Consider the following 163,221-nt stretch of genomic DNA (forward strand, 5'->3'; position numbering starts at 1 on the left):
GATCAGACCTGGCACGATCTTGTCGCAGACGCCGAGGTAGAGGGCGGAGTCGAAGGTGTTGTGCGACAGCGCGACCCCGGCCGCGAGGGCGATCACATCGCGGGAGAACAGCGACAGCTCCATCCCGGGCTGGCCTTGGGTCACGCCGTCACACATGGCGGGCACGCCGCCCGCCACCTGCGCGGTGGCCCCGGCGGCGCGGGCGGCGGTGCGGATCAGGTCGGGGTAACGTTCGAACGGCTGGTGGGCCGAAAGCATGTCATTATAGGCGGTGACGATGCCGATATTGGGGGCGCGGGTGGTGGCGAGGGTGGATTTGTCCTCTTCCATCGCGGCATAGGCATGGGCCTGATTGCCGCAGGTCAGGTGGCTGCGCGCGGGGCCAGCGGCCACCGCAGCGGCCATCTGGCGCAGATAATCGCCCCGGCGGCCATGGCTGCGTTCGCGGATGCGATCAGTGACGCGGGCGATGGTGGGGTGCAGGGTCATGGCGGGCCTTTGGGGTTGTGGCTTGCGATGGGGGGAGTGTAGCAGATTTTGTTAGCGCTAACAAGGGTTGGGGTGGGCAAACGAACGGTGTATGTTCAGGCTTGCAGGATCGGGCCGGAAGGGCAATCCGGCCGATGTTGCCGGGAACAGAGACGCTTCAATACGGCGCTCTGGCAGACGGAGAACCTTATGAACATTCTGGTTCGGCGTGGCACACGAGGGGATGCACCTGCGGCGGTAGAGACCTTGCGCCGATCTATTTCGGACTTGTGCGAGATTGATTATCAGGACGATCCGCACAGGCTCGCACAGTGGCTGCGCAACAAGACAGAAGCCTCTTGGATGGCGTGGATTGATCGTGACGACGCGACCGTGCTGGTGGCAGACAGGGCCGGTAAACTTGCCAGTGTGGGGATGGTGGACCATCTTGGAAACATCCTTCTGAACTGCGTTCACCCGGAGGCACGGTTTTGCGGTGTCAGCAAGGCGATGCTCGCGTCGCTTGAGGATGTCGCGCGGGGGCATCATGCCGAACGATGCCGGCTTGAAACCACCAGAACGGCCCGCGCGTTTTACGAGCGGTGTGGGTATGTGCCGCTAAAGGGCAGCACAGCCCACCTGTCGAAGTCGCTTTAGCGCGTGTTCGCAATGGGCGCTTTTGCCCCCCCGGCCACCACAATACCCCGCTTTTGCACGCATTCGCGCGCAATCGTGCCATGTTTGGCCGGTAATCCTGTCAGGGCAAGGGGAAAGACCTCCCCCGGAGGATGTGGTGATGAAGACGTTTGTTTTTCCTATGTTGGCCGTGGTGATGGGTCTGTCTGCCTGTGCGGGTGGCGGGCCGGATGTGATGCGGTCGGACCGGACGCAGATGACGCTGGCGACGCAGGGGCCAGGTGCGGCGGTGGAGCCCGTGCGGCAGGTGCTGGCGGCGCAATATGATGTGGAAGACATCCGCATCTCGGTGCCCAGCAAGCTGAAGGTCTCGGAAGCCAACATGTTCTATCCGGTGGCAGACATTGTCTGGCGCGGCGAGCCGATGGGCAACCGTCATGCGCAAGTTATGTCGATCTTCAAGGAAGCGATGGACCGGGGGACGCATACGATGACCACGGGCCGCAAGGTGCTGGTGGATATCGAGGTGGAGCGGTTCCATTCGGTGACGGAAAAGACCCGCTACACGGTGGGCGGCACCCATTCGATGCGGTTCACGCTGACGGTGCGGGATGCGGCCACGGGTATGGTGATTGACGGGCCGCGTCTGGTGGCGGCGGATGCCAAGGCGGCCGGCGGGGCGCAGGCGGTGGCCGAGGAACAGATGGGCCGCACCCAGCGGGTGGTGGTCGTCGAGCGGCTGGCCAGTGCGATCCGGTCAGAGCTGTCGGCGCGGGTGACAGACCCGATGCTGATCAGCCGGGCGCTGTCGCAGCCGAGTGATGTGACCCTGCGCTGAGGGGCATTTCCCAAAGGATCAAGTTCGGGTAAAGGGAGGGGATGATGACCCCTCCCTTTGCGCATGACGCCCCCGACTCCGCTTTTGATGATGCTCCCCGTGCGATGCCGGTGGTGCGGTTGAAACCCAAGGCCGAGGCGCGGGCGATCCGCCATGGCTTCCCTTGGGTCTATAGTGACGAGCTGGTCACCGACCGGCGCACCCAAGGGCTGACCCCCGGCACGCTGGCGGTGCTGGAGGATGGCGAGCGCCGGGCGCTGGGGCTGGTGACGGTCAACCCGAAATCAAAGATCATCTGCCGGATGCTGGATCGTGACCCGGAAGCGGTGATTGATCAGGCCTGGTTCGAGACGCGGATTGCGCGGGCCGAAGCGATGCGGACGCGGTTGTTTGACGCGCCGTTCTACCGGCTGGTGCATGCCGAGGCCGATGGCTTGCCCGGCGTGGTGATCGACCGGTTCGGCGATGTCGCGGTGGTGCAGCCGAACGCGGCCTGGGCCGAGGCGCATCTGGAGATGCTCGTGGCCGCTTTGGTGGCGGTGACCGGGGTGAGTTCCGTGGTCAAGAACGGCGCGGGCCGCTCGCGGGTGCTGGAAGGGCTAACCGAAGAGGTTGCGGTCGTGCGCGGCGCGGTGGACGGGCCGGTGACGGTGCCGATGAACGGCGCGCTCTATATGGCCGACCTGTTGGGCGGGCAGAAGACCGGGTTGTTTTATGACCAGCGGCCCAACCATGCCTTTACGGCACGACTGGCGCAGGGCGCGCGGGTGCTGGATCTGTTTTCCCATGTCGGCGGCTTCGGGCTGGCCTGTCTGGCCGCCGGGGCGGAAAGCGCTTTGGCGGTTGATGGCTCTGCACCTGCGCTGGCCTTGGCGTCGCAGGGTGCGGCGGCGATGGGGGTCGAGGCCCGCTTTGCCACGCGTCAGGGCGATGCCTTTGACGTGCTGGAGGCTTTGGGGACCGAAGGTGCGCAGTTTGATCTGGTGATCTGTGATCCGCCGGCCTTTGCCCCCGCCAAACCGGCGCTGGAGGCGGGATTGCGCGCCTATGAGCGGGTGGCGCGGCTGGCGGCCCCGCTTGTCGCACCGGGCGGTTATCTGGTGCTGTGCTCGTGTTCGCATGCGGCTGACCTGTCGTCGTTCCGCAATGCGTCGGGGCGTGGGATCGGGCGCGGTGGGCGGCGAGCTCAGCTGATCCACACCGGCTTTGCCGGGCCGGATCACCCGATGCTGCCGCAACTGGCGGAATCGGGGTATCTGAAGGCGCTGACCTTCCGGCTGGATGGCTGATGCTGGGGCACTCTTGCCTTGATTGCGGGCCGTCATCGCTTGGCGGGGGTGGCGGGGTGAACCCCGCCCTACACCTTCCGGCGAAGACTGCGCGTACCCGATGAGGGCAGTTCTGGATGCCTGCGTGCTGTATCCCACGGTATTGCGTGAGATCCTGATGGGCTGTGCAGCGGCGGGGCTGTATACACCGCTGTTTTCCGAGCGGATCCTGCGCGAATGGGTGCGGGCGACGGCCAAGCTGGGGGCGGTGCAGCAAGACATTGCCACCGGCGAGGCGGCGCTCTTGCGCACGCAATTTCCGGGGGCTGTGCTGCGGGAATACAGTAACATCGAGGCGCGACTGTTGTTGCCTGACCCCGATGATGTGCATGTGCTGGCGGTCGCCATCGGCGGCTCTGCCGATTGCATCGTGACCTTCAACGCTATGGATTTCCCCCGTCATCTGCTGGCCGAAGAAGGGGTGGAGCGGCGCGATCCGGACGGGTTCCTGTGCGAGCTGTGGTCGCACGCCCCGGATACCGTGGCGGAGGTGGTGAACCGGGTTCACGCAACTGCCTGCCGGTTGTCGGGTGAAACGTTCAGCCGCAAGTCCCTGTTGAAACGGGCGCGGCTGAACCGGCTGGCCAAGGCCCTGGACGCGGCAGAAGGATAACCCACTGCCGCGTCCATTTGCGCGGATCAGTTGGCGGGGGGCGCAGTCGGCTCGGGAACCGGATCGACGGCGGGAAGGTCGTCTGCGGTCTGCGGGTCCACGTTCTGCGCCGGAACGCCGGGTGTTGGTTGATCGGCTTGCGGCACAGCAACCGGGTCGGATTGGTTGGGGGTCGTCTCTGGCACCACCTGATCGCCGGTGCGGCTGTCAATCTGGGTTTGCGAGCCCTGTGCCGGATCGCTTTCGGCAACCTCGTAGCCAACCCACCACAAATAGCCGAGGCCGACGGCCAGCACCACGACGATCATGCCGATCAGTGGGCCACGGTGGCGGCGCTTTTGCTTTTCGATGTTGGTTTGTGGGGCGGACATGGGGCCTCCTGCATTTAAGTGTCTTTTGTCTGAACACAGAAGGAACGCGCGAGGAGGCGCAGGGTTCCCGTGAAACGCAAGTCAGCGTCGGCTTGCCAGGTGCAGATCAGCGCACCTGCCCGCTGAAGTCAGCGGACTTGCCCGTTGAAGATCAACGGGCTTGCCCGTTGCAGGTCAACGGGCCTGCCAGCGGATTTCGGCGGCTTCGATGGCTTTGATCCGTTCGTCGGTTTTCGGATGGCTGAGCAGCCAGGCGGGAATACCGGCGCCGGCGTTGTCGGTCAGCGCCTGCAATTTGCGGAACAGCGACTTTTGCGGCGCGGTGCCGATGCCGGACTTGACCAGCAGCGCACTGGCATAGGCATCGGCCTCGAACTCGTCGCGCCGTGACAGGCGGGCCATCAGCGCAGTCGAGATCAGATTGGCGATCCACACGCCCAGAAACGGGATGAAACGGTTCAGCAGCGCCGAAAGCATGATGAACACCGCGTTCTGGCCGGTAAAGTCGATCATCCGGCGGCGGGTGTGGCCAAGGGCGACATGGCCCAGCTCATGCGCGATCACGGCGGCCAGCTCTTCGGCGCTGACCTCGCCGCGCGCCTTGCGGTTGAGAAACCCACGCGTCAGGAAGATGCGACCATCGGGCGCGGCGAGGCCGTTGACCGCGTCGATCTCGTACACATTGACCTTGATCGTGGGGATGTCGAGCGCTGCCGCCATCCGGTCGGCCAGCCGGGTGATGGCGGGGTCGGTCAGCGGCTGACTTTCCTGATCCAGCATCCTGGCGGTGCGCCACACCGAAAACCGCCACATCAACAGGGCGTAGCCGATGGCGAGGATGACGGGCAGGAACTTGATCATGCCGTGGAATATGGGGCGGGGGGCGCGAAAGGGAAAGGGCTAGTCGCCGCGTTTTGCCAGATGCCAGAGCCACCAGCCCAGACCTGCGGCAATCGCCCCCGCCGCCAGAAAGCCCAGGATGGAACCGGCAAATTCCGTTGCCGCCTCCAGATTGTCGCCAAAGCCATAGCCTGCGCCGACATAGACCCCGACCCAGACCAGCTCTCCCGCCACGGCGGCGGTGGTGAAGGGCAGCCAGTGCATGCGGCTGGCCCCGGCGATCAGGTTGGCATAGGGCGCAAGCGGGCTGATCAGCCAGCGGCTGAGGAACACCGCGATGGTGCCACGCTCGGCGACCAGAGAGCGGGCGCGGTCAAGCAGCTGGGCGCGGGCCCCTTTGGCAAAGCGGTCGACAAAGGGCGCGCCGCCCTTGCGCGCGGCCCAATAGGCGCTCTGGTCGCCGATTGCGGCCCCGGCGAGCGCCGCGAGCGCCACCTGCCACACCTCCAGATCGTCGGAGGCGGCAAAGCCCCCCGCCGCCAGCATCAGCATCGAGGCTGGCACCGGGATGCCGATGCAGGACAAAAAGGTGACCAGCGCCACCAGCCATGGCCCATAGGTCGGCACGGCAGAGAGCATCCAGTCGGTCACGGTGCGGCGGCCCCTTCGCTGGCGCGGTCCGCGATCAGCCGGTCGATGGCAGACTCAACTTCGGCGATCAGTTGGGGCAGGGGGATGCCCTGATCTTCGGCCAGTTGCTCCAGCGTTTGCGGGCGACCCCGGACCGGGCCGGGCAGGCCTGCGGCCTCATACAGCTCCCGCGGGGGCAGCCGCCAGCTTTTGGCGACATAGCGCAGGGTCATCCAGCCCTGCACCTCCTGTTCCTGCCGGGCGGGGTCGGACCAGTAGACCACCTGCGCCACAAAACGGCCTGCAAAGAACAGGGTCAGGGCAAGGGCGATGGCAAAGCCAATGGTCAGGATGGGATGGCGGCGCAGCAGGGTCATCGGATCAGCCTTATGCCACGGGTCAGGCCCTCCAGCGTCATCGGCACCATGCGGTTGGCGAAGATGTCGGCGATCAGGCGGGTCGAGTGGGTGTAGTGCCAATGTGGTTCCGGCACCGGGTTGATCCACAGGTGATGCGGCCATTGGGCGCAGGCGCGTTCCAGCCAGACATGGCCCGCTTCGGGGTTCCAGTGCTCATTCGCGCCACCGGGGTGGAGGATTTCGTAAGGAGACATCGCGGCGTCGCCGACAAACAGGCAGCGGTATTCGGGGCCGTAGCTGCGCAGGATGTCCCATGTCGGGGTCTGCGCATCCCAGCGGCGGGCGTTGTCGCGCCAGACGCCCTCATACAGGCAGTTGTGAAAGTAGAACGGCACAAGGTGGCGGAACTCGGACCTGGCGGCAGAAAACAGCTCTTCCATCACCCTTACATAGGGGTCCATGCTGCCGCCGATGTCGAAAAAGATCAGCACCTTGACGGCGTTGCGGCGTTCGGGGCGGGTCTGCACATCCAGCCAGCCGGTGCGGGCGGTGGACTGGATGGTGCCGTCGAGGTCGAATTCCTGTGCCGCGCCGTCACGGGCCCAGCGGCGCAGGGCGCGCAGGGCGATCTTTATGTTGCGGGTGCCCAGTTCGGCTTTGTCGTCGAGGTTGCGGAAATCGCGCTTGTCCCAGACCTTGACCGCGCGCTGGTGGCGCGACTGGTCCTGCCCGATGCGCACGCCTTCGGGGTTGTAACCGTAAGCGCCGAACGGGCTGGTGCCGGCGGTGCCGATCCATTTGTTGCCGCCCTGATGGCGGCCCTTCTGCTCCTCCAGCCGCTTTTTCAGCGTCTCCATCAGCGCGTCAAAGCCGCCAAGCGCCTGAATTTCCGCGCGTTCTTCGGCGGTGAGGTGCTTTTCGGCCAGCTTTTCCAGCCAGTCGCGCGGCAGGTCGATGGCATCGAGCACCTGTTCGGGGGTGATCTGTTCCAGCCCCCGGAAGCTCTCGGCAAAGGCGCGGTCAAAGCGGTCGATGTGGCGCTCATCCTTTACCATCGCCGTGCGGGCGAGGTAGTAAAACGCATCCACATCATAGGTGGCAAGCCCTGCGGCCATGCCTTCAAGAAACGCCAGATACTCGCGCAGACTGACCGGCACGCCGGTCTTTCGAAGGCATTCGAAGAACGGCAGAAACATCGGTCAGGCTTTCCTGCGCGCGGCCATCAGGTCAGCGCGCGTTCGATGAAGATGGTCACGAACAGGCCCAGCAGCATCAGGGCAATGGCGTAGCCAGCGGCATATTGGGCCATGTCGAGCCGGTTGCCGCCGCGCTTTTTGGCGGTATAGGCCCCGAATGCGGCCCCAAAGACCAAACCTGCCAGAACGATCATCCGCTTCCCCTTGCTTTGCCGCAGGGGAAGCTTTGCCGCCTTACCCCCGCCCGCCGCGCCGGGCCAGTGTCGAGATATCCGACAACCGGGCCCGCACCTGCGCATCCGAACCGAAGGCATAGCGCGCCCAGCCCTGACTGTCGAGACGCACCGGCCGCGCCTCGGCGCTGCGGCCGGTCGCTTCCAGCGCTTCGGCGCGCATGGCGAGCAGGGAGGCGAGCAAGGATGCATTCTGATGGCTGCGCGCAACCGGGATGGCGCGGTCGGTCAGCATCAGCACCTGATCGAACTGGCCCGCCGACAGCGCAAACGCCCCCAGCTGCATATCGACATGGGCGGCCTGAATCTGCGCGCCGGGAATGGAGCGCCAGATTTGGGCGGCCTGAGTATAGGCCTCGATCGCGGCGGGGGCGTCGCGGCCGGTGAGGGCGCGGCCCCGGGCGAACAGGCTGAAGGCCATGCGGTTGCCGGTCCAGCCTTGGGCCTTGGCGATGCTGATCATCCGCTCTGCCGCGTCGGGCCGGGTGCCGCCGCGCGCGCCGAAAGATGCCTCGGTCGCGGAGATCCACGAGCGCGGGCTGAGCTGTTTGGCGCTGCCGCCGATGCCCTGACCGCGCGGGTTCAGGCGGGCGAGGATGGCGGGCAGGCGGGCCGCCACCTCGGCCTCGTTCATGCCAGAGCGCAGCTCGGGCGCATAGGTGGCGCGCAGCATCAGCATGTCAAAGCCGGTGAGCACCGAGTGGAAGTTGTCATCGTTGAACACGGAATCGGGCAGGCGGAACAGGTCGTTGAGCGGACCCATGGCCTGTGCCAGCTCTTCATGCAGGCAGTCGCGCACCTCTTGCGGCGAGGCATCGGCGGGGGCCATGATCGCCACCCGCTCACGCCGGTTCAGTTTGCCCCAGTCTACGGCGGCGGTGTTGCGCTTTTTGCTATAGTCGGCAAGGCCGGTGACATTGGGCACCACAAAGCAGGCGGCCGAAGGCACAGCGCGGCGCAGGGCGGATTTGGACTGAAAGTCGATGGTGATCGCGGCGAGGCCAGAGGTCTGGCTGATGTCCAGCCCGGCCTCAGTACGGAACCGGGTGATCAGGCGGGCCAGTTCGGAACGCGCGGCGGGGGGCACGCTGCCAGTCAGGGCGACGGTGATCGGCCCCTCGAACCGGGTCATCACCGGCAAGGCGCGACCGCTTTCCATGCGGAAATGCAGGTCAAGGAAATCACTGGCGATTTCGGTATTGCCGCGCATCACACCGATGGCGGGACCAGAGGCAAAGGCGTGCATGGCATGCGCGCCCGGACGCGACACCGGATCGTCAAAGACGCTTTTTGACACATCGGCAGCTTGGGGTGCAACGCAGGCGGTCAGGCCGGTGCTGAGGACCAGGGCGGTGAGAAGTTTGAACAGGCGCATGAGAGTGGCAGCTCTTTTGCACGAGGCGGCGCGACCCGCGCCCCCGGTTTCATTCTGTGGCCGCTGTCCGGGCAGAACCGGACAGCAGGGCCACGCGGCTGGTGACGGGAATCCCCCGATTCCCGCCCTCCGTCTGGTGCGGCGCTTGCGCGCGCAGCCAGCGGTGGGATGGCATGGGTCCGCGGTGCGGCAATCGCCGCAGGCAAAGCCCCGTCGATCCGGGTCAAAGGCGCGCAACCGGACAGAGCCGCATCGCGCAACGCGATGACGGGATCAGTCAGGAAGCTGGTGCAAGTGACCACAGGGCGCGCCTTTTCTCGGATCGGACAAATTCCAGTGAACTGGTTTTGAATGTCCGCATCGGGGCGGCTCTGTGTCAATGATGTGAATCTTCAGCCGGTCGGGCGAGTCTATCCATGGCGGCGGGATACGGGGAAAACACCGCATCTACCCGCCCGGCCACACGGGATATTTCTGAATATTTCAGAAAACTGCCATTTCGTGATGCCATTGTGGCAAAACTGTGGCTAAACCACGGCAAACACGCCCGATTCGGGCTGTGCGGGCAACAAACGAGTCACCGATTCCCGCGCGCCATAAAGGCGAGGCGTTCGAACAACTGCACATCCTGTTCGGTCTTCAAGAGCGCGCCATGCAGGCGCGGCAGCGCCGATTTTGCATCGCGCCGCAGGTCTTCGGGCGCCAGATCTTCGGCCAGCAAGAGCTTGAGCCAGTCGAGCACTTCGGAGGTCGATGGCTTTTTCTTCAGCCCCGGCGTCTCACGGATTTCGTAAAACTGGGTGAGCGCGGTGGTGAGCAGCGCCTCTTTGATGCCCGGAAAGTGCAGCGACACGATGGCCCGCAACGTCTCGGGGTCGGGGAACCGGATATAGTGAAAGAAACAGCGGCGCAGAAAGGCGTCGGGCAGTTCCTTTTCGTTGTTCGAGGTGATGATGACCACCGGGCGGTGCAGGGCGCGCACCGTCTCGCCGGTCTCATAAACGTGAAACTCCATCCGGTCGAGTTCCTGCAACAGATCGTTCGGGAATTCGATATCGGCCTTGTCCACCTCATCTATCAGCAGCACCACCCGCTCGGGCGCGGTAAAGGCCTGCCACAGCTTGCCCCGGCGGATGTAGTTTGACACATCATGCACCCGCGCCTCGCCCAGCTGGCTGTCGCGCAACCGGCTGACCGCATCATATTCATACAGGCCCTGCTGCGCCTTTGTCGTTGATTTCACGTGCCATTCGATCAGATCCATCCCCAGAGACGCCGCGACCTGCCGCGCCAGCTCGGTTTTGCCGGTGCCCGGCTCGCCCTTGACCAAGAGCGGGCGCTGCAGCGTGACGGCGGCGTTGACGGCAACGGTGAGGTCTTTGGTGGCCACGTAACTCTGGGTTGAAACAAATGTCATTCTGGTTGTGGCCTTTGTTGGTTCTGTGGGGGGCACGCTATCCAGCCGCACAAAAACGCGCAACAGCTAGTGACATTCAGATTGAAACGGGCTAGGTGCTGCGCCAACAGGAGTGCGCCATGACAGAAGCCAACCTGTCGGTGCCATCCGACACATTGGAGAGTGCTGCAATGAAGCCAGAAGCCTTCCTCCCGGACGATTACCGCCCCGCCGAGAGTGAGCCTTTCATGAATGACCGGCAGCTGGAATATTTCCGCCGCAAACTGGTCAACTGGAAGCAGGAGCTGATGGATCAGAGCGCGGAAACCCTTGGCAATCTGACCGAAAGCGGGCGCAATGTGCCGGATCTGGCAGACCGCGCCTCGGAAGAAACCGACCGCGCGCTGGAACTGCGGACCCGGGATCGTCAGCGCAAGCTGATTTCCAAGATCGAGGCGGCGCTGCGCCGGATCGACAGTGGCGAATTCGGCTATTGCGAGATGACCGGCGAGCCGATCAGCCTGAAACGGCTGGACGCGCGGCCGATTGCGACGATGACGCTGGAAGCGCAGGAAAAGCACGAGCGCCGCGAAAAGGTGCATCGCGAGGACTAGGCCTGTCGGGGTTTTTGCCCAGCCCTTTGCGGGCGGGCTGAAAGAATGACGCCGGGCCAATGGTCCGGCGTTTTGCATTTGCGGTGGGGAAGTCAGATGAGCCTGATCGGGCAAAGCGTCACGGTGCTGGGCGCAGGCGTGGCGGGGCTGGCGGTGGCCCGCGCCCTGGCCTTGCGCGGAGCGCAGGTCACGGTGCTGGAACAGGCCGATGCGGTGCGCGAGCTGGGGGCAGGCTTGCAGATCAGCCCGAACGGGGCGGCGGTGCTGCGGGCTTTGGGTCTGGGTGATGCGCTGGAGACGGTATCGACCCGCGCGGTGGCGGTAGAACTGCGCGACGGGCCGTCGGGCGATCTGGTGACGCGGCTGGATGTGGCGGGAGCTGCGGGGAAACAGGTTGGGGGCGGCTACCATTTCGCCCACCGCGCCGACCTGATCGCGCTGCTGCTGACCGGCGCGCGCGAGGCCGGGGTGGAGTTGCGGTTGTTGCAGAAGATCGACACGGTCGATCTGTCGGGCGCGCGGCCCGGCTGGCGCAATGCGCAAGGCGGCACTGGCGAGGCATCGCTGCTGATCGGGGCAGACGGTTTGCACTCAAAAGTGCGGGTGGCGCTGACCGGCAAGGTGGCACCCTTTTTCACCCATCAGGTGGCCTGGCGCGCGCTGATCCCCGAGTCTCCGGGTGCTGCGAATGTGGCCGAGGTGCATATGGCCCCGGGGCGGCATCTGGTCAGCTATCCGCTGCGCGGCGGCACGATGCGCAACATCGTGGCGGTGGAAGAGCGGCGCACTTGGGTCGAGGAAGGCTGGAGCCTGCGCGATGACACCATGGATATGAAGCTGGCCTTTGCCGGGTTTTCCCCGCGCGTGCGCGGCTGGCTGGAGCAGGTCGATGATGTCTGGCTCTGGGGGTTGTTCCGGCATCCGGTGGCAAAACAATGGTTTGCGGTGCAGGATCAGGGGGCGGCGGTGATTTTGGGCGACGCGGCGCATCCGACGCTGCCGTTTCTGGCGCAGGGGGCCTGCATGGCGCTGGAGGATGCCTGGGTGCTGGCAGAGCAGCTGGCGGCGCATGACACTCTTGCGGCGGGTCTGGCGGCCTATCAGGCGGCGCGCGCGCCGCGCTGCGCGCGGATCGTGGCGGCGGCCAATACCAATGCGCGGGTCTATCACCTGTCGGGGATGGCGCGCGGGGTCGCGCATCTGGGGCTGCGGCTGGGGTCGGTGGTGGCGCCGGGGGCGGCGCTGAAGCGGTTTGACTGGCTCTACAAACATGATGTGACCGCCGGCTGAGGGCATTGCGCAGCTTTCGGGTCGTGTTCTTTGGGGCGTCAGGGTTTTGTGGCCCTGACGCTTGAGGAGCACGCCATGTCAGAAATCACCTTTCACGCCATGCCAACCGATCTGGCGCACAACCTGCGCGCAGGGGGGCCCGATGCCTATGAGATGCCGCCCGAACGGGAGGTGTCGACCGGCAGCGGCACGCCGTGCCGGCATTGTCTGAACGACGTGTCGGAAGGGGCGGGGATGCTCATTCTGGCGCATCGCCCGTTTCCCGCGCTGCAACCCTATGCCGAAACCGGGCCGGTGTTCCTGTGCGCCGATGCGTGTGTGCGCTGGTCGGGGCAGGGGCTGCCACCGATCCTGACCAGCAGCGTGGACTATCTGCTCAAAGGCTACACGGCGGATCACCGTATTTGCTATGGCACCGGCAAGGTGGTGGCGCAGGGCGGGGTTGAGGCCTATGCTGCGGCTTTGCTGACGCGGCCAGAGATCGCCTTTGTCGATGTGCGCTCGGCCCGCAACAATTGCTTTTTGTGCCGGATCGGGCGGGCGGAGGTGGCGTTGCCGGCGGGGTGAGGCGCATTGGCCTGTCGGAGCGCCCCCCCACCCCATCCCTCCCCCACAAGGGGGGAGGGAGGCGATTGATGCGGGTGGTGGTTTTTGATGGTTCAGCGGGGCGCAGGTCCACGCTGCGCGCTCGCCCCTGTGGGAAAGAAAAGGAAGCTCTTGCTGTGGGCGGCTGTCATTGATGGCTCAGGGCGCGGCGGGCCCCACGCGGCTCCCTCCCCCTTGTGGGGAGGGATGGGGTGGGGGGTTGTGCCGACCTTGGCCGGTTCAGTCGTCGGTCATCGGCACGTCTGGCAGGCGGCGGGCGGCTTCTTTGCGGGCAAAGCTTTTCAGCCCCAGACCGGGGCCGTCCATGAATTCCGCCGTCCGGGCGGGGTCATGTTTGGACAAGGCCCCCAGCCAGTCCGCAATCGCCTTCTGGATGAACCAGTTGCGGTCGGGCACCAGATGCTCGGCCCAGACCAGCCCGGTTTCGCGGATGTCGTAATCCAGATCCTTGAGGTTGTTCATCTTTGCCCAGGGCAGCAGCATCATCAGCGCGGCGCGGCGGACCCAGTGATTGGGGCTTTCCACCCAGTCTTCCAGATCGGCGATGCGGTCGCGGTCGGCCATCAGCCGCTTTTGCCCGGCAATGGTGACCAGATCGGCCAGCGCCCAGACATCGAGCTGGGGCACCCAGTCGCAGATCAATGCCCATGCCGCCTCATCCGGGCGCAGGCGCGCCTGTGTCAGCAGCTTGGCCGCCGCGACACGGGCGTCATGCACATTCGTGTTCCACAAGCCATCGGCCAGCGAGACCCGGCCCTCGACCGACAGATCGGCGCGCCACTGCGCTACGTGTTCGTCAATCTGAGCGTTGGTCAGCCCCAGATAGCGCCGCTCCGCCTCTGGCGGGGCCTTGTGATAGGCGGCGGCCTCGGCGGCTTTGGCCGGATCGGACAAAGCTTCCAGCGTCTCAAGGGCTTGATAGGGGGTCATTCGACAGTCACCGATTTGGCCAGATTGCGCGGCTGGTCCACATCGGTCCCCTTCGCAATGGCGGTGTGATAGGCCAGCAATTGCGCTGGAACGGCATAGAGGATCGGGGCAAAGATTGCATCGACAGCGGGCATGGTCAGCGTGGCCCAGGTGCCGCTGCCCGCCTCGGCCAGACCGGCGGCATCCGAGATCAGCAGCACCTTGCCGTGCCGTGCCATCACCTCTTGCATGTTTGACACGGTCTTGTCGAACAAGGCATCGCGCGGGGCCAGCACGATCACCGGCACCTGCGCGTCGATCAGGGCGATGGGGCCGTGTTTCAGCTCGCCCGACGCATAACCTTCGGCATGGATGTAGCTGATTTCCTTGAGCTTCAGCGCCCCTTCGAGCGCCATCGGATACATCGGGCCGCGCCCCAGAAACAGGATGTCCTGCGCGCGCGCCAGCTCTTCGGCCAGCTTTGCAATCTCGGCCGACTGGCCCAGCGCGTGGTTCATCAGCCCCGGCAGCGCGTGCAAAGCGGCCAGATGCCCGGCAAGCGCGTCCGCATCCAGCCGCCCCCGGTCCACCCCGGCCTTGAGCGCCATCAGCGCCAGTACCATCAGCTGCGAGGTAAAGGCCTTGGTCGATGCGACCCCGACCTCGACCCCGGCCAGAATGGGCAGGGTCAGGTCGGATTCGCGCGCGATGGAGGAGGTGGGCACATTGACCACCGAGACCACGCGGGCCACCTTTTCTTTCGCATAGCGCAGGGCGGCGAGGGTGTCGGCGGTCTCGCCCGACTGGCTGACGAACACCGCCCATTGGGTTGGTGACAGCGGCGGTTCGCGGTAGCGGAACTCTGACGCGATGTCGATGTCGCAGGGCAGGCCCGCCAAGGCCTCAAACCAGTACTTCGCGACGTGGCAGGCATAGGACGCGGTGCCGCAGGCGACCAGTACGATGCGGTCCACCCCGGTAAAGTCCACGCCTTCGGGCAAATGCAGGGCGGGGTTCAACCCGCCATCCGCGCCGCCCTGCGAATAGTGTTGCAGCCCCGCCGCCAGCACCACCGGCTGTTCGGCGATTTCCTTGGCCATGAAATGCTTGTAACCGGCCTTTTCGATCCGGGTCGCGTCGATCTGGATCCGGGTCTCGGCGCGGTTTGCGCGGCGGTCGTGGTCATCAAAGATCTCGGCCCCCGCGCGGGTGATCACCGCCCAGTCCCCCTCTTCCAGATAGGTGATGCGGTCGGTCATCGGGGCGAGGGCGATGGCGTCGGAGCCGACAAACATCTCGCCCGTGCCATGGCCAATGGCGAGGGGGCTGCCCTTGCGCGCGGCGATCAGCAGATCCTCCTGGCCGTCGAACAGAAAGCACAGCGCAAAGGCCCCGTGCAGACGTTTCAGGGTCTGGCGCGCGGCGTCGACCGGACCGGCGCCTGCGTCCATCGCCTGCCGCACCAGCAGCGCCACGGTTTCGGTGTCGGTCTGGCTTTCCTGCGCATAGCCCGCCGCGGCCAGCTGTTCGCGCAACTCGCGGAAGTTTTCGATGATGCCGTTGTGTACCACCGCCACCGGACCGGCCTTGTGCGGATGCGCATTGCTGACCGTGGCCGCGCCATGGGTGGCCCAGCGGGTGTGGCCGATCCCGGCCTTGCCCGCCAAGGGTTCATGCACCAGCAGGTCCGACAGGTTCACCAGCTTGCCCACCGCGCGCCGGCGGTCCAGCCGCCCGTGGTTCACTGTGGCAATGCCAGCGGAGTCATAGCCGCGATATTCCAGCCGTTTCAATGCTTCGACCAACAGGGGGGCGACTTCGTGATTGCCCAGAACGCCAACAATTCCACACATAAAATTATCCTTTCGCTTTCGCGGCCTTGATGGCGCGCAGGCGCGTGAAAAGCCGGGTGGCAAGGCCGGGTTTGTTGACCTGACGCGCGCGCGCCACCGCCATCGCTTCGGCTGGCACGTCTTCGGTGATCACCGATCCGGTGGCGGTCATCGCGCCATCGCCGACATGGACCGGGGCGACCAGCATGGTATCCGACCCGATGAAGGCATTCTTGCCCACCTTGGTGCGGTGCTTCATCACGCCATCATAATTGCAGGTCACGGTGCCCGCGCCGATATTGGTATGCTCGCCGATGTCGGCATCGCCGATATAGGTCAGGTGCCCGACCTTGACGCCCTCATCCAGAATGGCGTTCTTGATCTCGACGAAGTTGCCGACATGCACATCGTCGGCCAGTTCGGCACCGGGGCGCAGGCGGGCAAAGGGGCCGACCGTGGCACCGCGGCTGATGTGACAGCCCTCCAGATGGCAAAAGCCGAGGATCTCGGCGCCGGATTCGATGGTGACACCGGGGCCGAAGATCACGTTCGGGCCGATGATGGCATCGCGGCCGACCACGGTATCGAGCGCAAAGAACACGGTTTCGGGCGCGGTCAGGGTGACGCCGTTTTCCAGCGCCTCGGCGCGGGCGCGGGCCTGAAACGCGGCCTCGGCCTGCGCCAGTTGTGCGCGGGTGTTGACGCCCAGCGTCTCGGCCTCGGGGCAGATCACCACGCCAGCGGACAGCCCGCGTTTGCGTGCCAGTTCCGGCAGGTCGGTCAGGTAGTATTCGCCCGCCGCATTGTCCTTGCCCACCTCGGCCACAAGGCTGAACATCACCTTGGCATCGGCGCAGATCACGCCCGAATTGCAAAGGCTTATCGCCCGTTCAGCTTCGGTGGCATCCTTGTATTCCACGATGCGCAGCAGGGCGTCGCCTTCGGTCACCAGCCGCCCATAGCGGCCCGGATCGGCGGCATGAAAGCCCAGCACCACCACAGCATGCCGGGCGCGGGCGGTCTGCATCGCCTCCAGCGTCTCGGGGCTGACAAAGGGCGTGTCGCCATAGAGCACGATCACATCGCCGGAGGCATCGGACAGCAGGGGGGCGGCCTGCGCGACCGCATGGGCGGTGCCGTTCTGTTCGGCCTGCAGCACGGTCAGCGCGTCTTCGTCATAGGCGAGCGTGGCGCGGGTGACGGCATCGGCACCGTGCCCGGTGACAACCACAACCCGCTCTGGCCCAAGGCTGCGGCCTGCCTGCATGGCATGGTGGAGCAACGGGCTGCCTGCCACCTTGTGCAGCACCTTGGGCAGATCGGAGTTCATCCGCGTGCCCTGACCCGCCGCCAGAATGACCAATGATACCGGCATGCTGCCCCTTTCCTTCTTGGTGCCTCCGTTTTACCCATGGGGCACTTGGCCGCAAGGGCCGTGTTCCTCACGCAAGGTTACAATCTATGCGCACCGTGGTTTTCGATCTGGATGGCACCATTGCAGACACCAGCGCCGATTTATTGGCCGCGGCGAATGTGTGCTTCCGCGGGCTTGGCCATGGCGATCTGCTGGGGCCTGCGGATGCGCTGACCGCCTTTCACGGCGGGCGGGCGATGCTGCGCTTGGGCTTTTCGCGGCTGGGGGTGGTGGATGACGCGATGGTCAACGCGCAATATCCGGTCTTGCTCGATGCTTACGGGCAGGCCATCGCCGTTCACACCCGGCTGTATCCGGGCGTGGTGGAGGCGGTAGAGGCCCTGCGGCGTGACGGCTTTGCGGTGTCGATCTGCACCAACAAGCCCGAGGGGCTGGCCGAGGAACTGACCTTGCGCCTTGGCATCCGGGGCCTGTTCGGCGCGCTGATCGGAGCCGACACCCTGTCCACCCGCAAGCCCGATGCCGCGCCCTATGTGGCGGCGGTGCAGCAGGCGGGCGGCAACGTGGCGCGCTCGATGCTGATCGGTGACACTGAAACCGACCGGATGACCGGACGGGCCGCAGGGGTGCCGGTGGCGCTGGTCACCTTTGGCCCCGAAGGGCGGGGCGTCGCGCGGCTGCAGCCTGAGGCGTTGCTGGATCATTTCGACGATCTGCCAGAGCTTGCGGCGCGGCTGCTGGTCTGACCTTCACGGCAAAAAGGTGCTGCGGCACCAGCGCGCGGTGTCGGTGTATTCCTTGGCCAGTTGTGACGGTGTCCGGCTGGTCATGATGCGTTCAAACCGCTGCACCATCGCGCGCCTGCGCTGATCGTCAGTGCCCGGCACCTGATCAAGGATCACAAGGGCTGCGCGTTGCGCCGTATCGCGTGAGTTGCGCGAGATTTCACCCAGATCATAAAGCTCGGTCGAGACGATGAACAGCATCGCCGCGCAGTGCAACGCCTGCGCGGCGCGGCCCTCAATCAGCAGATCCGCACGGGCCGGGGTGGCAAAGGTCAGCGCCAGCAGGGCGGCGGCACAGATCTGGCGCATGGGGGATTCCTTTTTACTGAAACGCACCGTGCCACAGCGCTCTGCCCGCGCCAAGGCATTGACGACATGTGTATTGCGCCGCATGTTTACAGCTATGGATCATTTCAGCGGCAGTTTTACCCAGCAAGAGCCAATCCCCGAAGCCGGAGTCGAGGCTGCGATACAGATTTTGCGCAACGGGCGTCTGCATCGCTATAACACGGCAGGCGATGAAATCGCGCAAACGGCTTTGCTGGAAGAGGAATTCGCGGCCTATACCGGCGCGCGCTACTGTCTTGCAGTGGCCTCTGGCGGTTATGCTCTGGCCACGGCGCTGCGGGCATTGCTGGTCTGCCCCGATGCGCCGGTGCTGACCAATGCCTTTACGCTGGCCCCGGTGCCGGGGGCGATTGCCAGCATGGGCGCGCGTCCGGTGTTCATCGAGACGACGCCGGATCTGACCATAGATTTCACCCATCTGGAGACGATGGCGCGCGAAACCGGTGCGCGGGTGCTGATGCTGTCGCATATGCGCGGGCATCTGTGCGATATGGACCGGCTGATGGCGCTGTGTGACAGTCTTGGCGTGCGCGTGGTCGAGGATTGCGCCCATACGATGGGGGCCGCGTGGAACGGGGTGCCTTCGGGCCGGCATGGGGTGATCGGCTGCTATTCGACGCAGACCTACAAGCACATGAACTCGGGTGAGGGCGGTCTGCTGGTGACCGATGACGCCGGGCTTGCGGCACGGTCGGTGCTGCTGTCGGGCAGCTACATGCTGTATTCCCGCCACCGCGCCGCCCCGCCGCCCGAGGTGTTCGAGGCGATGCGGCTGGATGTGCCGAACATCTCGGGCCGGATGGACAATCTGCGCGCGGCAATCCTGCGGCCACAGATTGCGATGCTGGACGATCGCCGCAGGCGCTGGAACGCGCTTTATGCGGTGATGGAGGCGGGGCTGGATCAGACCAATGGTCTGCGCCTGATCCCGCGCCCGGAAGCGGAAAGCTATGTCGCCTCAAGCTTTCAGTTCAGTTTGCCGGGGTGGAAACCTGCGCGGGTGGCCGCATTGGTCGCGCGCTGTGCCGCGCGGGGGGTGGAGCTGAAATGGTTTGGCGCGCCCGAACCGATGGGCTTTACCAGCCGGTATGAGCATTGGCGCTATGCCGCGCCGCCACGGCTGCCCCAGACCGATGCGGTGCTGGCCGGGTTGATCGACATGCGCCTGCCGCTGACCTTCAGCCCCGAAGATGTGGCACTGATTGCGCGCATCATCCGGGCCGAGGTGCTGACGGTGGGGCAGGGTGAGGTGGCACCGGTCACGACCCTGCGGATGGGGGATTGACGGGTGAAATGCACGGCTGGTCCGCGCATGTCACAGAAGGTTTTCAGGAATCGGACGCCGCAGCGCAGCAACACGACCCGGGCATCTGTCACCCGAAGGCTATTCTTTTGCATATGCGACGAAATTCACCCAAGTTAGTCATGAGTTTTCGCTGCCCCGTCCGTTGACCCCGCTGGGGGAGCAGAGTAAACGAATGCCAAGAGTGCAAGCGGGTCGCCAGCATCCGCAGCTCGCAGTCGCCAGCCGAAGGAGCATCTCGTGGACGCACTTCTCCGAGAGTATTTTCCCATAATCGTTCTGCTCGCCCTTGCCATTGGTCTGGGGCTTGTTCTGCTTCTGGCTGCGGCGGTGCTTGCCGTGCGCAATCCCGACCCGGAAAAGGTGTCGGCCTATGAATGCGGATTCAACGCATTTGATGATGCGCGGATGAAATTTGATGTGCGGTTTTACCTCGTGTCAATCTTGTTCATCATCTTTGATCTTGAGGTCGCGTTCCTGTTTCCCTGGGCGGTCGCCTTTGGGGAAATCAGCATGACCGCGTTCTGGTCGATGATGGTGTTCCTGGGCGTGCTGACGGTGGGCTTTGCCTATGAATGGAAGAAGGGGGCCTTGGAATGGGAGTGATGGCAGGAGCCAACACGGCGGGCGGCGACATGGAGGTTGCCACCCAGGCCCTGAACCGCGATCTGCAGGACAAGGGGTTCCTGCTTACCTCGACCGAGGACATCATCAACTGGGCCCGGATCGGGTCGCTGCACTGGATGACATTCGGTCTGGCCTGCTGCGCGGTCGAGATGATGCACACCTCGATGCCGCGCTATGACGTGGAACGCTTCGGCGTGGCCCCGCGCGCCAGCCCGCGCCAGTCGGATGTGATGATCGTGGCGGGTACGCTGACCAACAAGATGGCCCCGGCGCTGCGCAAGGTGTATGACCAGATGCCGGAGCCGCGCTATGTGATCTCGATGGGCTCCTGCGCCAATGGCGGCGGCTATTACCACTACAGCTATTCGGTGGTGCGCGGCTGTGACCGGATCGTACCGGTCGATATCTACGTGCCGGGCTGCCCGCCCACCGCCGAGGCGCTGCTGTACGGTATTCTGCAGTTGCAGCGGAAGATCCGCCGCACCGGCACCCTGACCCGCTGAGGAGGAACCAATGTCCGAAGCGCTCCAAGAACTGGCCGCCCATATCGAGCTGAAGCGGCCCAATGATGTGCTGGCGTCGCATATCGCCTTTGGCGAGCTGACGCTGGAGGTAGTGGCAAGCCATATCGCCGATTTCAGCGATTTTCTGCGGGTCGACGGGGCCTGCCGGTTTTCGTCACTGGTGGATATCACCGCCGTCGATCACCCGACCCGTGAGCGGCGCTTTGATGTGGTGTATCACTTCCTGTCGATGTACCAGAACCACCGCATCCGCGTGAAAATCGCGGTGGGCGAGCAGGATATGGTGCCGTCGCTGGTCGATGTGCACCCCAGCGCCAACTGGTTCGAACGCGAAGTGTTCGACATGTTCGGGATCCTGTTCTCGGGCCACCCCGATCTGCGCCGCATCCTCACCGATTACGGCTTCCGCGGCCACCCGCTGCGCAAGGATTTTCCGACCACGGGCTATACCGAGGTGCGCTATGACGAGGCGCAAAAGCGCGTGGTCTATGAGCCGGTGAAACTGGTGCAGGAATACCGGCAGTTTGATTTCATGTCGCCATGGGAAGGCGCGCAATACGTGCTGCCCGGGGATGACAAGGCGGGGGCGAAGTGATGGCCCGCGACTATAAAGGAGCGTTCTGATGGCCCGCGACCACAAGGGAGCCTTTTGATGGACGGCGATATCCGCAGAAACACCTATGACGACGGCTCGACCGATTTCGAGACCGGCGAGCAGCGCATCCGCAACTTCAACATCAACTTCGGCCCGCAACACCCTGCGGCGCACGGGGTTTTGCGGCTGGTGCTGGAGCTGGACGGCGAGATTGTCGAACGCTGCGATCCGCATATCGGGCTGCTGCACCGTGGCACTGAAAAGCTGATGGAGAGCAGGACTTACCTGCAGAACCTGCCATATTTCGACCGCCTCGACTATGTGGCGCCGATGAACCAGGAACATGCCTGGTGTCTGGCGATCGAGCGGCTGACCGGCACCGTTGTGCCGCGCCGTGCGTCGTTGATCCGGGTGCTTTATTCCGAAATCGGCCGGGTGCTGAACCACCTGCTGAACGTGACCACGCAGGCCATGGACGTGGGCGCGCTGACGCCGCCGCTCTGGGGCTTCGAGGAACGCGAAAAGCTGATGGTGTTCTACGAGCGGGCCAGCGGCGCGCGCCTGCACGCCGCCTATTTCCGCCCCGGTGGGGTGCATGTCGACCTGACCGACGCGCTGGTGGAAGATATCGACCAGTGGGCGATTGAATTCCCGCGTGTGCTGGATGACATCGACACGCTGCTGACAGAAAACCGCATCTTCAAACAGCGCAATGCCGATATTGGCATTGTCACCAAGGATGACATCCTGAAATGGGGCTATTCGGGTGTCATGGTCCGTGGGTCGGGTCTGGCCTGGGATCTGCGGCGTTCGCAACCCTATGAATGCTATGACGAATTCGACTTCAAGATCCCGATCGGCAAGAATGGCGACTGTTACGACCGCTATCTGTGCCGCATGCAGGAAATGCGCGAATCTACATCGATCATCCGTCAGGCCTGCGCCAAGCTGCGGGTTGAAAAGGGCGATGTGCTGGCCCGGGGCAAGATCACGCCGCCCAAACGCGGTGAGATGAAAACCTCGATGGAGGCGCTGATCCATCACTTCAAACTCTACACCGAAGGCTTCCACGTGCCTGCCGGTGAGGTTTACGCGGCGGTTGAAGCGCCGAAGGGTGAGTTTGGCGTCTATCTGATGGCCGATGGCACCAACAAACCCTACCGCGCCAAGATCCGCGCGCCGGGGTTCCTGCACCTGCAATCCATGGATTATATCTGCAAGGGGCATCAGCTGGCTGATGTTTCTGCCATCATCGGCACGATGGATGTCGTGTTCGGGGAGATCGACCGCTAATGCTCCGCCGTCTTCACAAAGAACAGCCCGCCTCGTTCGAGTTCACCCCGGCAAATCTGGCCTGGGCGCAGGGGCAGATTTCCAAATACCCCGAGGGGCGTCAGGCCTCGGCGATCATCCCGCTCTTGTGGCGCGCGCAGGAGCAGCATGGCTGGCTGACCCGTCCGGCGATTGAATATGTGGCCGGCATGCTGGGCATGGCCTATATCCGCGCGCTGGAAGTGGCGACGTTCTACTTCATGTTCCAGCTGCAACCCGTTGGGTCGATTGCCAATATCCAGATTTGCGGCACCACGTCGTGCATGATCTGCGGCGCCGAGGATCTGATTGCGGTCTGTCAGGAGCTGATCGCCAAGCAGCCGCATACCGTGTCGGCGGATGGCAAATTTTCCTGGGAAGAGGTTGAGTGTCTGGGGGCGTGTTCCAACGCGCCGATGGCCCAGATCGGCAAGGATTACTACGAGGATCTGACCCCCGAAAAGCTGCGCGACCTGATCGCGCGGTTCTCGGCAGGTGAGGTGCCGGTGCCCGGTCCGCAGAACGGGCGCTATGCGTCGGAGCCGGTGACGGGTCTGACCAGCCTCAAGGACCATGAGGCCGGCCGCAAACCCTATAACGCAAGCGCGCAACTGGCTGTGGACATTGGCGAAACCGTCAAACGGATCGACGGCACCGAAGTGCCGCTGACCACGCCGTGGATCGCCCGGCCCGAGGCACCGCATGCCTCTGACGCCGCCGATGACGTTCCCAGCGAGCCGACTCCCGGCGCGGGCATTCCGGCGGATGCGACCGGCGTGACCGTGCAGGAGGCTCCGGCAAAGTCCAAGGGCCGGCCGATCTCCAAGGGTGAGCCAGCCAGCACACCGACCGAGGTTGCGGCGGCCCCCGGCACGACCCCGACCAAAGACACCGAAGACGGTGTTGCCCTGCCGCCCGAGCCGGGTCTTGCGCCGCCTTTGACCGCTGGCACCAAACCGCAGGGCTTTGCTGCGGCGCGTGGTGGCATGGCGGACGACCTGAAAGAGATCGAAGGCATCGGCCCGGCGCTGGAAAAGCTGTGCCATGAGCTTGGGATCTTCCACTTCGACCAGATCGCAGGCTGGTCTGAGGCTGACATTGCCTGGATGGACCATAACCTGAAGGGCTTCCGTGGCCGTGTGACCCGTGACAAATGGGTGGCACAGGCCAAGATCATCGTGACCGACGGGCTGGAGGCATTCCGCATCCGGGCCAGAACCAACGACTACTGAGAGGCCTGAATGACCCGGCCAGACCCAAAGCACGCGCGCAAACTGGCCAATCAGGCCCGGCTTGTCGCGATTGTTCTGGCCGGGACCATGCTGCTGTGGATGGGCGCGCAATACTTGGGCGGACAGATGGGGTGGGATCCCCGCTATGTCTTTCTGTTCGATTTTGCCGCAATAGCCGCGTTCTTCTGGGCGCTGGTTGTGACGTATCAGATCTGGCGCAATCGTCAGGGTTGAAGGAAGGGGCAAGCAATGCTCAAGGATCAGGACCGCATCTTTACCAACCTCTACGGGATGCATGACCGCAGCCTGGCCGGGGCAATGAAGCGTGGTCATTGGGATGGCACCGCCGAGATCATCGCGCGCGGTCGCGACAAGATCATCGAGCAGATGAAGGCATCTGGCTTGCGCGGGCGCGGCGGGGCAGGGTTCCCCACCGGCCTGAAATGGTCGTTCATGCCCAAGCAGTCCGACGGTCGGCCGTCTTATCTGGTGATCAACGCCGACGAGTCGGAGCCTGGCACCTGCAAAGACCGTGAGATCATGCGCCACGATCCGCACACGCTGATCGAAGGGGCGCTGATCGCGTCTTTCGCGATGAACGCCAACGCCTGCTACATCTATATCCGCGGCGAATACATCCGCGAGAAAGAGGCGCTGCAGTCGGCGATCGACGAATGCTATGACGCCGGGATGCTGGGCCGCAATGCCGCCAAATCCGGCTGGGATTTCGATCTGTACCTGCATCACGGCGCCGGGGCCTATATCTGCGGCGAGGAAACAGCACTACTGGAAAGCCTTGAAGGCAAAAAGGGCATGCCCCGGATGAAGCCGCCGTTCCCGGCGGGCGCGGGCCTCTATGGCTGCCCGACCACGGTGAACAACGTCGAGTCGATTGCGGTTGTGCCGACCATCCTGCGGCGCGGGCCGGAGTGGTTTGCGTCCTTTGGTCGCCCGAACAACGCGGGCACCAAGCTGTTCGGCATCTCGGGCCATGTGAATGCGCCTTGCGTGGTCGAAGAGTCGATGTCGATCCCGCTGAAAGAGCTGTTGGAGCGGCATTGCGGCGGTGTGCGCGGCGGCTGGAAGAACCTGAAAGCGGTGATCCCCGGCGGGTCGTCGGTGCCGCTGCTGAACGCGGCGCAATGTGACGACGCGATCATGGATTTCGACTGGCTGCGTGAGCAGCGCTCGGGCCTCGGCACGGCGGCGGTGATCGTGATGGATCAGTCGACGGATGTGATCAAGGCGATCTGGCGGCTGTCGAAGTTCTACAAGCACGAGTCCTGCGGCCAGTGTACGCCCTGCCGCGAAGGCACCGGCTGGATGATGCGGGTGATGGACCGTCTGGTGCGCGGCGAGGCCGAGGTCGAAGAGATCGACATGCTGATTTCCGTGACCAAGCAAGTGGAGGGCCACACGATCTGCGCTTTGGGCGATGCCGCCGCATGGCCAATCCAAGGGCTGGTGCGGGCGTTCCGTGACGAGATCGAGGACCGGATCAAGGCCAAGAAAACCGGGCGCATCAGCGCCGTCGCGGCGGAGTGATGCGGGTGGCGGCAGCCCTTTCCCTGACGCTGGCGCTTGGCGCCTGTGTGCAACCGGCCCCGCAAGGGGCGGGTCAGGGTGCGGCTGCGCGCGAACCGTTGCGGGTGACCAATGCGGGGCAACCGTTCCGCATGTATGAAGGTGCCGCCGCGCGCCGGGTGGCGGATGCCACCTGTGCGTCGCAGGGCCGCCGGTTGCGGCCCAGCATTTATGACCGCTTCGAGGCGGGCACTTGGGTCTATGTGGAGGGCTGTGCATGACCTGTTATGCGATAGCGCCTCAGACCCGCGTGACCGGCCCCGGCTGTCATGGCCTATCAGGGACAGGTGCCGCACAGTCCTTGGCATGGACTGCCAAGGAGGCCCTGATGACCCTGATCCCGCTGACGATTGCTGCCCTGATGCTCGCCGTGCCCGCCTTTGCGCTGGGGCCGATCAATCAGGAAAAGACCATCAACGACACCCTGCGCAGCGGCTTCATTGCCGACCAGATTGCCGACACCTGCCCGACCATTCAGCCGCGCAAGCTGCGTGCGCTGAATGAGCTGCTGAAACTGCGGGACTATGCCCTGCGACTGGGCTATAGCGCGTCAGAGGTGCGGGCTTTTGTCGAGAACCCGGCGGAAAAAGCGCGCGGCAAGGCCGAGGCGGCGGCCTGGCTGGCCAGCAAGGGCGCGGTTCCCGGCAAGGTGGCGGCCTATTGCGCCGCCGGTGAGGCAGAGATCGCGCGGGGCAGTCTGGTCGGCTATCTGCTGAGGTCGACCCGATGACCCCGGCACAAACATTCATCCGGGCGGTGTATCGTCCGGCACAGAACACGGCGCGGGGGTGGGGGATCCACCCTCATGCCATGAGGACTGCGGAGTAAGCAGATGACGAACCTGAAAAAGATCAGCATTGACGGCATCGAGGTCGAGGTGGATGGCGCGATGACCATCATCCAGGCGGCTGAGGTGGCAGGCGTGGAAATCCCGCGCTTTTGCTATCATGAGCGTCTGACGATTGCGGGCAACTGCCGCATGTGTCTGGTCGAGGTTGTCGGCGGCCCGCCGAAACCGGCGGCATCTTGCGCCATGCAGGTGCGCGATCTGCGCCCCGGCCCGAATGGCGAAGCGCCGCTGGTGAAGACCAACAGCCCGATGGTCAAGAAGGCCCGCGAAGGCGTGATGGAATTCCTGCTGATCAACCACCCGCTGGATTGCCCGATCTGCGATCAGGGCGGCGAATGTGACCTGCAGGATCAGGCCATGGCTTACGGCGTCGATTTCAGCCGCTACCGCGAGCCGAAACGGGCGAGCGAAGACCTGAACCTCGGCCCGCTGGTTGCCACCACGATGACCCGCTGCATCTCTTGCACCCGCTGCGTGCGCTTTACCTCCGAGGTCGCCGGCATCACCCAGATGGGCCAGACCGGGCGCGGTGAGGATGCCGAGATCACCAGCTATCTGAACGAGACGCTGAACTCGAACCTGCAGGGCAATATCATCGACCTGTGCCCGGTCGGCGCGCTGACCTCCAAACCCTATGCCTTTACCGCCCGTCCGTGGGAGCTGACCAAGACCGAGAGCATCGACGTGATGGATGCGCTGGGGTCGAACATCCGCATCGACACCAAGGGGCGTGAGGTGATGCGCATCATCCCGCGCAACCATGACGGGGTAAATGAAGAGTGGATTTCCGATAAGACCCGCTTCATCTGGGATGGCTTGCGCCGTCAGCGGCTGGACACGCCCTATATCCGGGAGAATGGCCGGTTGCGCAAAGCCGGTTGGGGCGAGGCTTTGACCGCTGCTGCTGCCGCGATGAAGGGCCGCAAGGTCACCGCGATTGTGGGAGATCTGGCGCCGGTCGAGGCTGTGTTCAGCCTGAAACAGTTGGTTGAAGGTCTGGGCGGCAAGATCGAATGCCGCACCGATGGCGCGAAACTGCCTGCCGGCAACCGCTCGGCCTATGTTGGCACGGCGGCAATTGAAGATATCGACACCGCAAAGACCATCATCCTGATCGGCACCAACCCGCGCGACGAGGCGCCGGTGCTGAACGCGCGCATCCGCAAGGCGTGGAGCGCGGGGGCCGATGTGACGCTGATCGGCACGGCGGTGGATCTGACCTATGACTATGCCCATGCGGGCGATGACCGCGCGGCGCTGGTCAAGGCGACTGCGGATGCACAGGAAAGCGCCGGGGCCGTGGTGATCGTGGGGCAGGGTGCCCTGAACGAAGCCGATGGTGAGGCGGTGCTGTCTCAGGCCATGAAGCTGGTCGAAGTGATGGGCGCGAAGCTGCTGGTGCTGCACAGCGCCGCGGCGCGTGTCGGCGCGATGGATGTGGGGGCTGTGACCGATGGCGGCATGTCTGCCGCGATGGATGGCGCGCAGGTGGTTTATAACCTCGGTGCGGACGAGGTTGAGATCAAAGCTGGTCCGTTCGTGATCTATCAGGGCAGCCATGGCGACCGGGGCGCGCATCGTGCCGACCTGATCCTGCCGGGCGCTGCCTATACCGAAGAAGGTGGATTGTTCGTGAACACCGAAGGCCGCCCGCAACTGGCGCTGCGTGCCGGTTTTGCGCCGGGTGAGGCCAAGGAAAACTGGGCGATCCTGCGGGCCTTGTCGGCTGAACTGGGTGCAACCCTGCCGTGGGATTCGCTGGCCGCCCTGCGCCGGGCGCTGGTGGCGGCGCATCCGCATCTGGGGCAAATCGATCAGGTGGCTGACAATGGCTGGACCCGCATTCCGCTGCGCGACCCGGCCCGGGCCAGCTTCCGCCTGCCGGTGCAGGATTTCTACCTGACCAATCCGATTGCCCGCGCGTCTCAGGTGATGGCGGAAATGTCCGCCCTTGCCAAAACCCGTACCACCACCCCCTTGGCGGCGGAGTAACCGATGCCGCACGCGCTCCTCCTTGCCAGCCTGACAGCCGCGTTCGTGGCCCTGTCGGCTTGTGCCGGGACCGGGCCCGTGGCACAGGGCGATTTCGCCCCGGCGTATGAGGGCATCCAGACCGTGCTGTTGCAGGATGACATGGTCAGCTTTCGCGTCGCGCTGCAAGGCGCGCGCGGCAATGACGATGTCGAGGCCTATGGCCGCTGTGCCGCTGCACAATACGCGCTGATCCGGGGCTTTGGCTTTGCCCGGCATGTGCGGACCACGGTGGCGCAGACAGGAAACACATGGCGGGGGGACGCGGTCTATCTGATCTCGGCCGCGCTGCCACCCGGGCTGAAAACGATCGACGCCGAAGTGACGGTGCGCGATTGTGGCGCGCTCGGGATACCGACGATTTGAAGATGAGAGGCTGAGAATGTCTGACTTTCTGGCAACGCCAATGGGCACGTTGGTTCTGGTCGCGGCGCAAAGCCTGCTGATCGTGGGCTTCGTGATGATCAGCCTGTTGTTTCTGGTCTACGGCGACCGCAAGGTCTGGGCGGCTGTCCAGATGCGGCGCGGGCCCAACGTGGTGGGGGTCTTTGGCCTGCTGCAATCGGTGGCCGATGCGCTGAAGTATGTGGTCAAGGAAATCGTGGTGCCCGCAGGTGCCGACCGCGCGGTGTTCTTCATGGCGCCGATGCTGTCTTTCGTGCTGGCGATGCTGGCCTGGGCGGTGATCCCGTTCAACGCGGGCTGGATCCTGGCCGACATCAACGTGGCGATCCTGTTCGTCTTCGCGGTGTCCAGCCTTGAGGTGTACGGCGTGATCATGGGGGGCTGGGCGTCAAACTCCAAATACCCGTTCCTCGGGTCTTTGCGCTCGGCCGCGCAGATGATTTCCTATGAAGTGTCGCTGGGTCTGATCATCATCGGCATCATCATCTCGACCGGCTCGATGAACTTTTCTGCCATCGTCGCGGCGCAGGATGGGGCCTATGGCCTGTTCTCGTGGTACTGGCTGCCGCATCTGCCGATGGTGGTTCTGTTCTTTATCAGCGCCTTGGCCGAAACCAACCGCCCGCCGTTCGACCTGCCCGAGGCAGAGTCGGAACTGGTGGCCGGGTTCATGGTGGAATACTCGTCCACGCCGTATCTGCTCTTCATGGCGGGCGAATATATCGCCATCTTCCTGATGTGCGCGCTGATGAGCCTGCTGTTTTTCGGCGGCTGGCTGTCACCGATCCCGGGCTTGCCGGATGGCTTCTTCTGGATGTTCATCAAGATGGCGTTCTTCTTCTTTCTGTTCGCCATGGTGAAAGCCATCGTGCCACGCTATCGCTACGACCAGCTGATGCGGATCGGCTGGAAAGTGTTCCTGCCGCTGTCGCTGGGCTGGGTGGTGCTGGTGGCATTTCTTGCGAAATTCGAAGTTCTGGGCGGCGCCTGGGCGCGCTGGACCGTGGGGGGCTGACGCATGAGCGACGGAACCTACCTTTATCGTTACCGCATCGAGAAGAACGGGCACTCCATTGGTTTGGAACCCTACGAACACGATTTCTGGGAGTTAACTTTCGACGAGTTGGTTGTTCATCGTTTCAGTGCAGCGAAGCTCGACCTCAAGTGGGTGGTCAAACTGCTCATGGAAAAAGGGCACCTGCACCAGCACGACGCGGTCGGCATCACTAGGCTGGCGGATTGGCAGAGTTTCATGGTGGCTCCGCCACCGGAGGATAAATGATGGCAAACATCGACTGGAACCGCGCGACCCGGTATTTCCTGTTGCAGGATTTCCTCAAGGGCTTTGCCTTGGGGATGAAATACTTCTTCGCGCCGAAAAGCACGCTGAACTATCCGCATGAAAAGGGGCCGCTGAGCCCGCGGTTCCGTGGCGAACACGCGCTGCGCCGCTATCCGAACGGCGAAGAGCGTTGCATCGCCTGCAAGCTGTGCGAGGCGATCTGCCCGGCGCAGGCGATCACGATTGACGCCGAACCGCGTGAAGACGGCAGCCGCCGCACCACGCGTTATGACATCGACATGACCAAATGCATCTATTGCGGCTTCTGTCAGGAAGCCTGCCCGGTGGATGCGATTGTCGAAGGCCCGAATTTTGAGTTCAGCACCGAAACCCGTGAGGAGCTGTTCTACGACAAGGAAAAATTGCTCGACAATGGCGCGCGTTGGGAGGCGGAGATTGCCCGCAATCTCGAACTCGACGCCCCGTACCGGTGAGCGCCATGACCGAAGCCTATACCAAGATGCTGCAACAGATGATCGAGCAAGGCCACAAGATGGCCAGCGCCTTCATGCCCGGCATGGAGACGATCGACCCCAAGGCGTTTGAGAAGATGTTCCCGGCGATGCCAAAGGAACTGCTCGAGATGTGGTTTGGCAAGACCTTCAACCCCGAAGGACTGGACGCCCGCACCCGCTTTCTGGTGACCATTGCCGCGCAGACCGTGCTTGGCCCGCTGGGCGAGCCGCAGCTGCGCATCACGATCAAGAACGGTCTGGCTGCCGGGGCGACCCGGCGGGAGATCGCGGAAGTGATCTGGCAGATGAGCATGTTCGGCGGCTTGCCCGCCACGCAAAAGGCGCTGGAAATTGCGCAAAGTGTCTTTGCCGAGACTGAGGAGACCGAGAAATGACCGTCGCGGATTATGCCTTTTACGCCTTTGCCATTGTTGTGGTGGCGGCGGGGCTGATGGTCACCATCAGCCGCAACCCGGTGCATTCGGTTTTGTGGCTGATCCTGGCGTTCCTGTCGTCGGCGGGCTTGTTCGTGCTGCTGGGGGCCGAGTTTGTCGCGATGCTGCTGATCATCGTCTATGTCGGCGCGGTCGCGGTGCTGTTCCTGTTCGTGGTGATGATGCTCGACATCGACTTTGCAGCACTCAAGGGCGAGATTGCGCGCTACATGCCGCTGGGTCTGCTGATCGGCGTGGTGCTGCTCATGCAGCTGTCGCTGGGCATCGGCGCCTGGGTGCAGGCCGAGGGCGCGATGGGGCTGCGTCAGGCGGTTGCGCCCGCAATGGATCAGGTGGAAAACACCCGCGCCTTGGGGCTGCTGATCTATGACAAATACCTGCTTCTGTTCCAGCTGTCGGGGCTGATCCTGCTGGTCGCCATGATCGGCGCGATCCTTCTGACCCTGCGTCACCGCAAGGATGTGAAGCGTCAGAACGTGCTGCATCAGATGTGGCGGGATCCGGCCAAGGCGATGGAGCTGAAAGATGTGAAGCCGGGGCAGGGGCTGTAACGCCCCCGGAACAAGGGTAGGGCGGGGTTAACCCCGCCAATGCTGCAAAGACAAAACGGGGCAAAGACCCGGAGGGACTAGGATATGGTTGGTCTGGAACATTACCTGACAGTCGCGGCGGCTTTGTTCGTCATCGGCATCTTCGGCATCTTCCTGAACCGGAAGAACGTGATCGTCATTCTGATGTCGATCGAATTGATGTTGCTGGCGGTGAATATCAACATGGTCGCGTTTTCAAGCCATCTGGGCGATCTGGTCGGGCAGGTGTTCACCATGTTCATCCTGACCGTCGCGGCGGCCGAGGCTGCCATCGGTCTGGCGATCCTTGTGGTGTTCTTCCGCAATCGTGGAACGATCGACGTTGAAGACGTCAACGTGATGAAAGGCTGAACCCATGGCAACGATCATCCTTCTTGCGCCACTGGTTGGCGCGCTGATCTGCGGCTTTGGCTGGCGGATCATCGGCGAGCGGGCCGGCCAGATCATCACCACGGCGCTGGTGTTTCTGGCGGCGTTCCTGTCCTGGATCATTTTCCTCAGCTTTGACGGCGAGATGTACCGCGTGGTGCTGCTGCGCTGGATCGAATCCGGCACCCTGGGCAGTGAATGGGGCATCCGCATCGACCGCCTGACTGCGATCATGCTGGTGGTGGTGAACTCGGTGTCCGCGCTGGTTCACCTGTATTCGTTCGGCTACATGGCGCATGACGACAACTGGGGCCATCACGAGCATTACCGCGCCCGGTTCTTTGCGTATCTGTCGTTCTTTACCTTTGCCATGCTGATGCTGGTGACCTCGGACAATCTGGTGCAGATGTTCTTTGGCTGGGAAGGGGTGGGCGTCGCATCTTACCTGCTGATCGGCTTTTACTACAAAAAGCCAAGCGCGAATGCCGCTGCGATAAAGGCGTTTGTGGTCAACCGGGTTGGTGACTTCGGCTTTGCCCTTGGCATCATGGCGCTGTTCTTCCTGACCGACTCGATCCGGTTTGACGAGATTTTTGCCGCCGCTCCGGCGCTGGCGGAAACCAACGTCCGGTTCCTGTGGACCGATTGGAATGCCGCCAACCTGATCGGCGTGCTCTTGTTCATCGGCGCGATGGGGAAATCGGCGCAGCTTGGCCTGCACACCTGGTTGCCCGACGCGATGGAGGGGCCGACCCCGGTGTCGGCGCTGATCCACGCGGCAACCATGGTGACGGCGGGGGTGTTCCTGGTCTGCCGCATGTCGCCGCTCTATGAATACGCGCCGAGCGCGATGGTGATGATCACGGTTCTGGGCGCCACGACCGCCTTTGTCGCGGCGACGATCGGTCTGGTGCAGAACGACATCAAGCGGGTGATCGCCTATTCCACGATGTCGCAGCTGGGCTACATGTTCGTGGCGGCGGGGGTGGGCGTGTATTCGGTGGCGATGTTCCACCTGTTCACCCACGCGTTTTTCAAGGCGATGCTGTTCCTTGGTGCAGGCTCGGTGATCCATGCCACGCATCATGAGCAAGACATGCGCAACTACGGGGGCTTGCGCAAAAAGATCCCCTATACCTTTGCCGCGATGATGATCGGCACGCTGGCCATTACCGGCGTGGGTATTCCGCTGACCCATTACGGCTTTGCCGGGTTCCTGTCCAAGGATGCGGTGATCGAGAGCGCCTTTGTCGGCTCCAGCTACGCCTTCTGGCTGTTGGTGGTCGCGGCGGGGATGACCAGCTTTTACTCCTGGCGTCTGATGTTCCTGACCTTCTACGGTGAAAATCGGGCCGGAACCGTGGGCCATGGTCACGGCCATGGGCATGACGACCATGACCACCACCATGAGCCACACGAAAGCCCGATGGTCATGCTGATCCCGCTGGGGGTTCTGGCGCTTGGATCGGTGTTTGCGGGGATGATCTGGTACAGCGTGTTCTTTGGCGACGAGACCAAGGTGCGCAACTGGCTCGGCATGGAAGCGGCGCATCATGAAGCCGGTGGCGCAGAGCATGCCGCGGCAGCCCCGGTCGAGCCGGCTCCGGCAGAGGGTACAGTGACCGCAACCGAGGCCGTACCGGCTGAGACCGCAGAACCTGCCCCCGTGGCCGAGGCTGCACATCATGCCGCCGTCGCCCCCAAAGGCGCGATCTTTATCGGGCCGGACAATACCGTTCTGCATGACGCGCATTATGTGCCGGCCTGGGTCAAGGTCAGCCCGTTTGTCGCAATGGTGCTTGGCTTTGCGCTGTCCTGGCTGTTCTACATCCGCAACCCGTCGCTGCCGGGTCGCCTCGCGGCGAACCAGCGGCCGCTGTACCTGTTCCTGCTGAACAAATGGTATTTTGACGAGCTCTATGACTGGACCATTGTCCGCCCTGCCAAATGGCTCGGGGGCTTCCTGTGGAAGCGCGGCGATGGTGCGGTCATTGACGGGACCATCAACGGCGTGGCCATGGGGCTTATCCCCATGCTGACCCGCCTCGCCGGTCGGGCGCAGTCCGGCTATGTCTTCCACTATGCCTTCGCCATGGTGCTCGGGGTTGTTGCCCTGATCACCTGGCTCACGCTGTCTGGCGCGCAGTAAGGGGGCGAAAGAGTACTCATGGACAACCTGCTTTCCATCATCACCTTCATCCCCGCAGTGGCCGCCGTCATCATGGCGCTGTTCCTGCGTGGCGATGATGCTGCCGCGCAAAAGAACGCCAAATGGCTGGCGCTGCTGGCCACCACCGCCACCTTTCTGGTGTCGCTGTTCCTTCTGGCCGGGTTTGACCCCGCCAATACCGGGATGCAGTTCGTCGAAGAATACGACTGGATCCTGGGCCTGAAATACAAGATGGGCGTCGATGGCATTTCGGTGCTGTTCGTGATGCTGACGACCTTCCTGATGCCGATCACCATCGCCTCGTGCTGGAACGTCGAAACCCGCGTCAAGGAATACATGATCGCGTTCCTGATGCTGGAAACGCTGATGCTGGGCGTGTTCTGCGCGCTGGATCTGGTGCTGTTCTATCTGTTCTTCGAGGCCGGTCTGATCCCGATGTTCCTGATCATCGGCATCTGGGGCGGCAAGGAGCGCATTTATGCGGCGTTCAAGTTCTTTCTGTACACCTTCCTCGGCTCGGTGCTGATGCTGGTGGCGATGATCGCGATGTATTGGGATGCGGGCACCACCGATATTCCGACGCTGCTGACCCACAGCTTTACCTCGGACACGTTCAGCCTGTTCGGCATCCAGATCATCGGCGGCTTGCAGACCATGCTGTTTCTGGCGTTCTTTGCCAGCTTTGCGGTCAAGATGCCGATGTGGCCGGTCCACACCTGGCTGCCCGATGCGCACGTGCAGGCCCCGACCGCAGGCTCGGTGGTGCTGGCGGCGATCCTGCTGAAGATGGGGGGCTACGGCTTCCTGCGCTTCTCGCTGCCGATGTTCCCGGTGGGGTCGGATGTGATGGCACCGCTGGTGTTGTGGATGTCGGCGATTGCCATCGTCTACACCTCGCTGGTCGCTCTGGCGCAGTCGGACATGAAAAAGCTGATCGCCTATTCGTCGGTCGCCCACATGGGGTACGTGACGATGGGGATCTTTGCTGCCAACCAGCAAGGCATCGACGGCGCGATTTTCCAGATGATCAGCCACGGCTTCATCTCGGGCGCGCTGTTTCTGTGCGTCGGCGTGATCTATGACCGGATGCACACGCGTGAGATTGACGCCTATGGCGGTCTGGTCAACAAGATGCCGGCCTATGCGATGATCTTCATGTTCTTCACCATGGCCAACGTCGGCCTGCCGGGCACGAGCGGCTTTGTCGGCGAATTTCTGGTGCTGGTCGGCATCTTCCAGGTCAACACCTGGGTGGCGGCGGTTGCCACCACCGGCGTGATCCTGTCGGCGGCCTATGCGCTGTGGCTTTATCGTCGTGTGGTGATGGGCGAGCTGATCAAAGAGGCGCTCAAGTCGATCACCGACATGAACCGCCGCGAAAAGGCGATCTTTGCGCCCCTGGTGGTCATGACCCTGCTGCTGGGTGTCTATCCGGCATTGGTGACCGATATCATCGGTCCCAGCGTCACCGCCCTTGTGACCGATTATCAGGCCGCGATCCCCGTTTCGGGTGATGCGCAGCTTGCCCAGCACTGAAGGAGCGGGAACCATGACCGCAGTTGATTTCAACACCATCCTGCCAGAGTTCATTCTGGCCGCCTTTGCCCTCGCGGCCCTGATGTTCGGGGCCTACGGCGGCAAGGACAAGACTGCGCCCACGCTGGTCTGGGCCACCTCTGGCCTGTTCCTGGCACTGGCGCTGTTCATCGGGCTGGGAACGACGGGCGAGCGAATGGCCTTTGACGGGCTGTTCACCGATGACCCGTTTGCGCGCTTTGCCAAGGTGATCATTCTGGTCTCGGCGGCCTGCGTCATGCTGATGTCGCAAGAGTACATGCAGCGCCGCGACCTGCTGCGGTTCGAGTTTCCGATTCTGGTGACCCTCGCCGCCATCGGCATGATGGTCATGGTCTCGGCGGGCGATCTGATGACGCTGTACATGGGGCTGGAGCTGCAGTCGCTGTCGCTGTACGTCGTGGCCGCGATGCGCCGCGACAGCACCAAATCGTCCGAGGCCGGTCTGAAATACTTCGTGCTGGGCGCGCTGTCGTCGGGCCTGTTCCTTTATGGTGCCTCCTTGGCCTATGGCTTTGCCGGCACCACCCAGTTTGCCGGCATCCTGTCGACGCTGGGCGGCGATACCCCTGTCGGCCTGACCATCGGTCTGGTGTTCATGCTGGCGGCGCTTGCCTTCAAGGTCTCGGCAGCACCGTTCCACATGTGGACGCCGGATGTGTATGAGGGTTCGCCCACCCCGATCACCGCATTCTTTGCGACAGCGCCAAAGGTCGCGGCCATGGCCCTGATCGCCCGGCTGGTGCATGACGCCTTTGGCGGCATCCCCGGCGAATGGTCGCAAGTGCTGGCGGCGCTGGCCGTGGTGTCGATGTTCCTTGGCGGCATTGCCGCCATCGGGCAGCGCGACATCAAGCGCCTGATGGCCTATTCCTCGATCGCCCATATGGGCTATGCGCTGGTCGGCCTTGCCTCCGGCACGGCCGAGGGCGTGCAGGCGATGCTGATCTACATGGCGATCTACGTCACCATGAACGTCGGCACCTTTGCCTTCATCCTGTCGATGGAGCGTGACGGTCGCCCGGTCACCGACATCCAGTCGCTGAACATGTTCTCCAAAAAGGAACCGCTCAAGGCGCTGGCGTTGCTGGTGCTGATGTTCAGCCTGGCCGGTGTGCCGCCGATGCTGGGCTTTTTCGGCAAGTTCTACGTGCTGAAAGCGGCGGTCGATGCCGGCATGGTCTGGCTGGCGGTGGCGGGGGCGGTGGCCTCGGTGATCGGGGCGTTCTACTACCTGCGCATCGTGTTCTACATCTACTTCGGCAAGGAGGGCGAGCCCGCAGACAGCAACATGGCCCCGGTGCAATGGGTGATGATGGTCGGCGTCGCCGCAATCATGGTGCTGGGCATCGTCAACCTGTTCGGGCTTGAGCCTGTCGCGGCCCTCGCTGCCGAAGCCCTTGTCCGATAAGCTCTGGCCCGAGGGCACCGGGCGCCTCCTCCTTGCCGAGGTGGACAGCACCAATGCCGAAGCCTTTCGCCGGGCCCCGCAGCTTGCGGGGCCTGCGTGGATTCTGGCTGCATCCCAGACCGCTGGCCGGGGCCGCCGTGCCCGGCCCTGGGCCAGCCCGCGCGGCAATTTCTATGCGACCCATGTGATGCACAGCGATGAGCCGCCGCAGCAGCTGGCGCTGCGCAGCTTTGTCGCCGCCCTTGCCCTGCATGAGGCGCTGACAGCGGTGACCGGCACGCCGCAGGCACTGACGCTGAAATGGCCCAATGATGTGCTGCTGTCGGGCGGCAAGGTGGCGGGCATCCTGCTCGAATGCCAGACCACCGGAACTCAGGCGGCGGGGCAGGGCCGCCAGACCCTTGCCATCGGTATCGGCGTCAACCTGATCGGCCACCCCGATCCGGCGCAGGTCGAACCGGGGGCCACCCCCCCGGCTTCTGTCCTGCATGAGACCGGCCAGCGCCTCACGCCCGAGGCCTTCCTCGACCATCTCGCCCCCGCTTATGCCCGATGGGAAGCCACCTTCACCGCCCACGGCTTCGCCCCGATCCGCAGCGCCTGGCTTGCCCACGCCGCCCGTCTGAATGAGCCGATCCGCGCCCGCACCGGCACCGAAGACCGCCATGGCGTCTTTGACAGCATCGACGCCAGCGGAAACCTGATCCTGCGCACCGCGCAGGCCACCCTTGCCATCCCCGCCGCCGAGGTGTTCTTCTGATCCCCGCCGCCTTTATCTTGGCCCAAATATCCCACGGGGGTCCGGGGGTGTGTAACCCCCGGTCCTGTCCGTTCCACCCGCGCCCACGACCGGAATCACACCCATGCTTCTCGCCATCGACTGCGGCAACACCAACACCGTGTTCTCCATCTGGGATGGCACGCGGTTCCTCTCCACCTGGCGTATCGCCACCGATCACACCCGCACGGCGGATGAGTATTTCGTCTGGCTGTCGTCGCTGATGGCGATGACCGGGACCGATGCCGCGATCAACGAGGCGATCATCTCCTCCACCGTGCCGCGTGTGGTGTTCAACCTGCGGGTGCTGTGTGACCGCTATTTCGGCTGCCGCCCGGTGGTTGTGGGCAAGCCCGAATGCCGCCTGCCGGTGCCGCCGCGGGTCGATCAGGGCACCACGGTTGGCCCTGACCGGCTGGTCAACACCGCCGGCGCGCATGACCGGCATGGCGGCGATCTGATCGTGGTCGATTTCGGCACCGCCACCACCTTTGATGTGGTCGACACCGATGGCGCCTATGTCGGCGGCGTGATCGCGCCCGGCGTCAATCTCAGTCTGGAGGCGCTGCACATGGCCGCCGCCGCCCTGCCGCATATCGACGTGGCCAAGCCTGCCAAGGCGATCGGCACGAATACAGTGGCCTGCATGCAATCCGGGGTGTATTGGGGGTATATCGGGTTGGTCGAAGGCATCGTGCGTGAAGTGCGCCGCGAACGCGACCGTCCCACCAAAGTTATCGCAACCGGGGGGCTTGCCTCCTTGTTTGCCCAAGGCACAGATTTATTTCACAAGATCGAGGATGATCTGACCATGCATGGCCTCGTCCTGATCCACGACTTCAACAAGGAAACCGCATGAGTTTGAACCGTCTGATCTATCTTCCCCTCGGTGGCGCGGGTGAGATCGGGATGAATTGCTATGTCTATGGCTACGGACCCGAGGGGCGCGAGCGTCTGATCGTTGTCGATCTGGGCGTGACCTTCCCCGATATGGATGGCAGCCCCGGTGTTGATCTGATCATGGCCGATGTCTCCTGGCTGGAGGCGCGGGCCGACCGGATTGACGGCATCTTCATCACCCACGCCCATGAAGACCACATCGGCGCGCTTGGCCTGTTGTGGCCAAAGCTCAAGGCAAAGGTCTATGCCCGCCGCTTTACCGCCACCATCGGGCGGCTGAAGCTCGATGAAATGGGCCTGCCGCTGGACATCATCACCACGGTTGAACCCCGGCCCGCGGTCATTCAGGCCGGGCCGTTTGATGTTCAGTTCGTGCCGGTCAGCCATTCGATCCCCGAGGCGAGTGCTTTGGTGATCGACTCGCCCGCAGGCAGGATCTTCCATTCCGCCGATTTCAAGATCGACCACAACCCGGTGGTGGGGGAGCCCTGGGATGACGAGGCGATCAAGGCGATCGCCGAAGAGCGCCCGATCAAGGCGCTGATGTGCGATTCCACCAACGTGTTTTCCACCCATCCGGGCCGGTCGGAATCGACCCTTGGCACCGCGCTGCGCGAGCTGATCTCGTCGCGCGGCGGCATGGTGGTGGCCACCACCTTCGGCTCCAACGTCGCCCGGCTGAAGACGCTGGCCGAAGCGGCGCGCGCCTCGGACCGGTCGATCTGTGTGCTGGGCCGGTCAATGCGGCGGATGCTGTCGGCGTCAGAGGAAACCGGCGTGCTGACCGGCTTTCCGCGTCTGGTCTCGCCCGAAGAGGCGCAGGATATTCCGCGCGGCAATCTGATGCTGCTGGTCACCGGAAGCCAGGGCGAACGCCGCGCGGCCTCGGCGCAGCTGTCGCGCGGCAAATATCTGGGCCTGCAGATGAAAGAGGGCGATACCTTCCTGTTCTCGTCCAAGGTCATCCCCGGCAACGAGCGTGGCGTGCTGAAGATCATGAACGCGTTTTCCGAGCTGGGCGTCGATGTTGTCGATGATTGCAACGGTCTGTATCACGTGTCGGGTCACGCCAACCGCCCCGATCTGGAACACGCGCACCGGCTGTTGCTGCCCGACATGCTGATCCCGATGCATGGCGAACACCGCCATCTGCGCGAACATGCCCGCATCGCCACCGAATCCGGCATCGCGTCCGAGGTCGTGACCAACGGCATGATGATGGACCTGACCGGAGAAACGCCGCAGGTTGCCGAGTATATCGAAACCGGGCGGCTCTATCTCGACGGCAACGTGCTGATCGGGGCGATGGACGGCGTGGTGCGCGACCGGATCCGCATGGCGCTGAACGGCCATGCCATGGTCACGGTCATTCTGGACGAATCCGACGAACCGCTGGGCGAGGCCTGGGTAGAGCTGTCGGGCCTGCCGGAAGTCGGGCGCGGCGAGCGCAATCTGGCGGAAACGCTGGAGGGCGATCTCTCGGCCTATCTGGAAACCGCCGGGGCCAAGGTTTTGCGCGACGATGCCAAGCTGGACGAAGCCCTGCGCCGCATCGTGCGTCAGGTTTCGATGGAAGAGATCGGCAAAAAGCCCGAAGTGACGGTGGTGGTCAGCCGTCTGCAGGCTGAATAGCCGGGGCGATTTTTCTGCGAAAAATCACCGGCCCCTGCATCGGGCCGGTTCCAACAAAAAAAAGGCCCTGCAGCGATGCAGGGCCTTTGATTTTTCGCAGAAAAATCGGGGCGGTCAGCCGTCGGTGCCGGTTGCCGGCTCGTCTTCGGCGTCGTCAGCCGTGACAGCAGAAATCTTGAAGCTGCGCAGGATGAAATCCGGCACATGGTCGCCCATGCCAACCACCGCATGGTCGCGGCGGTCGCGCCGGTCATCACGGCGATCATCTCTGCGGTCATCGCGCCGGTCATCGCGGCGCTCACGCTGCGGGGCCACCTCATCCCGACGCTCCGTGCGACGCTCTTCGCGCGGTGCTTCCTCCCGGCGTTCCGACCGACGGTCATCGCGGCGCGGCGCTGGGGCAGGGGCCTCGGCCACAACCTCAACCACAGCGGCAACCGGAACCGCAATTGGTTCCATGCTGGCGGGGGCGGCGTTTTCGTCGCGCTTGGGTTTGCGGTTGCGGTCGCGCTCGCGCGGTTTGCCGCGTCCTTCGCCACGGGCTTCGCGCGGCTTGTCCGAAGACGATTCGTCCAGCCCGGTCAGCGCACCCTCTGGCACCACGCCCCGCGGGATCGGCTGTTTGACCAGCGATTCGATGGCGGACAGGTACTTGTCGTCATTCGGCACCGCGATCGTATAGGCCTTGCCCAGACGACCGGCGCGGCCGGTGCGGCCGATGCGGTGCACGTAATCTTCAGGGTGCGACGGCACGTCGAAGTTGAACACATGGCTGACGGCCGGAATGTCCAGGCCACGCGCCGCCACATCGGATGCCACCAGCAGATGCAACGACCCGTCGCGGAAGGCATCGAGCGTTTTCATCCGTTGCGACTGTTCCAGATCGCCATGGATCGGGGCCGCATTGAAGCCATGCGCTTTCAGCGATTTGGCGACCACATCCACATCCATCTTGCGGTTGCAGAAGATGATGGCGTTGGTGCAGCTCTCGCCTTCGCCCTTGATCAGGCTGCGCAGCACGGCGCGCTTTTCGGTAAAGCTGCGGTCTTTTCTCGACGGGGTGAACTGGATCAGCGCCTGTTCGATGGTGGTCGAGGCAGAGTTCTGCCGCTCCACCTGCACGCGTGCCGGGTTGGTCAGGAAGGTGTTGGTGATCCGTTCAATTTCGGGCGCCATGGTGGCACTGAAGAACAGGGTCTGGCGGCTGAACGGGGTCAGCTGGAAAATACGTTCTATATCAGGGATAAAGCCCATATCCAGCATCCGGTCGGCCTCATCAACCACCATGATTTCCACGCCGGTCAGCAGCAGTTTGCCGCGCTCGAAATGGTCGAGCAGCCGGCCCGGTGTGGCGATCAGCACATCGACGCCCCGGTCGATCAGCTTGTCCTGCTCGCCAAAAGACACGCCGCCGATCAGCAGCGCCTTGGTCAGCTTGGTGTGCTTGGCATAGGTGTCAAAGTTTTCTGCCACCTGGGCTGCCAACTCGCGCGTGGGGCACAGCACCAGCGACCGCGGCATCCGCGCGCGGGCGCGGCCACGGCCCAGCCGGGTGATCATCGGCAGCGTAAAGCTGGCGGTTTTCCCGGTGCCGGTCTGGGCGATGCCCAGCACGTCGCGGCCTTCCAGGGCGAAGGGAATCGCCTGTTCCTGAATGGGGGTCGGGGTTTCATAGCCGGTATCAATAACGGCTTGCAGAACGCGCGGGTCCAGCGCGAGGTCGGAGAATTTAAGCATCAGCGTCCTTTGGATGTGGGATCGGCCCACAAAACATGAAAAGGGACGCATCAATCCGGCGCCCCGGCATTGCCCGCCGTATGCGGACTGCACAAGGCCCTATCGCAAATCGCACGAAAGGTCAATGTGGCGACTTTTCGGGCAGCCATGCAACCAAATCGCGCCCAAAGCGTTTGAACTGCACAGGCGATTAGGGATGGCCGCGCGCGCATGCTACGCTTGTTTCGCACTCTGCGCATAAAGCCGTTTGAAAGGGCACCCTATGCTGATCCGTTACGGCTATGATTTCACGTTGTTCTGCGAACAGGAAACCCCTGTGGTCACCATGGTCAGTGCCCGACCCGAGCTGAGCGGCAACATGGCCCGCCCTGAGGTTCACACCCGCTCGCCCGATGTGGCGGAAGAGATTTACACCGACAGCTTTGGCAACATCTGCCGCCGGTTCACTGCCCCTGCCGGTCTGATCCGTCTGCAGGGTGAAGGTTTCATGCATCACAGCGGCGCGCTCGACCCGGTCACGCCCGAAGCGCAGGAGCATCCGGTTTCGGATCTGCCGGATGAAGCCCTGATGTTTCTGCTGTCGTCGCGCTATTGTGAGGTCGACCGGCTGAGTCAGGTCGCCTGGGATCTGTTCGGCCATCTGCCACCGGGGTGGAGCAAGGTGCAGGCGATCTGCGATTATGTTCACGGTCATATCCGGTTCAACTATGGTGATGCCCGCAACACCCGGACTGCCTATGACGCGTGGCAAGAGGGCAGGGGCGTGTGCCGCGATTTCGCGCATCTGGCGATTACGCTGTGCCGGGCCATGAACATCCCGGCGCGCTATGTGAACGGACAGCTGGGGGATTTCGGTATCCCCTATACCACTGACCCGATGGATTATGCTGCCTGGATGCAGGTCTATCTGGGCGGGGCCTGGCACACCTTTGACCCGCGCAACAACAAGCGGCGGATCGGGCGGATCGTGATTGCCTATGGCCGAGATGCGGTGGATGTGCCGATGATCACATCCTTCGGGCAACACGAGCTGCGGTCATTCCGGGTGATCACTGATGAGGTCAGGGAATCGTCCATGTCGCAGGAGGCGGCGCAATAAAATAAAGGGGGCTTTCGCCCCCTTTTACACCATCATTTCCTTGGTCGCCGTCAGCCGCAGCTCGGGATAGTCGCGCACCACGCGGTCAATGTCCCATTGCAGTCGGGTCAGGAACACCACATCGCCATCGTGATCGGTGGCCATGTGCTGTTTGTTGATATTGGTCATCCGCTCAACCTCGGCCTTCGGCCCCTGCACCCAGCGGGCAGAGGAAAACTGGCTGCCCTCGAACCGCACCGGCAGCGAATACTCCGCCTCGATCCGGCTGGCCAGCACGTCAAATTGCAACGCCCCCACCACGCCGACGATAAAGCCCGAGCCGATCATCGGTTTGAAGACTTTGGCGGCCCCCTCTTCGGCGAATTGCATCAGCGCCTTTTCCAGATGCTTGGCTTTCATCGGGTCACCCGCGCGCACGCCTTGCAGCAGTTCGGGCGCAAAGGACGGGATGCCGGTAAAGCGCAACGCCTCACCCTCGGTCAGCGCATCGCCGATGCGCAGCTGGCCGTGGTTCGGAATGCCGATGATATCACCGGCCCAGGCCTCTTCGGCCAGCTCGCGGTCGGCGGCAAGGAACATCACCGGGTTGGCAATCGCCATCTGTTTCTTGCTGCGCACATGGGTCAGCTTCATCCCGCGCTCAAAATGCCCCGAGGCAAGGCGTACAAAGGCCACGCGGTCGCGGTGCTTGGGGTCCATATTGGCCTGCACCTTGAACACAACGCCGGTGACGGCGGTTTCTTCCGGTGCGACCTTGCGACTGGCGGTGGGTTGCGGCTGCGGCTCGGGGCCGAATTTGCCGATACCGTCCATCAGCTCTTTGACGCCAAACGAGTTGATGGCAGATCCGAACCAGATCGGGGTCATCGAGCCATTGAGGAGTGCGGCGCGGTCAAAGGCAGGCAGCAGGGCTTTTGCCATCTCCAGCTCTTCACGCAGTTTGGCAAGCGCTTCGGCGGGCACATGCTCGGCCAGTTTCGGATCGTCCAACCCGTTGATCTGAATGGTTTCCGCCACCCGGTTGCGGTCGGCGCGGTCCATCAGCTCCAGCCGGTCGTTCAGAATGTCGTAGCAGCCCAGAAAATCGCGCCCCGAGCCGATGGGCCATGACGCGGGCGACACATCAATCGCCAGATTTTCCTGAATCTCGTCGATGATCTCAAAGGTGTCGCGCGCCTCACGGTCCATCTTGTTGCAGAAGGTCAGGATCGGCAGATCGCGCAAGCGGCAGACCTCGAACAACTTGCGGGTCTGGCTTTCCACGCCCTTGGCCCCGTCGATCACCATCACGGCGGCATCAACGGCGGTCAGCGTGCGGTAGGTGTCTTCGGAAAAATCCGAGTGGCCGGGGGTATCGACCAGATTGAAGCGGAACTCGCGGAAGTCGAACGACATGGCCGAGGCGGACACCGAAATCCCGCGCTCCTGCTCCATCTTGATGAAGTCCGACCGCGTGCGCCGCGCCTCGCCCTTGGCGCGGACCTGTCCGGCCATCTGGATCGCGCCGCCGAACAGCAGGAATTTTTCGGTCAGCGTGGTTTTGCCGGCATCGGGGTGGGCGATGATGGCAAAGGTGCGCCTGCGGGCGATCTCGGGCGGAAGGGAGGGGCGGTTGTTCAACATAACGGCGCGTTTATCGCAAAGCGAAACGCCCGTCCATTGTCCGTGAGGCAAAGGGCAGGGCGAAAGCGCCTACTTTTCCTCGCCGCCCCGGCGCGGTGGGGAATAGAGCGCGGCGCGCCCCACCTCATCCAGAAACTGGCGGCTGGCTTCGGTGCCGAAATGTTGCACTTGTGCGAGGCCGGGAAACTGTGCCTTCACATCTTCGGCCATGTCGGCGGGCAGGCGCGACAGGGTGGCATCATTCACCATCAGGCTCTCGGCGGGCACGCCCTCGGCATAGATGATCTCGTGCTGGTCAAACACCAGGCTGTAGTAATCGACAAATCCGCCAATCCGCTGAAACACCCGCTCGTCATCGACCAGATGCTTGGCCTGTACCAACAGTTCCGAGGTTTGTAGCCCGGCCCGCCGCTGGCGCTGATAGAGGAAAATCCGGTGATGCGGGCTGACGATCAGATCGCCCGCATTGCCCAATGTGCCTGCGGTGATCACCACTGGCGCAAAGGCGCCCTGCGCCCGCAATGTCGCCTTGCCCAGCCACCGCAGCGGCTGCGGGCCATGGTCGCGGGTCAGAACCTTGTCCCCGGCGCGCAACGCCTCGATCGGCTGCTGGCGGCCATCGGCAAGCGTGATCATGGTGCCGCGCGCAAAGGACACGCACAAGAGATCGGCCAGCCGCACCGCCTCTGGCGCGTCATCAATGGCGACCAGCGTGTAATCGGCGGCACCCGACATCGGCGACAGCGGCAGCGCCACACCGGCCCCAGAGTCCAGCCGCATCAGCAACAGGTCGATCTTGTCGCCATCGGGGGCCATCAGCGTGTAGCGCGCCTCCAGCCGGACCGCCTCACCGGGCTGACCGATCTGGCTGCCGCTGGCCACGCGCTGACCTTCCTGCGCATGCGACAGGATCAGCCGCAGCGGCTGCACCTCTTCTTCCAGTGCATAGATATCGCCCTCGCAGACATCCTGTGGCCCGGCCAGACCATCCCCGGCATTCACCCCGTGAATCACGTAGATGCACTCTGCCGGAAACACCTGACAGGCGTGGCCGGGAAGGGTTGCTGGATCGGGAAGCGGAGGGGTCATGCTGTCTGTGTCCGTTTTTGGTACCGCGTGGCCGCCCCACAGGCCACCGCCCTGCCTTAGCCCGAAGCCCCTCTTGCGTCAACGCGGCACCGGCTGCTAGGCAGGCAGAGAAACCATGCGGAGGGGCGACAATGGATCTGGGGATCAGGGGCAAAAGCGCACTTGTCTGTGCGGGATCAAAGGGGCTGGGGCGCGGCTGTGCCGAAGCTCTGGCGGCTGCCGGGGTCGATCTGATCCTGAACGCGCGCGGGACCGAGGCGCTGGAGGCGACCGCCGCCGCGATCCGCGCCGCCTATAAGGTGAGCGTGGTGACGGTTGCCGCCGACATCACCAGCGACGCGGGCCGCGCGCAGGTGCTGGAAGCGGCGGGCGCGGTGGATATTCTGGTGACCAACGCCGGCGGCCCGCCGCCGGGGGTGTGGAGTGATTGGCAGCGCGAGGATTTCATCAAGGCGCTGGATGCCAACATGCTGACGCCGATTGCGCTGATGACAGCCCTTCTGCCGGGGATGATCGACGCGGGCTGGGGCCGGGTGATCAACATCACCAGCCAGTCAGTGAAAGCGCCGATTGCCCAGCTGGGCCTGTCCAACGCCGCCCGCACCGGGCTGACCGGCTATGTCGCAGGCACCGCGCGGCAGGTCGCCCCGCATGGGGTGACGATCAACAACCTGCTGCCGGGCATCCACGACACCGACCGCGCCGCAGCACTGGATGCGGGCGTGATGAAAGCCGAAGGCATCTCGGCGGATGAGGCCCGCGCCCGCCGCGCGGCCACGATTCCGGCCCGCCGCTATGGCACGGCAGCAGAATTCGGCGCGGCCTGCGCGTTCCTGTGCTCGGTACATGCGGGGTTCATCGTCGGGCAGAATATCCTGCTGGACGGGGGCGCCACCAATGCCACCATCTGAGCGGGCTGATCCGTCTGATTCAATGGAGCGCGCTTGCGCGCAAGCTTTTTATCTCGTCGCGCGGCTGCGCCGCGTCTCCTCGGGTAAGAGCCTCCGGCGGGGATATTTCAGCCAAGATAAAGGGCAGGGGCGGCTCTTGCCCTGTGACGGTGGGGCTGTTAGGGGAAGTTGACGGAAAGACTAAGGATACCTATGCAGACCCTATCGCCCCGTTTGATCGTGGATCACCTGAGCCGGTCTTTTTCGGGCCGCGCGGTGGTGGATGATGTCAGTCTGGACGTGGCGGCGGGGCAGGTGACGTGCCTGCTGGGGCCATCGGGTTGCGGCAAATCCACCACTTTGCGGATGATCGCCGGGGTGGACCGGCCGGATGCCGGGCGCATCCTGATCGACGGGGTCGAGGTGGCGGGGCCAAGGCAGCACGTACCGCCAGAGCATCGCTCGGTCGGGCTGATGTTTCAGGATTTCGCGCTGTTCCCGCATCTGACGGTGACCGAAAATGTGGCCTTTGGCCTGAAGGGCGACCGCGCCGCGCGCATGCGCCGGGTTGACGAGCTGCTGGAGCGGGTAACGTTGAGCGGCTTTGGCGCCAAGCACCCGCATCAACTGTCGGGCGGCGAGCAGCAGCGGGTGGCTCTGGCGCGGGCATTGGCCCCGCGTCCCAAGGTCATGCTGATGGATGAGCCGTTTTCGGGCCTCGACAACCGGCTGCGCGATGGCATCCGCGACACCACGCTGGACATTCTGAAGGACGAGGGCACCGCCGTTGTGCTGGTCACCCACGAGCCGGATGAGGCGATGCGGATGGCCGACGAGATCGCGCTGATGCGCGGCGGCCGGATCGTGCAGAGTGGTGCGCCGTATAACGTCTACAATACTCCGGTGGACAAGGCGGCAGCCGCGTTTTTCAGCGATATCAACGTGATCCGTGGCACCTCGCGCGGGGCACTGACCGAGACGCCGTTCGGCGCCTTTCTGACGCCGGGGCAGGCGGATGGCGCGGCGGTCGATATCGTGATCCGGCCGCAGCATCTGAAGATCGACTTTGACCGCGCCGGGCGCGGCCCCAATCCGACGCCGCAAGAGGGCACGCCCGCCAGCGGGTCGGTGATCCGCGCGCGTTATCTGGGGCGCGAAAGTCTGGTCGAGTTCCGCATGGCCTTTGACGGATCGACCCTGACGGCGAGTGTGCCGGGGGTGTTCCTGCCCAAGCCCGGCACCGTGCTGTGGCTGATGATCCGCCGCGACCGTTGCTTTGTGTTCCCGGCGAAATAGCGCCGCTCAGCTGTCGCCCGCCATCAGCGCGCGGTAATCGGTCAGGCTGCGGCCGGGTTCATTCGGAAAGGTCTCCTCGGTTTCGGCAATCGCCATGATCCGGTCGACGCGAAAGCTGCGAAACCCGGCGCGCTGTTCGCACCAGGCCGCCAGGGTCCAGACCCGCGCGGTCAGGTCCAGTGCCAGCGGGCGGATATCGCGGTGGGTTTCCCGGCCTTCGGGGTCGATATAGGTCAGGGTCAGCCGCTGCCGGGCCTTGATGGCGCGGCGCAGCAGCGGCACATGCGCGGTGGCGCGGTTGGTCTCCTTGCCGGTAAAGACAAACAGATCATCGGCATCCGCCTCGGGCGGGGCGGGGGTCACGCTGGCGATCTTGGTCGCCAGCACCCGGGCCGCGCGGGCAAGGGCCGGGTCCGGCCCATCGGCCACTAGGCGCACGCCGGCGCGCAGGGCATCCAGCTCGGCCCCGGTCAGGATCATCGGCGGCAGGGTGATCGGCGCGCGCAGGATGTATCCCACGCCGCGCTCCCCCTCGACCGGCAGGCCAGAAGCCATCAGTGTCGCCATGTCGCGCCAGATCGTGCGCACCGAGACGCCCAGGCGTTCGGCCATTTCGCCCGCACGGTGCAGCCGCCCGTCGCGCAGGATCTGGATCAGGTCGAACAGGCGGTCGGTGCGGCGCATGATGTCCTATGGTCAGCTCGAGGGGAGGCAACTGACATATAGCTGTCAGGTATCAGGGGGAAAAGCCCCCCTGCTGACACTGAATCAGTCTAGGAACCGGCCTTGAGCGGGGGTAGTGAAGATACAGGCGACGCTGGGCGACATGCCGCCCCGGTCAGCAGGAGGATTAGACATGCTGAACAACATCGGCCTTCCCGGCCTTCTTCTCATCGCGGTGGTGGTGCTGGTCCTGTTCGGACGCGGCAAGATCTCGTCGTTGATGGGTGAAGTCGGCAAGGGCATCACCGCCTTCAAGAAAGGCGTGAAGGACGGCTCGGAAGAGATTGAAAATACATCGGATACCACGGTACGCGATGTCACGCCGGAACCGGAAAAAGACAAGATCTGATCTGCCGTCCCGCGTGAGCGGACCCGTCTGAGCGGAAAGGAAGCCCCGCGCCATGTTTGATTTCGGCATGTCCGAATTGCTTGTCATCGGGATCGTTGCGTTGATCGTGATCGGCCCGAAAGACCTGCCCGAGCTGTTCCGCAGCCTTGGCCGCTTTACCGCCAAGATGCGCGGCATGGCGCGGGAATTTTCCCGTGCGATGGAGGCGGCGGCGGATGAGGCTGGTGTCAAGGATGTGGCACGGGATCTGAAGAACGTGACCTCGGCCAAGTCGATGGGGCTGGAGGCGGTGCGTGAGGCCACCTCGAAGTTCGAGAAATGGGATCCGCTGAAAAACGCAGCCCGCCCGGCGACCACAGCCAAACCGGCCACATCCAGCCCGGCCACCGGCCCCGATCCCGTGCCCGAGCTGCAGCCCGATCCGCAAGCCGTGCCCCCCGCCGATCCGGCCCCCGCAGCTGCGCCCAAGCCGCCCATGGGCCCGGCCACGCAGGCGCTGACCGACGCCAAGGCCGCCCGTCAGGCGATTGTCAAAGAGGCGGCGGCAAAGCTGAAAAAGCCCGTCCCGACTCCTGACACGCCCGCCGCCTCGGTGGACACCGCCGCCAAGCCGAAAAAACCCCGCGCCCCGCGCAAACCGAAATCCGATCAGACCCCCAAGGCCGACGCATGACCAAGTCAGACGAGATCGACGACAGCTCGGCCCCCCTGATCGAGCATCTGGCCGAGTTGCGCAACCGCCTGATCTGGGCGGCTTCGGCCTTTATCGTGGCGATGGTGCTGTGCTTTCTGGTGGCCGAACCGATCCTGGCCTTCCTGTTGGAGCCGATCGAAGATGCGATGCGGGCTTTGGGCAACCCCAACCCGATCATGCAATACACCGCCCCGCAGGAGTATTTCTTTACCCTGATCCATATTTCGGTGGTGGCGGGGCTGGCGCTGTCGTTTCCGGTGATCGCCTATCATATGTGGCGGTTCGTGGCTCCCGGCCTGTATCGCAATGAAAAGAATGCGTTTCTGCCGTTTCTGATCGCCTCGCCGCTGCTGTTCATTCTGGGTGCGCTGTTTTCGCATTACATCGTGACTCCGCTCGCGATGAGCTTTTTCCTCGGCTTTGCCGATGCGACCTCGGTGGTGTCGGCGCTGCTGCCAGCGATTTCCGATGCGCCGATTGCCGATGTTCCGGTCGCGACCCCGCTGACGCAGGCGGTGCAACATCAGGGCATCGAGATCGTGTTTCAGGGCAAGGTCAACGAGACGCTGGATATTTCGCTCAAGCTGATCATCGCGTTCGGTCTGTGCTTTCAGTTGCCGGTGCTGTTGACCCTGATGGGCAAGGCCGGGCTGGTTTCTGCCGCCGGTCTGGCTGGCACGCGCAAATATGCTGTGGTGCTGATCCTGATGGTGGCGGCTCTGGTGACCCCCCCCGATGTCATGAGCCAGATGATCCTGTTTATGGCCGTTTATCCGCTGTACGAGATCTCGATCTTTCTGATCCGCCGGATCGAGAAAAAGCGTGAGGCCGAATTGCGCGCCCAAGGGCTGTGGGAAGACCCCGAAGCCGATGAGGAAGACCACCCCGCATGAATGACGACACCCTGACCCGCATCGCCGCCGCATTGGAGCGGCTGGCCCCAAGCCCACGTCCGGCCCCGGATTTCACCGCCGCCGATGCCTTTGCCTGGCATACCGACCCCGACCGGCTGGAGCCGGTGGCGCGCGTCGCCCGGGTGGATCTGTCGCTGCTGATCGGGGTCAACCGGGCGCGCGACACGCTCTTGGACAACACCCGCCATTTCGCGCGCGGCCTGCCCGCCAACAACGCGCTCTTGTGGGGCGCGCGCGGCATGGGGAAATCCTCGCTGGTCAAGGCGATCCATGCGGCGGTGCTGGCCGAAGGGCTGGCCCTGAAGATCGTGGAACTGGCGCGCGAGGATCTGCCGTCAGTGCAGCGTCTGCTGGCCCTGCTGCGCACATCGGACGCGCGCTTTATCCTGTTCTGCGATGATCTGTCGTTCAGCCATGATGACCAGCATTACAAATCGCTGAAAGCCGTGCTGGATGGCGGCATCGAAGGGCGGCCCGAGAATGTGCTGCTCTATGCCACATCGAACCGCCGCCATTTGATGCCGCGCGACATGATCGAAAACGAACGCTCGACTGCGATTTCTCCGTCCGAGGCGGTCGAGGAAAAGGTGTCGCTGTCAGACCGGTTCGGCCTCTGGCTCGGGTTTCATCCGTGCAGTCAGGACGAATACCTCGAGATGATCCGGGGCTATTGCGCCGCTTATGGTGTCAGCGTCGGCGAAGACCGCCTGCGCGCCGAAGCGATCGAATGGCAGGCCACGCGCGGCGCGCGCTCGGGCCGGGTGGCGTGGCAGTTCTTTTGCGATCTCGCCGCGCGTGAAGGTGTGCGCCTCTGAGCGCGACCCGCAAACCTGCACTCTGGCTTGTTTTCTGTTCTTGAATATCCCCGCCGGAGGCATCCGACGGGGATCATAGGCGCAATTATTGCAGGAAAGCCACCGGATCGGTGCTGTCCACCCCGCGCCGCACTTCGAAATGCAGGAACGATGGCGTCCCGGCGCGCACTTTGGCGATGCTCTGTCCCCGGCTGACCGTATCGCCCTTTTTCACTGTGATCCCGTCTACCCCGGCATAAACCGTCAGCAGGTTGTCTGCATGGCGCACCACGATGATCGGGGTCTGTGAGGTGTCGGTGGTGATCGCAGCCACAGTCCCATCGGCGGCGGCCTTGACCGCCGTGCCGGCCGAGGCCGAAATGTCGATGCCGTCATTGCGCCCTTTGGCATAGGGCCGGATGATCGAGCCTTGCACCGGCATCTGCATTTTGGCCGAGGTGCTGCGCTGCGCCCCCAGATCGGGCGAGGCGGGGGTTTCCTTTGGCTTGGTCGCGGCAGGCGCAGTCTTTTCTGCAGGCAGCGGTTTGGTGGCCGAAGGCGGGGTCGGCGTGGCCGAGCCTGCGCCGGGCGGGCTGACCGTCTGCGTCGCAAACGGAGGCGGCGCGTCAGAGGCGAGCGGGATGATCAGATACTGCCCCTCGCGGATGTCAAGGTTGGCACCAAGCCCGTTCCATTCCCCCAGCGCCTTGGCCGAGATGTTGTAGCTGCGCGCGATGGAGAACGCGGTCTCGCCCCGCTTCACCTGATGGCGCACGGGTTCGCGCCCGGTGCTGGGCTTGGTGGTGGCGGGCGGTGTGGGCGTGCCCACCCGGTCCAGCGCGGTGGTGGCGATGCTGGAGACATCCACCGGGGCCGGGCCAGCACCTGACGGCGCGGCAATCATGCCGGTGCCCTGAACCGGGCCGGTGTCGGCGATCCGGCGGGGCAGGGCGATGACCTCGCCATCGCGCAGGGTGTCGCCCGGCATCACCGCATTGTAGCGCGCCAGCTCATCCGCGCCGATACCGACACGGGCGGCGACCGAGTTCACCGTATCGCCACGCCGGGCCACCGCAACCTGATAGCCGGGATAAGAGATCACGCCGCGCCCATCGGGGGATGGCCGCCGCTCGGTCGCGCTCAGCGCCGCCTCGGAGGTGTCGAGCACGCCGGGGCCGTTGCGCAGATCCCAGTCGAGCCCGTTGAACGGGCTGCCCCCGGTGGTGGGCGTGCAGGCCGACAGCGCCGCAAAAGCACCTCCCAGCCACAGAAATCGCAGGCGGGGGGCCGTCCGGGCCGGGAAATCGCGGGTCATGCTCTGCCTCTTTTGTGTGTCGGACGGTGTTTCCCGCCCTTTGTTTCGCCATGTGGTCGCAGGCCCCGCATCGGGCCGGCTGGTTTCCTTACTCTGCGCCCAGACCTTCGATCAGCGGCACGAAACGCACCGGACGCAGTTCTTCATAGTCATAGCCGCTTTGGCCACGTGTCACCTTGATCAGGCTTTGCACGGTATCAGACTGTCCCACCGGCAGCACCATGATACCGCCAACCTTGAGTTGCGCCAAGAGGGGACCGGGCGGGTCTTCGGCGGCGGCGGTCACGATAATGCGGTCAAACGGTGCCTGATCGGGCAGACCATGGCTGCCATCGGCGGTAAAGGCGGTGATATTGACCAGCCCGAGCGCCTGAAACACGCCCTGCGCCTCGCGCACCAGCCGCCGGTGGCGGTCGACCGTGTAGATCCGCCGCGCCAGATGCGACAGGATCGCGGCCTGATAGCCCGACCCGGTGCCGATCTCCAGCACGGTATCGCGCGGCTGCACGTTCAGCGCCTGCGTCATCAGCCCGACAACCGAGGGCTGGCTGATGGTCTGGCCGCAGGCAATGGGCAGCGGCATGTCATCATAGGCGCGGTCGGCGAAATGGCCGCGCACGAACAGGCCGCGGTCCACCCGCTCCATCGCGGTCAGCACCCGGGCCTCGGTCACCCCTCTTGATCGCAGTCCAAACAAAAAGCGCATCTTGCGTTCGGCGTCCGACTCGTCCGGGCCGCCTGGTCCCATCATGCCAGTTGCGCCGCCAGCGGCGCCAGCAGGTCATGCGCGGTCAGATCGGCGCGCATTGGCGTGACAGAGATCCAGCCCTCGAGGTTCACGGCGGCATCGGTGCCGGGCAGGGTCGGCGTGTGCTGCGGCCCGCCCTTGATCCACAGATACCGCCGCCCGGTGGGCGAAATCTGCGGCTCGCAGGAAAACGCGGTGTCGCGGCGAAAGCCGATGGCGGCGACCTTGGTGCCCAGCACCTTGTCGGCGGCGACGGGCGGAAAGTTCACGTTGTAGAACACGCGGTAATCGTCCTGCGTCCAGATGCCCTTTTCCAGCAGCAGACGCACCACGGCCGCGCCATGCACGACCGCCGCTTCAAACGGCGTGTCCAGACCCTCGGTGCCGCGCCCCATGTATTGCGACAGCGCAACCGAGGGGATGCCCTGCAACGCCGCTTCCATCGCGCCGCCAATGGTGCCGGAATAGAGCGTGTTTTCCGCCGCGTTGTTGCCCCGGTTCACCCCTGACAACACCAGATCGGGCTTTGCCCCATCGAGCACATCATAAATCGCCGCCAGCACACAATCCGCCGGGCTGCCCTCGGCGGCATAGCGGCGGTCTGACAGGCGCGCAATCATCATGGGGTGCGAATAGCTGATGCAATGGCCGACGCCCGACTGCTCGAACGCCGGGGCCACGGTCCAGACCTCGCCCTCTGGTCCGGCGATCTCATGGGCGATGGCGGTCAGAACCTCCAGCCCCGGAGCGTTGATGCCGTCGTCATTTGTGATCAGAATGCGCATGAAATCCGTCCTTTCCCCCTGCTTAGACGACACCTGCCCAACCGGCAAGCACAAGAGCCGCTTTGCTTGACTTCCGCTTGGTGGTGCAGTCGTCTGGCCACAAAGCAAAGGCATTTGGCATGACCCTCACCCCGCAGGACATCTCTGGTCTGACCCGCTTCCGCCACGCTCTGCACCGCCAGCCTGAGGTGTCGGGGGATGAGGCGCAGACAGCGCAGCGGGTGCAGGCGGCACTGACCGCCCTTGGCCCCGATCAGATCGTGACGGGTCTGGGCGGGCATGGGGTGGCGGCGGTGTTTTGCGGCGCGGCGCCCGGACCGACCGTGATGATCCGGTGCGAGCTGGATGCGCTGCCGATCCCGGAACGCCCCGGCCCCGCGCATCGGTCAGAGGTGGAGGGCGTGGCGCATCTGTGCGGCCATGACGGGCATATGGCGATTGTGCTGGGCGTGGGACGGCTGCTGTCGCGCGACAGGCCGGCGCGCGGGCGCGCGGTGCTGATGTTCCAGCCCGCCGAAGAGGATGGTTCGGGCGCCGCTGCGGTTCTCGCTGACCCTGCTTTTGAGGCGCTGCGTCCCGACTGGGCCTTTGCACTGCACAATATGCCGGGCCTGCCGCTGGGGGAGGCCCGGGTTTCTGCCGGGCCTGCCAACTGCGCCTCATGCGGGCTGCGTCTGCGGTTTTCGGGCCGCACCGCCCATGCCGCCACGCCCGATACCGGCCTGTCCCCGGATGCGGCGATGTTCGACCTGATCCCGGCTTTGCGCGCGCTTGGTCCGGGTGGTACGCTTGCCCCCGGTTTCCGGCTGGTGACGCTGACCCACGCCCGGCTTGGCGCGCCGACCTTTGGCATCGCGCCGGGCGAGGGCGAGTTGTGGGTTACCCTGCGCAGCCTTAATGATGCCGATATGATCGCCCTGAAAACGCAGGCGCAGGATCTGGCGGAACAGGCGGCGGCGCGGCACGGGCTGGGGGTGCAGATCAGCTGGCACGATGATTTCGCCGCCTGCCACAATGACCCGCAGGCCACCGCGCAGATCGAGGCGGCGCTTGCCACCGCCGCCATCCCCTTTGGCCCGACCGATGGCCCGATGCGCGCCTCGGAAGACTTTGGCCGCTTTGCGGGCAACGGCGCCCGTGCGGCGATGTTCCTGTTGGGCGCGGGCGAGGACAGCCCCGCCCTGCATGATCCGCGCTACGATTTCCCGGACAGCCTGATTGCGCCCGGTGTTGCGGTCTTCACTGCCCTTTTGCGCCAGAGCCTCGGTTAACGTGCTTTTCCGCACAAGTCCCGCGCGAGCATAGGCGAAGACGCAAGGCCGCATCGGTTCTACCTTTAGGCAAAGGAGAACATCATGAGCTGGAACCCCGTGCTTGACCCCTCGATCCCGATCGGCGACGCCGTGGATGCGATCGAAACCGTGATTGTGCCCCGCGCCCGTGATCTGGGCGGCTTTGAGGTGCGCCGCGCGCTGCCCTCGGCGGCGCGGCAGATGGTCGGGCCGTTCATTTTCTTCGACCAGATGGGCCCGGCAGAGTTTCTGACCGGCAAGGGTATCGACGTGCGCCCGCATCCGCATATCGGGCTGGGCACCGTGACCTATCTGTTGCGCGGCAAGCTGCACCACCGCGACAGCCTGGGCACCAATGCCTGGATCGAGCCGGGGGCGGTGAACTGGATGCTGGCGGGGCAGGGGATCACCCATTCCGAACGGCAGGACGAGGCGCTGCGCGAGGGGCCGCATGGTCTGTTTGGCCTGCAGACCTGGCTCGCGCTGCCAAAGGCGATGGAGGATGACCCCGCCGCCTTTGTCCACGCCCCGCAGTCGGACCTGCCGGAGCTGGAGGGCGAGGGCAAGCAGCTGCGGCTGATCCTTGGCACGGCTTATGGCGAGACCGCGCCGGTGCCGACCGGGATCGAGGTGTTCTATGCCGATGCCCGTCTGGCCGCCGGTGCGGCGATTCCGCTGCCCGATGATCACGAGGATCGCGGGGTCTATATCCTGTCGGGGGAGGTCAGCGTGGGCGGTCAGTCGTTTGAAACCGGCCGCATGCTGGTGTTCCGGCCCGGCGACAAGGTTTCCATCCGGGCGGGGGAGCGGGGCGCGCGGGTGATGCTGCTGGGGGGCGCCACGATGGACGGGCCCCGGCATATCTGGTGGAATTTCGTGGCCTCGTCGAAAGACCGCATTGATGCCGCGCGTGAGGCCTGGCGGGCCGGCGATTGGGCGCATGGGCGGTTCCGGCTGCCGCCCGATGATGCCGGGGAATTCATCCCCGCGCCGGCCCATTGAGGGGCGGCGAAAAAAGCGCGACTTTCGCTCCGGTCCCGCTTGACGCCCCCTGCGCATGCCCCTAAAAGCCCCCTACGGCGCGCGGGAAACCACGGGCCGGACGGAATGTGCGGTTGTAGCTCAGTTGGTTAGAGTACCGGCCTGTCACGCCGGGGGTCGCGGGTTCGAGCCCCGTCAACCGCGCCATTCCTGCCTTAAAAGGCCCTCGCGAAAGCGGGGGCTTTTTGGTTTTCCGGGGGGAGTTCCCGCTGTGTTACAGGGGCAGGACTCTTTGCAAATCAAAGGGTTGGCTCTGTGGAATTAGGGGTTTGTTAAGGCTTTGACCCTGACCCTTGGCTCTGGTTTTCTGTTTTGACGCGCGGGTGGCTTTCGCCGCACTTTCCCGCTTGACGCCCCCCGAATGCGGCTATATTCCCCCTCCATCGCGCGGTTGTAGCTCAGTTGGTTAGAGTACCGGCCTGTCACGCCGGGGGTCGCGGGTTCGAGCCCCGTCAACCGCGCCACTTTCTTTTCGTTGATTTGCATTGACGTCTGCACCCGGCTGGTGCAGGCGTTTTTTGTTTTTTGGGTGCGCGCCCCCCCACCCCAGCCCTCCCCCACAAGGGGGGAGGGAGGCGCGGGCGGAGAGGTCGGTCTGTTTACGTCAGGTTTACGGTGGGGCGTTGAGGGAGTCGGGAATGACTGAAGTTCTGCAATCCTCCTTGCCCTTTGCGCCTTGGGCCGATGCGCTGACGCGGCGGTTGCCGGGGATATTGCCGCTGGATATGGCCGATTGGTTGCAGGTGGATGACGCCTATGCCGGGCAGATGGCGTTGCGCGATTCCCTGATCGCGGAGCGCGAGGCGGCGGTGGTGGGGCAGGTGAGCCTCGCCACGCAGGCCATTGAAGAATTGTACGATTTTGTGCTGGCGCGTCTGCCTGCGGGCTTTGCGCGCGCGCAGGGTGCGGTCACGCGCCCCGACGGGGTGACGCTGGCGCTGGACCCATCCCGCCCGTTGCAGACGTTGGGGCGGCTGGTGCAGGAGGATCTGTGCCTGATGCAGGAGGATGGCGCGGGCCAGCACCAGTTGTCGGCGGCGGTGCTTTGCTTTCCGGCGGGCTGGACATTGGCCGAAAAGCTGGGGCGGCCGCTGATGCGGATGCACAGTCCGGTGGCAGCCTACACCGAGGATCTGGGCCGCAGGGTGCAGCGGTTGATGGATGCGGTGCGGGTAGAGACGCCGCTGTGGCGGGCCAACGCCCATCATTCGCGCGCGGCCCTGTTCAATCCGCTGCGCGAGGATGCGCCCAAGGACACTGTGGCGCAGGGCGCGATGCCCTATATCCGGTCGGAACGGCAATGCCTGATCCGGCTGCCGGTCAGCCGGGCGGTGCTGTTTTCGATCCACACTTATGTGGTGCGGCTGGAGGATCTGAGCGCAGAACAGACAGCGGCGCTGGAGGCGCATCCGATTCACCGCGCGCTTTAAGGTGACACTTCAGCTTCGCGCTGCAACCCCTTGTCAGACATGAAAAAGGCCGCCCCGAGGGGCGGCCTTTTCTGATGGTGTCGCTGCGATCAGCAGGAGTAGTACATCGCGTACTCGATCGGGTGCGGGGTATGCTCATAGGCATAAACCTCTTCCCATTTCAGCGCCATGTAGCCTTCGAGCTGGTCTTTGGTGAACACGTCGCCTGCAATCAGGAAGTCCATGTCTTTTTCCAGCTCTTCCAGCGCCTCGCGGAGCGAACCACAGACGGTCGGGATCGCTGCCAGTTCTTCGGGCGGCAGATCGTACAGGTCTTTGTCGGAAGCCGGGCCGGGATCAATCTTGTTGTTGATGCCGTCAAGGCCAGCCATCAGCAGGGCTGCAAAGGCCAGATACGGGTTTGCTGCCGGATCGGGGAAGCGGGCCTCCACACGTTTGGCTTTCGGCGATTCCGTCCACGGAATACGAACGCAGCCCGAGCGGTTGCGGGCGGAATACGCGCGCAGAACCGGTGCTTCAAAGCCCGGGATCAGGCGCTTGTAGCTGTTGGTCGACGGGTTGGTCAGGGCGTTGAGCGCCTTGGCATGCTTTAGGATGCCGCCGATGAAATACAGCGCCTCTTGTGACAGGTCGGCGTATTTGTCGCCTGCAAACAGCGGCTTGCCGTCTTTCCAGATCGACATGTTCACGTGCATGCCCGAGCCGTTGTCACCCTTCATCGGTTTCGGCATGAAGGTTACGGTCTTGCCGTAAGCTGCCGCCACGTTGTGGATGACGTATTTGTATTTCTGGATGTTGTCGGCTTGCTCGGTCAGGCCGCCGAAGATCATGCCGAGTTCGTGCTGACAGGTCGCAACTTCGTGGTGGTGCTTGTCGACCTTGATGCCCATGCGCTTCATGGTCGAGAGCATCTCGCCCCGGATGTCCTGGGCTTCGTCAATCGGGTTGACCGGGAAGTAGCCGCCCTTGTGGGCCGCGCGGTGGGCGAGGTTGCCCCCCTCCATCTCGGTGTCGGTGTTCCAGGCTGCCGCTTCGGCATCAATCTGGAACGACACTTTCTGCGGCGTGACGCAGTAGCGCACATCGTCAAACAGGAAGAATTCCGCTTCCGGGCCGCAATAGAACGCGTCGCCGATGCCGGAGGATTTCAGGTAGGCTTCGGCCTTGAGTGCGGTGCCGCGCGGATCGCGCGAGTAGGACTCGCCAGTGTCAGGTTCGACCACGGTGCAATGCACGCACATGGTTTTTTCGGCATAAAACGGGTCGATGTAGACCGAGGTCGCATCGGGGATCAGTTTCATGTCGGACTGGTCGATGGATTTCCAGCCGGCGATGGACGATCCGTCAAACATGAAGCCTTCTTCAAAGAAGTCTTCGTCAACCAGATCGTTCACCAGCGTCACGTGCTGGAGCTTGCCCTTGACGTCGGTGAAGCGGATGTCGACATATTCGACCTCTTCATCCTTCATCAGTTTCAGAGCTTTCTGAATAGCGCTCATCATGCTGCCTTTCGGTTTTTGGGTGTTACAGTGCAGGCCAAAGCGGGCCTGATGTTCAAAAGGGCGTCAAACCGCGTCGTCGCCGGTTTCGCCTGTGCGGATGCGGATCGCCTGTTCGACGGAGCTGACAAAGATCTTGCCGTCGCCGATCTTGTCGGTGCGGGCGGCGGCGATGATCGCCGCGACCGCCTGATCGACCATGTCATCGGTGAGGATGACCTCGATCTTCACCTTGGGCAGGAAATCCACCACATATTCGGCGCCACGGTACAGTTCGGTATGGCCCTTCTGACGACCAAAGCCCTTGACCTCGGTGACCGACAGGCCTTGAATGCCCGCTTCCTGCAGGGCTTCCTTGACCTCATCCAGCTTGAAAGGCTTGATGATTGCCTCGATCTTCTTCATGGGCCGACTCCCCCGCACCTTGATTTTTATCTGTCTATTGCTGTCTGACCATTTCCTGCGGGCGGGGACAATTGACTAAGGTTTAAGCGATGGCAGGTCAGGCGGGAATTTGCGGGGTGTGATTAATAAATGTGCGTTGGGGTGAATTTGTGGGCGGTTTGAGAACGAATTGGGCGGCGGTGTGACGGATCTTCTCACATCTGCCCAAATGCGCGCCATTGAGGCCGCCGCGATTGCCAGCGGGTCGGTCACCGCGCTGGAGCTGATGGAGCGCGCGGGGCAGGGCGTGGTGGACGCGGTGTTTGAGGAATGGCCGGCGTTGCGCGGCGGCAACGGCGCAGATGAGTATTTGGGCCAAGATGAAAGCGCGAAGCGCAGGGCGGTGGTGCTGTGCGGGCCGGGGAACAATGGCGGCGACGGGTTTGTGGTGGCGCGGCTGCTGCGGGAACTGGGCTGGGTGGTTGAGGTGTTTCTGTATGGCGATGCGCAGCGGCTGCCGCCGGATGCGCGGGTGAATTATGAGCGCTGGTGCGGGATGGGGGAGGTGGGGGCGCTGGAGAGCGAGACCTTTCCACGGCTGCACTCTGTTCACGCCGATCTGGTAGTTGATGCCCTGTTCGGCACCGGGTTTACCCGGCCTCTGGACGGGGAGGCAGCAAAGGTGCTGGTGCATATAAGAACGGCGATCTGGCCCGGTGAGCGGTCATTTCGGTCGGCGGAACATCTGGTTGCGGTTGATGTGCCGACCGGGCTTTGTGCCGACAGTGGCAGGGTGATTGTCGCGGAGGCCGCAAAGCGCGCGCATTTCCGGGCTGATCTTACCGTGACCTTTCACCGCGCGAAGATCGGGCACTTTCTTGAGGACGGCCCCGAGCTGGTGGGCAAGTTGGTGGTGAAGGATATAGGGCTGTCGGGGGCGGGACCGTCGCGATACGGGGCTGGGGAGAAACCGGCTGCGGGCCGGGTGGATATTGTTGCGCCACGGCTTAAAATGCTGCGCAAGGCGGGCGGGCACAAGTTTGACCACGGTCACGCCTTTATCCTTTCTGGTCCTGCCGGGCATGGCGGGGCCGCCCGGTTGTCGGCGCGGGGGGCGCTCAGGATCGGGGCGGGGGTGGTGACGGTTGCGTGTCCGCCGGAGGCTGTGGCGGAGCATGCGGCGCGGCTGGATGCGGTGATGCTGCGGGAGGTGGCGGAGGGCGACGGGCTGGCGGCGGTGCTGGAGGACGGCCGGATCAACGCGCTGTGTCTGGGGCCGGGGCTGGGGCTTGATGCGCGTGCGGCGGGGGTGGTGGCGGTGGCGCTTGGCCTTTCCGCTGCGCGCCCCCCACCCCCAGCCCCTCCCCACGAGGGGGAGGGGAGGCGATTGGGGCAAGGTGTTGCGCTTGACGGTGATGTGCTTCCCCTCCCCCTCGTGGGGAGGGGTCAGGGGTGGGGGGCGCGTCGGGTGGTGCTGGATGCCGATGCACTGACGTTGATCGCGCGCGATGCGGCGCTGTTTGGCGCGCTGCATGCGGCTTGCGTCCTGACCCCGCATGCGGGGGAGTTTTCGCGGCTTTTCCCCGATATTGCGGCGAAGCTGGCGGCACCTGCGACCACGGGGCCTGCCTATTCCAAGGTGGATGTCACACGGGAGGCGGCGGCGCGGGCTGGGTGTGTGGTGCTGTTCAAAGGGCCGGATACGGTGATTGCAGCGCCCGACGGGCGCTGTGCGGTCAATGCAGCGGTTTATGACCGTGCCGCGCCCTGGCTGGCGACAGCGGGCAGCGGCGATGTGTTGGCAGGGTTCATCTGCGGGCTGCTGGCGCGCGGCTTTGCGCCGTTTGACGCCGCCTGCACCGGGGCCTGGCTGCATGTGGAATGTGCGCGCAGTTTTGGCCCCGGGCTGATTGCAGAGGATCTGCCGGAGGAACTGCCAAAGGTGTTCCGCGCATTGGGGCTGTAGCGGGGCCAGACGAAAGGCCGCCCGGAGGCGGCCTTTTGTGGGATGCGGGGCCGGTCAGCCTGCTTCGCAGCCCAGTTCCAGACCGGCGGCAAAGATCACCTGCGGTTCGGCAAAGCGCAGGGTGACGATACGGGCCTCGGCCAGCGTTTCCGGGCGGATATAATCGCCATCGACCAGACGTTCGGCGGGCATCACGGCACGGATCAGACCGGCAAGCGCCTTGGCCCGCCAGTCGCGGATCAGCAGCGGCTGGCGCGGGGCGACGTGCAGATCGGCCTCGGGCCGGTCCTTGCCCAGCACGCCTTCGGATATGCGGATCACGCTGGCGTCTTGCACGATGGCAATGTCGACAGCGGTGACGGTGCGCGCGCCGGACCGGGTGATGACCGTGTCGCCGGGGGCGACGAATTCGACCGGGATCACGCCCGACAGGGTCAGGATCGGGGTGCCGGAAATGATGCCACACAGCGGCATGGTGGTGCCCGCTGCAACCGGGCCGGCGGTGGGGCCGTGTTTGAGATCAGCCAAGATCGTCTCCAGTGCCAACATTTTCATCTGCCTCATGTTTTTTTGATTGAGACTATGGCAGGAACGCGGCTGTGGCGAGGTTTTCCTTTGCGCGGGCGCGGCAAATCTGCGGCGGCGTGGCCTGAATGTCATTGGCATGCGTGGCGTTTTTGCTCTCGCCAGTCGCGGGGGGCTTTGCTAGAAGGGCGGCGCGCGGCGGGCTGGCCCGGCGCGGATGCGGGTGTGGCGAAATTGGCAGACGCACCAGATTTAGGTTCTGGCGCCGCAAGGCGTGGGGGTTCAAGTCCCTCCACCCGCACCAACACTGCCGATCCCCTGTCGCGATGCGCGGATTTTCCCTGAAATGCCCGGAATTCGGGCGTCGTCGTGGCTTTCCTGCTTGCATGCGCTCGTGCGGATTACTAAGGGAGGCGGGAAAGTTTGACTGCCGCCTGTTCTGGCGGCCCAACCGATATGGGGAAAATATGCAAGTCACCGAGACCCTGAACGAAGGGCTGAAGCGCGGCTACACCATCACCGTGACCGCTGCCGAACTGGAAGCCAAGGTTCAGGAAAAGCTGGTCGAGGCGCAGCCCGAGATCGAGATGAAGGGCTTTCGCAAGGGCAAGGTGCCGATGGCGATCCTGCGCAAGCAGTTCGGCCCGCGTCTTCTGGGCGATGCGATGCAGGATGCGATCGACGGCGCGATGAAGGGGCACTTTGACGCGACCGGCGACCGTCCGGCGCTGCAGCCCGAGGTCAAGATGCAGGGCGGCGAAAACTGGGCCGAAGGCAGCGATGTCGTGGTCGAGATGACCTATGACTGCCTGCCGCCGATCCCGGAGCTGGATGCGACCAAGATCACGCTGGAGCGTCTGATCGTGAAAGCCGATGATGCTTCGGTTGAAGAAGCGCTGAAGAACCTGGCCGCCACCGCGCAGTCGTTTGACGACCGCAAGAAGGGCGCGAAAGCCAAGGATGGCGACCAGATCACCATCGACTTCAAGGGCTCGGTTGACGGCGATTACTTTGAAGGCGGCACGGCCGAGGATTATCCGCTGGTGCTGGGCTCGAACTCGTTCATTCCGGGCTTTGAGGCGCAGCTGGTCGGAGCCAAGGTCGGCGACGAGCTGAAGGTTGATGTGACCTTCCCGGCCGAATACGGTGCGGCACATCTGGCGGGCAAAGCTGCGGTGTTCGAATGCACCGTGAAGGCTGTCAAAGAGCCGAAAGCGGCCGAGCTGGATGACGAGCTGGCCAAGAAGTACGGCGCAGAAGATCTGGCCGGTCTGAAAGGCCAGATCGCCGAACGTCTGGGCGTGGAATATCAGGGCGCGAGCAAAGCCATTCTGAAGCGCGCGCTGCTGGATCAGCTGGACGGTCTGGTGAAGTTCGATCTGCCGGCCGCGCTGGTCGAGGCCGAGGCGAACCAGATCGCGCATCAGCTGTGGCATGAAGAAAACCCGGACGTGCAGGGCCACAACCACGACGCCGTCGAGCCGACCGATGAGCACAAGTCGCTGGCCGAGCGCCGGGTGCGTCTGGGCCTCTTGCTGGCTGAAATCGGACGCAAGGCCGAGATCACCGTGTCGGATGCCGAAATGACCCAGGCCGTGCTGAACGCCGCCCGCCAGTATCCGGGGCAGGAGCGTCAGTTCTTTGAATTCGTGCAGAAGAACCCGCAGATGCAACAGCAACTGCGCGCGCCGCTGTTCGAGGACAAGGTTGTCGATCACATCGTGGCACAGGCCACTGTGACCGAGAAAGAGGTCAACAAGGACGATCTGCAAAAAGCGATCGACGCGCTGGACGAAATCTGAGCGCCTGCCTTTTACGATTTTTCTGCGAAAAATCAGGCCCGCACCTTTTGGTGCGGGCCTTTTTCACGTTGTGCGGGGGCGTGGACAGAAAAGGTTTGCCGTTTGGCAAAGGTGTGGCACCCTTTGCGGGTGATGCCCGGCATTTTTGGGCATGGCGATTGAATTTAATGCGACATGTTGGAGCGTGCAGATGAAGATTGGAACCACAGGGATTGCGCTTTTTGCCAGCCTGACCTTTTCCGCCGGTGCGGCCTTTGCCGCCTGTGACGGCAGCTTTGGCCGGGGTTGGGCCAGCGGCAAGGGCAACGGGGCATTTGAGATGCGGGCGGCAGACAAGGCCTGCGTGATGGGATTTACCGGATTCGGCAGCGGCGCAGAGCGGGTTCTGGCCACCGAGGTCAAGCTGACCACCGCGCCGAAATCGGGCACGTTGGGGGTGTCGGCCAAGGGGATGGTTTATACGCCCAAGCCCGGGTTCAAGGGCAAGGACAAGTTCTGCACCCGCAGCACGGCCAAGACGGTCAAGGGCCAGTCGCTTTCGGGCTGTGTCACGGTGACGGTGAAGTAACGGCATAACCCCCGCACCCGTCTTTTCCGATCCGGGTCAATGGCCTGTCGCGCGGTGACGTGGTAAGACGCCGCTCAGCCGATTTTTGAGGGGTCGTGACCATGCCGAATTTCCTGCCCGACCTGCCCGAAGCCCGCATCGTCGAGGCTGTGTCGCGCATGCCTGGCAATGAGCTGCGGTCGGGCAAGTTTGACTCGGCGGAGTCGTCTGCGGCTTTGGTCGCCAATGCCTTTGGCTGGTTTCTGGAGCGGCCTGCGGCGCTGCCGCCCTTGCCTGGCGTACCGGCAGGGGCGGTGGAGGCGGTGGATCTGGCGGTGGAGATGCGCTTTCCCTGGTCGGGCGGGCGGCACCCCTGGCTGGATGTGGGGATCGTGACCCATACCACGCTGGTCGGTGTGGCAGCGCGGCGCTACGAGCCGTTCCGCCCGGCCAAGCAGACCGGCTTTGCCGATGTCTATGACCGGCCGGTCTGGGGGCCGAACATGGCGCGTTATACTGCGCTGGCGCTGGAGCTGATTGCGGGCACGGCGGATTTCCGGGTGTTGGACGCGGCGCAGCTGGTCAAGCACGCCTATGGCATCCGCACGCGGGCGCAAAAGCGGGCGCTGGGGGCGGTGCTGGTCTACCTCTATGCCGAGCCGGAGCAGTGGGCGTCGGGCAAACCGGTGGACCGGGCGCTGCAGGCGCGGCACCGGGACGAGATTGCCCGGTTCGGAAAGACGGTGGCCGGGGATGATGTGGTGTTCGTGCCGCTCAGCTGGGGCGATCTCTTGTGGCACTGGGACCGGGTGCCGGCCCTGCGCGCGCATGTCGCGGCGCTGCGGGCACGGTTCGGCGATCTGGGCTGACCCGTTTGGGTCGGCTTTGGCTGACCCTGAGGGGTCAGCCTGCGGTCAGCTTTGCGCGTCGCTGGCGGCGCCGATCTTGCGCGGATAGACAAAGCCGTGCATCGGGCGGGCGCTGCCCATGACGCCGGGGGTGCCTTCGACCTGCACCCGCGACCAGTCGTTGTTTTCGGACACGTCGATCACCGGCATTTTCAGCGAGATCTTGCTGCGCTGCCAGTTGGCGTGGTCGATCAGCACCTTGCGCTCGGACACCACCTCGGACACCACGGCGACATGGCCCAGACGGCTGCTGGAATGCGGGGCAAAGACCATGACCGCGCCTTCTTCCGGGGCCTTGCCGCGGTAGTAGACGCCCTTGGCCGCGTTCCACCAGGTGCCCGCGTTGCCGCGCAGGTCAATGCCCGAGGCGGTGCGGGCAAAGGGCACGCACCAGACGCGGATGCCTTTGGCCTGTTTTTCCTTGGCCTCGGCGATGGCCTTGGCCTGCAGCACCGGGTTGAACGAAGAGGGGGCGTGCGCGCTCATCGAAGACTTGGTCAGGGTGTCGCCGCAGGCGGTCAGCAAGGCAAGGCTGGCACACAAAAGGGTAAGGCGGGCGACGCCGCGCAAGCGCTGTGACAAGATCAAGGTGTACCGTCCCCAGGTAATGTTTTCCCGACTTGTAAAGCATGTTTCAGAGAGTGAAAGACGCCGTGATACGGGGTGGCGGAAACTTGCCGGTTCCGTGATCGGGCGAATTTTTCGAGGGAACCCGGGGGTTTGGCGGCAATCCGGCTGGTGTCAGCGCGGGGGCTGACGGTGCGATTGAGTATTTTTGCCAAGATGAAAGGGCTGGCGCCGCGCCCTGCGGCTGTGGGGATGCGCAATGGAAAGGCCGCGCAGAGCGATCTGCGCGGCCTTTGGTCTGGCGGTGAGGCCAGATCAGTCTTCTTGTGCGGCGCCGCCCAGATCGTCGAACAGTTCGGCGATCTCGAAATCGGCTGCGGCTTCGGCTTCGGCGGCCAGATCCTGGATCGACTTGCCCGAGGCTTGCAGTTCGGCTTCTTCGGTCGAACGGGCCACGTTGATGTTGATGCGGACCGAGACTTCTGGGTGCAGAACAACCGTTACCGAATGGATGCCGAGGTCTTTGATCGGCTTGTCCAGCACGACCTGACCACGACCGACGGTGAAGCCGCCTTCGGTTGCCACGTCAGCAATGTCACGGGTGGTGACAGAGCCGTAGAGCGCGCCCGAATCAGACGCCGAGCGGATGATGATATAGGTCTGACCATCCAGCTTGGCCGCGACGGATTCGGCCTCTTTCTTGGTTTCCAGGTTCTGCGCTTCCAGCTGGGCCTTTTTGGCCTCGAAGGATTTGATGTTGCCATCATTGGCGCGCAGCGCCTTGCCCTGCGGCAGCAGGAAGTTGCGGGCATAGCCGTCCTTGACGTTGACGACTTCGCCCATCTGGCCAAGTTTGGCCACGCGTTGAAGAAGGATCACTTGCATGTCCGGGTGCTCCTTATTTCACAGCATAGGGCAGCAGGGCGAGGAAGCGGGCGCGCTTGATCGCGCGGGCCAGCTCACGCTGCTTGATGGCCGAAACGGCGGTGATGCGCGACGGCACGATCTTGCCGCGTTCCGAGATGTAGCGCTGCAGCAGACGGGTGTCTTTGTAGTCGATCGCCGGTGCATTGTCGCCCGAGAAGGGGCAAACCTTGCGGCGGCGGAAAAATGGTTTGTTCGCCATGGTTTATGGTCCTTTCCTGAGACTGATGATCAACGACGCGGGCCGCGGTCTGCACCGCGATCGCCACCGAAACCACCGCTGCGCTCACCGCCGCGATCGCCGCCGAAACCACCCCGGTCAGGACGGTCGCCGCCACCAAAGGCCGGACGTTCGCGGCGTTCGCCACGGTCGCCGTCACGGTCATCACGCTTTTGCATCTGCACCGACGGGCCTTCGCCGTGCGCATCGACCTTGATGGTCAGCACGCGCATCACGTCATCATGCAGGCGCATCAGACGTTCCATTTCCTGCACGGCGGCCGGAGGCGCATCCGATTTCAGAAAGGCGTAATGGCCCTTGCGGTTCTTGTTGATCTTGTAGGCCATCGTCTTGACGCCCCAGTATTCCGACTCGACGACTTTGCCGCCATTGTCAGAAAGAACTGCGGTGAAATGTTCGACAAGGCCTTCAGCCTGCGTGTTGGAAAGATCCTGACGCGCAATAAAGACATGCTCATACAAAGGCATGTATCGTCCTTTTCGTCTCGGGCGGCTTCAAAGACCAGCGGCATTTGGCCTTTCCGCGGCCGGGTCACGAGAGGCATCGCCATTAAGAGGGATGCGGAAAGGATGGGGCCTTATACAGATCGCTTTTGCGGATGCAAGCGCTGTGCGCGGTTTGGTGCGCCACACGCAGCTGTTATGTGCGTGGGCGCGCAGGTTTTGCGCGCGGGCGGCGAATTGTGCAGGTGCAGCGTCCGGGGCAGGGTCCGCTCCATATCGTGGGCCATGGTGGCCCGCCAGCCCGGAGAGATTTTCATGACCCGCTTTGCCCCTGTTGCCCTGATCGCAGCGCTTGCCGCCGCCCCCGCCTTTGCCGAAGCCGAGAAATACACGCTGGATGCAAGCCATGCCCAGATCGTGTTCAACTACAACCACCTTGGCTTTTCCACCGGCTACGGCATGTTTTCGGGCTTTGACGGCGAGATCATGTTTGATCAGGCCAACCCGGCCGACTCGTCGGTGACGGTGTCGTTTCCGGTTCGCTCGATGCTGACCGGCTGGGAAGCCCGGTTCGAGCATTTCATGTCGCCCGATTTCTTTGACGCCGCCGATGACGAGATGGTCACCTTTACCTCGACCGGCATCGAAGTGACCGGCGACACCACCGCGAAGATCACCGGCGATCTGACCCTGAACGACGTGACCAAGCCGGTGGTGCTGGATGCGGTGCTCAATCAGGTTGGCGATCACCCGATGGAGAACAAGCCTTGGGCCGGGTTCAGCGCCACCACCACGCTGCTGCGGTCGGAGTTCAATCTGGGTGCGTTTGCCCCGTTCATCAGCGATGAAGTGCAGGTCGAGATCTCGGTCGAGGCGATGAAGGCTGAATAAGCTTTCTACTCTGTAAACAGAAAAGGCCGCCGGAGCGATCCGGCGGCCTTTTTCTTTGGGTTGGTTCCTGATTATTGGCGGGTAGCGGTGAGCGCCACGTCAACAGTGACACCAAAGCCCACAGACGCCTCGTCGCTGTAGCTGGCCCCCATGCCGAAATCGCGGCGGTCGAGGGTGGTTTGCCCGGTCATCGTGGCGGTGTCGCCGGTGATGTTCAGGGCAAAGGGCAGGGTGACGGGCACGGTGGTGCCGCGCAGGGTCAGGGTGCCGGTGGCCTCATACCCCGTGGCGGCGGGCAGGATGTCGGCGGTGAAGATAGCCTGCGGATAGGTGGCGGTGTCGAAGAAATCGGCGGATTTGGCTTGGCTTGTGACCGAGCCGAGGGTCAGAGACCCGGTGTCGATGGTGACGGTGACGCTGCCATGGGTGCCATCGGTCGCGGCCTCGTCAAAGCGGATGTCGGCGGTCCAGGTGGCAAAGCTGCCGGTGACGGACTGGCCCATTTGTGTCACGCCAAAGCCAAGGGTGCCCTCTGTCACCAGCCAGTTGCCAGCGGCGGCGGGTTGCGCCGCGGTGATGGCCTGTGTCACCGGCTCGCCACGGGGCAGGGCGGCGACGCCGGCCCCGAGGCCGAACAGCGCCACAGCCGCGATCAGCGGCAGGGCAGAGCGCCGGGCGGGGATCGGGGTGGCTGGCGCGTTGATGCCTCGGGTCATCCGGCGCAGGGTGTCATCGCGGTCGATGACATGGTGTTTGAGCGCGCCCGCAATGTGCAGCAGGATCGAGGCGATCATCAGCTTGGTGAACACCCAATGCGCCGAGCCTGCGGCCTGCGCCACCGACTCCGATTGCGGCACGAACGGCAGGGTCTGGCCAAAGGGCCACCAGATCGGTGCAAAGCCGTTGACGGCGGCATGATGCACCCAGCCGGTCAGCGGCACCGCGACGAGGGAGATATAGAGCATCCAGTGGACCAGCCGGGCGAGCCACAGTTCCAGCTGCCGCTCGGGATGCAGAGGCGCGGGATGGGTTTCGAACAGCGTCCAGAGGATGCGGCCAAGGGCCACAAAGAACACGATGACGCCCAGCGTCTTGTGCAGCGAAAACACCTGCGCCTTGAGTGCGAGGGCCTCGGCCGTGTCGTAAGCCAGGCGGTTGGCGACGATCCCCAGCGGGATGGCGGTGAGGATCAGGGCGGCGGTGGTCCAGTGAAACAGCCGGGCGACCCTGCCGTAAGAGCGTTGCGAATTGCGGGTGGACATGGGGGAACTCCGGTCAGGGGTGTGGGCTTTGCATAGCCGTTATACGACCAAATGGCAGTATCCGTCGCTGCACAGACCCTGTGTAAACGCCGCTGTGATTGCACTGGCGGCTGTGGCGCGGTATCGAGAGACAGACATCAGACGGGAGGCACTATGGGCCGCGCATTCGTATTTCCGGGTCAGGGGGCCCAAACCATCGGCATGGGCAAGGCTCTGGCCGACGCTTATCCCGCCGCAAGAGCGGTGTTCGAAGAGGTGGATGAGGCGTTGGGAGAGGCGCTGTCAGCGCTGATCTGGGAGGGCGACATCGCCGAACTGACCCTGACACAGAATGCGCAACCGGCGCTGATGGCCACCTCGATCGCGGCGTTGCGCGCGATGGAGGCCGAAGGCTTTGGCATGGATCATGCCGATTTTGTGGCCGGGCATTCGTTGGGCGAATATTCGGCGCTGTGCGCGGCGGGGGCTTTGACGCTGTCAGACACCGCGCGGCTGCTGCGCATCCGGGGGGCCGCGATGCAAGAGGCGGTGCCGGTGGGCGTCGGCGCGATGGCGGCGATTCTGGGCCTCGATTTCGAGACGGTGGTGCATATCGCCGCCGAGGCGGCGGAAGATGAGGTTTGTCAGGCCGCCAATGACAATGATCCCGCGCAGGTGGTGATTTCGGGCCATAAGGCGGCGGTGGAACGCGCGATGGCGCTGGCCAAAGAGCGGGGTGCCAAACGCGCGCTGCCTCTGCCGGTGTCGGCTCCGTTCCATTGCGCACTGATGGCCCCGGCGGCGCATGTGATGACCGAGGCCTTTGCCGCCGTGGTGATCTCGAAACCCGTCTGCCCGGTGGTGGTCAATGTGCGGGCCGAGGCGGTGGAAGAGCCGGACCGGTTCCGCGATCTGTTGGTGGCGCAGGTCACCGGATCTGTGCGCTGGCGCGAGAGCATGTTGTGGATGGAGCGGGCCGGGGTGACCGAGTACTGGGAGATCGGCGCGGGCAAGGCGTTGTCGGGCATGATCAAGCGGATCGTGCCGGGAGCGGAGACGCGGGCGATTGGCCTGCCTGCCGATGTGCTGGCGCTGAAAGGCTAAGGGCGTGCCTCTGGCGGACCAAGGTGGGCTATCTGCCCACGGGGTCCGCCAGAGGATATTTTCAGACAGAGAATGAGGGGGGAGATCATGTTTGATCTGACCGGAAAGACGGCACTGGTAACGGGCGCTTCGGGCGGTATTGGGGCCGAGATTGCGCGGGTCCTGCACGGCGCAGGGGCCACGGTGGCGCTGTCGGGCACGCGGGTGGCACCGCTGGAGGCGCTGGCGGCGGAGCTGGGGGGGCGGGCGCATGTGCTGGCCTGCAACCTGTCGGATGCGGCCGAGGTCGAGGCGCTGGTGAAACGGGCCGCCGAGGCGATGGGATCGGTCGATGTGCTGGTCAACAATGCCGGCATCACTAAGGACGGCTTGATGATGCGGATGTCGGATGACGACTGGCAATCGGTGATTGATGTCAACCTGACCGCGACCTTCCGGCTGTGCCGCGCGGCGGTACGCGGCATGATGAAAGCGCGCTGGGGGCGGATTGTGAACATCAGTTCGGTCGTCGGCACCACCGGCAATGGCGGGCAGGCGAATTATGCCGCCTCCAAGGCCGGGATGGTGGGGCTGTCGAAATCGCTCGCGGCGGAAGTGGCCAGCCGGGGCATCACGGTGAACTGTGTCGCCCCCGGGTTCATCGAGACCGCGATGACCGAAAAGCTGAACGAGGCGCAGCGCGGTGCGATTCTGGGCTCGGTGCCCGCCGGGCGCATGGGCACGCCGCAGGAGATTGCGGCAGCGGTGCTGTATCTGGCCTCCGCCGAGGCCGGATATGTCACCGGTGCCACCTTGCATGTGAATGGCGGGATGGCCATGATATAGGCGCAGGAGCAAGGGCCGGACCACGGCTTTGTGAAAGCGTTTGCCTAAGCGTGCTGCCCTTGCTATAGGCGCGCTGGAAATCGCCGGTTTACTCCGGTGTCGTCGCCGTTGCGATGGAATCGCCCCGAGAGGGGCAAAGACAAGAGACGGGAAGCCCTCCCGCTGGATATAAGAGGAAGTGACATGAGCGACATCGCTGACCGCGTGAAGAAGATCGTCGTTGAGCATCTGGGCGTCGAAGAGGACAAGGTCACCGAGACCGCTTCCTTCATCGACGATCTGGGCGCGGACTCGCTCGACACTGTCGAACTGGTCATGGCGTTTGAGGAAGAGTTCGGGATCGAGATCCCCGATGACGCCGCCGAGACCATCCAGACCTTTGGCGATGCTGTGAAGTTCATCACCGAAGCGGCCTGATCTGCGGATTACGCTTTCTGGTTACGGAACGGGCACCCCTTTGCGGGTGCCTTTTTCGTTTCCGGGGGCGTGGTTGACGGGCCGGGCTTGGGGTTTTACCTTGGCCGGCATCGCAGAAGGAGAATTATGCGCAGAGGATCAGACGGGACCGCAGACAGCGGAGTCGTCCGGCACCCTTAGGGGCGCCGGTCCTAAGTGCATATTTTCGTTCTGTGGAGGTTTTCATGCAGAACCAGTCTATCATGATCCGGCCGTTTGAGGCGGCAACGGATGTTCGGGCCTTGTCAGGCCTCTGGCTTGACGCGTCGCTTGTGGCGCATGGCTTTCTGGGCGTGGGTTTGCTGCACGCGCAGCAACGGCTGATCGAAGAGACCTATCTGCCGATGGCAGAGACCTGGGTGGCGGAGGCGGGCACTGTGCCGGTGGGCTTTGTCAGCCTGCTCGACCGCTTTATCGGCGGCATCTTTGTGGCGCCTGACCAACAGGGGCGCGGCATCGGGCGTGCGCTGATCAGCCATGCGCTGGCGCGCAAGGGCGCGCTGACGCTGGAGGTCTACACCCGCAACACCCAGGCGACGCGGTTTTACGCGGGGCTGGGGTTCCGCGAGGTCTCGCGGCGGGAAGTCGATGACAACGGACTGCCGTTCGAGACCGCGCTGTTGGAGGTGACGGCCTGAGCCTGTGACCGGCCCGTGCGGGCCGGTCACCTTAGCCCCGGTGCGGGGCGGAATGAAAAAAGCCCCGGTTCTTGCGAACCGGGGCGTTTTGCTGTGCGGGAGGGCGGATCAGAACGGGATTTCGTCGTCGAGATCGGTGCGGCCTGCGGGGGCACGGTCGCCGCCGCGCGACCCGCCACCGGAGCTGCCGCCCATGCCACCGCCGCCCGAGGGCGCGCTGCCGTAGTCGTCATAGCCGCCGCGATCGTCGTAGCCGCCTTGCGACCCGCCGCCACCACCGCCGCCGCCTTCACCGCGGCCACCCAGCAGGGTCAGCTCGCCCCGGAACTGGCGCAGCACGATTTCGGTGGTGTAGCGGTCAGCCCCGGACTGGTCCTGCCATTTGCGCGTTTCCAGCTGCCCCTCGATATAGACGGTGGAGCCTTTGCGCAGGTATTGTTCCGCGATCTTGGCGAGGTTTTCGTTAAAGATCGCGACCGAATGCCATTCGGTCCGCTCCTTGCGCTCCCCCGTCTGTTTGTCGCGCCAGTTCTCGGACGTGGCGATGCGCAGGTTCACAACCTTGCCGCCATTGGCAAAACTGCGCACCTCGGGGTCGCGGCCCAGATTGCCGACGATGATGACCTTGTTGACCGATCCTGCCATGGAATCCCTCCGCTATGGGTCTGCGCGCCCCGCGTTGCTGCGGGGGCTTTCATCAACCGGAGTGTCCCCGGTCTTGGTTAAGGAAAAATCTATAACCGTCGGAGCGCGGCACTGCAATGCGGGGGCGGGGTGTTGGGCGGTGAAAGCGGCGGGCAAAAATTTGCGAAAACCCGGTGGCACGCCGCGCGGCCCATCTGGGGACTGGCATGGCGCGAAAAATTCCCTATAGTCGCCGGGTCTGACTCAACCGGAATGGTTTCATGAAGCTGAGTGCTGCGGTGTTTTGTGTTTCTCTGGCCGTTGCCCTGTCTGGCACGGTCTCAGCCCCTGCAGCAGCCGAAGGGCTGAACCTGTCGGGGTCGAGCAAAAACCGGGCTTCGCTGTTCAATTCGCAGAAAAAACTGCTGGATGGGCGGCTGTCCAAGCAATATTCGGCCTCGGTCCGGCTCACGCCCAAGGGCAAGGTGACGGCCCCGACCGATACCGCCGCACCGCGCTATGCCGGGCGCTACAAAGGCGAATATCTGGTGGTGGCGCGCACGATGGCCAACCGGCATGGCATTCCGGAAGACCTGTTCCTGCGGCTGGTGCAGCAGGAATCGGGCTGGAACCCCGGTGCAGTGTCGCACAAGGGTGCCACCGGGTTGGCGCAGCTGATGCCGGGCACGGCGCAAAAGCTCGGCGTGGATATCAACGATCCGCACCAGAACCTTGAGGGCGGGGCGCGCTATCTTCGGATGATGTATGACAAATTCGGCAGCTGGCGGCTGGCTTTGGCCGCCTATAACGCCGGGCCGGGTGCGGTGGAAAAACACAATGGCATTCCGCCGTACAACGAGACGGTGAATTACGTGAAGGCGATTCTGGGCTGAGGTTCAGGATTATCGTGGCGACATCCGGGGGCGGCGCAGGGATGCGCTGCCCTTTTGCGTGGCGGGGCAAGGGCATGCCATGGTGCCGCAGCCCTGTGCAGGGCCTTTCCGGCGGGCAAGGGCTGGGCTAGGGATGGGGCATGGAACTGGTGGTCGACAATCTGGCGGTGGCGCGTGGCGGTCTGACGGTGCTGGAGGGCGTGAGCTTTTCCCTCGCACCGGGGGCGGCGCTGATTTTGCGCGGGCCGAACGGGGTGGGCAAGACCACGCTGTTGCGCACGCTGGCCGGATTGCAGCCGGCGGTGGCGGGCACGGTCAGCGTGCCGCCGGAAAGCCTGACCTATGCCGCCCATGCCGATGGGCTGAAAGCCGTGCTGACGGTTGAGGAAAACCTGCAATTCTGGGCCGCGATCCACGGGGTTGGCGGCGTGGCACAGGCGATGGCGCAGATGAACCTGACCGATCTGCGCGCCCGCCGGGCGGCGAACCTGTCGGCGGGGCAAAAGCGGCGGCTGGGGCTGGCGCGGTTGCTGGTCACGGGTCGGCCGGTCTGGGTGCTGGACGAGCCGACCGTCTCGCTCGATGTGGCGTCGGTCGCCTTGTTCGCGGGCGTTGTGCGGGCGCATCTGGCGGCGGGCGGTATGGCGCTGATTGCCACGCATATTGATATGGGGCTGGCCGAGGCTGCGGTGCTGGATCTGGGACCGTACAAGGCCAAGGCCCCGGTTGCCCCCGGCGGCTTTGACGAGGCATTCACATGACCGCGCTGTTGATCCGCGATCTGCGGCTGGCGTTCCGGGCCGGGGGCGGCTTTGGTCTGGGGCTGGCGTTCTTCCTGCTGCTGGCGGTGCTGGTGCCACTGGGGGTCGGGCCCGAGGGCGCGACCCTGGCCAGAATCGCGCCGGGCATCCTGTGGGTCGGGGCGCTGCTGGCGTGCCTGTTGTCGCTTGACCGGATTTTCGCGCTGGATTTCGAGGATGGCTCGCTCGACCTTTTGGCCACCTCACCCATCCCGCTGGAGGGGGTGGTGGCGATCAAGGCCCTTGCGCATTGGCTGGTGACCGGGTTGCCGCTGACGCTTGCCGCCCCGGTGCTGGGGGTTTTGCTGAACCTGCCGGAGCCGGCGTATCTGTGGCTGGTGGCGAGCCTTGCCGTGGGCACCCCGGCGCTGTCGGTGATCGGGGCCTTTGGCGCGGCGCTGACGGTGGGGATCAAGCGGGGCGGCTTGCTCTTGTCTTTGCTGGTGTTGCCGCTGTATGTGCCGACGCTGATCTTTGGCGCAGAGGTGGTCAAGCGCGGGGCGACCGGGGCCGGGGTGTCGGTGCCGCTCTTGTTGCTGGCGGGGATCACGGCGGGGGCTGTGGCGCTGCTGCCCTTTGCGGCGGCTGCGGCACTCCGCGTCAATCTGCGCTGATGCCTGCCATGCCTGATGTTTGACATGATAGTGACTTGAGACGTTTTGTGAGAGAGGTTACGCCATCCCGATGTCGCTGTGGGAATACGCCAACCCGAAAAAGTTCATGCAGGTCTCGGCCCGCGTGCTGCCTGTGGTCATCGGGCTGGCTGCGGTCAGCCTGTGTGTGGGGCTGATCTGGGGGTTCTTTCTGACGCCGGATGATTTCCGGCAGGGATCAACGGTCAAGATCATCTTTATCCATGTGCCGACCGCGATGATGGCGATCAACGCCTGGGTGATGATGCTGGTGGCCAGTCTGATCTGGCTGGTGCGGCGTCACCATGTCTCTGCGCTTGCCGCGCGGGCGGCGGCGCCGGTGGGGCTGACCTTTACCGCAATTGCGCTGGTGACCGGGGCGCTGTGGGGCCAGCCGATGTGGGGCACCTGGTGGGCCTGGGATCCGCGGTTGACCGCGTTTCTGATTCTGGCGCTGTTCTACCTAGGCTATATCGCGCTGTGGCAGGCGGTCGATGACCCCGACACCGCCGCCGATCTGACGGCGGTGTTGTGCATGGTCGGGTCGGTCTTTGCCGTGCTGTCGCGTTATGCGGTGAAGTTCTGGAATCAGGGGCTGCATCAGGATTCGACGATCCTGAAGGTGGGTGAGGCCGATCCGATCGCGCCCGCCTATTATGTGCCGCTGGTGGTCTGCATCGTCGGCTTTGTGCTGCTGTTCGTGGCACTGGTGCTGCTGCGGACGCGCACCGAGATCCGCGCGCGGCGGTTGTCGGCGCTGTTGGCACGGGAGCGCTTGGCATGATGCCCGATCTGGGAAGGTACGCGGTGGCGGTGCTGTCGTCGTATGGCGCGACGCTGGCTTTGCTGGCGGGTCTGGTGGCGCTGACCCTGTGGCAGGGGCGGCGGGTCAAGCGGCAGCTGGCAGAGGTCGAGGCGCGGCAGGGCCAAAGTCAGGGGAAGCATGATGGCTAAATGGCTGATGGTGTTGCCGCCGGTGATTTTTGCCGGGCTGGCCGGGGCGTTTTATGTGGGGATGATGCAGAACAACCCCAATGACATGCCGACCGCGTTTCAGGACCGCGCGGCCCCTGTGGTGCCGGTGACCGGGCTTGCGGGCGTGCCGTTGTTAACCGATGCCGATTTCCGCACCGGGCAGGTGACGGTGGTGAATTTCTTTGCCACCTGGTGCCCGCCGTGCCGCGCGGAACATCCGGTGTTGATGGAGATGGCGGCCGATGGGGTGCGGGTGGCCGGGATCAACATCATGGATGATGATGCCAAGGCGATTGCCTATCTGGCCGAAGAGGGGAACCCGTTCTTTGGCGTGGCCACCGACCCGCAGGGCCGCAACCGGGTGGAGTGGGGTGTGACCGCGCCGCCGGAAACCTTTATCCTGCGCGGCGATGGCACGGTGGCGATGCGTTTCATCGGGCCGCTGATCGGCAGTGATTACGAGAATCGCTTCAAACCCGCGCTGGCCGCGGCACTGGCAGCGCAAACCCCGGGCTGAGGCCCGGCTACCACAAAAGAAGCAGGCCCAGCAGGGCGAACACCCCCAGCTCTGTCCAGGGGAGCGGGAGGCGTATGCGCGCCTGCGTTCGCGTTCGCGCTGGCGGTCGCGGGGCATGGGGCGGAAAGCGGCTGGACATGGCGGAGACCTTTCTGGAGACAGCAAGGGGCAGATTGCCGGAAAGGTCTGAACAAGAGCTTTAGATTTCTGGTGTGACACGCCCCCCTCCCTCTCCCTCCCTCACGAGGGGGGAGGGAAGCGCCGGACCTGACCAGGGGCTTTGGCCGCATATGGAAAAGGCCCGGACCTTGCGGTCCGGGCCTTGGCTTTGCGGTGTCGGGGCGATCAGGCCTTGGCGAGATCGCGCAGCACGTAGTGCAGCACGCCGCCGTGTTCGACGTATTCAATCTCGATTTCGGTGTCGATCCGGCACTTGAGCTGAATGGTTTTCTCGGTGCCATCGGCATAGCGGATGGTGCAGGGCACCAAGCTCAGCGGTTTCAGATCGCCGTCGAGACCGTGGATCGAGACCACCTCATCACCGGTGAGGTTCAGCGACTTGCGCGAGGCACCTTCGGTGAACTCGAACGGGATCACGCCCATGCCGACGAGGTTGGAGCGGTGGATCCGCTCGAACGACTCGGCGATCACGGCCTTGACGCCCAGCAGCGCGGTGCCCTTTGCCGCCCAGTCGCGGCTGGAGCCTGCGCCATATTCGACGCCGCCAAAGATCACCAGCGGAGTGCCGGTTTCCTGATACGCCATCGAGGCATCATAGATGCTGGTCTGTGCGCCATCCGGGCCTTTGGTGTAGCCGCCTTCAACCCCGTCGAGCATCTCGTTCTTGATGCGGATATTGGCAAAGGTGCCGCGCATCATCACTTCGTGGTTGCCGCGACGCGAGCCGTAGGAGTTATACTCGGATGTCGGAACCTGACGCTCTGTCAGATACTTGCCAGCAGGCGTTGATCCTTTGAACGACCCCGCAGGCGAGATGTGGTCGGTGGTGATCATGTCGCCGAGCAGGGCCAGTACCCGGGCGCCGTCGATGTTGCTGATCACGCCCGGCGTTTTCGACATGCCTTTGAAATAGGGCGGGTTCTGGATGTAGGTCGAGGTCGGAGGCCAGTCGTAGGTTTCTGAATCGGTGACCTTGACCGACTGCCATTTCTCGTCGCCCTTGAACACATCGGCGTACTTCTTCTGGAACGCCTCACGCGTGACCACCGCATGCACGATGTCGGCGATTTCCTTGTTGGTCGGCCAGATGTCTTTCAGATACACCGGGTTGCCGTCGGTGCTGGTGCCGAGCGGTTCCGTGGTCAGGTCGATGTTCATGTCACCGGCCAGGGCGTAGGCGACGACCAGCGGCGGTGAGGCCAGGTAGTTGGCGCGCACGTCCGGGCTGATCCGGCCTTCAAAGTTGCGGTTGCCCGACAGGACCGAGGTGGCCACAAGGTCACCGTCGTTGATCGCCTTGGAGATTTCGGGCGCGAGCGGGCCGGAGTTGCCGATGCAGGTGGTGCAGCCGTAGCCGACAAGGTTGAAGCCGACGGCGTCGAGGTCTTCCTGCAGGCCAGCGGCGTTCAGATATTCCGACACGACCTGCGATCCGGGGGCGAGCGAGGTTTTCACCCATGGCTTGCGGTTCAGACCCAGCGCACGCGCCTTGCGGGCCACCAGACCGGCACCGATCAACACATAGGGGTTCGAGGTGTTGGTGCACGACGTGATCGACGCGATCACGACCGAACCGTCACGCAAGCTGTAATCCTGACCCTCAACCTTGGCGGTCGACATGCCAAGGTGATCGCCCGGAATGTCTTCGGGGGCCGGGGCAGGCGCGCCGCCTTCGGCGGTCATTTCGGCTTTTTCGGTTTTCGGCACAGCCGGCGCTTTGCGCATGCCACGGATATACTCGCCAAAGGCCGAAGCGGCCGAGGTCAGCGGCAGGTAATCCTGCGGGCGTTTCGGGCCGGAAATCGCCGGTACGATGGTGCCCATGTCGAGCTCCAGCGTGCTGGTGTAGATCGGGTTGTAATCTGGCCCGCGCCACATGCCGTTGGCTTTCGCATAGGCCTCGACCAGATCAATCCGCGATTCTTCGCGCCCGGTCTGACGCAGGTAGCGCAGGGTTTCGTCGTCGATCGGGAAAAAGCCGCAGGTCGCGCCATATTCCGGGGCCATGTTGGCGATGGTGGCACGGTCGGCCAGCGGCAGGCGGTCAAGGCCGTCGCCGTAGAATTCGACAAACTTGCTGACAACGCCGTGTTTGCGCAGCATCTGCACGACCTTGAGCACCAGATCGGTGGCGGTGGTGCCTTCCATCATCTGGCCGGTCAGCTTGAAGCCAACGACTTCGGGGATCAGCATCGAAACCGGTTGACCCAGCATCGCGGCCTCGGCCTCGATCCCGCCCACACCCCAGCCCAGAACGGCAAGGCCGTTGACCATGGTGGTGTGGCTGTCGGTGCCGACCAGCGTGTCGGGATAGGCCACGAGATTGCCGTCCTGATCGGTGTCGGTCCAGACGGTCTGCGCCAGATATTCCAGGTTGACCTGATGGCAGATCCCGGTGCCCGGCGGAACAACACGGAAGTTGCTGAACGCGTTCTGGCCCCATTTCAGGAAGACATACCGCTCCATGTTCCGCTCATATTCACGGTCGACGTTGGCCTGAAACGCGCGCGGGGTGCCGAATTCGTCGATCATCACCGAATGGTCGATGACCAGATCGACCGGGTTCAGCGGGTTGATCTTTTGCGCATCGCCGCCAAGGCCAAGGATGCCGTCGCGCATCGCGGCAAGGTCAACCACCGCGGGAACGCCGGTGAAATCCTGCATCAGAACGCGGGCGGGGCGATAGGCGATCTCACGCGGGTTCTGGCCACCTAGTTTGCCCCAGTCGGAAAACGCCTTGATGTCATCGACCGAGATGGTTTTGCCATCTTCAAACCGGAGCATGTTTTCCAGCACGACTTTCAGTGCGGCCGGGAGTCTGGAGAATTCGCCCAGACCTGCCGCCTCGGCGGCGGGGATCGAATAATAGCTGACGGTCTGGCCGCCTGCTGTCAGGGTCTTGCGGGTTTTCTGGCTGTCATGTCCGACGGTGACGGTCATTTTGGGCCTCTTGGCTATGAAGAAGGGAATGGCTTAAGGTCGTATCCGGCGGGGTGCGCCGGGGAATCGCTGGCTTTGTATACAATTGTATGCCAAGAATCCAGCCCTCGTTTCAGCGAAGTTGTGACGAATGTGCCATGATCCGGGGTGGGATGGAAATTCACCTTACCCTCGCAAAACCTTGATTGGCGGGTCATCATCCGCGTCTGTAGAACGATAGGGCAAGTTTGGGGATGACAGAAGTGACGATGCGACATTTGGTCAGCGCGACTTTCGGGCTCTGGATCGGCGTTTCAGGGACGGCAGGGGCGCAGACATCGCCTGTTGTGGTGGAACTGTACACGTCGCAGGGGTGTTCGTCCTGCCCGCCCGCCGATGAATTCATGGTGGAACTGGTCAAAAGCCCTGATGTGATCGCGCTGTCCTTGCATGTCGATTACTGGGATTACATTGGCTGGAGCGATACCTTTGCCAGCCCGCAGTATACCCAGCGCCAGAAAGCCTATGCCAAGGCTGTTGGCAGCCGGATGATCTATACGCCGCAGATGATCGTCGGCGGGCTGGACCGGGTGCAGGGCAATGATCCGGTTCAGGTGGCGGAAGCGGTCCGCCGGCATCAGGCGCAGGTCAGCCCGGTCACCTTGACCGTGACCCGCGACGGCGACCGCATCGTGATCCGGGCCGAGGCAGAGCCGCCCCTGACCAAAACGGCGCGGATTCAGGTGATCCGCTACCTGCCCGAAGCCACGGTGGCGATTGGCCGGGGCGAGAATGAGGGGCGCGAGGTGACCTATAGCAATATCGTCACCGACTGGCAGGCGGTTGCCGACTGGCCGGGGCTTGCCCCGTTCGAGATGACCGCCGAGGTGGCAGGCCCTGATCCGGTGGTGGTGATCGTGCAGACCGAAGGCCCCGCCGATGTGCTGGCGGCGGCGCAGGTCAAATAGCACGCTGAGGGGCGGGCCTCAGGGCTTCCAGCGGCGGTGAATCCAGAACCATTGCTCAGGATATTGCCGGATCAGCCGTTCCAGATTGTCATTCAGCGCCTGCGTCATGATCTCGGGTGTCGAGGGCGGGATTGGCGGATCAACCACGATCTGAAACGACAGGCCATCGGGCTGACGGATGGCATAGGTCGGGATCAGCATCGCATCGTATTTCAGCGCCATATCGGCGGCCGACAGCGCGGTCAGCGCCTCTTTGCCGAAAAACGTCAGTTTCACACCCTTTTGCATGCGCTGATCGGGCAGGATGCCCAGCATGCCACCGCCGCGCAGGTGCTTGAGCATCTGCCCCATGCCCTGACGCCCGCGTTCAAAGATCGGCTGGCCGATGGTGCCGATGGCCTGAACGTAATGATCGTTGAACCACGGATTTGACATCGGGCGGTAGAGCGCGCCCAGCGAATAGCCGCGCGCGATCAGCGCGGCGCGTACCGCATCGTAATTGCCGAAATGCCCGGTGGCGAGGATGACCGGGCGTTTGGCGGCATGCGCCGCCTCCAGCGCGGCGACGCCGTCGCCGGTCAAGGGCAGCTCGGTGGTGCGGGCGATGAACTCGGCCCCCGAATAGATCTCGATCACGGTGCGGCCGATGTTTTCGGGCACGCGCGCGACCATGCGGTCGATCTGCGCGGCCGGCAGGTCGGGCAGGGTCAGGGCAAGGTTGTCGCGGATCCGCTGCGGCCAGCCCGCCAGCGGGGCGACGATTCGCGCCATGACCCAGCCGCAGAGTGGCACGCGCCAGCGATAGGGCAGGGCAAGCAGCAGCCAGATCACCGTGCGGATGGCGCGGTCGGTCAGCCACTGGCCCCAGGTGCCGGTTTTCTGGGGGGCCGCTTGAGGGGTGTCAGTGTCGGTCATGCGTCCTGCGTCAGCGCGGTCTGGATGCACCATGCACCCGGGTTTCGCGATGCCAGACATAAAGACCCGCCACCACGATCACAAGCGCACCGATGATGGTCGGCAGATCCGGCACCTCGTTGTACAGAACATAACCCCAGCCGGTGGCAAAGATCAGCCCGACATAGGCAAAGGGCGCGACGCTGCCCGCCTCGGCCAGGGTAAAGGCGCGGATCAGCGCCAGTTGTGCCGCACTGCCCAGAATGCCGATCAGCGCAAACTGCGGCCAGTCGGCCATGGCGACCGGCACCCAGACAAAGGGCAGGGTGAGCGTGGTCACGGCCATGCCGAACAGGGCGGCAAGCAGCATCGGGGTCCAGGCGGTTTCCAGCGGGCCAAGCCGGCGGGTCAGCAGCGCGTTGACCGAATAGAACGCCGCTGCCGCCAGCGGCAGCAGCGCGGCGGGGGTAAAGACCGACAGGCCGGGGCGGATGATGATCAAGGCACCGATCAGCGCCGCCACCACACCCGCCAGACGGCGCGGCCCCAGACGTTCGCCCAGAAACAGCGCCGCGCCAAGGGTGATCAGCACCGGGTTCAGGTCAGAAAGTGCCGTCGCTTCGGCCAGCCCGATGTGGGGCAGGGCCGAGAAAAAGCAGGCGATGGCCCCCAGCTGGCAAGCAGAGCGGATCAGATGCAGCCCCGGCCATTGGGTGCGCAGCATCACCGGCAGGCGCGGGCCCAGCAGAGCCGCCACGATCAGCACTTGCCCGGCAAAGCGCGCCCAAACCACCTGTGGCACCGGATAGCGCGCGATCAGCCCCTTGGCTGCCGCATCCATCGCGGCAAAGCAGAAAATGGCCAGCATCATCAACAGGATGCCGCTTTTGGTGTCTTTGGGGGTCGGCAGGGTCATGAGGCATCCTTTGGCGCGGACGCTACCCTGCGGGGCGGGGGTTCACAAGATGGCGGGTGGCATCAATCCTCCTCGCGGTTCATGACGATTTCCCCCGCGCCCTCCAGCTGGCGGATGGTGGTGACAATGGCGGTCATCGCCTCTTCGGCGTCTTTTTCCTTGACCTTGCCACGGATCGCCATTTCTTCGCGCAACGATTGCGCCATGCGTTGCGACATGTTGGCCAGAATGAATTCAACCGCCGGGGCCTGTTTCGGATGGTTCTGCGCTGAGGTAAAGGCGGTGACCAATACGGCAGCATCGACCATGCGCACAATTTTCGGAATGTCGCGCGGCATGATGCGGGCGGGGATATGGGCAAAGGTAAAGATCGCCTTGCGCACCTGTTCGGCGAAATCGGCATCTTCGGCATCCAGCCCGAGCAGCACGTCATCCCGGGTCGCGGCGGTCGAGACGTTGAGGATCGCGCCCACCCGTTCCACCGGCCCCGCATCAAAGGCGCGGGCGGGCTGCGCATCCAGCTGGGTGGCCAGTGACACCCCGATGCGGCGCACGGTTTCGGGATCGACATGGCCGGTCATTGACACCGCATAGGCCACGCGCCGCGCCTTTTCCCCCGGCAGGCGGCCCAGCAGTTCGGCGGCCTTTGGCACCGGCAGTTTCGACAGCATGACGGCGGCGACCTCAATACTTTCCGCCTCCAGCACGGGCAGGATACGGTCGGTGGGCAGGTTGGTCAGCCTGTCCCACGGGTCCGCCTTGCCAGAGGCCCCGGCAAGGCGACGCAACCGGCTGGCTGCGGTGGCGCTGATATGACCATCCATCATGGTCAGCGCGCCGTCGATTCCGCCGGGAAACGACAGCCCCACCTCTTCAAGCTCCGTCAGAAACTCCTCGACCACCTGCGCCAGCGTGTTGCGGTCAACCAGACGCATCTGACCGATCTGTTCGGTCAGCGCCGCCTGCATGTGGTCGGGCAGTGAGGCCACCGGCATCGACCCGCCCTCAGACAGCATCAGCCGTACGATGATCGCCGCCTTTTCCCGCGAGGTGGGCGGGCGGCGTGCGCCTGGTGGGCCGCCAAGCGATACCGCGCGCTGGACCGGTGTGATGCGCGCCAGTGCATGGCCATATTCATCCGACATCCGATTCCCCGTTCTGGACAGTCTGCACAGGCAGGGTGTCACGCCGGGGTTAAGGACGGATTACATCCGGACGGCGGGTTTCAGGTCGTGGGGGTCAGGGTGCATTCGCCCTTGGCCTGATCCCAGCTCATGCCATCCGCGCAGGAGGAGGCGGTGATCTCTTTGTGGCCGGAGCAATAGGCCATCGACATTGACGGCAGCAGCATGAGTGCAATGACGGCGGTGGTGATCCTGGTCTTCATCGGTCGTCCTTCCCATGGGTGTTGAGTGAACCCCAAAGGTAGCACGGATTTTGCCGCAGCAAGCCGGTTTCCGGCGAGGGGCAGGCCCCCGCCGGTCACGCTTTCGTTATGCGCCGAAAACCCGGGCAAAGATCGTGTCGACATGCTTGGTGTGATAGCCAAGGTCGAACTTTTCCTCGATCTGCGCAGGCGTCAGGGCCGCCAGAACCTCGGCGTCTTTCAGCAATTCTGTTTTGAAATCAGCGCCTTGTTCCCAGACCTTCATGGCGTTTCTCTGCACCAGACGATAGCTGTCTTCACGCGACACGCCCGCTTGGGTCAGCGCCAGCAGCACCCGCTGGCTCATCACCAGACCGCGGAACTTGTTCATGTTCCGCATCATGTTTTCCGGATAAACCACCAGTTTCTCGACCACATTTGCCAAACGGTGCAGGGCGAAGTCCAGCGTGATCGTGGCATCCGGCCCGATCGCACGTTCCACGCTCGAATGGCTGATGTCGCGCTCATGCCACAGCGCCACGTTTTCCATCGCGGGGACCACGGCCATGCGGACCAGACGCGCCAGCCCGGTCAGGTTCTCGGTCAGGACCGGGTTGCGCTTGTGCGGCATCGCCGAGCTCCCCTTTTGACCGGGCGAGAAAAACTCTTCCGCTTCCAGCACTTCGGTCCGCTGCATGTGGCGGAATTCGGTGGCGATATTCTCGATGCTGGAGGCGATCACCCCCAGCGTGGCAAAGAACATCGCATGCCGGTCGCGCGGGATGACTTGCGTGGAAATCGGCTCGGGCGTCAGGCCCAACTGGGCGCAGACATGCTCTTCGACGCGCGGGTCGATGTTGGCAAAGGTGCCGACAGCACCCGAAATCGCGCCGGTGGCGACTTCGGCCCGGGCATTGACCAGTCGGGCGCGGCCGCGCGCGATTTCGGCATAAAACCGCGCAAAGGTCAGGCCCATGGTGGTGGGTTCGGCATGGATGCCATGGCTGCGACCGATGCGGACGGTATCCTTGTGCTCCAGCGCGCGGGTTTTCAGCGCGGCCAGCACCCGGTCGACACCCGCCAGCAGCAGATCGGCGGCGCGCACCAGCTGTACGTTCAGCGTGGTGTCGAGCACGTCGGAACTGGTCATGCCCTGATGCACAAAACGCGCGTCATCCGCGCCGATATGTTCGGCCAGATGGGTCAGAAAGGCGATGACATCATGTTTGGTGACCGCCTCGATCTCGTCAATCCGGGCGACATCGAATTCGACATCGCGGGCCTTCCAGACCGCTTCGGCATTGGCTTTCGGGATCACGCCAAGCTCTGCCATGGCGTCGCAGGCATGGGCCTCGATCTCGAACCAGATGCGGAATTTCGTGGCGGGCGACCAGAGGGCCACCATCTCGGGGCGGGAATAACGCGGGATCATCACGAACCTATCATTGGAAAGGGGGCGCGCGGCCCCCTTAGACTGCGCGCGTGCGTGACGCAAGGCAAAGGGGCTTGGATGCGGCTATTCGTGATGCTGTTGATGGTCTGGCCGGGTCTGGCGCTGGCCGAGTCGGGGGCGCCGCCGGGCGGGTGGCAAACCCTGTCGGGAGGGCAGATCGCCGATGCGCTGACCTCACGCGTGCTGGTGTTTCCCGAAGGGGTTGCGCAATACTTCCTTGACGATGGCCGCACCATCCGCGCCGGGGGCTGGGGCGAGTGGCGCGTGGATGGGGACCGCTATTGCGAAAGCTGGTCCGGAAAACGCCCGATCTGTGCCGAGGTTGACAGCGACGGCGATGATCTGCGCTTTCGCGAAGACAGCGGCTTTGTCCGCTCCGGGCGCTATGGCGATCTATAACGCCAGACGATAGCGGATATGGCCGTCTTCCTGACAATAGCTGTCGTAAAGCTGGCGCGCTTGCGCGTTGTCACGGTTGGTGTGCCAGTAAAGCCGGTGCCAGCCGGCCTGCTTGCCCAAGGCGATCAGATCCTCGATCAGCGCCCGGCCCACACCGCGCCCGCGCGCCTCGGCTGACACAAACAGGTCTTCCAGATAGACATCATCAGCCACCACCCAGGTCGAGCAATGCGGGTGGTGAATGGCAAAGCCAAGCGCGGTTTCCCCGTCAAACGCCATGCGGCACTGCATCCGGTGCGCAGGATCAAGGATCCGCGCCCAGGTCGCCGCCGTGATGTCGGGCGCAAGGTCGACCTCGTAAAACGTCAGATACGCCTGCCACAGCCCGCGCCAGGCCGCCTCGTCTTCCGCCGCCGCGCCCCGGATAAGTACACTCACTGCCTTCGCCCCTTTATCTTGGCAAAAATATCCTCGGGGTAGCCAATTGGTTTCGCCATTGGTCCGAGAAACCAATTGGCTGGGGGGGCAGACAGCCCCCCGGCCGTTCCGCCAAAACTACGCCAGCCGGTCCAGCACCCGCGCCCAGGAGCGGATGCCCTTGTGGAACGACTCCAGATCATATTTCTCGTTCGGGCTGTGGATCTGGTCATCGTCGCGGCCAAAGCCGATCAGCATCGCGTCCATGCCCAGATAGGTCTTGAAATAGCCCGCGATCGGGATCGAGCCGCCGCAGCCGACAAAGGCGGCGGGTTTGCCCCATTCGTCGGTCAGGGCCTGACGCGCGGCGTCGAAGGCCGGGGCAGTGACCGACATCACGCCCGCCGGGCTGTTGCCGTGGTCGTGGAAGGTCACGGTGCAATCGGCGGGCAATTGCTCTTGCACCCAGGCGCGGAAGTGGCGGCGCAGCGCGTCGGGGTCCTGGCCTGCGACCAGACGGAACGAGACCTTGGCATGGGCCTGTGCCGGCAGCACGGTCTTGAAGCCCTGTCCGGTGTAGCCGCCCCAGATGCCGTTGATCTCGGCGGTCGGGCGCGACCACAGCATTTCCAGCGGGGTGCGGTCCTGCTCGCCTGCCGGGGCTGAGAGGCCGACATCGCCCAGGAATTTGCCGTGATCAAACGACAGCGCCTGCCATTGGGCGCGGATCGCGTCGGGCAGCTCCTGTACGCCGTCGTAGAACTGCGGCACCGTGACCCGGCCCTGATCGTCGTGCAATCCGCCCAGGATGCGGGTCAGCACCCGGATCGGGTTGATCGCAGCGCCGCCATACATGCCCGAATGCAGGTCTTTGTCGGGGCCGTGGATCGTGATTTCCTCGCCCAAAAGGCCCCGCAGCATGGTGACAATGGCGGGGGTGTCATCTTCAAACATGCCGGTGTCGCAGATCAGCGCGATGTCGGCGGTCAGCTCGGCCGCGTTTTCCTGCATGAAGGGGATCAGGCTGGGCGAGCCGGATTCTTCCTCGCCTTCGAGAAAAATCGTGAGCTTGCCGGGCAGGGTGCCATGCACGGCCTTCCAGGCGCGGCAGGCCTCGATAAAGGTCATCAGCTGACCCTTGTCATCGGCGGACCCACGGGCGCGGATCACCCGGCCTTTGGCGGTGTCCTGCACCTCGGGGTCGAACGGGTCGCGGTCCCACAACTCCAGCGGATCAACCGGCTGCACATCGTAATGGCCGTAGAACAGCAGGTGTTTGTCCCCCTCGCCGCCATGCGCCACCACCATCGGATGCCCCGGCGTCGGGCGGCTGGAGGCGTCAAAACCCAGCGACCTGAGCTCTTCCACCAGCCAGTCGGCGGCACGGGCACAGTCGGCCTTGTACGCCGGATCGGTGGAGATTGACGGGATGCGGAGCAGATCGAGCAGCCGGTCGAGCGACTGGTCCAGATCGGTGTCGATACGGGCGAGGACTGTGTCCAGAGACATGATTTCTTTCGCTTCTCTACAGAAAGTGAACGGATGACCGACCGTAACAGGATGCAAGGCACTGTCCAGAGGGGCGGGGTTGGGTTAAATCCCGGCAAAGATTGACGATGCCGGAAGGCCAAAGGAGGACTTATGGGCAAGACAGCCATGAAGACAGCGGGCGTTCTGGCAGCGGCGATCGCCGCCCTGGCCGGGGCCGCACAGGCGCAGACGGTGCCGGTCGAGACCGGGGTGAATGGCGGATCGGCGGTCAGCCTGCATCTGCACCCGTTCCTGACGCCGGAAGAGGTGTCGACGCTGCGGCTGGTGGCCTCGAATGATCAGGCGCTGTCGCTGTTCGTGACCAGCCGGACCGGGCATGCCGCGCTGGCCGTGTCGCCGGACGAAGGCTTTGTGCGGGACGGATCCGCAGTGCCCTCTGCCGTAGCTCTGGGCGATCTGCCCGATGCAGAGGCGGCGCGGACGGCAGCTCTGGCGGCCTGTGACGGCGCGCGCAAGGCGCAAACGCCTTGTGTTGTGGTGCTGGAAGTCGCACCCTCGCAATAACCGCAGGCATGAGGTGCCGGTGCATGCAGGCGGAGCGGGAAGGGGCGTCAAATTGACCTGTTTCCAAATCCTGTGTTTTTGATGCATGTCAAGGCAGCCCGCCCCAGTCTTGCCTGATATAAGGGCAAGACCTGCATGCAATTCTCTCCCGCAGTCTGACGCGCGGGGGTGTTACGGAGAAGACCCGATGCGTTATGATGCCGCCCTCGACACTGCCCTGCAACGCTTGCACGATGAAGGCCGCTACCGCACCTTTATCGACATCGAGCGGCAGAACGGCCAGTTTCCGCATGCGGTCTGGACCCGTCCCGATGGCAGCAAGAAAGATATCACCGTCTGGTGCGGCAATGATTACCTTGGCATGGGGCAGCATCCGGTGGTGCTGAAAGCGATGCACGAGGCGCTGGAAGCGACGGGGGCCGGATCAGGCGGCACCCGCAACATCTCGGGCACCACGGTCTATCACAACCGGCTGGAGGCGGAGCTGGCCGATCTGCATCGCAAAGAGGCGGCGCTGGTGTTCACCAGTGCCTATATCGCCAATGATGCGACGCTGTCGACGCTGCGCCAGATTTTCCCCGGGCTGATCATCTATTCCGACGCTTTGAACCATGCGAGCATGATCGAAGGGGTGCGGCGTGGCGGCGGGCTGAAGCGGATATTCCGGCATAATGATGTGGCGCATCTGCGCGAGTTGCTGGCGGCGGATGACCCGGACGCACCCAAGCTGATCGCCTTCGAATCGATCTATTCGATGGACGGCGATTTCGGCCCGATTGCCGAAATCTGCGATCTGGCAGAAGAGTATGGCGCGCTGACCTATCTGGACGAAGTGCATGCCGTGGGCATGTACGGGCCGCGCGGCGCAGGGGTGGCCGAACGCGATCACCAGATGCACCGGGTGGACATCATCAACGCCACTTTGGCCAAGGCTTTCGGGGTGTTTGGCGGCTATATTGCTGCAAGTGCAAAGATGGTGGATGCGGTGCGTTCCTATGCGCCGGGGTTCATTTTCACCACCTCCCTGCCGCCCGCCGTGGCCGCCGGGGCGGCGGCCAGTGTGGCGTTTTTAAAGACCGCTGAGGGCCAGAAACTGCGCGATCTGCAGCAGGCCTATGCCAGCACGCTCAAGATGCGGCTCAAGGGGCTGGGCCTGCCGATCATTGATTGCGGGTCGCATATTGTGCCTGTGCATGTCGGCAACCCCACCCATTGCAAGATGCTGTCTGACATGCTGCTGGATCAGTTCGGCGTGTATGTGCAGCCGATCAACTATCCGACCGTGCCGCGCGGCACCGAACGGCTGCGCCTGACGCCATCGCCGGTGCATGATTTCGGGCAGATTGATGCCCTTGTCAGGGCGATGGATCAGCTCTGGGGACATTGTGCGCTGAATCGCGCCGAGCTGTCAGCCTGAACGGCTTCTCGCAGGTGCAAAAGGCCTTGTGCTGTGGTAACGAATCCCTAATACGAACAAAATGAGTCGTGATGAAACGACTATGGGGACGGGGTAACTTCATGGGGCAACGCGCATGATCGGGCGGAGGGCGAAACCTTCTATGCCGGAGACGGACGGGCCAAAGGGCTTTGACGACTTTGACCTGCGCTTGGGCGACCTGATGCGGGGCGAGCGCGCCACCATGGGCAAATCGCTGCTGGATGTGCAGCGTGAGCTGAAGATCAAGGCCGCCTATATCGCCGCGATTGAAAATGCCGATGTCTCTGCCTTTGAGACTCAGGGCTTTGTCGCGGGCTATGTCCGGTCTTATGCACGCTATCTGGGGATGGACCCGGATATGGCCTTTGCCCGGTTCTCCAAGGAAGCGAATTTTGAAGTGGCCCACGGGATGAGCGCTGCGGCCTCGTCTTCAATGATGACCGCCGCGCGCTCGCGTAGCACCCAAGTGTTCAGCGACCCGCTGGCCAATCCGAACGCCAGCTTCATTCCGCGTGGCGAAAGCCTGTTTGCGCGGGTGGAGCCGGGGGCGGTTGGCTCGCTGTTGGTGCTGGTCGCGCTGATCGGGGCGATTGGCTATGGCGGCTGGTCGGTTCTGCAAGAGGTGCAGCGCGTGCAGCTGTCGCCGGTGGATCAGGCCCCGTCGGTGGTGGCCGAGATTGACCCGCTGGGCAATGTCAGCGGCTCTGCGCCTTTGGTGCGGTCGGCGCCTGCAACCGGCACCGAACTGGCGAGTGCCGATCCGGTGCGCGAACAGGCCGACGGGATGGATCGTCTGTACCGGCCGCAAGCGCTGGATGTACCGGTGCTGACCTCACGCGATGGGCCGATTGCCGGGATCAACCCACGCCTTGCCGTTGCCAGTGCAACGCCGGGTGCGGTTGACGCGGCGGTGGCCGAGGCTTTGGCATCGGAAGATCAGGCCGTGCAGGTGATGGCACAGGCGCAGCCGGGCGTGGAGCTTCTGGCGGTGCGCCCATCCTGGGTGCGGGTGTCGTCGGCGGATGGCACGGTGCTGTTTGAAAAGATCCTTGATGCCGGCGAACGCTGGTCGGTGCCCAAGCTGGAAGAGCCGCCGGTGCTGCGCGCCGGCAACTCCGGCTCGGTCTATTTTGCGGTGAACGGCCAGACCTATGGCCCGGCAGCCCCCGGCGCGCAGGTCGTCAAGAATGTCGCCCTGTCGCCCGAAGCGTTGACAGAGAAATTCGCGCTCGCCGATCTGAACCGCGACGCCGATCTGGCGGCGATTGTCAGTGTGGCCGATGCCTCGCAGGTTTTGACCGCGCCGTCGCAGTAACGGGTGCTTCGGCATCAAACCGGCCCCTGACTCTGTCAATCCTGAGTGACAAAGCCGCCCTTGGCATTGCCGGGGCGGCTTTGTCGTCTTATCAAGGGGCAAACCATCAGAGGACCCGTGCCAAGATGAGCCTGAATACCGTTCGCCCGTGGCGCAATATCTATCGCCGGACCTCGCGCCAGATCCGCGTGGGCAAGGTTCTGGTGGGAGGCGATGCGCCGATCTCGGTGCAGACCATGACCAACACACTGACCACCGATGTTGCGGCCACGCTGGACCAGATCCAGCGCGCGGCGATTGCCGGGGCCGATATCGTGCGGGTCTCGACCCCCGATCCGGAAAGCACGGCGGCGCTGCGCGCGATCTGCGCCGAAAGCCCGGTGCCGATCGTGGCGGATATCCATTTCCACTACAAACGCGCGATTGAAGCGGCAGAGGCGGGGGCGGCCTGTCTGCGGATCAACCCCGGCAATATCGGCGATGCAAAGCGCGTGGCCGAGGTGGTCAAGGCGGCCAAGGATCACGGCTGTTCGATCCGGATTGGCGTCAATGCCGGATCTCTGGAAAAGCACCTGCTGGACAAATACGGCGAGCCTTGCCCGGATGCGATGGTCGAATCGGGGATGGACCATATCAAGCTGTTGCAGGACAACGATTTTCACGAATTCAAGATCTCGGTGAAAGCGTCGGATGTGTTCATGGCGGCGGCGGCCTATCAGCAGCTGGCCGAGGTCACCGATGCGCCGATCCATCTGGGGATCACCGAGGCGGGGGGGCTGGTCTCGGGCACAGTGAAATCGGCGATTGGTCTGGGCAACCTCTTGTGGATGGGGATCGGCGATACGATCCGGGTGTCGCTGTCGGCGGACCCGGTGGAAGAGGTCAAGGTCGGCTTCGAGATCCTGAAATCGCTGGGGCTGCGGCACCGTGGCGTCACGATCATCTCCTGCCCGTCCTGCGCCCGGCAAGGCTTTGACGTGATCAAGACCGTCACCGCGCTGGAGGACCGGCTGGCGCATGTGACCACCAGCCTGTCGCTGTCGATCATCGGCTGCGTGGTCAATGGCCCCGGTGAGGCGTTGATGACCGATATCGGCTTTACCGGCGGCGGCGCCGGGTCGGGGATGGTTTACCTTGCAGGCAAGCAGAGCCACAAGCTGGGCAATGACGCGATGATCGACCACATTGTGGAGTTGGTCGAGGCGAAGGCCGCGGAGATCGAGGCGGCAGAGGCTGCGGCGGAAGCGGCTGAATAGACACGAATTTTCTGCGAAAATTCGGCGGCGCGCGCTCAGCGCCCGCGCCAGACCCAGCCGCCGCCCAGCACCCGGCTGCCTTCGGGTGCGTAGAACACGCAAGCCTGGCCCGCGCTGACGCCATCCTCCGGGTCGAGCAGTTCCACCTCGGCCTCGGTCGCGGACAAGGGCCGGATCACCGCCGCGCGCGGCGGCCGGGTGGAGCGGACCTTGACCAGCACCTGCATTTCGGCCGCAGAGTCAAACGGCGCATCGCCCAGCCAGTTCACCTCGCGCACCGGGATGGTGCGGGTGGCAAGCGATTCCCGTGGCCCGACGATCACCCGGCGCGTCTCGGGGTCAAGGCGCACCACATAGAGCGGATCGCCAAGGCCCCCGATGCCAAGGCCTTTGCGCTGGCCGATGGTGTAATGGATCACGCCGCGATGCTGGCCCAGAATAGTGCCTTGCAGATCAACAATATCGCCGGGGTCCGCAGCCCCCGGTCGCAGCTTTTCGATCACCGCCGCGTAATTGCCGTTGGGCACAAAGCAGATGTCCTGGCTGTCGGGCTTGTCTGCAACCGGCAGGCCATATTTCGCCGCCAGAGCGCGGGTTTCCGCCTTGGAGTGCAGATGGCCCAAAGGAAAGCGCAAGTAATCCAGCTGCTCTGCCGTGGTCGAGAACAGGAAATAGCTCTGGTCGCGGTTGGCGTCGGCGGCGGAATGCAGCTCTGGCCCGGCATCGCCCAGTTTGCGCTGGATATAATGCCCGGTCGCCATGCAATCGGCATCCAGATCGCGGGCGGTGGCCAGCAGATCCTTGAACTTCACCCGCTCGTTGCAGCGGATGCAGGGCACCGGGGTGGCACCCGCCAGATAGGCATCGGCGAACTCCTCCATCACCGCCTCGCGGAAGGTGTTCTCGTAATCCAGCACGTAATGCGGAAAGCCCATGGTTTCGGCCACGCGCCGCGCGTCGTGGATGTCACGTCCCGCACAGCAGGCGCCCTTTTTCGCCAGCGCAGCACCATGGTCGTACAACTGCAGCGTGACGCCGACCACGTCATAGCCTTCTTCCTTGAGCATTGCGGCCACGACCGAGGAGTCGACACCACCCGACATCGCCACCACGACACGCGTGGCGGACGGGGGCTTTGGCAGCCCCAGCGAATTGAGCGGGTGATCCAGCATGGTTTTACCTTTCAGGAATTCAACGCAATATAGGAAAATGCGCCATACTCTCAACCCCTGCCGCAGCGCAACCTTCACCTTCGCTTAAGTCTGATCAGTCAGTCTGGCCCTATGCCGGGTGGATCAACGGAAAGACATGGCGATGTATCTTAAACGTGTGGATGGCCCGCGCCAGGTGACTCTGCCCGACGGCAGTATTTTGACGCGGGCGGATTTGCCAAAGCCCGACACCCGCCGCTGGGTGGCCAGCCGCAAGGCTGTGGTGGTGCGGGCGGTGATTCATGGCCTGTTGACCGAGGCAGAGGCGCTGGAGCGGTATGCCCTCTCGGAAGAGGAATTTGCGCTGTGGCGGCAGGCGGTTGAGCAGCATGGCGAGACGGCTCTGAAGGTGACGACTATACAGAAGTATAGACAGCTTTAAGTTGTTTTTGCGTCACGCTCAGGCAGAGTAACCGTCAGTTAACCATTCCCCCCCACTGTCGTTAATGAACCTGTCTGTTGCGGAGTTTTGAAGATGCGGATTTTACTTGTCGAGGATGACCCCACCACCTCGCGCAGTATCGAGTTGATGCTGACACATGCCAATCTGAACGTTTATTGCACCGATATGGGCGAAGACGGGGTCGATCTGGCAAAATTGTATGATTACGATCTGATTCTTCTGGACCTGAACCTGCCGGACATGTCGGGGCATGAGGTGTTGCGCCAACTGCGGATGGCGCGGATCGAGACGCCGATCCTGATTCTGTCAGGTTCTGATGACACTGACTCGAAGCTCAAGGGCTTTGGCTTTGGCGCTGATGATTACCTGACCAAACCGTTCCACCGTGAGGAACTGGTGGCACGCATTCATGCGATCATCCGGCGGTCAAAGGGGCACAGCCAATCGGTGATTGTAACCGGCAAGGTGAATGTCAATCTGGATGCCAAAACCGTCGAGGTGGACAACAAGACGGTGCATCTGACCGGCAAGGAATACCAGATGCTGGAGCTTTTGAGCCTGCGCAAGGGCACCACATTGACCAAAGAGATGTTTCTCAATCATCTCTATGGCGGCATGGATGAGCCGGAGCTGAAAATCATCGACGTGTTCATCTGCAAGCTGCGCAAAAAACTGGCCGAGGCGACGGGGGGACAGAACTACATCGAGACTGTCTGGGGCCGGGGCTATGTCTTGCGCGACCCGGTGGGGGAACCGCGCAAGCTGGCCGCCAGCGCCTGACACTTGCCCTTGTCCGGTCGCCCCCCTAAACCATGGGGGCAAGCGGAGGGGATGATGGCCGGGACAGCAGTGGATCAGTTGACCGAAACCCAGGCGCGCGCCGAACTGGCGCGGCTGGCAGAGGCTTTGGACAGGGCGAACCGGGCCTATCATACGCTGGACGCACCCGAGATTTCGGATGCGGAGTATGATGCGCTCAAACAGCGCAATGCGGCGATCGAGGCGCGGTTTCCGGGCCTGAAACGTGCGGATAGCCCCAGCGATCTGGTCGGGGCGGCGGTAGGGGATGGCTTTGGCAAGGTGGCGCATCAGGTGCGGATGCTGAGCCTTGAGAATGCGTTTGACGATGCGGATGTGACCGATTTTGCTGACCGGGTGCGCAAATATCTGAACCACGCCGGGGCGCTGGCCTTTACCGCCGAACCCAAGATCGACGGTCTGTCGCTGTCTTTGCGCTATGAGGCGGGGGTTCTGGTGCAGGCGGCGACGCGGGGCGATGGCGAGGTGGGCGAGAATGTCACCGAAAATGCCCGCACCATTGCCGATATCCCGCAGCGCCTGACCGGTGCGCCGGAGGTGTTGGAGGTGCGGGGCGAGGTCTATATGTCTCACGCCGATTTCGCGGCCCTGAACGTGCGGCAAGCGGCATCGGGGGGCAAGACCTTTGCCAATCCGCGCAACGCCGCCGCAGGCTCGCTGCGGCAGCTGGATGCGACGATCACGGCGGCGCGGCCGTTGCGGTTCTTTGCCTATAGCTGGGGGGCTGTGTCGGAACCATTGGCGGCGACGCAGTTTGAGGCGATTGCCCGGCTGGCCGCGCTCGGGTTTCAGACCAACCCGCTGACCCGGCTGTGCGACGGGCCGGAGGAAATGCTGGCACACTACCGCGAGATCGAGACGCAGCGGGCGACGCTGGGCTATGACATCGACGGGGTGGTCTACAAGGTCAACGATCTGGGGCTGCAGGCGCGGCTCGGGTTCCGTTCGGCCACGCCGCGTTGGGCGATTGCGCACAAGTTTCCGGCGGAGCTGGCCTGGACAGAGCTCTTGGGCATCGACATTCAGGTCGGCCGCACTGGCGCGTTGTCACCCGTGGCGCGGCTGCGGCCGGTCACGGTGGGCGGTGTGGTGGTCAGCAATGCGACGCTGCACAATGAGGATTACATCGCCGGGCGCGATGCCAAGGGCAATGAGATCCGGGGCGGCAAGGATTTCCGGATCGGCGATTGGGTGCAGGTGTACCGCGCCGGGGATGTGATCCCGAAGCTGGCCGATGTGGATCTGAACCGCCGCAGCATCGACGCGCAACCCTATGTTTTCCCCCATGAATGCCCAGAATGTGGCAGCCCCGCGCTGCGCGAGGAAGGCGACGCGGTGCGCCGCTGTTCCGGTGGGCTGATCTGCCCGGCGCAGGCGGTGGAGCGCTTGAAGCATTTCGTCAGCCGCCATGCCTTTGACATCGAAGGTCTGGGCGCCAAGCAGGTCGAGATGTTTTTCCGCGATGAGGGTCTGCCGGTGAAAGCCCCGGCAGATATCTTTACCCTTGCTGTAAGAGACGCTGCCAACGGTTTGAAACGGTTGAAAAATCGTGAGGGCTTTGGCGAGACTTCGGCACGGAAACTGTTTGCCGCGATTGAGGACAAACGGCGCATTCCGCTGGACCGGCTGATCTTTGCGCTTGGCATCCGGCATGTCGGCGAGGTGGCGGCGCAGATCCTGTCGCGGCACTACAGCACGTGGGAGGCGTTTGAGGCTGCGGTCACCCATGCGGTGCCGGGCACGGGCGCGTGGGATGAATTGCTGTCAATTGACGGCGTGGGCCAGACGCTGGCGGAAAGCCTGACGGCAGCGTTTCAGAATGACGCCGAGCGCGCCGCGATTGATGCGCTGGTGGACCAGTTGCAGGTGCAGCCGGTGGTGTGGAAAGCCGCGAGCGACAGCCCGGTGGCGGGCAAGACCGTGGTGTTCACCGGCACACTGGAGAAGATGACACGCGCCGAGGCCAAGGCGCGGGCGGAATCTCTGGGCGCAAAGGTGGCGGGGTCGGTCAGCGCCAAGACCGATATTCTGGTGGCCGGGCCCGGCGCGGGGTCAAAGCTGAAAGAGGCGGCGAAACATGGGGTTACGGTGCTGGATGAAGATGGTTGGCTTGCCCTGATCGAGGGCGCATGAGCCGGCCAGAGATCCTGTTTCCGCTGTTCGCGGATCTGGAAACGCTCGACGGCGTCGGGCCAAAGACCGCCCGCGCGCTGGAGGCTTTGGGCGTGACCCGGCCAAAGGATCTGCTGTTTTTGCTGCCACATTCCGGGGTGGACCGGGCGCGCCGGGATTCGGTGCGCGATGTGGTGCCGCCCTGCGTGCTGACGGTGGAGGTGGAGGTCGGCGCGCATTTTCCGCCGCGGACCAAGGGCAAGCCTTACCGGGTGATGGTGCGCGACAGCCTGCTGGAATGGGCGCTGGTGTTTTTCCATGCGCGCGGCGACTATCTGCAAAAGCTGCTGCCGACGGGGCAGCGCCGCATCGTCTCGGGCCGGATCGAGCTGTTTGATGGCACCGCACAGATGGTGCATCCCGATCATGTCTTGCGGGTGGAAGAGGCGGCGGAATTGCCCGCCTATGAGCCGGTCTATCCGCTGACCGCCGGTGTCACCCAGCGCGTGGTGGCCAAGGCGGCAGAGGGCGCGGTGGCGCGCGCGCCCGATCTGCCGGAATGGATCGACCCCAGCCTCAAGGCGCGCGAGGGCTGGCCGGATTGGCACGCGGCGGTGACGGCGGTCCACCGGCCCGGCGGTGCAGCGGCACTGGCCCCGACCGATCCGGCCCGCGCGCGGCTGGCCTATGACGAGCTGTTTGCGCATCAGATGACGCTGTCGCTGGCGCGGGCGTCGTTGCGCAAGTCAAAGGGCGTGATGACGCTGGGCACGGGCATGTTGCAGGCACAGGTTCTGGCCGGGCTGCCCTATGCGCCCACCGGTGCGCAGACCCGCGCTGTGGCCGAGATCGCGGCGGATATGGCGGTGCCGTTGCGGATGAACCGGCTGTTGCAGGGCGATGTCGGGTCGGGTAAAACGCTGGTCGCGTTTCTGGCGCTGCTGATCGCGGCCGAAGCGGGCGGGCAGGGCGTGATGATGGCCCCGACCGAAATTCTGGCGCGGCAGCATTATGAGGGGCTGGCGCCTTTGGCCACCGCCGCCGGGGTGCGGCTGGAGCTGCTGACCGGCCGTGACAAGGGCGCGGATCGGGCGGCCAAGCTGCGCGATCTGGCCGAGGGGCGGATCGCGATGCTGGTCGGCACCCATGCGGTGTTTCAAAAGGATGTGGCGTTTCACGATCTGCGGCTGGCGGTGGTGGACGAGCAGCACCGCTTTGGCGTGGCGCAGCGGATGGAGCTGGGGGCCAAGGGCCGCGCCGTCGATGTGCTGGTGATGACGGCAACGCCGATCCCGCGCAGCCTCGCGCTGGCGAGTTATGGCGATATGGATGTGTCGGTGCTTGACGAAAAACCCGCCGGGCGCAAACCGATCAAGACCGCGATGATCGCGGCGGCGCGGATGGATGAGGTGGTGGCCCATCTGGCCCGCGCGGTGGGTGAGGGGCGGCAGTGCTATTGGGTCTGCCCCTTGGTCGAGGATTCCGAGGTGCTGGATTATGCGAGTGCCGAGGCGCGCTTTGCCCATCTGCGCGCCGCTTTAGGCGATGTGGTGGGGCTGGTCCATGGCCAGTTGCCGCCCGCCGAGAAGGACGCCGCGATGGCACGGTTTCAGCGCGGCGAGACGCGGGTGCTGGTGGCGACCACGGTGATCGAGGTCGGCGTCAATGTGCCCAATGCGTCGATCATGGTGATCGAGCGGGCCGAGATCTTTGGTCTGGCGCAGTTGCACCAGCTGCGTGGCCGGGTCGGGCGGGGTGCTGCGGAGTCGACGTGCCTGCTGCTCTATCAGGCCCCGTTGTCCGAGGCGGGGGAGCGGCGGCTGACCACGATCCGCGACACCGAAGACGGCTTTCGCATCGCCGAGGAAGATCTGGCGATGCGCGGCGCGGGTGATCTGATCGGCACCGCGCAATCCGGGCTGCCCCGGTTCCGGGTCGCGGATCTGGAGCGGCAGGCGGCGCTGATGGCAGTGGCGCAGTCGGATGCGAGGGCGCTGCTGACGATGGACCCGGCCCTTGCCAGCCCGCGGGGGCAGGCGGCACGGGTGCTGCTGTGGCTGCTGGATCAGGACCGGGCGATCCGGCTGATTTCAGTGGGTTAGGACTAAAATCCCCCTTTTGTTCTCATTTGTTCTCAAAAAGTTCTTTACAGGTTAACGGCAATATGAGAACAATATGGCAACAAGCAAGCAGGAGAATGCCATGGTTGCCCAAGTCAAGGATATCGTCACCCGGTCCAGTGCCACGTTGATTGAGGATCTGTTCGGCGTCTTCGCCCTGTTTGCCACGCTTTACGTCTGCCTGTCGTTTACCTCGCTCTGAGTTCTGCCTGCGGTCTGCCCGACGCGCTGCATCTGTCCCCAAGTGATGCCTTTAGCGCGAACAGACACGCCACTTGCCGCCGCCGTCGTCCCGACGTGCGGCGGTTTTTTTTGGTGGTGGTCAGTTTTGGGCCGGGGCCTCTGCCAGCGCGGCGGCCTCGGCTGCGGCGTCAATGGCCAGCAGGATCGAGGCGTGGCGGTTCTTGTAGTCGCGCGCCGGGGTCAGCACGACAAAGCCGTCAAACGGGGCAGGCGGCACCGGGCCCGCGTCCTTGAGCATGGCGCGCAGCCCGTCGCGGCCTTGCGCCAGTTCGACAGCGCTGCGCCCGATCACCACCTGCCCCAGCAGACTGGCGGCGGCCTGACCCAAGGCGCAGGCTTTTACATCCTGAGCAAATTCGGTGACACGCCCGCCCGCCATCACCAGATCGACCGTCACGGTTGACCCGCACAGCGGCGAGCGTTTGCGCACTGTTGCTTGTGGCGCGGGCAGGCGGCCCTGATGCGGAATCTCGGTTGCCAGTTCAAGAATCCGGCCGGAATACAGGTTGATCAGGTCACTGTCGCTCATGGCGCTTTTCCTTTTGTCGATCCTTAGATAGACCTTCCCCCCGCGCCCGCCAAGGAGAGTGAGATGGCTTTTGACCCTGCAAGCCTGAAATATGATGCCAATGGGCTGATCCCCTGTATCGCACAGGACCACGAAAACGGCGATGTGCTGATGATGGCGTGGATGAATGCCGATGCGGTGGCGCAGACGCTTGCCACCGGGCGCGTGACCTATTGGTCGCGGTCGCGGGCGGCGTTCTGGGTCAAGGGTGACACCTCGGGCCATGTGCAGCATCTGGTGGAATTGCGCGTCGATTGTGACCGCGATTGCCTGCTGGTGCGGGTGCACCAGCACGGGCCTGCCTGCCACACCAACCGCCGCTCGTGCTTTTACACCGTGGTGCGGGACGGGGCCGAAGTGATCACCATGGAACCGATGACCGGGGCTGAAAGTTGAGCTAAAGGATCACCTTTTCCGGGCGCAGGTCTTGACCTTTGACCCGGAAAGGCGGCTATTTACGCCAACGACACGCGACAAAAGGATGAGACCCATGGCTTTCACGCTTCCCGATCTGCCCTATGCCCATGATGCGCTGGCCGCTCTTGGCATGTCGAAAGAGACGCTGGAGTATCACCACGACATTCACCACAAGGCCTATGTCGACAACGGCAACAAGCTGATTGCCGGCACCGAGTGGGAGAACAAGTCGGTCGAAGAGATCGTCGTCGGCACCTACAACAAGACCGCTGTGGCGCAGAACGGCATTTTCAACAATGCCAGCCAGCACTGGAACCATGCCCTGTTCTGGGAAATCATGGGGCCGGGCCAGACCGCAATGCCGGGCGCGCTGGAAAAGGCGCTGACCGAGTCGTTCGGCTCGGTCGATAAGTTCAAGGAAGAGTTTTCCGCCGCTGGCGCTGGTCAGTTCGGGTCGGGCTGGGCCTGGCTGGTCAAGGATGCGGATGGCGCGCTCAAGGTCACCAAGACCGAAAACGGCGTCAACCCGCTGTGCTTTGGCCAGACCGCGCTCCTGGGCTGCGATGTGTGGGAGCATTCCTATTACATCGACTTCCGCAACAAGCGTCCGGCCTACCTGACCAACTTCCTTGACAAGTTGGTGAACTGGGAAGCGGTTGCCGCCCGTCTGTGACGGTTAACACCTTGATTTAAAACCAGTCTTACATCTGGTCGATGCCCGCGCAAGGTTTTGCGCGGGTATTTTTGTTTTGGTCACTATGTCACACCAACAGTGCATCATTGAGTTCCCATCTGAAAAGGGGATCAACAAGAAACGGCGGGAGGATGAAATGACAATGATCACACGGGGTTGCTGGATTGTGGTGGTGGACGGGGACGGCGCAGTGATTCTGGAGAATGCCGGAACCGTGCCCGCGCCCGACCTGCGGTTGATTGACCGGATCGAGACGCCCAAATGCGACAGCACGTCTGAGCAGGACGACGGCGCGCGCCCGGCCGAGGCGAGCGACCGGGCGCGTCTGGCCGAAACGGCGATGGTGGCCATGCTGATGACGCGGCTGGCCTTTGCGGTGCGTCAGTCGCGCACCTCACGGCTGGCCATTGCCGCACCACCGCACCTGCTCGAGGCGATCCGCACCCGGCTGGATGACAACCTGCGCGGGCGGGTGGTGATGATGCTGCCCAAGACGTTGACCGGTCATCCGCTGGAAAAAATCGTCAGCGTGATGAATGACGCGATGACCCGCGCCGCCTGAGGTTTTCTCTGCAAGAGGTTGGAATTGTTCAGGAAAAAACGTCTTCAAGCCGGGCCAGAAGGCCCGGCACATCGGGCAGCGCGGCAAAGCTGTGGCGCAGATGCGGTTCGGCAAAGCCCTGCTCGATCACATGGTCCATCAGTTGGATGAGGGGTTGCCAGTAACCATTGGTATCCAATAGGAAAATCGGTTTGGTGTGCAGGCCGATCTGGCGCCAGGTCAGCACCTCGAAAAACTCGTCCAGACTGCCCGCGCCGCCGGGCAGCACCACGATGGCGTCAGAGTTCATGAACATCACCTTTTTGCGCTCGTGCATGTCTTCGGTGATGACCAGCTGGCCCAGATCGCGCTTGCCCTTTTCCTTTCCCATCAGATGGGTGGGGATCACCCCCATGGTGGGCGCACCTGCGGCCAGGGCCGCGCGCGCCACCTCGCCCATCAGCCCGACATCGCCGGCCCCGTAGACCAGACGCCAGCCATGTCCGGCGATTGCGTGGCCCAGGGTGCGGGCGGCGTCGGCATAGGCAGGCGAAACGCCCGGACGTGATCCACAAAAGACACAGACAGAGCGAAGCGGGGTCATGCGGGCCTCTTCAAGGAATTTTCATTGCAAGCCCAGTGTTATCGGGGTTCCTATGCAAAGGAAAGCAGGGGCCGGTAAGGGCTTTGCGCGCCGGGCTGTGGCTGGTGGGGCTGTGGTCTGCAGGGGAATTGACGGGGACGTATTATGGCGGACGGGACGGGATCAGGCACAGGCGCCCGCGCGGCGCTGTTGGCCGGAGGTGCGGCTGTGGTGGCGGTGGTGGTCGGGCTGCTGTGGCCTGCACGCGCACCGGATGGGCCCGTCGCCGAATCACCCGCCGTTGCACCCGCGCCAGTGGCTGTGCTGCCGGAGGTTCCGGCTGAGTCAGAGCTTGTGTCAGACGATGAGGCAGCACCGGAGCCGGAGCCGGAGAGTGCGGCTCGCGCAGGGGATAAGGCGGGGCAAGAGGTTTTGGCCGAGGGCGGGGAGAGTGCTGAGCAGGCTGCCGTTGCCGTTGGCCCGGATGCTGTAGCCCCGGAGCCGGTCTTGCCCGGTTTTGACAGCTACCGGGTCGAGGCGGATGGCGCTGCCGTGGTGGCGGGCCGGGCAGAGCCTATGACGGTGATCTCGGTATTGGTAGACGGGGTTGCGGTGGCAGAGGTGCAGGCGGGGGGCGATGGCAGTTTTGCGGCATTGTTCACCCTTGCCCCCAACCCGCAGCCCAGCCTGATGACATTGGAAGCCGTGCTGCCGGATGGTCGCAGGCTGGCATCGGCGCAATCTGTCGCGCTGGGGCCGATCGCCGGGCCGGTTGTGGTGGCAGAGGTTGCGCCGGACGCGAGTTCCGAGGCTGTCGCGGAGGCTGCGCCAGATGCTCCGGAAGCGACTGGTCCAGACGCTGCTGTATCAGAAGCGACCGTGCCGGAGACCGTGGGCGAAGCAGAGCCGGTGCCAGACGCAGAGCCGGGTACAGGTGCTGAAAACCTTGCTCTGGCAGAGTCTGGCCCGACGCCTGCACCTGCACCAGAGCCTGCTTCCGATCCCGTGTCTGTGCCAGATGCAGCGCCCGCGCCGCCGGTGGCGTTGCTGGTGACAGACGAGGGTGCAACTGTGGTGCAGGCGCCGGTGACGGCAAATGCAGGGGCAAGCGCCGATGCAGGCGAGGTGACCGCGGTGCTGCTGGAGGCGATTTCCTATTCGCCGACCGGGGCGGTGCAGTTGTCGGGCCGGGGGCAGGCCGGGCAGGCGGTGCGGATCTATCTGGACAATGCGCAGGTGGCCGATGCCGGGATTGCGGCAACGGGCCTGTGGCAGCTGACGCTGGGCGACACCGCACCGGGGATTTACACGATGCGCGTCGATCAGATTGAAGGCGCGGGCAAGGTGACGGCCCGGTTCGAGACCCCGTTCAAGCGCGAAACGCTGGAGGCTTTGGCGGCACTGTCGCAACCCGCCGCCACTGATGCTGTGGCTGATCCTGCGCCCGAGGCTGCCGCCCCGGGTACCGGAGCGTCTGCAACCGCGGCGGCGGATGCCCCCCGCGCAGGCACCGATGCGCCCCCAACTGCCGACGCGCCGCAGGTTGCGGCAGCGCCGACGGCCCCGAGTGCCGCAACCGACCCCGCACCCGCCGCGCCGGACCCGGCATCTGCCCCTGCGGCGGTTGCGGCAGATGCCGCGGCCGTCCCGCTGGCGCCACCCCCACCGGTGACGGTGACAGTGCAGCCCGGCTTTACCCTGTGGGGCATCGCGCGCGAGAATTTCGGCGCAGGCGTGATGTATGTGCAGGTCTACGAGGCCAACCGCGACAAGATCCGCAACCCGGATCTGATTTATCCGGGTCAGGTCTTTGCTATTCCGCAAAAGCCCTGATCCCGCTCTGGCCATTTGTGACGGCACACCCTAGGTATTGGGGCCGAAAAGAGGCCCCTCATGTTTGACCCTGCTCCCAAAGACGCCCCGGCCAGTGGCTTTCAGACCATGGCACGTGTGATCCCCTATCTGTGGCCTCCGGGTCAGGGCTGGGTGAAACGGCGGGTGGTGGCGTCGCTTTTGCTGTTGGTGATGGCCAAGGTCATCTCGGTCTCGACCCCGGCGATCTATAAGCAGGCGGTGGATGCGCTGGCGGGGGATGCACCCGATACGGCCACCCTGCTGGGGCTGGCAGCGGTGGGGTTGACGATTGCCTATGGGATGGCCCGGCTGTTGACGGTGGCCTTCAACGAGGCCCGCGATGCGGTGTTCGTGCGGGTGGGGCAACGCGCCCTGCGCCAGCTGGCGCTGGAGACATTCACCCATATCCACCGCCTGAGCTTGCGCTATCACATCACCCGCAAGACCGGGGGCCTAAGCCGGATCATCGAGCGTGGGGTCAAGGGTGTCGATTTCCTGCTGCGCTTCATGCTGCTGTCAATCGGGCCGCTGATTCTGGAACTCACCATGGTGGCGATCATTTTCGCCGTGGTCTTTGGCTGGAAATATGCGGCGGTGGTGGTGGTGGTGATCACCATTTACGTCGCCTTTACCTTCAAGGTCACCGAATGGCGGGTCGCGATCCGGCGCGAGATGAATGCGCAGGACACCGATGCCAACCAGAAGGCAATCGACTCGCTGCTGAACTATGAAACGGTGAAATACTTCAACGCCGAGGGGATGGAGGCCGCGCGCTACGACAATGCGATGCGGCAATATGAGGTGGCGGCGGTCAAGACCGGGCTTTCGCTGGCGTTCCTGAACCTTGGGCAGGCGTTCCTGATCACCACCGGCCTTGTCATCGTGATGGTGATGGCGGCGCGCGGGGTGCAGGCGGGGGATCTGACGGTCGGCGATTTCGTCATGGTCAACGCCTATATGATCCAGATCACCATGCCGCTGAACTTCCTTGGCACGGTCTACCGCGAGATCCGGCAGGCGCTGGTCGATATGGGCGAGATGTTTGGCCTGCTCGGCCAACCTGCCGAGGTGGTGGACAAGCCGGGCGCGCCGGATCTGGTGGTGACGCAAGGCGAGGTCACGTTTGACAATGTGCGCTTTGACTATGACCCGACCCGGCCGATCCTGAAGGGCGTGAGCTTTACCGTGGCCCCGGGGCAGCGCATTGCGCTGGTGGGGCCGTCAGGCTCGGGCAAATCGACGATCGGGCGGCTGTTGTTCCGGTTCTATGATGTGACCAGCGGGGCGATCCGCATTGACGGGCAGGATCTGCGCGATGTGACGCAGACCAGCATCCACGGCCAGATCGGGGTGGTGCCGCAGGATACCGTGCTGTTCAACGATACGGTCTATTACAACATCGCCTATGGCCGCGCCGGGGCCTCGCGCGACGAGGTGGAAGCGGCGGCAAAAGCGGCGCGCATTCACGATTTCATCATCTCCTTGCCCGAGGGCTATGAGACCACGGTGGGTGAGCGCGGGCTGAAACTGTCGGGCGGCGAAAAGCAGCGGGTGGGGATTGCCCGCACCCTGCTGAAAAACCCGCCGATCCTGATTCTGGATGAGGCGACATCGGCGCTGGACACCCAGACCGAGCGCGACATTCAGGACAGCCTGCTGCTGATGGGGCAGGGCCGGTCGGTGATCACCATCGCGCACCGCCTGTCCACCATCGCCGATGCCGATCAGATCATCGTGCTGGAGGCGGGCGAGATTGTCGAGCAGGGCACGCATGAGGTGCTGCTGTCCAATGGCGGGCGCTATGCGGCGATGTGGGCCCGGCAATCGGCGGAAGAAGAGGACGCGGCGGCGTAAGCGCCGCTTCCTCCTCTTTGGCGCTATTCGGCGGCGTTGCGCACCGGGTAGGGCGCGGTGGGGGCCGGAGCCTCTTCCCACAGGATCAGCGGGCTTTGCACCGCGCGGGCGGCGCGGGTCAGGGCCAGATCGCGCGCCTCGACGCTGCCCTTGCCATGGGCGAGCGCCGACAGCTGCGCCCAGCCCCGGTAGGCCCCGGCCCAGAACCAGACCCGCAGCGCCAAAAGCGAGGGCGTCAGCACCAGCGTCAGCACGGTGGCGATGCCAAGGCCAAAGACTACGGCAGTCGCCAGCTGCTTCCACCACAGCGCTGACGGGCTGTTGAGCGTGTAGCCTCCGGCCAGAAAATCGACCGACAGGCCGAACATCATCGGCGCAAGACCCGCCATCGTGGTGATGGTGGTCAGAAGCACCGGGCGCAGGCGTTGTTCGGCGGTGCGGGTGATCGCCTCCAGCTTTGGCATGTAGCGGCTGAATTCCTGATAGGTGTCGATCAGGATGATGTTGTTGTTTACCACGATCCCAGCCAAGGCCACGATGCCGGTGCCGGTCATGATGATGCTGAATGTCTGGCCCATCACCATCATGCCGACCAGAACCCCGGTGGTCGACAGGACCACCGCCAGCAGCACCAGCACCGCGTTGTAGACCGAGTTGAACTGCGCCAGCAGGATGATGAACATCAGCCCCAGCGCCCCGGCAAAGGCCTGCGCCAGAAACGCCCCGGCCTCGGCCTGATCTTCCTGATCGCCGGTCCAGACCCAGCTGACACCCTGCGGCAGCGGGTTGGTATTCAGCCATTCGGTCAGGGCCGTGATGCGCTCGGTGGCATTGATCGGCACGCCATCTGCCCGCGTCAGGCCGGGGGCGACATCGGCCTTGATGTCGTAGATCCGCTGCTCATCCACCCGGTCGATGCGGCCCAGCTTGGCCACCGGCTTGCGGGTGATGAAGTTGGACAAGGGCACCAGCCCGTCATTGGTGCGGACTTTCAGCGAATCGAGGGTGGAGAGCACGCGGTCGGCTTCGGGCAGGCGGACACGGATCTCGATTTCCTCATCCGAGCTTTCGACCCGCATGGTGTCGAGCATCACGCCGCGCGTCACCAGTTGCACCATGCCGCCCACGGTCGCGACATCGGCGCCGAAGCGCCCGGCGCGGGCGACATCGACGGTGATTTCCCAGTCGATGCCGGGCAGGGGGCGGGTGTCCTCAATGCCGATGATGCCCTCCATCCCCGCCATCCGGGCGCGGATGGTTTCCACCGCCTGATCCAGCGCGGCAAAGTCGTCACCCGACAGCCGCAGGTGCAGCGGCTTGCCCGAGGCCGGGCCAGAGGCCCCGGCCAGCACCTCGATGCGGATGCCGGGAATGGCTTGCAGCCGTTCGGTCAGGCTGGCGATGATGCGCTCGCCGCCAAGCGCCGGGTCATCGCTGCGCTCTTCCCATGGGGCCAGCTCCAGCTGGATCTGGCCGACGCTGTCGAGCGGTGACTGCGCGCCGCCGGTATTGGCGTTCAAGCCACCGGAACCGGCAAAGGAGAAGGTGGATTTCACCCCCGGCGTGCCGACGACCAGATCCTCGGCCTGCCGCAGCAGCGCGTCCTTTTCCGTCAGCGACAGGTTGCCGCGCGCCTGCACGTAGACGATGGCCTGCTCCGGTTCGGTGGCGACAAAGAATTCCACCCCTTTGCCATGCTGGGCATAAAGGCCGAAAATCAGGATCACAAAGCCGATGACGGCGGCGATGGACACCAGCGGCATGACCGGGTTTCCGGTCAGAAAGCGGATCACCCGGCCAAAGGGGCTGCGGCGGTACCCGGCGACGATTTTGGCGCGGCGGATGGGTTTTGCAGCCTCCAGCGTGATCGAGGCGGCAAAGCCGCCCAGCATCGCCAGCACCGCCCCGGGCAGCAGCGACGCAGCGCCAGTGCTGCGCGGGGCCAGCAACAGCGCCACGCCGGTGAACAGCACCACCAGCGACAGCGCGACCAGCACCAGCCGCAGCCAGAGCGGGCGGGGGCGCAGCAGGGTGGCGATGGTTTCAAGCTGGCGGGTGACGCGCCCCGCCACACCGCCGACCACCGGCACATAGATCAGCGCCACCAAAAGCGAGGCGGTCAGCACAAAGATCAGCGTGACCGGCAGCATCCCCATGAATTCGCCCGCAACCCCCGGCCAGAACAGCATCGGCAAAAAGGCGCAGAGCGTGGTGGCGGTCGAGCTGACGATGGGCCAGAACATCCGCTTGGCCGCTTCGGTATAGGCGGCCATCGGGCCGGAGCCGTCCTGAATGCGCTTGTCGGCATATTCGACCACCACGATGCCGCCATCGACCAGCATGCCGACCGCCAGGATCAGGCCGAACATCACGATGTTCGACACGGAAATGCCCAGCACGGCAAAGAAGGCAAAGGTCAGCAGAAAGGTGGTCGGGATGGAAAAGCCGACCAGCAGCGCCGAGCGGGTACCAAGGGCGGCCAGCACCACCACCATCACCAGCGCGATGGCGGTCAGCACAGCGCCTTCCAACTGGCGCACCATGCCTTCGACATTGACCGACTGATCCAGCGATGCCGCGACCGAGACCGAGCGGCGCAGCGGTTCGGGCCAGGCGGCGACCTCGGCCGCGACCGTGGCCTCGACCAGGCGGGTGGTGTCGATCAGGTTAAAGCCTTTGCGTTTGACCACCTGGATAGCCACGGTCGACTCGCCGTTGAACCGGGCGGTGCCGGTCGGGTCTTCAAAGGTCAGGTTGATCTGGGCCAGATCGCCCAGCGTGATGGTGCGGTCGCCGTTGACCTTGACCGGCAGGCCGTACACCTGCGCGGGCGTGTTGAAGCTGGACGGGATCTTGACCGCAAACGCGCCGCTGGCGGTTTCCACCTCGCCCGCCGCGATCAGCTGATTGTTGCGGGTGACAACCGTGATCAGCTCGGCGGCGGTGATGTTATAGGCCTCCAGCTTCAGCGGGTCGATCAGCACCTCCAGCATCTCGTCGCGGTGGCCGGCGAGTTCGGCTTTCAGCACCGGCTCCAGCGCGGCAATTTTGGTTTGCAGATCCTTGGCGGCGCGCAGCAGCGTGCGTTCGGGCACATCGCCCGACAGCGCGATCACCAGAATCGGAAATTCGCTGAAATTGATCTCGTTGACCGAGTATTTGTCAGCCCCGGCCGGAAACTTTGCCTCGGCGGTGTTCATCCGGTCGCGGACATCGGCGATGGTCTGCGACTTGTTCCAGCCGAATTCGAATTCCAGCGCCACGCCGCCATAGCCTTCTGCCGCCGTGCCGGAGATCGTTTTCAGACCATCGAGGCCGGACAGCTCCTGCTCCATCACCTTGACCAGCAGGGTTTCGGAGTCGGCGGCGGAAATGCCGGGGAAGGGGACCGAGACGAACAGCGCGGGGATGTCGATGTCGGGCTCGCCCTCTTTGGGCAGGCTGACATAGGCCAGCACCCCCGCCGCCACCGACAGCAGGATAAAGGCCACCACCATCCGGGCGCGGGCGGCGGCCCAGTCGATGATGCCGGTCATGGCGTTGTCCGATCCAGGGGGGGCGCGGCCTGTTGCAGGGTGACGGCGACCGGCGTGCCGTCGGTCACGTATTCCTGACCCACGGTGATGACCGTTGCCTCATCGGGCAGGCCGGTGACCAGCATGCCATCGACGGTATCGCGGAGCACGGTGACGGGGGCAAAGCGGGCCACCCCGTCAACAGCCAGCCGCACGCCCAGCACGCCGGTATTGTCCAGCGTCAGGCTGGAGGCGGGCAGAAGATGCGCCATCACGCCATCAGCGGCGACCAGCATTTCGGCGGTCTGACCATCGCGGATCGTAAGGTCGGTGTTGGGCACGGTCACCTCAACCCGAAAGGTGCGGGTGGCGGGATCGGCAGAGCGCGACAGAAAGGTGACGCGGCCCTGCACCTCGCGCCCCGAGATCAGCCGCGCCCCGGCCACCGCGCCGACCGAGATGCGGTCAACATCGGCCTCGGGCACAAAGCCGACCAGCTTGATCGGGTCAAGCTGGATCACGGTGGCGCAGGCGCCGCCGGGTTGCAACAGGCTGCCCAGCTCGGCGGTGTCGGTCTCCAGCAGCCCCTCGAACGGGGCGGTGACGGTCAGACGGGAAATGTCGATGCGGATGGCATCCAGCGCCGAGCGCGCCGATTGCACCCCGGCGCGGGCCGATTCCAGCGCCGCCTCGGTGCTGATGCGGCGGGTCTCGGAGGCAAAACCCCCCTCATTCAGCCGATTGGCGGCATCGGCGTTCACCTCGGCCTCGCGCAGGCGGGCCTGTGCTTCGGCCACGCGGGCATCCGCCTCGGCCTCTTGTTGCGGTCGGGTGCCGGGGTCCAGCTCGCACAGGGTCTGGCCCTTGGTCACAAAGGCTCCGCGCCGCAGCGGTTCAGACCGGATCAGCCCGCCGGTTTCGGCCCGCACCTCGACCTGACGCGCGGCCTCGGTCCGGCCCCGGGCGATCACGGCATTTTGCACCTGACTGGCCTGAGACACCACGGCGACCACCGAAATCGCGCCATCGGCGGTGACGGTGGCTTGTGGCTGGTCTGTATCAGGCGGGGTGGGCTGTGCGGCCGTGGTGGCCATAAGCCGGTCACGTTCGAACACGGCAACATAGAGCGTTGCAGCCACAGCAAGGGCGGTGAGGGGTGGAAGGATACGCATGGATACCTTTTCAAGCCGCTGTCGCTGGCCGCAATCTAAGCTTTGTGCCGCGTTGCGGCAAGTCGCCTGCGGGAAGGTAAGCGGGGGGCGGGGCTTGGCAAGCCCTTGTGCTTGCGTGTAAGACAGGGGCCGAAGGGTGTGGTCTGAGAGGTTTCAGACTGTCCCCCGCCCGAGTCCGGTTCTGAAGCGCCCTTTTGAAAGCCAAAGTGACGTGAGCAATCCCGATAGTTTCATCCAGGAAGTCACCGAAGAGGTGCGCCGCGACCGGTTGTATTCTTATTTCCGCAAGTACGGCTGGATTCCCGCATTGATCGTTGTGGCCGTTGTCGCAGGTACCGCTTGGACCGAATGGTCAAAGGCGCGCAATGCGTCACAGGCGCAGGCCTTTGGCGATACCCTATTGGACGCGCTGGATCTGGGCGGCGCTGACGCGCGGCGCGAGGCTTTGGCCGCTGTTCCGGCAGATGGTGCGCAAAGGGCGGTGCTGGCGCTGCTGCTGGCCTCTGACCCGGTCGAGGACCGCGCGGGCTCGCTGGCCGCGCTGGAACAACTGGCCGCAGATACATCGCAGCCGCAAAGCTACCGTGATCTGGCCGTGCTGCGCCGGGTGATCCTGGCCGGGGCCGATCTGCCGCTGGCGGAACGCCGCGCAGCTCTGGACCCGGTGGCGGCAGCGGGGCGGCCGTTCCGCCCGCTGGCGCTGGAGCAGTTGGCCTATCTGCTGGTCGAAGAGGGCCGCACCGAAGATGCGATTGCCGCGCTGCGCGCGCTGACGCAGGATCAGCAGGCCCCGGCGGGCTTGCGTGGCCGGGCGGGACAGATGATTGTGGCGCTTGGGGGCGATGCCGCCCCCGCAAGTGACGCCGGGTGAACCGGTACGGCAGGCATAACGCCGGGGGAGTGGAGCAGGTGGTGAAACAGAAGCGCAATCTGGGACTGTCGGCAGTTGCCGCTGTCATGCTGCTGTCTGCGTGTGAACGCGAGGTGATTCTGACCGGAGAGCGCTTTCCGGTGCGCGCCGATCTGGATGCCTCGATCCCGGTCGCCGGGCAGCCTGCCCCGGTGGCCCCATCCTCGCGTCCGGCCAATCAAAGCGTGCCAATTTCCTTGCCCGCCCCCTCGGCCAATGCCGAGTGGAGCCATCGCGGCGGCTCTGCCCGCCACGCCTCGCCGCACGGGCGGTTGTCGGCAGCCCCGGCGCGGGTGTGGAGCGCGAGTATCGGCACCGGATCCAGCCGGATGAACCGGATTTCCGCCGCCCCTGTGGTGGCCGATGGCCGGATTGTGACGCTGGACAGCCGCGCCCGCGTGGTGGCGACCGCAACCAATGGCGCGACGCTGTGGCAGACCGAACTGACCCCGCAATTTGATCGCGGTGGCGAGGTGTCGGGCGGCGGTGTGGCGCTGGGTGGCGGCATGGTTTTTGTCGCGACCGGCTATGGTGAGTTGGTGGCCTTGCAGGCCAGCACCGGCGCTGTGGTCTGGCGGCAGCGGCTGGCAAGCCCGGTTTCGGGCGCACCGGCTTATGATGGCGGCACGGTCTATGTGGCCACCCGCGATGGCGCGGGTTGGGCGGTGGATGCCCGCAACGGCAAGGTGCAATGGACCGTGCCGGGCCTGCCCAATACGCTCGCCGTCACCGGGTCTTCGGCCCCGGCTGTGACCGACCGCAACGTGATTTTCCCGTTCCCCAGTGGCGAGCTGGTCTCGGCCCTGCGCCTGAATGGCGTGCGGGTCTGGGGCGCGCCGGTGACCGGGCAACGCCCGGGGCGCGGTTATCAGGGGCTGGTCGATGTGACCGGCGACCCGGTGATCGTGGGCAGCACGATTTACGCGGGCACCGCAGCGGGCCGGACGGCGGCAATCAACGCCGGCACCGGCGACCGGATCTGGACGGCGGTAGAGGGCGCGATGAACCCGCCGCTGGTGGTGGGCGGATCGGTGTTTGTCGTGAACGACGAGGCGCGTCTGGTGCGGCTGGATGCGGCCACCGGCGCGGTCATCTGGATGGCCGACATGCCGTATTTCGAGAATGAAAAGCCCAAACGGCAAAAGGCGATCACCGCGCATTATGGCCCGGTTCTGGCCGGTGGGCGCATTGTGGTTGTCTCGGGTGACGGGCTGTTGCGGCAGTTCAGCGCGACCGATGGCACGCTGGTCGGCACGGCGGAAATTCCCGGCGGGGCGGCGGCAGCACCGGCGCTTGCGGGCGGCGCGCTCTATGTCGTCAGCACCAACGGGCAACTTCACGCTTTCCGTTAGGGCCAAAGCCCTGTATGGGGTTCGGCTTGAATGAACCCGGACCTGTATAAGACATGAGCTTTACCCTCGCCATCGTGGGCCGCCCGAATGTGGGCAAGTCAACGCTTTTCAACCGCCTTGTCGGGCGCAAGCTGGCTTTGGTCGACGACCAGCCGGGCGTCACCCGCGATCTGCGCGAGGGCGACGCCAAGCTGTTCGACCTGCGCTTTACCGTGATCGACACCGCCGGGCTGGAGGAGGTCACCGATGACTCTCTGCAAGGCCGGATGCGGCGTCTGACCGAACGCGCCGTCGACATGGCCGATGTCTGTCTGTTCCTGATTGATGGGCGCGTCGGCGTGAACCCGACGGACGAGGTGTTTGCCGAGATCCTACGCAAAAAGGCCGCGCGGGTTATTCTGGGCGTGAACAAGGCCGAAGGCCGCGCCGGGGAAGATGGCGCGCTGGAGGCCTGGTCGCTGGGTCTGGGCGAGCCGCTGCGGATTTCCGCCGAACATGGCGAGGGGATGGATGATTTGTATCGTCTTCTCAAGCCGCTGGAAGGCGAATTTGCCGAGCGTGAGGCCGAGAACAGCCCGCTGGTCGATGTCGATATTTCCGAAGAGGATGCCGAGGTCGAGGCCGATGAATTCGCGCACCGGCCCACGATCAAGAAGCCGCTGCAGATTGCGGTGATCGGGCGGCCCAATGCCGGAAAATCCACGCTGATCAACAAGATCATCGGCGAAGATCGCCTGCTGACCGGGCCAGAGGCCGGGATCACCCGCGACGCGATTTCGGTCAAGTCGGACTGGTTGGGCACGCCCATTCGTATCTTCGACACCGCGGGCATGAGAAAGCGCGCGAAAGTCACGGAAAAGCTTGAGAAACTCTCGGTCGCTGACGGTTTGCGCGCCGTGCGCTTTGCCGAGGTGGTCGTAGTGCTGCTGGATGTCGAAATCCCGTTTGAATCCCAGGACTTGCGGATCGCAGATTATGCAGAGTCTGAAGGCCGGGCTGTGGTGATCGCGGTCAACAAATGGGATCTGGAAGACGAAAAGCAGGACAAGCTGGCCGAGCTGAAAGAGATGTTCGACCGCCTGCTGCCGCAGCTGCGCGGAGCTCCGCTGGTGACCGTCTCGGCCAAGACCGGCCGGGGCCTTGACCGGCTGCACGACGCCATCCGCCGCGCGCATGACACCTGGAACAAGCGCATCACGACCAACCGGCTGAACACCTGGCTGGGCGCGATGACCGAGGCGCATCCGCCACCGGCCCCGGGCGGCCACCGGATCAAGCTGCGTTACATGACGCAGGTGAAAACGCGCCCGCCGGGGTTCGTGATCAAATGTTCGCGGCCCGATGAATTGGCGGAAAGCTATAAACGCTATCTGGTCAATGGCTTGCGCGAGCATTTTGACATGCCCGGCACGCCGATCCGACTGTTCTTCCGCAGCCAGGCGAATGACAATCCGTTCAAGGATCGCAAATTCCATACGCCAAGCCGTCTGCGCAAGCATATGGACAAGAAGTAACCCCGACTGTCCCCGGACCGTCGCGGGCTTTTCATCATCCGCGCCCCATGCTAGGGACGCGCCGCAATTCACGCAAGGGCGCAGGGCTGGGGCCTTGACCCGTTACAGGAGACGCCGAAATGGCCATCGAACGCACGCTTTCCATCATCAAACCCGACGCGACCAAGCGCAATCTGACCGGCAAGATCGTTGCCAAGTTCGAAGAAGCTGGCCTGCGCGTTGTCGCATCCAAGCGCATTCACCTGTCGGCGGCTCAGGCCGGCGCGTTCTACGCCGAGCATTCCGAGCGCGGGTTCTACGGTGAGCTGTGTGAGTTCATGGCGTCCGAGCCGGTTGTCGTGCAGGTTCTGGAAGGCGAAGGCGCCATTGCCAAAAACCGCGAAGTGATGGGTGCCACCGATCCGGCACAAGCCGATGACGGCACCATCCGCAAGGATTTCGCTTTGTCCAAAGGCGAAAACTCGGTTCACGGGTCGGACAGCGCCGAGTCGGCAGCCCGCGAAATCGCATTCTTCTTCTCGGGTCTTGAACTGGTTGGTTGAGGTCAAGCGGGGTCTTGAACTGGTTGGCTGACGCCAACCGGGGGGCGGCTAGCGCCGCTCTACCACGCCAAAAAACTGAAGGGCCGCCTCCAGATCGGAGCGGCCCTTTTCCTTTGTGCCGGTCAGGCTGGCTTTGATCGCGTCAAAGCGTTTGCGCAGGGCGATTTTCTCGGCACCTTTGCAATCGTTCCACGGGCGGCCCTGAAGGCCCATCACCAGCACATAATAGCCGATGAAATGCGGCGCGCTGCCGGACAAGAGCAGGCGGCGATAGGCTTCATCCGCGCCGATCTCACGCAGTTCGGTGGCAGAATGAATACCGGCGCGGGCAAATGCCGCCTCTGACGCGGGGCCGAGGTTGGGGATGGAAGAGACCGGATCAGAGGTATCGGCAGACATGGACCACCCGCAGAATCACAACGGGGCCAGCGTGACCGCTGACCCCGTCTTGTTCAAGCCTGTTCTTTATATGTTCTTCAGATCGACGCCCAATCCTTGAACACTGGCGCGCCACTCTGCTGCTGGGGTGCGGGTTTGCCGCCTTGCTGCTGTTGGCCGCCTTGCTGAGGCGTGGAATTCTGTTGCGGGGTCATTTTCTGCTCCATCTGACCATTTGCCTGCCGTGTCTTCAGCATTGGCACGGCTTGGGGCCGCAACAAGACGAAAACATGACAGTGCGGCGACGCTTTATGCTGGCTGTGGACAACCCGCAACAGACGAAGCGATCACGTTTCCGAATTGTGCATCCCGTGGCAAAAGCGCGCTGATGGTCAGCCCGGAATGATCTGAGCCGGGAAGCCGATGGCATCAAGCGCCTTGAGCAATTGTTGATCCTCGCCGCCTTCGACGCTGACGCGGCGGCCGGGCAGGTCAACCGTTACGGTTTCGGCAAGCGGGGTCAGGGCGGCCTCGACCGAGGCTTTGCAATGGCCGCAGGACATGTCGGGCACGGATAGCAGGGTCATCATCATCTCCATTTTCACCTATGTGGGGCTTCCGGTAGCGGGAAGGTCAAGGGGAAATGAATCCGGGGGCAGGGCTTGACCTTCCCATGACTGGAAGCCTTATATGCTGCTGCAAAGGAGAGCATCATGACCACTTTGCCCACGGGTCTGCCCGGACACCGCCCCCTGCAACTGCGACTGGAGGGGATGAGCTGCGCCTCTTGTGTGGGGCGGGCTGAGAGGGTGCTGAAGGCGCTGCCGGGGGTGACAGAGGTAAGCGTAAACCTGTCAACCGAGACGGCAGAGATGCAGCTGGCCGCGCCCGCAACGCTGCCGCAAGTGGCCGACGCGTTGACCGCAGCGGGCTATCCGCCCCGTGTGACCGAGATCACGCTGGCGGTGGAAGGGATGACCTGCGCCGCCTGCACCGGGCGGGTGGAGCGGGTGCTGCGGGCCCAACCGGGGGTGATCGGGGCGAGCGCCAATCTGGCGCTGCGACAGGCGCAGGTGCAACTGACCGGGGACGGTGACGCGCAGGCGCTTGCCGCAGCAGTGACGCGGGCGGGGTATGTAACCGTGCCGCTGTCGGAAGCGAAACCTGTGACCCCTGAAGGGGAAACCCGCGCCTTGTGGCGCGATGCCGCTTTCGCGGGCGCGCTGACGCTGCCGGTGTTCGTGACCGAGATGGGCGGGCATCTGGTGCCGGCCTTTCACCATTGGCTGCACGCGACGGTTGGCATGGGGCCACTGTGGCTGATGCAGTTCGTGCTGGTGACGCTGGTGCTGGCGTTTCCGGGCCGACGGTTTCTGGCCAAGGGCATACCGGCGCTGCTGCGTGGCGGGCCGGATATGAACTCCTTGGTGGCGGTCGGTACCTTGGCGGCCTGGGGCTGGTCAACGGTGGTGCTGTTCGCGCCGGGGCTGGTGCCCGAAGCGTCACGCGCGGTGTATTTCGAGGCGGCGGCGGTGATCGTGACGCTGATCCTGCTGGGCCGTGCGCTGGAGGCGCGGGCGCGCGGGCAGGCGGGGGCGGCGATTGCGCGGCTGGTCGGATTGCAGCCCAAAACGGCTTGGGTGGAAGTGGATGGCGTGGTGACGGCCCGTCCGGTGGCGGATCTTGCCCCCGGCATGGTGGTGCAGATCCGCCCCGGGGAGCGGGTGGCGGTGGATGGCGTGGTGCTGGACGGCGCCTCATCGGTGGATGAGGCGATGCTGACCGGCGAGCCTTTGCCGGTGACCAAAGGGACGGGAGACACGGTCACGGGGGGCACGGTGAACGGCACCGGGGCGTTGCGGGTGCGGGTGGCGCAGGTCGGCGCGGGCACGGTCCTGGCGCGGATCACCACGATGGTGGCCGAGGCGCAGGGCGGCAAGCTGCCGGTGCAGGCGCTGGTCGACCGGGTGACGCTGTGGTTTGTGCCGGTGGTGATGGGCGTGTCTGTGCTGACCTTTGCGCTGTGGCTGGTCTTTGGGCCGGGCTTGGCGCAAGCGGTTGCGGCGGCGGTGGCGGTGCTGATCATCGCCTGCCCCTGTGCGATGGGGCTGGCGACTCCGGTATCCATCCTTGTGGGAACGGGCCGTGCGGCCGAACTGGGCGTGCTGTTCCGTCGGGGTGAGGCGATGCAGCGGCTGGCGTCGGTGACCGAGGTGGCGTTTGACAAGACCGGCACGCTGACCGAAGGGCGGCCGGTTGTGGTGCAGGTGCTGGGTGCTGCAGAGACGCTGGTGCTGGCGGCGGCGGTCGAGGCTGCGTCTGAGCACCCGCTGGCGCAGGCGGTGCTGGCCGAGGCGGTGCGGCTGGGGCTTGCGGTGCCGGGGGCCACGGGCTTTGCCGCGCGCCCCGGGTTTGGCGCCACGGCGCAGGTGGCGGGGCAAAGCGTCAGCGTGGGGGCGGCGCGGATGTTTGACACGGTGCCGCAGGATCTGACCGCAGCGGCGGACAAGGCGGCGGGGCAGGGTCAGTCGGTGCTGTTCGTGGCGGTGGATGGCGTCGTGACTGGGCTGATCACTGTCGCTGATACCGTCAAACCCCATGCGGCGCAGGCGGTGGTGGCGCTGCAGAGCCTTGGCCTGCGGGTGCGGATGATTTCCGGCGACACACCAGCGGCAGCGCGGGCGATCGGGGCTTCGCTTGGGATTGATGCGGTGCAGGCCGGGGTGCTGCCCGAGGGCAAGCTGGAGGCGATCCGGGCGGCGGGGCCGGATCTGGCCTTTGTCGGCGACGGCATCAACGATGCGCCCGCGCTTGCGGCGGCGGGGGTGGGGATTGCCATGGGCACCGGCACCGATATTGCGATAGAGGCGGGCGATGTGGTGCTGATGCGTGGCGATCCGTTGGCAGTGGTGGATGCCATTGGCATCGGGCGCGCAACCTTGCGCAACATCCGGCAAAATCTGCTCTGGGCGTTCGGCTATAATGCGGCGCTGATCCCGGTGGCGGCGGGGGCCCTGGTGCCGTTTGGCGGGCCGGGGCTGTCGCCGATGCTGGCGGCGGGGGCGATGGCGCTGTCATCGGTGTTTGTACTAAGCAACGCGTTGCGGTTGCGGGCGTTCCGGGGGATCAGGACATGAACATCAAGGATGTGGCAGAACGGTCGGGACTGCCGGCCAAAACCATCCGCTACTATGAGGAGATCGGGCTGATCCGGCCGTTACGGTCGGCCAATGGCTACCGGAGCTTCCGCGATAGCGATCTGCACAAACTGACCTTTCTGTCACGCGCCCGCTCGCTTGGTTTTTCCATCGAGGATTGCCGCACCCTGCTGGCGCTGTATGAAGATCACAGCCGCGCTTCGGCAGATGTGAAAGCGGTGGCCAATGCCCATCTGGCGCGGATCGCGGAAAAGATTGCGGAACTGCGCGCGATGGAGGCAACGCTGAGCCATCTGGTCGGGGCCTGCGCCGGCGATGCGCGGCCCGATTGCCCGATCCTCGCCGGGCTGGAGGCGGGTTTGCCCGCGACGCGGGAGAGTTTGCCGTGCTGTGAGCCATCTCAGCAAGACTGACCCCGGTTTAAACACCCCGATGGGGGAAGCGACGCGGGGCTGGCCCCGCGACGATGCAAAAAGGCCCGCGCTTCCGCACGGGCCTTTCGCATCAGTCATTCCAAGCGTCAGAGCAGCGCTTTGGCCTTGGCGACCGCCGCTTCGGCGGTGATGCCAAATTCAGCATAAAGCCGGTCGGCCGGAGCCGAGGCGCCAAAGCCCGTCATGCCGACGAAATCGGCCTTGTCGCGCTTGCCGCCTTCGCCGAACAGCCAGGTATCCCAGCCAAAGCGGGTGCCTGCCTCGATGGCGATGCGGACCGCGCCCGGTGGCAGCACCTTGCGGCGATAGCTGGCGTCCTGCTCGGCGAACAGCTCCCAGCACGGCATGGACACCACGCGGGTGCCGATGCCTTCGGCTTCCAGCAGATCGCGGGCTTTCAGGGCGATTTCAACCTCTGACCCGGTGGCCATCAGGATGACCTGACGCTTGGTGGTGGCCTCGGCCAGCACGTAAGCGCCTTTGGCGACGAGGTTCTGGTTGCTGTGGGTCTTGCGGACTGCAGGCAGGTTCTGCCGCGACAGGGCCAGCACGGTGGGCGTGGTCTTGGTCGTCAGCGCAACTTCCCACGCCTCGGCCGTTTCCACCAGATCGGCGGGGCGGATCACATAGGTGTTGGGCGTGGCGCGGGAAATCGCCAGATGCTCGACCGGCTGGTGGGTCGGGCCATCCTCGCCCAGACCGATGGAATCGTGGGTCATGACATAAACCACCGGCACCCCCATCAGCGCCGACAGACGCATCGCAGGACGGGCGTAATCGGTAAAGCACATGAAGGTGCCGCCATAGGCGCGCACGCCGCCGTGCAGCGCCAGACCGTTCATTGCCGAGGCCATGCCATGCTCGCGGATGCCGTAATAGACGTAGCGGCCCTTGCGGTCGTCGGCCGAGAACACGCCCATATCGGCGGTCTTGGTGTTGTTCGAGCCGGTCAGGTCGGCCGATCCGCCGATGGTCTCGGTCATCACCGGGTTGACTGCGGACAGCACCTTTTCGGATGCGGCGCGGGTGGCGAGTTTCGGCAGATCCTCGACCGCCTGCTTTTTCACGGCGCGGATGGTGGCCGACAGCTTGTTCGGCGCGTCCCCGGCGAAGATGCGGGCGAATTCGGCTTGTTTGGCAGGCGACAGCGCGGCCAGACGGGTTTCCCAGTCGGCGCGGGCGGATTTGCCTTTGGCGCCAACGGTTTCCCACCAGGACTTCACGTCGGCAGGCACCTCGAATGCGCCGCTGGTCCAGCCGTAGCCATCTTTGGCGGCCTGCATCTGTGCCTTGTCGGTCAGGGCGCCATGGCCCTTGGAGGTGTCTTGTGCCGCATGGCCGATAGCGATGTGGGTCTTGCAGGCGATCATCGCCGGGCCGGACGAGGCCTTGGCGGCGGTCAGGGCGCGGTCAATGTCTTCGGGGTCGTGGCCGTCACAGGAGAATACATCCCAGCCGGAGGCGGCAAAACGGGCCTTCTGATCGGTCACATCCGACAGCGACACCTTGCCGTCGATGGTGATGCCATTGTCATCCCAAAGCACGATCAGCCGCGAGAGCTTGAGCCGCCCGGCCAGACCGATCGCCTCTTGTGACACGCCTTCCATCAGGCAACCGTCACCAGCGATGACATAGGTGTGATGGTCCTGCACCTTTGCCCCCCAGCGGGCGCGCAGGGATTCTTCGGCCATGGCAAAGCCGACGGCGTTGGAAATGCCCTGACCCAGCGGGCCGGTGGTGGTCTCTGCCGCCGACACATGGCCGTATTCCGGGTGGCCTGCGGTGATCGCACCCCATTGGCGGAAGTTCTTGATCTGCTCCAGCGTCATGTCGGCATAGCCGGTCAGGTACATCAGCGAGTAGAGCAGCATCGAGCCATGGCCCGCCGACAGGATGAAGCGGTCACGGTCGGGCCAGCGCGGGGCGCTTGCGTCAAATTTCAGGTGGTTGGCGAACAGCACGGTGGCCACATCGGCCATGCCCATCGGCATGCCGGAGTGACCGGAGTTGGCAGCGGCGACTGCATCCAGCGTCAGGGCACGGATGGCGGTGGCGCGCATCCAATGATCGGGGTGGCGGTCGCGCAGGGTCTGGATGTCCAAGGCCGGGCTCCTCATACTTGGATCGGTGCGGGTTCAGGGTTCCTTACCACCCCGGACGGCAAGATCAAGCACAGCGGCCAAGCTGTTGACGATATGGGGCGTTCCTTGCCCGCGCTTTGCGTTAAGATCGGGCTTGACCTGTCCTTGTGCGATTCGCACTTATGGGCAGACCAAAGGAATAAAGACCGGAGTATCCGGGAAAGAGGGGGCATGGACAACATTGCCGAACTGGAGCGCCGGATCACCGCGGCGCTGATGCGCATCGGAAACGGGGTTGAGGCGCTGTCTGCCGTGCAGCCGGAGCCGGAGCCGGTTTTGGCGGGCAGCCCGGTTGCCACGCTGGCCGATGGCGTGGCCGAGGCCGAGATTGCGCGCCTGAACGAGGCGCTGGACGAAGAGCGGATGCTGGTCGCCCAGCTGAACGAGCGTCTGCGGGCCCTGCGCGATCAGGGCACCGGCAAGCAGGCGCTGGAGGCCGAAGTGGACCGGCTGAGCAAACTGCTGGATGTGCAGGGGCTGGAGATGCAGCGGTTGAAGAAAACCGTGGTGTCCTTGCGCGAGCAGGTGCGGCTGATGACCGAGGCGCAGGCCGAGGGCCGGGTGGAGCCGCATCTGATCAACAAGGCGATGCTGACCGAGCTGGAGGCGCTGCGCGCGCTGCGCGCTGCCGAGGCCGCCGAACTGGATGAGCTGATTGCAGCGCTCGATCCGCTGGCCGGACCCAAAGAGGAGGTGGCACAGGATGCCTGATGTAACAGTCTCGATCGGCGGGCGCGATTTTCAGGTCGCCTGCCAGCCCGGGGAGGAGCATTTTCTGCGCGCCGCTGCGGCCCTGCTGGATGCCGAAGCCGAACCGCTGGTGCAGCAGATGGGGCGTCTGCCAGAGGCGCGGATGCTGTTGATGTCGGGGCTGATGCTGGCCGACAAGACGGCAGCGGTCGAGGATGAGAACCGCCAGCTGAAGGAAAAGCTGGCAGCGCTGCAGGCGCGGCCAGTGCCGGCGCCGGAAAAGGTCGAAGTGCCGGTGATCCCGCCGCAGGTGTTTGAAACCATGGCAGAAATCGCGGCGCGGGCCGAGGCTTTGGCCGACCGGGTTGAAGAGCGGGCGCAGGGATGATGCGGGGTCTGGCGCTTGGTCTGATCGCCGTTGCGGGCTTTGGTATGGCCGCACAGGCCAGCGCGGACGTGCTGGCGGTGCAGAACCTGCGCTATGCCTGCGACCGCGGGGTGGAGGTGCCTGCCACCTTTGTCACCGGACCCGAGGATGCGCTGGTGGTGATCCAGATCGAGGGGCGGCAGATCCTGCTGTATCAGGAAGTTGCGGCCTCGGGGGCGCGCTACGCCTGGCCATCGGACGGGGCCGGATATGTGCTGTGGTCCAAGGGCGATGCGGCGACGATCTATTGGCGCGAAGGCGGGCAGGAAACGCCGTTGCTCAGCTGCACGGCACAGATGTAGTGCAAAAAGGCCCGCGAGATTTCGCGGGCCTTTTCAATGCGATGTACTGGATACTTCGCGTGATGCCTTAAGACGCGTTGGCTTCTCGGATCTTTTCGGCGGCGTCTTTGTCATAGGTCACGCCCTTGGCCTCGAACAAGGCATCCAACTCGCCCGACAGGGTCATCTCGGTGACGATGTCGCAACCGCCGACGAATTCGCCTTTGACGTAAAGCTGCGGGATGGTGGGCCAGTCGGAGAAATCCTTGATGCCCTGACGGATCTCGGCATCGGCGAGCACGTTCACATCGGCAAATTCGACGCCCATGTAATTGAGCACGCCCGCAACGCGGCTGGAAAACCCGCATTGCGGCATCATCTTGGTGCCCTTCATGAACAGCACCACATCGTTCTTTTCGACAGTGTCCCTGATCTGGTCTTGAGCGCTCATCTGCGTGTTCCTTTGATTATTCCGGGGCGCGGGTGGTCAGCGCCAAAGCGTGCAATTCGCCCTGCGAGCCATCCATCTTGCCTTTGAGCGCGGCATAGACCGCGCGTTGTTGCTGCACACGGTTCAGGCCGCGAAACGACTCGTCCACCACTTCGGCGGAAAAGTGCTGGCCGTCATCCCCCTGAACCGTGATCCTGGCCTGCGGAAAGCTGGCGCGGATCAGAGTTTCGATGTCGCGGGCGTCGATGGGCATGGGCGGCTCCTGTCGTGGTCTTGTCCCAAATCTAGGGTGCGGCGGCGTCGGCTGCAAGAAAGCTTTGACGCTTTATGCGACCGATCCCGGGGCAAGGGCGGCTTCAAACGCGGTGCGATAGGTGTGGCTCAGGGTTTTGAGCGGGGCAGAGTGCCCGCCCAGCGTGACGGTATCGCCGCCAAAGCGACCCACCACATGGGCGGGCACCCCGGCACGATGGGCGGCACCGGTCAGGCCATGCAGAGCCTTTGGGTCGATGGCGACCAGATAGCGGGCCTGATCTTCGCCGAACAGCGCGCCGATGTCGCCGGATTCGAGGTCGATGCCCAGACCTGCGGCTTCGGCCATCTCGAACGCGGCCAGTGCCAGACCGCCATCGGACAGATCGGTGCAGCAGCGCAGGATCTTGCCTTGGGCGCGGATGAATTCGCCGTTGCGCTTTTCCGCCGTAAGGTCAACCGGGGGCGCATCGCCCGCCTCGATGCCAAAGGCTTCGGCCAGCAGGGCGGACTGGCCCAGATGGCTGCCGATGCCACCGATCAGCACTGCCAGATCGCCGGTCTGCGGCTGGCCGTGGATCAGGTGATCCAGCGTCGGCAGAATGCCGACCGCGCCGATGGTGGGCGTGGGCAGGATGCCCGAGCCGTCGGTTTCATTGTAAAGCGAGACGTTGCCCGAGACGATCGGCATATCCAGCGCTGCGACCGCTTCACCGATGCCCTTGATCGCGCCGACCAGCTGACCCATGATTTCCGGCTTTTCCGGATTGCCGAAGTTCAGGTTATCAGTGGTGGCGAGCGGAAGCGCCCCCATTGCGGTCAGGTTGCGGTACGCCTCGGCCACGGCCTGTTTGCCGCCCTCGAACGGGTTGGCTTTGACATAGCGCGGGGTCACATCGGAGGTGAAGGCAAGTGCCTTGGTGGTGCCATGCACCCGCACCACACCGGCGGGCAGGCCGGGGGTGATCAGGGTGTCGGCACCGACCTGTGAGTCATATTGCTCCCACACCCAGGCCTTGTGGGCGTAGGAGGGGGCGGAGATCAGGGCGGTCAGCGCGTCCAGCGGGGTGATGGCGGGAATGTCGCCCAAGGGGGCTGCTGCCGGGGTCTCGATCCATGGCCGGTCGTATTCGGGTGCGGTGGAGGACAGTTTCGACAGCGGCAGATCGGCTTTGACATTATTGCCATGCAGGATCAGGAAGCGGTCTTCGGGGATGGTTTCGCCGACGATGGCAAAATCCAGATCCCATTTGACGAAAATCGCGCGGGCGACATCTTCCAGTTCCGGTTTCAGAACCATCAGCATACGCTCCTGGCTCTCGGACAGCATCATCTCATAAGCGGTCATGTTGGTTTCACGCTGTGGCACATCGGCCAGTTGCAGCTTGATGCCCAGACCGCCCTTGTCGCCCATTTCCACGGCAGAACAGGTCAGGCCGGCAGCCCCCATATCCTGAATCGAGATGACCGCACCCGATTGCATCAGCTCAAGGCACGCCTCCAGCAGGCGCTTTTCGGTGAAGGGGTCGCCGACCTGAACCGTGGGGCGCTTTTCTTCGATGGTGTCATCGAATTCCGCGCTTGCCATGGTCGCGCCGCCGACGCCATCGCGCCCGGTTTTGGCGCCCAGGTAGACCACCGGCATGCCGACGCCGGAGGCGACGGAGTAGAAGATCTTGTCGGCATCGGCGAGGCCCGCCGCAAAAGCGTTGACCAGACAGTTGCCGTTGTAGGATTTGTGGAACCGCACTTCGCCGCCGACGGTCGGCACGCCAAAGGCGTTGCCATAGCTGCCCACACCTTCGACCACGCCCTTGACCAGATGCGCGGTTTTCGGGTGCGAGGGCAGGCCGAACGACAGCGCATTCATCGCGGCAATGGGCCTGGCACCCATGGTGAACACGTCGCGCAGAATGCCGCCAACGCCGGTGGCAGCGCCCTGATGCGGTTCGATATAGCTGGGGTGGTTGTGGCTTTCCATCTTGAAGATGACCGCTTGCCCGTCGCCGATATCGACCACGCCGGCATTCTCGCCGGGGCCGCAGATGACCTGCGGGCCGGTGGTGGGCAGGGTGCGCAGCCATTTCTTGGACGACTTGTAGGAGCAATGCTCGTTCCACATCGCGCTGAAAATGCCCAGCTCGGTGAAATTCGGCTCGCGGCCGATGATCTCGAGGATCCGCGCGTATTCGTCGGGCTTGATCCCGTGTTTTGAAACAAGCTCGGGGGTGATCGCGGGTTCGGTCATGTCAGCTTCCTCACAGCAACTGCGCCGCGTCATAGGGCATGACCGGAAGGATAGAAAGAGCAGAGCGTGGAACTCTGCCGCTTTGCCTGCAAAATCTGCGTCAGGACGGGGTGGCAGAGCGGCGGCTGAGGGCCCATTGCGCGCCCGGACCGGCGGCCACGATCTGCCAGTCGCTGTTGCGCGTGAACTCCTGCACCGCAAGAAACACGCCATGATGCTGATTTTGCGGATCAGGGGCCCAGTCATCGCCCAGAATCACACCGCCCGGCGCCATCATGTCCTTGAGATGCACAAGCTCGTTCAGGGTCGGTCTGTATTTGTGGCTGGCATCCAGATAGGCAAAATCCAGCGGCTCGATGATCTGTGCGGAGCAGGCGGGAAATGTGTCTTCGATGATCACGCTTTGTATGTCGGGGAACTGGGCGACGCGGGCGGCGGCTTCGGTCTTTGCGGCCTCGGTCGTGAGGGTGTCAAAATTGGTATAGGCCTTGCCCCAGCCAAAGGTTTCGCCAAGTCTGGTCCAGGGATCGACCAGATAGAGTTTGCGCGGCCGGACCACGTCGCAGATCAGGCTGCTGAAATGGCCGCGGAACACGCCGATCTCGATGCCGGTTCCGCCGTGGGGCACATAATTGAGAATCCAGCGCCGCGCGTCCAGACGGCTGATTTCGCCCGGCGGCATCGGAAAGCGCGCTTCAATGGTCTGGATGATATCGGCGGGGCCGGTTGGGGCCTTTGGCCGCGATGATCTGATCCAGTTGAACATAAGAGAACTTCCAATGACTTTGCCGCGCCAGCTGTTGCACAGTGGCATTGAAAAGCCGGGTGGCCAAGGTGAAACAACTTGCAGTGCCGGCAGGCGGGCGGGGCAATTTTCAGCGTCTGCTGCAAGGTAGGATGCGTCAAGGCCCCGGCAAACTGCCGGGGCCAGATCTTCAATCAGCATACGATCATTGATCAGAGGAACCGATCAGTTGTCGGCACCGGTCTCATTCTGATTCTCCAGCGAGGCCAGAATCTCGGCCCATGGCCAGATCAGCGCGACCGAACCGGTGGATTCCTGACCCGCAGCCAGCATGATCTGCATGAATTCGGTGGGCGCACCGACCGCCTGATCCAGCTCGACCAGAATCAGCGTCGTGCCATCTTCTTGCGATGCGGCACTGGATACGGTGCCGAGCACGGTTCCGTCAGACGACGTGACCTGATTGCCGACATAGGCCTCGGAGACAGGGGTGATCGACTGACCGGCACCTGTGCCCAGATTGCTGGTCCCGGCGGGAACGGCCATCACGCCGACCTGCGCCGTGATTTCCGTGGTATCGCTGGTCACTTGCGCCAGCGTTGGGCTGGCCAGAAAAACGCCAAGAGCGGTGCTGACGAGAAGGGTTTTCAGAGTGTTCATCTTCAGATTCCTTGCTTTGGTTGATTGGCCAAAAGCCATGCGAGGACAACCCGGCAGATTGATTTGGGTTTCCGCTCCAATGCGTGTCTGACCTGCGGGCCGAGAACCCGGTGGAACCTTGCCGGTTTGGCTCGTTTCGGGGGCGGATTCTTGCGGACCCGTAAAATCGGACGGAACCAAACCCCGACCAGCCGTCAGACCCGTCTGATCAGCGGCGGATCTTTTTTGTGCAAAGGAAGCGGGCGTCTGGGGCGGCAAGCGATGAACTTGGCAGCAAAACCCGGATAAGCAAAAAAAAGGCCGAGCATAAAGCTCGGCCTAAGTCCAACAGGGAGGTATGAAGCGTTCGAGAGCAATCACTCAACCGCCCGCTTCATGGGTGGATTTAGGCATGCGTTTGATTCGGGGCAAGGCTGAACATGCTGCTTTTGCAGCATGTCCGCTATGTGCTGGGCGCATGGCTGCGCCCGGCGGTCATTCCCCAAGCCCATCCATCTGCTGACGTTTGCGATAGGCAAAGATCTCTTCGGTGACGAATTCGCGGAAGGCGGCGACCCGCTTGGAGTGGCGCAGCTCTTCGGGGTAGGCGAGGAAAACCGGCACTTCCGCGCTTTCGGTTTCGGGCAGAACCCGGACCAGATGCGGGAAATCGGCGGTGATGTAATGCGGCAGAACGCCGATCCCCAGATGGTTCAGCACGCCTTGCAGCACGCCGAAGTAGTTGTTCACCGTCAGGGTGGAGGGGATGTCATGCGCCATCAGCTCTTGCACCAGCGACGCCCCTGCGGCCACCTGTGGCACACCGGCATGCTGGGCGATCAACCGGTGCTGGGTGAAATCTTCCATCGTGGCGGGGGTACCCTGTTCGGCAAGGTATTCCGGCGACGCATAAAGCCGCATTCTGATGTTCATCAGGCGCTTGCGGATCAGATCGGCCTGCGACGGCTCTTTCATGCGGATGGCGACATCAGCCTCACGCATGGGCAGATCCAGCACCCGCTCTTCCAGCATCAGGTCGATTTTCAGGCTGGGGTATTTCTTGTACAGATTGGCCAGACGCGGCGCGAGCCAGAGCGTGCCGAACCCGGTGGTGGTGGTGACGCGCAATTCGCCAAACACCTCATCCTCGGAATCGCGGATGCGGGCGGCGGTCGCCTCCAGCCGTTTGGCCATGGCTTGGGTGGCATCGAACAACAGCTCGCCCTGTTCGGTCAGGATCAGGCCGCGCGCGTGGCGGTGAAACAGGGTGACAGACAGGCTTTCCTCCAGCGCGCGGATCTGGCGGCTGACGGCGGATTGCGACAGATGCAGCACGTCACCGGCATGTGTCAGGCTGCCCTTGTCGGCAACCGCATGAAAAATGCGCAGTTTATCCCAGTCCATCATCAATCCCTTTGCGAAAGCCAGACGCTATCACGGCCGGCCTCATGAAGGGAGAATCAATCGCATGTAAATCCTTTACAGGCAGAAAAAGTGCCCGAGGCGTTGCCTTTTCGCCGTGGCGCACGAGAGAGCCTCTTTGTCATGGTGCTGTTACCGGAAGCATGGACACCGGGCCATCGGGCCACAGTGGCCCGGTGGGTGGTGACGGGAGTGGCGATGCAGCACGATGTGGCGCGCGAGATTTCATATGCGTCTTCAGCATCCAGCCGCGCCGGGGCGGTGCTGATCCGGGTGCTGGAAAATGCCACCGGGCGGCGGTCGCTGATCCGGCGCGCGGCGGGATATGAGGATGAGGTGGCGCGTGGCCGCAGCTTCTGGGACGTGGTGCCGGAGCGGTACGGGTTGAGTCTGGATGTGGTGGGCGGGGCGGTGGGCAATATTCCTGCCACCGGGCCGCTGGTGCTGATCGCCAACCATCCGTTTGGCATTCTGGACGGGCTGATGATGGGCCATCTGCTGGACCAGGTGCGCGGTGATTTCCGCATTCTGGCCAATTCGGTGTTCCGCCGGGCCGAGGCGCTGAACCGGGTGGTGCTGCCGATCTCGTTTGACGAGACCAAGGCGGCAGTGAAGCTGAATCTGGAAACCCGGGCCGAGGCGTTGCGCTATCTGGGGCAGGGCGGCGCGATCGGGGTGTTTCCGGGCGGCACGGTTTCGACCGCAGCCCGCCCGTTCACCTCCGCCCCGATGGACCCGGGCTGGCGCAATTTTACCGCCAAGATGATTGCCAGATCAGATGCCACCGTGGTGCCGGTGTTTTTCGATGGCCACAACTCCCGCCTGTTCCAGATTGCCAGCCATGTCCATTCCACGCTGCGGCTGGGACTGCTGATCAAGGAGTTCCGCGCCCGGATGGATGAGCCGGTGCGGGTGGTGATCGGCCAGCCGATCCCCGCCAGCGATCTGGCACCGCTGAGGGCCGATCCGACGCGGATGATGGAATTTCTGCGCCGTGCCACATACGATCTTTCACCGCGCCCGCTCCGGTCGTATGCTCCGGGTCACGAATTCGAGGCGAAATACAAAACGCGCTGACCGGGCCATCGCCCGCAACAGGCGCAAAGGGTTGGGGGCAGGCATGGCGGTTGGGGTTTTTGACAGCGGTATCGGCGGGCTGACGGTGCTGGACGCGATCACGCGCCGGCTGCCGGATCTGCCGCTGGTCTATCTGGGCGACAATGCCCATGCACCTTATGGTGTGCGCACGCATGATGACATTTTCAACCTGACTTGTGCCGCGGTCGAGCGGCTTTGGGCCGAGGGTTGCGATCTGGTCATTCTGGCCTGCAACACCGCCTCGGCGGCGGCGCTGAAGCGGATGCAGGAAACCTGGGTGCCAAAGGACAAGCGGGTGCTGGGGGTGTTCGTGCCAATGATCGAGGCGCTGACCGAACGGCAATGGGGCGACAACTCGCCGCCGCGCGAAGTGGCGGTCAAGCACGTGGCGCTGTTTGCCACGCCCGCCACGGTGGCGAGCCGGGCGTTTCAGCGTGAGCTGGCGTTCCGCGCCATCGGGGTAGATGTCGAGGCGCAGCCCTGCGGCGGCGTGGTCGATGCGATCGAGCAGGGCGACGAGATTCTGGCCGAGGCGCTGGTGCGCAGCCATGTCGAGGCGCTAAAGCGCCGGATGCCGCACCCTGAGGCTGCGGTGCTGGGCTGCACGCATTACCCGCTGATGGAGGCGGTGTTTCAGGACGCGCTTGGCGAGGGCGTAAAGGTGTATTCGCAGGCCAATCTGGTGGCGGAGTCGCTGGCCGATTATCTGACCCGGCGGCCCGAGATGCTGGGCACCGGCACGGAGTCGAAATTCCTGACCACGGGCGACCCCAAGGCGGTGTCTTCCAAATCCACCCAGTTCCTGCGCCGGCGGATCGCGTTTGAAGCGGCCTGATCAGGTGTTCTGACGGCGTTTGTCCTCGATCAATCACATCTGCGGGTTGCGGCGTTAGAACAACTCGACAAGGGTGGGGATTCGCTCCACATCAGACGTGAAATGTGACGGAGGGCAGGGCATGGCAGGGATGAAGGGGCTGAAAAAGCAGCGGCGGGTGCAGATCATTGTGCTGGCCTTTGCTGCTCTTGCGCTGTCGACCGGCCTGATCGGCTATGCCATGAAAGACGGGATCAACTTTTTCCGCAGCCCGACGCAGGTGATGACCGACCCGCCGCGTGAGGGCGAGGTGTTCCGCATCGGTGGTCTGGTCGAAGAGGGCAGCATCCTTCGCGGCCAAAGCGAGACGGTGAGCTTTCGGGTGACCGATACCAATGAGACCATTCCGGTGCGCTATACCGGCATCCTGCCGGATCTGTTCACCGAAGGGCAAGGCATGGTCGGCACCGGGTCGATGGAGGGCGATACCTTTGTCGCGACCGAGATTCTGGCCAAGCATGACGAAACCTATATGCCGGCCGAAGTGATCGACGCCCTGAAAGAGCAGGGTGTGTATCAGGATGCCGGGTCCGGCAGCTGAGCGCGCCGGGTTTGACGCCCGTTAACCGGCGTTAAGGCAGGCTGTCACCGGGGGGAGTATCACCACCTCGGGGATAGTCCATGACAAGCGTAAGACAACTGGCCGAAGAAATCGTCGCCCGCGAGGGCGGCTATGTGAATGACCGCGACGATCCGGGCGGGGCCACCAACCATGGCGTGACCATCGGCACAATGCGCCGGCTGGGTCTGGATCTGACCCGCGACGGGCGGGTCACTGTGGCCGATGTGCGGGCCCTGAGCCGCTCGCAGGCGGTGGAAATTTATCTGGAGCATTATTACAAGCGCCCCGGCATTGCGGCGCTGCCCGAGGCTTTGCAGCCTTCGGTCTTTGACATGTATGTCAATGCGGGGTCGAATGCGGTGAAGATCCTGCAACGTCTGATCACCGATATGGGCTTTCCCTGCACGCCCGACGGGGTGATCGGGCCGCAGACCATCCGCGCGGCGCAGCTGGCGTTTGAGGCTGCGCCGAACCATCTGGCCGATGCCTACGGCATTGCGCGACGCAATTATTACTACGCCTTGGCCGATGCCCGGCCACAAAGCCGCAAATTTGCCCGCAGGCAGGATGGCGGCAAGGGCGGCTGGATCACCCGCGCCGAGGAGTTCATCGCACAGCGCTATCACCTGACGGCGGCGCAGCATCAGGGGAGGGTTGCAAAATGGGGCTGATGTCGGGGTTTGGTCTGGGCCGGGGGGCGATTCCGGCCCTGGGCGGTGTCTCGCGTGAGATTGCCCGCTCGATTGCGCCCGATCTGGCGCGTGGTCTGGCCGAGGCGGTGAGCCGGATTCCGGTGCCGGAACCGGGGGCCTTGCCGCCTGCGCGGCCCGGGTCGGGTTATGACCGGCTGATTGACGCGATCAACCGGCTGCCGCGACCGCTGATGGCCTTTGGCGCGCAGGCACTGGTGCTCTATGCGTTGCTTGATCCTGAGGGCTTCGCCGCGCGGATGCAGGGGCTGGATGCGATGCCAGAGGCGCTGTGGTGGCTGCTCGGCGGGGTGATCACCGCCTATTTCGGCGCACGCGAGGCGCATCATCTGCGCAATCGGGGCACACAAGGTGGGGGGGGCGCGGTCGCCACCGGGGCCGATGCGGCCCCGAAACGCCCCGATGACCGGTCAGATGCCGCCAATCCGGCGCTGGAAGACTGGCGCAGCAACGGCTGAACTTGACCTGACTTGTGCCCTCTGGCATGCCCTTGGGCACAAGACAGGATTTGATCAGATGAACCTCTTCGCCGATATCCGCGCCACCGTTCTGGATGCTTTGACCCAAATGCAGGCCGAGGGCACCTTGCCCGACGGCCTCGATTTTGCCAGCGTTGCGGTGGAACCTCCGCGAGATGCGGCGCATGGCGATATGGCGACCAATGCCGCGATGGTGCTGGCCAAACCTGCGGGGATGCAGCCGCGCGCCATTGCCGAGGCGCTGGCCGCAAAGCTGCTGGCCGATCCGCGCATCACCGCTGCCGATGTGGCGGGACCGGGGTTTCTGAACCTGCGCCTTGCGCAAGATGTCTGGCAGGCGCTTGTCAAAGCGGCGCTGCTTCAGGGCACCGATTTTGGCCGCGCCGATGTGGGCAAGGGCCAAAAGGTCAACGTGGAATTTGTCTCTGCCAACCCGACCGGGCCGATGCATGTGGGCCATGTGCGTGGCGCTGTGGTCGGCGATGCGCTGGCCAATCTGCTGGCCTTTGCCGGCTGGGACGTGACGCGGGAATATTATATCAACGACGGCGGCGCGCAGGTCGATGTGCTGGCGCGCAGCGCTTATGAACGCTACCGCGAGGCGCACGGGCTGGAACCCGAGATCCGCGAAGGGCTGTACCCCGGCGACTATCTGGTTCCGGTGGGCGAGGCGCTCAAGGAAAAATACGGCGACACGCTGCTGGACAAGGGTGAGCAGGTCTGGCTGGCCGATGTGCGCGAGTTTGCGACCCAGATGATGATGGCGCGGATCCGCGAGGATCTGGCGGCGCTTGGCGTCGAGATGGACCTCTATTCCTCGGAAAAGGCGCTTTATGGCACCGGCAAGATCGAGGCCGCGATTCAGACGCTCAAGGATATGGACCTGATCTATGAAGGCGCGCTGGAGGCGCCCAAGGGCAAGGAACTGGAAGACTGGGAGCCGCGGATCCAGACCCTGTTCCGCAGCACCGCGCATGGCGATGACGTGGACCGCCCGGTGCAGAAATCGGATGGGTCGTGGACCTATTTCGCACCCGATATCGCCTATCACTTCGACAAGGTGCAGCGCGGCTATGATCAGCTGATCGACATTTTCGGCGCGGATCACGGCGGCTATGTCAAACGGATGAAAGCGGCGGTGTCGGCGCTGTCGGGCGGCCGGGTGGGGCTGGACATCAAGCTGATCCAGCTGGTCAAGCTGTGGAAGAACGGCGAGCCGTTCAAGATGAGCAAACGCGCGGGCACCTTTGTCACCCTGCGCGACGTGGTGGAAATGGCGGGCGCAGATGTGACCCGGTTCATCATGCTGACCCGCAAGAACGACGTGGCGCTGGATTTCGATTTCGACAAGGTGCTGGAACAGTCGAAAGACAACCCGGTGTTCTATGTGCAATACGCCAATGCGCGGGTGAACAGCATTCTGCGCAAGGCGCGTGAGGCCGGGGTGGATGTGTCGGATGCCACCCTCGCCGCGGCGGATCTGTCAAAGCTTGACCATGCCGCCGAGATCGCGGTGGCCAAAAAGATCGCCGAATGGCCGCGTCTGGTCGAGATTGCCGCGCGCGGGAATGAGCCGCACCGGGTGGCGTTCTACCTCTATGAGCTGGCGTCAGACCTGCATGGGTTGTGGAACCGGGGCAATGATGATGTGTCCTTGCGGTTCCTGCAGGACGATACCGCCACATCTCAGGCGAAAATCGCACTGGTGCGGGCCGTGGGCGTTGTCATTTGCTCAGGTCTTGGTATCCTGGGTGTGACGCCGGTCGAGGAAATGCGCTGATCAACAGGGCCCCGTCGGTGATGCAGGCAAAAAGCGCGGGGCAAACCCGTCTGATCGAGGCAGAGCATGGCGGATATCGACTATGATGACTACGGGGCACCTCCTCGTATGACGGGCGGACAGGCGCAACGGCTGATCCATCTGACGGGCGCTGCGTGTTCGGTTGCGCTGATTGTCGGCATGGGCCTTTGGGGCTACCGGCTGGCGGTGCGCGATGTGACCGGGGTGCCAGTGATCCGCGCGGCCGAAGGGCCGATGCGGGTGGCGCCGTCGAATCCCGGCGGCGATATTGCCGATCATCAGGGCATGGCGGTAAATGTGGTGGCTGCTGCCGGTGGTGCTGCCCCTTTGCCCGAAGAGATCATCCTTGCCCCTGCGCCGGTCGAGTTGAGCGCCGAAGATGCACCGGGGCTGTCTGCCGTTGATCCGATACCAGAGGCGGCGGCGTCTGCGCCGTCTGCGGGTGAGCCGCCGATGACTGAGGCCGCTGTCGCATCGGCTCTGGCGGTTGCGACAGCTGAAACGCCCGCCCCGCTGAGCCCGACGCCAGAAGCCGGGGCCAATGCGCCGGCCGTGACCGAAGATGCGGTTGCCATGGCCCTGGCCGAGGCGCTTGGCGATGCCATGCCGCTTGCCCCGCTGGCGGACCTGCCGGAAGAGGCCGCCCTGCCTGAGGCCGATGGTCTTGCTGCGGAGGGGGCGGTCGGGAGCGTCCGCCCCAGACCGCGGCCGCAGACCGGAATGCAAAGCGCACCAACGGCAGAGCCAGTCAGTGTGGCAGTATCGGTCGGGCCAGAGATTGACCCCACGACCCTGACCGCTGGCACACGTCTGGTGCAGCTGGGCGCGTTTGACAGCCCCGAGATTGCGCGGGCGGAATGGATCAAACTGCGCGACCGCTTTGGCGATCTGATGACCGGCAAATCGCTGGTGGTGCAATCGGCGCAATCGGGCGGGCGCACGTTTTACCGGCTGAGGGCGCATGGTTTTGAAGGCGAGGATGACGCGCGCCGGTTCTGCGCGGCGCTTCTGGCCGAGAATGCCGCCTGTATCCCGGTTGTGCATAGATGACCGGCGGGCTTGCCGCGATTTTCGGCTGCGCGGGGCCGGAGCTGACAGCGGATGAGGTCGCGTTCTTTCGCGATGCCGACCCGTTCGGCTTTATCCTGTTCGCCCGCAATGTCGAAGACCCGCTGCAATTGCGCCGGCTGACGGCGGATCTGCGCGCGGCGGTCGGGCGCGATGCGCCGGTGCTGATAGATCAGGAAGGCGGGCGGGTGCAGCGGCTGCGCGGGCCCCATTGGCGCGAGTGGGCCCCGCCGCTGGATACGGTCGCGCAGGCGCGTGATCCGGCCCGGGCCATGTGGGTGCGCGCCCGGATCATCGCGCATGAATTGCGCGGGGTCGGGGTCGATGCCAATTGCGCGCCCTGTGCCGATATTGCCGGGGCGGAGACGCATCCGTTTCTGAAGAACCGCTGCTATGGCACGGATCCGGCTGTGGTTTCGGAGTTGTCGGCTGCGGTGGCCGATGCCCATCTGGCCGGGGGCGTTCTGCCGGTGATCAAGCATCTGCCGGGTCATGGCCGGGCGACGGCGGATACCCATCATGACCTGCCCACCGTCACTGCATCACGCGAAGAGCTGACGGCGACGGATTTCGCGCCGTTCAAGGCGCTCAACCATCTGCCGATGGCGATGACCGCGCATATCATCTACGCCGCCTATGACGACAAGCCCGCCACCCAGAGTGGCGCGATGATCCGGGTGATCCGCGACGAGATCGGGTTTCAGGGCCTGCTGATGACCGACGATCTGAACATGCAGGCGCTGCGTGGCACATTGGCCGAACGCACGGCGGCGTCGATGGCGGCGGGCTGTGATATTGCGCTGCATTGCAAGGGCGATCTGGCTGAAATGCTGGCAGTGGCCGGGGCTTGCGGTGACCAGACCCCGGCGATCCGGCACCGCGCGGAACGTGCACTTGCCGCCCGTCATGCGCCCGAACCCGTTGACATCGGAGCCTTGGATGCCGAATTTCGGAGCCTGATGTCGGGGGAGGCGCATGTCTGACACCATTGCCGACGACTGGGGCGACGACCGGCTGGCGCCTGCGGACCGGATGGCCGCAGAGGCGCTGATCGTTGATGTCGACGGATTCGAGGGGCCGCTTGACCTGCTTTTGACGCTCAGCCGGACGCAGAAGGTGGATCTGCGCAAGATCTCGGTGCTGCAACTGGCCGAGCAATACTTAGGCTTTGTACAAAAGGCGCAGTCGCTGCGGATCGAGCTTGCGGCCGATTATCTGGTGATGGCGGCCTGGCTCGCGTTTCTGAAATCGCGTCTGCTGCTGCCGCCCGAACCGGGCGAAGACGGGCCGAGCGCCGAAGATCTGGCCGCGCATCTGGCCTATCAGCTGGAGCGCTTGCAGGCGATGCGCGAGGCGGCGGCGCGGCTGATGGGGCGCGACCAGCTGGGGCGCGATTTCTTTGCGCGCGGGGTGCCGGAAACGATCAGCCACCACCGCGCCGTGACCTATGAGGCGACGCTTCTTGACCTGATGCGCGCCTATGCCCGGATCCGCACCAAGGATGACTTCCGCCCGTTTGTCATGGATCGTGACCATGTGTTCACAATGGAGCAGGCGCTGGAGCGAATGCGCGGGCTGATCGGCTATGTCGGCGACTGGGCCGACCTGACCACCTTTCTGCCCGAAGGCTGGGAGGCGACGCCGATGCGCCGCCGCTCGTCAACCGCTGCGCATTTTGCCGCGATACTGGAAATGGCCAAGCGCGGTCAGGTCGAGGTGCGGCAGGGCGAGATGTTTGCCCCGATCCAGATCCGGCGTGGCACGGCATGACCGACCCGATCGAGAAAAGCCTGTTCGAGGCGCCGCCGATGGGCGAGCAGGAGCGCATGGTCGAGGCGATCCTGTTTGCCAGTGCCGAGCCGGTGACGGTGGCCGAACTGTCGGCCCGGATGCCGCATGGCTGTGACCCGGCCGAAGCGCTGGTCTATCTGCGCAAGCGCTATGAGGGGCGCGGGGTGCATCTGGTGCGGGTGGGCGATGCCTATGCGATGCGCACGGCGGGCGATCTGGGCCACCTCATGCGCAAGGAAACGGTGGAAAACCGCAAACTGTCGCGCGCGGCCATCGAAACCTTGGCCATTGTGGCGTATCATCAGCCGGTGACACGGGCCGAGATTGAGGAAATCCGTGGCGTGGCCGTGTCACGCGGCACGGTGGACCAGCTGATGGAACTGGACTGGATCCGCCTTGGCCGCAGACGGATGACACCGGGCCGCCCGGTGACCTTTGTGGTGACCGAGCATTTTCTGGACCACTTCGGTCTGGAATCGGCGCGCGATCTGCCGGGGATCAAGGAACTGCGGGCGGCGGGCCTGCTGGACAACCGGCCGCTGCCGGGGTCGATGGGCAAGCCTGACGATGATGAGGATGAGGCCACTTCCGGCCAGAGCGAATTGTTCGAGGATTGAGATGAACGTCAACCAGATCATCAACATGGTGATGCGGATTTTCATGCGCAAAGGCGTGAACTGGGGCATCAACAAAGGCACGCAGATGATGTCAAAGCGCGGCAAACCGGCGGCACCGACCACGACGGTCGATGCCGGGCATTCGACCCAGGCGCGCGAGGCGGCAAAGCGTGCGCGGAAAGCCGCCGCTGTGACCCGCCGGATCGGGCGCTAAGCTTTTCTGGGCCGGGCTTCACCGGACTGTCACTTTGTTGTGCGATCCCTGTCCCGCCGGGACATGGGGCAGCTCTACTTGGGCTAGGGGGCTTGCCAGCCGCGTTCCGCCAGATATAGTTCGGGCTATCGGGGCAGGGTTCCCTGCGCCGAGGCCTTGATGGCAACCGAGATGGGTGGGGTCACTCGACGGATGGACGGCGATTTCAGAACTCAGTTTGTGCGCGACCCGGCGTCGCTGAAGCATTACCCGGCGCTGGTGCTGAACGCGGATTACCGCCCGCTCAGCTATTACCCGCTCAGCCTCTGGCCCTGGCAAGAGGCGATCAAGGCGGCGTTCCTTGACCGGGTGCAGATCGTGGCCGAATACGACCATGTCGTCCGAAGCCAGAGGGCCGAGTTTCGGATACCCTCGGTCGTTGTCCTCAAAGATTATGTGAAACCCCAAAAGCGCGTGGCCTTCACGCGCTTTAATCTTTTTCTGAGGGACGAGTTCTGCTGCCAGTATTGCGGGGCCAAGGGCGATCTGACCTTTGACCATGTGATCCCGCGCGCGCGGGGCGGCGTGACCAGTTGGGAAAACGTGGTGGCGGCGTGCAGCCCGTGCAACCTGCGCAAAGGGTCTAAAACCCTGCGCCAGTCCGGTCTGCACCTGAACCGCACCCCACGCGCCCCCAATGCCGAGGAAATGCAGAGCCATGGCCGCCGCTTTCCGCCGAATTATCTGCACGACAGCTGGATGGATTACCTGTACTGGGATGCCGAGCTGGATGCCTGATTTGTCATAAATATTTTACAAAACCTTCACATTGCAGTCTGGCTTGGCTAGGGTTCGATGTCTGCCCGTCAGGAGAGTGCGATGGTTCCCCCAATTGAAATGGCTGCGCTGAACATGTTCGTGGCCCTGTCCTGTGGCGCATTGATCGGATCAGAGCGGCAGGTGCGGCAGCGGATGGCCGGGCTGCGGACCAATGCGCTGGTGGCGTTGGGGGCGGCGAGTTTTGTGATTTTTTCCTCGCTTTACCCGGCAGAAATCAGCCCGACCCGGGTGGCGGCGCAGATCGTGTCGGGGATCGGCTTTCTGGGCGCGGGAATCATTTTTCGGGACGGGTTCAATGTGCATGGGCTGAACACAGCGGCGACGCTGTGGTGTTCGGCGGGGGTCGGGATGATGGCGGGGTCCGGGCAGTGGCCCTATGCCGTCCTGATGACCGGCATGGTGGTTTTCGTGAACCTTGGTCTGCGGCCTTTGGTGAAATGGATCAAGCGGCGCACCAAGGCGGGCATTCCGCTGGGCAAAAGCTATCGGGTGCTGCTGACCTGCCGGGCCGATCAGGAGGGCGACTTGCGCAGCCTGATGCTGCGGACATTGGCGGTGGCCGGGCTGCATCTGTCGGACATCACCGCGCAAGCCGCCGAAGACGGGATCGGGCTGGACCTTGCCGCCACGGTCAGTGCCGACGGGCTGCTGGACGGTGTGGTAGAACAGGCGGTGCATCGGCTTGCCGCCGAACCGGGGCTGATCCGGGTCCGCTGGGAAGCGCTGGAAGAGGTCTGAGCGCCCGAAGCGCTTTGATCCGCCGCAACCGGATGCTAGACTTCGGACAGCGGCTTGAGTAAAAGGACTGCGTTAGCGCTAACGGCACGCGCAGGAGCGAGGATTTCCACATGGTTTCGCGAGTCATCCCGGTCGAAGTGTTCGACCTCGTGATTTTTGGTGGCACAGGCGACCTTGCCCGGCGCAAGATCCTGCCCGGATTGTACCGGCGCTTTGTGGCCGGACAGATGACCGGCGACAGCCGGATCATCGGGGCCGCGCGCGGTGAGTTGAGCGACGAAGACTTCCGCAAGCTGGTGCGCGAGTCGATTGACGAATTCGTGCCAAAAGACCGCCGCGACGCGGCGATGATCACCGAGTTTCTGTCGCGCCTGCATTATGTCGCGATTGATGCCAAGGGGGAGGGCGGCTGGGACGCGCTGAAAGACATGATGCGCGACGGGGTGGTGCGGGCGTTCTACTTCTCGGTCGCGCCGGCGCTGTTTGGTGACATTGCGCTCCGGCTCAAAAGCCATGGCGTCGCCGATGATGCCGCCCGGATCGTGGTGGAAAAGCCGTTTGGCCGCGATCTGAAAACCGCGCGGGCGCTGAATGCCACGCTGGCGCAGCATTTCCATGAGACGCAGATCTACCGGATCGACCATTATCTGGGCAAAGAGACGGTGCAGAACCTGATGGCGGTGCGCTTTGCCAATATCCTGTTCGAACCGTTGTGGAAGTCGGAATATGTCGATCACGTTCAGATCACGGTGGCCGAAACCGTCAGCGTCGACGGGCGCGGCGCCTATTACGACAAGTCGGGCGCGACGCGCGATATGGTGCAGAACCATATGATGCAGCTGTTGTGCCTGATCGCGATGGAGCCGCCCTATCACTTTGACCCCGACGCGGTGCGCGATGAAAAGCTGAAAGTCATCCGTGCGCTGGACCCGGTACAGCCGCAAGATATCGTGCGCGGTCAATATCTTGCCGGGGGCGGGCAGGGTGGCTATCTGGAGCATTGCGAAGACCCGGCCAGCACCACCGAAAGCTATATCGCGCTGAAAGTCTCGGTTTCGAACTGGCGGTGGAAGGGCACTCCGTTTTATCTGCGCACCGGCAAACGCCTTCGGGCGCGGGCGAGCGAGATCGCGATCACCTTCCGTGAGCCGCCGCATTCGATCTTTGACGACGCGAAAGGCTGGCGCGAAAACGTGCTGGTGATCCGGTTGCAGCCGGATGAGGGCATGAACCTGATGGTGATGATCAAGGAACCGGGGCCGGGCGGCATGCGGCTGATGCAGGTGCCGCTGGACATGTCCTTTGCCGGGGTGCTTGGTGAAGAGGCCGAGGATATCCCCGATGCCTATGAACGGCTGATCATGGATGTGATCCGCGGCAACCAGACCTTGTTCATGCGCGGCGACGAGGTCGAGGCGGCCTGGGCCTGGACCGATCCGATCATCGAAGGCTGGAACGCCACCGGCGCCAAACCGCAAGGCTATGATGCTGGATCCTCCGGGCCGGAGGATGCGTTGATGCTGATGCACCGCGACGGGCGACGCTGGCGGGAGATACGCTGATGGATTTCGTTTCATACCCTGATGCCGAGATGATGTATCTGGCACTGGCCAAGCAGATCGCCAGCGAGCTGGGCGCGTTTCTGCGCCGCGATGGCCATGCCTCGCTGTGCGTGCCGGGCGGCACCACGCCGGGGCCGGTGTTTGACACGCTGTCGGGGGTCGATCTGGACTGGCCGAATGTGGCGGTGTTTTTGAACGATGAACGTTGGGTGCCGGAAAGCAGCCCGCGCTCCAACACCCGGCTGTTGCGCGAACGCCTGCTGCGCGGGCCGGCTGCCAAGGCGCAGCTGGTGCCGCTCTATGCCCCCGCCGATCAGCCCGAAGAGATGCTGGAGGCGCTGTCGGCAGGGCTGAAGCCGCATCTGCCGATTTCGGTTCTGCTGCTGGGGATGGGGGCGGATATGCACACCGCCAGCCTGTTCCCCGGCGCTGACCTGCTGGAGCAGGCGCTTGCCGCCGATGCGCCGGTGCTGATGGCGCTGCGCTCTGAGGCGGCGGGCGAGCCGCGCATCACCCTGTCGCTTCCGGCGCTGCGGTCGGCGTTTCACACCCATATCCTGATCAAGGGCCCGGAAAAGCGCGCCGCGCTGGAGCGCGCCCAAAGCCTTTCGCCCAGTGACGCGCCGGTGCGCGCGGTGCTGGATGTTGCAACCGTTCATTGGACCGAATGACATGAACCAGACCTGGGACGCCCTGAAAGACCATCACGCCGCGGTTGAGGGTCGCCCGATCCTTGATCTGTTCGCCGATGGCAGCCGCGCCGCCGCGTTTACCGCCAAGGCCGACGGCATGATGCTCGATTTTGCCAAGACCAATATTGATGCCCGTGGGCGCACACTGCTGCTGCAACTGGCAGAAACCGCCGGGGTCGCGCAAAAGCGCGACGCGATGTTCGCCGGGGAAAAGATCAACGAGACCGAAGGCCGCGCCGTGCTGCACACCGCACTTCGCAACATGGACACGCCGCTGGTCGTCGATGGCACGGATGTCACCCTTGCGCTGCGCGACACCCATGCGCGCATGCAAGGCTTTGCCGCAGATGTGCGGATGGGGCGGTTCACCGGGCAGGGCGGCAAGATCACCGATGTGGTGAACATCGGCATCGGCGGGTCTGACCTTGGCCCGGCCATGGCGGTTCTGGCGCTGGCGCCGTTTCATGACGGGCCGCGCTGCCATTTCATCTCGAACGTCGATGGCGCCCATGCGGCGGATATTCTGCAGGGTCTGAACCCGGAAACCACGCTGGTGATCGTGGCGTCAAAGACCTTTACCACCATCGAGACAATGACCAATGCCGAAACCGTGCGGGTCTGGATGGCGCAAAAGGTCACCGATCCGGCAGCGCAATTTGCCGCTGTGTCGACCGCAGCCGAGAAAACCGCCGCCTTTGGCATCGACAGCGCGCGCGTGTTCGGGTTCGAGGATTGGGTCGGCGGGCGCTATTCGATGTGGGGTCCGATCGGGCTGTCGCTGATGCTGGCGGTGGGGCCGGATGGCTTTGCCGAATTCCTGCGCGGCGGGGCGGCGATGGACGCGCATTTCCGCACCGCCCCCTTTGCCGAAAACCTGCCGGTGCTGCTGGCGCTGGTGGGGATCTGGCACAACCAGATCTGCGGCTACACCACCCGTGCCGTGCTGCCCTATGATCAGCGGCTGAGCCGTCTGCCCGCCTATCTGCAACAGCTGGAGATGGAATCAAACGGCAAGCGGGTGGCGATGGACGGCTCCGATCTGCCCTGTCACTCCGGCCCGGTGGTCTGGGGGGAGCCTGGCACCAACGGCCAGCACGCGTTTTACCAACTGATCCATCAGGGCACCCGGGTGGTGCCGTGTGAATTTCTGGTGGCAAAGCGCGGTCATGAGCCGGATCTGGCGCATCAGCACCTGCTGCTGGTGGCGAATTGTCTGGCACAATCCGAGGCGCTGCTGCGCGGCCGGTCCTTGCCTGAGGCCACCGAGATCATGGCGCGCAAGGGGCTGAGCGGGGCCGAGCTTGACCGTCAGGCCCGCCACCGCGTCTTCCCCGGCAACCGCCCCAGCACCACCCTCGCTTATGACCAGCTGACGCCATTTGTGCTGGGTCAGATCATCGCGCTCTATGAGCACCGGGTCTTTGTCGAGGGCGTGATTCTGGGGATCAATTCCTATGACCAATGGGGGGTGGAACTGGGCAAGGAACTGGCACTGGCGCTGCAACCGATGCTCGAAGGCAAGGCTGACGCCACGGGCAAGGACGGGTCCACGCAACAGCTCGTCGCCTGGGCGCGGTCTTAACCCTTTATCTTGGCTTAAATATCCTGCGGGGGTCCGGGGGCGCAAAGCCCCCGGGGGTTCAGTTCAGCGCGGCGGTGACGATCACTTCGACCAGATAACCGGGGGCGGCCAGCTTGGCCTCACCGGTCGCCCGCGCCGGGGTGTGGCCCTGTGGCACCCAGGCATCCCAGACGGCGTTCATCTCGGCAAAATCCGCCATATCGGCCAGCCAGATCTGGGCTGACAGGATCCGGGTCTTGTCGGTGCCGGCTTCGGCCAGAATCCGGTCGACCTCGGCCAGACAGCTGCGGGTCTGATCGGCCACCGGCTCACCGGCGGTGCCGACCTGACCGGCCAGCCAGATGATGCCGTTGTAGCAGACGCCTTCGCTCATGCGCGCGCCGGTGCCGATGCGTTTGATGTCGTCGTTCATGGGGAGCTCCGTTTGTGAAATCCACGGCCTGCCTAGCGGCGGGATAGCGCAAAGGAAAGGGGCCTCAGTACAGCCGCGTGCAGGTAAAACTGTCGCCCGAGACCGGCGAGAACCAGTAGAGCGTGCCATCGTCGTTCACCGAGACGTGCAACTGATAGTCATCCTCGAACGACAGGGTATAGCCGTTGCCATCCGCCGCGATATCAGTGATCGGCATGTCGTCAGTGCCGTTGTTGTAGTTGTCAGCGGTAAAGGTGAACTGCGCCACCTCACACTCCCAACGCCCCTCGAACGCCAGCGGTTCGGATGCAAGGGCCGCTCCGGCACTCAGGGAAAGGCCAAGGGAAACAAGGGTCATCAGGCGCATGTCGGCTCCGGTCTGTCGGGGGATTGCTGTGGATCAGGAAGGTTGATCCAAAGCCCGTCGTCTATCCGGTTTCCAGGCTCAGGGCCAGCCATGGCGCAGGACCATCGGCGGATATCCGGGCACGGGCCCGGTGCCCGGGTCAGACGGGGCAGGACACGGCTTGCACCAGACGGCCCCCTCCCCCTTGTGGGGAGGGATGGGGTGGGGGGGCGTCGCCACAGTTCAGCGGAAAATCCGCGCCACGATCGGCGCGAGCAGGATCACGATGATGATGCGCAGCAGATGGTGGCTGACCACATAGGCCAGATCGGCGCCGGCGATGATGGCGATCACCACCATTTCCGCCTGTCCGCCGGGCAGAAAGGCGAGGAAGGCATCCAGCGCAGGCGCAAGGCCTGCGAGGTAAATCACCTCGAAAAACGCCAGCGAAATCGCGGCGAGGATCAGGGCGTAGACCACGCCTGCGCCCACGTCGATGCGCAGCTCCTTCCAGGTGATGCCGGAGTATTTCACCCCGACCGCGATGCCGATAAAGAACTGTGCCGCCCAGATGATTTCAGCCGGCGGGCGGGTGGTGATGAGGCCGGTCAGCGACAGCATCGCGGTCAGGATCATCGGGCCAAGGATCGAGGCCCCGAACAGGCCAACCCGTGCGGCGATCTTCCACCCTGCAAACGCTGCAAACAGGATCAGCGCGATCTGGACCGGGTCGGAGTCGAGGGCCGGTTTGCCGGGGGGTGCGCTCAGGTCGATGCCCCAGTACAGCGTCATGATCAGCGGCGCAGCGGTCACGATGACCAGAACCCGGGTGGCGTGGATCAGCGACAGCGCGCGCACGTCGCCCCCGGCCTCTTCACCAAACACCAGCATATCCTGCAACCCGCCGGGCATGGCAGCATACCAGGCGGTCGGGTGGTTGAAGCCAAAGACATAGCGGAACAGCGGGTAGCCGACAGCGCCGATCACCACGATGAACAACGGCACAAACAGCAGCGACAGCGCAAAATCGGGCAGATGGCCGATGGTTTCGGGCGTGATGGAAGAGCCGACCGCCACGCCCAGAAAGGTACGCATGAAGGTGCCGAGCGCGCCGGCATCCTGCATCTTTACGCCCAGAAGCGCTGCGATCAGGCAGGCGGCCATCGGCCCCAGCAGCAGAGCAAGCGGCAGGTGCAGCAGCAGGAACAAGGCGGCGCCTGTGACTGCGATGGCAAAGGTCAGCAGGCGCGGCTTGGTCAGAAAGCTCACAGCACCATCTCATCCAGCAGATGCGCCCATTGCGCACCGTGCATGTCGCGGTCTGCGGCCGCGCCTTGCACCACCGGGCGGGGGATCGAGAATTTGACCACCCACAGATCGGCAATGTCGAAACGTTTGACCAATTGTTCCGGCGTGCCATAGAGGCGGGCCACATCCGCCGTGTTCAGCCGGGACAGGATCGCCGCATAAGCCTCGGGCGAGCCACAGAAAATGTCGATTGTCACCCAGAACGGCCCTGCGTTTTTGGACCGGACCTTCAGAACCTGTTGACCAAGAGGTTTCATGCGCCGACCTCCGTCACCGTGAGGCGGAAGGCCTGCATCGGGTCTGACACCTCCATCACGTGGTTGAGCGCGAATTCATAAAGCGCGCCGCGGTCGGTGGTGGCGGGGGAATAGGGGAAGGCAAAGGTCGGCAATTCCTCATCCTCGGTCAGCGGATAGTGCAGCACGAAGGGGTTGATCAGCTTGCCGATCTCGGCCGCGATGGCTTGGGTCGGCGCGGTGACGATGCCCAGCACGCCAACCTCCACCGGTTGTCCCTGCCGGTTTTCCAGCGCCCCCAAGGCGCCGTCCACGCCGATCAGGCGGAAGTCGATGCTGTAACTGTCGGGGGCCATATCCATGCGGCGGGAGATGGTGTCGGTCAGGAAGGTGGTCAGCTTGGCCACCCACTCCCGCGCGTGGGCGGCGTAATGCGCGCCGCGCAGAATGGCGAGGATGGTGGTCTGGTAGCCCGCCACCCGCGCGCCCTCCAGCTTTACCGTGTAGCGGCCCGGCACCCATTCGGAGCCCTCGACCCGGACGCGGCGGGCGTCGAGCGCGGTGTAGCGGGCGTGTGTCACGTCCAGATGCCCGCCGGGTTCATAGAGGATGAAAGGATCGGTGTTTTCATACAGCATATGGGCCGAGACCGAATGCGGGGTACACAGTGCTGTCTCGTGCATCGCCTCGACCGTGAAGCCGGTTTCGTCGAAATCGACCACGATCACGCCCGAGGTGGGGTTGGTCGAACACAGCGCGCCACATTCGGCGATCTTTGCGCCGTGCCACGCAGCCCCCGGATGGTCGCCGCGCAACAGCGGCAGGGCGGCAATGGTGGCGGTGTCGGTGGTGCGGCCAGCGATGATGATCTCGGCCCCGGTCTGGATGGCGGCCTGCATCTGCTCGGCCCCGGCAAGCGCCACAATGTTGGTCATCTGCGCCAGGCTGTCGGGCCAAATTTCGGGGGCAGGGGTCAGCGGGGTGACCCGGCCCTGTGCCAGAGCGGTGGTCACGGTATCGGCCGTCTGGCTGGAATACAGCCGGGCGACGCGCAGGGTTTGGCCCAGCTCCGTCGCAATCTCGACCGTGATGTCGAACATCCAGTCGACCGTGGCATCGGCGCCGCAGGTGCCTGCGGTGCCGATGACCAGCGGCACCCCGGCTTGCGCGCGGGCCAGCATCAGGTCGCGCCATTCGGATTTTGTGGCGGCGCGGGAGTATTTCGACTGGCCCGCGCCAAGGCTGAAGGGCCCACTGTCCGTGGACCCCCCGTCGATTGCGATGATGTCAGGGCGCATGGCCACCCCGCGCGCCAGTGCAGCCCGGTCAAAGCCGAGGCCAAGGACGCCCGAGGGCACGAGAACGCGGGTGGGCATGGCGCTTATCCTTAATCAGTGGTCCCGCCGTCTGTGGACGGCTGTGGCGGTTTCTTCAAGACCCCGCGCAGGAACATGGGCGCAACAAAGCCGACGACGGCGGCGATCCACAGCCCGATGGCGATGGGGGACGAGAACAGATAGGTCCAGTCGCCATCCGACAGCACCATGGCGCGGCGCAGGTTGTCTTCCATCGCATTGCCCAGCAGGATGCCAAGGATGACCGGCACGGTCGGGATGTCGAGCTTGCGGAACAGCCAGCCCATCACGCCAAAGGCCACCATCAGCATCATGTCGAACGAGGATCCGGTGAGCGAGTAGATGCCGACAAAGGCGATCATCGTCACACCCGGCAGCAGCACCCAGCTGGGGACTTGCAGGATTTTCACGAACACCTTTACCATCGGCACGTTCAGCACCAGAAGCATGATGTTGGCGATCATCAACGAGGCGATCAGCGACCACACCACCTCGGGCCGTTCGGTGAACAGCAACGGGCCGGGGGTGATGTTGAGCGTCAGGAGCAGCGCCAGCAGCACGGCGGTGGTGCCCGATCCGGGAACGCCCAGCGTCAGCATCGGGATCAGCGCGCCACCGGCGGCAGCGTTGTTGCCCGCCTCGGGAGCGGCGACGCCATTGGGATTGCCCTTGCCAAAGGTGGATTTGTCCTTGGCCGAGGATTTCTCGGTCATATAGGCGAGGAACGAGCCGAGCGACGCGCCAGCCCCCGGCAGGATACCGGCCAGAAAGCCGATGCCCGATCCGCGCAGCATGGCATAGCGGGTGCCCCAGAGCTTGGCCCAGTTCACGGTGATCTTGCCCAGCTTGACGCCGATGGCGCTGTCCTTGCCATGGGTTTCGATGAAGTGGAACACTTCGGCCACGGCGAACAGGCCGACAATGGCGACAAGGAAGTCGATGCCATCCATCAGGTGCATTTCACCAAAGGTAAAGCGCGCCATGCCGGTGGTCTGGTCCAGACCGATCATCGAGATGCCGAGGCCAATGGCGGCGGCCATGGCGGCCTTGGCCTGATTGTTCGACCCGATGCCGCCGAGGGTACAGAAGGCGAGCATGTAGAGGGCAAAGTATTCGGCAGGGCCGAATTTGAAAGCGACCGTCGCCAGCAGCGGCGACAGGAACATCACACCCAAGGTGGCGAGAAACGCGCCGACAAAAGAGGCCACGCCGGAAATCACCAGCGCATCAGAAGCAAAGCCCTGCTTGGCCATCGGATAGCCGTCGAGCGTGGTCATCATCGCCGGTTCGTCACCCGGAATGTTCAGCAGGATCGAACTGATCCGGCCGCCATACATCGCGCCGTAATAGACCGAGGTCAGCAGGACCAGCGCAGAGATGGCGTCGAGCCCCATTGAAAAGGAAATCGGGATCAGCAGGGCCACACCGTTTGACGGGCCAAGCCCGGGCAGGGCACCGATGATCGTGCCGACAAAACAGCCGATCAGGGCCAGAAAAAGGGTGTAGGGCGACAGGGCGATGCCGAAGCCCATCGCCAGATTGGCAAGAATATCCATGTGATGTGGTCCTCTGGTCAGCCCATCAGGGCGCGGGGAAGGCCTTGCAGCCCAAGCCCGAGGATGAATTTGAACAGCACGAACAACCCGATTCCAAGGCCAAGCCCGGTGATCGCCGCCGGAACGGGGCGCGGGCTGATCTGCCAGGACAGGATACCTGCGGCGATGACGGTCGGGATGATGAAGCCCAGCGGCTGGATCAGCATGGCATAGGCAAACAGAACCGCCAGAGCGAGCAGCATCTGCAGCAGCATCCCGCCACGCGGCCAGTCCACCTCGGGGTCGGGGCGCAGGATCATGATCAGCGCGCAGATCATCACGACAGCGGCGACCATATAGGGGAACACGCGCGGGCCGACCGGATCAGACATGAACGAGGTCTGGATGTTCGCGGCGCTGAGGATATACCCCAGCGTCACGATCACCATGACCACACCAAAAATGCGGTCCGCTCTGATCATTGGATGATCCCGATCGCTTTCGAGATCTCCACCACTTCGGCAATGTTTTCATTGACGAAAGTCTCGAACTCGGCCCCGATCAGGGTGTAGGGCGACAGACCGTTGTCGGCCACGACCTTTTTCCACTGCTCGGAGTCGGCAACCTTTTGCAGGGTGTCTTCCCATTTGGCGAAGTCTTCGTCAGAGATGCCCTTGGGCACATAGATGCCGCGCCAGTTCATCGCGACCATGTCGACGCCCTGTTCCTTGGCAGTCGGGATGTCTTCGAACCCGGTCACGCGTTCTTCGGACAGCACCGCCAGAGCGCGCACATCGCCCGACCGGATGAAACCCTGAATTTCAGAGATGTCGCCGGTCATGGCCTGCGCAAAGCCGCCAACGGTCTGGGTGATCGCGTCTGCGCCGCCGTCCAGGCCGATGTATTTCACCGAGCGGGCCTCGGAGTATCCGGCGCGGTCCAGCAGCATCAACACCTTGAGATGGTCAAAACCGCCGACAGCCGAACCACCGGCAAACGGCACTTTGGCCGCGTCAGCTTTGACCGCGTCGATCAGGTCGGTCAGGGTCTGGAACGGGCTGTCCTTGGCCACGACGATCACACCCGGATCCCCGGCAATGGTGCCTACCCAGCGGACCTGATCGGCGGTCATGCCGGCAAAGGCGTTCTGGGCCAGACGGGTGGTGGTGGCCGAGGAGGCGGCGACAAACACATCGGCGTCGTCATCGCGCTCGCTGACGATATGGGTATAGGCGATGCCGCCACCGGCGCCAGCCATGTTGGTCACCTGCACCAGATTGGGCGACAGGCCGGTTTCCTGCATGATGTTCGCGATCTGACGGCAGGTGAAATCCCAGCCGCCGCCGGGGTTGGCGGGCGCAATGCATTCGGTTGCCATGGCCGAGGTGGTCAGGCCCATGAGGGCGGTTGCGCTGAAAGCCAGCGCCGAAACGGTATTTCGCATGTAAGTCCTCCCGAGACTTTTGATGTCAGGCAGCCCGCGTTCTCCTCGCGACTCACGGGTCTTGCGGCGACCACTCAAAGCTGGAAAGCTGACACGAACCTGTCATCCGCAAAAAAACTGTGCAGGATGAAAACGGGAATGGGGGGCGGCGTGCGGTTCTTGCTGGTCGAAGACAATGCCGAACTGGCCGCGAGCGTTGCCGCACGGCTGGGGTTGGAGGGGCATGGCGTGGACCGGGTCGGTACGCTGGCCGAGGCCGAGGAATTTCTGCGCGCGGCCACCTATGACCTGATCTTGCTGGATATCATGCTGCCCGATGGTGACGGGCGCGATTTTCTGGCGCGGCATCGCCGGGCGGAACGCCAGACCCCGGTGATCGTGATGACGGCGCGCTCTGCGGTCAGCGACCGGGTCGATGCGCTCGATACCGGGGCGGATGACTACATCACCAAGCCGTTTGACTTTGCCGAGCTGGAGGCGCGGTGCCGGGCGGTCCTGCGCCGCAAGGGCGGGTTGGTGCAGACCCTGCGCCGCTATGCCGATCTGAGCTTTGACCCGCTGTCGGCCACGGTTGCCTTTGCCGGGGAGAGCCGCGATCTGCGCTCACGCGAGGTGCGGCTGCTGGAGCTGTTCCTGAACGCGCCCGGGCGCATCCTGTCGAAAGAGCATCTGTGCGACCGGCTGTTTTCGTTCTCCGAGCCGGTCAGCGACAATGCGATCGAGGTCTATGTCGGACGCTTGCGCAAAAAGCTGACCGGCAGTCAGGCGCGGATCGAAACCGTGCGGGGCCTTGGCTACCGCCTGACGGACAGCTGAGCGATGATCGCGCCGGGGGGATTTTCGCTGCGGCGCCGGTTGGTGGGGCAGTTGCTGGCACTGGCCGCAGTTCTGGCGCTGGTGCTGTCGCTGGCGGTGCGGATCGGGGCCGAACGCGCGTCGCAGGCAACGCTGGATGCCGTGCTTGGCTCGGCTGCGCTGGGTCTGGCCGAAGAGATGCGCGCCGAAGAGGGCGGCATGGTGATCGACATGCAGCCCGCCACATTTTCGATGCTGGCCGCGATGGGCGAAGAGCGCATCTTTTACCGGGTGGATGTCGGCACGCTGACCGTGACGGGCTACAGCGATCTGCCGCTGCCGGCGCGCCTGCCACGGGCGCTTGCCCCGGTGTTTTATACCGTGCCGTTCCGGGATGCCGACATCCGGGTGGCGGCGGTGTCGCGGTCATTGCGGGTCGAGGGCAGGGCGACGCCGGTGCTGGTGCTGCTGGGCCAGACCCGCGAAGGACAGGAGGCGATTGCGGCACGGCTGGGCTGGCAGGCGGCGGCGCTGGGGCTGGCGGTGTTTCTGGCGGCGATTCCGCTGGCGCTGCTGGTGGCGCGCAGCCTGACCCGCCCGATTGACCAACTGGCCGAGGCGGTGGGGCGGCGGGGCCCGCGCGATCTGCGCCCGGTGCGCCATCCGGCCCCGCGTGAGCTTGCCCCCTTTGTGACCGCGCTGAACAGTTTCATCGGGCGGCTGCGCGGCACCCTGAGCCAGACCGAGACCTTTATTGCCGAGGCCGCGCATCACATCCGCACCCCTTTGGCCGTGATGCGCAATGAGGCCGAACTGGCGCTGCGCCAGTCGACGGAAGAGGGCACCCGCGCGCGGTTGCGCGGCCTGATCCGCTCGGCCGATGATGCGGCACGCTCGGCCGGGCAGCTTCTGGATCATGCCACCGTGCTCTACCGCGCCGATCAGGCCGACTGGGCCCGGCTGGATCTGGCGGGGATGGTGCGGGCGGTGGCGTTGCGGCTGGCCCCGGCGGCAGAGATGAAGGATATGGATCTGGTGCTGGATAGTCCGGGCGTACTGACCTGCGAAGGCGACGCCGTGCTGATCGAGGCGGCCCTGCGCAATATCATCGACAACGCGATCAAGTACTCGCCGCCGGATTCGGTGGTCGAGGTGACGGCACGTGCGACGGGCGCGATGGCGGTGGTGATCGTCGCCGACCGGGGCAGGGGTCTGGGCGGGGCCGCGCCCGAGCGGCTGCTGCGCCGGTTCCGGCGTGGTGACAACGTTGGCGATGTCACCGGATCGGGCCTTGGCCTGACCATTGTCGAACAAGCGGCCAGCGCGATGGGCGGCACCTTCCGCCTGCGCGCCAGAGAGGGAGGTGGTGCATGCGCAGAATTCTGTTTGCCCTTGGTCTGAGCCTGTGTGCCACGCAGGCGTCAGCCTTCGAGTCCGAGGCAGAGCGGATGTTTGGCCCCGATGCCCCCCGGCAGGTGCTGTCAGTGCTCTCCACCACCGATACCGCAATTCTGGAGCCGGTGATTCTGGGCTATCTGGCGCAGACCCCCGGTCTGGGCCTGCGCTATGTGATGGCCTCCAGTCAGGAGGTGCACCGCGCCATTGCCGATGAGGGCGCGGCCTTTGATCTGGTGATCTCCTCCGCGATGGATCTGCAGATGAAGCTGGCCAATGACGGCTTTGCCCTGCCGCTGCCGCCCGACCTGATCGAGGCGCAGCCGGTCTGGGCCCGGTGGCGCGACCTGCTGGTGTCGGTTGCGCAGGAACCGGTGGTGCTGATCTTGTCAGATCAGGCCTTGCGCCCGGGGGAAGAGGTGCCGCGCACCCGGCGCGATCTGATCGCGCTGCTGCGCGACAACCCTGACCGGTTTCGCGGCCGGGTCGGCACCTATGATCCCGCCGTCTCGGGCGCGGGCTATCTGTTTGCGGCGCAGGATGCGCGGCTGTCCGATACGTTCTGGCGGCTGGCCGAGGTGATGGGGCGTCTGAATGCACGGCTGTTCTGCTGTTCGGTCGACATGATCGAAGAGGTGCGCTCGGGCCGGCTGCTGGTCGGGTACAATGTGCTGGGGCTTTATGCGCTGGCGGGCGGCGGCGGCGGGATCACCGTGGTCGAGCTGGAGGATTTCACCCTGACGCTGCTGCGCACCGCTCTGGTGCCCCGGATCTCCCCCGAGCCGGAGGCGGCGACCGCCTTCCTGCGCTATCTGCTGTCTGCCGAAGGGCAAGCGCTGATCGCCAGCGGCGACGGTCTGGCCGCAGTCGAAGAGGCCGCGTTTGAGCGCAACCCCCATCTGCGCCCGATCCGGCTGGACCCCGGCCTGCTCGCCAATCTGGATGCCGTGTCCCGCAACCGCTTTCTGACCGAATGGCGCGCCGCGATGGAGCAGCCCTGAGCGGGCGGGGCGTGTCGGTACCGATTGTGCGCCAGTGCTGAAACTTGTTGTGAGCCATCGCAGAATATTTCCATTCTAGCCCCTTGCCCCCGCCCGCCTGCGTCTTTAAACGGGTCAGCGGAGTGGTGGCCGAGTGGTCGAAGGCACACCCCTGCTAAGGGTGCAGACGGCAACGTCTCGAGGGTTCGAATCCCTTCCACTCCGCCACTTCGGTATAAAACCGGGAACGCCGGTTCCCGCCGATTTGCCTCCTTTTGCAGCAACCAGGGTCCGCAGCAGGGCACTTTTCGATCCCATGATGCGGATCGCGTCGTCCGCGACTTCGACACGCTGCGCGAAGGCCCGGACGTGGTCCCGCCGATAGCCGCCCGTTCCAAGCCGCATCCGGCTGCGTGCCTCCAGCGCCAGTTCGCGCACCGCCGCGCCCGTCAGGCCCTGATGTGCGGTGCTTGCCAGCATCGCTTCGGTCCGTGAGGCATCGGCCCGTGCCTGATCCCGCACGGCGGTCAGCCCGGCGATCCGCTCGCCAAGGGCGGATTCGGCCGGATCGAGAGACCCGGATTCGATGGCATCGTAGAGCCGTTTGAGGCGCATATCGGCCTCGGCAGCACGCTGATTCAGTTCGGCGATGTGCTGGCCGCGCCGCCGGGTGCTCTCCTGCCGGCGGTCCAGCAGCGAGGCGAGGATGTCTTCGATCCGCTCGGGGTCAAGCAGCCGGTCCTCAAGATGGCTGACCACCATGCGGTCGAGCTTGTCCATGGGGATGGCCCGGCCCTTGCAGCCGGTCTTGCCCTGCCGCGCGCGGATCGAGCAGGCGTAATAGCGATAGCGGCCGCTCTTGCCGGTGCGCAGGGTCATGGCCCCACCGCAATTGCCGCAATAGCAGATGCCCGTCAGCAGGTTCGGGCCGCTGACGACGCGGGGCGGCGTCACCTTGGGATTGTTGGCTTTCAACCGCTTCTGCACGGCCTCGAACGTCTCGATCTCGATCAGCGGCGGCACAGGGACGGTGACGATGTCCTCAACGGGTTTCAGTTCCTTGGTCTTGGAGCGCTTGTTGAACTGATGCTCGCCGATATAGGTGCGGCGCGTCAGGATTGGGGTTGGGGTGTTGAAATCACCAACCCGAAGCAGGTGGCAGGCCACTTGTGGCCTCGATCCGGCCATACCCATGGCCGGCAAACCGGCCATGGGATTGCCTGGCAATCAGATCAGAACGGGCTGTCAGGATAGTAGAACTGTTCGGCGTTTTCCTGATCGATCAACACCGATCCGATGATGAATTGTCCTGAGACCGGGGCCGGGGACACCAATCCGAGGGCCGTCATTTCAATCGCGGTGGCGATCATCGACGGCGGATAGGTGACGTTGGCCGGAATCATTGTATCCCCGTCCATCACGCGCTGGACCATTTCCTTCATCCCGGCACCGCCAAGCACAAATTGCACATCTTTGCGGCCTGCCGCCTCGATTGCCGCGAGAACACCGATGGCCATGTCGTCGTCGGATGCCCAGACGGCGTCGATCTCCGGGTGACGCGACAGGAAATCCTGCATCACGGTAAAGGATGTGTCACGGTTCCAGTTGCCGTGTTCCATCCCCAGCACATTGATGCCAGAGCCTTCGATGGCTGCCTCGAAACCGGCAACACGCTCGTTGTCGATGGTCGTCGGAATGCCGCGCAGCACGACGATGTCACCACCATCGGGCATCTTTGACACCATGTATTCGCCAGACACCCGGCCAAAGCCCGGATTGTCACCGGCGACGTAAAGATCCTCGATCCCTTCGACCGAAAGGCCACGGTCAACCACAGTGACCCAGACCCCTGCATTCGATACATTCTGGACCGGAGCGGTCAGCGGCTCGGATTCGAACGGCAAAACCACCAGCGCGCTGATGTTGCGTGTGGCCAGCATGTCTTCGATGTCGTTGACCTGACGCGCGGGGTCCGATGCGGTGGCAAGGACGAAATCAAGCTGCGGATAGGTTTCCTCCAGTCGGTCAATCGCGGACTGGGCAAAATAGTTCATGCCCCCCGCCCAGCCATGGGTCGCCGCCGGAATCGAGACACCGATCACCTGCGTGTCCTGCGCCATTGCAGGTGTGACCAGAGCCGTGGATACTGCCAAGGCAGATAGTAGTCGTTTCATAGGTAACTCCTCCCTAGAGTTGTTGACCGGGTCACTGACCCGGTTTGCGTCCTCGCTGCAGAACGACAGCAAGAATGATGATAGCCCCCTGAATTGCACCATTCAGATAAGGCGAAACCAGATCGGTCAGGTTCAGGATATTGCCGATCAGGGTCAGGATCAGCACGCCGATCACAGTTCCCCAGACCCGGCCAAACCCACCTTTCAGCACTGTGCCGCCGACGATAACGGCGGCAATCGCTTCCAGCTCCCACAACAGCCCGGTCGCGGATGAGGCGGAGCCAAGCCGGGGCACATACATGATTGTCGCCACACCGACCAAAAGACCCAGCATCACATAGGTCAGCAGCCGCACTTGCGCGACACGGACCGAGGAATAGCGCGCGACCTGATCATTGGACCCGATGGCCGCACAATGGCGGCCGAAAGCGGTGGAGCGCATCAGGATTTCCCCCAGCACGATCACCACGACAAAGACGATGATCGGCCAGGTGATGCCGAACACGCCGCCGTAATAGACCGGCTGGTAGAATGTCCGCAGGGTGAAATCGAGGCTGAGTGTGCCGCCGTCTGCAAGCCATGTCACAAGGCTGCGGTAGATGCCCATCGACCCCAGCGTGACGATGAAGGCTTCGATCCCGAGCCTGGTGATCAGCAGGCCATTGAGCAAACCACCGAGGATGCCCGCCAGGAGGGCCACGGCCATGCCAAGCAGCACGATGGGAATGCCGACCCCCATCACGGGCAGCGCGCTGTTCATCACCAGGATCATCAGCCCCGCGATAAAGGCCGCCATCGAGCCTACAGAGAGGTCAAGCCCCCCTGCGGTGATGACAAAGGTCATGCCCACGGCGATGATCCCGATGAAGGCCGAGCGCGACAGCACATTCGAGATATTCTCCGGGCTCAAGAAATTGGGGTTCATCAGCGCCCCCATGACGATCAGGATGACGAGTGCCAGAATGGGGCCGATCACGCTCATCTGGAATTTGGGGGTGTCAGGTGCAGCAATCGACATTCAGACGGTTCCTTCCAGCGGGGCGCTTTGGCCGACCCCCATGGCCAGCCGCACTATGGCGTCTTCGGTGGCCTCTGCGCCGACCAGTTCGCCCGCGATCCGGCCCTGACGCATCACCAGCACGCGGTCCGACAGGCCGATGACTTCCTGCATCTCGGACGAGATCACGACGATGGCCCGGCCTTCGGCGGCCAGTTTGCGGATGAATTCATACATCTGCTGCTTGGTTCCGATGTCGATGCCGCGCGTCGGTTCGTCGATGACCAGAATCTCGGGGTCGGACAGCATGGTCTTGGCAAACAGCAGCTTTTGCTGATTGCCACCTGACAGGCTGCCAACGTTCACATCGCGGCTGCCACGGATGTCGAATTCGGACACGGCATGGTCAAGTGCTGCCTGTTCCGCGCGCGCATCCAGCGTCCAGTTGGAAAACTTGTGCAGGGCCTGCAAGGTCAGATTATCGCGCAGGCCTTTGTTCAGCAAAAGCCCACGGGTCTTGCGATCCTCAGTCAAATAGGCAAACCCCTGGGCCAGCGCTTCCCAGGGGTGGCGGATCGTGACGGCATTTCCGTTGATCCGGACATCGCCATGACCGTCGCGCAGCCCGGCCAGGGCTTCAAAGGTTTCGGTGCGGCCCGATCCGATCAACCCGGCAATGCCCAGCACCTCGCCTTTATGCAGGGTGAAGCGGATTTCCTGCGCGTAGCCGGGAACGGAAAAACCTTTCACTTCCAGCGCGACGGCACCGCGCCCGCCGGTCTTGGGTGGGTAAAGCGTCGAGATCTCGCGCCCCACCATCGCTTCGGCCATCTGATGTTCGGTCATGTCGCGCGCCGGGCCGGACCAGACCACCGATCCGTCGCGCATGATCGTCAGGTCATCGGCAATCGCCACCACCTCGTCGAGCTTGTGCGAGGTGAACAGCACCGCCGTTCCGGCATCGCGCAGGGCCCGCACCTGATCCAGCAGCACGGCGGTTTCGGTGCGGGTCAGCACAGCGGTCGGTTCGTCCATGATCAGCACGCGGGTATCGCGCAGCAGGGCCTTGGCGATCTCGACCATCTGCTTGTCGGAATTCGACAGGGTGGAAATGATCCGGTCAGGGTCTACATCACAGCGCAGCCGCGCCAAAAGAGCGCGCGACTTGGCGCGCATGGCGGCTTTGTCCAGCAGCCAGCCCCGCCGCAGCTCTGACCCCAGGAAGATGTTCTGTTCGACCGTCAGTTGTTCGGCCAGGTTGAATTCCTGATGGATCAGCGAAATCCCCTGCGCCTCTGCCTGTCCCATATCGGCAAACATCACGGACTGGCCCTGCAACAGCACCTGCCCGCTGCTGGGTGGCTGATAGCCGGTCAGGATTTTCATCATGGTGGACTTGCCTGCGCCATTTTCACCGATCAGCGCATGGACCCGGCCGGAATGCAGGGCGATGTCCGCGCCGTGCAACACCTCGATCGGGCCAAAGCTCTTGATGACCCTGGAGAGTGCAAGGACGGGGGCAGGGGCGGGCGTCGTCACAGCGTGACCCATGCGGCATTGTCCTGCGACGACCTGATCGCAGCGGCGATGAAACGCATGCCGTCAATCCCCGCATCGATGCCGGGCAACAGCGACAGATCCGGGCTTTCCCCTGCCTGTGCCGCGCGGATCGCCGAGGCGGCCCCGGCATAGATGTTGGCGAAACCCTCCAGATAGCCCTCGGGGTGACCGCCGGGCGTGCGGGTGACGGCATTGGCCGTGTCCTGCGCACCGCTGCCCCCGCGTGTCAGCAGGCGCTTGGGGTGGCCAAAGGGCGTGAACCACAGGTAATTGGGGTCTTCCTGTGCCCATTCCAGCCCGCCCTTTTCGCCATACACCCGCAGCCGCAGCGCGTTTTCATTGCCGGGGGCAACCTGGCTTGACCACAGCATGCCGCGCGCACCCCCGATGAAGCGCAGAAGCATATGCGCATTGTCATCCACCCTGCGACCGGGAACGAAACTTTGCAGATCGGCGGCAAGGCTTTCAACTTTCAGGCCCGATACGAAACAGGCCAGATTATGGGCATGGGTGCCGATATCGCCGATGCATCCCCCCGCACCGGAGCGTTCGGGATCGGTGCGCCATTCGGCCTGTTTGTTCCCGCCGCTTTGCTCGACTGCTTCGGTCAGCCAGTCCTGCGGATATTCTACCTGAACGATGCGCAAGTCCCCAAGATCCCCCGCCGCGATCATCGCGCGCGCCTGACGGATCATCGGATAGCCGGTGTAATTGTGCGTCAGGATGAACAGCGCCTTGGCGTCATGGACCGCCTTGGCCAGCTCTTCGGCCTGATCCATCGTGGCCGTCAGCGGCTTGTCACAGATCACATGGATGCCACGTTTCAGGAAGGCCATGGCGGGACCGGCATGCATGTGGTTGGGGGTGACGATGGCCACGGCCTGAATGCCGTCCGGACGGTTCGCTTCCGCCTCGGCCATGTCTTCATAGCTGCCATAGCAGCGATCTGCGGCCAGTCCCAGCGCCTGCCCGCTGTCGCGCGATTTCTCCGGGGTCGAGGACAAAGCCCCTGCCACCAGATCGAATTCCCCGTCGATCCGCGCCGCAATCCGGTGGACCCCGCCGATAAAGGCATCCTTGCCGCCGCCGACCATTCCAAGTCTGATCTTATCCATGGTTCAAAGCCCCAACATGCGGCGGTTCGCAGCGTCATCGGTGCCGCCATCGGCAAAGTCGTCAAAGGCGCGTTCCGTGACGCGGATGATGTGGTCCTTGACGAATTGCGCCCCCTCGCGTGCGCCATCCTCGGGGTGTTTGAGCGCGCATTCCCATTCCACCACGGCCCAGCCGTCGAAATCATTCGCGGCCATCTTTGCAAAGATCGCGCCAAAATTGACCTGCCCGTCGCCAAGGCTGCGGAACCGGCCGGCACGGTTCACCCAGCCCTGAAAGCCGCCATAGACGCCCTGCCGCCCGGTGGGGTTGAACTCGGCATCCTTGACATGGAACATCTTGATCCGGTCCTTGTAGATGTCGATATTGTCCAGATAATCAAGGCATTGCAGCACGTAATGCGACGGATCATACAGCATGTTCGCGCGATGGTGGTTGCTCACGCGGTCCAGAAACATCTCGAAACTGATCCCGTCATGCAGGTCTTCGCCGGGGTGGATTTCATAGCAGATATCGACACCGCAGTCCTCGGCATGGTTCAGGATCGGCAGCCAGCGCGCGGCGAGTTCGTCAAACGCGGTCTCGACCAGTCCGGCAGGGCGCTGCGGCCAAGGATAGACGAATGGCCAGGCCAAAGCGCCGGAAAAGCTGGCCATGGCATTGATGCCCATGTTTTGTGATGCAGTGATGGCCAGTTTGACCTGCTCCACCGCCCAGGCCTGCCGTGCCTTGGGATTGCCGCGCACAGACGGGTCGGCGAAACCGTCATACGCCTCATCATAAGCCGGATGCACGGCAACGAGCTGGCCCTGCAGATGGGTGGACAGTTCGGTGATCTCGATCCCGTTGGCAGCTGCGACGCCCTTGACCTCGTCACAATAATCGCGACTTTCGGCGGCGCGGCGCAGGTCGATGAACCGCGCATCCCATGAGGGCACCTGCACACCTTTGTAACCGCAATCAGCGGCCCATTTCGTGATGCTGTCCCAGGAGTTGAAGGGCGCGTCATCGCCCGCGAACTGGGCCAGGAACAAGGCTGGGCCTTTGATCGTTCTCATCGTTTTTCCTCCCGCACTTTCGGCATCGTCATCTCTGGACTTACGCCATCCGTTCAAATGTCGTTGCCGCCACTTTCGCCAGCGCCATCTCGGCCACCGGCAGATTGTCTTTCAAAAATATCGTCGGCGTGATGTCGCGCGCCGGGTCGCGCCAGTCGCGGCCATCTGCGATCGCTTTCATCACGTCGATTGCAAGTGTGATTTCCTGCGCTGGCTTCTGGTCGATGACCGCATCGACCAATCCAAGTTCCAGCCCGGACCGGGATGTGGGTGTCAGCTCGTGCAGAACGACAAAAGGCCGGGGGGTTGGCATTTCCTGCAACAGGTCCAGCAGACCACGATTGCCGGCACCGATAGAGTAGATACCGGTAACATCAGGGTTCTCGGACAGGGCTTTGCCCGCCAGTGCCCGCATCAGGTCGGGTCTGTCTTCTACTGACAGGGCGGGCAGCAGCCGCATCGCAGGCTCTTCCCTCGTCAGGACCGCGTTCGCCCCCTCAAGACGCTCGCGGTGATCGCGGGCATTCATCGACCCGAGGACCGGCAAAATTACACCCTGGCAGGTAGCATTTGCGATCCGCAGCAAGCGACCTGCGGTGCGACCGGCAATCACGTTATCTATGCCAACATAGGCTGCACGCATTTCAGGTGCTGCATCACTGACCAAAGTGATGACAGCGATCCCCCGGTTGCGCACCGCAGCAATGGCGGTGGTGACACGTGGTGCTTCGATAGCGACGACCGCCAGGCAATCGCAGATGATGTTTTTGCTTTCCAGCGCCTCGGCCAAAGAATCCGGGTCGAAGGCAGGCACTTCGATGACAGTGATGATGATGCGGTCGCTCTGCCGCAACATCTGCTCGCGGGCCACTGCATCGCGCAAGGCATGAAAGAAACTATGGTCCGCTTTTGGGAGCACAAAACAAAACCGATACATGCGCCGCCGGGACAGATTGGCTGCATGAAGATCACGCTCGTAACCGAGCGACTGGATCGCTGCGTGCACGCGGTCTACGGATTTTTGCGCCACACCTCCTCGCATGTTCAACACGCGATCAGCGGTTGCATAGCTCACGCCAGCAACGTGCGCGACATCTTGCAACGTCGGCTTACGCATCCTGTCTCCTCCCGTCGTTAACCCAAAAGGAATAAATGACATACGTCAATCATTTTCGCTCGATGATGGGATTGCGAGAGGCGCAAGTTCAGACCTCGCCGGCTTTGTTGCGCAGGGACCGATGGGGAGTCATCTTGCGAAACCAACGTGGCAGCCGCGCTGCATGACCAGACCGCGTCACCGAGCGACGAGACCAAAAACTGGCCTCCAATGAAGCTCTGAAGTAGCGCGGCTCGGATCGCCGCTGGTGGGCCCTTGCAACGAGGGTGCAATATTGCGCATCGACATCAAAGCCGTCCTCAAGCCGCCTCTTTCCGACGCCAATCCGGGCCTGCACCAATCCGGGAAGGAGTCGGGCAGATCGGCTTAGCGGCGTGGGTGAAGTCATGGGCGGGAAGTGAGGCGGCATCCAGCTGCGCCGCCTCGTTCATCCCCGCCCCGATGAACACCAGTTTCTGCCGACGATCCCGCCAAGGCTCGGCCCATTTGCCCGCGACTTCGGCCAGCGGTCCCTGGTCGCCGAGGCCGACCATCTCCAAGGCCGTCGCCGTTGCGCCAGCTATGGTGGAACCGCGCCTGCCTGTGCCGTCAGGCGGCGGCTACATCATCAGAGCCGTCTTGGGTCATTTATCTCGAGGCAAAGGTGTACGTGAGAGATGTCATCTTACGCTTGGAGGTGTCGGTGACGTGGGGAAAGATCAACGATGGCGGGAAAAGGCGCAAAGTGGTGGAACCCACGCTCTTGGAAGCCGTGGAGGCATCATCAATCTTTGGTGCCAAGACTGGTTTTTAAAGAAAATCAAACACATGCATATTCTGATGGTTCTGAATTCGCATGATCAACTGGGCAACACCGGCAAGAAAACAGGCTTTTGGCTCGAAGAATTCGCGGCACCCTATTATGTGTTCAAAGATGCCGGTGCCCGGATCACGCTCACCTCGCTCAAGGGCGGGCAGCCAAAAGCCTATCTGAAAGCCATGAGCGAAGCTGTCGGTGACTGGATCGTTTATTACGAACCGGTCAAGGCTGGCCGACGCGGCTATTTCGCGGTGGCGCAGATTGATCGGATCATCGATCACCCCGGTTCCAAGGCCGTCACCTCGCTTTGATCACACCGGGCAGTTACCTCGCTTTTGATCGCGCCGTGTCGCGTCTGCAGAATGGCTGGCCGGTTGAATCCGCGCTCGCGGATGCAACCGGCGTTCCGCTTTCAGGCGGCATCGTTCAATCTGCTGTGCGCCGCATGCCAGAGTCAGACTTCGCTCGAATCGTCAATCTGGGGCTACCCGAGAACCTCGAGCAGATCGAGGCGACCCGCTACGACCCAGCATTGCAACAGATTGACGACGGCGCAGAGCTTTTCCATAGGCCCATTCTTGAGCGGTTGACGCGTCGGAAGTATCGCGATGTCGCCTTCAGTCGCCAGGTGCGCGAAGCCTATGATTTCCGCTGCGCCATGTCTGGCCTGCGTCTGCACAACGGCGGCGGTCGGCCAGAGGTGCAAGCCGCCCACATTCGCCCGGTGGAACGCAATGGCAGCGACTCTGTGCGCAACGGATTGGCATTGTCAGGAACGCTGCACTGGATGTTTGATCGCGGACTTGTTTCGGTCGCAGAAGATTGCGAGACAATCCTTGTGTCGCACAATAAGGTGCCAGGCGATGTGGTTGGCCGGTTACTCCGACCCGGCGGCAAGGTGCTGCGCCCCGCCAACCCACATCACATGCCCCATCCCGAAAATCTGCGCTGGCACCGCGAGAACGTCTTTGGTCAGGTTGCGATTTCTGACGGTGCCCCTTGGGGGATGAATGAGACCCCTGGTCAGTTCCGGGGACCTGCCTGCCTTTAGGCACCGGTTGGCAGCATCCGACGGACCTACGCAATGGGCGATAAGCGGCCGCACGGCGCGCCGCCTTGGATTGGTCGGGTGACGCAGACAGCGGACCTTCTTCATCATGCATTCCGCCGCCCCGCAATCAGCATTTCTGGCCCGAAGCTGACATCAATCCAGGGCAACAACAGACCCTAGGTGTTTAGTCCCGGCATCTGATGGATCGGGTTTAGGATGAATCTGTCAGGCTCGGATGTCCAGATCTTGCAGATGTATTCGTATGGGGCGA

The 163,221-nt window shown here is 64.0% G+C and carries 167 protein-coding genes, 4 tRNA genes and 2 pseudogenes (1 of these 173 running past the window's edge); 106 read left to right on the forward strand and 67 right to left on the reverse strand.

Features of this window, described 5'->3' with window-relative positions; translation table 11 throughout:
* A protein-coding gene (gene edd, locus J2X53_RS09330; protein ID WP_349037215.1) for a phosphogluconate dehydratase crosses the window boundary here: on the reverse strand, positions 1-489 show its start. It extends 1,317 nt beyond the left edge of the window; only the first 489 of its 1,806 coding nucleotides appear in the window; it begins with the start codon at positions 487-489; the stop codon falls past the left edge of the window.
* 189 nt (positions 490-678) lie between these two features.
* On the opposite strand from edd, the gene J2X53_RS09335 reads away from it, so the two are divergent.
* From J2X53_RS09335 to J2X53_RS09350, 4 genes are all read left to right on the forward strand, one after another.
* Positions 679-1,125, forward strand: coding sequence for a GNAT family N-acetyltransferase (locus J2X53_RS09335; protein ID WP_349037216.1), 447 nt, complete (start codon positions 679-681; stop codon positions 1,123-1,125).
* 139 nt (positions 1,126-1,264) lie between these two features.
* Positions 1,265-1,942, forward strand: a complete 678-nt coding sequence (locus J2X53_RS09340) for a DUF6778 family protein (RefSeq protein ID WP_349037217.1) — start codon at positions 1,265-1,267, stop codon at positions 1,940-1,942.
* A gap of 104 nt (positions 1,943-2,046) precedes the next feature.
* On the forward strand, positions 2,047-3,231 hold the full coding sequence (locus J2X53_RS09345; RefSeq protein WP_349037381.1) for a class I SAM-dependent rRNA methyltransferase: 1,185 nt from the start codon (positions 2,047-2,049) through the stop codon (positions 3,229-3,231).
* Between the two features lie 100 nt (positions 3,232-3,331).
* Positions 3,332-3,883 carry a PIN domain-containing protein gene (locus tag J2X53_RS09350; protein WP_349037218.1) on the forward strand — a complete coding sequence of 184 codons (552 nt, stop codon included), beginning with the start codon at positions 3,332-3,334 and terminating at the stop codon, positions 3,881-3,883.
* Positions 3,884-3,909: 26 nt separating this feature from the next.
* On the opposite strand, the gene J2X53_RS09355 is transcribed toward J2X53_RS09350, so the two are convergent.
* From J2X53_RS09355 to J2X53_RS09390, 8 genes are all read right to left on the reverse strand, one after another.
* Complete coding sequence (locus J2X53_RS09355; protein ID WP_349037219.1) at positions 3,910-4,254, reverse strand: hypothetical protein; 345 nt, start codon at positions 4,252-4,254, stop codon at positions 3,910-3,912.
* Between the two features lie 174 nt (positions 4,255-4,428).
* Positions 4,429-5,115: a M48 family metallopeptidase gene (locus J2X53_RS09360; RefSeq protein ID WP_349037220.1), complete on the reverse strand. Its 687-nt coding sequence runs from the start codon at positions 5,113-5,115 to the stop codon at positions 4,429-4,431.
* Positions 5,116-5,154: 39 nt separating this feature from the next.
* Positions 5,155-5,745, reverse strand: coding sequence for a DedA family protein (locus J2X53_RS09365; RefSeq protein ID WP_349037221.1), 591 nt, complete (start codon positions 5,743-5,745; stop codon positions 5,155-5,157).
* Positions 5,742-6,101 (reverse strand): hypothetical protein, encoded by a 360-nt coding sequence (locus J2X53_RS09370; protein ID WP_349037222.1) that lies wholly within the window; start codon positions 6,099-6,101, stop codon positions 5,742-5,744. Before J2X53_RS09370 ends, J2X53_RS09365 begins: the two co-directional genes overlap by 4 nt.
* Positions 6,098-7,279: a VWA domain-containing protein gene (locus J2X53_RS09375; RefSeq protein WP_349037223.1), complete on the reverse strand. Its 1,182-nt coding sequence runs from the start codon at positions 7,277-7,279 to the stop codon at positions 6,098-6,100. Before J2X53_RS09375 ends, J2X53_RS09370 begins: the two co-directional genes overlap by 4 nt.
* Positions 7,280-7,305: 26 nt before the next feature.
* Complete coding sequence (locus J2X53_RS09380) at positions 7,306-7,473, reverse strand: hypothetical protein (RefSeq protein ID WP_199489456.1); 168 nt, start codon at positions 7,471-7,473, stop codon at positions 7,306-7,308.
* A gap of 40 nt (positions 7,474-7,513) precedes the next feature.
* Positions 7,514-8,887 carry a DUF2927 domain-containing protein gene (locus J2X53_RS09385; protein WP_349037224.1) on the reverse strand — a complete coding sequence of 458 codons (1,374 nt, stop codon included), beginning with the start codon at positions 8,885-8,887 and terminating at the stop codon, positions 7,514-7,516.
* A 577-nt stretch (positions 8,888-9,464) separates the two neighbouring features.
* A complete protein-coding gene (locus J2X53_RS09390; protein WP_349037225.1) occupies positions 9,465-10,304 on the reverse strand; it encodes a MoxR family ATPase in 840 nt (279 codons plus the stop codon).
* A 170-nt stretch (positions 10,305-10,474) separates the two neighbouring features.
* On the opposite strand from J2X53_RS09390, the gene dksA reads away from it, so the two are divergent.
* The 3 genes from dksA (at position 10,475) to J2X53_RS09405 (ending at position 12,754) form a co-directional block, all read left to right on the forward strand.
* On the forward strand, positions 10,475-10,897 hold the full coding sequence (gene dksA / locus J2X53_RS09395) for an RNA polymerase-binding protein DksA (protein WP_304800058.1): 423 nt from the start codon (positions 10,475-10,477) through the stop codon (positions 10,895-10,897).
* Between the two features lie 96 nt (positions 10,898-10,993).
* A complete protein-coding gene (locus J2X53_RS09400) occupies positions 10,994-12,187 on the forward strand; it encodes an FAD-dependent monooxygenase (RefSeq protein WP_349037226.1) in 1,194 nt (397 codons plus the stop codon).
* Between the two features lie 75 nt (positions 12,188-12,262).
* Positions 12,263-12,754 (forward strand): DUF1203 domain-containing protein, encoded by a 492-nt coding sequence (locus tag J2X53_RS09405; protein WP_349037227.1) that lies wholly within the window; start codon positions 12,263-12,265, stop codon positions 12,752-12,754.
* Between the two features lie 258 nt (positions 12,755-13,012).
* Here the strand turns inward: J2X53_RS09405 and J2X53_RS09410 are convergent, their stop codons facing one another.
* Genes J2X53_RS09410 through glmU form a run of 3 tightly spaced genes read right to left on the reverse strand, consistent with a single transcriptional unit; the run spans position 13,013 to position 16,909 of the window.
* Complete coding sequence (locus J2X53_RS09410; protein WP_349037228.1) at positions 13,013-13,723, reverse strand: DNA alkylation repair protein; 711 nt, start codon at positions 13,721-13,723, stop codon at positions 13,013-13,015.
* Positions 13,720-15,555, reverse strand: coding sequence for a glutamine--fructose-6-phosphate transaminase (isomerizing) (gene glmS, locus J2X53_RS09415; protein WP_349037229.1), 1,836 nt, complete (start codon positions 15,553-15,555; stop codon positions 13,720-13,722). The genes J2X53_RS09410 and glmS overlap by 4 nt, the downstream gene beginning before the upstream one ends.
* Positions 15,556-15,559: 4 nt before the next feature.
* Positions 15,560-16,909, reverse strand: a complete 1,350-nt coding sequence (gene glmU / locus J2X53_RS09420; protein ID WP_349037230.1) for a bifunctional UDP-N-acetylglucosamine diphosphorylase/glucosamine-1-phosphate N-acetyltransferase GlmU — start codon at positions 16,907-16,909, stop codon at positions 15,560-15,562.
* 86 nt (positions 16,910-16,995) lie between these two features.
* On the opposite strand from glmU, the gene J2X53_RS09425 reads away from it, so the two are divergent.
* Entirely contained in the window at positions 16,996-17,655 is a 660-nt protein-coding gene (locus J2X53_RS09425) for an HAD hydrolase-like protein (RefSeq protein ID WP_349037231.1), read from the forward strand.
* Positions 17,656-17,658: 3 nt separating this feature from the next.
* Here J2X53_RS09425 and J2X53_RS09430 read toward each other — a convergent pair whose 3' ends face one another.
* A complete protein-coding gene (locus tag J2X53_RS09430) occupies positions 17,659-18,003 on the reverse strand; it encodes a hypothetical protein (RefSeq protein WP_349037232.1) in 345 nt (114 codons plus the stop codon).
* A 94-nt stretch (positions 18,004-18,097) separates the two neighbouring features.
* Between J2X53_RS09430 and J2X53_RS09435 the strand changes: the two genes are divergently transcribed.
* From J2X53_RS09435 to J2X53_RS09550, 24 genes are all read left to right on the forward strand, one after another.
* Positions 18,098-19,327, forward strand: coding sequence for a DegT/DnrJ/EryC1/StrS family aminotransferase (locus J2X53_RS09435; RefSeq protein WP_349037233.1), 1,230 nt, complete (start codon positions 18,098-18,100; stop codon positions 19,325-19,327).
* A 258-nt stretch (positions 19,328-19,585) separates the two neighbouring features.
* Entirely contained in the window at positions 19,586-19,951 is a 366-nt protein-coding gene (locus J2X53_RS09440; RefSeq protein WP_118150898.1) for an NADH-quinone oxidoreductase subunit A, read from the forward strand.
* Entirely contained in the window at positions 19,942-20,475 is a 534-nt protein-coding gene (locus J2X53_RS09445; RefSeq protein ID WP_103333781.1) for an NADH-quinone oxidoreductase subunit B, read from the forward strand. Before J2X53_RS09440 ends, J2X53_RS09445 begins: the two co-directional genes overlap by 10 nt.
* Positions 20,476-20,485: 10 nt before the next feature.
* On the forward strand, positions 20,486-21,091 hold the full coding sequence (locus tag J2X53_RS09450) for an NADH-quinone oxidoreductase subunit C (RefSeq protein ID WP_349037234.1): 606 nt from the start codon (positions 20,486-20,488) through the stop codon (positions 21,089-21,091).
* 57 nt (positions 21,092-21,148) lie between these two features.
* The gene (locus J2X53_RS09455; RefSeq protein ID WP_349037235.1) at positions 21,149-22,384 is read left to right on the forward strand and encodes an NADH-quinone oxidoreductase subunit D; all 1,236 of its coding nucleotides are present in this window, start codon (positions 21,149-21,151) and stop codon (positions 22,382-22,384) included.
* Positions 22,384-23,634: an NADH-quinone oxidoreductase subunit E gene (locus tag J2X53_RS09460; RefSeq protein WP_349037236.1), complete on the forward strand. Its 1,251-nt coding sequence runs from the start codon at positions 22,384-22,386 to the stop codon at positions 23,632-23,634. Before J2X53_RS09455 ends, J2X53_RS09460 begins: the two co-directional genes overlap by 1 nt.
* Positions 23,635-23,643: 9 nt before the next feature.
* Positions 23,644-23,868 (forward strand): DUF5337 domain-containing protein, encoded by a 225-nt coding sequence (locus J2X53_RS09465; RefSeq protein ID WP_349037237.1) that lies wholly within the window; start codon positions 23,644-23,646, stop codon positions 23,866-23,868.
* A 15-nt stretch (positions 23,869-23,883) separates the two neighbouring features.
* Positions 23,884-25,179: an NADH-quinone oxidoreductase subunit NuoF gene (nuoF, locus tag J2X53_RS09470; protein WP_349037238.1), complete on the forward strand. Its 1,296-nt coding sequence runs from the start codon at positions 23,884-23,886 to the stop codon at positions 25,177-25,179.
* 5 nt (positions 25,180-25,184) lie between these two features.
* Positions 25,185-25,439 (forward strand): hypothetical protein, encoded by a 255-nt coding sequence (locus tag J2X53_RS09475; protein ID WP_349037239.1) that lies wholly within the window; start codon positions 25,185-25,187, stop codon positions 25,437-25,439.
* A gap of 107 nt (positions 25,440-25,546) precedes the next feature.
* Positions 25,547-25,948, forward strand: a complete 402-nt coding sequence (locus J2X53_RS09480) for a DUF5333 domain-containing protein (protein ID WP_349037240.1) — start codon at positions 25,547-25,549, stop codon at positions 25,946-25,948.
* Positions 25,949-26,050: 102 nt separating this feature from the next.
* Positions 26,051-28,060: an NADH-quinone oxidoreductase subunit NuoG gene (gene nuoG, locus J2X53_RS09485; RefSeq protein WP_349037241.1), complete on the forward strand. Its 2,010-nt coding sequence runs from the start codon at positions 26,051-26,053 to the stop codon at positions 28,058-28,060.
* Positions 28,061-28,063: 3 nt separating this feature from the next.
* Positions 28,064-28,465, forward strand: a complete 402-nt coding sequence (locus J2X53_RS09490) for a hypothetical protein (RefSeq protein ID WP_349037242.1) — start codon at positions 28,064-28,066, stop codon at positions 28,463-28,465.
* 16 nt (positions 28,466-28,481) lie between these two features.
* Positions 28,482-29,519: an NADH-quinone oxidoreductase subunit NuoH gene (gene nuoH / locus J2X53_RS09495; protein ID WP_349037243.1), complete on the forward strand. Its 1,038-nt coding sequence runs from the start codon at positions 28,482-28,484 to the stop codon at positions 29,517-29,519.
* A gap of 3 nt (positions 29,520-29,522) precedes the next feature.
* The gene (locus J2X53_RS09500) at positions 29,523-29,786 is read left to right on the forward strand and encodes a hypothetical protein (protein WP_349037244.1); all 264 of its coding nucleotides are present in this window, start codon (positions 29,523-29,525) and stop codon (positions 29,784-29,786) included.
* Positions 29,786-30,280, forward strand: a complete 495-nt coding sequence (nuoI, locus tag J2X53_RS09505) for an NADH-quinone oxidoreductase subunit NuoI (RefSeq protein WP_118151180.1) — start codon at positions 29,786-29,788, stop codon at positions 30,278-30,280. The genes J2X53_RS09500 and nuoI overlap by 1 nt, the downstream gene beginning before the upstream one ends.
* Before the next feature lie 5 nt (positions 30,281-30,285).
* Positions 30,286-30,696 carry a carboxymuconolactone decarboxylase family protein gene (locus J2X53_RS09510; protein WP_349037245.1) on the forward strand — a complete coding sequence of 137 codons (411 nt, stop codon included), beginning with the start codon at positions 30,286-30,288 and terminating at the stop codon, positions 30,694-30,696.
* Positions 30,693-31,307, forward strand: coding sequence for an NADH-quinone oxidoreductase subunit J (locus J2X53_RS09515; RefSeq protein WP_118150873.1), 615 nt, complete (start codon positions 30,693-30,695; stop codon positions 31,305-31,307). The genes J2X53_RS09510 and J2X53_RS09515 overlap by 4 nt, the downstream gene beginning before the upstream one ends.
* Positions 31,308-31,391: 84 nt before the next feature.
* A complete protein-coding gene (nuoK, locus tag J2X53_RS09520) occupies positions 31,392-31,697 on the forward strand; it encodes an NADH-quinone oxidoreductase subunit NuoK (RefSeq protein WP_103333769.1) in 306 nt (101 codons plus the stop codon).
* Positions 31,698-31,701: 4 nt separating this feature from the next.
* Positions 31,702-33,864 (forward strand): NADH-quinone oxidoreductase subunit L, encoded by a 2,163-nt coding sequence (gene nuoL / locus J2X53_RS09525; RefSeq protein WP_349037246.1) that lies wholly within the window; start codon positions 31,702-31,704, stop codon positions 33,862-33,864.
* An 18-nt stretch (positions 33,865-33,882) separates the two neighbouring features.
* Positions 33,883-35,421, forward strand: coding sequence for an NADH-quinone oxidoreductase subunit M (locus J2X53_RS09530; RefSeq protein ID WP_349037247.1), 1,539 nt, complete (start codon positions 33,883-33,885; stop codon positions 35,419-35,421).
* A gap of 13 nt (positions 35,422-35,434) precedes the next feature.
* Entirely contained in the window at positions 35,435-36,871 is a 1,437-nt protein-coding gene (gene nuoN / locus J2X53_RS09535) for an NADH-quinone oxidoreductase subunit NuoN (RefSeq protein ID WP_349037248.1), read from the forward strand.
* Positions 36,861-37,631, forward strand: coding sequence for a biotin--[acetyl-CoA-carboxylase] ligase (locus J2X53_RS09540; protein ID WP_349037249.1), 771 nt, complete (start codon positions 36,861-36,863; stop codon positions 37,629-37,631). Before nuoN ends, J2X53_RS09540 begins: the two co-directional genes overlap by 11 nt.
* Before the next feature lie 103 nt (positions 37,632-37,734).
* Positions 37,735-38,508, forward strand: coding sequence for a type III pantothenate kinase (locus tag J2X53_RS09545; RefSeq protein ID WP_349037250.1), 774 nt, complete (start codon positions 37,735-37,737; stop codon positions 38,506-38,508).
* Positions 38,505-40,181, forward strand: coding sequence for a ribonuclease J (locus tag J2X53_RS09550; protein ID WP_349037251.1), 1,677 nt, complete (start codon positions 38,505-38,507; stop codon positions 40,179-40,181). Before J2X53_RS09545 ends, J2X53_RS09550 begins: the two co-directional genes overlap by 4 nt.
* A 114-nt stretch (positions 40,182-40,295) precedes the next feature.
* On the opposite strand, the gene J2X53_RS09555 is transcribed toward J2X53_RS09550, so the two are convergent.
* Positions 40,296-41,918, reverse strand: a complete 1,623-nt coding sequence (locus J2X53_RS09555; RefSeq protein WP_349037252.1) for a DEAD/DEAH box helicase — start codon at positions 41,916-41,918, stop codon at positions 40,296-40,298.
* 262 nt (positions 41,919-42,180) lie between these two features.
* Here J2X53_RS09555 and J2X53_RS09560 point away from each other — a divergent pair, with 262 nt between their 5' ends.
* Positions 42,181-43,017, forward strand: a complete 837-nt coding sequence (locus J2X53_RS09560) for a transglutaminase family protein (protein WP_349037253.1) — start codon at positions 42,181-42,183, stop codon at positions 43,015-43,017.
* 24 nt (positions 43,018-43,041) lie between these two features.
* Here the strand turns inward: J2X53_RS09560 and J2X53_RS09565 are convergent, their stop codons facing one another.
* The gene (locus J2X53_RS09565; protein ID WP_349037254.1) at positions 43,042-44,640 is read right to left on the reverse strand and encodes a peptide chain release factor 3; all 1,599 of its coding nucleotides are present in this window, start codon (positions 44,638-44,640) and stop codon (positions 43,042-43,044) included.
* 69 nt (positions 44,641-44,709) lie between these two features.
* Complete coding sequence (locus J2X53_RS09570; RefSeq protein WP_349037255.1) at positions 44,710-45,729, reverse strand: Hint domain-containing protein; 1,020 nt, start codon at positions 45,727-45,729, stop codon at positions 44,710-44,712.
* 131 nt (positions 45,730-45,860) lie between these two features.
* Here J2X53_RS09570 and J2X53_RS09575 point away from each other — a divergent pair, with 131 nt between their 5' ends.
* Both J2X53_RS09575 and J2X53_RS09580 read left to right on the forward strand, forming a co-directional pair.
* Positions 45,861-46,640: an SDR family oxidoreductase gene (locus J2X53_RS09575; protein WP_349037256.1), complete on the forward strand. Its 780-nt coding sequence runs from the start codon at positions 45,861-45,863 to the stop codon at positions 46,638-46,640.
* Between the two features lie 192 nt (positions 46,641-46,832).
* Complete coding sequence (locus J2X53_RS09580; RefSeq protein ID WP_349037257.1) at positions 46,833-47,915, forward strand: ABC transporter ATP-binding protein; 1,083 nt, start codon at positions 46,833-46,835, stop codon at positions 47,913-47,915.
* 6 nt (positions 47,916-47,921) lie between these two features.
* Here J2X53_RS09580 and J2X53_RS09585 read toward each other — a convergent pair whose 3' ends face one another.
* On the reverse strand, positions 47,922-48,599 hold the full coding sequence (locus tag J2X53_RS09585) for a YafY family protein (protein ID WP_349037258.1): 678 nt from the start codon (positions 48,597-48,599) through the stop codon (positions 47,922-47,924).
* A gap of 172 nt (positions 48,600-48,771) precedes the next feature.
* Here J2X53_RS09585 and J2X53_RS09590 point away from each other — a divergent pair, with 172 nt between their 5' ends.
* From J2X53_RS09590 to J2X53_RS09605, 4 genes are read left to right on the forward strand one after another with little or no spacing between them, the layout of a single operon-like run.
* A complete protein-coding gene (locus tag J2X53_RS09590; RefSeq protein WP_349037259.1) occupies positions 48,772-48,987 on the forward strand; it encodes a twin-arginine translocase TatA/TatE family subunit in 216 nt (71 codons plus the stop codon).
* A gap of 52 nt (positions 48,988-49,039) precedes the next feature.
* Entirely contained in the window at positions 49,040-49,660 is a 621-nt protein-coding gene (gene tatB / locus J2X53_RS09595) for a Sec-independent protein translocase protein TatB (RefSeq protein WP_349037260.1), read from the forward strand.
* Positions 49,657-50,574 (forward strand): twin-arginine translocase subunit TatC, encoded by a 918-nt coding sequence (locus J2X53_RS09600; protein ID WP_349037261.1) that lies wholly within the window; start codon positions 49,657-49,659, stop codon positions 50,572-50,574. The genes tatB and J2X53_RS09600 overlap by 4 nt, the downstream gene beginning before the upstream one ends.
* Positions 50,571-51,410, forward strand: a complete 840-nt coding sequence (locus J2X53_RS09605) for an ATP-binding protein (RefSeq protein WP_349037262.1) — start codon at positions 50,571-50,573, stop codon at positions 51,408-51,410. The genes J2X53_RS09600 and J2X53_RS09605 overlap by 4 nt, the downstream gene beginning before the upstream one ends.
* Positions 51,411-51,495: 85 nt before the next feature.
* Here J2X53_RS09605 and J2X53_RS09610 read toward each other — a convergent pair whose 3' ends face one another.
* From J2X53_RS09610 to surE, 3 genes are all read right to left on the reverse strand, one after another.
* Positions 51,496-52,704: a peptidoglycan DD-metalloendopeptidase family protein gene (locus J2X53_RS09610; RefSeq protein ID WP_349037263.1), complete on the reverse strand. Its 1,209-nt coding sequence runs from the start codon at positions 52,702-52,704 to the stop codon at positions 51,496-51,498.
* 88 nt (positions 52,705-52,792) lie between these two features.
* Positions 52,793-53,452 (reverse strand): protein-L-isoaspartate(D-aspartate) O-methyltransferase, encoded by a 660-nt coding sequence (locus J2X53_RS09615; protein WP_349037382.1) that lies wholly within the window; start codon positions 53,450-53,452, stop codon positions 52,793-52,795.
* Positions 53,452-54,237, reverse strand: a complete 786-nt coding sequence (surE, locus tag J2X53_RS09620) for a 5'/3'-nucleotidase SurE (protein ID WP_349037264.1) — start codon at positions 54,235-54,237, stop codon at positions 53,452-53,454. Before surE ends, J2X53_RS09615 begins: the two co-directional genes overlap by 1 nt.
* Positions 54,238-54,356: 119 nt before the next feature.
* Between surE and J2X53_RS09625 the strand changes: the two genes are divergently transcribed.
* From J2X53_RS09625 to J2X53_RS09645, 5 genes are all read left to right on the forward strand, one after another.
* Complete coding sequence (locus J2X53_RS09625) at positions 54,357-55,508, forward strand: amidohydrolase (RefSeq protein WP_349037265.1); 1,152 nt, start codon at positions 54,357-54,359, stop codon at positions 55,506-55,508.
* Between the two features lie 84 nt (positions 55,509-55,592).
* Positions 55,593-56,531 (forward strand): pirin family protein, encoded by a 939-nt coding sequence (locus J2X53_RS09630; protein ID WP_349037266.1) that lies wholly within the window; start codon positions 55,593-55,595, stop codon positions 56,529-56,531.
* Between the two features lie 109 nt (positions 56,532-56,640).
* Positions 56,641-56,717 (forward strand) — tRNA-Asp (locus J2X53_RS09635).
* Positions 56,718-56,957: 240 nt separating this feature from the next.
* Positions 56,958-57,034 (forward strand) — tRNA-Asp (locus tag J2X53_RS09640).
* 174 nt (positions 57,035-57,208) lie between these two features.
* Positions 57,209-58,000: a DUF3445 domain-containing protein gene (locus J2X53_RS09645; protein WP_349037267.1), complete on the forward strand. Its 792-nt coding sequence runs from the start codon at positions 57,209-57,211 to the stop codon at positions 57,998-58,000.
* 89 nt (positions 58,001-58,089) lie between these two features.
* On the opposite strand, the gene glnA is transcribed toward J2X53_RS09645, so the two are convergent.
* Positions 58,090-59,499: a type I glutamate--ammonia ligase gene (glnA, locus tag J2X53_RS09650; RefSeq protein WP_349037268.1), complete on the reverse strand. Its 1,410-nt coding sequence runs from the start codon at positions 59,497-59,499 to the stop codon at positions 58,090-58,092.
* Positions 59,500-59,565: 66 nt separating this feature from the next.
* Entirely contained in the window at positions 59,566-59,904 is a 339-nt protein-coding gene (locus J2X53_RS09655) for a P-II family nitrogen regulator (protein ID WP_100197995.1), read from the reverse strand.
* A gap of 208 nt (positions 59,905-60,112) precedes the next feature.
* Here J2X53_RS09655 and J2X53_RS09660 point away from each other — a divergent pair, with 208 nt between their 5' ends.
* Positions 60,113-61,849 (forward strand): NAD(P)H-hydrate epimerase, encoded by a 1,737-nt coding sequence (locus J2X53_RS09660; RefSeq protein WP_349037269.1) that lies wholly within the window; start codon positions 60,113-60,115, stop codon positions 61,847-61,849.
* Between the two features lie 54 nt (positions 61,850-61,903).
* Here the strand turns inward: J2X53_RS09660 and J2X53_RS09665 are convergent, their stop codons facing one another.
* Positions 61,904-62,404, reverse strand: coding sequence for a Hint domain-containing protein (locus J2X53_RS09665; RefSeq protein ID WP_349037270.1), 501 nt, complete (start codon positions 62,402-62,404; stop codon positions 61,904-61,906).
* A gap of 189 nt (positions 62,405-62,593) precedes the next feature.
* Here J2X53_RS09665 and J2X53_RS09670 point away from each other — a divergent pair.
* The 4 genes from J2X53_RS09670 to J2X53_RS09685 all read left to right on the forward strand — a co-directional run bounded on the left by J2X53_RS09670 (position 62,594) and on the right by J2X53_RS09685 (position 65,592).
* Positions 62,594-62,678: transfer RNA gene (locus J2X53_RS09670), tRNA-Leu, on the forward strand.
* A gap of 163 nt (positions 62,679-62,841) precedes the next feature.
* Positions 62,842-64,176, forward strand: coding sequence for a trigger factor (tig, locus tag J2X53_RS09675; protein WP_349037271.1), 1,335 nt, complete (start codon positions 62,842-62,844; stop codon positions 64,174-64,176).
* A 190-nt stretch (positions 64,177-64,366) separates the two neighbouring features.
* Positions 64,367-64,744 (forward strand): hypothetical protein, encoded by a 378-nt coding sequence (locus J2X53_RS09680; protein ID WP_349037272.1) that lies wholly within the window; start codon positions 64,367-64,369, stop codon positions 64,742-64,744.
* 101 nt (positions 64,745-64,845) lie between these two features.
* The gene (locus J2X53_RS09685; protein ID WP_349037273.1) at positions 64,846-65,592 is read left to right on the forward strand and encodes a hypothetical protein; all 747 of its coding nucleotides are present in this window, start codon (positions 64,846-64,848) and stop codon (positions 65,590-65,592) included.
* A 45-nt stretch (positions 65,593-65,637) separates the two neighbouring features.
* Here J2X53_RS09685 and J2X53_RS09690 read toward each other — a convergent pair whose 3' ends face one another.
* The 4 genes from J2X53_RS09690 to rpsF all read right to left on the reverse strand — a co-directional run bounded on the left by J2X53_RS09690 (position 65,638) and on the right by rpsF (position 67,830).
* Complete coding sequence (locus J2X53_RS09690) at positions 65,638-66,219, reverse strand: CHAP domain-containing protein (RefSeq protein WP_349037274.1); 582 nt, start codon at positions 66,217-66,219, stop codon at positions 65,638-65,640.
* Positions 66,220-66,513: 294 nt separating this feature from the next.
* A complete protein-coding gene (gene rplI, locus J2X53_RS09695; protein WP_349037275.1) occupies positions 66,514-67,083 on the reverse strand; it encodes a 50S ribosomal protein L9 in 570 nt (189 codons plus the stop codon).
* Positions 67,084-67,096: 13 nt separating this feature from the next.
* Complete coding sequence (gene rpsR, locus J2X53_RS09700; protein ID WP_100198517.1) at positions 67,097-67,324, reverse strand: 30S ribosomal protein S18; 228 nt, start codon at positions 67,322-67,324, stop codon at positions 67,097-67,099.
* Positions 67,325-67,353: 29 nt separating this feature from the next.
* Positions 67,354-67,830: a 30S ribosomal protein S6 gene (gene rpsF, locus J2X53_RS09705; RefSeq protein ID WP_118150818.1), complete on the reverse strand. Its 477-nt coding sequence runs from the start codon at positions 67,828-67,830 to the stop codon at positions 67,354-67,356.
* Positions 67,831-68,121: 291 nt separating this feature from the next.
* On the opposite strand from rpsF, the gene J2X53_RS09710 reads away from it, so the two are divergent.
* On the forward strand, positions 68,122-68,697 hold the full coding sequence (locus J2X53_RS09710; protein ID WP_349037276.1) for a YceI family protein: 576 nt from the start codon (positions 68,122-68,124) through the stop codon (positions 68,695-68,697).
* Between the two features lie 71 nt (positions 68,698-68,768).
* On the opposite strand, the gene J2X53_RS09715 is transcribed toward J2X53_RS09710, so the two are convergent.
* Positions 68,769-69,959, reverse strand: a complete 1,191-nt coding sequence (locus J2X53_RS09715) for a cytochrome b/b6 domain-containing protein (protein ID WP_349037277.1) — start codon at positions 69,957-69,959, stop codon at positions 68,769-68,771.
* 153 nt (positions 69,960-70,112) lie between these two features.
* On the opposite strand from J2X53_RS09715, the gene fabD reads away from it, so the two are divergent.
* From fabD to J2X53_RS09735, 4 genes are all read left to right on the forward strand, one after another.
* Positions 70,113-71,042, forward strand: coding sequence for an ACP S-malonyltransferase (gene fabD, locus J2X53_RS09720; protein ID WP_349037278.1), 930 nt, complete (start codon positions 70,113-70,115; stop codon positions 71,040-71,042).
* Between the two features lie 87 nt (positions 71,043-71,129).
* Positions 71,130-71,867: a 3-oxoacyl-[acyl-carrier-protein] reductase gene (fabG, locus tag J2X53_RS09725; protein ID WP_349037279.1), complete on the forward strand. Its 738-nt coding sequence runs from the start codon at positions 71,130-71,132 to the stop codon at positions 71,865-71,867.
* Positions 71,868-72,050: 183 nt separating this feature from the next.
* Positions 72,051-72,284 carry an acyl carrier protein gene (locus J2X53_RS09730; RefSeq protein ID WP_013067402.1) on the forward strand — a complete coding sequence of 78 codons (234 nt, stop codon included), beginning with the start codon at positions 72,051-72,053 and terminating at the stop codon, positions 72,282-72,284.
* Between the two features lie 224 nt (positions 72,285-72,508).
* Entirely contained in the window at positions 72,509-72,961 is a 453-nt protein-coding gene (locus J2X53_RS09735; protein ID WP_349037280.1) for a GNAT family N-acetyltransferase, read from the forward strand.
* A gap of 108 nt (positions 72,962-73,069) precedes the next feature.
* On the opposite strand, the gene ssb is transcribed toward J2X53_RS09735, so the two are convergent.
* Positions 73,070-73,606, reverse strand: coding sequence for a single-stranded DNA-binding protein (gene ssb, locus J2X53_RS09740; protein ID WP_349037281.1), 537 nt, complete (start codon positions 73,604-73,606; stop codon positions 73,070-73,072).
* Positions 73,607-73,866: 260 nt separating this feature from the next.
* Between ssb and J2X53_RS09745 the strand changes: the two genes are divergently transcribed.
* The 6 genes from J2X53_RS09745 to J2X53_RS09770 all read left to right on the forward strand — a co-directional run bounded on the left by J2X53_RS09745 (position 73,867) and on the right by J2X53_RS09770 (position 77,402).
* Entirely contained in the window at positions 73,867-74,478 is a 612-nt protein-coding gene (locus J2X53_RS09745; protein ID WP_349037282.1) for a lytic transglycosylase domain-containing protein, read from the forward strand.
* Positions 74,479-74,618: 140 nt separating this feature from the next.
* Positions 74,619-75,239, forward strand: coding sequence for a heme ABC exporter ATP-binding protein CcmA (gene ccmA / locus J2X53_RS09750; protein ID WP_349037283.1), 621 nt, complete (start codon positions 74,619-74,621; stop codon positions 75,237-75,239).
* Complete coding sequence (gene ccmB / locus J2X53_RS09755) at positions 75,236-75,892, forward strand: heme exporter protein CcmB (RefSeq protein ID WP_349037284.1); 657 nt, start codon at positions 75,236-75,238, stop codon at positions 75,890-75,892. The genes ccmA and ccmB overlap by 4 nt, the downstream gene beginning before the upstream one ends.
* 70 nt (positions 75,893-75,962) lie before the next feature.
* Positions 75,963-76,694, forward strand: a complete 732-nt coding sequence (locus J2X53_RS09760) for a heme ABC transporter permease (RefSeq protein ID WP_349037285.1) — start codon at positions 75,963-75,965, stop codon at positions 76,692-76,694.
* A complete protein-coding gene (gene ccmD / locus J2X53_RS09765; protein WP_349037286.1) occupies positions 76,691-76,864 on the forward strand; it encodes a heme exporter protein CcmD in 174 nt (57 codons plus the stop codon). Before J2X53_RS09760 ends, ccmD begins: the two co-directional genes overlap by 4 nt.
* A complete protein-coding gene (locus J2X53_RS09770) occupies positions 76,857-77,402 on the forward strand; it encodes a DsbE family thiol:disulfide interchange protein (protein ID WP_349037287.1) in 546 nt (181 codons plus the stop codon). Before ccmD ends, J2X53_RS09770 begins: the two co-directional genes overlap by 8 nt.
* A gap of 345 nt (positions 77,403-77,747) precedes the next feature.
* Here J2X53_RS09770 and acnA read toward each other — a convergent pair whose 3' ends face one another.
* Positions 77,748-80,522 carry an aconitate hydratase AcnA gene (acnA, locus tag J2X53_RS09775; RefSeq protein WP_349037288.1) on the reverse strand — a complete coding sequence of 925 codons (2,775 nt, stop codon included), beginning with the start codon at positions 80,520-80,522 and terminating at the stop codon, positions 77,748-77,750.
* 248 nt (positions 80,523-80,770) lie between these two features.
* On the opposite strand from acnA, the gene J2X53_RS09780 reads away from it, so the two are divergent.
* Complete coding sequence (locus tag J2X53_RS09780; RefSeq protein WP_349037289.1) at positions 80,771-81,469, forward strand: DUF1223 domain-containing protein; 699 nt, start codon at positions 80,771-80,773, stop codon at positions 81,467-81,469.
* 18 nt (positions 81,470-81,487) lie between these two features.
* Here the strand turns inward: J2X53_RS09780 and J2X53_RS09785 are convergent, their stop codons facing one another.
* The 5 genes from J2X53_RS09785 to purB all read right to left on the reverse strand — a co-directional run bounded on the left by J2X53_RS09785 (position 81,488) and on the right by purB (position 86,077).
* Positions 81,488-82,384: a lysophospholipid acyltransferase family protein gene (locus tag J2X53_RS09785; RefSeq protein ID WP_349037290.1), complete on the reverse strand. Its 897-nt coding sequence runs from the start codon at positions 82,382-82,384 to the stop codon at positions 81,488-81,490.
* Positions 82,385-82,394: 10 nt separating this feature from the next.
* Positions 82,395-83,279, reverse strand: coding sequence for a DMT family transporter (locus tag J2X53_RS09790; RefSeq protein WP_349037291.1), 885 nt, complete (start codon positions 83,277-83,279; stop codon positions 82,395-82,397).
* A 62-nt stretch (positions 83,280-83,341) separates the two neighbouring features.
* Positions 83,342-84,424, reverse strand: coding sequence for a FliG C-terminal domain-containing protein (locus J2X53_RS09795; RefSeq protein WP_349037292.1), 1,083 nt, complete (start codon positions 84,422-84,424; stop codon positions 83,342-83,344).
* An 80-nt stretch (positions 84,425-84,504) separates the two neighbouring features.
* A complete protein-coding gene (locus J2X53_RS09800) occupies positions 84,505-84,666 on the reverse strand; it encodes a hypothetical protein (RefSeq protein ID WP_349037293.1) in 162 nt (53 codons plus the stop codon).
* 106 nt (positions 84,667-84,772) lie between these two features.
* Positions 84,773-86,077 carry an adenylosuccinate lyase gene (purB, locus tag J2X53_RS09805; RefSeq protein ID WP_349037294.1) on the reverse strand — a complete coding sequence of 435 codons (1,305 nt, stop codon included), beginning with the start codon at positions 86,075-86,077 and terminating at the stop codon, positions 84,773-84,775.
* A 78-nt stretch (positions 86,078-86,155) separates the two neighbouring features.
* Between purB and J2X53_RS09810 the strand changes: the two genes are divergently transcribed.
* Positions 86,156-86,497, forward strand: coding sequence for a hypothetical protein (locus tag J2X53_RS09810; protein WP_349037295.1), 342 nt, complete (start codon positions 86,156-86,158; stop codon positions 86,495-86,497).
* Here the strand turns inward: J2X53_RS09810 and J2X53_RS09815 are convergent.
* Positions 86,492-86,935 carry a GNAT family N-acetyltransferase gene (locus tag J2X53_RS09815; RefSeq protein WP_349037296.1) on the reverse strand — a complete coding sequence of 148 codons (444 nt, stop codon included), beginning with the start codon at positions 86,933-86,935 and terminating at the stop codon, positions 86,492-86,494. The genes J2X53_RS09810 and J2X53_RS09815 overlap by 6 nt on opposite strands.
* A gap of 117 nt (positions 86,936-87,052) precedes the next feature.
* Positions 87,053-88,423 (reverse strand): M20/M25/M40 family metallo-hydrolase, encoded by a 1,371-nt coding sequence (locus J2X53_RS09820; RefSeq protein ID WP_349037297.1) that lies wholly within the window; start codon positions 88,421-88,423, stop codon positions 87,053-87,055.
* A gap of 132 nt (positions 88,424-88,555) precedes the next feature.
* Between J2X53_RS09820 and J2X53_RS09825 the strand changes: the two genes are divergently transcribed.
* From J2X53_RS09825 to ispG, 4 genes are all read left to right on the forward strand, one after another.
* Positions 88,556-88,969, forward strand: a complete 414-nt coding sequence (locus J2X53_RS09825; protein WP_349037298.1) for a hypothetical protein — start codon at positions 88,556-88,558, stop codon at positions 88,967-88,969.
* A 187-nt stretch (positions 88,970-89,156) separates the two neighbouring features.
* Positions 89,157-90,386: a 5-aminolevulinate synthase gene (gene hemA / locus J2X53_RS09830; protein ID WP_349037299.1), complete on the forward strand. Its 1,230-nt coding sequence runs from the start codon at positions 89,157-89,159 to the stop codon at positions 90,384-90,386.
* A 115-nt stretch (positions 90,387-90,501) separates the two neighbouring features.
* Positions 90,502-91,722 (forward strand): RodZ domain-containing protein, encoded by a 1,221-nt coding sequence (locus tag J2X53_RS09835; protein WP_349037300.1) that lies wholly within the window; start codon positions 90,502-90,504, stop codon positions 91,720-91,722.
* A 125-nt stretch (positions 91,723-91,847) separates the two neighbouring features.
* Positions 91,848-92,978 carry a flavodoxin-dependent (E)-4-hydroxy-3-methylbut-2-enyl-diphosphate synthase gene (gene ispG, locus J2X53_RS09840; RefSeq protein ID WP_349037301.1) on the forward strand — a complete coding sequence of 377 codons (1,131 nt, stop codon included), beginning with the start codon at positions 91,848-91,850 and terminating at the stop codon, positions 92,976-92,978.
* A gap of 35 nt (positions 92,979-93,013) precedes the next feature.
* Here the strand turns inward: ispG and mnmA are convergent, their stop codons facing one another.
* Complete coding sequence (mnmA, locus tag J2X53_RS09845; protein WP_349037302.1) at positions 93,014-94,150, reverse strand: tRNA 2-thiouridine(34) synthase MnmA; 1,137 nt, start codon at positions 94,148-94,150, stop codon at positions 93,014-93,016.
* Between the two features lie 142 nt (positions 94,151-94,292).
* On the opposite strand from mnmA, the gene J2X53_RS09850 reads away from it, so the two are divergent.
* From J2X53_RS09850 to recG, 4 genes are all read left to right on the forward strand, one after another.
* On the forward strand, positions 94,293-94,571 hold the full coding sequence (locus J2X53_RS09850; RefSeq protein WP_349037383.1) for a DUF1153 domain-containing protein: 279 nt from the start codon (positions 94,293-94,295) through the stop codon (positions 94,569-94,571).
* Positions 94,572-94,664: 93 nt separating this feature from the next.
* Positions 94,665-95,372, forward strand: a complete 708-nt coding sequence (gene ctrA, locus J2X53_RS09855; RefSeq protein WP_349037303.1) for a response regulator transcription factor CtrA — start codon at positions 94,665-94,667, stop codon at positions 95,370-95,372.
* Between the two features lie 51 nt (positions 95,373-95,423).
* A complete protein-coding gene (gene ligA / locus J2X53_RS09860) occupies positions 95,424-97,544 on the forward strand; it encodes an NAD-dependent DNA ligase LigA (protein ID WP_349037304.1) in 2,121 nt (706 codons plus the stop codon).
* Positions 97,541-99,625: an ATP-dependent DNA helicase RecG gene (gene recG / locus J2X53_RS09865; protein ID WP_349037305.1), complete on the forward strand. Its 2,085-nt coding sequence runs from the start codon at positions 97,541-97,543 to the stop codon at positions 99,623-99,625. Before ligA ends, recG begins: the two co-directional genes overlap by 4 nt.
* 340 nt (positions 99,626-99,965) lie before the next feature.
* On the opposite strand, the gene J2X53_RS09870 is transcribed toward recG, so the two are convergent.
* A complete protein-coding gene (locus tag J2X53_RS09870) occupies positions 99,966-100,415 on the reverse strand; it encodes an iron-sulfur cluster assembly scaffold protein (RefSeq protein WP_349037306.1) in 450 nt (149 codons plus the stop codon).
* A gap of 63 nt (positions 100,416-100,478) precedes the next feature.
* Here J2X53_RS09870 and hisI point away from each other — a divergent pair, with 63 nt between their 5' ends.
* From hisI to J2X53_RS09885, 3 genes are all read left to right on the forward strand, one after another.
* Positions 100,479-100,850 (forward strand): phosphoribosyl-AMP cyclohydrolase, encoded by a 372-nt coding sequence (hisI, locus tag J2X53_RS09875; RefSeq protein WP_349037307.1) that lies wholly within the window; start codon positions 100,479-100,481, stop codon positions 100,848-100,850.
* A 94-nt stretch (positions 100,851-100,944) separates the two neighbouring features.
* Entirely contained in the window at positions 100,945-101,544 is a 600-nt protein-coding gene (locus tag J2X53_RS09880; protein WP_349037308.1) for a superoxide dismutase, read from the forward strand.
* Between the two features lie 157 nt (positions 101,545-101,701).
* Entirely contained in the window at positions 101,702-102,127 is a 426-nt protein-coding gene (locus J2X53_RS09885; RefSeq protein ID WP_349037309.1) for a host attachment protein, read from the forward strand.
* Between the two features lie 28 nt (positions 102,128-102,155).
* On the opposite strand, the gene J2X53_RS09890 is transcribed toward J2X53_RS09885, so the two are convergent.
* Positions 102,156-102,710, reverse strand: a complete 555-nt coding sequence (locus J2X53_RS09890) for a TIGR00730 family Rossman fold protein (protein WP_349037310.1) — start codon at positions 102,708-102,710, stop codon at positions 102,156-102,158.
* A gap of 144 nt (positions 102,711-102,854) precedes the next feature.
* On the opposite strand from J2X53_RS09890, the gene J2X53_RS09895 reads away from it, so the two are divergent.
* Together J2X53_RS09895 and J2X53_RS09900 are read left to right on the forward strand one after the other, a co-directional pair.
* The gene (locus tag J2X53_RS09895) at positions 102,855-104,522 is read left to right on the forward strand and encodes a LysM peptidoglycan-binding domain-containing protein (RefSeq protein ID WP_349037311.1); all 1,668 of its coding nucleotides are present in this window, start codon (positions 102,855-102,857) and stop codon (positions 104,520-104,522) included.
* Between the two features lie 60 nt (positions 104,523-104,582).
* A complete protein-coding gene (locus tag J2X53_RS09900; protein WP_349037312.1) occupies positions 104,583-106,397 on the forward strand; it encodes an ABC transporter ATP-binding protein/permease in 1,815 nt (604 codons plus the stop codon).
* A 23-nt stretch (positions 106,398-106,420) separates the two neighbouring features.
* On the opposite strand, the gene J2X53_RS09905 is transcribed toward J2X53_RS09900, so the two are convergent.
* Both J2X53_RS09905 and J2X53_RS09910 read right to left on the reverse strand, forming a co-directional pair.
* On the reverse strand, positions 106,421-109,933 hold the full coding sequence (locus J2X53_RS09905) for an efflux RND transporter permease subunit (RefSeq protein WP_349037313.1): 3,513 nt from the start codon (positions 109,931-109,933) through the stop codon (positions 106,421-106,423).
* Positions 109,930-111,084, reverse strand: coding sequence for an efflux RND transporter periplasmic adaptor subunit (locus J2X53_RS09910; protein WP_349037314.1), 1,155 nt, complete (start codon positions 111,082-111,084; stop codon positions 109,930-109,932). Before J2X53_RS09910 ends, J2X53_RS09905 begins: the two co-directional genes overlap by 4 nt.
* Before the next feature lie 211 nt (positions 111,085-111,295).
* On the opposite strand from J2X53_RS09910, the gene J2X53_RS09915 reads away from it, so the two are divergent.
* The 4 genes from J2X53_RS09915 (at position 111,296) to ndk (ending at position 115,402) form a co-directional block, all read left to right on the forward strand.
* Complete coding sequence (locus tag J2X53_RS09915) at positions 111,296-111,955, forward strand: hypothetical protein (RefSeq protein WP_349037315.1); 660 nt, start codon at positions 111,296-111,298, stop codon at positions 111,953-111,955.
* 41 nt (positions 111,956-111,996) lie between these two features.
* Positions 111,997-113,346 (forward strand): PQQ-binding-like beta-propeller repeat protein, encoded by a 1,350-nt coding sequence (locus J2X53_RS09920; protein ID WP_349037316.1) that lies wholly within the window; start codon positions 111,997-111,999, stop codon positions 113,344-113,346.
* 53 nt (positions 113,347-113,399) lie between these two features.
* Entirely contained in the window at positions 113,400-114,860 is a 1,461-nt protein-coding gene (gene der / locus J2X53_RS09925) for a ribosome biogenesis GTPase Der (RefSeq protein WP_349037317.1), read from the forward strand.
* Between the two features lie 119 nt (positions 114,861-114,979).
* Positions 114,980-115,402 (forward strand): nucleoside-diphosphate kinase, encoded by a 423-nt coding sequence (gene ndk, locus J2X53_RS09930; protein WP_349037318.1) that lies wholly within the window; start codon positions 114,980-114,982, stop codon positions 115,400-115,402.
* A gap of 48 nt (positions 115,403-115,450) precedes the next feature.
* Here the strand turns inward: ndk and J2X53_RS09935 are convergent, their stop codons facing one another.
* Positions 115,451-115,801 (reverse strand): TfoX/Sxy family protein, encoded by a 351-nt coding sequence (locus tag J2X53_RS09935; RefSeq protein WP_349037319.1) that lies wholly within the window; start codon positions 115,799-115,801, stop codon positions 115,451-115,453.
* A 371-nt stretch (positions 115,802-116,172) separates the two neighbouring features.
* Positions 116,173-116,367, reverse strand: a complete 195-nt coding sequence (locus J2X53_RS09940) for a heavy-metal-associated domain-containing protein (RefSeq protein ID WP_349037320.1) — start codon at positions 116,365-116,367, stop codon at positions 116,173-116,175.
* Between the two features lie 126 nt (positions 116,368-116,493).
* Between J2X53_RS09940 and J2X53_RS09945 the strand changes: the two genes are divergently transcribed.
* Together J2X53_RS09945 and cueR are read left to right on the forward strand one after the other, a co-directional pair.
* Positions 116,494-118,917, forward strand: a complete 2,424-nt coding sequence (locus J2X53_RS09945; RefSeq protein ID WP_349037321.1) for a heavy metal translocating P-type ATPase — start codon at positions 116,494-116,496, stop codon at positions 118,915-118,917.
* Positions 118,914-119,351, forward strand: coding sequence for a Cu(I)-responsive transcriptional regulator (gene cueR / locus J2X53_RS09950; protein WP_349037322.1), 438 nt, complete (start codon positions 118,914-118,916; stop codon positions 119,349-119,351). Before J2X53_RS09945 ends, cueR begins: the two co-directional genes overlap by 4 nt.
* 107 nt (positions 119,352-119,458) lie before the next feature.
* On the opposite strand, the gene tkt is transcribed toward cueR, so the two are convergent.
* Positions 119,459-121,474, reverse strand: a complete 2,016-nt coding sequence (gene tkt / locus J2X53_RS09955; RefSeq protein ID WP_349037323.1) for a transketolase — start codon at positions 121,472-121,474, stop codon at positions 119,459-119,461.
* A gap of 210 nt (positions 121,475-121,684) precedes the next feature.
* Here tkt and J2X53_RS09960 point away from each other — a divergent pair, with 210 nt between their 5' ends.
* From J2X53_RS09960 to J2X53_RS09970, 3 genes are read left to right on the forward strand one after another with little or no spacing between them, the layout of a single operon-like run.
* Complete coding sequence (locus J2X53_RS09960) at positions 121,685-122,224, forward strand: hypothetical protein (RefSeq protein ID WP_349037324.1); 540 nt, start codon at positions 121,685-121,687, stop codon at positions 122,222-122,224.
* Complete coding sequence (locus J2X53_RS09965; protein ID WP_349037325.1) at positions 122,217-122,591, forward strand: cell division protein ZapA; 375 nt, start codon at positions 122,217-122,219, stop codon at positions 122,589-122,591. Before J2X53_RS09960 ends, J2X53_RS09965 begins: the two co-directional genes overlap by 8 nt.
* Complete coding sequence (locus J2X53_RS09970) at positions 122,588-122,932, forward strand: MliC family protein (protein WP_349037326.1); 345 nt, start codon at positions 122,588-122,590, stop codon at positions 122,930-122,932. Before J2X53_RS09965 ends, J2X53_RS09970 begins: the two co-directional genes overlap by 4 nt.
* Before the next feature lie 67 nt (positions 122,933-122,999).
* Here the strand turns inward: J2X53_RS09970 and grxD are convergent, their stop codons facing one another.
* The 6 genes from grxD to J2X53_RS10000 all read right to left on the reverse strand — a co-directional run bounded on the left by grxD (position 123,000) and on the right by J2X53_RS10000 (position 128,650).
* Positions 123,000-123,362 carry a Grx4 family monothiol glutaredoxin gene (gene grxD / locus J2X53_RS09975; RefSeq protein WP_349037327.1) on the reverse strand — a complete coding sequence of 121 codons (363 nt, stop codon included), beginning with the start codon at positions 123,360-123,362 and terminating at the stop codon, positions 123,000-123,002.
* Positions 123,363-123,378: 16 nt separating this feature from the next.
* The gene (locus tag J2X53_RS09980) at positions 123,379-123,615 is read right to left on the reverse strand and encodes a BolA/IbaG family iron-sulfur metabolism protein (protein ID WP_103333389.1); all 237 of its coding nucleotides are present in this window, start codon (positions 123,613-123,615) and stop codon (positions 123,379-123,381) included.
* 72 nt (positions 123,616-123,687) lie between these two features.
* On the reverse strand, positions 123,688-125,862 hold the full coding sequence (gene purL / locus J2X53_RS09985; protein ID WP_349037328.1) for a phosphoribosylformylglycinamidine synthase subunit PurL: 2,175 nt from the start codon (positions 125,860-125,862) through the stop codon (positions 123,688-123,690).
* A gap of 100 nt (positions 125,863-125,962) precedes the next feature.
* Positions 125,963-126,628, reverse strand: coding sequence for a class I SAM-dependent methyltransferase (locus J2X53_RS09990; protein ID WP_349037329.1), 666 nt, complete (start codon positions 126,626-126,628; stop codon positions 125,963-125,965).
* Positions 126,629-126,832: 204 nt separating this feature from the next.
* A complete protein-coding gene (locus J2X53_RS09995; protein ID WP_349037330.1) occupies positions 126,833-127,267 on the reverse strand; it encodes a hypothetical protein in 435 nt (144 codons plus the stop codon).
* 474 nt (positions 127,268-127,741) lie between these two features.
* Positions 127,742-128,650, reverse strand: coding sequence for a LysR family transcriptional regulator (locus tag J2X53_RS10000; protein WP_349037331.1), 909 nt, complete (start codon positions 128,648-128,650; stop codon positions 127,742-127,744).
* 216 nt (positions 128,651-128,866) lie between these two features.
* Between J2X53_RS10000 and J2X53_RS10005 the strand changes: the two genes are divergently transcribed.
* The 16 genes from J2X53_RS10005 (at position 128,867) to pgi (ending at position 143,275) form a co-directional block, all read left to right on the forward strand.
* Positions 128,867-129,745, forward strand: a complete 879-nt coding sequence (locus tag J2X53_RS10005) for a lysophospholipid acyltransferase family protein (protein WP_349037384.1) — start codon at positions 128,867-128,869, stop codon at positions 129,743-129,745.
* A 43-nt stretch (positions 129,746-129,788) separates the two neighbouring features.
* The gene (gene murI, locus J2X53_RS10010; RefSeq protein WP_349037332.1) at positions 129,789-130,601 is read left to right on the forward strand and encodes a glutamate racemase; all 813 of its coding nucleotides are present in this window, start codon (positions 129,789-129,791) and stop codon (positions 130,599-130,601) included.
* 130 nt (positions 130,602-130,731) lie between these two features.
* Complete coding sequence (gene ccmE, locus J2X53_RS10015; protein WP_349037385.1) at positions 130,732-131,181, forward strand: cytochrome c maturation protein CcmE; 450 nt, start codon at positions 130,732-130,734, stop codon at positions 131,179-131,181.
* 80 nt (positions 131,182-131,261) lie between these two features.
* Positions 131,262-131,873, forward strand: coding sequence for a holin-associated N-acetylmuramidase (locus J2X53_RS10020; protein WP_349037333.1), 612 nt, complete (start codon positions 131,262-131,264; stop codon positions 131,871-131,873).
* Positions 131,864-132,370 carry a 3TM-type holin gene (locus tag J2X53_RS10025; RefSeq protein ID WP_349037334.1) on the forward strand — a complete coding sequence of 169 codons (507 nt, stop codon included), beginning with the start codon at positions 131,864-131,866 and terminating at the stop codon, positions 132,368-132,370. The genes J2X53_RS10020 and J2X53_RS10025 overlap by 10 nt, the downstream gene beginning before the upstream one ends.
* A gap of 58 nt (positions 132,371-132,428) precedes the next feature.
* On the forward strand, positions 132,429-134,171 hold the full coding sequence (gene argS, locus J2X53_RS10030; RefSeq protein WP_349037335.1) for an arginine--tRNA ligase: 1,743 nt from the start codon (positions 132,429-132,431) through the stop codon (positions 134,169-134,171).
* 66 nt (positions 134,172-134,237) lie between these two features.
* Positions 134,238-135,242 carry an SPOR domain-containing protein gene (locus tag J2X53_RS10035; RefSeq protein WP_349037336.1) on the forward strand — a complete coding sequence of 335 codons (1,005 nt, stop codon included), beginning with the start codon at positions 134,238-134,240 and terminating at the stop codon, positions 135,240-135,242.
* Positions 135,239-136,243 (forward strand): glycoside hydrolase family 3 protein, encoded by a 1,005-nt coding sequence (locus J2X53_RS10040; protein ID WP_349037337.1) that lies wholly within the window; start codon positions 135,239-135,241, stop codon positions 136,241-136,243. The genes J2X53_RS10035 and J2X53_RS10040 overlap by 4 nt, the downstream gene beginning before the upstream one ends.
* A complete protein-coding gene (locus J2X53_RS10045; RefSeq protein WP_349037338.1) occupies positions 136,236-137,030 on the forward strand; it encodes a ScpA family protein in 795 nt (264 codons plus the stop codon). Before J2X53_RS10040 ends, J2X53_RS10045 begins: the two co-directional genes overlap by 8 nt.
* Positions 137,027-137,668, forward strand: coding sequence for an SMC-Scp complex subunit ScpB (scpB, locus tag J2X53_RS10050; RefSeq protein WP_349037339.1), 642 nt, complete (start codon positions 137,027-137,029; stop codon positions 137,666-137,668). Before J2X53_RS10045 ends, scpB begins: the two co-directional genes overlap by 4 nt.
* A 1-nt stretch (position 137,669) precedes the next feature.
* Positions 137,670-137,882: a hypothetical protein gene (locus J2X53_RS10055; RefSeq protein WP_349037340.1), complete on the forward strand. Its 213-nt coding sequence runs from the start codon at positions 137,670-137,672 to the stop codon at positions 137,880-137,882.
* Between the two features lie 192 nt (positions 137,883-138,074).
* Entirely contained in the window at positions 138,075-138,659 is a 585-nt protein-coding gene (locus J2X53_RS10060; protein WP_349037386.1) for an HNH endonuclease, read from the forward strand.
* Positions 138,660-138,740: 81 nt separating this feature from the next.
* Positions 138,741-139,439: an MgtC/SapB family protein gene (locus tag J2X53_RS10065; RefSeq protein WP_349037341.1), complete on the forward strand. Its 699-nt coding sequence runs from the start codon at positions 138,741-138,743 to the stop codon at positions 139,437-139,439.
* Between the two features lie 110 nt (positions 139,440-139,549).
* Entirely contained in the window at positions 139,550-141,001 is a 1,452-nt protein-coding gene (gene zwf / locus J2X53_RS10070) for a glucose-6-phosphate dehydrogenase (protein ID WP_349037342.1), read from the forward strand.
* On the forward strand, positions 141,001-141,672 hold the full coding sequence (pgl, locus tag J2X53_RS10075; protein ID WP_349037343.1) for a 6-phosphogluconolactonase: 672 nt from the start codon (positions 141,001-141,003) through the stop codon (positions 141,670-141,672). The genes zwf and pgl overlap by 1 nt, the downstream gene beginning before the upstream one ends.
* Before the next feature lies 1 nt (position 141,673).
* Entirely contained in the window at positions 141,674-143,275 is a 1,602-nt protein-coding gene (gene pgi, locus J2X53_RS10080) for a glucose-6-phosphate isomerase (RefSeq protein ID WP_349037344.1), read from the forward strand.
* Between the two features lie 58 nt (positions 143,276-143,333).
* On the opposite strand, the gene J2X53_RS10085 is transcribed toward pgi, so the two are convergent.
* The 8 genes from J2X53_RS10085 to J2X53_RS10120 all read right to left on the reverse strand — a co-directional run bounded on the left by J2X53_RS10085 (position 143,334) and on the right by J2X53_RS10120 (position 149,911).
* On the reverse strand, positions 143,334-143,687 hold the full coding sequence (locus tag J2X53_RS10085) for a RidA family protein (RefSeq protein ID WP_349037345.1): 354 nt from the start codon (positions 143,685-143,687) through the stop codon (positions 143,334-143,336).
* A 64-nt stretch (positions 143,688-143,751) separates the two neighbouring features.
* On the reverse strand, positions 143,752-144,054 hold the full coding sequence (locus J2X53_RS10090) for a hypothetical protein (RefSeq protein WP_349037346.1): 303 nt from the start codon (positions 144,052-144,054) through the stop codon (positions 143,752-143,754).
* A 222-nt stretch (positions 144,055-144,276) separates the two neighbouring features.
* On the reverse strand, positions 144,277-145,302 hold the full coding sequence (locus J2X53_RS10095) for an AbrB family transcriptional regulator (protein WP_349037347.1): 1,026 nt from the start codon (positions 145,300-145,302) through the stop codon (positions 144,277-144,279).
* Positions 145,299-145,598, reverse strand: coding sequence for a DUF4387 family protein (locus J2X53_RS10100; RefSeq protein WP_349037348.1), 300 nt, complete (start codon positions 145,596-145,598; stop codon positions 145,299-145,301). The genes J2X53_RS10095 and J2X53_RS10100 overlap by 4 nt, the downstream gene beginning before the upstream one ends.
* The gene (locus J2X53_RS10105; protein WP_349037349.1) at positions 145,595-146,953 is read right to left on the reverse strand and encodes an acyclic terpene utilization AtuA family protein; all 1,359 of its coding nucleotides are present in this window, start codon (positions 146,951-146,953) and stop codon (positions 145,595-145,597) included. The genes J2X53_RS10100 and J2X53_RS10105 overlap by 4 nt, the downstream gene beginning before the upstream one ends.
* An 11-nt stretch (positions 146,954-146,964) precedes the next feature.
* Positions 146,965-148,488 (reverse strand): tripartite tricarboxylate transporter permease, encoded by a 1,524-nt coding sequence (locus J2X53_RS10110; RefSeq protein WP_349037350.1) that lies wholly within the window; start codon positions 148,486-148,488, stop codon positions 146,965-146,967.
* A gap of 17 nt (positions 148,489-148,505) precedes the next feature.
* Entirely contained in the window at positions 148,506-148,949 is a 444-nt protein-coding gene (locus tag J2X53_RS10115) for a tripartite tricarboxylate transporter TctB family protein (protein ID WP_349037351.1), read from the reverse strand.
* Positions 148,946-149,911 (reverse strand): tripartite tricarboxylate transporter substrate-binding protein, encoded by a 966-nt coding sequence (locus tag J2X53_RS10120; protein ID WP_349037352.1) that lies wholly within the window; start codon positions 149,909-149,911, stop codon positions 148,946-148,948. Before J2X53_RS10120 ends, J2X53_RS10115 begins: the two co-directional genes overlap by 4 nt.
* Before the next feature lie 150 nt (positions 149,912-150,061).
* Here J2X53_RS10120 and J2X53_RS10125 point away from each other — a divergent pair, with 150 nt between their 5' ends.
* The 4 genes from J2X53_RS10125 to J2X53_RS10140 all read left to right on the forward strand — a co-directional run bounded on the left by J2X53_RS10125 (position 150,062) and on the right by J2X53_RS10140 (position 153,309).
* A complete protein-coding gene (locus tag J2X53_RS10125; RefSeq protein WP_349037387.1) occupies positions 150,062-150,727 on the forward strand; it encodes a response regulator transcription factor in 666 nt (221 codons plus the stop codon).
* A gap of 3 nt (positions 150,728-150,730) precedes the next feature.
* On the forward strand, positions 150,731-152,107 hold the full coding sequence (locus tag J2X53_RS10130; RefSeq protein WP_349037353.1) for a sensor histidine kinase: 1,377 nt from the start codon (positions 150,731-150,733) through the stop codon (positions 152,105-152,107).
* Entirely contained in the window at positions 152,077-153,102 is a 1,026-nt protein-coding gene (locus J2X53_RS10135) for an ABC transporter substrate-binding protein (RefSeq protein ID WP_349037354.1), read from the forward strand. Before J2X53_RS10130 ends, J2X53_RS10135 begins: the two co-directional genes overlap by 31 nt.
* A gap of 119 nt (positions 153,103-153,221) precedes the next feature.
* A tRNA-Ser gene (locus tag J2X53_RS10140) sits at positions 153,222-153,309 on the forward strand.
* A 576-nt stretch (positions 153,310-153,885) separates the two neighbouring features.
* Here the strand turns inward: J2X53_RS10140 and J2X53_RS10145 are convergent.
* The 8 genes and pseudogenes from J2X53_RS10145 to J2X53_RS10180 all read right to left on the reverse strand — a co-directional run.
* Positions 153,886-154,293: pseudogene (locus J2X53_RS10145) on the reverse strand (recombinase zinc beta ribbon domain-containing protein); the annotation flags it as partial.
* 20 nt (positions 154,294-154,313) lie between these two features.
* Positions 154,314-155,255, reverse strand: coding sequence for an ABC transporter substrate-binding protein (locus J2X53_RS10150; RefSeq protein ID WP_349037355.1), 942 nt, complete (start codon positions 155,253-155,255; stop codon positions 154,314-154,316).
* A 31-nt stretch (positions 155,256-155,286) separates the two neighbouring features.
* On the reverse strand, positions 155,287-156,273 hold the full coding sequence (locus J2X53_RS10155; RefSeq protein ID WP_349037356.1) for an ABC transporter permease: 987 nt from the start codon (positions 156,271-156,273) through the stop codon (positions 155,287-155,289).
* Positions 156,274-157,803 carry a sugar ABC transporter ATP-binding protein gene (locus tag J2X53_RS10160; RefSeq protein WP_349037357.1) on the reverse strand — a complete coding sequence of 510 codons (1,530 nt, stop codon included), beginning with the start codon at positions 157,801-157,803 and terminating at the stop codon, positions 156,274-156,276.
* The gene (locus tag J2X53_RS10165) at positions 157,788-158,927 is read right to left on the reverse strand and encodes a Gfo/Idh/MocA family oxidoreductase (protein ID WP_349037358.1); all 1,140 of its coding nucleotides are present in this window, start codon (positions 158,925-158,927) and stop codon (positions 157,788-157,790) included. Before J2X53_RS10165 ends, J2X53_RS10160 begins: the two co-directional genes overlap by 16 nt.
* A 3-nt stretch (positions 158,928-158,930) precedes the next feature.
* The gene (locus J2X53_RS10170) at positions 158,931-159,983 is read right to left on the reverse strand and encodes a sugar phosphate isomerase/epimerase (RefSeq protein ID WP_349037359.1); all 1,053 of its coding nucleotides are present in this window, start codon (positions 159,981-159,983) and stop codon (positions 158,931-158,933) included.
* Positions 159,984-160,023: 40 nt separating this feature from the next.
* Entirely contained in the window at positions 160,024-161,100 is a 1,077-nt protein-coding gene (locus tag J2X53_RS10175; protein WP_349037360.1) for a LacI family DNA-binding transcriptional regulator, read from the reverse strand.
* Between the two features lie 299 nt (positions 161,101-161,399).
* The gene (locus J2X53_RS10180; RefSeq protein WP_349037361.1) at positions 161,400-161,639 is read right to left on the reverse strand and encodes a hypothetical protein; all 240 of its coding nucleotides are present in this window, start codon (positions 161,637-161,639) and stop codon (positions 161,400-161,402) included.
* A 268-nt stretch (positions 161,640-161,907) separates the two neighbouring features.
* Here J2X53_RS10180 and J2X53_RS10185 point away from each other — a divergent pair.
* Both J2X53_RS10185 and J2X53_RS10190 read left to right on the forward strand, forming a co-directional pair.
* Positions 161,908-162,060 (forward strand): annotated as a pseudogene (locus J2X53_RS10185) (type 1 glutamine amidotransferase domain-containing protein); the annotation flags it as partial.
* A gap of 146 nt (positions 162,061-162,206) precedes the next feature.
* Positions 162,207-162,950, forward strand: coding sequence for an HNH endonuclease (locus J2X53_RS10190; protein ID WP_349037362.1), 744 nt, complete (start codon positions 162,207-162,209; stop codon positions 162,948-162,950).
* Positions 162,951-163,221 lie beyond the last annotated feature (271 nt).

It is taken from the genome of Pseudotabrizicola sp. 4114 (genome assembly GCF_031457365.1).
Classification (GTDB): domain Bacteria; phylum Pseudomonadota; class Alphaproteobacteria; order Rhodobacterales; family Rhodobacteraceae; genus Pseudotabrizicola.

What these genes read in the sequence shown, in the direction of transcription:
- J2X53_RS09335 (WP_349037216.1), top strand. Translation starts at nt 679, where the DNA reads ATGAACATTCTGGTTCGGCGTGGCACACGAGGGGATGCACCTGCGGCG.
- J2X53_RS09340 (WP_349037217.1), top strand. Translation starts at nt 1,265, where the DNA reads ATGAAGACGTTTGTTTTTCCTATGTTGGCCGTGGTGATGGGTCTGTCT.
- J2X53_RS09345 (WP_349037381.1), top strand. Translation starts at nt 2,047, where the DNA reads ATGCCGGTGGTGCGGTTGAAACCCAAGGCCGAGGCGCGGGCGATCCGC.
- J2X53_RS09350 (WP_349037218.1), top strand. Translation starts at nt 3,332, where the DNA reads ATGAGGGCAGTTCTGGATGCCTGCGTGCTGTATCCCACGGTATTGCGT.
- J2X53_RS09355 (WP_349037219.1), bottom strand. Translation starts at nt 4,254, where the DNA reads ATGTCCGCCCCACAAACCAACATCGAAAAGCAAAAGCGCCGCCACCGT.
- J2X53_RS09360 (WP_349037220.1), bottom strand. Translation starts at nt 5,115, where the DNA reads ATGATCAAGTTCCTGCCCGTCATCCTCGCCATCGGCTACGCCCTGTTG.
- J2X53_RS09370 (WP_349037222.1), bottom strand. Translation starts at nt 6,101, where the DNA reads ATGACCCTGCTGCGCCGCCATCCCATCCTGACCATTGGCTTTGCCATC.
- J2X53_RS09375 (WP_349037223.1), bottom strand. Translation starts at nt 7,279, where the DNA reads ATGTTTCTGCCGTTCTTCGAATGCCTTCGAAAGACCGGCGTGCCGGTC.
- J2X53_RS09380 (WP_199489456.1), bottom strand. Translation starts at nt 7,473, where the DNA reads ATGATCGTTCTGGCAGGTTTGGTCTTTGGGGCCGCATTCGGGGCCTAT.
- J2X53_RS09385 (WP_349037224.1), bottom strand. Translation starts at nt 8,887, where the DNA reads ATGCGCCTGTTCAAACTTCTCACCGCCCTGGTCCTCAGCACCGGCCTG.
- J2X53_RS09390 (WP_349037225.1), bottom strand. Translation starts at nt 10,304, where the DNA reads ATGACATTTGTTTCAACCCAGAGTTACGTGGCCACCAAAGACCTCACC.
- dksA (WP_304800058.1), top strand. Translation starts at nt 10,475, where the DNA reads ATGAAGCCAGAAGCCTTCCTCCCGGACGATTACCGCCCCGCCGAGAGT.
- J2X53_RS09400 (WP_349037226.1), top strand. Translation starts at nt 10,994, where the DNA reads ATGAGCCTGATCGGGCAAAGCGTCACGGTGCTGGGCGCAGGCGTGGCG.
- J2X53_RS09405 (WP_349037227.1), top strand. Translation starts at nt 12,263, where the DNA reads ATGTCAGAAATCACCTTTCACGCCATGCCAACCGATCTGGCGCACAAC.
- J2X53_RS09410 (WP_349037228.1), bottom strand. Translation starts at nt 13,723, where the DNA reads ATGACCCCCTATCAAGCCCTTGAGACGCTGGAAGCTTTGTCCGATCCG.
- glmS (WP_349037229.1), bottom strand. Translation starts at nt 15,555, where the DNA reads ATGTGTGGAATTGTTGGCGTTCTGGGCAATCACGAAGTCGCCCCCCTG.
- glmU (WP_349037230.1), bottom strand. Translation starts at nt 16,909, where the DNA reads ATGCCGGTATCATTGGTCATTCTGGCGGCGGGTCAGGGCACGCGGATG.
- J2X53_RS09425 (WP_349037231.1), top strand. Translation starts at nt 16,996, where the DNA reads ATGCGCACCGTGGTTTTCGATCTGGATGGCACCATTGCAGACACCAGC.
- J2X53_RS09430 (WP_349037232.1), bottom strand. Translation starts at nt 18,003, where the DNA reads ATGCGCCAGATCTGTGCCGCCGCCCTGCTGGCGCTGACCTTTGCCACC.
- J2X53_RS09435 (WP_349037233.1), top strand. Translation starts at nt 18,098, where the DNA reads ATGGATCATTTCAGCGGCAGTTTTACCCAGCAAGAGCCAATCCCCGAA.
- J2X53_RS09445 (WP_103333781.1), top strand. Translation starts at nt 19,942, where the DNA reads ATGGGAGTGATGGCAGGAGCCAACACGGCGGGCGGCGACATGGAGGTT.
- J2X53_RS09450 (WP_349037234.1), top strand. Translation starts at nt 20,486, where the DNA reads ATGTCCGAAGCGCTCCAAGAACTGGCCGCCCATATCGAGCTGAAGCGG.
- J2X53_RS09455 (WP_349037235.1), top strand. Translation starts at nt 21,149, where the DNA reads ATGGACGGCGATATCCGCAGAAACACCTATGACGACGGCTCGACCGAT.
- J2X53_RS09460 (WP_349037236.1), top strand. Translation starts at nt 22,384, where the DNA reads ATGCTCCGCCGTCTTCACAAAGAACAGCCCGCCTCGTTCGAGTTCACC.
- J2X53_RS09465 (WP_349037237.1), top strand. Translation starts at nt 23,644, where the DNA reads ATGACCCGGCCAGACCCAAAGCACGCGCGCAAACTGGCCAATCAGGCC.
- nuoF (WP_349037238.1), top strand. Translation starts at nt 23,884, where the DNA reads ATGCTCAAGGATCAGGACCGCATCTTTACCAACCTCTACGGGATGCAT.
- J2X53_RS09480 (WP_349037240.1), top strand. Translation starts at nt 25,547, where the DNA reads ATGACCCTGATCCCGCTGACGATTGCTGCCCTGATGCTCGCCGTGCCC.
- nuoG (WP_349037241.1), top strand. Translation starts at nt 26,051, where the DNA reads ATGACGAACCTGAAAAAGATCAGCATTGACGGCATCGAGGTCGAGGTG.
- J2X53_RS09490 (WP_349037242.1), top strand. Translation starts at nt 28,064, where the DNA reads ATGCCGCACGCGCTCCTCCTTGCCAGCCTGACAGCCGCGTTCGTGGCC.
- nuoH (WP_349037243.1), top strand. Translation starts at nt 28,482, where the DNA reads ATGTCTGACTTTCTGGCAACGCCAATGGGCACGTTGGTTCTGGTCGCG.
- J2X53_RS09500 (WP_349037244.1), top strand. Translation starts at nt 29,523, where the DNA reads ATGAGCGACGGAACCTACCTTTATCGTTACCGCATCGAGAAGAACGGG.
- nuoI (WP_118151180.1), top strand. Translation starts at nt 29,786, where the DNA reads ATGGCAAACATCGACTGGAACCGCGCGACCCGGTATTTCCTGTTGCAG.
- J2X53_RS09510 (WP_349037245.1), top strand. Translation starts at nt 30,286, where the DNA reads ATGACCGAAGCCTATACCAAGATGCTGCAACAGATGATCGAGCAAGGC.
- J2X53_RS09515 (WP_118150873.1), top strand. Translation starts at nt 30,693, where the DNA reads ATGACCGTCGCGGATTATGCCTTTTACGCCTTTGCCATTGTTGTGGTG.
- nuoK (WP_103333769.1), top strand. Translation starts at nt 31,392, where the DNA reads ATGGTTGGTCTGGAACATTACCTGACAGTCGCGGCGGCTTTGTTCGTC.
- nuoL (WP_349037246.1), top strand. Translation starts at nt 31,702, where the DNA reads ATGGCAACGATCATCCTTCTTGCGCCACTGGTTGGCGCGCTGATCTGC.
- J2X53_RS09530 (WP_349037247.1), top strand. Translation starts at nt 33,883, where the DNA reads ATGGACAACCTGCTTTCCATCATCACCTTCATCCCCGCAGTGGCCGCC.
- nuoN (WP_349037248.1), top strand. Translation starts at nt 35,435, where the DNA reads ATGACCGCAGTTGATTTCAACACCATCCTGCCAGAGTTCATTCTGGCC.
- J2X53_RS09545 (WP_349037250.1), top strand. Translation starts at nt 37,735, where the DNA reads ATGCTTCTCGCCATCGACTGCGGCAACACCAACACCGTGTTCTCCATC.
- J2X53_RS09550 (WP_349037251.1), top strand. Translation starts at nt 38,505, where the DNA reads ATGAGTTTGAACCGTCTGATCTATCTTCCCCTCGGTGGCGCGGGTGAG.
- J2X53_RS09555 (WP_349037252.1), bottom strand. Translation starts at nt 41,918, where the DNA reads ATGCTTAAATTCTCCGACCTCGCGCTGGACCCGCGCGTTCTGCAAGCC.
- J2X53_RS09560 (WP_349037253.1), top strand. Translation starts at nt 42,181, where the DNA reads ATGCTGATCCGTTACGGCTATGATTTCACGTTGTTCTGCGAACAGGAA.
- J2X53_RS09565 (WP_349037254.1), bottom strand. Translation starts at nt 44,640, where the DNA reads ATGTTGAACAACCGCCCCTCCCTTCCGCCCGAGATCGCCCGCAGGCGC.
- J2X53_RS09570 (WP_349037255.1), bottom strand. Translation starts at nt 45,729, where the DNA reads ATGACCCCTCCGCTTCCCGATCCAGCAACCCTTCCCGGCCACGCCTGT.
- J2X53_RS09575 (WP_349037256.1), top strand. Translation starts at nt 45,861, where the DNA reads ATGGATCTGGGGATCAGGGGCAAAAGCGCACTTGTCTGTGCGGGATCA.
- J2X53_RS09580 (WP_349037257.1), top strand. Translation starts at nt 46,833, where the DNA reads ATGCAGACCCTATCGCCCCGTTTGATCGTGGATCACCTGAGCCGGTCT.
- J2X53_RS09585 (WP_349037258.1), bottom strand. Translation starts at nt 48,599, where the DNA reads ATGCGCCGCACCGACCGCCTGTTCGACCTGATCCAGATCCTGCGCGAC.
- J2X53_RS09590 (WP_349037259.1), top strand. Translation starts at nt 48,772, where the DNA reads ATGCTGAACAACATCGGCCTTCCCGGCCTTCTTCTCATCGCGGTGGTG.
- tatB (WP_349037260.1), top strand. Translation starts at nt 49,040, where the DNA reads ATGTTTGATTTCGGCATGTCCGAATTGCTTGTCATCGGGATCGTTGCG.
- J2X53_RS09600 (WP_349037261.1), top strand. Translation starts at nt 49,657, where the DNA reads ATGACCAAGTCAGACGAGATCGACGACAGCTCGGCCCCCCTGATCGAG.
- J2X53_RS09605 (WP_349037262.1), top strand. Translation starts at nt 50,571, where the DNA reads ATGAATGACGACACCCTGACCCGCATCGCCGCCGCATTGGAGCGGCTG.
- J2X53_RS09610 (WP_349037263.1), bottom strand. Translation starts at nt 52,704, where the DNA reads ATGACCCGCGATTTCCCGGCCCGGACGGCCCCCCGCCTGCGATTTCTG.
- J2X53_RS09615 (WP_349037382.1), bottom strand. Translation starts at nt 53,452, where the DNA reads ATGGGACCAGGCGGCCCGGACGAGTCGGACGCCGAACGCAAGATGCGC.
- surE (WP_349037264.1), bottom strand. Translation starts at nt 54,237, where the DNA reads ATGCGCATTCTGATCACAAATGACGACGGCATCAACGCTCCGGGGCTG.
- J2X53_RS09625 (WP_349037265.1), top strand. Translation starts at nt 54,357, where the DNA reads ATGACCCTCACCCCGCAGGACATCTCTGGTCTGACCCGCTTCCGCCAC.
- J2X53_RS09630 (WP_349037266.1), top strand. Translation starts at nt 55,593, where the DNA reads ATGAGCTGGAACCCCGTGCTTGACCCCTCGATCCCGATCGGCGACGCC.
- J2X53_RS09645 (WP_349037267.1), top strand. Translation starts at nt 57,209, where the DNA reads ATGACTGAAGTTCTGCAATCCTCCTTGCCCTTTGCGCCTTGGGCCGAT.
- glnA (WP_349037268.1), bottom strand. Translation starts at nt 59,499, where the DNA reads ATGAGCGCTATTCAGAAAGCTCTGAAACTGATGAAGGATGAAGAGGTC.
- J2X53_RS09655 (WP_100197995.1), bottom strand. Translation starts at nt 59,904, where the DNA reads ATGAAGAAGATCGAGGCAATCATCAAGCCTTTCAAGCTGGATGAGGTC.
- J2X53_RS09660 (WP_349037269.1), top strand. Translation starts at nt 60,113, where the DNA reads ATGCGCGCCATTGAGGCCGCCGCGATTGCCAGCGGGTCGGTCACCGCG.
- J2X53_RS09665 (WP_349037270.1), bottom strand. Translation starts at nt 62,404, where the DNA reads ATGAAAATGTTGGCACTGGAGACGATCTTGGCTGATCTCAAACACGGC.
- tig (WP_349037271.1), top strand. Translation starts at nt 62,842, where the DNA reads ATGCAAGTCACCGAGACCCTGAACGAAGGGCTGAAGCGCGGCTACACC.
- J2X53_RS09680 (WP_349037272.1), top strand. Translation starts at nt 64,367, where the DNA reads ATGAAGATTGGAACCACAGGGATTGCGCTTTTTGCCAGCCTGACCTTT.
- J2X53_RS09685 (WP_349037273.1), top strand. Translation starts at nt 64,846, where the DNA reads ATGCCGAATTTCCTGCCCGACCTGCCCGAAGCCCGCATCGTCGAGGCT.
- rplI (WP_349037275.1), bottom strand. Translation starts at nt 67,083, where the DNA reads ATGCAAGTGATCCTTCTTCAACGCGTGGCCAAACTTGGCCAGATGGGC.
- rpsR (WP_100198517.1), bottom strand. Translation starts at nt 67,324, where the DNA reads ATGGCGAACAAACCATTTTTCCGCCGCCGCAAGGTTTGCCCCTTCTCG.
- rpsF (WP_118150818.1), bottom strand. Translation starts at nt 67,830, where the DNA reads ATGCCTTTGTATGAGCATGTCTTTATTGCGCGTCAGGATCTTTCCAAC.
- J2X53_RS09710 (WP_349037276.1), top strand. Translation starts at nt 68,122, where the DNA reads ATGACCCGCTTTGCCCCTGTTGCCCTGATCGCAGCGCTTGCCGCCGCC.
- J2X53_RS09715 (WP_349037277.1), bottom strand. Translation starts at nt 69,959, where the DNA reads ATGTCCACCCGCAATTCGCAACGCTCTTACGGCAGGGTCGCCCGGCTG.
- fabD (WP_349037278.1), top strand. Translation starts at nt 70,113, where the DNA reads ATGGGCCGCGCATTCGTATTTCCGGGTCAGGGGGCCCAAACCATCGGC.
- fabG (WP_349037279.1), top strand. Translation starts at nt 71,130, where the DNA reads ATGTTTGATCTGACCGGAAAGACGGCACTGGTAACGGGCGCTTCGGGC.
- J2X53_RS09730 (WP_013067402.1), top strand. Translation starts at nt 72,051, where the DNA reads ATGAGCGACATCGCTGACCGCGTGAAGAAGATCGTCGTTGAGCATCTG.
- J2X53_RS09735 (WP_349037280.1), top strand. Translation starts at nt 72,509, where the DNA reads ATGCAGAACCAGTCTATCATGATCCGGCCGTTTGAGGCGGCAACGGAT.
- ssb (WP_349037281.1), bottom strand. Translation starts at nt 73,606, where the DNA reads ATGGCAGGATCGGTCAACAAGGTCATCATCGTCGGCAATCTGGGCCGC.
- J2X53_RS09745 (WP_349037282.1), top strand. Translation starts at nt 73,867, where the DNA reads ATGAAGCTGAGTGCTGCGGTGTTTTGTGTTTCTCTGGCCGTTGCCCTG.
- ccmA (WP_349037283.1), top strand. Translation starts at nt 74,619, where the DNA reads ATGGAACTGGTGGTCGACAATCTGGCGGTGGCGCGTGGCGGTCTGACG.
- ccmB (WP_349037284.1), top strand. Translation starts at nt 75,236, where the DNA reads ATGACCGCGCTGTTGATCCGCGATCTGCGGCTGGCGTTCCGGGCCGGG.
- J2X53_RS09760 (WP_349037285.1), top strand. Translation starts at nt 75,963, where the DNA reads ATGTCGCTGTGGGAATACGCCAACCCGAAAAAGTTCATGCAGGTCTCG.
- ccmD (WP_349037286.1), top strand. Translation starts at nt 76,691, where the DNA reads ATGATGCCCGATCTGGGAAGGTACGCGGTGGCGGTGCTGTCGTCGTAT.
- J2X53_RS09770 (WP_349037287.1), top strand. Translation starts at nt 76,857, where the DNA reads ATGGCTAAATGGCTGATGGTGTTGCCGCCGGTGATTTTTGCCGGGCTG.
- acnA (WP_349037288.1), bottom strand. Translation starts at nt 80,522, where the DNA reads ATGACCGTCACCGTCGGACATGACAGCCAGAAAACCCGCAAGACCCTG.
- J2X53_RS09780 (WP_349037289.1), top strand. Translation starts at nt 80,771, where the DNA reads ATGCGACATTTGGTCAGCGCGACTTTCGGGCTCTGGATCGGCGTTTCA.
- J2X53_RS09785 (WP_349037290.1), bottom strand. Translation starts at nt 82,384, where the DNA reads ATGACCGACACTGACACCCCTCAAGCGGCCCCCCAGAAAACCGGCACC.
- J2X53_RS09790 (WP_349037291.1), bottom strand. Translation starts at nt 83,279, where the DNA reads ATGACCCTGCCGACCCCCAAAGACACCAAAAGCGGCATCCTGTTGATG.
- J2X53_RS09795 (WP_349037292.1), bottom strand. Translation starts at nt 84,424, where the DNA reads ATGTCGGATGAATATGGCCATGCACTGGCGCGCATCACACCGGTCCAG.
- J2X53_RS09800 (WP_349037293.1), bottom strand. Translation starts at nt 84,666, where the DNA reads ATGAAGACCAGGATCACCACCGCCGTCATTGCACTCATGCTGCTGCCG.
- purB (WP_349037294.1), bottom strand. Translation starts at nt 86,077, where the DNA reads ATGATCCCGCGTTATTCCCGCCCCGAGATGGTGGCCCTCTGGTCGCCC.
- J2X53_RS09810 (WP_349037295.1), top strand. Translation starts at nt 86,156, where the DNA reads ATGCGGCTATTCGTGATGCTGTTGATGGTCTGGCCGGGTCTGGCGCTG.
- J2X53_RS09820 (WP_349037297.1), bottom strand. Translation starts at nt 88,423, where the DNA reads ATGTCTCTGGACACAGTCCTCGCCCGTATCGACACCGATCTGGACCAG.
- J2X53_RS09825 (WP_349037298.1), top strand. Translation starts at nt 88,556, where the DNA reads ATGGGCAAGACAGCCATGAAGACAGCGGGCGTTCTGGCAGCGGCGATC.
- hemA (WP_349037299.1), top strand. Translation starts at nt 89,157, where the DNA reads ATGCGTTATGATGCCGCCCTCGACACTGCCCTGCAACGCTTGCACGAT.
- J2X53_RS09835 (WP_349037300.1), top strand. Translation starts at nt 90,502, where the DNA reads ATGATCGGGCGGAGGGCGAAACCTTCTATGCCGGAGACGGACGGGCCA.
- ispG (WP_349037301.1), top strand. Translation starts at nt 91,848, where the DNA reads ATGAGCCTGAATACCGTTCGCCCGTGGCGCAATATCTATCGCCGGACC.
- mnmA (WP_349037302.1), bottom strand. Translation starts at nt 94,150, where the DNA reads ATGCTGGATCACCCGCTCAATTCGCTGGGGCTGCCAAAGCCCCCGTCC.
- J2X53_RS09850 (WP_349037383.1), top strand. Translation starts at nt 94,293, where the DNA reads ATGTATCTTAAACGTGTGGATGGCCCGCGCCAGGTGACTCTGCCCGAC.
- ctrA (WP_349037303.1), top strand. Translation starts at nt 94,665, where the DNA reads ATGCGGATTTTACTTGTCGAGGATGACCCCACCACCTCGCGCAGTATC.
- ligA (WP_349037304.1), top strand. Translation starts at nt 95,424, where the DNA reads ATGATGGCCGGGACAGCAGTGGATCAGTTGACCGAAACCCAGGCGCGC.
- recG (WP_349037305.1), top strand. Translation starts at nt 97,541, where the DNA reads ATGAGCCGGCCAGAGATCCTGTTTCCGCTGTTCGCGGATCTGGAAACG.
- J2X53_RS09870 (WP_349037306.1), bottom strand. Translation starts at nt 100,415, where the DNA reads ATGAGCGACAGTGACCTGATCAACCTGTATTCCGGCCGGATTCTTGAA.
- hisI (WP_349037307.1), top strand. Translation starts at nt 100,479, where the DNA reads ATGGCTTTTGACCCTGCAAGCCTGAAATATGATGCCAATGGGCTGATC.
- J2X53_RS09880 (WP_349037308.1), top strand. Translation starts at nt 100,945, where the DNA reads ATGGCTTTCACGCTTCCCGATCTGCCCTATGCCCATGATGCGCTGGCC.
- J2X53_RS09885 (WP_349037309.1), top strand. Translation starts at nt 101,702, where the DNA reads ATGACAATGATCACACGGGGTTGCTGGATTGTGGTGGTGGACGGGGAC.
- J2X53_RS09890 (WP_349037310.1), bottom strand. Translation starts at nt 102,710, where the DNA reads ATGACCCCGCTTCGCTCTGTCTGTGTCTTTTGTGGATCACGTCCGGGC.
- J2X53_RS09895 (WP_349037311.1), top strand. Translation starts at nt 102,855, where the DNA reads ATGGCGGACGGGACGGGATCAGGCACAGGCGCCCGCGCGGCGCTGTTG.
- J2X53_RS09900 (WP_349037312.1), top strand. Translation starts at nt 104,583, where the DNA reads ATGTTTGACCCTGCTCCCAAAGACGCCCCGGCCAGTGGCTTTCAGACC.
- J2X53_RS09905 (WP_349037313.1), bottom strand. Translation starts at nt 109,933, where the DNA reads ATGACCGGCATCATCGACTGGGCCGCCGCCCGCGCCCGGATGGTGGTG.
- J2X53_RS09910 (WP_349037314.1), bottom strand. Translation starts at nt 111,084, where the DNA reads ATGCGTATCCTTCCACCCCTCACCGCCCTTGCTGTGGCTGCAACGCTC.
- der (WP_349037317.1), top strand. Translation starts at nt 113,400, where the DNA reads ATGAGCTTTACCCTCGCCATCGTGGGCCGCCCGAATGTGGGCAAGTCA.
- ndk (WP_349037318.1), top strand. Translation starts at nt 114,980, where the DNA reads ATGGCCATCGAACGCACGCTTTCCATCATCAAACCCGACGCGACCAAG.
- J2X53_RS09935 (WP_349037319.1), bottom strand. Translation starts at nt 115,801, where the DNA reads ATGTCTGCCGATACCTCTGATCCGGTCTCTTCCATCCCCAACCTCGGC.
- J2X53_RS09940 (WP_349037320.1), bottom strand. Translation starts at nt 116,367, where the DNA reads ATGACCCTGCTATCCGTGCCCGACATGTCCTGCGGCCATTGCAAAGCC.
- J2X53_RS09945 (WP_349037321.1), top strand. Translation starts at nt 116,494, where the DNA reads ATGACCACTTTGCCCACGGGTCTGCCCGGACACCGCCCCCTGCAACTG.
- cueR (WP_349037322.1), top strand. Translation starts at nt 118,914, where the DNA reads ATGAACATCAAGGATGTGGCAGAACGGTCGGGACTGCCGGCCAAAACC.
- J2X53_RS09960 (WP_349037324.1), top strand. Translation starts at nt 121,685, where the DNA reads ATGGACAACATTGCCGAACTGGAGCGCCGGATCACCGCGGCGCTGATG.
- J2X53_RS09965 (WP_349037325.1), top strand. Translation starts at nt 122,217, where the DNA reads ATGCCTGATGTAACAGTCTCGATCGGCGGGCGCGATTTTCAGGTCGCC.
- J2X53_RS09970 (WP_349037326.1), top strand. Translation starts at nt 122,588, where the DNA reads ATGATGCGGGGTCTGGCGCTTGGTCTGATCGCCGTTGCGGGCTTTGGT.
- grxD (WP_349037327.1), bottom strand. Translation starts at nt 123,362, where the DNA reads ATGAGCGCTCAAGACCAGATCAGGGACACTGTCGAAAAGAACGATGTG.
- J2X53_RS09980 (WP_103333389.1), bottom strand. Translation starts at nt 123,615, where the DNA reads ATGCCCATCGACGCCCGCGACATCGAAACTCTGATCCGCGCCAGCTTT.
- purL (WP_349037328.1), bottom strand. Translation starts at nt 125,862, where the DNA reads ATGACCGAACCCGCGATCACCCCCGAGCTTGTTTCAAAACACGGGATC.
- J2X53_RS09990 (WP_349037329.1), bottom strand. Translation starts at nt 126,628, where the DNA reads ATGTTCAACTGGATCAGATCATCGCGGCCAAAGGCCCCAACCGGCCCC.
- J2X53_RS09995 (WP_349037330.1), bottom strand. Translation starts at nt 127,267, where the DNA reads ATGAACACTCTGAAAACCCTTCTCGTCAGCACCGCTCTTGGCGTTTTT.
- J2X53_RS10000 (WP_349037331.1), bottom strand. Translation starts at nt 128,650, where the DNA reads ATGGACTGGGATAAACTGCGCATTTTTCATGCGGTTGCCGACAAGGGC.
- J2X53_RS10005 (WP_349037384.1), top strand. Translation starts at nt 128,867, where the DNA reads ATGCAGCACGATGTGGCGCGCGAGATTTCATATGCGTCTTCAGCATCC.
- murI (WP_349037332.1), top strand. Translation starts at nt 129,789, where the DNA reads ATGGCGGTTGGGGTTTTTGACAGCGGTATCGGCGGGCTGACGGTGCTG.
- ccmE (WP_349037385.1), top strand. Translation starts at nt 130,732, where the DNA reads ATGAAGGGGCTGAAAAAGCAGCGGCGGGTGCAGATCATTGTGCTGGCC.
- J2X53_RS10020 (WP_349037333.1), top strand. Translation starts at nt 131,262, where the DNA reads ATGACAAGCGTAAGACAACTGGCCGAAGAAATCGTCGCCCGCGAGGGC.
- J2X53_RS10025 (WP_349037334.1), top strand. Translation starts at nt 131,864, where the DNA reads ATGGGGCTGATGTCGGGGTTTGGTCTGGGCCGGGGGGCGATTCCGGCC.
- argS (WP_349037335.1), top strand. Translation starts at nt 132,429, where the DNA reads ATGAACCTCTTCGCCGATATCCGCGCCACCGTTCTGGATGCTTTGACC.
- J2X53_RS10035 (WP_349037336.1), top strand. Translation starts at nt 134,238, where the DNA reads ATGGCGGATATCGACTATGATGACTACGGGGCACCTCCTCGTATGACG.
- J2X53_RS10040 (WP_349037337.1), top strand. Translation starts at nt 135,239, where the DNA reads ATGACCGGCGGGCTTGCCGCGATTTTCGGCTGCGCGGGGCCGGAGCTG.
- J2X53_RS10045 (WP_349037338.1), top strand. Translation starts at nt 136,236, where the DNA reads ATGTCTGACACCATTGCCGACGACTGGGGCGACGACCGGCTGGCGCCT.
- scpB (WP_349037339.1), top strand. Translation starts at nt 137,027, where the DNA reads ATGACCGACCCGATCGAGAAAAGCCTGTTCGAGGCGCCGCCGATGGGC.
- J2X53_RS10055 (WP_349037340.1), top strand. Translation starts at nt 137,670, where the DNA reads ATGAACGTCAACCAGATCATCAACATGGTGATGCGGATTTTCATGCGC.
- J2X53_RS10060 (WP_349037386.1), top strand. Translation starts at nt 138,075, where the DNA reads ATGGACGGCGATTTCAGAACTCAGTTTGTGCGCGACCCGGCGTCGCTG.
- J2X53_RS10065 (WP_349037341.1), top strand. Translation starts at nt 138,741, where the DNA reads ATGGTTCCCCCAATTGAAATGGCTGCGCTGAACATGTTCGTGGCCCTG.
- zwf (WP_349037342.1), top strand. Translation starts at nt 139,550, where the DNA reads ATGGTTTCGCGAGTCATCCCGGTCGAAGTGTTCGACCTCGTGATTTTT.
- pgl (WP_349037343.1), top strand. Translation starts at nt 141,001, where the DNA reads ATGGATTTCGTTTCATACCCTGATGCCGAGATGATGTATCTGGCACTG.
- pgi (WP_349037344.1), top strand. Translation starts at nt 141,674, where the DNA reads ATGAACCAGACCTGGGACGCCCTGAAAGACCATCACGCCGCGGTTGAG.
- J2X53_RS10085 (WP_349037345.1), bottom strand. Translation starts at nt 143,687, where the DNA reads ATGAACGACGACATCAAACGCATCGGCACCGGCGCGCGCATGAGCGAA.
- J2X53_RS10090 (WP_349037346.1), bottom strand. Translation starts at nt 144,054, where the DNA reads ATGCGCCTGATGACCCTTGTTTCCCTTGGCCTTTCCCTGAGTGCCGGA.
- J2X53_RS10100 (WP_349037348.1), bottom strand. Translation starts at nt 145,598, where the DNA reads ATGAAACCTCTTGGTCAACAGGTTCTGAAGGTCCGGTCCAAAAACGCA.
- J2X53_RS10105 (WP_349037349.1), bottom strand. Translation starts at nt 146,953, where the DNA reads ATGCCCACCCGCGTTCTCGTGCCCTCGGGCGTCCTTGGCCTCGGCTTT.
- J2X53_RS10110 (WP_349037350.1), bottom strand. Translation starts at nt 148,488, where the DNA reads ATGGATATTCTTGCCAATCTGGCGATGGGCTTCGGCATCGCCCTGTCG.
- J2X53_RS10115 (WP_349037351.1), bottom strand. Translation starts at nt 148,949, where the DNA reads ATGATCAGAGCGGACCGCATTTTTGGTGTGGTCATGGTGATCGTGACG.
- J2X53_RS10120 (WP_349037352.1), bottom strand. Translation starts at nt 149,911, where the DNA reads ATGCGAAATACCGTTTCGGCGCTGGCTTTCAGCGCAACCGCCCTCATG.
- J2X53_RS10130 (WP_349037353.1), top strand. Translation starts at nt 150,731, where the DNA reads ATGATCGCGCCGGGGGGATTTTCGCTGCGGCGCCGGTTGGTGGGGCAG.
- J2X53_RS10135 (WP_349037354.1), top strand. Translation starts at nt 152,077, where the DNA reads ATGCGCAGAATTCTGTTTGCCCTTGGTCTGAGCCTGTGTGCCACGCAG.
- J2X53_RS10150 (WP_349037355.1), bottom strand. Translation starts at nt 155,255, where the DNA reads ATGAAACGACTACTATCTGCCTTGGCAGTATCCACGGCTCTGGTCACA.
- J2X53_RS10155 (WP_349037356.1), bottom strand. Translation starts at nt 156,273, where the DNA reads ATGTCGATTGCTGCACCTGACACCCCCAAATTCCAGATGAGCGTGATC.
- J2X53_RS10160 (WP_349037357.1), bottom strand. Translation starts at nt 157,803, where the DNA reads ATGGGTCACGCTGTGACGACGCCCGCCCCTGCCCCCGTCCTTGCACTC.
- J2X53_RS10165 (WP_349037358.1), bottom strand. Translation starts at nt 158,927, where the DNA reads ATGGATAAGATCAGACTTGGAATGGTCGGCGGCGGCAAGGATGCCTTT.
- J2X53_RS10170 (WP_349037359.1), bottom strand. Translation starts at nt 159,983, where the DNA reads ATGAGAACGATCAAAGGCCCAGCCTTGTTCCTGGCCCAGTTCGCGGGC.
- J2X53_RS10175 (WP_349037360.1), bottom strand. Translation starts at nt 161,100, where the DNA reads ATGCGTAAGCCGACGTTGCAAGATGTCGCGCACGTTGCTGGCGTGAGC.